We start from the raw sequence: 188,622 nt of genomic DNA on the forward strand, positions 1-188,622 counted from the left end.
CCGGCGCGACCCGGTCGGGCGGCGCGGGGCGTGACGCGGGCGGCGGCTCGAAGGCGAGCGGCGGCGGCGGCGGGACGGACGACGGGGGCCGCATGGGCGGCGGCACCGGCGGCGGCGCGGGCAAGGCGGCCCCCAGGACGGCGAGCGGGGGTTTGACGAAGGGCAACGCCGCCCCCGGATCGAGCCGCTGGGAGTCGGGCGAGATCGTCGTCGTGTCCTCCAGGGAGAGCCCATCCGCCTCCGTGTCCGCCGGATCGCTGGGCGTGAAGGGCAGGGCAGGGGAGACGGCCGCCTGCTGGCTCGAGCGCCAATCGAGCTTTACGGTGCCGGGCGCGCCGCTCCCGGAGAGCTGACGATCACTCGCCTCGGTCGTCACCACGACGCACCCGTCTTCGTGCGGCGACACGAGCGGCAAGCTGCCCCGCCACGTGAGCGAGGCGATGCCCCGGTTCGTGTCGAGGAAAAGCGTGTCGCACCGGAAGCGCAGATCGGCCGGCGCCCCGCTCTTCTGCACGAGCGCGCATGGCTTGACGAGCTGGAGGCGCGTCGAGAGCACGGGGACGTGCGGATGCAGGTTCGTGAGCGAGATCCGCTCGTCGCCCACGAGCTCCGCGACGCGCTGGTCCGGCGGCGCCGTGTTGAAGAACGAGGCGTCGATCCCGGCGGGCAACGGCCACGCCCTGAGCTGGTGATGATCCCAGCCTGCCGCGTGCCGGGGGAGGTGTTCCTGGCGCGCCGGCCACGTCGGCGCGATCGGCCCGAAGCCGACCGGCGGGATCACGTCCGAGGGCCGCATCAAGCGGAAACCGGGCGGCTCGAAGTTCGGCACGCGTCGGAGGTGCCGCGCATCCGGCGGCGCGTTCGGCGGCACGCCCACCGGGTTCGTCGTGCCCGGCCCGCCCGCGGCCCGCTCCCACCGCAGCGCCACGCGGCCCGCGGGGGGCTCTTCGAGCAGGCGCCCGTCGGCGGTCCATGCGCGCTCGCCATGCACCTCGATCGCCTTGTCGAGCACGTCGCCGACCCCGAGCCGCGCGAAAAAGGGCCCGCCCGGAGACGCGTGGGGCGCGTAGGCGTGGCCGACGAGGAGGATGTCGGCGCCGCGCTTGAACGGGGCGAGGTCGCTCGCCGCGCTCAGGCTGCGCCGCGCGTCGTCGTCCCAGTACTCGTCATGCTCGTTCGGATCGTCCTGCTCCTCGGCGAGGCTGGAAACCTCCGGCGCGAGGGTGAAGGTCGCCTTGCAGACGACCGTGAGCACGTACGCGCCCTCCCGCGGCTGCCAGAGGATCGAGCCGACACGAAGGGGGCACGCCGAGACGACTTCCATCGAGGCCATGCGCGTCCACGCCGCCGCGTCAGGGCGCCAGGAGGAGCACGCGCACCTGGCTCGGGACGATGCGCATCCCCGGCGCGTTCGTGCTGTTGTGGATGTTCACGCTCGTCAGGCGTGTGCCCGGCAGGCCCCCGACGAGCACGGAGAACGCGGCCGTGAGGCTACGCGTCGGGCCCATCACGGTCCCGGACGCGATGCCCGTCGCGATGCCCGGATTGTCCCCCATGCTGATCGGGATCATCGTCGCGAGGTTGTGCGCGGGGGTGCCGCCGTAGAGCACGACGGGGACAAACGGGATCCCGAGCGGGCCGATGGACAGGTTCGGGTACGGGATCGGGATCGGCGCGGGCGCGGGCGGCACCGGGGTGAGGCACACGTCCGGAAAGCCCAGGTTCAGCCCGCCCATCTGCGAGTTCGCGAACATGGTCTAGCGCCTCCTAGCCGAGCTGGATCTGTTTGCCGTCGACCTTGATGAGCTCCTCGGCGTGCACGACCGCGTGCGCGGCGCGCATCGCGAGCGTCGTCTCGGCCGCGTAGTCGACCTTGTTCGCCTTGAGCTGGTCGATGTCCTCGACCGTGCGGAACGAGCGTTTTACGCGCTCGGAGACACGCTCGAAGAAGGAGTCCCGTGTCTTGCCGACGGTCTTGATGGCCTCGACCTCGGCCTTGAGGCGGTCGCCGAGGTAGGCGAGCTTCTGCACGAAGAGCGAGCCTTCGAGCGCGCTCACGGAGAGCGCGCGGCCGACGAGGTTGAGCTCGTCGCCCGACGTGACGCTCACGCCCTTGGCCGCGCGCAGGCCGAGCTTGCCCGCGCCGACGGAGATTTCGAGGTCGCCGTCGACGTCGAGCTTCGTCGTCGCCTGTGTTTCCCCCGCGGGGCCTTCGAGCACCGCGAGCACGAAGCTCCGGCCCCCGGGGCCAAACGAGCAGAGCACCACGTCGCCCGGCGCGGGCGCGACGAGGCAGCTCTTCGCGCGCCGGGCCGCGCACTCGAAATCACCGACGCGGACCGTGAAGACGCCGTCCTTCACGTCGAGGACCGTGCCTTCGTCGATCGTCGTGACCTCGCGATTCAACTTCCTTGCGGCAGCTTGCATGCGTCGCTCCTCTACGAAAGGTCAATACGGCGGGTTCCAGTCCTCGGACGTCGCGACCTCGGCCTCGTCGCCGAGGGCGGCGGCGCGGCTGCACCAGATCGTATCCTGGTCTTTGACGCGGTGGAAACGCGTCCGGAAGACCTTCGCGCCGGTGAAGTCGGCCGCCGAGACGTCGGCGTGCGTGAAGTCGGCGTAGGTGAGGTCGCAGCCGGTGAGGCGTGTCCCCTCGCACGCGGCGCGGTGGAAGATGGCCTCGTCCACGCGCGCGCCCGAGAGGTCGGCGAGGGGCATCTTGGCGTCCGCGAAGAGCGCCCGCGTGAGGCAGGCCTTCGTGAGGGTCGCGCGCGCCATCTTCGCCTCGACGAAGATCGCCTGCTGCGCCTCGGCGCCGTCGAAGCGCGCGCCCACGAGGTTCGCCCGCATGAAGTTGCACTGGCGCACGATCGCCCGCTCGAAGGAGGCGCCTTCGAGGTCCGCGTCGAGGAACTGCGAGAGCGTGAGGTCCATCGCGGCGAAGCTCACGTCGCGGAGGTTTGCCGCGATGAAGAGCGTGTTCTCGAAGCGCGCCTCGGCGAAGTTGGTCTTCGTGAGGTCGGCTTTGTAGAGCGTCGTTTGCTTGAGGCACGCGCGGGCGAGGATCATGCCCGTCACCGTCGACTCGACGAAGCCGGCGCGGTCGAGGTTCGTGCCCGCGAGATCGGCGCGCGTGAGGTCGCTTTGCGCGAAGCCCGAGATCACGAGGTCGGAGCCTGCGAGCCGCGCCTCCGTGAGGTCGCATTGGTAGAACTTCACGACGGGCAGGGTGCCGCCCGTGAGGTCGGCGCCGCGCAAGGTGGAGCGGTTGAAGACGGCGTGGCGCAGGTTTGCCTTGTCCATGCGGGCGCCGTCGAGGTCACACTCGCTGAGCACGCTCTCCTTGAACAGGCAGCCGCGGAGGTTCGCCCCGCGGAACGAGACGTGCTCGAAGATGCCGCCCGAGAGATCGGCGCCGGCGAGATCGAGGCCCGCGAGGTCGACGCCGGCGAGGATCTCCCCGCCCTTCACCATCTGCACGAGCTCGGTCTTATCCACGGCTCTCCTTGCTCGTCGGCTTTGGCGTGGCCCGCGGCGCGCTCGGATCCACCGTCGTCGGGGCGCCCGCGCTGCCCTTCGGCGAGACACGGACGTGCGTGACGAGGGCATCGAAAAAGCTTGTTTTGTCGTCGCCGACGGCGCGCAGGAGGTCGGCGCGGAAGAGGTTCGCGCCCTTGAAGTCGGCCCGGCCGAGCTTCGCCTTGAGGAAGATCGCGCCCTCCAGGTTCGCCGCGACGAGGCTCGCGCCCGTGAGGTCCGCCCGCATGAACAGGGCGTTTTTGGCGACGACGCGGTAGAGCTTCGCTTCCCGCAGGACGCACTTCGAGAGGTCGGACGAGGAGAGCGTCGCGCCGCTGAAGTCCGCGTGGCTGAAGTCGGCCTCGCGCAGCGTCGCGGCGGCGATCGTCGCGCCCGTGAAGTCGGCGCCGACGAAGGAGCAGGGCTCGGCGAGCCGCATGCCGCAGAGGTTCGCCTTCAAGAACGACGCGCCGTCGAGCGTGCACCGGACGAGCGAGGCGTGTTCGAGCGTCGCGTTCGCGAAGTTCGCGTTTCGCAGGTCGACCTCGACCAGCATCGCGTGCACGAACGTCGATTCCCGCAGATCACAGCCGCGGAGCAGGTTCCCCTTCAGGATGCACTTATCGAAGCGCGCCCCCGTGAGCGCCGCGCCGTCGAGCAGGACGTCGGAGAGATCGGCGAGCTCGAAGACGACGCCGCCGAGCGACGCGCCCGTGAGGTCGGCCTTGGCGAGGATGGCGCCGCGGAGCGTGACGCCGTCGAGGTTTGCGTTTTTGCCGTTCGAGGCGCCGAGGTTCGCCTCGGCGAGGTCGGCGCCCGTGAGATCGGCTCCCACGAACGCGGCGCCCGCGAGCACGACGCGCGCGAGCTTCGCGTCCGCGAGGTTCGCCCCCGAGAGATCGGCGTTCTCCAGGAACGCGTCCGTGAAGTCCACGCCGGGGAGGTCCATCTCGGAGAGATCGGCCCCCGAGAGGTCGATCCGCGCGAGGCTCCGGCCCTCGGCGTGCGCGGCGGCGACGCGCCTGCGCAGCTCGCTCCGCGCAGGCTCTTCGAGGCGCGCGGGGCGGTGCTCGGCGAGGTGCGCGCCGTCGCGATAGGCGTTTCGGGCTTCTTCCTCGGCCTTGCGGAGCTTCTGCTCGGTGGCCGGATCCGCGAGCGCCGCGTCGAGGTCGGGCGTCGCCACGTTTGCGTTGTGGCAGAGCGTCTGGATGTCGCGCAGGCGTTCGAGCTCTTTGTCCGCGGAGAACGTCGGCGGCCCGGAGGCCTCCTTTTTCATCCGGCGGACCTCGGCGTCGTAGTCGAGGCCCGCCGCGGCGTAACGTTTGCGCGTATCGGCGAGCGCTTTTTCATGCGCCTCGTCCATCTTGCGCTGCGCCTCGGCGAGATCCCGCTCCGAGCGCTCGACGAAGTCCGGCAGGTCCCCGAACGAGGGCCCCTCGACCGGCTTTGGCCCCTCCACGACCGGCACGCGGTCCGGATCACCGCCCGCCGCCAGGATGGCCGCGCGGGTCTTTTCGGCCTCGCGGCGCGCGCGCTCCGCGAGGTTCTTCTGGAGCAGGTTCTCCGAGCGCGTGAGCTCGAACATCGCGTCGATGTCGCCGCCCCCAGAGGCCTTGCCGCCCGCGTCGGGCGGCAGGAGGTCGCCGTCGCGGAACACCTCGGAGGCCTCGCGTTTCGGATCGAGCCGGCGATCGAGCACGGCGCGGTAGTGCTCGATCGGCCGGGGCGCCGTGCGATCGTCGGCGGCGACGAGCAGATGCAGGATGTCGTCGGCGTCGTCCTCGGTGATGGCCCAGAGGCCACGGAAGGAGAGCGCGACGCGCTCGTGGTGCGGGAAGATCTGCACAGTGTCGAGGTGCAGCGGGATCTCGCGGAAGACGTCACCCTCGGCCGTCCGTTGCGTCACGAAGCATCGGCCGACGACGCCCGGCAAGCGCCCCTCGATCCGGGGTTTTTCGGGGTGCATGTTCTCGAGGAGGATCTCCTCGGTGCCCTCGAAGAAGCCGGCCGGGAGCTTCTGATCGTTCGGCGCGGCGTTCCACATGGAGAGGTCCATGTCCTTCGCCAGGCCCGGCAGATCCTCGCGCGCCCACTTCGTGTCGTAGGTGCCGATCTTCGGCCACCGCTGGGCCCAGAGCAGATCGTAGGGGCCAAAGCCCGCAGGCGGAGGGCGATCGGAGGTGCTCTTGAGGAGCTTGTCCGGCAGCTCGATGTTCGGGAGCCGGTGCACCGTGCGCCCGTCTTCCTTCGTGGGCGCGAAGCCCACGCCGATCGGGTTTTGCGGAAAACCCTCGCCGCCGAACGCGCGCGCGTAGTGGATCGGCATCTCCGTGAAGAGCTCGGGATCGCCGGGTGTGCCGTCGCGGCGGAAGACACGATCGCCGATGACGTAGAGCGTCTTGTCGATCGGCCCGAGCTTGGCCCGCACGGAGGCGGCGGGGCGCGGGACGTGGTTCGCCGTGTAGCAGCGGCCGTGGACGAGCAGCTCGCCGCGTTGCTTGGGCATGCACTCGTCGAGCACCGCGTCCTTGCCGAGCTCCGCGGCCGCGAGGCGCCAGAGCTCGACCTCGGAGAGCAGGCTCCGCGCGGGCCCGAGGTCGCAGAAGACGAAGACCGTCGGGACGAAGTAGTGCTTGTGATCGAGCTCGAACGTCCGCGTGAGGACGCCGAGCTTCATGGGCTTGATCGTCTTCACAGGGCCGTCACGTGAACGTATGCACGCCCGAGGGGTGGATGAGGACGCCGATGGCCACGAGCTTCACGCCGTCCTCGTCGAGCTTCGCGCCCGCGGCCGTGGACTTGAGGCCCGTCGTGCGGAGGTTCAGGCCCGTGAACGAGATGGCCGTGCCCTTCGCGGAGGCCGTGAGCGCGCCGTAGCTCGACGATTTGCCCGTCGCCGCTGCTTTGAACACGAACATGGAAAGCTTCACCCCGACGAGGTGCACCTTGAGGAACATGTTGATGTCGAGGCTCGACGCCTGGTGCGTGATGGGGCCCGCCGCGACGTGGATGGTCGCGGCGCCGACGTCCACGGTCTCCGAGCCGCCGATCTCGGTGTCGAAGTTGCCGCCGACGAGCGCGCCGAGCACGGCGCCCGCTTGGATCGTGCGCGCGCCGGCGATGTTCGTCGTCTGGTTGCCGCCGTAGTCCTGGAGGGTGAGCGCACCGACGGTCTGATCACGGGTCGCGCCGTAGCTCTCGGTCCAGTCGGCCGCGAGGCCCGTCGTGCGGGTGGCGCCGTACGTCTCGCCGACGTCGCCCGCGACGTTCTCCTTCAGCGCGCCGCCGACGATGTTCGCGTGGCTCGCGCCGGTTTGCCGCGTTTCGTTGCCGCCGATGACCATGAGCCGGCTGCCGCCGATGATGCGGATCTGGTTCGCCCCGATCGTCTCGGTCTGGTTTGCGCCGACGAAGAGCGTGTCGTTCGCGCCGATCTGGATCGTCTGGTCGCCGCCGATCTCCTCGGTGTTGTTCGCGCCCACGGTCATGAGCGCGTCCGCGCCGACGTTCTCGACGCGCTGGTTGCCCACGTTCGCGAGCATGTCCTTGCCGGCGTTCATGTAGATGCGCTCGCTGCCGGCCGTGTCCTCGAACGAGATCTCGTTGCGCACGCCGCCGCCGGGCGTGGAGAGCGACCACATCGTGCTGTGCGTCGGGGTCGTCTGCGCGGGGCGGTTCTTGCCGTTATAGACGCGGCCCGTGACGAAGGGGCGGTCGGGATCGCCGTCCTCGAACTCGACGATGACCTCGCTGCCGACACGCGGGTGCCAGATGCCGCCCTGGCCGCCGCGCGCGAAGGGCTCGCTCACGCGGACCCACTTGCTCGAAGGCTCCTTGGCGAGCCGGGGTTCGTCGGTGTCCCAATGAAAGCGGAGGCGCACGCACCCGATCGAGCTCGATCCGCCGAGGTTCACCTCGGCGCCGCGCGCGCTCGGCTCGGCCGTCACGAACGCGGTCTGCGCACCGAGGATGCGCGGCTTGCGTGTGCTTCGCGCGGGGCGGTAGCGGCTTTCCGCGACGTCACTCCCGCGGCCGCGGCAGGCGCACTCGATCTCCATGCGGAAGGGCTCGGCGGGGGCGCCGCCCGCGTCGACGGAGAGCACGCCTTGTTGATGGCCGACGGCGTGCAGGCGCGTGACGAGGTACTCGCCCTCGTACCGGGTTTTGGGGTGCTCCAGCGTGAAGATCGATCCGGCCGAGAGAACACGCGTGGCGCCCTCGCCGACGGCGAACGAGGCCTCGGTGTGGAGCTCGTCGAGCCGCGCCTCGGCGAGGGGCTCTCCGAGCTCGGTGCTGTCGAAGGAGCCGCCGTGGAAGGTGTACACGGAGAGATCCCCCGGCTCGCCCGCGGCTTTCGCGTCGACGTCGAGCGCGGGTTTCTCCCAGTTGTAGGCGCCGAGGTGGACCGAGGTCTCGCGCATCCGCGCGCCGAGGCGGAAGGTGCCGATGCCGCGGCCGGGTTTGCCGGGCCCGAAGAAGTCGTCGCCCGGGACGCGGGATCGGCCGAAGTCCTTGTCCGAGAGCACGAGCAGGCTCGCGTCGTCCGTGTGCTCGAAGTGGTAGCTGATGCCTTCCTCTTCGAGCAGCCGCGCCACGAAGTCGAGGTCGCTCTCGTTGTACTGAACGACGTACGGCCGCGCCTTCGGGTCGTCGAGGCGGCTCGTCTTGGTGCGCCACGTGAAGCGCGCGGACGCGGCCGTGAACGAGGGCGGGCCGACCGGGGGATCGAGCGAGGCGCCCGCGGTGAGCGTCATGCCCGCGTCGTTGCGGAGGACGCTCTCGACGATCTGGCGCAACGTCTTGTCGAGGAAGACGCGGCTCCGCGTGCGGTAGCCCGCGCGCGCGAGCGGAGGCTCGACGACGACGCGGTAGACCGAGCCCTCGGGGAGGGTGGTCGCGTCCTCGGCCTCGGTGATGATCCCATGCACGAGCTTCCACGCGGGCGCCGAGAGCGTCGTGATCCAGAGGCTCGCGCGCTTGCCGATCATGGCCTCGGGGTCGAGGTCGGCCTCCTTCGCGAGGAGGAGGATCTCGTAGCGGAAGAGGCGGCTCATGCCCTCCTCGCCCTCGAAACGCGCGACCCGCAGGGGCTCGGGCGTCTGACCTTCTTCCTCCCACGCGAAGACGAAATCGTCGGTGTTCATCGGTGTCCTCGTGCCGCCGCGTGCGCCTTCAAAGCTTGATGATGAGCCCGACCCGCGTCTTGACCCCGTTGTTCTGCATGTGGCCCCCGTCGACCCGCGTGAGCAGGCCGAAGAAGTCCACGTCCGCGCCGACAAACTCCACGTTGAGCCCGGCCGCCGCGGCGCTCACGCCCATCGTCGACGACGAGTACCCCGTGGCGCCGAGCGCGATGCCGCCGATCGTCACGTCGAGGCCCGTGAGCGTGTACTTCGCGACGTCGACGTCGCTCCGGTTCGCGTCCTGCGCGCTGTACTTGGGCGCGATGTAGACCGCGCCGCCGCCCGCCGAGAGCGTGTGATCGCCCGTGATCTTCGTCGTGACCGAGCCACCGACGATGCGGATCGAGGCGGCCGAGACCGTCGTGTCGAGGCTCGCGCACGAGAGCTCCCGGTTGCCCCCGACCATTTTGAGGTGCGCGGCGCCGAAGGACTGCGTGTGCGCGCCGGTGATCGTGGTGGATCGGTTGCCGCCGAGGGTCTGCGTCTCCGACGCGACGACGCTCGTCGTGAGGGTGCCGCCGATCTCCTCGGTGACGCTGCCGGAAGCGATCTCGTTGTGCGCCCCGCCGATCGTGATCGCTTGATCCGCGCCGACGAAATGCCCCTCGTTGGCGCCGATGATCGTGGTCGCGTTCGCGCCAATCGTCGTCGACAGGTTGCCCCCGATGAGGGCCGTGTCGTTGCCGCCGACCGTGACCGTCTCGTCGCCGCCGATCGTCACGGCGCAGTTCGCGCCGATGGTCTCCGTGTCGTTCGCGCCGACCTTCATCGCGCTGTTCGCGCCCACGGTCTCGGTGCGCTCGTTGCCGACGTCGGTCTCCATGTCCTTGCCGGCGTTCGTGTAGATGCGCTCGGCGCCCGACGTGTCGTCGAAGGTGATCTCGTTGTGCACGGCCCCGCCCGGGCTCGCGTTCGACTTCAGCGTGCTGATCGTGGGCGCGCCGCCGTGGTAGGGCCGGTTCTTGCCGTTGTAGACGCGGCCGACGACGAGCGGCCGATCGGGGTCTCCCTCCTCGAAGTCGACGATCACCTCCGTGCCCACGCGCGGGTGCCAGACGCCGCCCATGCCGCTGCCCGCGAAGGGCTCGCTCACGCGGACCCAAGCGCTCGAAGGCTCCTTCGCGAGTCGCGCCTCGTCCGTGTCCCAGTGGAAGCGCAAGCGCACGCAGCCGATCTGCACGCCCGGCGGGCCGCCGAGGTGGATCTCCGCGCTCGGCGCCGAAGGATCCGCGGTGACGATGGCCGTTTGGGTGCCCACGATCCGCGGCCGCGGCGTGACGCGCGGCGGGCGGAACCCGCTGTCTTCGACGGCGGTGCCCTGGCCGCGGCGCGCGCAGACGAACCGCGCGAAGAAGGGCTCGATCACGCCGCCGCCCGCGCCGCTCGGGAGGACGCCGGCTTGCTCGCCCACGACCTCCAGCGAGCTGACGAGGTACTCGCCTTCGAGGCGGGGTTTTTTGTGGTCGAGCTCGAAGATCGTCCCGGCGCCGAGGACCCGGAGGTGACCGTCGCCCCGCGCGAAGCGGGCCTCCGTCCGGTGCCGTTCGAGCCGCGCCTTCGCGAGCGGGCGGCCCTGGTTCGCCTCGTCCGGGTAGCCGCCCGGGTACACCACCTCGAAGAGGTCCGCGTCCTTGCCGCCGACACGCGCGTCCATCGGGAGGCCGGGCTGCTTCCAGTTGTACTCGCCGAGCGAGACCGCCTCGGGCCGCAGCCGGCCACCCGTGAAGAACCCGCGGACCTCGCGCCCGTCGATGCCGATGCCGACGAGGTCGGGCTGAAGGCGCGGGCGGCCGGCGTCGCTGTCCGTGAACACGAGCAGGCTCGTCTCCGCGCCGTTCTCGACGTGGTAGGTGATCCCTTCCTCTTCGAGCAGGCGCGAGACGAACGCGAAGTCGCTCTCGTTGTACTGCACGACGAAGGGCCGGACGCGCCGGTTGTCGAGGCGCGAGGTGTCCTCGACGCGCCACGTGAACGCCTCGTCGGCCGGCGCGAAATCGGCGCCGCCGAGATCGGGCGCAGGAGGCTCGGCGCCGGCCTCGCGGACGAGCGGATCGCCGAGGAGGACCGACCGGACGATCTCGCGCAAGGTCTTGTCGAGGAAGATGCGGCACCGCCTGCGATGCGCGCCGCGCGCGAAGGGCGGGGCGAGGACGACGCGCAGGGTGCGTCCTTCCGGCAGCCGCGCGATCTCCTCGGCCTCGACGACGATGCCGTGCACGGTCTTGAACGCCGGGGCCGAGAGCGTGGTGATCCGGAGCGTCGCGCGTTTGCCCACGAGCGCCGGGGCCGACGTGACGCCGGCCGGATCGAGCAGGAGGATCTCGTAGCGGTAAAGCGACGAGATCGCCTCGGCCCCCGTGAAACGCGCGACGCGCAGGGCCGACCAGGGATCGGCTCCGGCGACCTCTTCACAAGCGAACGTGTAGTCGAAGCTCGGCATACGTCCTCTTGGTCTCAGGCCTCGACGTTTGGCCCGCCGCCCTGGTTGTCGACGCCCGACGCGACGAGGCCGACGGCGGCGATCTTGAGGATCCCGCCGCACATCCTCTTCTCGAAGCCGTACGCGCTCGGGCTCGCGCCGGCCTTCGACTTGGCGATCCCGGTGACGTCGCGGGTCATCCCGATCGCCTCCAGCGTGATCACGTTGTACGAGGAGGAGGAGCCCTGCGCGTCGAGCTTCGCGCTCTTGATGTCGTCCTCGAACGCCGAGAGCGTGAGGTGCAGCGGGCCGGATCGCGTGATCGAGCCGCCGACCTCGAGCGTCTGCGGGCCCCCGCTCGCCTCGATCTCGACCGCGCCGATCTGCGTCGTGACGTCGCCCGTGACGACGGTCGTGTAGTTGCCGCCGATCATCATGAGCCGCGCGGCGCTCACGGAGAGCGTGTGCGAGGCGGCGCTCTCGTCCACGTTCCCGCCCACCGTGACCTTCATCATCGCGCCGAAACTCTCGGTCACCGCGCCGCCCACGGTCGTCGTGCGCGAGGCGCCGTAGGACTCGCTCACGTCCGCGCCGACGTTTTCCGTGAGGCTCCCGCCGACGCCGATCGTCTGCGAGCCGCCGACTATGTTGAGCTCGTTCGCGCCGACCGCGTGGGCATGGTTGCCGCCGACGATCGTGACGGCGTTGCCGCCGATCGTGATCGTCTGGTTGCCGCCGATCGTGAGCGTGTCGTTCGCGCCGACGTTTTCGGTCCGGTTCGCGGCGATGGTCTCGGTGTTGTTGCCGCCGACGGTCATCTTCGCGTTCGAGACCACGCTCTCGCGGCGGAAATTCGCGACGTCCGTCGTCTGGTCCTTGCCCGCGAAAGAGTGGAGCAACTCGCCGCCGGCTGCGTCGCCGAACATGATCTCGTTGTACGTGCCGCCGCCGGGCGTCGAGAGCGACTTCATCGAGCTCTCGTGCCCGCCGCCGCGCGCGGGCAGGTTCGCGCCGTTGTAGACGCGGCCGACGACGACGGGCCTGTCGGGGTCGCCCTCGTCGAAATCGACGATCACCTCGTCGCCGACGCGCGGATGGAACACGGCGCCCTCGCCCGCGCCGGCGAAGATCTGGCTGACGCGCACCCAGAGGCTCGAAGGCTCCTTCGCGAGGCGCGCCGCGTCCGTGTCCCAAGGGAACCGCAGCCGGACGCAGCCCACGCTGAGCCCGTCCGGGCCGCCGACGTTCACCTCGGCCCCGGAGGCGCCGGGATCGGCCGTCACGACGGCGGTCTGCACGCCGCGGATGCGAGGCTTCGGCGTCCTTTGCGCCGGGCGGAACCGCGAGGCCGTGGCGGCGTTGCCCACGCCGCGCCGCGCGAGGTCGAAGCGCGCCTCCCAGGGCAAGGCATCTTCGGCCGCGGGCTGGGCGAGCACGCCCTGCTGCGCCCCGCGCGCGTCGAGCCGCGTGACGAGGTATTCGCCCTCGTGATCCGGCTCCTCGGTTGCGAGCGCGAAGATCGATCCGGCCGAGAGCACCCGGACCCCGCCCGCGCCGGCCGCGTAGCTCGCCTCCACGTGATACCGATCGAGGCGCGCGGCCGCGAGCGGCTTGCCCTTTTCGGCGGCGTCGCCGTACGCGCCGGGATAATGGTACTCGGCGAGATCCCCGCTGCCGGCCTTGGCCGTGATGTCGAGCGTCGGTTTCCGCCAGTCGTGGTCGTCGAGCACGACGCGGGTGGGGCGCAGCCGGCCGCCGAGCGCCAGGTGGCTCACGTTCCGGCCGGGGATCGACGCGCCGAGCTCGGGAGGATCGAGGCGCGGCCGGCCGGCGTCGTCATCGGAAAGGACGAGCAGGCAGGCCTCGCGGCCGTTCTCGAAGTGGTAGCTGATGCCCTCGTCTTCGAGCAGGCGCGAAACGAACGCGAAGTCGCTCTCCTCGTACTGCACGACGAACGGGCGCGCGCGCGGGTCGTCGAGGCGCGAGGTGTCCGTCACGCGCCAGGTGAAGAGCTCGCGGGCGGGCGTGAACGTGGGCGGGTTGTCGTCGTCCTCGACCTCGGCGCTCGCCTGGTGCTCCATGCGCGGGTCGCCCGTGAGGACCGCCTCGACGATACGCCGGAGGCTTTTGTCGAGGAAGATCCGGCACCGCGTGCGGTGCTGCGCCCGGGTCCAGGGCGGCTCCAGGATCACCCGGAGAAGGGTGCCCTCGGGCAGGTCGGAGAGCTCCGAGGCCTCGCGGACGATGCCGTGGACGACCTTGAAGGGGGGATTCGAAAGGGTGGCGATGCGGAGCGTCGCGCGTTTGCCGAGCAGGTCCCGCGGATCGACCTCGGCCGCGCCGGCCTTCGCGAGCAGCGTGATCTCGTAGCGGTACGGCTCGGAGAGGGCCTCGCGGCCGCGGAGACGCGCGACCCGGAGGGCGCCCCAGGCCCCGAAAGCCCCCTCGCCGGGGACGGCCTCGCACGCGAAGGAAAAATCGTCATTGGGCACGCGCGGTTCCCTCTTCCTGGCCGGCGATGTTCACAGGTCACGGCCGGTGGTTCAAGCGGGATGTTTCCCGGTTGCACCGAGATTCCGTGCTCCGCGTCGGCTGGATCGCTTGATCGCAGCGGGAAATTGCGCTTGGGCGAGCATTGTATTGCGGCCACCAAGGCACCCGCATTGAGGGACGACGCGTCGAATGCTCTGCACGTGTATACCCAGGTTCTTCGGGATGCACCTACCGGTCCACGCCCCCGGGTGCGAAAATCATAGAGATCGTCCCTCGGGCCGGCGTATGTTGGTCCGACCTCCGTGCCTACACAGCGCCACGTCGGATCGTTCGGCTCACGCCTCGGGCTGGTCAGCATTGCGGTCGGGGTGTCCTTTGGCCTCGGCGTCGGCTGCACTTGTACGGGCTCGGACCAGGCCACCGTGGACGCGGGGGCCACGCAGCCGTCGGCTTCGGTCTCCGCGGCCTCGCCCGCGACGTCGGCGGCGCCCGCCACGAACGCCGCGTCGATCGGGCCGCGGCAAGGCAGCGTGCTTTCGCGGGGCGTCGGGGAGGAGGCGCTCTACGTCGCCGACGAGGATCACGGCGTGCTCCGGCGCGTGCCCTTGCCCCTTTCGCCAGGCGGGGCCGGCACGGCCGTGGAGATGCCGGGGCCGCCCGCGCAGGTCGTGACGTTGCCCGGGCGCGTGCTCGTGACCATCCGTGATCCAGGTCTGCTCGTGGAGTTCCGCGCCGAGCCGAGCGCCGCGCTCGTCGAGGTATCGCGCGTAAAATTGCCGGCCGACGCCTGGGGGCTCGCGGTGACGGCGGATCAATCGCTGGCGCTCGTGACGAGCGCATGGACGCACAAGGTCAGCGCGGTGGATCTGCGCAGCCACGAGGTCCGCTGGACGGTCGACGTCGCACGCGAGCCGCGGGGCATCGCCCTCCGGAAGGACGGGCAATCCGCCTACATCTCGCATCTCACGGGCGCGGGGCTGACGCGCCTCGACGAGCTTGGCGGCAGCACGCCCATGATCCGGCGCGTCGAGCTGCCTGCGTCGCCGCTGCGCACGCCCGTGGGAAGGGCGCTGAACGCGGCGCTCGGGTATGCGATCACGTTGTCCCCGGACGAGAGCCTGCTCTATGCGCCGCGGCACGCGCTCGGCGCATTGGGGGAGATTGCGTGGTTCGGGGCGGCCACGGTGGACGTGCTCGTCACGGGCGCGGACAAGGGCCTCGCGCCGCTGCATCGGGATCATACGACGCTGGTCCGCGCGGAAGGGGAGGGACCGGCGCCGGAGCTGCAAATCCCGGGCACGAGCCTCGCGGTGTTCACGCAGCCGCGCGCCGTCGTTTATCGTCGCAGCGCGGATACGCTGCTCGTCGCGGGTGAAGGCGACGATCGGCTCGTGGAGGTCGACGCGCTCGCGGTGGATCCGACGCTCTCCGTCGTCGCTACGTATGACGTGGGCAGTGAGCGTGATCCCGCGCTGGGAATCGCGAATCGAGGCGGAGCGCCCGCGGGGGTCGTGCTTTCGGAGGACGAGGCGACGGCGTTCGTGTTTTGCGGCGCGACGTACGATCTCGTGGCCATTCCGCTCGCGCCGCGCGCGCCGCGTGGCGCCTTCAGCAACGAAAAGGCGCCCGCGCCGACGTTCGTCCGTGTCGCGGACGATCCGATCGGCGGCGACGCGGCGATCGGCCGGCGGCTCTTCTACAATGCGACGGATCGCCTGATGAGCGGGGGGCTCGGCTGCGCCGGCTGCCATCCGGAGGGGCGCGACGACGGGCACGTGTGGCACGAGGCGAAATTCAATACCGAGGACGGGACGAACGTGAATTTCGTGGGCACGGCCGAGAACGTGCCCGAGACCGATCGGACCCGCGGCGTGCCGCGCCGAACGCCGATGCTCGCGGGTCGCGTGAGCTCGCCCGGACCCTATGGCTGGGTGGGCGAGAGTCCCGACCTCGTATCGCGGCTGCGCGGGGGTTTTGGCCTGCACCGCTGGGGCGGCGTGCCGAAGCACGAGCCGCAGAACCTCGACGCGCGCGCGTTGCGCATCGCCACCTTCGTGCGGGCCGGCCTGAAGCCGCCGCCGCGCGAAAAACGCACGCTCGACGCGGTCGAGCAGCGCGGCAAGGAGGTCTTCATGAACGACGCCGTGCAATGCGCGCGTTGCCACGTCCCCGGGACGGAGTACACGGATCGTTCGGTCTATCCGCTGCCGAAGCTCGCGCGCCGGCCCGATTTCGACGAATTGAAGACCGGCGAGCTTCGCGTGCCATCGCTCCTTTATCTCGAAGGCCGGGCGCCATTCCTGCACGACGGGAGCGCGGCGAACCTCGACGAGCTGGTCGCGAAGAACAACGATCGCATGGGCAAAACGAACCAACTTTCGAAGGAAGATCGCGACGCGCTTGCGGCGTTCTTGCGGACGTTATGAGAGCCTTCCCGCTTCCCCTCCTCGCGCTCGTCGCGGCGGCGACGGCATCCTCGCCGGCCCCAGCGCAGGCTCCGCCCGCCGGGGCCGCTTCGGCGGCGGCGCCCGGGGATGCCGTGCCGCTCGACGTGGATCCGCCGGGCAATGAAAAGACGAAGGCGCCCACGTTCGACGAATGGTCGAAGGCGACCAAGGTCCGATTGACGCGCACGGGGCCGGCCGCGGCGCCTTGCACCGCGTACCGGGTGCGCGAGTGGCTCAAGGTGCGCTGTCTCGGGACGAAGCCGCATGCGATGGTCGTTCTCGGCGGGGATGCCGCCGAGGTCTCGTTCTGGATCGATCGCGACGAGCGGCAGGGCGGCGAGGTGCAGTTCCCGATGCGGCGCGGCGATCGGCGCGTGGTGCAGATCTGGACCGGCGGGGTCGACGCGGCGGGCGTCTTCAAGCCCAAGCCCTCGCTGATCCTTCAGGAGCATTGGCTGGAAGATCGCGCGTCACCGACCGTGACGGCGATGTAAAAATGGGGTTCGGGGCGAAGGACGCGGAGGCGAGAATGATGTCGGTGAGACGATGGACGAACGTTTTGCACGGGGCGCACGCGGGCGCGGTGGCCATGGCCCCGTTCGCGTGGGCGACCGCGTGTCTCTTGGCCTCCGTGAGCGCATGCGGCGGCGCGAGTGAGCCGCCCCCCGCGGGGCCAGCGAACGTGGCGGGAGGCGAGGCAAACCCCGCAGCGCCCACCGCGACGCCCGCGGCCACAGCCGAGCCCGCGCCGAGCGCGGCCGCGACCGCTGCCGCGCCGGAGACGTCGGCGGCCCCCGTCGCGAGCGCAGCACCGCAGCCAACCGCCGCGGCCACGCCGGCGCCGCCGAGCGTGCCGGACACCGGCGGATGCCCGGCCGGAATGGTCCGCATCAAGGGCGGCTCCTTCAAGCTCGCCGCGATCAAGGCCCAGGTGACCGTGAAGGACTATTGCCTCGACGTGAACCTGGCCACGACGGATCAATATGCGGCGTGCGTGCAATCGAAGAAATGCAACGACGGCGCGGTCAAGGTCTGCGATCCCTCGACGTACGGCGCGGAGGGGAAAGGGAACCTGCCGATGATCTGCATCGATTTCCCGCAGGCGACCGACTACTGCAAAGCGCAAAACAAGCGCCTTCCCAGCGGCGAGGAATGGGAGTGGGCGGCGCGCGGCGGCCCGGAAGCATGGACGTACCCCTGGGGGAACGAGCCGCCCGCGGAGCAGCTCTGCTGGTCCGGAAAGACGAAGCGAAACGAACCCTGCCCCATCGGTAGCTTCCCGGCCGGCGCGAACCCGCAAGGGGTGCTGGATCTCGCAGGCAACATCTTTCAATGGACCACGACGGGCAACGACGTCGTGAGCTCGGCCCGCTTCGGGCGCGGCGGGAGCTGGCGCGACAGCGGCGACGAGGTCAAAGCAGGGAAGACGGCCGTGTTCAAGACGACGTATCGCTGCGGCTACCTCGGGGTCCGCTGCGCGATGAGCGCGCCTTGAGGGCGTAGCGCCGGGGCGTTGCGCCGGGGCGTTGCGCCGGGGCGCTGCCCCGGCCCCCGCGGGGGCTGTCCGCCCCTCGACCCGGACCAGGCACGGCCTGGACCGAAGGTGGAAGAACTGCGCAATGCGCAGTTCTTCCAACGGGCCCGTGGCAAGACCACGGAGGTGGGTTTCAAGCCGGCGACGTGTGCGTTGCCAGTTGAACCCGCAGCGCTGCTGCCTTGGTTGGCAAGGTCGTTGAGGGTCTTGACTTGCGGCTGTTCGATGAACTGCGCGGAGCGCAGTTCATCGACCCCGGGTCCAGCGCCTCGCTGGTCCGGGTCCAGGGGCGGACAGCCCCGGTGGGGTCTGGGGCAAAGCCCCAGCTCCGCGCCTCGCAGGGAACCACCCTCTCAAAGCCCCCCATCGCGCTCCTCGCGCGCGAAACGCCTGAGCTCGCCGAGGACCCATCGCGCGGTCTCCTCGGCGCCCACGCAGTCGAAATGTAGACCATCGGGCCGGATGGGCTGGCCGTCGCTGTCGATGCGGCACGCGGGGGTCGGGCAGACGTGCCCCATCAAATCGAGCACGGGCCATCCGCGCGTCCGGGCGGCCCGCTCGAGCATCTCGTTGAAGCAATCGACGCGGGCCGGGACGTCTCCGTGCCGCCAGTCCTTGATGGGATAAGGGACCCGCGTCAGCACGATGCGGCCCGCGTTCGTGCCCATTCCGTCGGCGAGTTCGAAGATGCGCTTCTCGTAGGAGGCTTGCCAGGCCGGCTCGCAGGCTTTCTCGTTGAAGAAGGCGCCGCCCATGACGACGAGCGTCATGTCGGGGTGCAGCTCGGCGGCGTCCCGGACCCAGTGCTCCGAGCAGCTCGTCCCCCGCACGGTCTTGCCCTTCTCGATGCGCGTCTTGGCCTCGAAGATGGAACAATCGCCGACCCCACGAAGGGCGACGAACGTCCCTGCCTCCTCTTGCCGATAGCGGAGTGCCATGCCGAGGAAGTTCGACACCGAGTCGCCGACGACGAGAAGGCGCAGCGTGCCCGGCCGGAGCGCCTCACGGGGCGGGAGCGCGGCCGTCGGCACGGAGAAGGGGGTGGGGTAGGAAAGGGGCGGCGGCGCCGCGACAGGGGCCGGAGCGGGCGGCGGCGGGGCGGGCGTGAGGGGGGCGGGGGCCGGCGGCTGTCGGAGCAGGAAAAACGCCGCCGCGGCGAGCCCGAGCAAGAGCCCGAGCATGAGCCATGGTGTTTCGCGCCTGCGCACCGAAGAGGCTCCCTGCTTCGCCATTACGGGATGTACGACAGCGGCCCTTCTCGTTCGAGCAGGAAATAACTCGGCGTATTCACCCGGGCGAGGCCGAGATCGAGGTACGTCCAGCCGAGCAGGCGCTCCACGCGCCCCTCGTCGAGCGAAACCAGCGGATCGCGCCCCAGGCGAATCGGATCGAAACGAGGGTTTTCGTGGGCCCGGTTGTAATCGATCACCAGGCCGTGCCGCGCGGCCACGGGCATGTCGTAGGCGCGCCCGTCGCCTACCTCGTAAAACCCGAAACATCGCGGTTTGCCCTTCGCGTCGCGCATGGGCTCGCGTGGGCCGTCGAGCCCCGCCTGCTGCATGCGGACGTTCCAGCCGCGCAGCGCGCCCGTCCTCGGATCGCGGTGGAAGGTCTTGCGGAAGGTCAGCCACGTGAGCGCGACGATCGGCGCGGGCAGCCCGAGCGAAACGCCGCGGTACTCGCTGTCGTCGAGCGCGCTCGGATCGATCGGGTGGCCCCGCTCCAGCAGGGAACGAAGCTCGGCGTGCGAGAGCGTGAGGAAGTCTTTCGTCGTCATGCCATCCCCGCTTCGTATTCGTAGGCGCCGAGATCGATTTCGCCGCGCAGGAGCGCCGGGATCGCCTCGTCCCAGGTGGCGGGCATTCGCGCGCACCAGCGCAGGTAACCGGTGAACGAGGTGTCCGGATCGTCGGCCTCGTGCGGCGCGAGGCGCACGCCGTGCGCGAGCGCGTGCTCCACGGCCGCGAGCAGGTTCTCGTGGTAGCCCTCGAACACCACGAGATCCCGTAGCCATTCGGCGCGCGGATCCTCGCCGTTCACCACGCGCCGCACGCGCTCGCCGAGCTCTTCGAGGGCGCCGGGGTGGATGCCGAGCAGCTCGAGGTCGTAGGCGAACTGATTCGCGTCGTGGTGCGCGCCGAGCAGGTGGCGCAAGATGCGCTCGCGCGAGCTCGCGAGGCCGGAGAAATCGAGCGGGGCGATCGCGCGCTCCCGCAGGAGGAACGGGAAGCGGAGCGGGCGGTAGGCGAGCAGGCGCGCGCGGAGCGTGGGGCGGACGTGATGCTCGGTGCACGTGCCGATGGTCTCGGGCCGCGTCGCGAGGCGCACCCACATGCGAATCACGCCGAGCGAGATTTGCACGAGGTTCGGCGCGCGCGGCACGAGGCCGGATTCTTCCACGCGCGCGAGGTTTTCGGCGATGCGCCGCGGGAACAGGAGCAGCGCGCCGGTCCACAACGGGTCGTTTGTCACGAGGGCCTCCCTGGTTGCGTGCTTACCACCTTGACGACGCAGAGGACACCGGTATCGTCGCGCCGTGCGATCGTCCTGGATGCCATCGAGCGGCTGCGCCCTCGTGATGTGCGTGCTCGGGTGTGGGGCTTCTTCGCAGCACGCCGACCCGGCCCCTTCCGCGCCGACGACGTTGTCGAATCGGCCCGATCGTCTGAGCCGCATCGAGGGCGGCGTCCCTGGCGCCACGCTCGAGGACGCGCCGATATGCGCGCGGTTCGACGTGAAGGCGAGCATCGAATCGGGGGCGCGCCACATCCGTTACGAGCTTCGCGTGCGCCGCGCCGCGGGCGGCGACATCGAGTTCCAGGTGTTCCCCCGGGAGATGGATCCGGCGCCCCACGCGGCGTCCCCGGCGTCGTACCCGTCGGAGCTCGCGAAGATCGTCTCGATGCGGGGCACGGCGCGTGAATCGGAAAGCGCGGGGATCCGGGACGTGGTGCTCGTCGCGGAGCCGATGATCACCGAGCTCATGCTGGAGCAGGTCTTCGAAACCGACGCCCCGGACGCGCTCCTGCACCTCGTCGTCCCGGACCTCCCGCGAGCCGGCGAGGGATGGGCGTGGGAGAAGGACGCGCCGAAACAAACGCGCCCGATCTTCATTCAAGGGGAGCGGACGTCGTTGGTCGCGGACAGGCGGCCTGCGCGGACCCTCCAATGGCGTGGTGTCACCCCGGCGCGAAAGGCCGCGGGAATCGAGGTGAAGATCGACTGGACGTCGAGCGCGCCGCAGCAAACGTGGGCCGGGGCCACGCTCGAAGGGTGGGACGACGTCGGCACCGATGAAGGGCGTTATGGGGCGGACGGGTTCGTTGAGGAGCTCCGCACGACGTGGTCTTCGACGATCACCTACGCCGTGGCCGGTCAGCGCAGGGTCGAAAAGGTCAAAGACGAGCGGTCCATCACCCGCATCGGGTCCTGCCTCTGACCGTGCAGCCGCGTTTCCTCTTCCTCACCGGCGAGCCCGCCGCCACGCTCCCGCTCTTGAAAGAGCGGCCCGCCTGGGCCCCCGTGCTCTCCGCGATCACCTTCGACGTGATCGCCGGGCGCCTCCACCGCCGGAGGAGCGCCACCGACGATTTCCGCGGCGTCATTTATTTTGCCGACGTCCGCGACAAGGACGTCGAGCAGCACAACCTGCGTATCCTCGCTGAAAACAACATTCCCTGCTGGCCTGATCCCGCGGCTTTGCAGGACGCTTCCCAGCGTCACGCGGCGCTCGCCCGCTGCGTCGCTGCGGGGCTCGTCGAGCACCCCGTCGTGCAATCGCGGTTCACCCGCGAGCCGCTCCTGCCCTTCCCCTACGTGCTCAAGATTGGCGAGGAGCATCGAGGGGAGGGCAAGCACCTCATCCGGTCGGCGCGGGACATCCCGCCGTGGGACGGAATTGCGACGGCGGAGCCGTTTTTCGACGGGGAATCGGTGCGCGTGCTCCTGCTCGGGGATCACGCGTTCGGCGTGCGAATCCAGAATGAGAGCACCTGGATCAAGAACGCGCCCGGCGCTTCGTTCGAGGTGTGGGCGCCGGACGAGGCCATCGTCGCGCACGCGCGCCGGGCGGCCCGGCTCTTCGGGCTCACGGTCGCCGGCGTCGATTACGTGCTCGATCGCGGTGGCCCCCATTTCATCGAGCTGAATCCATTCCCACGCGTCGGCCTCTCCAGCGAAAGCGCCGCTCTCGCGCGAGAGATATTCCGCGGCGCGATGGACGCCGTCGAAGCCGCGGCGCGTGCGGCCGGACGGATCGGCTGAGACATACAATCGCGCAACGTCCGCTTGCCCTTACTGCATAACGGGCTATGCTCCTGTTTAGGGAGGATGCCATGCAACACGTGCTTTTCGCGTTGTTCGATAATGAGAAAGACGCCGAGACGTGCATGCAGGTCGTGCGCGCATTGCCCGGGCTCTCCGAGGCGTGCACGGTGCTTTTGCACCACGACAAGGTGAATCGGCACGACGTGCCGCTCGCCGAGACGAGCGCGCGGGAAGGCGTCACCACAGGCGCGCTCGTCGGCTCGGCAGCCGGCGGGCTCCTCACCGGGCTCGTGCTCGGGCCGCTCGGCTTCATCGCGGCGGGGCCGCTCGCCGCGGCGCTGTTCGGCATTCTCGGCGGCGGCGCGGCCGGGGCGCTCGGCGGCGGGCTCGTCGGCGCGGGGGAGCCCGATCCGGTGCTCAAGGACGTCGAGCGGGAGGTCAAGGCGGGCAAGGTGCTGCTCTCGGTCGAGGTCGAGAACGCGACCCAGGCCGACGACATCGAGCGGATCTGCCTCGACCACCACGGGCGCATCGCGCGCAAGCCCGTCTTCGGCTTCTGGAGCGACCGGCTGCATCGGCACGACGCGGCCTGAAAAGCCGCTCGCTCGCCGGCTCGGGGGGTGGTGCGTCTGCCTCGGACGTGCTAGGTCGCGCGGCCCTCTTTACCCCCCGAACTGCGCCATGGCCCTGAAAGTCGCGATCGTCGGTCTGCCGAACGTCGGCAAGTCCACCCTCTTCAACGCCCTGACCCAGACGGCGGCCGCGCAGGCTGCCAACTACCCGTTCTGCACCATCGAGCCGAACGTCGGTGACGTGGCCGTGCCCGAGCCGCGGCTCGACAAGCTGGCGGCGCTCGCCAGCTCGAAGGAGATCATCCCGGCCCGCATCAACTTCGTCGACGTGGCGGGCCTCGTGCGCGGCGCGTCCAAGGGCGAGGGCTTGGGCAACCAGTTCCTGGCCAACATCCGCGACTGCGACGCCGTCGCCTTCGTCGCCCGGTGCTTCCAGAACGACGACGTCACGCACGTCGAGGGGCGCGTCGACCCGCTCGCCGATCTCGACATCATCGAGACCGAGCTGATGCTGGCGGACATCGACAGCCTGGAGAAACGCATCCCCAACCTGGAGAAGCGGATCCGCGGCGGAGACAAGGAGGGCGCGAGCACGCTGCGTCTCCTCAAGCTCGCGCTGGAGCAGCTCCACGCGGGCCGGCCTGCGTTCACGGCGAAGGTCGAGCCCGACGATCAGAAGGCGTGGCGCATGCTGCAGCTCCTGACCGCGAAGCCCGCGCTGTACGTGTGCAACGTCGACGAGGCCGCGGCCGCGGCGGGCAACGCCCTGTCGGCGAAGGTGGCCGAGCGCGCGGCGAAGGACGGCGCGAAGTCCGTGGTGATCTCGGCGCAGATCGAGGCGGAGGTCGCCCAGCTCGGCGCCGCCGAGCGCGCGGAGTTCCTGGAGACCCTGGGGCTCACGGAGCCCGGCCTGAATCGCCTCATCCGCGAGGCGTATGCGCTGCTCGGGCTCCAGACGTATTTCACGGTCGGTCCGAAGGAGGCGCGCGCCTGGACGATCCCGATCGGCGCGACCGCGCCGCAGTCCGCGGGCGAGATCCATACGGATTTCGAGAAGGGCTTCATCTGCGCCGAGACCATCGCCTACGACGATTTCGTCAAGTTCGGCGGCGAGGGCGGCGCGGCGCAGGCCGGCAAGATGCGCAAGGAAGGGAAGGCATACGTCGTCAAGGACGGCGACGTGATGCATTTCCATTTCAACGTCTGACCCGAGCCGCACCCAAAGCCGCCGCGCGGCCCGCGCGCGTGGCTGTTCCCCACCTCGTTCGCGCCATGGTGTGACGGGTTCAAAAAACCGGTTCCCACATGCGCGGCGGTTCGCCAACGTTTGTCCCGGGGTTTGTCTTTCCGCAGCGTCCATGGTAGGAGGCTCAGCACCCTTACGCGTGAGCAGGGAGAACGACAGTGCCCCGAAGAACGGAACCCGATGTCTTTTGCATGAAGGTCGGCGGGCGCATTCGTGCGCTACGAAAGGAGCGCGGCATGTCCTTGCAGGACCTCGCCGAGGCTTCGGCGACATCAAAAGGCCATCTGTCGAGCATCGAGCACGGCCTGGCGGCGATCACCATCCAGACCGTCGGGCGGATCGCGCATGCGCTCGGCGTGCCGTCGCTGTGCGTCGTCACCTTTCCGGAGGACGGCGAGCTGGATCGGATCGCGGACCTCGCTCGCAAGCTGGAACAGAAGGAACGCCGGACGCTTCGCAAGGAACTGGAAGTGCGCATGAGGCAGAAGCGCACGACGTGATCTGCCAGTCACGTTCCGGTGCCGCCTTCCTCGTGGGCCGCCAGAACGTCAGCGCTGCCTGAGATCGAGGACCCACGACCGGCAGAAGAGGGCAATGGAGGCGAGAGGTGCTTGCCCAGATACACGCGCCCTCATCGCCCACTTCTGCCGGTCGTCGAGCCCTCGGTCGTGCAGCACGCGTGCCCGCCGGAGGCCCGCGTCTCGCCCTTCACCTGCACTACATGACCGGGGAGGCGATCCGGATCGATGAACGCGAAAAAAAGCGGGCGTAGGTCCTACGCGGGCGGCAGGTCGAACGGCGCGAGGCAGCAGAACGTCACGACCTCTGCAGGGTCTTCCGAGGCCGCGCCCGTCGGCTCTCCGCCCGTCGCGAGGCAGAGGCCGGGCACGTAGGAGAGGTCGGAGATCGCCTTGCTCCCGAGCGCTCCACCAGGTGGCGAAACGTTCACGCACTGATCCACGAACGACGAAATCGCGTTCTTGTGTGCCTCGACCGTGCACGCCGCGTCGCCGTACAAGTGCAACTTGCCTTTGCACCCGCTCCCCACAGGCTCCCCGCCGCACGTGCATGCCGTGCAGCCGCGCGTGTCGACCGGCAACTCCCCGTAGAGATGGATGGGGTTGTAGCGATCGTAGTTCCCAGGGCACTTCTCGTGCTTCCCCCGGAGCGCGACGCACTGGAGAAACGGGGACGGCAGATCGTACATGCATCGGTGCGTGGACGTCTCGCACGTGCCCTCGCGCTCCTTCGCTTCGCAGGCGAGGCCGATCCACTTCCAGTCGGTCGTGGTCGTGAAGCTGGCCGGCTTCGTGAGGGACGGGCAGGACTCACTCGTCGGGCCGGGGAGCGGCGAGGCCCCCACCGACTGCGCGCAAGGCTCGCCGCCGCAGTCCGCTCCCGCCGGCAGGGCGTTCATGCTCGTGCACGAGCCGTCCCAGCCGGCGGGTCCGCCAAAAGGGAGCGCGGAGGCCCCGTCCTCCGCGCACGTGCCGGCGCGGACTTCGATCGTCTCGGGGAGCTTGGTGCATGACCCTTCCGCGTCCGGGCACGTGCACGCGCACGCCGCGGGCGGCGCGTCGAGGAACGCGTAGCGGCGGTACTTTTCGAAAAACTCCACGTCGTCGCCGTAGCCGCCCAGCTTGCGCGCCTCGTCGCAGTTCGCGGGCGCGAGGTCACGCTCTCCGGCGCATACACTGCTGGCTCGGACGGAGGGGGCGCGGGCAGCGGCTTGAGCGTGATCCGCACCGGCCGGTCCTCGCCCTTCAGCGCCGTGAACGTCTCCACGGCTTCCTCGTATCCATCGAGCTTCGCGCGAACCACGTGCTCGCCCGCGCGGACGAAGAACCACGATGCCGTGTGCCCGCCCGTATCCTTCGGCTCCCCGTCGAGCGTCACCTGCGCGCCCGCGTGCGACACGATGAGCTCGATCCAGGATCCTTGCGCGCGCGCCGCCTCGTGCGCCTTGAAGAACCCTTCACGCTCCTTCGGCGTCGTCGACGCGCGGTGAATCGCGTCCAGCAGAAGCTCGGGGGCGAGCTCGGGGCGACCGAGCTGCACGAACAGCACCCCGAGCCGCCCGCCGACGAGCGGATCGGAGCGCACGTCGAGCGCGGCCATGTAGGCCCTCGCCGCCGCGCGGAGATGGCCCGCCGTGCGTTCACCATCTCCGAGGGATGCGAGCGCACGGAAGCGCATGTCCTCCGCGCTCTCTTCGCCCTCCTCCGTGGTGTCGATCGGGGACTCTGCCCATGCGGGCGACACGAATCCGCAAAGGAGAACCGAGACGAGTCCGAGACGGCGCATCCCCGCGAAATAACGCGACCCCATGGCAGCGTCTACCAGGACCAACCCTTCCCACCGACCGGAGAATGCCGTCGCGACGAGGGCTTCACGACGAACGGATCGGGCGATGGCGCGGTCCTCTGCGCAGGCGTCGTCAGCAGCGGCGTCGTCAGCGGCGGTGACGAAAGCAGCGGCGACGAAAGCGGCGGCGACGAAAGCGGCGGCGACGAAAGCGGCGACGGCGTGGGGGCTGTCGCCGAGCCCAACACCTCCGCCGCCTTTGCCACGCCTGCCGCCGACGCCCCGATGACGTGCGCAGCGCCGGTCGCGACGGCAGGCGCCTCCGGCGGCAGGGGCCGGTACAGGGCAAAGAACAGCGACGCGAGGAGCAAATGCCCGAACGGGTACACGTAGTCGACCAGCCTGCGCACGAGGGCACGGCGGCGGAAGAAGGCGAGCGGCACGGCGCCGAGGTACTGCTCCTTCGGACCGAGGGCGCGCTGCATGTTCGTGCGCGCCGCGAGGAGCCTCGATTTGACGGTACCGAGCGGGATGTCGAGCAGCTCGGCCGCCTCCGAGCACGAGCACTCGGCGAGGTCGACGAGGATGAGCACGGCGAGCTGCTCCGGCGAAAGTGTCATCAACGCCGACAAGAGCGCGCGGCGGGCCTCGAAACGAAAGGTTCCCTCTTCCGGGGACGCGTCAGGCGTCGCCGTGCGCTCGGCATCCCCGAGGTCCGGACAGAAGTGCTCGCGCTCGCGCCGTGCACGGCGCTTCTCCTCACTGCGGAGGTTCTTGGCGATGCCGAACAGAAAGGGACACACCCCGTCGGGGTGGGGCGTGTAGTCGGAGAGGGCCGCGAAGGCCCGCAGCATGAGCTCCTGCATCCTGTCGGTCGCGAGGGCGTCCGACCGACGTTGCAGAAGACCTGCCACCTGGGAACGAAGCGCGACCAGCTCGGTCGTGAGCGGAGAGGGGATCGTCGTGCGCGCCATGTTCCCCCTACATGATCGGGCGACGCGTTTGGATCGAAGGAATCGGCCGGTGCCTGGCGGTCCTTGTGCATGCAGCCCGCGAACAGGCGCAAGAGACATCTCGACCCTGACAGATGCAGCAACGGACCACGCGCGGCATCATGCGCAATCGCTCACGTCCTCGCGGAACGGGCATCGACGCCCCGCGCATCCATCCCTCGCCGCGCCGAACGACCTCTGCGTCCGCAGCCGCCCCCTGTTCTGCCGCGGAACATCCTTCCTTTCCGGCGGCCACCCACCCCGATCGCGCCTCACCTGCCTGGGGGCGACGTGGCCGCCCCCAGTTCCGCCTGTGAACCATGGCTCGACGCTCGGACCGTCTCCCGTTCGGCCTCACGCCCCATCCCGAGCACGCCGCGCCGGCCGGCCTCCCGGGCGAAACAATTCCCGGACGCAAATCCCCACCTCTGCTTGTTTCGCGAAACCACGCCCGACTCCCTCCGCAGCCGCCCCTCCTTCCTCCCTCGAACAGGCCTCGCCCGCCTCCCGCCCCTGTTCCGTGCCGAAACCGCCCCCGGCCTGCCGCGCCCTTCGTCGTTCCGCAGCCAAACAACCCCCGTCCCCCGCAACCCGTCCCCGTTCACGGTCCCCTGGATCCGCGACCGCCAAACGCGTGGCCGGTTCGGCGCGCGCCCATGACGAGAGCACGACGGCCGCAGCTCGTCCCGGCGCAGCCGCCGCGCGTGTCGGTCATGCAAAACCCTGTTGCATCATCCGGAACGGCTGAGTACGGTGGCCGAGATGAGTGTTCGTGTTCTCAGTTATCGTATCGCCCTATTCACCCTTCTGCGAGAGCTTCAATACACCCTGGCGCAAGCCCTCCAAGAGCCGTTGGCGGCACCCCATCTGCCGATCTTCCAGGCGCTCCGCGAGGAGTGGAAGATCATTCTTCTCGAAGAAATCGCAATCCTCGACCTCTTGTCGCTCGCGCAAGCCGCGGTCGACAGGGCAGACGGGGGGCTCGACACGTTCGCCGGTCGCGTCTCGCGCACCGTCGACGATCACACGCATGGCAATACACGCAAGCAACTACGGACGGCCCTCTTCAAGAACAAGCCGCTCGGGAAATTCCGGCGGCCCGTGCTCGGCGGGCAGCTCGCGGCCATGGCCGATTGGAGCGATACCCTCATGAAATGCGGCGTGCCGGCGCTCGTCTCCTTCGCGCCCGAGGCCGACACGCTCATCGCTGCGGGTCGAAACGCCGAGGAGCTGCGCAAGAAGGCGCAGGGCAAGAACCGCGATTTCCGCGACATCGGCATGCGCAAGCAGTTCATCGACAAGGTCAATGCAGCCCGCAAGGAGTCCCACGGCGGGCTCGCAAAGCTGCCCTTTCAGGACACCACGCTGCCGCCGGACTTCGCCGACGGCTTCTTCTATAGCGATCCCCCGCGAGAGGAGGAGGAGACGATCGACGAGGTCAAGACGTCGATCGCCGAGCTCCTGGCCCAGCTCGAAGAGCGTCAGGTCCTCCTGAAGAAGCTGGAAGAAGAGGCCGAGGCCGAGGCCAAGGCTGCCGCGGAGCAAGCGGCGCAAGCACAGGCCGCCGAGGACCTGGAGGCGCAGGCGCGCGCGCTGCTCGCGCAAGCCGCGGCGCTCAAGGCAAAGATCAAGAACTGACCACTCCCGCGGAGGCTTCTGCTTCGACCTCCGCCTGTTTCGCCTCTGCTTCTACCTCCCCAAGCGCACGAGGACGCCCCAGCCAGGGGACACCGTGGACGTGCGCATTATATTTCGGCCGAGCGGGCTCGCCGGCATGGCTCCCGCTCGAAATGGAGGGGTGTGCCATGAAGCGTGGACTCGCGTGTGTGTTGGCAGCGATTTCGCTCTTGTTCGTGCTGCCCGCGTCGGCGGCGGAGGACGTGGAGGAAAACACTGATCTCGTGGAGGAGCCGCTATCCGCGCAACCGGCGCGGCGGATCTGCAATCAACCCATCGTGACCGGCCCGTGCCGCGCGGCTTTCCGCCGGTTTGCCTTCAACCCGGCCGTCGGCCGGTGCGTGCGTTTCATTTACGGCGGCTGCCAGGGGAACCAGAACAACTTCCAGTCCCTGCGCGCCTGCCAGCGGGTCTGCTTCCGCGGCCCCTTCCGGCGGTAATCCAAAGGCGCGGGGGTTCTTCCGGACCCCCGCGCCTTCACGCAGGCCTTACTTCGGCCCGTCCAGCGTGCAGAACCCGTTCAAGCAGATGAGCTCGGGGTCGCAGCAATCGGCCGCCGTCGTGCACTTGTCGCCTTCGTTCGAGCACATGCCGTTCGGAGGCGTGTCGCCGCAGACGAGGGCGCCGCTGCCCATCGGATCGGGCGAGCAATAGCCGTTGCAGCATTGATCCCCGGACTCGCAGCCGGCGCCGTCGGCGCGGCAGGGCTCCTGCACCCAGAAGCCACGCGCATTGCCGGCGAGCAGCTCCTGCGCGGGGAGGTAAAACGCCGGGTGGCTCCCGTCCACGCCCGCCGGCGCGTTGAGATCCACGGCCGCGACCCAGAGCTTCTTCGGCGTGATGTTCGTGAAGAGGTTCACGCCGCGCGGATCGCTGCAGAATGGCGGGATCGTGGCGACGTTGCCGTACATGCGGCGGCTCGTGAAGACGACCCAGGCATACCCACCCGACCCGATCGGGTTCACCGTCGGCTCGTAGTTCAGGTTCACGTCGTCGCCGTGGTCCGCATTCATGCCGCCGACCTGCGCGCCGTCACCCGTGCAGGCCATCGCCACGGGCTGCGCGAGCTTCGGCAGGTATACGTTGCCCGCGTCCTTGCCATTGAGCTGGTCGAGCGGAACGGGCGCGGCGCCGTCTTCGCGGACCATCGCGATGTACGCCTTGGCGCCCTTCCTCGTGCGCAGATCCCCGAGGGTGTTGCCGTCGACGCCCGCCGCGATCTGCTGGTGATACACGACAGCCTTGCCGTCCGGGAAAAACGCCGCCCAGCCGGGCCGCGTCTCCGCGGGTTGTCCGGCGTTGTCCACGACGACCAATGGGTTCGAGAAGGCGTTCGTCGCCGGATCGAAATCCATCAAGACGAGCTTCTGCCGCGGGGTCGGGATGGACGCGCTCGTCATCGGATTGAACACGACGCGCTTGCCGTCCGGCGAGAACGAGGGCGTCCCGACGTCCGTGGCGGTCCCTGTGAGCCCCGTGCTCGGCACGATCGCACCGCTCGCGAGCGAGACGAGCGTCGCCCCGGTCGTGAGCGCAAGCGCGCCGTCCGGCGTGATGCCCGGGAACGAGCTTCCATTCGGGAGCGATTTCTCCGTCACCATGTTCGGCGCGATATCGTAGGCCCACCGCGTACCGCCGCCGTTGGCCGTGGCCACGAGGCGCGACCCGTCCGCCGCGACGGAATGGCAGACGCGGCACTCCGCCTCCGAACCGCTCTTGCCCGCCGTGAGCTTGGGCGCCGTGTCGCCGACCTTGATCGAGAGCACCGCGCCGCCGAACATGCCGTCGCCGCCGACGGCGCCGCTCAGGTTTTTCGCGAGTTTCGTCCCATACGAGATGTAATAAATGGCGCCCGAGAGCCGCCCCGGCGCCACGGTCCACGTCTCCGTGATCGGGCCATACGCGACCTCGCCCTTCGCCACCGTGAGGCGCACGATGAGCTGATCGGGCGTGCCGTCGAGCGTCTTTCCGCCCGCCGTATTCGTGGCCATGGCCCAGACGTCCTGCGGGATCGGGTGGCGAAGGAACGGGCGCCCCGTCTGCGCGAGGATCTGCGGCTTGCCGAACGTGCCTTTCCACGAGAACGAGCCGCTCGTGGTGGCGAGATCGATCTTGATGGCGTCGACGTCACCGAGCGTCGATTCCCACTGGAGCAGCGGCGCCGTCATGCCGCGCGGCCAAACGGTGCGATCATACGGATAGAGGAATTTCAGCCCCTCGGCCTGCCCATTGCCGCTCGGCGTGTCGAGCGCGGCGATCACGACAGGATTGTCGACGCCGACGCCGAGGCCCTCGCCGCCGACCCCCCCGACGCCGCCGCCCTCCGTGAGCTGCGGGATCGTCGTGGCGATCTGCCCTTGCTGCGCGGGGTTGTTCGGGTCCGCCCCATTTTGCTGTGATGTGAGCTTGACCAGGAGATTCCGCTCGACGACCTGCCCGTTGAGGCCGGCGCGGACGCGGACGACGCCGCCGGCCGTGCCCTTCGGCGTGAACGTCGCCGTGCTCGCCGGTCCCGCCGGGACGCTGCCGATCTCGCCGCGATCGACGCTCCAGCCCGCGCTGATGGGGTTTCCGTCGAGGTACGAGGTGTACGTGACCGTCGGGGTATTTTGACCCGCAACGACCGTGATTTCTTGCGGCGCGCTCGGCAGGACGTCGAAGCCCTGCGTCTGGGTGCCGCCGCTGCCGCCTACGCCCGACGAGGAGCCGACGAAGATATCGCCGCCGTCCCCGCCGATGCCGCCGTTCCCCCCGCTGTTCGAGCCGCCCGCGCCGCCTGTGCCGCTCGACGTGGTCCCGGGCAACCCGGTGGAGCCTCCGCCCCCGCACGCAGCCGCGAGGACCGCGGTGCCGAGGGCCGATACGAGTACAAATCCAAGGCGAGATCGTTGCAACATAAAGGCAATGCTACAGGGGAGGGGAGCGCGGTCGCAAGGGTGAAGGTCGAGGGCGCGCGCGGCACAGCCTTTGCCAAAGCGCGGCTGTATGGGCCACCAATCCTTCATTCCTTGCCTTCTCGACCATGATCCTCGTGTCAGGGTGCCAGGTCTCGAGGCGTCGGCGAGGAGTTCGTCGGCCACACGCCCGGCGAGCGCGCGCGTCGCTCCGCGCAATCGAATCGGTGCGTCTCGGCTCGGGCCTCAAGGCATGGCAGGGACGACCGCGCAATGCCCCGCCACGCAATCGGCCTTCCATTCCGACGGATGAATCGGAGCGCATTCCGGGCAGCCCATCTGAGGCGCGCAGACGAGATCGTAAATCGATGGGAGGGCGCTCGACGCGACCGCGACGAGGTCAGGCACGCCCCCGGCGCAAGGCTCGCAGCAGTTCATGCCGAACCGCAACGTGCAATCGGCGGCGGTCGTGCATGCGCTGAATGCATGCGCCGCGACGTCGGCCTCGGCGCAGCTCCCAGCCTCGCAATATGCAAAGAGGCCGGGGTTCGGCGCGCCTGCGCAGGCGGGGCAGGCCGAGGGCTCGGGGCAAACGAAGGTGTTGTATTCGTCGACGCGGTCGACGTGCACCGGCTCGACGTCCGCGAGCGTGGGCTCGCTGCACGTGCCGCAGCAGCTATTCTTGACGAGCGTACACTGGCCGGGCCCGGCGCAGGCGCCGAAATTCGGAGCGCCGCCCGCGCCGCCGCTCCCCCCGCCGCCGCCCGCGCCGCCGTTTCCGCCCTCGACCTCGCTTCCGCACGCCATCGGCAGCGCGGCCACGAGGAAGGCCGAAACCAGAACAATTCCCCAATTCGATCGAGGTTGAAGCATGGGGGCCAGCCTACGAACGCGCGCTTGCCCGAGGCAAGGGAGAAGTGCGCGGGGATGTCCTTCCTGGATCCGTCGGGGGCCCCTGTCGTGGTAGGATGCGGGATCCCGGCGCGCGGGCTCGACCGGCGGCCGAGGAGAGGGTAGTCCTCGTTCTGGCATGAAGCAGGGGCATCAGCAGCAGCGGTACCGCGTCCTCGATCGGCTCGCGTCCGGCGGCATGGCCGAGGTGTTCCTCGCGGAGAGCGCGGGGATCGAGGGATTCAAGAAGCGGGTGGCGATCAAGCGCGTCTTGCCCCACCTCTCCGAGAAGAAGCGCTTCATCGCGATGTTCCTCGACGAGGCGCGCCTCTCGGCGAACCTCACGCATTCGAATGTCGCCCAGGTATTCGACATCGGCGTCGGCGATAACGCGTACTTCATCGTGATGGAGTACGTCGACGGCTCGGACCTGAAGGCCGTCATCGAATACATCCGCAAGATGAAGCGGCCCTTCCCGGTGGAGGTCGCCGTCTACATCGCCGAGAAGATCTGCGACGGCCTCGCCTACGCGCACGAGGCGAAAAACCCCGAGGGCCAGCCGCTCCGCATCGTGCACCGCGACGTCTCGCCCGCGAACGTGCTCCTCACGAAATACGGCGAGATCAAGATCGTCGATTTCGGGCTCGCGAAAGCGACGAGCCAGCTCGAGAAGAGCGAGCCCGGCATCGTGAAAGGAAAGTTCGGCTACCTCTCGCCGGAGGTGACCCAAGGGCTCGAAGTCGACGTGCGCACGGATGTGTTCGCGGTGGGGATCATCCTGTGGGAGATCCTCGCGCAAAAGCGGTTGTTTCAGGGCGAAAACGATCTGAAGACCGTGATGCTGGTCCGCGAGGCCGTCGTGCCGCCGCTCGCGCCGCTCAACAAGGACGTGCCGCCGGAGCTCGAGACGATCATCAACCGCGCGCTCGCCCGTGAGCCGGAGAAGCGCTACCAGAGCGCGCGTGATCTCGGCCGCGCCTTGAACGGCTTTTTGTTCAAGCTCGGCAAGCCCGTCGGTGCGCACGACGTCGCCGAGCTCGTGAGCGGGGTCGTGGCGCTGCGGAAAACCACGGCGCAGGAAAAAGACACGACGCTGCACAAGCTGATCGAGGCCGCGCTGCTCGAGTTCAACTCGCTGCAAGACGAGCCGCGGCCAGGCGCGCCGCGGGAGAAGTCGAAGCCCGAGATTGCCGCGCCCCCGCCGCCCGAGGAGCGGCCGCGCGGGCGGGTGTCGCACTTCGAGGACATCGGCAAATGGGCCGAGGAAATGGATCTCGCGCCGCTGAGCAGCGAGGCGCGCTCGGGGCGGTCCGAGCCCGCGCCCGTGAGGAGCGAGCGCGGCCCGGAGAGCAAGCCAGTCCCGAGCAAGCCAGCCGAGGGCAACGTCGCGGAGAACAACGTCGCCGAGAGCAAGGCGGCCGAGAGCCTTCCCACCGAGAGCCTGCCGGCCGAGACGGTCAAGGCGACGCCGCAGGCAAAGGCCGACGAGAGCGCGCCGATCGAGAGCCTACCGGCCGAGACGATCAAGGCGACGCCACAAGCGAAGGCGGACGAGGGCGCGGTCGTCAGCGAGCCGGCCGAGACGGTCAAGGCGACGCCGCAAGCAAAGGCAGAGGAAGGCGACGTCGAGAGCGCGCCGGTCGCGACGAGGACGCCGTCGCCCGCGAAGGTCAAGGACGCCGCGGGCAAAAGCGGCAAGGCCGTGAAGGCGGTCGCGAAGGGGAAGAAGCGCGCGGACGCGAAGCTCAGCCAGGAGAGCACGGCCGCGGTCGCGAAGAAAAAGAGCCTCGTGAAGCCCGCCGAGGCCGCCGGTGGCAGCAACGTGATGTGGCTCTACGTCGCCGCCGCGATCCTGCTGCTCGCGGCCAGCGCGTACTACGGCGGGTTGTTCGGGCCCTGAGCGCGCTTGGCCGGGCCGCGGGTCTTCGGCCGCGTGCGGCCCGGAGCCTGGGCGCCTTGCCGGCGGATCGGCGGGACCTCGACGGCCACGCTGAGCCGCTGCTCGCCGCGCCAGACCTCACCCGTGATCACCTTCGCGTCGTGCCGGAGCGCGCCCGCGACCACGCCGACGACCACGCCGACCGAGGTCGCCGGCGCGCCGCCGATGCGCGTGAGCACATCGCCGTCACGTAGCCCCGCGCCGAAGCCACCGACGCCCTGAAGCGCGAGCCCCGCGGGCCTTGGTCCACGCGCTGGGACGGGCACGCCCGAGGGGACGACGCCGCTCTGCAGCGCCCGCGCAACGATCTCGGCGCGCACATGAATGCCGCCGCGCAGCGCAGGGGATCGCGCGGACGAACCTCTCCGTGCCGGATCGTGTGTCTCGCGCGGCGGCTCGGCGGGCGTTTGCAGTACGTCGAGCCCGGGTACGTGCGGGAGGTCGAGGCCGAGATCGAGGGAGGCGGGGTCGTGCGCGCGGTCGTCGTGTTCATCGGCGTGTCGCCAGGCGAACGCGCGATCGAGAGCATCGGCGAGCTGCGCGCCGAGGGAAGAGGCGCCGCGATCGATGAGCGCGCGTGTGGCGAAAGGGAGGGTTACGAGCGGAAGGACGATCAGGAGCGCGGCGAGCAAGCGAACGAGGTTCGTTCGCTGCTCGCCGCGGACGTGCGAAGAGGAGAGCTGTTCAGCTCTCTTCCTCGTCGTCATCCTCGTCATCGTCCTCTTCTTCGTCGAGCTGCTCCTCGAGCTTGCGGAGCGCCTCGTCCTGCTCGTTGAAGGCCGGCGCGGTGCGGCCCTCCTGGATGGCCTTCTGCCGCGCCTTCTCGGCGGCGGCGCGGGCCTGCGCGACCTTCTGCATGACGGCGGGCTTGGGCGCGATGAGCAGCGTCATCGTGCGTTGCTCCATCGCGGGTCGCACCTCGACGTTCGCGAGCTCCTCGCACTGCTGCACGATCCAGTCGAGCTGTTCCTGCGCCTTCTCCGGGTGCGTGATCTCGCGGCCGCGGAAGCGCACGGTGAACTTGACCTTGTGACCGGCCTCGATGAAGCGGAGCGCCGCGCGCGACTTGAACGCGAGGTCGTGATCGTCCGTCTTCGGGCGGAGTTTGATCTCCTTGATCTCGACCACGCTCTGCTTGCGCTTCGCCTCGCGTGCCTTCTTCTTCTCGTCGTACTTGTACTTGCCGAAGTCGAGGATCTTGCAGACGGGCGGGTCGGCCTTGGGATTGACCTCCACCAGATCGAGGCCTCGCTCCTGGGCGCGCCGCAGGGCCTCGTGGGTCGGCATGATGCCGAGCATCTCGCCCTCTTCCCCGATGACCCGGATCTCCGGAACCCGGATTCGCTGGTTGATTCGGATCTGCGGTCCTCGCTGGGCCTGCCGAGGGTCGAAGCGTCGCATGCTCATGTGTGGTCTCGCTGTCTCCTTGCTTGTGATCTACTGACAATCCGCGGTCGGCCCCGTTCGCCCGTCGGGATGACGGGAGCAGGGCCTCCACAATCTCGCCCGGATGGTCCGCGTTATCAACGGGCGCAAGCTGCCTCCGCGCCCGAAGTCACGCTTGGTGCTCGTTCTCCGCCGGCGGAGGCCGGTCGGGAGGCCGCTCGCGCGGGCTTCCCGAGGACGATGGCCCGGAGACGTTGGGGCGCAGCGGTCCGATGCCTCACGCCGCGCGTGGTGTTCTCCGGGTGCGTTCCGCGGGCTACGTGTTCTCCACGCGCGGGAACCGCGGGCGTCGCGTGCACGACGGAGACCCCGTGCACAATGCGCGCCGCTCGCCCGGCGTGCATCACGCACACCACGTGTGCAGCCGTTCGGACGATCCGGACGTCATCGACGTCCTTGCTGACCCCAAAGGTCCTCACGAGGACGGGCAGGCGGCATCCGCCAGGAGGCGGGAACCTGCAGAAAGGTCCTCGTAACGAAACTTTGTAGGCGCGGCCGGGTTCGAACCGGCGACCCCTACCGTGTCAAGGTAGTGCTCTACCACTGAGCTACGCGCCTGTACTGCTTCCTTCGCCGCCCGCCGATGTGCGGTGCGTCGAAGGAGGCGCATCGGTACCAAGCCCCTTCGAGTTGGTCAAGAAAAAAAACGAAAGCGGGGGTGCTGAGGAGGGGACCCGGGACGGTCGGGGCCGGGAGGCACGGGAAGGGGGAGACCATTTGTTCCAGGGTCTCCGGCCGTTCCTTGCATGAAACCGCGATCGTGGGTATGGACGGCCGCTTTCCGAATGATCGGGGGCTCGCATTCGGGGAGCCAAGCTTCGTCCCCGTGGAGGTTACCGCCTCGTGACCACGCTGTTTTTGTCTCAGCCGACCACCGTCTCTCCGGGCCAAGGCGCCCCGCCCGCGCCCGCCCCTGCCCAACCTTCCCAGGGCGCTCCCGCGCAGTCCCCCGAGGGCGGCGGCGGCGGAGGGCAGCCCTTCGGCGGGATGACGATCCTCTTCTTCCTGCTGCCGCTGCTCTTCGTGTTTCTGATGACGCGGAGCCAGTCGAAGAAGCAGAAGGATCTCGAGGCCGCCTTGAAGCCCGGGGACAAGGTCGTCACCCAGGCAGGGCTCATCGGGAAGCTCATCGAGGTCGGCGACAGGACGGTCAAGCTGGAGATCGCGCCCGGCGTGAACGTGCAGGTCCTGAAGGGGGCCATCCAGGGCGTCGACGGCGAGCCGAAGCCCGCGGCCGAGGCGAAGGACAAGGCGCAGGAAAAGAAAGCGTAGCGCGCGCGCTTCGGCTAAGAAGGGCTCGCGACCGCCCCCCCGAGTCGACCCTCCCATGATCTACAACATCCTCCAGTACGCATTCGCTGGCCTCGGCGCGCTGTCCCTCGGGCTCGGCGCGTGGCAGAGGTCGAAGCGCGGCGTCTTCATCATGTCGGCGATCGCCTCGTTCTGCACCGCGATCGCCGCGCACTACCACGTGTTCTGGGCGACCGCGACCTTCGGGCTCTGCGTCCCGTGGGCCCTGTTCTGCGCGCTGAACACGATCGATCTCTCGTGGCGCGTCAAGGCAGGGTTCGTCCTGTTCCTCGCGCTCGGATCGTGGCTCGCCATCTACCCGACGTACTCGGACGAGCGGTACGGCCGCATCGATCGGTCGGGGCTCGGGCCCGAGGAGCGCGCGAAGGTCGAAGAGGACGCGCGCGTGGGCAACCGCGGCGTGCGCGAGTGGCTGCTCTCGAACATCGAGTTCCGCCTCGTGCGCGGCCTCGATCTGAAGGGCGGTCTGCGGCTCGTCTACACGGTCGACGTCGACGAGGCGATCAAGGACAAGCGCGATCGGTACTACGACGAGCTGCGCCAGACGCTCGCGCGCTCCTACGGGATCGTCGGGGCGGAGCAGCAGGCGTCGGTCGAGGATCTGAAGAAGCTCACCGGCAAGGCGCGCGTCGAGAAATCGAGGGACAACGTCGGCACGCTCTTCATCCACTTCGAGGACGCGGCGGACGCGGACAAGGTGAACGACGAGTTCATGCGTCCGTTCCAGGAGATGCAGCGGCAGTTCTCGTCGGATCGAAAGCGGGTCACGCTGCGGATCAAGGGCGACGTCGAGAGCCAGATCCGCGACAAGGCCGTGGCCCAGGCGAAGGAGACGGTGCTCCGCCGCGTCGACAGCATGGGCCTCAAGGAGGCCGGCGTCACCACGCGCGACGAGGACATCATCATCGAGATCCCGGGCGACAACGATCAGACGTTCGCCGAGATCCGCGACATCGTCAGCCGCACGGCGCGCCTCGAGTTCAAGCTGCTCGACGACGAGGTGAACTACTTCGAGGCCGAGGTCCGCAACCCGAAGAACAAGGAAGTGAAGGGCCTGCGCTTCCAGCAGGAGCAAGTCTCGGTCGGCCCCGGCAAGCAGAAGGTCAACTACTACGCGGTCCTCGAGCACATGGAGGGCGAGGACATGCGCCAGGCGCTCGAGCGCCTGCGGGAGTGGGCCGCGACGCTCTCGGTGCCGGACGATCACGAGATCGGCTTCGGCAAGTACCAGGCCTACAACGAGGAGAAGGACCTCGTCGAGGACGTCGGCTGGAGGACCTACTACCTCTTCAGCAAGGCCGAGATCACCGGCGACATGGTGAGCGACGCGCAGGCGATGCCCGATCCGAGTGATCGCGGCCTCGGCGGCTGGCTCGTGCAGATGAAGATGACGAGCGTCGGTGGTGATCGCTTCGAGGACATCACCGAGAAGAACGTGAAGCGTCGCTTCGCGATCATCCTCGACCAGAAGGTCGAGAGCGCGCCGGTCATCCAGACGAAGATCCCGGGCGGCGTCGCGACGATCACGATGGGATCGGCGAACGTCGATCAGCAGGTGACCGACGCGCGCAACCTCGAGCTCGTGCTGCGCTCGGGCGCGCTGCCCGCGCCGATCTCCCCCTCGAACGAGCAGCGCATCGGCCCCTCGCTCGGTCAGGACGCGATCGTGCAGGGCGCGAAGGGCGGCCTCGCCGGCGTCGTCCTCGTGCTCCTGTTCATGCAGATTTACTACAGCCGCGCGGGCGCGATCGCGAACCTCGCCGTGCTCTTCAACATGGTGCTCCAGGTGGCGATCCTCGCGATGTTCGGCGCGTCGATGACGCTGCCCGGGATCGCGGGCCTCGTGCTCACCGTCGGCATCGCGGTCGACGCGAACGTGCTCATCAACGAGCGCATCCGCGAGGAGCTGCGGCAGGGCAAGAGCCCGCGGGCGGCGGTGGACGTGGGCTACGACAAGGCCTTCAGCGCCATCCTCGACGGCCACGTGACCACGCTGATCTCGGGCCTCATCCTGGCGCAGTACGGCTCGGGTCCCATCAAGGGCTTCGCTGTGACGCTCATCGTGGGCATCGCGGTCAGCCTGTTTACCGGCGTCGTTTGCACCCGGCTCATGTTCGATTGGGCAGTGCGGGCTCGCAAGGTCAAGAAGCTCTACCTCGGCTGAGGCGCAGCACATGGAATTCATCAAGCCTGGGCGACAGTTCGATTTCATGGGCAAGCGCTGGCTCTTCATCGGCCTCAGCGCGCTGCTCCTGCTCGCCTCGATCGTCACGTTCTTCAAGCCGGGCCCCCACCTCGGCACGGATTTCAAGGGCGGCACGGAGCTCGAGGTCGCCTTCCTCAAGGCGACGGAGGCGGGCGACGTTCGCGCGGCCGTCGAGTCGCTCGGCTTCGAGGCGCCGGACGTCATCCGCGTGAAGGACAGCGGGGCCGAGGACACGCACCGCTACCTGATCCGCGTGCAAGAGGTCAGCGCCCTCGGCGAGGACCAGAAAGAGGCGATCCGGCAGAAGCTCTGCACCCTGCCCGAGGGCACGGCGCCGAGCGCGGATTTCGAGGCGCGCTGCCCTGCAAACGCGCGCGCCAGCGAGATCAAGTTCAGCCCCGGCGGCGACAAGGTCACGATGCGCTACGAGGTCGAGCCCGACCTCGCGGCCATCCGCGCCCAGCTCACGGGCATCCCGGGCGTGGAGCTGCGCACGGGCGAGAACAACCCCGTCGTGGTGAGCGCGCGTGACCACAAGGTCGAGGCGCAGCTCAAGTCGCGCGGCGATCAGCTCCTCGACGGCCTGCGCAACAAGCTCGGCGCCGACCGCGTGCCCGAGCGCGCCCTGCGCGTCGAGTGGATCGGCCCCAAGGCGGGCGCGCAGCTCCGCGACGCGGCCATCAAGAGCATCGCGATCGCGATCGTGTTCATCATGGCCTACATCGCGTTCCGGTTCGATCTCCGGTTCGCGCCCGGCGGCATCCTCGCCCTCGTCCACGACGTCGGCATCGCGCTCGGGGCCATGATCGTCACGCACCGCGAGATCACGCTCTCCACGGTCGCCGCGATGCTGACCATCGTCGGGTACTCGATCACGGACACGGTCGTCGTCTACGACCGTATCCGCGAGAACCTGACGAAGCATCGGAACATGTCGTTCTCGTCGATCATCAACCTGTCGATCTCCGAGATGCTCGGCCGGACGATCATCACCTCCGGCGTGACGGCGCTCTCGATGGTGTGCTTCCTCGTGTGGGGCACCGGCGTCATCAAGGATTTCGCCTTCGCCCTGCTCGTCGGCATTGTCGTCGGCACGTACTCGTCGATCTACGTCGCCGCGCCGTTCACCGAGTGGATCGACCGCAGGTTCTTCGGCGGCCAGGCGACGGCGCAGAAGAAGGTCACCCGCACGAAGGCCGTCAAGCGCGCCGACGCGGTGGTCTAGACCTCGCTCCTCCCCGCCACGCAAGACGCCCCGCGGTGTGCTTCACCGCGGGGCGTTTCGTTTTTCCAGGAACCAGCCGCGCCAAACGCAGAGGTTTTCCGACCGGCATGGACTCTGGACGGGGGCTGCGCTACGCGTGGATCTCACGGATGCTGAGCGACGCCGCGTGGACACAGGCGACGGATTCCGAGGCGCGTGGCCTCCTCCTTCCGGTCGCCGCGGCAAACTTGGCGCGCGAAGGCGCGATCCGTGATCCGGGCGAGGCGTCTGTCGAGGCGCTGGAGCTCTCGCGGGCGCTCGGGCTCTCGATCACGGTCGCCGACGCCTTGTTCCGCGCGGGGCGCCGCGCCGACCCCGAGACGCGTCTTTTCCTCGATCCGCGCCTCGCCCACCTCACGCCGCCCGACGCGATGGCGGATCGCGAGCTCAGCGCCGATCGCCTCGCGCGAGCGATCCGCGCCCGCGAGAAAGTCGCCGTCTTCGGCGACTACGACTGCGATGGGATCACGTCGTGCGCGATCGTGACCGAGGTGCTCCGCGCGCTCGGCGGTGACGTCGTGCCGCTGCTCGCGACGCGCAAGGACGGGAGCTACGGCTTCAACGCGAAGGCGCTCGAGCGCGTGCGGCAGACGGGCGCGACGCTGCTCGTCACGTGCGACTGCGGATCGAGTGATCACGAGCGGCTCGCAACGGCGCGGAGCTACGGCATCGAGACGCTCGTGATCGATCATCACCTCGTGCCCGCGGAGCCCTTGCCTGCGCTCGCGTTCTTGAACCCGCATCGGCCCGAGTGCGGCTTTCCATTCAAGGGGCTCGCGTCGTGCGGGCTCGCGCTCTCGCTCGGCGCGGCGGTGCGGCGGGCGCTCGGCGCGAACCTCGACATGCGGCAGTGGCTCGATCTCGTGGCGATCGGGACCGTGGCCGACGTGGCGCCGCTCGTCGGCGACAACCGCGCGCTCGTGCGGGCCGGGCTCGCGGTGCTCGGCCAAGGCGCGCGGCCGGGCCTGCGGGCCTTGGCCGAGCTCGCGCGGCTGGATCTCGGCCAAGGCGTGAGCGCGGACGACATCGCGTTCCGCGTCGCGCCGCGCCTCAACGCGCCGGGCAGGCTCGACGATCCGGATCTCTCGCTCGCGCTCCTGCTCGAACGCGACAGCACGCGCGCGGCCGGGATCGCGGCGATGATCGAGCAGCTCACGGCGCAGCGGCGCGCGATCCAGGAGGAGATGATCGGGCAGGCCCTGCGCGAGATCGAGGCAAACGGCTGGGCGAAGGAGCCGGCCATTTTGCTCGCGCGCCAGGGGTGGCACCCGGGGATCGTGGGGATCGTGGCGGGGCGTGTGGCGTCGAAGTACGGAAAGCCTACGATCGTCGTGGCGCTCGACGGCGCGGCGGGGCGCGGATCGGTGCGCGGGCCGGCGGGGTTTCCGCTCCACGACGCGCTCGTGCTCTCGCGCGCTGGGCTCGTCGGGTTCGGCGGGCATCAGGCTGCGGCGGGCGTCGAGGTGCGGGCGGATCGGGTCGATGCGCTGCGCGTGCTCTGGTGCGACGCGGCGGTCGCGCTTGGCGCGCTGAACCTGGGCCCGCTCGAAGGGGAAGCGGACGTGCGCCTCGACGACCGCGACGAGCCAGCCGTGGTGGCGCGAGATTTCGAGCGGCTGGAGCCTTGCGGGCAGGGCAACCGGGCGCCGCGGGTGCTCGTGCGTGGGGCGCCCGTGCGCGTGTCGCGCGTGATCAAGGGCCACCTCAAGCTGGAGATCTCGCTCAGGCGGCACGTGATCGGCGCGTTCGGGTACGAGCTCGGGGCCCTTTCGAGTGGCCTGTCGGGCGGGCGCGTGGACATCGTGGGCCGGCTCCGGCGCGATACGTTCCGGGGTGGCAGCGCGGTCGAGATCCGCATCGATCGCGTGGAGCGAACGAGCTAAGAAGGATGACCGTGAGCGAGCCGATCATCCGGTTCCGCGATGTGCGCAAGGCGTTCGGCCCGAAGGTCATCTACCGGGGCTTGAACCTCGAGGTGTTTCCCGGCGAGACGCTCACCGTCATCGGCGGTTCGGGCGTGGGCAAGAGCGTGATGCTGAAGCTCTTGATCCGCCTTCTCGAAGCCGACGGCGGCGCGATCACGTTCCACGGCGAGGACATCACGCAGATGAAGGAGGCGAAGGCGCGCCTCATTCGCCGTCGGATCGCGATGCTCTTCCAGGGCGCTGCGCTCTTCGACTCGATCTCGGTGGGCGAGAACGTCGCGTATGGGCTGCACGAGCACTACCGCGACGAGATGACCGAGACGCAGATCGCCGAGCGCGTCGACTGGGCGCTCTCGCTCGTGGGGCTGCCGGGCATCGAGGCGATGCGCCCCTCGGATCTCTCGGGTGGCATGAAGAAGCGCGTCGGGCTCGCGAGGGCGATCGCGGTGCAGCCCGAGGTTTTGCTCTACGACGAACCGACGACCGGGCTCGATCCGATCAACACCGAGCGCATCAACCACCTGATCCGTGGGCTCAAGAAGGCGCTCGACGTGACGAGCATCGTGGTCACGCACGACATGAAGAGCGCGTTCACGATTTCCGACCGCATGGCCATGGTGCAGGCGGGCGAGATCATCCTCTCGGGGCGGGTCGACGAGTTCCAGCAGTCCAGCGATCCGCGCGTGAAGAACTTCATCAACGGCATCGCCCCGGTCAACGAGGACGTCGAGACGCTCCTCCGTGCGTGACGAGCGGGGCTTCTTCGCGCAATATGCGGGGGTGTGGGTGTGCAGCTTGGCGATGCCAAGCGTAGCCCCCACCGCCGAACAGGGTGCAGATGAACAGGTCGCGCGACGTCAAGGTCGGGCTCTTCGTGCTGGCGGGGCTGCTCTTCTCCGCGCTGGTGATCTTCTTGATCGGCGATGAGCGGCGCTTCTTCAGCTCGTCAGTGAAGTTCACGACGACGTTCTCGGACGTGCAGGGCCTCAAGCCCGGCGCGCCGGTGCGCATGGGCGGCATCGACATCGGCAACGTCAAGAAGGTCGGCTACCGGCCGGGCCAGGCGGAGGCCCTCGTGTACGTCGAGCTCGACGTCGTGAAGGCCGAGGCCGAGCGCATCCGCAAGGACAGCATCGCGCGTGTCGCTGCGAAGGGCCTGCTCGGCGACAAGATGATCGAGATCTCGAAGGGCAAATCGCCGGAGGCTGTCCCGCCGGGCGGCGAGATCCTGAGCGAGGAGCCCACGGATCTGATGGGCATCGCGCAGGGCATGACGTCGAAGGCCGACGCGGCGCTCGGCAACATCTCGAAGATGAGCGAGAGCCTCGCGGACGAACGCTTGCACCAGGATCTGCGCGGCAGCGTGTCGTCGATGAACAAGCTGCTCAAGGACGTGGCCGAGGGCGATGGCTACCCGCGGAAGTTCCTGACGGACAAAGAGGAAGCCGAGCGCATCTCGCGCACGCTGCAGAACATCGATCGGGCGAGCGCGGAGCTCGCGCTCACGCTGGCCGAGGTGCGCGGCGTGGTGACGCGCGTGAAGGCGGGGCCCGGCTTCGCGCACGACATCATCTACGGCGACGGCCCGCAGAAGGAGATCGCGCAGTTCGGCGCGGCGGCGGGCGAGGTCGCGTCCACGCTCAAGGGCATCCGCGAGAGCGACAGCTTCGCGCACGACGTGCTCTACGGCGGCAAGGGCAACGGCGCCGAGGCCCTGGCGAACGTCACGGCGATGACCGCGGATCTGCGGGCGATCGTCGCCGACATGCGCAAGGGCAAGGGGACCGTGGGCGCGCTGCTCGTGGATCCCTCGATTTACGAGGACGTCAAAGCGATCGTCGGCAACGTGAGCCGCAACGACATCCTTCGCGCGCTCGTGCGTTACTCGATCAAGCACGACGAGAAGAAGCCGGGTGTCGACGTGGCGCCGGACAAAGACGAGTCGGCGGCGCAGATCAAGTAACGAAGCACTTCATGAAGCAGCCCGCGTGGCGCCCTTCGTGGGCAGCGCCGCGCGGAGGCGCGTGATGCCCTCGTGGATCTCGCGCTCGTCGAGCGCAGCGAATCCAGCCCGGAAGAAGGGGCGCGAGCGGCCGTCGAAGGCGAAGCGACGCGCAGGGTGGATGACGACGCCACGAGCGAGGGCGCGCTCGGCCCAGGCGTTGACGTCGATCTCCGGCGCGACACGGATCCACATGGCCATGCCGCCAGGCGGTGGGGCGAGCTCGACCGCGTCGCCGAGGCTGCTCCGCAGCGCCTCCGTGAGGACGTCGCGCCGCGCCTGGTAGATGCGGCGCATGCGGCGCGTGTGGCGTTGCACCTCGCCGTCTTCGAGCAGCTCGGCCACGGCGCGTTCGAGCGCGAGATCTCCCTGCCGATCGACGAACGTGCGGATCGCAGCGAGGCGCTCCACGAGCGGCGCGGGCGCGACGACGAAGCCGATGCGCAGGCCCGGCGCGAGAATTTTCGAGAGCGTGCCGATGTAGACGACGACGCCCGCGCGATCGGCGCTCGCGAGCGGCAAGACCGGGCGGCCGTCGTAGTGGAACTCGTGATCGTAGTCGTCTTCGAGGATCGCCATGCGGTGCGCGCGCGCGAGATCGAGCAGGCGGATGCGGCGCGCCGGCGAGAGCAAGGCCGTCGATGGGTACTGGTGATGCGGCGTGACGTAGACGGCGCGCACGGGCTCGCGCGCGACGAGCGCCGCGAGCGCGTCGATCGAGAGCCCCTCCGCGTCGACGGGGAGCGGGACGAGGCGCGCGCCCGTCTGCGCGAGCGCTTCCCACGCGGGGCGATATCCGAGCGCTTCCACCGCGACCACGTCGCCGGGCCCGAGCAGCGCGCGCGCGCAGAGATCGAGCGCCATCTGGCTGCCACGCGTGACGAGCACGTCCCCTGCCGACGCGCCGAGCCCTCGCACGGATGCGAGCATGTCCGCGAGCGCCGCGCGGAGCCGATCGTCCCCGCGCGCGTCGCCGTACTCGAAGAGACGTCGCGCCGAGCCACGCAGCACACGCCGGTACGCGCGCGCGAGGATCTCCGTGGGCAAGAGCCGTAGATCCGGCATGCCCCCGGAGAACACGATCGCGCCGGGCGGTGCCTCGGTCGCCCAGCCACCGGTAGAGACACGCGCCGGGAGATCAAAGCCCGCGCGCGCTGCGATCGTGCCGAGCGTGGTGGGCGAGGCGCGACGCCGTGGGACGTCGGGCATCGTGGTGGAGACGTACGTCATCGTCGCGCTGCGGGTCTCGACCCAGCCTTGCGCGGCGAGCTCGCGGTACGCCGCGACCACGGTGTTGCGATGGACGCCGAGGGAGCGCGCGAGCGCGCGGCTCCCCGGGAGCGCAGCGCCGGGCCGGAGCCTCCCGCGGCGGATGTCCTCGATCAGGGCGCGCGTGATCTGCACGAAGATCGGGACGTCGGGGGAGGGATCCAGGGCGAGTTCGAAGGGATGTTCGCGCACCCAACTGGTCTACCCGATTTCTCGGAACTGGTCCTTCTCGGGGTACCAGCTCCGGATCACCTTTCGGCGATGCGTAGGGAGATCTTCCGGATGGATCGCGCGAGCGCGGCTGCGCTGCTCGCGCGCGCGCCCGTGGTGCACCTCGCCTCGACGACGCCCGAGGGCGAGCCCGTGCTGCGCGTGGTGCATGGCGTCGTCGTGGGCGATCACCTGCTCTTTCACGGCGCGCCCGTGGGCGAGAAGATGGACGTCGTCGGCAGGCGCGCCGTGATTTCGGCCGAGGAGGTCGTCGCCTCGATCCCGAGCTACTTCGTCGATCCAGATCGCGCGTGCCCGGCCACCACGCTCTACCGCAGCGCGCAGGTGCACGGCACGATCGAGCGCATCGAGGCGCCGCACCGGAAGGCCGAGATGCTCGCGGCGCTCATGAAGAAGTACCAGCCCGAGGGTGGGTACGCGCCGATCGACGCCGAGCATCCGCTCTACAAGAAGGCCGTCGCGGGCGTGCTCGTGCTTGGCGTCTCGCTCGAACGACTCGATGGAAAAGCGAAGCTCGGGCAGAACCGCACGCCCGCGGAGGTCGGTCGTCTCCTCGATCTGCTCTGGGCGCGGGGCGCGCCGGGGGACGCCGCGGCGATCGAGCTCGTGCGTGCGTCGAACCCGTCTGCGGCGCTGTTGTCGTTCCTCGAAGGTCCCGCGGACGCGACGCTCGTGTGTGCGATGGGGGAAGCGGACGCCGACGCGGCGACGGCCCTCCTGAACGGTACGTATTGGTGCAAGGGCACGACGGCCGAGCACATTCGCAGAAGCTTGCTGGGTTCGTCGGCCTGGGTCGGCGCGCGGGATCGCTCAGGCGCGGTCGTGGGAACGGCGCGGGCGATCGCGGACGGCGCGCGGCACGCCTGGATGTACGACGTGATCGTCCACGATGCGTGGCGAGGTCGCGGGCTCGGCCGCGCGCTGATGAGGCTGCTCCTGGATCACCCAGCGGTGCGCAGCGCGGAGACGGTGCTCTTGCGCACGCGGGATGCCATGGGGTTCTATGAGCCGTTTGGCTTCCGGACGCGGTCCGTGCAGCGGACGGAGGGGCCGGAGATCCACGAGATGATCCTCGTGCGAACGGGAGCGAGGGGAGAGCCCGTCTGTCCGCTTGCGTCGGCAAGGAAAGGCACGTAGTTCAGGTGAGAAGGGTCCCCAGAGATGCCTCGAAAGCTCGCTGATCGTCTCTCCGCCGTGGCCCCGAGCGCCACACTCGCGATGGCCGCTCAGGCCGCTCGCTTGCGCAGCCAGGGTCACAAGGTCTACCCCTTCAGCGTCGGGGAGCCGGACTTCGAACCGCCGCGCCACGTGCTCGACGCCGCGCAGGCCGCCATCGACAAGGGCGTCTCGCACTACACGGCCGTCACCGGCACGCCCGAGCTCAAGGCCGCCATCTGCGCGGCCACCGAGCGCGACCGCGGCTACCGCCCCGCGCCGAACGAGATCACGGTGTCGTGCGGCGCGAAGCATGCGCTCTTCAACGTGGCCCTCGGCCTCTACGAGCCCGGCGACGAGGTCGTGATCCCCGCGCCGTACTGGGTGAGCTACCCCGAGCAAGTCCGCATCGTCGGCGCCACGCCCGTGATCGTCGAGACGCGCGAGGACCAGGGCTTCCGCATGGATGCCGCGTCGCTCGAGCGCGCGATCACCGAGCGCACGAAGGCCATCATCCTCTGCACGCCCTCGAACCCCACGGGCTCGGCGTACGCGGAGTCGGATCTGCGCGCCCTGCTCGACGTCGTGCGCCGCCACGACCTCTGGCTCGTGGTCGACGAGATCTACGCCGACCTCACCTACGACGGCTTCCGCCACGTGTCGGTGCCTGCGATCGCGGAGGATCTACGGAGTCGTACGATCGTGATTTCTGGCGTGAGCAAGACGTACGCGATGACGGGATGGCGCATCGGCTGGAGCATCACGCCGCCCGAGCTCTCGAAGGTGCTCGACGTCGTGCAGAGCCAGAGCACGACGAACGCGGCCGCTGTCGCGCAGGTCGCGGCCACGGCGGCGCTCTCGGGCCCGCAGGATGCGGTGCGCGACATGCGGGATGCCTTCGCGAAGCGCCGTGATCGGATGGTCGAGGGCTTGCGCAGCATCCCCGGCGTGCGCTGTCGGATGCCCGAAGGGGCCTTTTACGCGTTCGCCGACGTCCGGGGCCTTTACGGCATCCCGTACAAGAGCGGCACGATCCAGACCGACCTCGACGTCGCGATGTGGCTGCTCGAAGAGGCGCATGTCGCGAGCGTGGCGGGTACGCCCTTCGGCGCCCCGGGGTACGTGCGGTTCTCGTACGCCTGCTCGGAGAGCGACATCGACGGGGGGATCGAGGCCATTCGCGCGGCTGTCACGGCTGCGCGGGGCGGGGGTTGAAACTTCCGAACGTCCCGATCATCAAAACACTTGTCGGACGACATGGCTTGCGCTAGTCATGTCGCCGTCGTCGAGCCGCGGCGCAAGGCGTGACCCACGCCCCGCCAAACTCTCGAATGGGCGCATAACTCAGCGGTAGAGTGCATCCTTCACACGGATGAAGTCACAGGTTCAAATCCTGTTGCGCCCACCCCGCACCCGACCTCGTTGACCTTGCTCCTCCCGGAGCCCTCGCGAGGCACGAACCAACGCTCCCTTGCATCGACCGCATCGCGGTCGATGCACCAAAGGTCCAGGGCTGGCCCTGGTCCGGGTCGAGGGGCGGACAGCCCCTCGTGGGGTCCGGGGTAAAACCCCGGCGCTACGCTGCGAAGCGAGTTCCCGCTCAGTTGCCCGAAGCGCTCGCCTGCTCCACGCGCTTCGTGATCGCATCGATCGTCGCGCGAAGCTCCTTGCGATCGCCGAGGCATGCGAAGCAGTCGGTCTGGCGGTGCCAACTGCAGCCCTTCGTCGCCAGGAGCGGCTTCAGGTGCCCGAGTGCACGCTCGTCGCCTTCCTTGGCTGCGCGCGCGAAGAGCTTCTTGCGATCACAACCCGTCGCTGCGCGAAGATCGTTTGCGATGAGCAGCCCGGGCCCTGCGATCTCCTTGACCTTGGGATCCGCGAGCAACCTCGTCGCGCGTTCCTTCGGAAACTTGCCGAGACCCGACGCGCTGAGGAGCTCGTAGAGCAGCTCGGGGCCACGCGCGCCCATCTCCGTCCCCATGATGTCGAGCGCCGTCGCCGCGACGTCCACCGGCCCGTTCGCCACGATCAAGAGTGCCTGCTTGACGTCTGGATCGCGCGCCATGTCCGGCGCGACGGCGAGGAGCTTGCGCACGGTCGTCATCGCTTTGGCGTAGTTCGCCTTCTCGCGCGTGTACGCACTGACCAGCGCCTTGAGCACCGCAGGATCCTCGGCATACCGCTCTGCGAGCGTCGCGAGCGCAGCCGGCCCCTTCTCCCGCGCTGCGCTGAGCTCCTCCGCCGATGCGTGATCGTTTGTCGCCGGCGTTGGCTCCTTCGTCGCGACTGGCGTCGACGCTGCGATCACTGGCGCTGCGTCCTGTGCCGAACCTGCGTCATGCACCTCCGCCACGGACGAACTCTGCTCCAGCGCGTCGATCGGCCCCGTGCCGCGCAACATGACCGCGAGCACGACGATCCCCACGACGCACACGAGCCCCACGCCTGCGAGGATGACCGCTTGTACACCTCGGCTGCGCCTCGGTGGTGCAGGCCGCGCGCGCGGTGCCTGTCCGGGCAATGCCGGCGCATACAACGTGGCTGCCTCGGCGATCACGCCGCGCTCTGCGCCCTGCCTGGAACCCGACGACCCAGCGCCGCTCATTCAGGTCCGCATGATACGGGCGAGATGCGGCGCGCACCAAGCAGCTCGACGCGGCGCTAACGGATGGACACGATGCGTCCGCCCGCGCTGCGAAGCGCGAGCGGGCACGGGGGTGCGAGGAGGAATCGGAAGGGGAGGGGGAGGGAGCGCGTGAACCGCGGGCGGCCGGGTCGCAGCCGCCCCACGGGGATCACTCGTAGTCGTCGCCGCCCGAGGGAGGCTTGGGCGCCGGCGGCGGCGGCTTCGGCTTCTCGGTCTCGGCCGGCGCTGCCGTGGGCTTGGGCTCGGCCTTGGGTTCCGCCTTGGGCTCGGCCTTGGGCTCGGTCTTCGTCTCCGTCTTCGGGGGCTCCGCGGCGGGCGCCGCCGACGCGGGAGGCGCCGCTGCGCTCGCCGTCGTGGAGGGCGCTGCGTTCGCCGAGGACGAAGGCTCCGGCGCTGCCGACGCCGAGGCCGCGGGCACGACCTCCGGGGTCGGCGCGGTCGTCGGCGTGGCCTTGACCTCGGGCTTGACCGTCGGCTGGACCTGCGGGGTGGGCGGGGGCGGCGTCTCGTTCTTGCTCTGGCCGAGCGCGAGGAAGAGGCCACCGCCGATCGCCGCCGCGATGAGCAGGATCGTGAGGATCCGGCCGCCGCCGCCGCTGCTCTCCTCGACGGGCTCGGGGGGCGGAGGTGCCGCCTTCGCCGCGGCCGCCTTGGGCTTGGTGCCGCCGCTCTTGCCTTCCCCGGCCTTCGCCTTCGTGCCGCGGACGTCGACAGTCTTCGCCTCGCGGCGATCGTCGCCTTCGCTCTTCTTCGTGGTCGAGGCGGCCTTCGTCTCGGGCTTCTTCGAGACCGGCTTCTCGGAGTCGGCCTTCTTCTCCTCGGCCTCGGCCTCGGGCTCCTCGGCCTTCGCTTCGGCCTTGGGCTCCTCGGCCTTCTCTTCAGCCTTGGGCTCCTCGGCCTTCTCTTCGGCCTTGGGCTCCTCGGCCTTGGGCTCCTCGGCCTTCGCTTCGGCCTTGGGCTCCTCGGCCTTCGCTTCGGCCTTGGGCTCCTCGGCCTTCTTCTCCTCGGCCTTGGGCTCGGCCTTCTTTTCCTCGGCCTTCGGGGCTTCCTTGGCGAGCTCGATCTTGCCGCCGCTCACGTCGTCGAGCGAACTGCCCGTGCCCGCGAGCGCTTGCTTCAGGAGCTCCGCGGCCTGGCGCATCACGGTGCGCTCCTCCGGCGGCGGCATGTCCTGCTCGGGATTGGTGGACGGGAAGAATCCTCCGCCGCCGCTCGACTCGCTCTTCTTCTCCTCGCCCGTCGTCGGCTTGCCTGCGGCCTTCGCCGCGGCGCCGACGGCGCCGAGCCCGAGCATCGTCGACGCGCGCGGACCGGTCTTCGACGCGGCCGCTGCGGGCGCAGGCGTCGCGGCTCCGTCCCCGTCGTCGCTCGTGCCTTCGGGTTTGCCCGCGTCGTAGGCGTTCGGGCCACCCTTCTGGTTGTCGACGAGGCGCTGGATCATCGCCTTCGAGTCGTCGTCGATCTTGATGAACTTCACGCCCATGCCGGCGGGCGACCCATCGGTCGACTGATCCGAATCGCGCTTCCAGACGACGCGGCCCACGCCGCTCAGCACGGACTTCTCCTCCTGGATGCGGATCTCGAACTTGAGCAGCGTCCCCGGGGGGAAGGGCGACGGCGTCTTGATGAAGATGCCGCCCTTGCTCACGTCATGTGAATGGTTCTCGATGAACTCGTCGACGGTGGCGCTCTTGTAGCGCACGGTCATCGAGAGCACCTTCGCCCGCGGGTCCTTACGAGTGTCCTCAGCCATCAGGGTAGAGCTCCCATCTCGATCAACGAAGGGTCGCTCCGGGTCGCCCCGGCGCGAGCAGCGGCGCGGATGTTACCTTGAGGTCGCACACAAACCCAACTACGTTGTAACGGCCTCCGGCCGGAAAAAGTTTTCCGTGCCTCGATTGCACCGAGGCGTCCGCACGCTTGGGCTCGCTCGCCGATCCAGCGGATCGAGCGGTCCGCGCATGTGTCGCCTCTACGATAGAGATATCATTTCCGCATGTCCGTTCGGGACCACTTCCGCGCGCACGGACGAAAGCGCATGGAGCTCGAGGCCACCCTCCTCGACCAGGAGGGCCGCGCCCGCGGTGTCACCATCCGCGACCTCGGCCTCGGCGGCGCCGGGATCGAGGTCCTCGAACGTGACATCTCTGCAGACGCAGGAAACGAGCTGACCCCCGATACGTCCGTCACGCTGGAGGTGACGACGCCGTCGTTGTGGGATCCGCTCCGCTTGAACGGCACCGTCGCCTGGATCCGCCGCGGCACGCCCGGCGGACGGCGCACCCGCGTTGGCATCCGCTTCGAGCACCACGACGCAGCCACGCTGCTGTCGTTGTTCCAGATCCTCTCGTAGCCACGCGCGCACGCTTCACGTCGAGCGTCGCGAGATCGTTTCGATCTCAGGAGAGCAGCGGCGCGCGGTGCCCTTCCTGGTTGTAACGGACGGCGTAGAGGCCGCCGAAGAGTGCGGACACGCCGATCGCGAACACCCAGAACAGAGGCGCGAAGATCAAGAGCGGGGCGAGCAACTTCCCGAACACGATCACGAGCAGCGACGCGGGCAGCACCACGCGCAGCGGCGCGGCGTAGGCGAGCCCGAGCCCCGGGACGAGGGCGCCGAGCACGACCGCGAGCGTCACGCTCTTCTGCGGGGTCATGCGCAGGCTCGGCCGCGTGTACGTCACAGGCGTGATGCTGTCGATCGGCTTCGGCCTCGCGGCGCGTCGGCGCGCGAGCGGCAACGACGTGGAGAGCCCGCGGACGCGGTAGACGACATAGCCTTCGTTCTCGTCGACCTCGAGCTCGAGCAGCCCCTCACGAGCCATCCTGTCGAGACCCTGCTGCACGCGCGCGGGCGGCGTCCGCAGGTGCGCAACTACGTTGGCCACCGTGAGCGGAACGCCGCGGCTGCCGAGCTCGATCACCTCGATCTGGAAACTCTCGTAGCTCACCTACGATCTTCTAGCGCTCGCCGGCGGAAGGCGCAGCGCACCGAAGTTCGTTGGTGCACGGACGAATTTTTGTGGAGGAGTTCGGTTGCGTGTCGAACGACACGAACATTCGGGGCGTTGGGGGCGAGAGCTACGCGAGCGCAGCGACGCCCCCAAGCACGAACGACTAGAACGCGAAGACGGGGCCGACGGACGGCGCGAGGACCACGGCGAACGTGGTCAGCATGAACATCGCCTTGATCTCGGCGGTCACGCCGAAGTTCGGCGTGAAGGCGTAGGTCGCGCCGGCGCCGAGCGAGACGAAGTTGAGGCCCGAGATCTGGTAGGCGTCGAGGTCGCGGCTGACCGCCGGCGTGCTGCCGGGGCAGGAGTCGTCGGACGGATCGATCGGGTCCTCGCCGCTCTTCAGCAGCTTGTCGCAGACGGTGACGGGCACGGCCGCCGAGACCTTCGCGATGCCCACGCCGAGGAAGCCGAACGGACGGATCTGACCCTGCTCGAACTGGCTGCCCATGAACGAGTACCAGGCGCGCAGCTCGCCGTGGATCGGCGGGAAGTTGACCATCTCGGGGTGCAGCGCGTTCGGCGGCGCCTGATCCGACGAGGGGTGCCCGCCGAACGCGATGCCGAAGCGCAGACCCGCGCCGAACGTGCCCGAGCCGATCTTGGCGAGCTCGCGATCGTACGAGGCGAAGACGCGGCCGCCGGCCGGCGCGAAGCCGCCCTGGATGCCGTTCGTGCCCTGCGCGGAGATGGGATCGCCGAAGAAGCGATCGGTGCCGCCGGGGTAGAAGCAGTAGTACGTGTCGTTGTCGCCGGAGCAGACGTTCTCGGCGCTGTTGATCAGCATCAGGTCGAGCTGGCCGCCGAGCCCGATGATGTTCTTCTTGCCCTTGCCGGCAGGCTCGGGGCCGGTGTCACCGCCCTCGCGCTTGCCCTCTTCGCACTGGCCGTTCTGGCAGATGAGCCCGGCCTGGCACTCTTGATCGGCCTCGCAGGTCGCGCCCCAGCCCTTCTCGCCGCGCTTCTCTTGGTCGTCTTTTTTCTCGCAGCCCGGCAAGCCCGGCGGGCAGTCTTCCTTCGCCGAGCACTTCTTCGGGGGCTTCTTGCCCGGCAGCGAGGGCTCGTCGCCTTCGAGATCACGCTTGATCGGGACGCGGTACGGATCCTTCTGCGAGCCCGCCTTGAGCTGCTCGCCGCTGTCGTCCGTGACCACGATGTAGTACTTGATGTCGCCCGTCGTGGTGACGTCCGCGCACGGGATCTCCGCGCCCCAGCCCTTGCCGACGCGCTGCATCTCGAGCGAGGTCCACTTCGAGGCGCCGAAGGGCTTGTACCGGAGCGTCGCCTTCGCGACCGTGACGTCCTCGCCGATCTCGATGAACACGGGCACCGGCGTGTTGACCGCCTGCTCCGGGATCGGCGTGTGCTCGAGGTCGCCGCCGGGCTTGTCGCTTTCGTCGCCCTCCTCGCTGCTCGGCGGGGGCTTCGACGGGGGAGGCTTGCTCGGCTTCGCCTGCTTCTTGGCCTCCTCGAAGGCCTTCGTGAGCTCGGGCGTGGTGAGCGACTCGATCAGCGAGGCGGAAGGATCGGCCTTGAGGGCTTCGATGAACTCTTCCTTGGCCTTGTCGAGCTTGCTCGAGCCGCCGTAGACGGTGCCGAGCGCGACGTGGAGCTTGCCCAGAACCTTTGGGCTGCAACCATCGTCGCCGCACTTCTTAAGCGCGTCCTTGAGCTTTTTCTCGGCCTTGTCGAACTCGACGGCGAGGTAATCCTCGTCCATCGCCTGGTCGTGGAGCTTGAGGGCCTCTTTGTCCTTCTCGCCTGCCGCGAAGGCCGTATCCGAGTAGCTACAAAGGCCACCCATGATGACGGCGGAAAGCGCAAAGGCAGCGAACGACCCAAACGGACGAAGATACACGGCGGTCTGTCCTCCGGGAGGAGCGATGGGGGAGGGCTGGTCGGTACCGAGGTTTTACTTCTGACCTTCGGTCCGGACAAATTGCACGCGTCGATTGAGCGCGCGATTTTGATCGGTCGTGTTCGGAACGAGGGGGATCTCCATACCGTAGCCGTGCGATGTGAGCCGGCTCGGCTCGACGCCCTTCGCGACGAGGTACTTCAAGACGGCCGCAGCGCGGCGATCCGAGAGCTTCTTGTTATACGCGGCCGCACCCTTGTTGTCCGTGTGGCCCTGGATCTCGATCTTGATCTTCGGGTTGTCCTGAAGAACTTGTGCCACCGCGTCAAGGATCGCGTAGCTGTCGGGCTTGATCTTGTCCTTGTCGAACTCGAAGTGGATCTGCTGGGTGATCTTGATCTCCTTCTCCGTCACGATGACGAGAGAGGGCTTCTTCGGGCACCCAGGTTTGTCGCCGCCCACCACGCCGGGCTCGTTCGGGCACTGATCCTCGAGATCCGGGACCGTGTCCTTGTCGTTGTCCGGCTCAGGGCAGCCGTCAACGTCCTCGTACCCGTCCGGATCCTCGGGCTCGTTCGCGCAGCTCTTGCCCGTCGAGGGATCCTTGTCCGCGTCGTCGAGGATCCCGTCGAGATCGTTGTCGATCTCCGGGCAACCGTCGTCGTCCAGGTAGCCGTCCTTGTCCTCCGGCACGAGGACGCAGCTATCCTTCGAGTTCGGCAAGCCGTCGCCGTCCGTGTCCGGATCGTCGGGGCAGCCGTCCTCGTCTTGGAAGCCGTTCCACGTCTCGGCCTCGCACGGGCACTTCGTGTCCTGCGGATCGAGATACCCGTCGCCGTCGCAGTCGCCGGGAGGCGGGGGAGGCGGCGGGGGAGGCGGCGGCGCCTCTTCCTCGACGAAGCCACGCTCGGCGCACTTCTGCGGCGGCGAGAGATCATAAGCCGCGTGCGCGTTCGCGCGCGCGATGTCGAGGTGCGCCTTCGCCTTGAAGAGGAAGCCCTGATCGAGCTCCGTCTCCGCGAACGTGAGGTGGCTCTTCGCCGTCGCGAGCTCGCGCGGCGCGCAGCGGATCGCGCCGTTGCGCTCGGCCTGCCCCGCGACCTTCGTGAGGCCCTCGATGTCGCCGCGCATGACGGAGACCTGCGAGCACGAGGCCTGACCGATCGCCATGACGACGAGCGCCGGGAGCGCCCAACGCCCGTACGAACGATCCGCCGGACGACGCGCCGGCTTCTGCATCTTGGTAGCGCCGCGCGTGCTCTTCATCGGCCCGATCCCTCGTGCGCCTGCTTCGCGAGAACGATGGCCTTCTCGGCGTACTCTTCGGCCGTGCTCGCGAACTTGATCGCGTCGCCGTAGTCGGCCGTCGAAGCCTCTTCCATGGCCTTGTGAAGGTGCTCCTTCGCCGTCCAGAACTCGTAGGGCGCGTAGCGCTCGGCGCCGAGCGCCTCCGCCGTCTCGAGCTTCGAGGAAGCGCTGCTCGAGGTGATCGCGTAGATCGAACCACCACAGCCGGTCGCGCTGGTGAGAAGGAGGCCTCCCACCGCTGCCAGCACCCAAGCTCCACGCTTGGAGCTCCGGGTCGCCTCCTGGCGCCCTCCGCCCCAAACCCCGATTCGGAACCGCCGCACGTGCGCCTTCACGATCGCGTTCTTTCTGGAGCGACGACGGAACCGATCCGTCGCTCCCATCCGTGCCCCGGACGCTACCAAGCGTGCGCGCCGCGCGTCAATGCCAGTGTGCGAGCGCGCGGGACGCGGTCAAAGTCGGCGGAAGACGGAGACCACGACGCCGAGCAGCATCGTCGGCTTGAAGTCCGAGGCCCGCACGAGGATCGGGGCCATCTTCGCGTTCGCCGGCTGGAACCGGACGTAGTCCTTCTCGGGGAAGTAGTACTTGACCGTCGCCTCGTCCCCGATGAGCGCCACCACGATCTCGCCACGCTGCGCGGTGGGCTGGCGTCGCACGAAGATGTAGTCGCCGTTCAGGATGCCGGCCTCGATCATCGAGTCGCCCGTGACCTTCAAGCCGAAGATCTCGCGGCCGCCACGGACGAGCATCCGATCGATGCGGACCGTGTCGATGACGTGCTCCTCGGCGAGCAGCGGCAGGCCCGCGGCGATCCGGCCGACCACCGGGACCTCGAGCAGGTCGTCCTCGGGCGCCTCGGGCATCGAGAGCTGCTCGTCCGCCCGTACGTTGGCGGCGGACATGTCCTTCGGCCGCAAGGCGCGGCTCTTCATGTCCTCCCGCGTCAAGTACCCCTTCCGCTCGAGCGCGCGCAGATGGTCGTTCACCCCGTTCGTGGAGCGAATTCCCATGTGTGCGCCGATCTCCCGCAACGTGGGCGGGTAGCCCCGCTCGTGGATGGATTGGCGGATGTAATGCAGAACCTGCTGTTGGCGCTCGGTGAGCCCTTGCATCGCAGCGCCTACCCTACTGAACGGGCGGTGGGGTGTCAAAATTCCTGCTTTGTTTCTTACGGGAGAGATTCGGCGGCGCGCGCGTGAGGCTGGATCCGCCGGGCTCGCTAGGTCGCGGGGCCGCGGCGGACGGCGCGCCCTTCGATCATGGCGCGCAGCTCCTCCATGTCACCGGCGTGCGCGAGCGCGTCTTCGAGCGAGATCAGGCGGCGCTGGTAGAGCCCGTGGAGGCACTGGTTCATCGTCTGCATGCCGCTGCCCGCCTGGCCGACCTGCATCTGCGAGTAGATCTGGTGGAGCTTGTCCTCGCGGATGAGGTTCCGGATGGCCGCGTTCGGCACCATGACCTCGAGCGCGAGCGTGCGGCCTCCGCCGATCTTGGGGACGAGCTGCTGCGTCATGACGGCCGCGAGCGTGAAGCTGAGCTGCGCGCGGACCTGCGACTGCTGATGCGCGGGGAAGACGTCGATGATGCGGTTGATCGAGGAGACCGCGCTGTTCGTGTGCAGCGTGGCGAAGACGAGGTGGCCCGTCTCGGCGATCGTCAGCGCCGCCTCGATGGTCTCGAGATCACGCATCTCGCCGACGAGCACGACGTCCGGATCCTGGCGGAGGATGTACTTGAGCGCGTCCTTGAACGACGCCGTGTCGGCGCCGACCTCGCGCTGGTTCACGACCGAGAGCTTGTGGTTGTGGATGTACTCGATCGGGTCTTCGACCGTGATGATGTGCAGGCGCTGCTCGGAGTTCACCTTGTCGATGATGCTCGCGAGCGTGGTGCTCTTGCCGGAGCCGGTCGGTCCGGTGACGAGCACGAGGCCGCGCGGCTTGTTGGCGATCTCGGCGGCCACGGGCGGCAAGCCGAGATCGTCGAAGCTCAGGATCTTGAAGGGGATCTGGCGGAACGCGCCCGCGACGGCGCCGCGCTGCATGAAGATGTTCGCGCGGAAGCGGGAGATGCTCGACAGGCCGAACGAGAGGTCGAGCTCGTTCTTCTTCTCGAAGACGAGCTTCTGATCTTCGCTGAGGACCGAGTAGCAGAGCTCCTTCGTGTCTTCGTCGTTCAGCGGGGGGAGCTTGAGCGGGACGACCGAGCCGTCGATGCGCAGGAGCGGAGGCGAGTTCCGCGTGATGTGCATGTCGCTCGCCCCCTTGTCGACCATGACCTTGAGGAGCTGCTGGATCGTGTAACGGAGGGGCTCGCGCCCCGGCGTCTCCGCGGTCATCGCTAGTCTCCCATCGTGACGCGGCCGATCTCCTCGGTCGTGGTCATGCCCTGCATCACCTTCTCGATGCCCGCCATGCGCAGGGTCATCATCCCGTTCTTGATCGCGGCCGTCTTGAGCTCGGCGGTCGAGGCGCCCTGGAGGACGAGCTCCTTCAGGTTGTCCGTGAAGCGCATGACCTCGTAGAGCGCCACGCGGCCCTTGTAGCCCGAGCCGTTGCACGTCTTGCAGCCCGCGCCCTTCATGAGCTTGGCGTTCTTGAGCTGATCGGGCGTGAAGCCGAAATCGGCGAGCGTGCGCGGGTCCTGCTTGAAGGGCTGTCGGCAGTCGGCGCAGTTCTTTCGCGCGAGGCGCTGCGCGAGGACGAGGTTCACGCTCGCGGTGATGAGGAAGGGCTCGATGCCCATGTTGAGCAGGCGCGAGATCGTCGACGGCGCGTCGTTCGTGTGCAGCGTGGAGAGCACCATGTGGCCCGTGAGCGCAGCCTTGACCGCGATCTCGGCGGTCTCGAAGTCGCGGATCTCGCCGACCATGATGATGTCCGGGTCCTGGCGCAAAAAGGAGCGGAGCGAGGCCGCGAAGTTCAGGCCGATGGAGTCCTGCATCTGCACCTGGTTGATGCCGTGGAGGTTGTACTCGACGGGATCCTCGGCGGTGCTGATGTTCGTCTCGATCTGGTTGAGCTCGCTCAGCGCGGAGTAGAGCGTCGTCGTCTTGCCAGAGCCCGTCGGGCCCGTGACGAGGACCATGCCCCAGGGCTGGTTGATCGCCCACTGGAAGTCCTCGAGCGGCTTCCTGTCGAACCCGAGCTTCGTCATGTCGAGCTGGAGGTTCGACTTGTCGAGGAGGCGCATGACGATCTTCTCGCCCCAGATCGTCGGGCAGACGGAGACGCGGAAGTCCATCTCCTTGCCCTTGCCGAGCTTGAGCTTGATGCGCCCGTCCTGCGGCAGGCGGCGCTCCGCGATGTCGAGCGAGCTCATGATCTTGAGCCGGCTCGCGATCGCGTTCTTGAGCTTCATCGGAGGCTGCATCTCCTCCACGAGCACGCCGTCGATGCGGTAGCGGACCCGGAGCTTCTTCTCGTACGGCTCGATGTGGATGTCGCTCGCGCCCTTCTTGATGGCGTTGAGGAGGATCGCGTTCACGAGCCTGACGACCGGCGCGCCCTCGGCCGCCTTCTCGAGCTCGAGGACGTTCACGTCCTCGGTGTCGACCGTGAAGTCGACCTGCTCGTCGCCGAACTCGGCGAGCATCTCGTCGTAGGAGGGGCCGGCGGAGTAGGCGCGCTCGATGGCCTGGAGGATCGCGCCCTCGGAGGCGACGCGCGGCTCGACGATGGAGCCCGTGAGGAACTTGATGTCGTCGATCGCGTGGAGGTTCGTGGGATCCGCCATTGCCACGACGAGCGAGGTGCCCGACCGGAACAGCGGGATGATCTTCTGCTTCTCGCAGACGTCGCGCGGGACGAGCTTCAAGACGTCGGGATCGAACTCGGTGCCGTCGAGGTTGGCGACGGGGACGCCGTACTGGGTGGCGAGGAAACTCGCGATGTCGTCGTCGGACAGGTAGCCGAGCTTCGTCAGCACCTGGCCCAGGTTGGTTCCGCTCTTGCGTTGCTCTTCCTGCGCTTGGCGGAGCTGCTGCAAGCTGATGAGCTTCTCGCGGACGAGCAGCTCGCCCAGGCGGGTCTGACCGGTCGTAAAGTTGGACATCGAGCCTCCGATGGTCCGCGGAGGGAAGGGGAGAGTCAACAGCCGGGCACGGCGGGCCTCGCGAGAGCCCTCGCGCAAGCCTTCCGAGCCGCGCTACCATGCCGCGCAGTGGGTCTCTTCGATCGCTTCCTGCGCTGGGGCGAGGGCCGACGAGCAAAAGACGCGCGCGCCCGGGAGCTCGCCGGTGATCTTGCTTCCGCGGCTACGCTGTACGTCGAGGCCGAGATGCCGGACGAAGCGGCGCGCGTGCTCTTGCTCCGCGCCGACGCCGAAGGCTCGGCCGAGCAACGGATCGCGTTCTGTGACGTCGCTGCGCGCACCGCGAAGAGCGAGGAGATCCAGAAACGCGCGCTCGGTCGCAAGGCGTTGCTGACGCTCGACGTGATCCGCGCCCGCGGCGGGGCTTCGTTGAAGAGCGAGCTCGGGCGCGTCGCCCGCGAGCTCGAAGGCGCAGGGCAGCTCGAACGCGCGGCCGAACTCTACGCGGAGCTCGGCGACGCCGAGGCGGAGATCCGGGTGCTCACGGAGATGGGCGCGATCGAGAAGCTCGAAGAGCGCCTCAAGGCCTCGCATGCAGAGTCGCGCAAGGTCCGCGAGGTGACGGACGTGCGCAGGCGTGTGGCCGATCTCGACCGGACCGCGGAGCGTCGCGCCGCATTGGACGTCGCGCGGGCCGCGCTCGCGGAGCGAGACGACGACGTCGTGGCCGACGCCGCCCGCGCGATCCGAGCGCGCCTCGCGACGGGGCCGCTCGTTGATCTGGAGATCGGCGGGAAGCGCTTCCATGCGGCGCTCGGCGAGGAGGTGACGATCGGCCGCGGGGAAGCGACGATCCTCGTGGGTGCTCGGGCCGTGAGCCGCACACACCTGCGCATCCGCCGGGAGGGGAATGCGATCTTCGTGGAGGATCTCGACACGCGGAACGGGACGATGCTCGCGGGCGCGCGGATCCAGGGCGTGATCCCGGTGGGTGAGGGGATTCGCCTGGAGCTCGGCGGCGAGGTGCCGTGCGGGATTGAGCGGCCGACGGTGTCGCCCGAGCGGGAGCTCGTGCCGGACGGCGTGGTCGTGACGATCGCGGGGACACGTTTCCTCGCGCCGCTCGGGCCGCTCGTGGTGGGCGCGCTGCACGTCGATCGGGTTGCACACGGCGACAGCGGATTCGTGGTGCTGCGGACGCCGAGCGGGGCGCCGCGGCCGATCCTGGGCGAGTTCGAACTCGCCGCCGAGGTGGAGCTTTGCGTCGGTGACGAGATCCGCGCGCGTCGCGGCGGGCCCGTGGTGTTGCGCGTGGCCACGGCGAGCCGCGAAGGAAGCGGGAGCGGCGCGTGAGTTTGTGGCGGAAGATCAGGGGGCGGCTCTTCGGCGAGAGCGAAGAGGCCACGAGCGAGGAGGCCCTTCGCGGAGCGGACGATCGCGCGACGGCTGCGCGTGCAGAGCCGCGCCGCGATCCTGCGCGCGCCGACGTCGACGAAGCGTCTGCCGAGCTCGCGCAGCTCGCGCGTGTGGGCGCGCCGGATGGTCCGAGCGAGGAGCAAGCGATCCTGCTCCTGCGCAAGGCGCGCGGAACGGTGCGCGAGGCCGAAGCCGCGGCGCGTGTGCTCGAAGCCGCGGAGGACTACGCGGTGCCGGAGGCCGTGCGGCTCGCATGCGCGGACATCCTCGCGGCGCGCGGCGACGAGAAGGGGGCGCTCGATGCGCTGGCGAACGCGTCGAGCACGCCGGCGCTCTTGCTCGCGGCGGATCTCAACGCCTCGCTCGGCCAGCTTCCGCGCGCGCTCGGGACGATCGAGCGGGTGCTCGCGCGGAACATCGACACGCCGGGCGCGCGGGAGCGGCACACGCGATGGCGCGCGGCGCTCGGCGCAGCACCCGGACCCGCGCGGCGGCTCGACGAGGCCACGGTGGTGACGGACGCGGGCGCGCGCGCGCCGTTCCGGCTCTTGCGTGAGGTCGCGCGCGGCGGCGCCGGGACCGTCTACGAGGCCGAGGACGAGCTGCTCGGGCGGCGCCTCGCGTTCAAGGTCTACCATCGGCGTGGTCGCGACCAAGAGCACCTCGAACGGGAGGCGCGGCTCGCCGATCGGATGCGTGGGCCCGGCGTGATCCGCGTGCTCGACGCGGATCCAGACGAAGGATGGCTCGCGCTTGAGTGGATCCCGCGGGGATCGGTGCGCGACGTGCTCGCCCGGGGCGATCTCGCGGCGCTCGTCCCCATCGATCGCTGGGCGCTCCCGCTCGCTCGGGCGCTCGCGCGGCTGCACGCAGGAGGGTTCGTCCACGCGGATGTCAAGCCGGCGAACGTGCTCCTCCGGGACACCGGTGAGCCCTTGCTCGGCGACTTCGGCATCGCGCGGCCGCTCGGCGCCCGCGGGGAAGGGGGCAGCGCCGGATACGTCTCGCCCGAACGCATCGCCGGCCGGTCGAGCGACCCGCGCGACGACGTGTACGGCTACGGCCGCGTGCTCGAAGACGTGCTCCACAGGCTCGGGGAGCGGGGGATCGCCATGGAAGAGGCCGCGCGGTGGCGCGCGATCGCCGACGTGTGCATCGGCCCGGACGATCGGCGCCCGGCGAACGGCGCCGAGCTGGTCGGGCGTCTGCCCACGGCGCGGGCGAAGGTCTCGTGAGCCTCCCGCGCCCTTGCAGCCCAGGACACTGGAACCGGCGGACCACCGAGGCCTGTCGTTCGCTGCGCTCACCACGCCCGAGGCCTGGTAGATTCCCTGCTTCGATGAAGGCCCGCGGCCCGGGAGCAGCCTGATGCGCTTGGCGATCGTCGCGACGCCCTCGCTCCTCTCCGACATGCGCGCTCCGCCGGGCGCGCTCGACGGCGACATCCTGCGCTCGCGTCTCCCCCTGGACGACACGGCGTTCGAGGTCGTGGACATCGATCCCCACGTGGATCTCGCCGAGCAGCTCGACACGCTCTTCGAGCAGCGCAAGCCGGGGCCGGAGGACGAGCTCCTCTTCTACGTGTCGAGCCCCGTCGCGGTCTCGGTCGACGGCGAGTTTTTCCTCTGCCTCGATCCCGAGAACCCGCAGACCGGCGACGCGCTCGCGGACGTGGTCGCCGTCTTTCAGGATCACGTGTCGGGTCCCGTGCTCTTCGTGCTCGAGTGCCGCCACGCGCCTGCGCCCGCCGATCCGTTCCGCAGCGCGACCGTCGTCGCCGCCGCGAAAGACGCCGTGAACCCGCAGCGCAGCGGGATCGAGTTGCTCATCGCGGCGCGGCCCTCGGCGCCCGGCGTCGAGGATCGACCGTCGCCGTTCACGCGCGCGCTCATCAACGCGTTCGACGACGCGGACGCGGAGACGGGCCTGCTCGCGCGGATGCTCTACGAGCGCATCAAGGAAGGGCTCGTCGGCGTGGTGCCGTGTTTCGCGCACGCGCGCGGCTGGACGCCGTTCGCGTTGATCCCGGTGCCCGTCGGCTCGACGATCTGGAAGGACGCGGGCGTGCCTGCGCTGGCAGACGCGCCCTCGACGCTCGACGCGGAGGCGCTGGCGCGCGGTGAGCGGCTCGAAGAGGTGACGCTCGAATCGGAGGCGGCCGAGGCGCTGCTCGGATCCCTCGGCAAGCCGCACGCGCGCTCGGTGCGCGTGGAAGCCGTCGAGCCGCCGCCGCTGCGGGAGGGCTCGCCGGAGAACATGCCGCAGAGCGTGGACGTCGTGCTCGACGACGCCGCGTTCGGCGAGCGCGGTCCCGTGACGACGTTGCGCTCGCGCATCCTGCCGAGCTCGACGGCGCCCGAGCCCGAGCCCGAGATCACGCAGGAGAGCACAACCGAGCCCGAACCCGAGCCCGCGCCTTCGATCGCGCCCGAGCCTGCGCGGATCCTGCAGGCGAGTGAGCCTTCTGCGGCTTACGTGGCGACGACGTTGCCCGAGGATCGATCGTTCACGCGCCCCGAAGCGTCGGTCCCTCGCGTGATCATCCAGGAGCCGGTGCCTCCATCGGTCGCGCCGGCGACGACGCCGAGCCCGCAAGCCGAAGAAGTCTCGCCTGCGCCCGCGCCGCGCATCACCGTCGTGCCGGAGATCCCCGAGCCCGCGGCGACCACGGTCGCGTCGCCGCGTGTGTCCTCGCCGCCGCCCGTGCCGACCACGTCGCCGAACGCGTCGTCTGCGCCCGAGACGCCGCCGGCGGTGGAGACGTCGCCCGCGGTGCACCATCGCGACGTGGGCGACGCGATGCTCGCCGCCAAGGATCACGAGGGCGCGCTCGGCGAGTATCGCAAGGCGCTCGGCCACCTCGCGCCCGGCGACACGGAGGAGCGCGCCGAGCTCTATGTTCGCCTCGCGACCGCGAAGTGGGGGCAGGAGAAACGCAAGGAGGCGATCTCGAACCTCGACAAGGCGCTCACGCTCCGCCCCGAGTACCGCCCTGCGCTCGAAGCCCTCATCGTGCTCAACGTGACGGAGCGTGATTTCCGCGCCGTACACGCCGCCGAGGAGCGGCTGCTCGCGACCCTCACGAGCGAGACGGAGCGCTTCGAGCACCTCATGGAGTTCGGCGATCGCTGGGAGAGCATCGGCTCCGATCCGGGCCGCGCGCGCGCCTCGTTCGAGCGGGCGCGCGACATTCGCCCCGAGGATCTCCTGGTCCTCGGCAAGCTGCGCCGCCTCTACGAGCACGCGAGCGAGATCGACAAGGTGATCGAGATCCGCCGCCGCATCGCGGAGCTCACGCCGGTCCCGCGCGACCGCGCCGCGAGCTACCTGGAGCTCGCGACCTACTGCCAGGAGATCGAACGCGAGGAGCTCGCGATCGAGATGCTGGAGCTCGCGATCGACAGCGACTCCAGCATGATCGAGCCGCTCGACACCCTCGCGCGCATCCTCTCGGAGCGGCAGGAGTGGAGCCAGCTCGAAGCGATCTACCGCCGCGCGCTTGCCCGCCTCGATCGGCTCCCCCAAGGCGAGCCGCGTCGCCGCGCGGCGTGGGAGATCGGGCGGCGCCTCGGTCTCCTCTTCCGGGATCACCTGGAGGATCCGCTCGTGGCGCTCGCTTACTTCGAGCGCTCGGTCGACGAGCGCCCCGAGGATCTCGGCGGCCACCTCGTTGTCGCGGATCTCGCTCGTACGATCGGCCGGCACGAGCGCGCGCTCGTACACCTGCGCGACGCGGCGAAGCTCGATCCGCAGCGCGCCCAGTCGTACCACGACATCTTCGACGTCGCGCAGAAGCTCCGCCAGCCGGACGTGGCGTACACCGCCTCCGTGGTCACCGCGCACCTCGGCGTCGTCGAGTCGCGCGAGAAGTTCCTCTACGACGAGCACAAGCCGAACGGCGTGCCGCGTTTCCTGAGCGCGATGCCCACCGAGGGCTGGGATCTTTTGCGAGACGAGCGGAGAGACACGCTCACCGAAGGCGTGCTCGAAGCGATCGCGGGCGCCGCGATCGCTGCGCGGCTCGAACAACTCGAGAGCGATGGGCGGCTCCCGGCGCTGGATGCGTCGCAGAAGCAGGACCTCCAGCGCAGCACGATCTCGATCGTGCGCTCGTTCGCCTGGGGCAGCCATTTCCTCGGCGTGACGCCGCCCGACGTGTACGTGCGCGAGGACGCCGGCGTGAGCCTCGTGGCCATCCCCGCGACGGACGCCACGGTCCTCGCGGGCCAGCACGCGCTGCGCGGCCGCACGCTCGCGGAGCTCGCGTTCCTCGTGGGCCGGCACCTCACGTACCACGTGGGCCATCACCGGCTCTTGCTCTTCTACCCCTCGCTCGAAGAGCTCAGCGCGTGTTTCGTCAGCGCCATCGCGATCGCCCTGCCGGACGAGCCGATCCCCGCGAAGGTCCGCGACGTGGTGCTCGCATTCAAGCCGCTCTTCGAAGCGCACCTCGACGACGAACAACGCAAGGCGCTGGAGGAAGCCGTCTCCGCGTTCGCCGCGGCAAACGTTCGTCCGGACCTACCCCGCTGGGCAGCGGCCGTGGAGCGATGCGCGACGCGCGCGGGTTACCTCCTCTGCGGCAGCCTCGACGTGGTCGCGACGCTCCTCCGCGCCGAGCCGCGTGGCGCGCTCGACGCGGAGACGAAGATCGCTGATCTGCTCGGATTCACGGTCTCCGAGGCACACAGCACGTTGCGCGAGTCGATGGGGATCTCGGTGCAGCCTTAACGGTGGGGGCTCCGGTCGGACTGCTTTGCAGTCCTTCCTCTGCCCCCACACCCCCGCACTGCAGATCGGAGACGAGTCACTCCTTGCCCTTGAGGTACGTGAAGTACGCGTCGTGGCTGGGAGCGCGGCCGAGGAAGCGCGAGATCATCGTCCGCTCGTCTTCACCGCCGCCCTTCGCCAGCACCTCGGTCCGCCAGGCGTCGGCCGTCGTCGTGTTGAGCAGGCCCTCCTTGCGGAAGCGCGTCAGCACGTCGCGCGACAGGCTCAGCGCCCACTGGTAGCCGTAGTAGCCGGCGTCGTAGCCGATCAGGTGCCCGAAGCTCGACTGGAAGTGCGTCCCCTTCACGTAAGGGAACACGTCCACCTTGCCCTGCACCTCCTCCACCACCTTCGTCGTGTCGAACGGCGCCTTGCGAGCGTGGAGCTCCTGATCCAGCGAGGCGAGGAAGAGCTGCCGCTGCGTCCCGAGCGCGAGCCCGAACGTGCGCGCCTTCGTCATCGACGTGAAGAGCGCGTCCGGGATCTTCTCGCCCGTCTTGTAGTGCCGTGCGAACGTGTCGAGCACGTCGCGCGACCACGCCCACTCCTCGAACATCTGCGACGGCGCCTCCACGAAGTCGCGCACCGCGTTCGAGCCCGAGTACGACGCGAGCTCCGAGCGCGTGAGGAGCTGATGCAGCACGTGGCCGAACTCGTGGAAGAACGTCGTCACCTCTTCGTGCGACATCAGGCCCGGCTGGCTGCCCTCCGACTTCGGGAAGTTGCACACGAGTGCCGCCATCGGCTGCTGCCACGTCCCGTCGGGCAGGCGCTTCGCCGTGCGCACGCCGAACATCGCCGCGTGCTTGTACTTGTCGGCGCGCGCGTAGAGGTCGAGATAGAACTTCCCGATCTTCTCGCCCTTCGACCACACCTCGTACGCCGTCACGTCCGGGTGCCACGCCGCGGCCGGCACCTCGTGGTACTCGAGCCCGTACATCTTCGCGGTGGTGTCCATCAGGCCCTTCTTCACCGCGCCGATCTCGAAGTACTCGGCGAGCGCTTGCGAGTCGAAGTTGTACTTGGCCTTCCGGACCTTGTCCTCGAGGTAGTACCGATCCGCCGGATAGAGCACGTCCGTCTTCTTCCCGCCGAGCCGCACGTGCTCCTTGCGCAGCTCCTCGAGCTCGACCTTCACCGGGTCCTTCAGCGCGGCCGAGAGGTTGTCGAGGAACTCGCGCACGTTCTTCCGGCTCTTCGCCATGCGCGGCTCGATCGCGTAGTCCGCCCATGTCTCGTAGCCGAGCAGCTTCGCCTTCTCGGTGCGGAGCGCGAGCAGTTCCTCCAGGAGCCGCACGTTCTGCTTGCCGCCGCGGTTCGTGAACTTCACGTAGAGCTCGAGCGCGAGCTTGCGGTTCTTCGCGTACGTGATGAACGGGAAGTAGTCCGGGTAGTCCGTCGAGATGCGGACCTTCTTCTTGTCGTTCGGCTTGTGGCTCGCGACGTACTCCTTGGGCAGCCCTTCGAGCTCCTTCTCGTCGACCTCGATCCACTCCGTCGAAGCGCCGATGTTCGACATGAACGCCTGGCCCTTCTTCGTGATCTCCGCGTTGAGCTCGCGCAGCCGCGCCTGCTTGTCCGCAGAGAGTTCGAGCCCGTTGCGCCGGAAGTCGCGCAGCACGTCCGCCAGCAGCCGCGCCCGCTCGCCTTCGAGCTTCTCGCCCTTCTTCGCGTAGGCCTGGATCACCGCGGCCACGTCCGCGTCGAGCCAGAGCGACGTCTGGAAGGCGTCCGTCTTCGGCTCACAGGCCTTCGCTGCCTCGCGCACGGCCGCGTCCGGGTGCGCGACGCCCATCAGGTACGGGAACTCTCCGGCGCTCGCGACCTCGAGGACGACGTCGTCGAAGCGACCCACCGTCGACGCGAACGTGAGCTTGTCCGCGGGCGCGCCCTTCAGCGCCTTGATGTCCTCGGCGAGGCCCTTCGCCTTCGCGAGGTGCTCATCACAGAGCTTGCGCGCGCCGTCCGGCGTCATGCCGAGCGCCACGGGATCAAACGCGGGCTTGGCCGCGGGCGCAGGCGGCGGATCCGCAGGCTTTTCCGTTGTCGTGGCGCCGCTCGTCTTCGGGGTGTCCGCGTCCGCGGTCGGAGGCGTCACGGGCTCGGGGGTGGATCCACCACAGGCGAGGAGGGCGAGGGCGAGCGAGACCAGGGCGAAGCTCGGGGTGCGCATCGGAGCGCCCGTATACCACTCGGCGCGCTCTGCCAAAACCCGCCTGCGTTATCCTCGACGCATGCGCCCTTCGACGCTCTTCGCCCTTCTCCTGACCTTCGTGATCTGCGCCTGCGGCGATCGTTCCCCCGAGGACAGTTGCGCCGTGGTTTGCCAGAAAAACGCGCTCTGCCAGCCCGGCGCGAGTGCGTCGCTCTGCACGTCGACTTGCCTCGAGCTCGCGGCCGACGACGCGGCCTACGCCGCGTCCCTCTCCGACCAGGCCGACTGTTACGAGGAGCAAGCCGAGTACTACGAGGAGGAAAAGGGCGTGTGCGTCGCCCTCGAGGGCGGCGCTTGCCGGGCCACGCCGGAGTGACGCAGAGGCGCCCGCGTCAAGGCTCGGACTGGAACGGGTAGGGCACAGCGCGCGGCGGCTCGAAGCTCTCTTTGATCACGCGCGGCGACGTCCAGCGCAGCAGGTTCAGCACGCTGCCCGCCTTGTCGTTCGTCCCCGAGGCGCGCCCGCCGCCGAACGGCTGCTGCCCGACCACGGCGCCCGTGGGTTTGTCGTTCACGTAGAAGTTCCCCGCCGCGTGGCGCAGCGCGGTGCTGGCCTTCTCGATGAACGCCCGATCACGAGCGAACACTGCGCCCGTCAACGCGTATGGGCTCGTCTCGTCGCAGAGCGCGAGCGCCTCGTCTTCCTTGCCGTTCTCGTAAGGCCACACCGTCAGCACGGGGCCGAAGAGTTCGGTCTCCATCAGCGTGTGCTTCGGATCGTCGGTCTCCATCACCGTCGGCTCGATGAAGAAGCCCTCCGTGTCGCTCCACTCGCCGCCGCAGATGAGCCGCGCGTGCCCGCCGCGACGCGCCTCTTCCACGGCGCTCGTGATCCGCGCGTAGGCGCGACCGTCGATCACCGCGCCCATGAAGTTGCGGAAGTCCGCCACGTCGCCGACGCGGATCATCCGCGTGAGTTCCACGATCCGTTCCTTCAGCGCCGGCCACATCGACTTCGGCACGTACGCGCGGGACGCCGCCGAGCACTTTTGTCCCTGGTACTCGAACGCGCCGCGCACGAGCGCGACCGCGAGCGCCGTCGGATCCGCGCTCGCGTGGGCGAAGACAAAATCCTTCCCGCCCGTCTCGCCCACGAGCCGCGGGTACGTCCGGTACCGATCGATGTTCTCGCCGACCTTGCGCCACATCCAGCGGAACACCGGCGTCGAGCCCGTGAAGTGCACACCTGCGAGGCTCGGGTGCTCCAGGGCCGCCGTCGCCATCTCCGCCGGATCGCCCATCACGAGGTTGATCACGCCGTCGGGCAGCCCCGCCTCGCGCAAGAGCGTCATGATCCAGTGCGCGGAGAGCAGCGCGTTCGCCGACGGCTTCCACACGACCGTGTTGCCCATGATCGCGGGCGCCGCAGGCAGGTTCGCCGCGATGGCCGTGAAGTTGAACGGCGTCGCCGCGAAGACGAACCCTTCGAGCGGACGCGGCTCCATCACGTTCCACGTCCCGGGCGAGCTCTGCGGCTGCTCCGTCGCGATCTGCCGCGCGTAGGCCACGTTGAAGCGCAAGAAATCGATGAGCTCGCAGGCCGCGTCGATCTCGGCCTGATGCGCCGTCTTGCTCTGCCCGAGCATCGTCGCCGCGTTGAGCAGCGGCCGGTACCGCGTCGCGAGCAGCTCCGCCGCGCGCAGAAACACCGCTGCGCGCGCCGTCCACGGCATCTCGCCCCACATCTTCGACGCGGCGAGCGCGGCGTCGATCGCGTCGGCCATGTCCGTGCGATTTCCGTCGTGCGCGCGCGCGAGGAGCAGGCTCCGCTTGTGCGGCGCGCGCACTTCGGTGAGGCGACCCGAGAACACGTTGTTCGCGCCGATCACCATCGGGATCTCGATCGTCTCGCCGGACATGCGCGCGAGTGCTGCCTTGAGCTCCGCGCGTTCGGTCGTCCCGGGCGCGTAGGAACGCACCGGTTCGTTGACGGGATGGGGCGTGTTCACGATCGCGGCCTGCATGGCGCGCGAGTCTACCACCGCGATCCGCGGGGGCGCTCCCGCGCCGTGCACAGGGCCGTGCCGTCTTCCCAGGGCTCGCTATTCTCCCGTGGATGCAGATCCACCGGACTCCGCCCGAAGCGATCCTCGACCCGACCACCCAGCGGCCCCGGTTCGGCACGTACGAAGGGGGTCTGCCGCCCGTCGCCTTCGGGGCCGCGGCGAAGAACCCGCTCACCCGCGTGCGCCGCGAAAAGCGCTGGTTTTATGTGGCGATCGCCTCCGACGAGCTCATCTGCGCCGTCGCGATCATCCGCCTCGGCTACGCCGCCAACGCCTTTGCCTTCGTCGTCGATCGACGCGAGGGCCGCGCCCTGGTCGACGAGACCACGAAGGGCCCGCCTTTCAGCGCCTTCATCGGCGACAGCGGCGGCGAAGGCTGCCTCGCCTCCTACCACCTCGGCGCCAATCACCTCTCCGTTTCGCGACCGGTCGGACAGAGCGATTACGCCATTGACGTACGGATGCAGGGCCTCGAACTCCAGGCGCGGCTCGGCACCTCGAAGGCGCCGCCTGCGCTGGGGGTGGTCGCAGCGCTCCGGGAGGGCCTCTTCTCGACGACGGAGAAACGCGCGCTCCTCTCGGTGGACGGCTCGCTCGTCGCGGCGGGCCGCAGGTTCTCGCTCGACGGCGCGCTCGCCGGGTACGACTTCACGGCGGGCCTGCTCGAACGGCACACCGCGTGGCGATGGGGTTTTGGTCTCGGCCGCACCGCCGAGGGCAAACCCATCGCCTTGAACCTCACCGAGGGGTTCGTCGGGGATCGCGAGTGCGTCGCGTGGATCGACGGCGAGGTCGTGCCCCTCTCGGGTGTTCGTTTTTCGTTTGACCGCGAACGACCTTTGTCGAGCTGGCAGGTCCGCGCGCCCGACGAGCGCGTCGATCTCACCTTCACGCCGAGCGGCCTCCACACCGAGCGCCACGATCTCGGGATCGTCCGCTCGCGTTTCCTTCAGCTCGCGGGTGAGTTCTCGGGGCGGATCCTCGTGCCGGGGCGCGAGCCGATCACCCTCGATCGGCTCGCCGGGGTCACCGAGGATCAGGACACGTACTGGTGAGGGGAGGGGAGCGGGGCGGGGCGTGGGCGTGATCGAGGTCAGGAGACCTTCACGCCCTTGTCTTGGATGAGCTTGAAGAAGCCGGCCTCGTCGAGGAGCACGGTCCCGTACTTCTTCGCCTTCTGCGCCTTGCTCGACGTCGAGTCCGCCTCGGCGCTCACGAGGTAGTTGAGCTCCTTCGTCACGCCCGAGAGCACGCGCCCGCCGTTCGCCTCCACGAGGTTCGTCATCTCGCCGCGCGGACGGCTCAGCGCGCCCGTGAAGCAGAACGACATCCCCGCGAGCGGCCCTTCTTGCTCCTGCGTCACGGGCACGATGCCCTGCGCGATCAGCCTCTCGATTTCGGCTTTGCGGCCCTGCAGCCCGCGCACGATCATGCCGGCCTTGATCGGGCCGAGCCCCGAGATCCCCGCGAGATCCTGCTCCGTCGCCGCGAGCAATTTTTCGATCGTCGTGTAGCCCGACGCGACGAGTAGCCGCGCCGTTTGGATCGCGAACCCCTCGATGCCAAGCGCCGCCAGGAACACGGGCAGCGTCAGCGGAAGCCGGCTCGTGAGTTCGTCGAGCACCTTCTTCGCGATCTTGTCGCCGCGCCGTTCGAGGTCGGCGATCTGCTTCGGCTTCAGCTTGTAGAGATCGCCTGGCTCCTTCACGAGCTTCGCCTCGACGAGCTGCTCGATCAGCTTGTCGCCCCACTCGAGCGCGCCGATCGCGTCGATCCAGTTGTGGATCCGGCCCTCGACGAGCGCCGGGCACGCCTGGTTGCGGCAGAGCAGGTACTCGCCGCTCGTCACGAGCTCGGCCGAGCAGCGCCGGCAGCGCGTCGGCGGCTGCTCCGTCTTGCCGCCCTTCTCGACCACCTCTTCGACGTACGGGATCACGTCGTTCCGTCGCGAGACCAGGACCTCGTCGCCCACGCCGATCCCGAGCGCGCGCACGTTGCCCACGTTGTGCAGGCTCGCGCGCTGCACGGTCGCGCCCGCGAGCTCCACCGGCTCCACGATCGCCACCGGCGTCACGCGTCCGCTCGGGCCCGTGTCCCAGAGGATCTCCACCACCTTCGACACCTTCGCCTGCGACGCGAACTTGAACGCGGTCGCGCCGCGAGGCCGCCGGTTCACCTCGCCGAGCAAGGTCTGCGCGGCCGTCGAGTTCGCGCGCACCACGAGCCCGTCGATCTCGTAGTCGAGCCCCGCGCGGATCTCCGACGCGTACTTCCGGTAGATCCCAAGCACGTCCTTCAGCGTGCCCTTTGCGGTCCAGGGCGTGCCGAAGCCCTGCTTGCGCAGGAACGTGATCTTCTGCTCCTCGGTCGTGACGTCGAGGTGATCGGCGAGGTCGTAGAACAGCACCGTCAGGTGCTCGCAGCCCTGGCCGTCGAAGCGCTTCGACGTCCCGGCGGCGGCGTTGCGCGGGTTCGCCACGCCCGGGAACGACTTCTTCATGTCCGACAGCTTGAGGATGATCTCGCCGCGCACGCTGAGCGTGAGTTTTTCCTTCAGCTTCTGCGGCACGCCGCGCATGCGGGCCACGTTCGGCGAGATACGCTCGCCCATGATCCCGTCGCCGCGCGTGATCGCGTCGGCGTACTTGCCGTCGCGGTAGATCACCTCGATCGAGATCCCGTCGAGCTTCTCCGCGACGAAGAGATCGTCCGAGATCGCCTTGCCGCCTTCCTTCACGACGAGCTCGTCGCAGCGCGCGGCCCAGGCTTCGAGTTCGGCCTCGTTCACGACCTTGTTCAGCGAACCCATGGGGATCTCGTGCCGAGCTTTTTCCCACTCGGTCACGGCCACCGGCGTGCCGACGCGCGCCAGCGCCGGGTGCGTCGGATCGAGATCCCGCAGCTCGTCTTCGAGCGCGTCGTAGGCGGCGTCCGAGATGTCGGGTTTGCCGGCGTAGTAGCTCGCGCGGTAGCGCTCGATGCGCTCGGCGAGCTCGTCGATCCGCGCTCGCACGGCCGGATCCGGCTGTTTGTCCCAGCCGTGGTGCAGGTGCGTCATCCTCGTGTCCTCCCTCAAGTCGCCTCGAACGTCACTCGAACACCACCTCGCCGCGTTGCGCGGCGGCGAGCATGTCGTCCATCCCCATCGCCAGCGGCGCGGGCAGATCCTCGTCGCGGAAGAGCCGCGCCTCGCGGATCTCCAGCCGGTTCTTCGGCGGCCGGCTCGGCTCGGCCACGCGCGCGGTCACCACGATCGTCACCGCGTGAAACCGGATGTCGCGATCCGGCCGCGAGAACACGCCCACGATCGGGCCAATCGTCACGTCGTCGACCCCGGCCTCTTCGTCGAGCTCGCGCACGACCGTCGTCCGCAAGGTCTCGCCCCACTCGACCGTGCCGCCGGGCAGCGCCCAGGTCCCCGTATCGGCGCGGCGGATGAGCAGCCACCTCCCGTCGTCCGTCCGGGCAGCCACGGCCACGCCGACCACGGGCCTTTTGAGGAGGTGCCGCACGATCTCTTGCGCCACGCCGAGAACCGACCGCGGCAGGTACGAGAGGGGCCCCATGCGGCGCGCAGAATAGCGGCCCATCCGAGGTCGGGAAGGGGCATGCGTGGGCCCTGGTCGATTTCAGTGGACGAACCTCATGTTCGACACGCTACGCCCTGCGCGAGGTAGGCTTCCCCGCATGCGTGAGCCTCTTGTTGCCGCGGCCGTGCAGATGAACAGCCAGGCAGACCTCGCCGAGAACCTCGGCCGGGCCGGGCGCCTCGTGGCCGAGGCTGCCTCGCGCGGCGCGAAGGTCGTGGTCTTGCCCGAGAACTTCGCGTTCATGGGCGGGGACGACGACGAGCGGCTGCGCGTCGCCGAGGATCTCGACGCCAAGGACGGCGGCCGGATCCGCGCGTTCCTCGCGGAAAACGCCACGAAACACGGCGTCTGGATGCTCGCAGGCGGCCTTCCCGAGCGCTCGTCCGATCCGAAGCGCGTCCACAACACCTTCGCCGCAGTCGCGCCCTCGGGCGAGATCGTGGCGCGGTACCGCAAGATCCACATGTTCGACGTCGAGGTCGGCGACGGCCAGCGCTACCGCGAGTCGGCCTCGTGCATGCCGGGCGACGAACCCGTCGTCGTCGACGTCGCGGGCACGCGGATCGGCCTCTCGATCTGTTACGACCTGCGGTTCCCCGAGCTGTACCGCGAGCTCGTCGCGCGCGGCGCCGAGGTGCTCGTCGTGCCGGCGGCGTTCACGCTCGCGACAGGCAAGGATCACTGGCACGTGCTCCTGCGCGCGCGGGCGATCGAGGCGCAGTGTTACGTGATCGCGGCGGCGCAATGGGGGAGCCATCCGAAGGGGCGCAAGACGTACGGGAAGTCGTGCATCGTGGACCCTTGGGGGGAGGTCGTGGCGCAGGCTTCGGAGGGGGAGGGGATCGTCGTCGGCACGCTCGATCCGGCGTACCTCGCGCACGTCCGGGCGAGCTTGCCGTCGCTCCAGCACCGGCGGATCGGGGTCGGTTCGCGGCAGGCTTGAGGTGACTCCCAAAGTCGTCGTACCTTCCTGGATCGTGGGACGTTTTCGCCTTGGGTTCATGTTCGTGCCGCTCCTCGTGGGCTGCGCAGGGGGCAGTGGGCAGGCCGTGGAAGGGCCAGCGACGGGCGCGGCGATCGAGGCGGACAAACCCGCCGAGCCCGAACTCGTGGGCGTGAAGAAGAAGCTTCAGGGGACGTGGGAGATCGTGCGGTACACGTCGGATCACCCGATCCCGAACGAAGCGATGCCGCTGATGGCAGACCTGTTCGAGTCGCTGCGCATCGGGTTCGACAAGGATGCGCAGAGCGTGCGGACCTCGAAGACGCCCGACGAAAGCGCGCCGTATCAGGTGGATGGCGAGTCCGGCGACGCCTTCACGCTTCGAGCGAGCGGAGGCATGTTCGACGGCGCGAAATGCCGATTTCTCGGCGCGGACGAGTGGGAAGTCACGGATCGCGGCAAGACCTGGCCCGGCGTCAGCGTCCTCCGTCGCGCAGCCCGCTGAGGCCGCGACACGCGCTCCGCAGAGCGGATCCAGAGCCGCGTCTCGTCGTCCGCGCACGCCCTGCGCGGGGCTCTGCCCCGCACCCCGGAAGGGGGCTGTCCGCCCCCTTCACCCCGGACCAGGTACGGCCTGGACCGAGGGTGGAAGAACTGCGCTCCGCGCAGTTCTTCCAAGGGGCCCGTGGAAAGACCATGAAGGTGCGTCTCGAGCTGGCGACGGGGCCGTTGCCGGTCGAGCCGTCAGCGCTGCCGTCTCGATGGGCAAGGTCGCCTGTGGTCTTGACCCTGGCTGTTCGATGAGCTGCGCGGAGCGCAGTTCATCGACCCTGTGTCCAGCGCTTGCGCTGGTTCGGGTCCAGGGGTGAACAACCCCTGGTCGGGTCCGGGGTGAAACCCCGGCGCTACGTTGTAGGGGGGAGGAGGGGTCCGGGGGAAAACCCCGGGTCGAGCCGACTCGGCTCAGCGCTTCGACAGCAGGGCACGCAGTTCGGCGGGCCTGCGGAAGCCGATGCGGCGGGCGACGTCGCCTTCGCTCATGCCTTCGGTGAGCAGCTCGCGGGCTTTTTGGGCGCGCACCTCATCGTAGAAGACGTGAGGGGAGCGACCGAAGGCGGCGCGGAACTGCCGGGCGAAGTGGAACTCGGACAGGTCGAGGTCGAGGGCGACCTCGTACGAGCGGATTCGTTGACCGGCTTCTGCGGCGGCCCGAATGCGCTCGCGGGCGACGCGCATGCGCTCGGGCGTGCTCTTCGGGATGATTTGTGAAGGCTGCGGAGCGGGGATCTTCGGCAGCGTTTGGGTGATGGGGGCCTGGCGAACCGCAAAAGGCGGCATATGCGAGGCCGAGGGCATACGGGCGGCGGAGGGTGCGTCCAGCATCGTCAAAGAAAGCGCATCGCTCACGGGAACCTCTCCTTGCCACGGGGACTCTCGCCGCTGCATGCGGCGCCGTGACGGCAACTCGACGTTCTGCCTTTGCAACCCTCGGGCCGAAGGTCGTCAGGGGGGGATCTGGTATCTGAATTTACCATATAGGCATACCAATCTCGGATGCGCATAACGACACATGTGGGACTGGACGCGTGTTTTCGTGGTGACCTGAAACGCAAATGTGCCGGGATTTTGCGCAGATCTGGCGGATTTTTGGCGGCGTGACCGGGACCGCCGAGCATCGTTCCGACCCTTGCGGGTCTTGGCGCTCGGGCCTAACCCTGCGTATGAGCGGGGGGATCTCGTGTTGCGCCGAGTCTGCTCAACTCGCGCAGGTTCGGCTCCGGATGACCGTCGCTGCGGTTCGACGGTGGGGCGAGGATTGCGCAAGTGACGCGCGCGCGTGATCCCGGACGCACGGGGGGTGCGTGGGGACGAACCGCGGAGATGTGGGGGGAGGGGGGCGGGCAGGGGCGGGGAAGCCCCGGGATCAGACGTCGATTTCGGCGCTCTGGGCTCGGTCCATGATGAACCGGAAGCGGGCCGAGGCGTCTTTGCCCATGAGCTCGTTCAGGATGCGATCGGTCTCGAGCTCGCCTTCGATGATCACGCGCAGGGCGCGGCGGCGGCGCGGGTCGAGCGTCGTGGATTTGAGGTCCTCGGCGGGCATCTCGCCGAGGCCCTTGAAGCGGGAGATCTCCGCTTTGTGGCCCTTGGGCAGCTTGACGAGGATGCGGTCACGCTCCTTCTCGTCGAGGGCCCAGTGCGTCTCCTTGCCGGCGTCGATCCGGAAGAGCGGAGGTTGCGCGAGGTAGACGTGGCCGCCGCGGATGAGGCCTGGCAGATGGCGGTAGAAGAACGTCAGGAGCAGCGTGGCGATGTGCTGGCCGTCGCTGTCGGCGTCCATCAGCAGGAAGATTCGGCCGTAACGGAGCTTCGAGGCGTCGAAGTCCTTGCCGAAGCCGCAGCCGAGCGCGCTGACGATGTCCTGGAGCTCCTTGTTCGAGAGCACCTTCGACGTCGAGGCTTGCTCGGCGTTCAGCACCTTGCCGCGCAGGGGCAGGATCGCCTGTGTGCGCCGGTCGCGGCCCTGCTTGGCGGAGCCGCCTGCGCTGTCGCCCTCGACGATGAAGAGCTCGCTCTCGTTCGGGTCGGTGGAGCTGCAGTCGGCGAGCTTGCCGGGCAGGTTCAGGCGGTGCGAGACGGCCGTCTTGCGGACGACCTGCTGCGTCGCCTCGCGGCGGGCTTCGCGAGCGCGGGCGGCCAGGATCGAGCGCATCACGATCGCCTCGCCGGCCGTGCCGTTCTCGAGCAGCCATTGCTCGAGCGCGGGGCGCACGATGCCTTCGACGGCGGGGCCGGCCTCGGCGTTGTTCAGCCGATCCTTCGTTTGCCCCTGGAACTGCGGCTCCTGGATGTAGATCGACAGGAGGCCGACGATGCCCTCGCGGATGTCCTCGGCCGTGAGCGTCACGCCCTTCGGCTGGATCTTCTTCGCCTCGATGAAGGCGCGTACGGCCTTCACGATCGCGGTGTTGAAGCCGCTCTCGTGCGAGCCGCCCGAGTGCGTCGGGATGCCGTTCACGTAGGAGCGCACCGACTCTTCGGGCGACTCGGTCCAGAGCAGCGCGGCTTCGAGCCGGATGTCGCCGTCCTTCGCGACGTGAAACATCGACGCGTGCACCGCAGGCTTGCCTCGCTGCGTGACGAGCTTCGGCAGGTAGTCGACGATCCCGTTCGGGTGCACGAGCTCGACGGTCTCGCCCGTCGCCTGGTCCTTGAAGACGATGAGCAAGCCGCCGTGCAGGTAGGCCTTCGCTTCGAGGCGCTCGCGGACGGTGTCCGCGTCGAACGATGCTTTGTCCCCAAAGATTTCGGGGTCGGGGCGGAAGTGCAGGACGGTCCCGTGCTTGCGGGTCGCGGCGCCGCGCTTGAGCTTGCCCGTCGGGATGCCTCGGCTGAAGGCCTGCATGTGCTCGAAGCCGTCGCGGAGGACCTTCACGTTGAGCTCGACGGAGAGCGCGTTCACCACGCTCGAACCCACGCCGTGCAGGCCGCCGGAGACCTTGTAGTTCGAGCTCGCGAACTTGCCGCCGGCGTGCAGCGTGCAGAGAATGAGCTCGAGCGCAGGGCGGTTGTACTTCGGGTGGACGTCGATCGGGAAGCCGCGGCCGTCGTCGCCGATCGTCGCGCCGCGCCGATCGGCGTCGAGCGTCACCTCGATGCGCTTGGCGTGGCCGTTGATCGCCTCGTCGACCGCGTTGTCGACGATCTCCCAGAGCAGGTGGTGGTAGCCGCGCGTGTCGGTCCCGCCGATGTACATCGCGGGGCGCTTGCGCACCGGTTCGAGGCCTTCGAGGACCTCGATGTCCTTCGCGGTGTAGCGCGATCCGGAGGCGGGCTGCGGGGGAGCGGTCGTTGCCATGGATCAGCTCTCCTCCTCGGGTTTGCCGAGGACGGGCGTCGCGACGGGGGGCGGGACGAGCCGGACGATGCGGTCCTTCTTTGCAGGGAAGCACTGGCGGCCGAACTCGCCGCGCGCTCCGCGCATCTTCTCCGCGTTCTCACGGAGGAGCTTGCCTTTCTCGTTCTCGACCTCGATGAGGTCGTCGAGCGACGCGCCCACCACGCGCTCGCCCTCGTCGAGCTTCATCACGGTCGAGCCCTTGCCCGCGCCGGAGAGGACGCCGATCTCCTCGACGGGCACGCCGAGCGCGAAGCCGTTCGCCGCGACGAGCGCGACGAGGCCTTGGGAGGGGGGCAGCAGGACCGCGAGCACCTCGTCGTTCTCGCCGAGCTTCGCGAATTTGCGGCCGGCGCGCGTGCTCGGCTCACGGTGCTGCCGGAGCGAGAAGCGGAAGCCGAGGCCGCCGCGGGTGAGCGCGAGCGCGAAGGGCGGCTCGGGTTCGACGGCCCCTTCCGTCGGGGCGCGGAGCTCCTCGCCGAGGGCGCGCGGATCGAGCGACATCATCGCTACCATTCGCTCGCCGTCCGCCATCTTGAAGAGCTTCTGGACCGGATCGCCGTAGCCCGTCGAGGGCGGGATGTCGTGGATGCGGCAGACGTAGCAGACGCCGAGGGTCGAGAAGAACGCGACGGCCGAGCGCGTCGAGCCTGCGACCGCGGCGAGCACGGAGTCTCCCTCGCGGAGCCGCGTCTGTGCAGGATCCTTGAGCTCGCGCTGCCGTTTGACCCAGCCCTGCGCGGAGAGGATCACGTTCGCATCTTCCGCGACGATGAAGTCCTCGGCCTGGAACTCCGGCTCGTCGACCGCGCCCATGATCTTCGTGCGGCGGCGATCGCCGTACTTCTCCTTCATCTGCGCGAGCTCGTCGCGCACGAGGTCCCAGCGCCGCGTGTCGCTCTTGAGCAGCGCGTCGAGGCGCTTGGCCTCGGCGCGTTTGTCCGCGAGCTCCTTGCGCACGACCTGGATTTCCAGCCGCGCGAGCCGGTAGAGGCGTAGCTCCAGGATCGCGTCCGTCTGCTCCTCCGAGAGGTTGAAGCGCTTGATCAGCTTGCCCGCGGCGTCCGCCTTGCCGTCGCTCTTGCGGATGATCGCGATCACCTCGTCGAGCGCGTCGAAGACGATCTCGAGGCCTTCGAGGACGTGGATGCGCGCCTTGAGCTCGCCGAGGTCGAACTCCAGCCGCCGCGTCACCGTCGAGTACCGGAACGTCAGGAACTGGTTCAGGATCTCGTCGAGCCCGAGGCGCTTCGGTGCGGCGACCTCGGGGTTGTCCGTGGGCACGAGGCAGGTGAGGTTCACCGGCACGTGCACTGCGAGCGGCGTGTTCTTGTAGAGGTACGCCATCACGAGCTGCGGATCCGTCCCGCGCTTCGTCTCCAGCACGATGCGCACGAGGTCTGTCGACTCGTCGCGCACGTCGAGCAGCGGCGGCAGCTTCTTCGAGAGGATCACCTCGGCGATCTTCTCGACGATCGCCTTGCGCTCGACGCCGTACGGGATCGACGTGACCACGAGGAACGAGGGACCCCGCTTCGTGTCGTCCTCTTCGATCTTCCACTCGCCGCGCAGCTTCAGCGAGCCCTGGCCCGTCGTGTAGACCGCCTCGAGCTCCTCCTTCGTCGCGTGGAGCTGTCCGCCCGTCGGGAAGTCCGGACCCTTGATCTTCTTCAAGAGCCGGCTCACCGGCAGATCCCGCTGGTTCGAGAGCTCGATGCAGGCGTCGAGCACCTCCATCAGGTTGTGCGGCGGGATGCTCGTCGCCATGCCGACGGCGATGCCCTGCGAGCCGTTCACGAGCAGGTTCGGGAAGCGCGCCGGCAGGATGATCGGCTCGCTCTTCGTGCCGTCGTAGTTCGGCCGCCACTCCACGGTGCGCTTGCCGAGCTCGCCGAGCAGCTCGATCGCGAGCGGCCGCAGCTTCGCTTCGGTGTAACGCATCGCGGCGGGTGCATCGCCGTCGATCGAGCCGAAGTTGCCGTGGCCCGCGACGAGCGGCGCGCGCATCACGAAGTCCTGCGCGAGCCGGACCATCGCGTCGTAGATCGCGGTGTCGCCGTGCGGGTGGTACTTACCCATCACGTCACCGACCACGGCCGCGCTCTTGCGGAAGCGCCCGTCGGGGGAGAGGTGCAGGTCGTGCAGCATCGCGTAGAGGATGCGGCGCTGCACCGGCTTCAGGCCGTCGCGCACGTCGGGGAGCGCGCGCGACGTGATGACGCTCAGCGCGTAGTTCAGGTACTTGCGCTGCGCCTCTTCCGCGAGTGACGTGTCGGGCACCGGGGGCGGCGGCGGCGGCTCGCTCCCGCCCGGTGTCTTGGGGGCGCGCCGAGGCCTCTTCGGACCACCCTCGCCATCGAGGGGAAACGGGACCTGCTGAGCAGGGGGCACGGGCGTTATCTCCAGGGTAGGGAGGCCACGCGCCGCCGCCTCGGCTAGCGCGTGCCCCCCAGGAATCGACGGTGTACCCGCGTTCAGTGGACCGCAGGCAGGGGGATGCCATTACCCACGGAGCGCCGATCGGTCAAGCCACGGCGGCACGGTCGCGGCGGGCACGCCAGCTCCGAAACGTATTCGTCCGAAGGGATTCTGCCGGCGAATCCGCGCCCGTCCCCATCGATCCGGCCCCCTTCCGACGGACGCCCCGCGTCCCGGGCGCCCTGCCGTCCACACATGGACATGGAAAACCAGCGGCTCCCACCTTGAGACCTCTGGCCCGCTGGGCTACGGGGAGGCGCCCCTTGTTTACGAAGCCCACCCCACCCATCCGCCTGACGAGCCGGCTCCGGCTCCTGTGGACGAGCGCCCTTCTGGTCGTCTTCACGATCGTGGGGATCTCGCCTCGGGTGGCCTTCGCGCAAGGGGGCCCGCCTGCAGGCGCAGCGCCGCCCGCAGGCGCTGCGCCGCCAACAGCGGCGAAAGGTGCAGCAGGACAAGGCGCGGACGAAGGCGCAGACGAAGGCGAAGAGCCGCCCACGGCGCCGAACGGAAACGGCACCGGCGCGCCCGGTGCGCGTCCGGAAGAGGCTGCTCCGCCGGTGCCGACGCTCGCGCCGACCGAGGCCGATCTCGCGCGTGGCCAGCCCGTCGCGCGTGTGGTCATCGCGGGCAACCGTCGCATCTCCGCCGACGACATCCGCGCATATCTCGGCACGGCGCGCGTGGGCAAACCCTTCACGCCGGAAGGACTTTCGCGCGACGTGCGCGAGCTCTGGGACTCGGGCTTCTTCGAGGACGTCGAGGCCGACCTGACCCGCCGCGACGACGGGGTCCATCTGCGGATCCTCGTGCGCGAACGTCCGAACATCAAGACGATCGAGTTCGACGGCAACCAGAACATCAGCGCGGAAGACCTCACGGAGGCGCTCAGCGTCGAGGTCAAGACCGGCACGATCCTCAGCTACAACGCGATCCGCCGCGGCATCCAGAAGCTGCGCGACAAGTACGCGGAGGAGGGCTACTTCCTCGCCGAGGTCTCGTACGAGACCGTCCCGCAGCGCGACAACGAGGTGCTGCTCCGCTTCAAGATCAAGGAGCACGAGCGGGTCACGGTCCGGCGCGTCACGTTCATCGGGAACCACAACATCCCCGACGCCGAACTGCGCGAGGTGATGATCACCGGGCAGGGCAGCTTCTTCGACTTCGGCACGGGCGGCGCGTTCCGACAGGATGCGTTCGAGCGCGACGTGCTCGTGCTCTCGGCGCTCTACTACGACCGCGGTTTCCTCTCGGTGCAGATCGCGACGCCGCGCGTGATGCTCACGCCGGATCGCACGGGCATCGAGGTGACGCTCACCATCAACGAGGGCCCGCGCTACAAGATCCGACAGCTCCGCGTCTACGAGCGTGACGCCGAGGGCAAGGAGATCGAGCCCATCGGCGGACGCAGGCGGCTGCGCGAGATGATCCGCGCGAAGAGCGGCGACTGGTTCAACCGCGCCGAGCTCGCCGCGGATCTCGGTCAGATCCAGACGATGTACCGGGATCAGGGCTACGCGAACGTGGAAGCCCCGCCCGCGACCGACCTCGATCCCGAGCGACAAGAGGTCGACATCATCGTCGCCATCCGGCGCAACCAGCCGATCAAGATCGGGCGCATCGAGATCCGCGGCAACACGAAGACCCGCGACAAGGTCATCCGCCGCGAGATGGAGGTGTTCGAGGAGCAGCTCTTCAGCGAGTCGAAGCTCGAGCGCAGCAAGCGCCGCATCACGATGCTCGGCTACTTCGAGCGCGTCGACATCTCGACCGAGCAAGGCGACGACGCCGAGCACATCAACGTGAACGTCGAGGTCGTCGAGAAGCCGACGGGCACCTTCCAGGTCGGCGCGGGCTTCTCCAGCATCGAGAACTTCATCGCGACGGCGACGGTCCAGCAGCAGAACCTCTTCGGGCGCGGCCAATCGCTCGCCCTGCAGGCGCAGATCTCCGGCCTCCGTCAGCTCATCGACGTCCGGTTCTTCGAGCCGTACCTCTTCGACACGCAGTTCTCGGCGGCGATCAGCGCGTACGATCAGCTCCGCGTCTACAACGACTTCTCGCAGACCTCGCTCGGCGGCTCACTCACGATCGGCTACCCGATCATCCAGCCCGAGCTCCGGGTGAACCTCACGTACACCCTCGAGTCGAACGAGATCTCCACGCAGACGACGTCGACGCTCTTCGGCACCGCCTCCGCGGTGAACTTCTTCCAGAGCGTGCCGCTCGCGAACGTCTACAACGACGGCATCACGTCGAGCATCCGGCCGACGATCACCTACGACACCCGCAACAACCAGCTCTTCCCGTCGGCGGGTATCTTCCTCCAGGGCTCGGTCGAGCTCGCCTCCAAGTACATCGGCAGCGAGCAGCAGTTCGTCCGGTTCCGGAACACCGCGCGCTTCTACTACCCGATCCGCGACTGGCTCGTCTTCAAGGTGAACAGCGAGTTCGGCGCGGTGACGAGCCCCTCGCCCGAGGGCGTGCCGATCTTCGCGCGCTTCTTCCTCGGCGGCATCCTCGACCTGCGCGGCTTCCCCCTCCGCAGCGTCGGCCCGCGCTTGACGCTGAACCAGACGCTCGATCCGAACGCGCGTCCCTTCCCCAACGGGACGAACATCGGCGGCAACCTGATGTACTACCAGAACGCCGAGCTCGAGTTCACGATCCTGGAGCAGGTCGGCATCCGCGGCGTGATCTTCACCGACCTCGGAAACGCCTGGAACCTCGAGCGCAACTACTGCGAGGCGAACCCGGCGTCGCCGTACTCCGTGACGAACCCCTGCTTCACGGCGTCGCAGCTCCTCAACGTCCGCACGTCCTGGGGCTTCGGTCTGCGCTGGTTCTCGCCGCTCGGCCCGCTGCGCTTCGAGTACGGCTTCCCGTTCAAGCCGCTGCCCTACGAGAAGGCGTCCGACTTCCAGTTCACCATCGGCAACTTCTTCTGACGGCGACGGCTCCGCCACGAGCGGAGCCGAACCGCGGAGGACGGTTCACGGTGCCTTTCCTGCGCCCTCCGGTTGCCCGTCCGCGTTCCTGTTGGTAGCTCCATGGACGATGCGCCCTAGCCCCGTCCAGTTCGTCCTGCCTCGCCCCGGCAAGGCCATCAGCGGGATGATGATCGGCATCACCGTCCTGTGGGTCGGCCTCGCGCTGAGCATCAATTGGGTGGAGGTCGGGGCGGGTATCGCCCAGTTCATGGCCGGCACGACCTCGGGCGTGCTCCGCGGCCAGGTCTGGCGGCTCTTCACGGCCCCGCTCTTCCACGACACGTCGAGCCCTGGTCACTTCTTGATGACCATCCTCGGCCTGTACTTCCTCGCCCCCACGCTCGAGTCGCGCTGGGGCGCGCGACGGATGCTCATCTTCCTGTTCGGCGCGGGTGCGTTCGCGTTCGCCACGCAGGTCGCCGTGGGCGCGCTCGTGCCCAAGCTGAACCAGGCCGTGTGGTTCGGCGGGCTCGGCATGATCGAGGCCGTCGCCGTCGCGTGGGCGCTGCAGAACCGCGACGCGCAGGTCCGCATGTTCTTCGTGCTGCCAGTGTCGGCCGGCGCGATGGTCGCGATCATCTTCGTGCTCTCCGTGCTGAACGTGATCGCGCTCAACCGGCACATGCCCGAGGGCCTCGTGACCCCGTTCGGCGGCATGCTGGCCGGCTGGCTCTTCGGCGATCGTTCGCCGCTCCGGCGTCTCTACCTCAAGCTACGCCTGCGCCAGATCCAGTCGCAGACGGCGGCCCTGCGCGCCGAGGCTGCGGCATCGGCGGCGGCTGCCCGCGCGCGCCGCGCCGCAGGGCCCCCGCTGCGCGTGATCGAGGGCGGCTCGAAGGCGCCCCCGAAGGACAAGCGCTACCTCAACTAGGGCGGACGCGGAGCGAACCCGGGGCGTGGGGCCGGCGCCCCACCGGGACTAGTGGGCGGGGATCGTCGCGCACGTTCGCACGTCGGCGAGCGTCTTTGCGTGGCTCAGGCAGGAGAACTCGCCGGACGCACGGGGCTTGCCGACGAGGTCGCGCTTGCAGTCCGTGACGAATGACTCCTCCAGCCGTTGTCCTTCGCTCTTCACGACGGCGACGGCCTTCTCCGCGGACGGGCTCGCCGCCTCGGGGAACTTCGCCTCGGCGGTCCAGAGCGCGTGCAGGTGCTCGCCTACGGCCTTGCAGTCGTCCTCGGTCACGTTGCGTGCGCAGCCCACCTGCGCGAGCACGAGCGCTAAAAAAACGAGGGGCGCTCCCCCCGCGATCCATCGCATCGGAGCACCCCTCGGTTCCATTCGTTCCCCCGTGACGACTAGCTGTCGATGAAGCTCTTGAGCTGCTTCGAGCGGCTCGGGTGCCGGAGCTTGCGCAGCGCCTTGGCCTCGATCTGCCGGATGCGCTCGCGCGTGACCTCGAAGTCCTGGCCGACCTCTTCGAGCGTGTGATCGCTCTTCTCGCCGATGCCGAAGCGCATGCGGAGGACTTTTTCCTCCCGAGGGGTGAGCGTCTTCAGCACCTTCCGGGTCTGCTCGGCGAGGTTCATGTTGATCACCGCCTCGGCCGGCGAGATCACGCTCTTGTCCTCGATGAAGTCGCCGAGATGCGAATCTTCCTCCTCGCCGATTGGGGTCTCGAGCGAGATGGGCTCCTTCGCGATCTTCAGGACCTTGCGGACCTTGTCGAGCGGCAGCTCCATCTTCTCGGCGATCTCCTCGGGGGTCGGCTCGCGGCCGTACTCCTGCACGAGGTAACGCGAGGTGCGGATGAGCTTGTTGATCGTCTCGATCATGTGGACCGGGATGCGGATGGTCCGTGCCTGATCGGCGATCGCGCGTGTGATGGCCTGCCGGATCCACCACGTCGCGTACGTCGAGAACTTGTAGCCGCGCTTGTACTCGAACTTGTCGACGGCCTTCATGAGGCCGATGTTCCCCTCCTGGATCAGGTCGAGGAACTGCAGACCGCGGTTCGTGTACTTCTTCGCGATGGAGACGACGAGCCGGAGGTTCGCCTCGACGAGCTCGGCCTTCGCGCGCTCGGCCATGCGCTCGCCTTCGCGGATGCTCTCGTAGGTCCCGCGGATGGCCTCGACGTCGATGTTGAGCTCTTCCTCGACCTTCTTGAGCCCCTTCTGTGCGTTCTTCAGGGTCGATTCGAGGTCGAGCAGGTCCTCGCGCGAGACGTTCAGCTTCTTCGCGAGCCGCGCCTCGGCGAGCTTGTTGCCCTTCACCTTCGCGAGCTCACGGCGGAGCTCGGCCTTGCTCATGCCCGTGCGCTTCTCGATCTCGGTCGCGCCGGCCTCGGCCTTCTCCACCTTCGAGATGAGGCCCTTCAACTTCTGCACGATCTTGTCGATCGTCTTCTTGTTGAGGCGCATCTCCTCGAGCGTCGTCACGAGCTCGCCCGTGGTCAGCACGACCTCGGCGTCGAGCTGCTTGCGACGGCCGTCGGTCTTGACCTCCTTGCGCTCTTCGAGCAGGTCGGCCTTCTTCTTGTCGAGGCGCTTGACCTTGTCGATGAGCCGGATGATGCGGCGATCGGCCTCTTCCTCGTCGAACTCCTGATCGTCGCTCTCCGCGTCCTTGATGAGCTCTTTGACGCGAATCTTGTGCTTCCGGAGCTTCTCGCCGAGGTCGATGATCTCGCGCACTGCGATCGGCGAGTCGAGGATCGCGGCGTTGACCGTCTGCTCGCCCTGCTCGATGCGCTTGGCGATCTCGACTTCGCCTTCGCGCGTGAGGAGCGAGACGCTCCCCATCTTGCGCAGGTACATCCGGACGGGATCGTTCGACTTCGAATAGTAGTCGACGTCCTCTTCCTCGCGGTCCTGCGTGACGACGAGCTTCTTGTCGCTCGCCTCTTCGTCCGCGATCCGCTTCGGCGCGATCTTCACCTGCGTCGCGCCGTCGACGATCTCGATGTCCTCGTCGCCGAGGGCGCCGACGACGTCGTCGAGCTGATCGGGGGAGACGTCCGCGGGCAGCGCGTCGTTCACCTCGTCATACGTGAGGAAGCCCTTCGTCTTGCCCGCATCGACGAGCTTCTCGAGCGCCTTGCGCGGATCCGACTTCCCCGCCCCATCCGGTGCCTGCGACTTCGTCCCGCGGTCCCCCCGAGCGCCTTGTGCGGCTCCGCCGCCACTTTTCCCCGCGCCCGATCCGCTTGCCCGACCCGCAGACTGCTTGGCCTTGCTCGCCATCCCATTCGCTCCACCGGGCCCACGTCGGGCCACGTGCTTCAAGGAACCACACCGAGAAAAAAACGTTCGTCACGCTCGCGCGGACTCATGCGCGCGCAAAAAAGCACGTCAGCCGAGCCCCAACTTGGCCTTCGCCTGACGCACCGCCTCACGAAGCAGCGCCGCCTCGCGCTCCACATCCCCCAGCGGCGCGACTCGTTGAAGCTCGTCCACTGTCGCGGCTTTCTCGCGTGACAAGCTCAAGCGTCTCAACTTCCCTGCGTTCTTTAAGAGCTCTTCCCTCGCCACATCGGCCGTCTCGAAGACGGGCGACGCGAGCCGTCCAGCCGCGAATGCTTGGATCGACGCCGGGATGTGCGCAAGAAATTCGTCGGGAATAAGTTGCGTTTCCGCCCCAAGAGACTGACGCACCGCGCCAGCGGCCAATGCGAGATCGCCATCCAGCACGTCGAGGGCCTCCATCACTTCAGGGTCGTCGAGCAGAACGGGATGGTCGAGAAGTGCACCCATGATGTGTTCCCCCATCTCTTGGACCTGGGAACGCGAACGCGCTCGGTAACCTGGCACGGTGGTCTCGGCCGCACGTAGCTCCACAGGGTGTTGCCCGTCGTACCTCGTTGCCTGTTCGAGGAGCTGTTCGACTTGACGCAGATCGGCCGGCGCCGTGCCGCCCACGATGAGCTTCGACGAGAGCCGATCGGCGTACGTCTTCAGCATGAGGCGCTTCACGGGGTCCTTTTGTTCTCCTAGGAGGTTTGCCACCGCACGCATGCGCGCGAGTTTGCCGTCGGTCGTGGCGTCGTTGAAGGAGTCGTTCTGGAGCGCGTCCTCGATGAGGTGCTCGTAGAGCTCCTTCGCGCTTTTGAGGATGCTCTTCAGCGCCTCGGGGCCCTTGGTTCGCACGAGTTCGTCGGGATCGAGCTTCGCGGGGAGCGTCGCCGCGCGCCCTTCGAGGCCGCCCTCGTGGACCGGGAGGCGCGCGGCCCACGTGGCCTTGCGTCCGGCGGCGTCGCCGTCGAAGAGGATCGTCACGGTGGGCGCGAAGCGCTTGAGGAGCTTCGCCTGCGTCGTCGTGAACGCGGTGCCGAGCGGGGCGATGACGTTGCAGAGGCCACGCGCGTGCAGGCTGAGAACGTCGAAGTTGCCTTCGACGAGGGTCGCCTGGCCCTCTTGCCGGATCGCGTGCCGCGCCTGGTGCAGCCCAAACAGGTGTTCGCCCTTCGTGTAGATCGGCGACTCGGGGCTGTTCATGTACTTCGCCGGCGGCTCGCCCGCCGTCGATGGTTGGAGCCCCAAGCGTCGCATCTCGTCGGGCGTGGGCTCGGGGAGGCTCCGGCCGCTGAAGGCGATCACGCGTCCCTGCACGTCGGTCACCGCGAACATGAGGCGATGCCGGAACCGATCGTAAAACCCCGTGCCTGAGCTGCGCGCGACGAGCAGGCCCACCTTCTCGGCGACGATCGGCGAGACCCCTTGCCGCTTGAGGAAGCTCGCGAGCCCGTCCCAGCCCGGCGGCGCGTAGCCTACGCGAAACGCTTGCAGCGCGTCGGCCACGGGTCCCGTCGCCTCGTGCGTGTCGAGCCCGCGCCGCGCGAGCTCGGCGAGCGCGTAGTGCGCGAGCGGATGCGCGCTCGGGCCGCGCATGCTCTGCTCGAAAAACGTCGCCGCGAGGTGGCTGACGGCATACAGGTCGTCACGCGCGCGCCGCGCTGCGTTCGCCTCGCGTCGCTCGGCCTCGGTCGCGGTCTCGATGATCTCCACGCCGCTGCGCTCGGCCAGCGCGCGCACCGCCTCGGCGAAGTTCATGCCCTCGACCTTCATGATGAAGTCGATGGCCGTGCCGCTCTCCTTGCAGCCGAAGCAGTGGAAGATGCCGCGCTCCGGATTCACGTGGAAGCTCGGCGACTTCTCCTTGTGGAACGGGCAGAGCCCGACGAACGATCGACCGCGCCGGGTGAGACGAACGGTCTCGCCGATGAGCGACACGAGATCCGTGCGTTCCTTGACCCGCGCGATCGTGTCAGCGTGAATCATCGTCCTGAGGCATCAAGATAACGACAAACACGCCGATCGTCCCGAGCCCATGTCTCGAAACGAATCGGCGTGTCCGTGGGATGTGCCTCCGAATGAGGAGGCGCTTTCAGGCGTCGGGGAACGCGGAGCCCGGCTTCTTGTGATCCGTGAGGCTCTCGTCGGGCGTCTGGCCGTCGACCATCTCGTTGACGGGCGGCGCTTCGGCGTTCGCCGCGAGGAAGCGCGTGTCTTCACGCACGAGCGGCAGCGGCGGATCGCCGATCAGCTCGAGCTGCGTGGCGAGCCACTGCTCCTCTTCGATGAGCGAGCGACGCTTCGGATCCGTGAGGTCGCCCTGCCAGTGGTCGAGCTCTGCGTCGACCTCCTTCAGGCGCAGGCGAACCCGGACGACGTCGACGTCGTCCTTGTGGACGTACTTCTCCGTGAGGAGAAGCGCCTTGTCGCCCACGACCTCGACGAACCCGTGCGCGACGGCGAGGCGCTGCTCCTTGCCGGCCTCGTGGTACGTGACGAGGCCGGTGCGGAGCGCCGCGAGCAGCGGCAGGTGGCCCGGCATCACGCCGAACTCCCCCGCCACGCTCGGCGCGGTCACGTCCGTGACCTCCTTGCGCAGCGCGACGCCCGTGGGCGTCACGATCTCCAGCAGGATCGTGTCGGCCATGATCAGGCCCGCTTGCCCTCGGCCCGCGCCTTCACCTCGTCGATGCCGCCGGCCATGTAGAAGTCCTGCTCGGCCACGTGATCGAGCTTGCCGTTGATGATCTCCTCGAAGCCCGAGATCGTGTCCTTCAGGCTCACGAGCTTGCCCTGACGGCCGGTGAACTGCGCGGCGACGAAGAACGGCTGCGAGAGGAACTGCTGGATCTTGCGGGCGCGCTGCACGACGAGCTTGTCGTCCTCGCTGAGCTCGTCCATGCCGAGAATCGCGATGATGTCCTGCAGGTCCTTGTAGCGCTGCAGCGTCTGCTGCACGCGGCGCGCGACCGAGTAGTGCCTCTGTCCGACGATCTGCGGATCGAGCATCGTCGAGTTCGAGTCGAGCGGATCGACGGCCGGGTAGATGCCGAGCTCGCTGATCGCGCGCGAAAGAACGGTCGTCGCGTCGAGGTGGGCGAAGGCCGTCGCGGGCGCGGGATCCGTGAGGTCGTCGGCGGGGACGTAGATCGCCTGCACGCTGGTGACTGAGCCCTTCGTCGTCGACGTGATGCGCTCCTGGAGCGCGCCCATCTCCGTCGCGAGCGTGGGCTGGTAACCGACGGCGCTCGGGATACGGCCGAGGAGCGCGGACACCTCGGAGCCGGCCTGGGTGAACCGGAAGATGTTGTCGACGAAGAGGAGCACGTCCTGGCCTTCCTCGTCGCGGAAGTACTCGGCGACCGTGAGCGCCGAGAGCGCGACGCGGGCGCGCGCGCCGGGCGGCTCGTTCATCTGGCCGTAGATCAGCGCGGCCTTCGAGATGACGGGCGCGCCGGACTCGAGCTTCGATTCGCTCATCTCGAGCAGGAGGTCGTTGCCCTCACGCGTCCGCTCACCGACGCCCGCGAAGACCGACACGCCGCCGTGCGCCTTCGCGACGTTGTTGATGAGCTCCATGATGAGCACGGTCTTGCCGACGCCGGCGCCGCCGAACAGGCCGATCTTGCCGCCCTTGCGGTAGGGCGCGAGCAGGTCGATGACCTTGATGCCCGTCTCGAAGATCTCGACCTTCGTCGACTGATCGACGAACTTCGGCGGATCCTTGTGGATGGGCGCGAACTTCTCCGCGTTCACGGGGCCGGCCTCGTCCACAGGCGCGCCGACGACGTTCAAGATGCGTCCGAGGCAAGCGTTGCCGACCGGCATCATGATCGGCTTGCCCGTGTCACGGACCTCCATGCCCCGCACGAGGCCGTCCGTCGTGTCCATCGCGACGGCGCGCACGGTCGACTCACCGAGGTGCTGCGCCACCTCGAGCGTCAGGTTGTCGCTCTCCCCGGAGATGCTGGGGTTCGACAACTTGAGCGCATTCAAAATCTTCGGAAGCTGGCCCGCCGGAAAGTCGACGTCGACGACGGGGCCGATGACCTGGGTAATCTTTCCAACCGACATGGGGCGGGGCTCCTCCAGCGAATCGCTATGACGACGAACGCGCGCGGCCACTACCACGGCCATCGTGGACTGTCGAGGGGTCCGGAGCGGATGAACAGGGGTCTCTAGCCCTTCATCGCCGCAATCCGGGCGAAATCCTCGACGGCCAGCGTTTCACCACGCACGTCGAGCGAGATCCCGGCCTCCCGGGCGCGCGCTTCGAGGTCGTCCTTGGACCAACCGTAGAGCCCGCGCCAGGCATTTCGCAGGGTCTTTCGCCGCGCGCCGAACGCGGAGCGAACGGCCTCGCGAAACGCATCGGTCTCCACGGCCCGCGCCGGCCTGTGCGGCGCGAGGACGACCACCGCAGAGTCGACGTCCGGGCGCGGGTAAAACGCGCCGCCGCGCACGGTGAGCAAGCGCTTCACGTCGAACGCAGCCTGCACGAAGACCGTGAGCGCGCCGTAGGTCTTCGATCCAGGTGGCGCGACGAGCCGATCGGCGACCTCGGCCTGCACCATGAACACCGCGCGATCGATACGATCCGCGAGTCCGGTCGCCCGCTCCAGGAGCGCGCCGGTGATCTGATAGGGGAGGTTGCCCGCGAGCACGTGCGGGCGCGGGCCGACGAGCTCGGCCGCCCAGTCGACGGCGAGCGCGTCGGCTTCGAGGATCGAGACGCGCCCTTCGGCGATCGGCGCTTCGAGCTCGCCCGAGAGGAGCGGGACGAGATCACGATCGCGCTCGATCGCCACGATCTTCGCGGCGCGTTCGAGCAAGGGGCGCGTGAGCGCGCCGAGGCCCGGCCCGATCTCGAGCACGGTGCCGCCCGGCGGCGTGGTCGCGGCTTCGGCGATCGCGCGGGATGCGGAGACGTCGACCAGGAAGTTCTGGCCAAACCTCTTCTTGGGCGAGAGGCCGCGCGAGCGGAGGCGTTCTGCGATCGACATGGCAGGCTCGTGATCTCGAAGGACGTTCGTTGGTGTTCCAACTGATGCACGGAGGGCGACGTACCGATCAGGTCGTCTTCGGGTCCGCGGCGTCGGGGCGCTTCGTCGTCGTGGCGCGGATCTTCGTGACGCGCACGCCGAGGCGACGGAGCACGGCCTCGCTGCGGCTGACGGCGACACGCGTGCGGACGAGCACGGCCTCGGCAGCGACACCGGCGGCCTCCTCCCACGTGGCTCGGCGCGCCCCGTCCGCGACCTCCTCCGAGAGCGAGCCGTCCGCGCGCGTCGGCGGGTCCCAGGGCGGGAGCAGGCCTGGATCGAACTGCGGCATCGACCAGGTGATCGACGCCGAGTGACGCGCGAGGCGACGCAGCGCGTCCATAACGGGTTTTTCCTGGGCGACCTCGGAGGGCGCGGGCGCGACGACGTGCACGACGCTCGGCTTGGGCTTGCTCTTGACGATCTGCGCGAGGACCTCGGCAAGCATGAAGCCGGACTCGTGGCGCTCGGCCTCGCCGCGTGGAGGAGACTCGATGCCGTAGGCCGCGAGGTAGCGACGGAGCATGCGCTCGCGCGGGCTCCGGCCCTCGGGCGAAGGCGGCGCGAAGGGCGCGCGGGGGCGAACCGCGTCGGCGCGCGACGCGAGCCTGTCGAGATCGCCGCGGCGCAGATCGGACAAGCCGCGCACGTCGAGCGGCCTCAGGTGTTCGAGGACCCGGACGGCCACGTCGGCCTCGTCGAGATCACTGCGCGAGGCGTCGTGCGTGCCCGTCGCCGTGACGAGCAGGTGCGCGAGCTTCTGCCCGTGCGCGGGTCCCTGATCCGGCGGGACGAACGCGCGCACGGTCGACGCGTAGACCGCGAGGCCCACGCGATCGCCGCGCGAGAGGTACCGCGTGCAGATCGACGCCGCCTCGTCGATCGCGAGATCGAGCGGGGCGCGACCGAGCGGGCCGGCCCAGAGCTCGACCGAGGCGTCGAGCACGACCCACACGACGTCGCGCTCTTCACGCTCGAACTCACGCACGAGCAGGACCCCGCGCCGCGCGCTCGCCTTCCACGCGATGCGCCGGAACGGATCGCCCGGCATATGCTCGCGCAGCTCGCGCAGATCGCTGCCCTCGCCGCGGGCGCGACCAGGCCGGCCGCTCGACGCGAGCAGCTTGCTGCGACCGCCGCGCGGGGAGGGGAGCCAAGCCGCGAAGGGACGCGGCAGGACCTCGACGCCGAAGGGGTTCGCGAAGGTGAGAGGTACCTCGAAGAGGCCGGGCGCGCCGTGCACCTCGAGCGCGAGACCGTGCACGCCGTGTTGTCCCACGCGCGGCGCGTGCACCGAGACCTTCACCTTGAGCCGCCCGGAGGCCATCACCTCTCCTGCGGAGGGCTCGATCGTGATCTGGAGCTGCGACGAGGCGATCGGCCGCAGGCGCACGTACCGCGCGGCGAGCGTGTCGCGGTTGCGCACCTCGGCTTCGATCTCGATCGTGCTGCCGCGTCCCGTGCGCACGACGCGGCGCGGCCCGCTCCACAGCATCTCGAAGCCGGCGGCGCGGATGCGCGAGACCGAGACGAGCGTGACTGCGCGGGCAAGCGCCATCGCGAGCAGCATCGCTCCTCCCCAGCCGACGATGGCCGGCTCGCGCGCGACGAGGCCGACGCCCGCGACCGAGATCGCGGCGATGCTGAGGTGCGCCGCCGTGCGCGTGGGAAAGAGCTGCATCGCTAGACCGGCCGTACCGCGCGCCGGTAGGCCACGCGCTGCACGGCGTCCTCCACGACCGCATCCCGCGCGCGCGCGTCGCCTTCGGCCTCGGGCACGAGCACGAGCCTGTGCGAGAGGACCGACGTCGCGACGCCGCGCACGTCGTCCGGCGTGACGAACGGACGACCTGCGATCACGGCCGCGCTCTTTGCGGCCTGCACGAGGCCGAGCGTCGCGCGCGGCGATGCGCCGAGGAGCACGCGCGCATGCGAGCGGGTGAACGTCGTCAGGCCGACGGCGTACTCGTAGAGATCGTCCTCCACGTGGATCCGCCGCGCGATGCTTTGCAGCGAGAGCAACTCCTCCACGCTGAGCACCGAGCGCGCGCGCGGCGGATCGGCGTTGTGCGCGCGGAGCATCGCCACCTCGTCCTTCGCGTTCGGGTAGCCGATGGCGACTCGCACGAGGAACCGATCGATCTGCGCCTCGGGCAGCGGGTACGTCCCTTCGAGGTCGATCGGGTTCTGCGTCGCGAGCACCATGAACGGCGCGGGTAGCTCGAACCGGTCGCCCTCGATCGTCACCTGCCGCTCCTGCATCGCTTCGAGCAGCGCGGACTGCGTCTTCGCGGGCGCGCGGTTGATCTCGTCGGCGAGCACGACGTTCGCGAAGATCGGACCCGGCCGCAGCGAGAACGTGCCTTCCTTCGGCGAGAGCACGTACGTGCCGGTGATGTCGGCGGGCAGGAGATCCGGCGTGAACTGGATGCGCCGCACCGAGGCGCCGAGCGCCGATGCGTACGCCTTCACGAGCGTCGTCTTGGCGACGCCGGGCACGCCCTCGAGGAGCACGTGGCCCTGCGCGAGCAGCGCGGTGAGCATGAGATCCACGGTACGCGAGGGACCAATGTAGACGCGCGTGATCTCCCGGCGGAGCGCGTCCAGCCGCTCTTTGGCGGCGGCGATCTCCTCGATGGCGACGGCCTGGGTCAAGTGGCGCTCTCCTCTGCGGGTGCGGGCGGGCTCGGGGTTCGTGAGGGGTTGCTCGTCGGGCTCGTTCCCGCCGGGCGATCGGGTGTCTTCTCGTGGTTCGCGTTGCCGTGGCCGAGCGGCTCGGGGGTGATCGCGCCCGCCTTGGCGAGCACGTCTCTCACGACGGCGGCGGCGTTCCGGAGCGACGCGCGGGGCACGCGCACCGGCCGGCCCGCGACGACGGAGGCTTCGGCTTTTTGCATCACGTCGAGGACATCTTTCAAGGCCGAGCGGCCACGCTCGTCAAGGCCTCCCGCGCGCTCGGCCGCAGAAATCACCGCGTCCGTCGAAGGATCGAGGGGCGCGCCGAGCTTGTGCGAGAGCGCCTCGACGAGCGCGCTCTTCAGCTCGAGCAGGAGCAGCCCCGGCGGCGACGATGGCGCCGAGAGCAAGGCGAAACGCCCGGCCACGCCACCCTGCGCCACGAGCGGCACCGGTCGCGCGAAGCGCGGCTGCGGGCTCTTGTACGGCCGCCCCGCGGCCCGCGCGACCCACGCTGCCACGCCGACCACCGCGAGCAGCGCGAGCAACCAATGCGCCCAGCTCGGCAGCCCGTTTTGACGTGCCTCCGCGAGGGCATCGCCGATCGATCGGAGCTGGCTCTCGATGTCCTTGCGCAGCGTCGACTTACCGCCGAACGAGCCCTCCTCGGAGAAGCGGTTGGCGACGATGAAGAGCCGGCCGCCTTGCCGTTCGCCGCCGTCCTCGTCGACGAGGTAGTGCGCGAGGCCCACGGCGAACGAGCGGTTGCCGGGGTAGCGCAGCATCTGGTTGATGAGGCCCGAGGGATCGCCCAGCGCGAAGAGCCGGCCCTTGCCGACCTGGCCCGCGACCGCGACGATCGTCGGAGGCTCGCCGACGGCGCGCACCTCGAGCACGGGCGAGAGGTTCGGGTGGCGGAGCCCCGTCGCGTGGTTCGTGACGAACTGCTGCACGTTCGCGACGACCGGGTGCGGGCCCGTGAGTTGCCCCTTGTCGCCGGTGAGCACGGGCTCGGCGATCGCGAGCTGCGGGTTGTTGCGCAGCGCTGCCACGGGGCGTGAGGGCAGAACGGTCCGCTCGATGTGGAAGCGCCGCAGCGTCTCCTCGCCGCGGCCGTAGTCGTCCACGATCGCCAGGCGCCCGCCGGCCTTCATGAAGGCGGCCGTTTCTTCGGGATCCATGCTCTGGAGCGGGTGCAGGACGAGCACACCGTCGTTCGGCGTGATCTCGTTCCAGTCGAGCACGGCGACGGCCTTGACGCGTCCGTCGCCGAGCTCGTTCACCGCGAGCCCGTAGAGCTCCGAGCAGCCCTCCCACGTCGTGTCCGCGACGTCGAACGCGGTGGCGCGTGCGTCCACAGAGGCGAGCCCGATGCCGAGCGCCACGCAGATCACAAGGGAACGGCGTGCTTGCTTCGCCGCGCCCCGCGTTCGCGCCTGGGGCCTCGGCGACGAGGACGAAGCCCGAGAGGGCTGCGTTGCACGGCGCTCTTGCTCCGGCGATCTCACGCCATCCTGCGTCATATGAGGCGGCGAGCATATCACCGTCGTCCCGGGCGATAAGCTTGACCCCGTTACTCTCATTGCTAGATTCGACTCGTGAACGGGCCCATTCTTGCTAGGCACGTTCATCCGAGCGACGCCACAGACGCGGTGCGGAGGAGTCCGGATGCTACCTCCTTTCATCATCGAACAAATCCGACAACGGGAAGAGAGGGAGCGCCAGCAGCGTGAGGAGAACCGACCGCGCCTGGAGCTTCCGCTCGAGCGGTACCCGGCTCCGCGTCGTCCTGGAAACGGGCCGAAGGAGCCTCACGAGGATGAAGACGACCCGAATCGTGGCGTGATCATCCTCGAGATCGGCTGATTTCCCGTCTGTCCCCTTCGCCGGGCGAGTTCCCGCACGGCGCTTCTTTCTTCATTTCGTCCCATCCCCATGTTTTCCGCGGCCGCGGGGTGCGTCCGGGCCGCAAGCTCGCGAGCGTTCCAGGCGAGGATCGGGCGGGACAAATTTTGCGTCTTGTTCGGCCTTGACCGGTGGGGGGGTTCTGCCTACCCTTCGCCCCCCGTTCCCCTGGCGTCGTGCGTCGGGGGATCGCGAATGCGAGCGGGTCATGCCCGCACCCGGCAAGCGCCGGATCTCCAAGAAGACCGAGGTTCACCGATGGCCGTTCATATCCGCCTCGCCCGGGCGGGCACGAAGAAGACCCCGTTCTACCGTATCGTCGTCGCCGACCAGCGCGCTGCCCGCGGAGGCCGGTTCATCGAACGTTTGGGCACGTACGACCCGCGTCGCAACGAGATCCGCCTGGACACGGCGCGCGTGAAGCACTGGCGCGACGTCGGGGCCCAGCCCTCGCACACGGTCGAGCTTCTGCTGAAGCGCCCGGACGTCGTCGCGGCGACGGTGGCGAAGTAACGAGGCATGGCGCCGTCTCCTGCGTCCTCCACCATGCTGCTGGATCTCGTCGCGCTCATCGCGCGGTCGCTCGTGGATCATCCCGAGAAAGTGACCGTTCGTGAGGTCACGGGAGACAGGTTCCCGCGCATCGAGCTCAGCGTGGCGCGTGAGGACATCGGCAAAGTGATCGGCAAGGATGGCCGCACCGCGCAGTCGATCCGCGCGCTCCTCAACGCGGCCGCCAGCAAGGCGGGCCTCCGGGCCCACCTCGACATCCTGGATTGATCCCGCGTAAGCGCGCCACAACCGAGGCCGATGCCCCGCGACGGTTTGTCGCCGTCGCGGAGATCGCGCGCTCGCACGGGATCCAGGGCGAGGTGCGTCTCAAGGTGTACCACGAGGGCTCGGAGCTCCTCGGGCACCGGCCGACGCTCAAGCTGCGGCTCCCCGACGGCGTGGAGCGCGCGGCCGACATCACGTCGATCAGGAGCGCAAACAAGGCCGTGCTCGCGCGGCTCGCGGGCGTCACCGATCGGGATGCCGCCGACGCGCTACGCGGGGCGATCCTGCTCGTCCCGAGGGACGAGTTCCCGCCGCTCGACGAAGGCGAGTTTTACGCGTGCGACATCGAAGGTGCGCGCGCTGAGCTCGGCTCCGGCGAGGTCGTGGGTCGTGTCCTCGCGCTGGCCTCGTACCCGACTTGCGAGGTGCTCGTCGTCGAACGTGCGGACGGCACGAAGATCGAGGTCCCGCTGCTCGACGACTTCATCGCATCCGTGGAAGCCGACGCCGGGATCGTCCGGCTCGTCACGATCGACGGCCTCACCTGACGAGGCGCGCGCATGCGTGTCGACATCGTCACCCTCTTCCCCGAGATGTTCGAGCCATTCCTGTCGACGGGGATGGTCGGCCGCGCGGTGCGCGCAGGCGCGCTCGACGTGCGTTGCGCGAACCTGCGCGAGCATGGGCTCGGGCGCCATCGCAGCGTCGACGACACGCCGTACGGCGGCGGCTCCGGGATGGTGATCCGCGTCGACGTCGTGGTCGGCTGCATCGAGGCCGTCGAGGCGCGAGCACGCGAGGGGCGCGAGGGTGCGGAAGCGGAACGCTCGCACCGCGTGTTGCTCTCTCCCCAAGGAAGCGTGCTCGACCAGCGCAAGGTCGAGGCGCTCGCTTCGCGGCCGTGGATCTCGCTCGTGTGTGGCCGGTACGAGGGCTTCGACGATCGGGTGCACGCGTTCGTCGACGAGGAGATCTCGCTCGGGGACTTCGTGCTCGCGGGAGGCGAGGTGGCGGCGATGGCGATCGTCGACGCGTGCTCGCGGCTCTTGCCCGGCGTGCTCGGCAGCGCCGACTCGGCGATGCACGAGTCGCACAGCCCGGCGATGGACGGGCTGCTCGAATACCCTCACTACACGCGGCCCGAGGAGTTCCGAGGGATGAAGGTGCCCGAGGTGTTGAAAGGCGGTAACCACGCGGCGATCTCGGCCTTTCGGCGCGAGCAGGCCGAGGCGCGCACGGCCGCGCGCAGGCCCGATCTCCTGGAGCGGGCAAAGCGCCTTCGCGCCGAGCGAGGTGCGTCGTGACGAAGGTCGCGCTCGCGCTGGTTCACCACCCCGTGCTCGATCGCGGCGGGGAGATCGTGACGACCGCGATCACGAACCTGGATCTCCACGACATGGCGCGGAGCGCGCGCACGTTCGGCGTGCTCGAGCTTCACATCGTGCATCCGGTCGCGGCGCAGCGGCTGCTCGCCGAGCGCATCCGTGATCACTGGATCCACGGCTCGGGCAAGAAGCGCATCCCGGATCGCGCGGACGCGCTCGACGTCCTGCGGATCGTGCCGAGCCTGGAGGACGTCTACGCGTCGCTCGCGCCGGGCGTGGGGCGCGCGGGGATCGAGCTCTGGACGACGGCGGCCTCGGCGAAGCGGGGCCCCGTGACGAACTATCCCGACGCGCGCGCGCGTCTCACGCAAACGGACAAACCCGTGCTCATCACGTTCGGGACGGGGTGGGGCCTCGCGGGTGAGCTCGTCGCGTCGGCCGACGTTCGCCTCGCGCCGATCCACGCCGAGGAGAACACGGGCTACAATCACCTGAGCGTGCGCGCGGCGTGCGCGATCGTCCTCGATCGGCTGTTCGGGTAGCTCGATCGCAGCGCGGACAGCGCGCGGGGAGGCAACACGGATGTCCGCGAGCGACGTCGATCAGCGGGTCCGAGAGCGCGCGTTCGAGCTCGGCTTCGACGTGGTCGGCGTGGCGCGCGCCGACGAGCCGCTCGACGTCGAGCACGATCGCTACCGCGCGTTCATCGAGGCCGGGATGCACGGCACGATGCAGTACCTCGAAGAGCACGTCGAGGAGCGGCGGCGGCTCGACACGGAGGCGATCCTCCCGGGCGCGCGGAGCGTCGTGTGCGTGGGTCGCCGGTATGCCCGCTCGGCCGAGGCCGAGGCGCATGATCCCGAGGTCGCGCGCGGGATCGCCCGCTACGCGCGCGGGCAGGACTATCACCTCTTCCTCCGCAAGAAGCTGCGCCGGCTCGCCGAGTTCATCCGCGGCCTCGGGCCCGGCATCGACGCGCGACCGCTCTGCGACATCGAGCCGTTGATGGAGCGCGCGTGGGCGGCGCGCGCCGGTCTCGGGTTCGTGGGAAAAAATGGGCTCGTGATCGTCCCGGGGCAGGGGAGCTTCGTCATGCTCGGCGAGGTCGTCACGACGCTCGTGCTCACGCCGGGCGTGCCGATGCACGAGCGCTGCGGCGCGTGCACGCGTTGCCTCGACGCCTGCCCGACGGGCGCGTTCCCGAAGCCGTTCGTGCTCGATGCGCGGAAGTGCATCTCGTACCTCACGATCGAGCAGTACGAAGCGCCGCCCGAGGAGCTGCGCGCGGCGATCGGCGAGCACCTCTTCGGCTGCGACGTTTGCCAGGAGGTTTGTCCCTACAACCGGACCGCGCCGCCGCCCGAGGCGCGCACGCAGCAGTTCCATCCGCTACCGCGCTGGTCCGAGATGCGGCTCTCGGATCTCGCGTCGATCGAAGAGGAAGCGTTTCCCGAGACGACCCAGGGGACGCCGCTGCGGCGGGCGCGGCGCGGCGGGCTCGCGCGGAACGCGGCGATCGTCGCGGCGAACCGGCTCGCGCGGGATCCCGCTGGGCCGAGCGCCGAGGACGACGTGCGGACGCTGGAACAGGCCGCGGCGCACGACGACGCGGCGGCGCGCGAGGTCGGGGTGTGGGGGCTTTTGCGGATCGGCAAGCCGGTCCTCCGGGAGCCTGGATCCAGCGGCCCTGACGAGGACATCGTCGATCCCGACGCGCCGCCCTTTGCGCCGCGCCGTTGAGCCGCTAGGGGGGCCCCGTGGGGATCGGAGACGACCTCGGCAAGCTGCTCGACGATCTGCGCCGGCACGACTCGGTGCTCTGGCGACGCGCGCTCGACGCAGGCGTGACACACGGCCCGCGTCCCTTCGTGCGGTACGCGCCGCCGCTCATCGGCCTCGCCTTCGGGATCGCGCTTGGTCGGCAGCGGCGCGCGGTCCGGAAGAACCTCCGGCGCGCGCTCGGTCCGCGGAACGTGCTCGTCGAGAACGTCGACGTCGCGCGGGTCTTCGCGAGCTTCGCGAGCTGCTTGACGGAAGCGTTCCTCGTGGGGCGTGATCGGCCCGAGCGCCTCGTCGGGCTTTGCGCGTCGGACGAGAACTACGTGCGCGCGGCGAACGAGGGGCGCGGCGTGATCATCGCGACGGCGCACACGGGCGGCTGGCAAGCCGCAGGCCCGATCTTGCGCAGCGTGCACACGGCCGACGTCGTCGTGGTGATGGCGCACGAGCGCGACGAGCGAGCCGAGGCATTGACCGACGACGCGCGCGACAAAGCCGGTGTGCGGATCGTACACGTGGGGACGAGCCCGCTCGATGCGTTGCCTCTGCTCTCGCATCTCCGGCGCGGCGGCGTCGTGGCGGTCCAGATCGACAGGCTCCCGAAGGGCATGCGTGGACGTGAGGTCACGCTCTTCGATGAGCCCTTCGTCGTCCCCGAGGGCCCGCTCTCGCTCGCCGCCTTGAGCGGGGCGCCGATCGTGCCCGTCTTCACGCGGCGGCTGGGTTACATGCGCTACGAGGTGCGGAGCTGTCCGCCGATCTCGCTGCCGCGCCGGCCCAGCGAGGACGAGCTCTCCCACGCCGCGCGTCGCATCGCGTCCGCGATGGAAAGCTTTTTGCGCGAGAACCCCACGCAGTGGTTCCACTTCGAGTAAAGAGACCCCGCCATGGCAAGACTCCACGTGGGCCTGCACGCCCTTCAGGGCGACATCAAGAAGTACAAGGATCAGCTCGATCTGGTGGAGATCCGCCCGGTCGACATGTCGCTGCCCGGCGCGCCCGGCCTGCGAAAGTGGCGAAAATCGGTGCCGCCCGCCTTCGTGTTCAGCGTGGTCTTGCCGCGCGTCGTGGCCGAGCTCGCCCCCGGCAAGGAGCTCGACGACGCGCTCGCCACCTCGCTCGAGGTCGCGACGACGCTCGAAGCGCGATGCATCGTGCTCTCGACGTCGACCGAGATCCGGCCGACCGCGGCGAACCGCAAGCGCATCGCCGCGCTCTTCGCGCGGATCCCGGGCGAAGGCGCGCTTCGCTTCTGGGAGCCGCGTGGCATGTGGGAGCGTGAAGACGTGATCGACACGGCGCGCGCCGCGGGCGTGCTGCCCGTCTTCGACGCCGCGCGCGACGATCTGCCGCGCGGATCCGTGGTCTACACGCGCCTCCGATCGCTCGGCGCGCAGACGATGCTCTCGGCCGCGGCGCTCGATCGTGTGGCGCGCAGGCTCGGCGAGCGTCGGGACATTTTCTTGGTGGTCGAAGGAACCCGCGGCGCCGCGATCCGCGCGAAGAGCACGCTCGTCGCCGCGCTCGCGCGATCGGCCCGCGCGCCGGAGGCGGGCTCGATCATCGCGCCGGTCGCGCCGATCGTGCGCCCGCTCGTCGCGGAGGACGAGGAGCAGTGATCCGCGGCGCCCTCGCACTCGCGCGCTCTTCGACCACGCAGGGCCCGGCCCAGGCCGCGCTCGACGCCGGAGGCAGCGCGGCCGACGCGGTCATCGCCGGGTTTTTCGCGCTCGCCGGCCAAGATGCCTCCGTCCTGCTCTCGCCCGTCGTGGCGATCGTCGCGGGCGGTGGGGCCGGAGCGCGTGTGATCGATGGACGTTCGCTGCAACCTGGAAAAGGCGCCGCTCGCCCGCGCGGATGGAAGAGCGAAAAAGAGATCCCGCCCGGCGCGTTCGTCGCCGTACCGCGATCCCTTGGGCTCATCGCGATCCTGCACGCGGCGCGTGGACGATCGGGGCTCGGCGGGCTCGCGCGCGCCGGCGTCGCCGCGGCAGAGGCCGCGGGCGCCACGAAACGTGCAGCGCTGATCAAGCGCGTGGGGTCGGCAGGGCCGCTCGCGCTCGCCTCCGAGGAGGCCGTGAGTGCGCTCCTCGCGGCGGGTGGGCCCGTGGCGGGCGGCATCCTCACGGCCGAGGATCTGGAGAGCGCGATGCCCGAGGACGTGCCCGCCCGCACGACGCCGCTCGGGTCCGAGGTGTCGGCGCTCAGCGTGCCCTGGGATCCGCCGCTCGGCCGGCTCCCGGTGGCCGACGCGATCCTCGCGTGTGACGGTCGAGGCCTGCTCGCGGCGCTCGTCGTCGTGCCGACGCGGCGCGAGCAGGGCGTGCTCGTGCCGGAGCTCGAGCTCGTGCTCGGCCGGCATGCGCAGCCGGTGCGGCGCGGGGTCCCGCGGACATCGCCGGGCGCGCCGCTCGACATGCCGGCGCCGCTCGCGATCGTGGGCAAGTCCGGCTTTTACGCGGCGGTGGCGCTGCTCGGGAAGGCGGGCGTCGACGTCACGGCGCTGCGCCCGCTCGCCGAGGGGTGGCCGGCCGAAACGGCCGTCGCGGACCTGCGGGAGAAGTCGGGCGCGCTCACGGCGATGGCCTTGCTGCGGGATGCGCGGGACGCGCGGTCCTTGGTCTCGACCGGGGACGCGACGGCGCGAGCCAGCGACGAGCCCTGAGCGAGAAGACACAGCGTCTCGCCGGGGTTTCACCCCGGACCCGACCAGGGGCTCTTCGCCCCTGGACCCGAACCAGGGCACGGCCCTGGACCGCTGGTGCATCGACCGCGATGCGGTCGATGCAAAGCCTACGAAACACCCTCTGAGCCGACGAGCCGCTCGCTCGCTCACTGCTCGGAGAACACATAGACAAAAAGCAGACGCGCCCCCGAGTGGAGGCGCGCTCTTCCGTGCCAGCGTTGCCTTCGTCTACACGCACACGCTCTGCACGGCGCGGCGACGAGCCCAGGCCGAGCCTAGAGCGCGACGCCGTACCGCTTCGCGTACGCGACGACGCCCACCTTGTCGATGGTGCGGATGTCGCGCGTGGTGAGGCTCAGCGTGACATAGCGCTTGAGCTCCGGAACCCAGAGCCTGCGGGTCTGGATGTTCACGTTCTGCCAGCGCTTGGTCTTGATGTTCGAGTGGGAGACGTTCTGCGCCAGAAGCTTCCGTTTCCCAGTGATGTCGCTCTTCGCCATGACGTCCTCAGCAGGCATTTCGCGCGTCGCGCGCGGGACCCGTCGCTCGGGGCTGCGGAAAGTGGCGGAAGAGGCCGGGCATGTCAAGCACGAGTGGAGTCTTTCCATCTCGAACGTGCGCGCAGCCTCAAGACGGGCGCATTCCTTTGGGGAGAGGCGGCGTCGCATGCCGGGGATCGTCCGGCCAGGCGTGTTTCGGGTAGCGGCGCCGGAGCTCGCGCGCGATGGCCGGGTAGTGCCGCTCCCAGAAGCCGGCGAGGTCCGTCGTCACCTGGACCGGGCGCTGGTTCGGCGCGCAGAGGTGGAGCACGACCGGCACCCGGCCCCGCGCCACACGGGGGCCTTCCGCCAAGCCGAAAAAGTCCTGCAAGCGCGAGGCCGCCGAGACCGTGCCGTCAGGGCCATATTCGAGCCGCAGCCGTCGTCCACCCGGGAGCTGCATCGTCTCGGGCGCCCACTCGGCCACGCGTCGCGCCTGCTCCGGGGTGAGCCGCTCGCCGAGGGCCGCGCCGAGATCGACCTGCCGCAGCTCGGCAAAGCTCTGCCGGCCCACGCAGAGCGCGCGCAACGTCTCCACGATCGCAGCCTCGTCGAGCACGGGCAGGCCCGCCTCGGGGCAGTGCGTCCGGACGAATGCGACCCGCGCGAGCCACGTGTCGAGGCCGTCGCCGCGGACGAACGTGCGATAACCGCGGGCGCACGCCGCCTCCGCGAGGGCCTGCCCGATGCGCTGGATCGAAGCGGGATCGGTGGCCGCGACGCGTGACTCCTCCAGCACGAGGCCCTCGTACGCGAGCCGCCGCGTGACCTCGACGCGCTCCTGCGCCGCGTTCCAGCGGACGTCCGTCGTGTCGGTGATCGCGTCGGTGAACAGGTCGAGCAGCCAGTCGGCTTCGACGGCGCTCGCGGCGCGCACGACGACGCGGCCCTTCGTGCCCTCCGTTCGCTCCTCGACGTCGACGGCGACCACGTACTCCTCGGCGCCGAGCACGCTCGACTCGGCGAGCACGGCCGAGCCGCCGGTGGCGAACACGATCTCGCGGCCGCTCCTGCCCGTCGCCGTCTCGGGCCTGCGCACGCGGCCCACGCGATCGGGGTACCCCGCGAGCGTCGCGAGCAGCAGCGCGCGCTCGTGATCGGGCGCGCTCGCAGGCCGCGGGGCCTTGCGACGATCGACGAGGCGCGCGAGCTGCTTGGCGGCACGATCCACGGCGAAGACACGCGTCGGATCCAGCCCGAGCGCGCGGAGCCGATCCGGCGCATGCCCTTCGAGCTCGGCCATCTCCAGTTGATCGAGCGCGTGCAAAAGATCCGACCGGTGCTCCTCGACGCGCCCGCCGCCACGTCGCGAAGACGCGCCCGAGACGCTCACCTCACGCTCGCCGAGCAGCGCCGCGAGCACGCACCCTTCCTCGGCGACGCCCCGCGCCTCGGCCTCCACGATCAGCCGCGCCTGCCGAGGATGCGCGGGGAACCGCAGCATGCGCCGGCCGAGCGGCGTCACGCGGCGCGCCTCGTCGATCGCGCCGAGGCGCCGCAAGAGCTCTTCGGCCGCGGTGACCGCGGCGCGGGGCGGCGGATCCAGAAAGGGCAGCTCTTCGAGCGGACCCACGCCCGAGGCGCAGAGCTCGAGCACGGTCTCGGCGAGATCCACGCGCAGGATCTCGGGCGCGTCGTGCTCGGGCCGCGCGAGAAGATCTCCACGCGTGAAGAGACGCAACGTTCGGCCCGGTCGTGTCCTCCCCGCGCGGCCGGAGCGTTGCGCCGCCGAAGCCCGCGCGATCTTCGCGACCTTGAGCGTCGGCAGGCCCGACCACGGCGCATACGACGCGACCCGCGCGAGGCCACTGTCGATCACCGCGACGACGCCGTCGATCGTCACGCTCGACTCGGCCACGTTCGTCGAGAGGATCACCTTGCGTCGATCCGCCGGACGCACCGCGCGATCCTGCTCGGCCGGCGTGAGCATCCCGTGCAGCGGCAAGACGAGCAGGCGCTCGGCGTCCGCGATCGGCCGGAGCGCCTCGCCCGCGCGGCGGATCTCCGCGGAGCCCGGCAAGAACACGAGCACGTCGCCGTCGAGCCCCTCACGCACGAGGCGACGCACCGCGGAGGCGACCTGCGCTTCGAGCGGCCGATCGTCCGCGCGCTCGAGGTGCTCGATCGCGACGTCGTACATCCGGCCCATCGAACGCACGATCGGCGCGTCGAGCCACGCCGCGATCGGATCCGCTTCGAGCGTCGCCGACATGACCACGAGCCCGAGATCCTTGCGACGCTCGCGCGTGAGGCGCGCGAGGAGCGCGAGCGAGACGTCCGCGTGCACGTGCCGCTCGTGGAACTCGTCGAGGACGACGACCGAGACGCCTTCGAGCGTCGGATCCCGCACGAGCCTGCGCGTGAGCACGCCCTCGGTGACGAAGCGGATGCGCGTCGCGGGGCTCGACACGTCCTCGAAGCGCATCGTGCAGCCGACGGTCTCGCCGAGCTTCTGGCCCATCTCCTCGGCCACGCGCCGCGCCGCCATTCGCGCGGCGAGGCGCCTCGGTTCGAGCACCAAGATCTCCCCCGCACCCGCGAGCCCGGCCTCGAAGAGCGCGCGCGGCACGCGCGTCGTCTTGCCCGCGCCCGGCGGCGCCTCCAGGACGAGCCGGCGCCGTTCGGCGATGGCTGTGCAGATCTCGGGGAGCGACGGCTCGATCGGTAACGTCATCACGTGGTCCGCGGCTACCTCGTACGCTCACGCAGCAGGGCGAGCACGGCCTCGTGATCGTCCGGCGTGAGCGCGATCTTCACGAAGCTACCCCGGTCGAGCACGAGGCATCGATCCTTGCCAGGCCGTTCCATGTCGAGGTGGAACCAGTACGGCGCCGGGCCCATGCCCCAGAGCCGCAGCTTGCCCGTGAGCCAGCCCATCGGCGTGTCGTCCACGCGACGGATCTCGCTGTACGGGATCCGCTTGCTGCCGACGGGAAAGTAATATCGCTTGATGGTGAGCGCATCGTCGTCACACACGACGTGCGCGTCTTCGTACAGGACGGTCATGGGCGTGACGTTGGGGGCAGGTGACCCTGGAGACAATACCCCCGACCTGCGCTCGGGGGCGATGGAGCGGCGATCGGAGCGGCTCGATCTGGCCCGCACCCGGGTCTCGATGTAGAAGGGACGAACGGGCCCTTCGGGGCCGGAGCGAGTGAAATCATGCGAGTGCTCGTCTGCGAAGATCAGGACGCCATCCGCCGGATGATCGAGACGCTGGTCGGTTCGAGCGGTCACGAGGTGGTGGGCGTCGCCACGGGCGCGCAAGCCGTGGAGCGCGCCTCGACCGAGCGGTTCGACATCCTGCTGCTCGACCTCATGCTCCCGGGCACGCTCGACGGCTTCGAGGTCTGTACGCGCCTGCGCCGTGACCCGTCGACGAAGGATCTGCCGATCTTCGTGATCAGCGCGATGGACGACCCCGAGTCACGCGCGCGCGTGAAGGAAGCCGGCGCGACCGCGTTCTACGCCAAGCCCTTCCGGCCGCTCGAGCTCCTGAAGGACATCCAGGCCATCGCGGCCACCATCAAGTGACACGGTAGAGCCGCTGATCAAGCGGCCTTTTCGTACGTGCCCACGAGGTGCGCCTCTTCGAGCACGTGCCCTTCCATGGCGCGCTCGAGCTCGGCCTTCGTCGGCGTCCCGAGATCCGGCAGGATCATGTCGAGCGCATAGAGCTTGTGGAAATAACGGTGCCGCCCGATCGGCGGACACGGGCCGCCGTACACGTCGCGGCCCCAGTCGTTTTTCCCCGCGAGCGCGCCCGGAGGAAGCTCGGCGCCCGCGGAGAGGGCCGTCGTCGCGGGCGGGAGGTTGTAGACGACCCAGTGCACCCACGTCCGTTTCGGGGCGCGTGGATCCGGCGCGTCCGGATCGTCCACGATGAGCGCCAAGCTCTGCGTGCCCGGCGGGACCGACGCAAAGGCGAGCGGCGGGGATCGATCGTCGCCCTCGCAGGTGTGCTCCCTCGGGATCGGACCGTTCGGCGCGAACGCGGTGGACGTGATCGTCAGCATGCTCCCTCCTCCGGCGCCCGTGGTTCGTTGCAGGCGTGGCGCTCGGGATCTCTGCGGCTCGTGGCGCCCTGTTCCCATACCCCGCGGCACGTCGCGCGTGGTTCGGCCCGGTCGGACCTGACACCCTCGCGAAAACGAGATACATCGTGCGCCATGGCTCTACGCGCGAACGTGGCCCGAGGCGCGAGCATGATCGCGCTCGGGCTCGTGATCTCCACGATCGGATGTCAGGAAGAGAAGAAGCCCGCGGCGCCCATCGCCGACGCGGGCGCGGACGCCCAGACCGGGCCGGTCGTCGGCGGCAAGCTCGGCGAAGCCCTCGCCGCTGCGGCCCAGGCACCGCCGCCTGCACAGTCCGCCGGCCCGAAGGACGCCGCGGGGGGGCCGCCCGAGTCTGGCATCTTCGAGCCCGCCGCGGCCGACGCCGCCTTCTCGCCCACGGCGACGCCGAAGCTCGAGATCTTCGGGGACGGCAGTGATCCGAAGGTGCCGCTCTCGTACGCGTTCGCGGGCGGAGACGAGCGCAAGACGACGCTCCTCCTGCAGGTGCGCGCGGCGCAACAAGGCCTGCCGCCGCTCATCGTCGAGCTCGTCTTCAAGGCCGACAAGGCGAAGGACGACAAGAAAAAGACCGACAAAGCGGCCGAGCCGGCCCCGGCGGGGCAACCCGTGGTCGTGAAGATCGCGGCGGTGAAGGCGATCCGCGGCGACGTGCCGGCCGAGCTGAAGAACCTGAAAGACAGCGTGATCCGGTATCGGCTCGGGCCCTCCGGGATCGCCACGGATCTGGCGATCGAGTACCCGAAGGACTCGACGCCGGGGATCGAGCTCGTGACGGGCTCGCTGGTCGACGCGGTGCTCGCCTCGACGGTGCCTCTGCCCGACAAGCCGGTCGGCGTCGGCGCGTACTGGATGGTGACGGATCGGGCGCGCTCGTCGGGCGTGGATGTGCTGCGGTACCGCGTGGCGAAGGTGGAGAAGCTCGACGGCAAACGGGCGACGCTCTCGCTCGAGGTCCGGCAATACGCCGCGAACGCGACGCTCGGCCTGCCGGGCTTGCCGAAGGACGTGCCCGTGTCGCTCGAGCGCTACGAGTCGCGTGGCAAGGGCGAGATCGAGGTCGGCGACACGCGCTTCATGCCCGAGCGGGGGCAGATCGCGCTCGTGATGCAGTCGCTGTTGAAATCACCGAATCAGCCGGCGGGGCAGCAGCTCGTGATCCAAACGGAGACGAAAGCCGCGCTCGGGGCCGCACCCTGACGCGCAGGACGGGCGCACGAACACCGAGCGATCCCGTCCGCTTTGCGATGATTCCGTGCGGCACGTTCCTTCTTCGCGGAGAGGGGCGTTGGCGACACTCGTGCATAAAACCCCTGTGGGGAGGCGCGGCGAGCCCGTCCGACGGCGGGGTCCTCGCGGTATCAACATGGGGGACGCCAAGAACAAGGAGACCGCGCAATCGGAGATCCCGGCGAGCCTGTCGAATTTCCTCGCCGATGCCTCGCTGACGGACGGCCAGAGGCGCCGGATCGCCCTGTTCCGCAGCGTGGAGAGCGCCGTCTGCTCGCGCATCGAGCAGATCTGCGTGACGAGCGGGCTCGACGTCGTGGACGTGGCCGTGCTCGTCGTGGACGTCTCCGCGCACGAGCTGTTCTTCCAGGACGAAGAGCCCATCGGCACGTGCGTGCTCATCGGGCACCGCGACAAGGTCCACGCCTTCCTGCGCTCGGCGCTCCCGCCCGCGGAGGACGCTCCGTTCGACCCGTACGAAGACCTCCGCACGGCCGCGCCCGCCCGGTGCGTGCGCGTGATGATCGTCGACCAGGAGTCGCTGACCGTGATGAGCTACGGGACGTTCGTCACGGTGCGGCTCGACGCCGCCGACATGCCCGAGGCGTGAGCCTCAAGAGTTGCCCGGCTGAATCCAGGGCGGGGGGAACATGAACGTGCTCCCGCCCGGCGGCCGGATGCCCGCTTTGTGCTCCACGACGATCTGCACGCGTGGCCCCACGCGCATCTCGAGCGGCCCGCGATGCTCGTGGAGATCCCCGTCGAGCACGTACCGCACCACGCCCGAGCGAGCCTCCAGGATCGCGTGCTCGGCGAGGTGGTCGTACGTGTGCTCCTCGCCCATCGGGCGCGCCTGCCAGATGTCCGGGAGCTTTTTGACGAACCCGAGCGCGCTCGTGTGGATGCCGAGGATGTGGAAGCGGCCCGGGACGTGCCCCGAGCGATAGAAAGGCCGGAATCCGAGGCCAATCTGATCGACCGTGCCCGCCGCGATGCAGAGGTAGTCCCGCATGGGCAAACGCACGCCGCCAGAGAGCTCCACGGAGCCTTCCCAGCGCTCGGCCACCGGCGTCCGGTGCCCGAGCATGACGTTCTTGCTGGCCTCGTAAAGCGTCGACGCGGCGTGGACGGGGTTCGGCTCGGGGTGCCGGTAGTACTCGGCCATGTATCCGTGGATCGCGCCCGTGCCGAAAATGAACCCGTAATGGTCGTCGATTCGCATCGTGTTGCGCTCGACCACCCGGAGCGAGGCCTTTCCACGCTCGTTGTAGCGGGCGATCAGCGCCGCGAGCAGGCCGTCGGGCTTGCCGCGGGGCACGCCGACGGCGTTCGCGACCGTGTTCATCGTCCCGCCGCGCAGGAACGCGATCGGCGGCAGCGGCTCGTCGCTGTAGACCCCGAGGAACCCGGTCAGCGTGATGTGATTCGTGCCGTCTCCGCCGGAGATGCCGAGCACGTCGATCTTGAGTTTTCGGAAATCCTCGGCGATTCGCGCGAGGTCCTCCCTCGTCTGCGCGGTGCGGACGACGCCTCGATCGCCGAGGGTCCGCGCCAGCCGCGAGGCCGCGGCCGGGTCGCGGCGGTTCTGTCGGGAGCGCGGATTCAGAACGACGCCAATGCCACCCATGTCTTCATCCGTTACGGGATTGCGTCGAAACGTCAAGAACTTCGCGACAGCGAAATGCTTCAAAACGCCTGCGAAATGGCCTTCGCGGAGGTGGCGATTCGATTACGCGTGTCGTTCGAAGCGTTCGATCACGACTTCCCGCGTGGCGTTTTCCAGCGGGCTTCGAGATGGACACGCACGATATCGGCCATGAGTCCGATGTGCGCGCAGTGATCGGGCTTGTCGTCGCCGGTGTAACCACGGACGTGGAAATCACCCTTGTCGTAACGACGGATGAGGTCGAGCCCGAGCACGTCCGCGCGCTTGGCCTTCTTCGGCTTGCCCTTGAGTTCACCGATGACGTAACTCGCGACCTCGGTCGTCGACGCGTAGCCGGGCGGGATGATCGACGAGTGGCTCAGGAACATGAACGCCTGCTTCTTCGCGGCGCGCTTGGCGTAGTCCACGAAGACGTCGATCTGCCCCGTCTTCAGCGCCTTCGAGCGCTCGTCGATGTACCCCGTGTGCAAGGAGTCGAGCAGGATGACCGCGTCGATACGCTTGCCCGACGGCTGGCGGAGGATCTGCTCGATCGCGCCGTACCCCGCGCTCCACGATGAGAGCGCGAGCTTGCGGACGTGCGCCTTGGGGTTGCCCGTCTTCTTCGCCATCGCCGCCTCGACGCTCGCGAGGAGCTGCGTGAACGTGTTCGGCGCCGCGAACCCTTGCGCGTACGCGCCCGAACCGATGCCGAGGTCGATCCCCACGAGGACCGCGCCCTTGGCGGTCTTGACGAACTCCTTGCGGATCGGCTCGTGGCCGTGGAAGTGGACGACGAGGTCGAAGCCGCCGCTCTTCGTGATGCCGCCCTTCTTCGGGGCGATCATCTGGCCGATCGTGGGCTCGTTCGACCAGCGGTCGTAGATCCCGAAGCCCGGGTCGGGGGTCATGCAGGGGTGGATGCCGCCCCGGCGCTTTTTCGCAGGCGCGCTCGCCTGCTTGCCTTCGCCCTTGGGCGCCGCCGCCGCGGTCGCCTCGGCCTTGGGCGCGACGAGGACCGCGGGCTTGTTGTCCGCCTCTTTTGCAGCTTCCTGGGCCTCGGGCTTGGGCGCGGCGTCCTCGGCCGATGCGGGCAGGGACGCGAGGAGAGAGGTCGCTCCGAGGAGCGAGACGAGCGCGCCGATGCGGGAGAGGCTCTTCGAGGAAAGGGAAAAGAAGCGCATCCGGGTCTTGGCCTCCTCGCATGAATACGACGGAGAGGCGAGTTTATTGCCGCGGACGGCCGAGCTCGTGAAGAAAGTTCGGGGGTCGAGAGCGCCGACCCGTTCGGCGCTCTGCGAGATCGCGAAGCGAGCTCGCCTCGGGGGGTGAATCGACCGGGCCTTGCCCGGGCGAGAGGGGGACGCGAGGCGTCCCCCTCGGGACAAAAGAGCTAGAACATCAAGCGGTTGTCAAACCGATCGATGTTCTAGTGGCCGGGGTAGCCGCCGCCTGGGGGAAAACCGCCGCCCGGGGGATAACCGCCGCCGGGGGGATACCCCTGGGCCATGGCCTGCTGCGGGTAGGGCTGGGCCGCGCCGGCGTCGGCGGCGGCGAGGATCTGCTCCTCGGCCTGGGAGGCGAGCTGCGCGACCGTGGCGGCCTGCTCCTGCGCGGAGAGCTTGCTGAAGAAGGCCCAGAACTCGGGCTCGCGGCCGAGGTGCACCGTGGAGAGGACGAGCACGATCGGGACCGCGGGCTTCTCGATGTCCGCGAGCTCGGTGGCGCGCCTGCGCCAGTTCGAGAGGCCCTCGAACATGCGCACGGTCCACTGGAAGCCGAGGCCGAGCAGGAGGCCGACCATGACGCCCGCGACGAAGATGTCGGCGTCGAGCGGGAACACGAACGCCGCGACGAGGCCCCCCACGCCGGCGCCGATGACGAGCCCCGGCTCGCCGCCGTTGTGCTGCGAAGCGAGCGTGAGCAGCGCCGCGGCTTGCATGCCGGAGTTGCCCGTCTTCGCGGCCTCGCGCAGCGGCAAAAGCGTCTGGAGGCGCCGCGAGGCCGCCGCGCGCACGCTGAGGAAACTCGCGAGGAGGGTGAGCACGCCGATGAGCACGCCGAGGCCGACCGCGAGCTCGCGCGAGAGCAGGCCCTTCGGCAGAGCCTCGCGCACCTGCGCGGTCTTCGCCTTCTCCTGCTCGGCGTCGGCGGCCTTCTTGAGCGTCGCCTCGGTCTCCTTCGTCGTTTCGAGCACCTTGTCGACCGGCGCTTCGCCGAGCGCCGCGAGCAGCTTGCGCGCCGCCTCGACCTGCGACTTGTAGTCCTCGCCGGGGGCCACGGCGGCCGCGCTCGTGACGGCCTCCCAGCCTCGCGCCGCCTCGGGCTTGGCGCCGGTCACGCTCTCCACGAGCGGCCGACACGGCGCGAGCAGCTTGACCTGCTTGTAGGACGGGAGCGCCGAGGGCCAGGCGAGATCGACGTCGGGCTCTTTCTCCTTCGGCGGCGGCTTCTTGCCTTTCACCGGCGGCGGCGTGGCGCTCGGCGTGGCCGTCGCGGCGAGGCGCGCGGCCTTCGCGGAGGCCTTGAACACGGGGATCTCCGTGTTCAGCCGATCGGCGGCGGTCTGGCAGGCCTTCGCCTGCTGCGCCTTCGTCTCCGCGGCCTTCGCGGCGGCGATCGCCGCGGGGTCGGGGATCAGCCGTCCTTCCGCCGTGACGAGCCGCACGACCGCGCCTCCGAACGAGAGCACGAGCGCGGTCAGCGCGATGATCGTCCAGCGCATCTCCTCGCGTCGGGTGTAGACGTTCACCGCGCTTCCCCCATCCCGGAAACCGTGGCCCCAGAGCGGCGCCGGCAGAGCCTCGACATGTCGTCTCCACGTCTAAACGAGATGACCGAAAACCGCTACCGTCTGGACGTGCCCCCCGGCATTTCCGCGGTGCGTCGGCCAGAAGGTGGGCCCGCCGGGGCGTTCTGGTGTAGGGGACTCGGCAACGTGTCCGTCGTCGAACGAGCGCCCGCCCGCGCGGAGGTGGCCTCTCCGGGGCCTTCTCTCGAAGAGGTCTACGCGCCTGCAAAGGAAGCGGCGCCGGCGGAGCCGCGGCGCGAGGCCGAGGACAAGGCCGCGGAGAGCCCGTTGCGGGCGGCGCCCTGGGTCGCCACGACGTACTTCGGCGAGGGGCTGCCGTACTCGATCGTGCATCAGGTCAGCGCGGAGCTCTTCACGGCGTTCGGCGCGAGCCTGCAGGCGATCGGGTACACGGCGCTCTACGGCTTCGCGTGGAACGCGAAGTTCCTCTGGAGCCCGCTCGTCGACATGTACGGCAAGAAGCGGGGCTGGGTCGTCGCGACCCAGATCGCGCTCGGGCTCGCGGTGCTCGGGCTCGCGATGCCGGCCGATCGCGGGGATCTGCCCGTGGTGGCGTGGGGGCTCATCGCCGTGTCGGTGCTCGCCGCGACGCAGGACATCGCGGTGGACGGCTTCTACCTCGACGCGCTGCCGGAGAAGCGGCAAGCGGGGTTCTCGGGGCTGCGCGTGGCCGCGTTCCGGGTCGCGATGCTGGTCGCGAAGGGCGGGCTCGTGGTGCTCGCGGGGATCGCAGGCGGGTGGCGCTACGCGTTCTTCGCGGCGGCCGCGATGATGCTCCTCCTCGGCGTGGGGCATGCGCTCTTCTTGCCGCGTCCCGCGGCGCCGGCGCAGGCCGAGGTCGAGGCGCGCGGGGTCCGGAAGGCCGACGCGTCGTACGTGCAAGCGTTCGTCACGTTCCTGCGTCAACCGAACGTCGGTCTCGTGCTCGCGTTCATCCTGACGTTCCGCGCGGGCGACGCGCTCATGTTCGCGATGCACACGCCCTTCTTGAAGGATCTCGGCCTGAACCTCGCGGAGCGCGGGTTCGTGAGCGGCACGTGGGGCACGGTCTCCTCGATCGCGGGCTCGATCCTCGGAGGGATGGTGGTCTCGCGGCTCGGGCTCGAGCGGACGCTCAAGCCGATCTCGATCCTCCAGAGCGCCGCGATCCCGCTCTACGCGTGGCTCGCCTGGGCGCGACCGGGGATCGCGGCGATCACGGCCGTGGTGCTCGTCGAGCAGTTCGTGGCGTACGCGGGATCGGCCGCGTTCATGGTCTTCATCATGCGGCGCTGCCAGGGCGCCTACCGCGCGTCGCACTTCGCGATCGGCAGCGCGCTCATGTCGCTGGCCACGACGCTCGCAGGCTCGATGAGCGGGCACCTCGCGAAGAGCGTCGGGTTCACGACGTTCTTCCTGCTCGCGTTCGCGGCCTCGATCCCGGGCGTGATCCTGTCGATGTTCGTCCCCACGAACCGCGCGGACGAGGCGCCTGCGGGTTAGACGGCGCGGGCGTCGTCGCTCCGGATCTCGGGCGTCTCGCAGTACAGGACGACCTCGCTGCGCGGCGGCGCTTCGGCCTGCGGATCGCGGACGACGCGGGGCACGATCGCCCCGCGCTTCCAGGCGTAGAGCCCGCCCGTGAGCGCGCCGTGGTCGTCGCTCGTGAGCCAGACGAAGGGGTGTTCACCGATGCACGGGGTGCCGTCGGGGCCCGAGGTGGCCGCGGACCACGAGCCGCTGTTGCCGATGAACACGTCGCCCTCCCACAAGCCCTCGGGGGTGTGCGTGTGGCCGAAGACGACCGCGCGCGCGTCGTGGATCCGCGCGACGTTCCGCATCACGCGGCCGACGCGGAGCCACGTCTCGGCGAGCGGAGACTTGGGGACGAGGCGATCGTAGAGCACGAAGAGCAGGAACGGCACGATCACGCCGAGGAGCCCGAGTGGCATGCCGACGACGCCGATGAACAGGGCGCCGAGCGCCGCGCCGAGGAGGATCACGAAGACGTGATCCACCCAGAGCTCGCGCACCACGCGGAGGAGGCGCGACTCGGCGGGAGGCTCGAAGAGGCGGGCGTGACGCATGACGGCCGCGACACGTTCGCCCGTCTCGCGGGCGCAGGCGATCACGTTGCCGCGGTACCGCGCGCGGCAGAAGGGCCGCCGCGCGCGCCAGAGGCGACCGAGGATCCGCGCGGCGCCGAGCGCCCAGATCAGCGCGAGAAAGCGGCGCGAGAAGAGGTAGTAACGCGTCCAGTGCAGGAAATAGCCGAGCTTCGTCATCATGACGGAGCTGTCGTCGTGCGGGTTGAAGTAGCCGAGGCGCGAGACGAGCAGCCGCGTCCCCATCGAGCCCATCGTCGCCACGATCTCGCGCCCGCCGTCGTCGAACGGGGCCATCGGGTAGCGGTAGCTGCAGTAGGGGTCGTAGAGGTGGCCGTGCTCGACGAGCACACGATCGGGCGTGACGTGCATCCACGCGCGGAAGTGGATCCGCAGAGCGATCGCGGCGCGCGCGCTCGGGCTGCGATCCCGCGCCACGAGGGCGCACGCGGCGTCGCAGAGGCGGGCCGTGAGGTGCGCGCGGACCTCGGGCAGCGTGAGCAGGACGTCGTGGTTGCCCGACACGATCACGATCTCGTGCCCCTCGTCGAGCACGCGCCCGAGCGCTTCGAGGACGATCGGGTGATCATCCAGGATCGCCGCGATCGCCGGCACGCCATGGTCGGCGTCGCGCGGGAGATCGTGGCAAGCGCTGCGCCCGTCGATCACGCGCGGGGCGTCGAAGTCGAAGACGTCGCCGTTCAGCGTGAGCGTCATCCGCTGCCCGCGGACAGCGTCGAGGAGCGCGTCCAGCATGCCCGCGAGCTCGCCGTCCGGCAGGAAGGCGCGCTGCCGATGACGCATCCACGGGCCCGTCCCCGGCTCCACTTCGCAGAGGTGGATGTCGGAAATTACGACCGTGTGATGCATTACGTTAAGGATGGCACGACGGCGAGGCGCACGCCTGCCAGGGGATCTCCTAACGGCTCGAAATTATTGGGAACGGATGGGGCGCGTCGGTGGCGTCCCGACGGGATTTTGGAGCCCGCAAGGTCTTGCCGAGGGGTGGCGCGGACGCCCAGGTTCTACCGAGGCGGAGGGGAGCGATGCGGGCAACCGAGGCGTTGGGGCGGGCGATGGGCGGGCTTTTGTCCCCGATCGCGGGGGAGGGGAGCTTGCTCCGGCGAGCGCGGCTCTTCCATCCGGACGGCGTCTTGTTCCGGGCAGACGTGCGTGCGCTCGCGCGTGAGGGCGCCGTGGGGGAGCTCGCGCAGAGGCTCGCGGGGCCCGCGCTCGTGCGGCTTTCGAGCGCGTGGTGGCGTCACGAGAAGGAGCTGCCGGACGCGCTTGGGATCGCGGTGCGCTTCTGCGGGCGCGCGCCGACGGCGACGTCGGTGGAGGCCTCCGCGCGGGATCAGGACCTGCTCTTTGCGACGTTCCAGCACGTCTGGTCCCTGCCGTTCGCGCCGCTCACCACGAACGTGCACGACTTCCTGGCGAACGAGTACCACGCGATCCTGCCGTTCTACGTGCTCGGTCTCGGGCGCGTAAAATTCAGGCTCGTGCCGGGGCGGCAGCGGGAGACCCGAGGGAGCCGGCGCGAGCGGATCGAGCGAGCCGTGGCCGCGAAGAACGCGGTGCTGCGGCTCGAGGTCACGCAAGCGGGGGCGCTCGGCGCGCGGCTGCGTTCGCCGGAGCAGATCCTGCGCATGTCGCGATGGGAGGCCGTGGTGGTGATCGATCTGGAGGAGCGATCGCTCGTGGATCAGGAGGCGCTGTCGTTCACGCCGTTCCACGCAGGCCGCGGGATCATGCCCGTCGGGCTGTTCCAGATGATGCGCGCCGCCACCTACGCCGCGAGCCGCGCAGGGAGGAAGGTCGCGGCGATCGAGGGCTAGATACGATGCCCCGCGGGGGTCGACACGCGGCGACCCCTTCGGTCGACGATGACCGGCGTGTGTCGACGACGAGGCGCCCCCCTCGGTCGACGAGGACCGGCGTGTGTCGACGACGAGGCGACCCGCACGCGTCACGAGGACCGGCGTGTGTCGACGCGCGACGCCCCCCTCGGTCGACGATGACCGGCGGGTGTCGACGACGAGGCGACCCGCACGCGTCATGATGACCGGCGTGTGTCGACGACGAGGCGACCCACACGCGTCACGATGACCGGCGTGTGTCGACGCGAGGCGACCCCCTCGGGACTCAGTCCACCGGCGGCGGGATCGTCCAGCTCGTGTTTTCGGCGTGGCGCGGCTCGTCGTCCTCGTCCGCGCTGCCGAAGAAGTCGGCGATGTCGTGCCGGCGCGCCTCGGCGTCGGCGCGGCCGAGATCGATGAGCCTGCGCGCGAAGGCGCCGTCGAAGAGCAGGTAACTCGCGAGGTCCGCTTCGGTCGCTTCGCCGACGTCGACGAGCGTGAGCATGCGCCGCGCGAACGCCGGGCCGCCGTGGATGTTGCCGCGGCGCACGTACTCGGCCGCGAGCTTGCCGATGTCCTCGCTCGGGCGCACCACCAGCGAGTTGATGCGGTTGTACGGCATGGCTCCGCGTCGCTCGGCGCTCGTGTTGACCGTCTGCAGGAAGTCGCCGCCGAAGGTCTTCTCCGCGTCCTCGATGATGTGGTTCAAGCGCGTCATCACCTCGAGGTCCGTCTGGATGTGATCGAGGAGGAACGCGTTCAGGATCTTGCCGAGCAGGAAGGCCGCGCCCGGCGGCTTCTCGTCTTCGGGCATGGTGCTCGGGCCCGTGAGCTCGCGCGAGAGGCCGATCGCGAAGACGTGCGTCGCGCCGAGCCGGAGCGCGGGCGCGATCGGCGTGTTCTGCCGGACGCCGCCATCCATGAAGAGCTCACGGCCGATGCGGACGGGCGGGAACAAGATGGGGATCGACGCAGAGGCGAGCGCGTGCAGCGGGCCGATGTGCGCGCCGCGGATGAGCGTGCGCGGCGGCGCCGTCGTGGGCAGCGCGCCGTCGGGGCCGGTCTGCATGAAGATGACCGTGCGGCCCGACGCGACCTCGGTGGCCGAGACGCTGAGCGCGCCGAGGTGGCCGCGGCGGAGCGTGCGCGCGATGGCCCGCCACGGGATCTCGCGCTCGACGAGCTTGGCCATCGGCGTGACGTCGAAGACGCCGGCCGCCGCCTTGCCGCCGCCGAACAGGACACGCGGCAGGCTCACGGCCTGGCGGAGGCTGAAGCCGAGCACGTCCGGCAGATCGAGCTCGGTCCAGAGGTTCGCGAGGCGGCGGATGCCGGTCGTCGCATCGCTGAGGTGCGCGGCGAGGAAACACGCGTTGATGGCGCCGACCGAGGTGCCGCAGAGGATGTCGATGCGCGGGACCGCGCCGCGCACGCGCGCGAAGTTGTCGAGCACGTACGACAGGACGCCGACCTCGTACGCGCCACGCGCGCCGCCGCCCGACAAGATCAACGCGACCTTTCGACGGCCCGCGCCCGCTCGCTTCGTGGTCTTCAAACTCATGCCATTTCGCCGCGCCGCAGCGGATCCGAACGAGGAGAGACGTCCGAACCGTCTGCCTCGGACAGAATGCGCTCGACGACGGGTCTTCGCAAGAAGAGCGCGCGGAGACGACCTTCACGAACGTAGCCGGCGACCTTGCGTACGTGCGTCGCGGCGCGGAGCAGCGCGTCACGAGCGCCGCTGGAGGCGCCTTTGCGCAGCGCTTCGATGCAGAGCGCGCGGACCTCGATGCCGTACTCGGAGAAGCTCGTGGCCTCGATCGCGCCGAGCGCCGTGCGAGCGAGCAGGACGCCGGTGTGATGTTCGCCCGCGTCGACGCGCGCGGCGGCTTCGATGGCCGTCGCGTGAATGTGGTAGCTCAAAAGACCTTGCGGCTCGGCGAGCTTGCGCGCGGCCTGCGCGTGGACGACGGCCTCGTGCGGGCGGCCTTCGGCGCGGGCGAGCAAGGCGCGGACGATGCGCTCGTGCACGGTGTCGTACGCGCTGCCGGTGACGGCGACGAGCGCGCCCGCGTCGCCGCACATGGTGGAGGCCTCGGCGTTCATGCCGAGCTCGAGGAGGATCTCCGCGGAGCAGAGGAGCGTGTCGGCGCGCGAGTCTTGATCGGCGTACCGCTCGTGCGCCTCGCGGGCGCGCTTGAGGTAACTCAGGCCGCGCTCGGTGTCGCCGAGGCGCGCGTAGGCCTGGCCCACGTTGCTGAGCGTCTTGGCGATCTGGAAGCGGCCGCCGATGGCGAGGTCGATGCCGATGGAGGAGAGGCCGAGCGCGATCGCGTCCTCGAAGCGCTCCATGACGAACATGGCGTAGGCGAGCGCGTTCTTCGCGCGCGCCTCGCTGCGGCGCGCGCCGACGGCGCGGAAGACCGCGATGGCCTCGGCGTGCGCCTCGGCGGCCTCCTCGACGCGGCCGATGCGGCGGAGCAGGACGCCCTTCGAGCGGAGGACCTCGGCGCGCAGGCGCGGCTGGAGCTTGGCGGTGTGCGTGACCTCGAGCGCGCGCTCGCAGGCGTCGATGGCGCCTTGCACGTCGCCGAGGTCGCCGAGGATCTCGGCGAGGATCGTGTACGCCTCGACCTCGAGCGCGGGCTGGCGCGCGAGGCGCGCGATCTCGGTCGCGCGCTGGGCGACGGGCAAGCCGCGCGCGAGGTGGCCATCGTCGCTGTCGAGGCGCGCGGTGCGGACGAGGGCGAGCGCGACGCCGCGGGCCTTGCCGCTCTGCCGCGCGAGCTTGCGCAGCGCTTCGAGGTGCTTGCGGCGCTCGCTCCGGCGGCCGAGGTGCCGGTAGATCGCTTCGAGCGCGGCGTGCGCGTTCATGCGGCGCGCGTCCTCGGGCGGGAGGAGCGAGAGCGCGCGGAGGTAGTAGCGGAGCGCGAGCTGCTCCTGGTGGGTCGCGCGCGCGGCGCCCGCGGCTTCGAGGTACATCTCCGCGGCGGGCACGGCCGCCTCGCCGCGCGCGAGGTGGCGGGCGACGATCGCCGCCGAGAGGCCCCGCGCGAGCGGCGTGCGCGACAAGTGCTCGCCGAGCGAGAGGTGCATGCGCGAGCGCTTGGCCGTGTCGAGCGCGAGGTAGGCGACGTCGCGCGCGAGCGGGTGGCGGAAGTCGACCGAGCCCGCGCGCCGATCGCAGAGCCCGCGCGCGCAGAGGCGCGTGATCGCCTCGTCGTCGGGCAAGCGCGCGAGCGCGAGGATGTCGGTCTCCGTCAGCGGTCCTCCGGCGGCGGCGAGCCAGTCGACGACGTCGTGCTCGGCGAGCGGGAGCTCGCGCAGGCGATCCCCGATGAGCTGTTCGAGCGTGGAGGGGAGGGCCTCGTTGCGCTCGCCGGGGCGCTCGTGCCGCACGAGCTCGTGGACGCCTTCGCCGCGCTCGACGATCTCCAGCGTGCCGCGTTCGAGCAGCGCGTCGACCATCTCCAGCAGGAAGAAGGGGTTGCCCGCGACGCGCGGGACGAGCTCGCTGCACACGGCCGCGACGCCTTCGCGGACGCCGAGCCGCGCCTCGACGAGGCGCACCTGCTCTTTCGGTTCGAGCCCACGCAGCTCGATCCGCACGAGGCCCTCGACGTACGGAAGCACGCGCTCGTCGGCGCGGGTCACGAGCACGACGAGGATCGGGAGCGGCTCGGGCCTGCGGAGCAGCTCCTTCAGAAGCTCGAGGCTCGCGCGGTCCGCCCACTGCAAGCCGTCGACGACGACGACGATCGGCTGCCTGCGCCCGAGCCCGGCGAGCAGGTGGCGTATGCCCTGCACGACGAGGTCGTGGCGGTAGTTGCTCGCGTCCTCTTCCTGGTGATCGCCGTGCTTGCCGGTCACGAGCTCGGCGAGGCGCTGGATCTCGCGCGGCGCGCTCGGGGTGCGCGCGAAGGGGCCGAAGACCTCGCGCAGCGCGCCTTGCGCCTCGTCGAGCGAGTTGTCGAGGCCCATGCCCGTCACGTCGCGCACGACGTCGGCGACGGTGGCGAGCGGCAGCTCCATCTTCACGGGCGAGCACTCGACCTGCACCACGAGCACCCCCCCCGGCAGCTCCGAGAGGAACGTCGAGACGAGCGCGGTCTTGCCGATGCCCATCTCGCCGACGACCACACGCGCCACGAGCTCGCCGAACGCCCTGCGCGACATGGGCGCCGCGTCGAAGGCCTGTGTCCTCGGACCACTCGGCGACTCCTGCGCGACGAACGCCTCCGAGGAGGGCGGCGAGCCCGGGACGCCGCCGAGCGGTGGCGAGACGGCGCGGTGATACGCGGCGTAGAGGTCCGCCTTTTCGGCGTCGCGGCCGACGAGGTCACTCTGGCCGAGCGCGAGCTCCGCCGTGCGCTCTTCCCGCGTGAGCAGGCGATCGAGCGCGTAGAGGCGCATCTGCGCGGGGACACGGAGGCCCCCCGTGTCGCCGAGCGTGAGGCTCGGCGCCTCGCCCCAGCGGAACTCACGCCGCACGAGGCGGTAGACGCCGCCCGCGACCCACGTCGTGCCGAACGGCGTCGCCGCACCCACGCGATCCGCGAGCAGATCCGCGGGCTCTTGCAGCGTGTGCCGCACGAGGTGGCCTTGGGGATCACGCTCGCCCGAGGCGATGCCCCGCACGATGCCGATGGACGCGCGCAGCGGCGCGGGGAGGTCTTCGCTCGCGCCGTCGAGCGCTTCGTGCACGTCGATCGCGAGCGTCGCGGCGTCGGCCGCGGCGCGTGAGGGGTTCGCCATGAGGCCCACGACGGCGCGCGCCGACCAGGGCGACTCCCACGACCACACCGCGCCGCGCTTGAACGCGATGTCGTCGAGCGTCTGGCGGATCGAGGCGCCCATCCGCCGCGCCGCCTGTTTGCCGTGCGCGTTCTCGAGATCGACCGTGCCGTCGATGCGCAGCGTGACGACCGCGACGTGCCGGACCTCGCGGGCGACGCGCATGTGCTTCTCGCCGTTCGTGCCTTCGGAGGGCGTCCGCGCGAGCGGCACGGCGGCGAGCGTCGCGGCCTCGGGCGCCTCGCGCGGGCTGGCGAGGGGCAGCTCGAGCTCGCGGCCGAAGAGCTCGAGGAGCATCGCCTCGATCGACGCGGAGTCGACGAGCTCTTGCTTCGCGAGCAGGGTGCGCATGATCGCCGCGCTCATGTCGCGTGCGGTCTGGAAGCGGTGCTCCCGCGGGCCTCGCATCGCCTTGAGGACGATGGCTTCGAGCTCGGGCGGCACCTCGCCGACGTGCGTCGATGGAGGCTGGAACGCGCCCGTCTTCACGGCTTCGAGCAGCGGGTCGTCGTCGAGCTTGCCGTACGGCGATCGCAGCGTGAGCATCTCGTAGAGCACGACGCCGAGCGCGTAGATGTCGCCCCTTCGATCGACGCGTTCGCCGCGCGCCTGCTCGGGCGACATGTACCCGAACTTGCCCTTCAGCACGCCGGCCTCTTCGCGGAAGAGGTTCGCGCTCGCGATGCCGAAGTCGGCGATCTTCACCGCGCCTTCGTACGAGACCAGGATGTTCTGCGGCGAGATGTCGCGATGGACGATGGCCAGCGGTACGCCGCCCTCGTCCTTGCGCTCGTGGGCGTAGTGCAGGCCCTTGGCCGCCTCGGAGACGATGTACGCCGCGACGAACGGCGGGATCCGCGCACCGGTGCGCCGCGCCGTCGACATGATCTTGCCGAGGTCGAAGCCCTCGACGTACTCCATCGAGAGCAAGAGGCCGTCGTCGCCGTGGTCGCTGAACTCGTAGACCTGGACGATGTTCGGGTGGTTCAGGCGCGTCGCGAGGTGTGCTTCCTCGACGAACATCGAGCGGAAACGTCGCGAAGAGCCGTGCGCGGGCAGGACACGTTTGACGACGAGCAGCTTGTACGTGCCCTCGGCGCCGCGTTTCTTGGCGAGGAACACCTCGGCCATGCCGCCCGCGCCGAGGCGGCGCAGGATCTCGAAGTCGGCGAGCTGGTCGGGGTGCATGGCCATCGTCGCGCGCGCGCCGTGTAGGGAGACGGGCGCCTCGGCTGCATGGTAGCGTCGCTGCCCACTCCCGTGACATCGAGCATGCTACGCCCCACGCCTTTCTCCTGCAGCAAGCGGAAGCTCGCCCTTGGCGTCTCCGCTTTCACCCTCGCGCTCGTCGCCGTGCCCGCGCTCGCCTTTGGCCAGGCGCCACCGAAGACCGGGACCGACATGGAGCTCGACCCCGATTCGAAGCCACCGCCGCCGGCCGAGCCCCCGCCGCTCCCGCCCGCGGAGGAGAACGCCTGGGGTGTCGGCGGAGCGGACGAAGAAGGCAAGTTCGCGCCTTCGGGCAAGACGGGATCGAAGAAGCGGGAAGAGGAAGAGAAGGCCGAAGAGGCGAAGGCCGAGGACTACCGCGCGCTCCCGCCGCGCGAGGTCGGCGTGGACCTGGTGATCGGCTTCGGCGAGATCCGTAATGTCCTCAGCGACACGGACCCCACCGACGTCACGGTCGCTTCGTTCGTTCCCTACTTCTTCTGGCGCCTGAACGAGACGTGGGCGATCGGCGCGCGTGTGCCCTTCGCGACGGGCAGCATCGACGGCCCGATCGAGAACCCGGTCGACTCGTTCGCGCTCGGCAACATCGAGGCGAGCGTGCACGCGCGCTTCAAGTTGAAGCGACGCATGACGCTCCCCGTGAGCCTCGCGATCACCGTGCCGACCGCGCAGGGCGACATGTTCCCCGAGCAGGACGCCGCAGGCGCGAGGCCGCAGGCGCTCTTGAACCAGGCCGTCGCCGGCGCGCGTGGCTGGGAGGAGCAAGCGCCCTACACGCCGAACCGCCTCGGCGCGTCGCCGAGCGTCGGCTTCGCATACGACACGCGCCTCCTGCACGTCGCGGCGAGCACGAAGTTCGAGCTCTTGATCAAGACGGGCGGCGGCACGCCCGAGAGCGAGGCCACCGGCACGCTGCACACGCCCGCGTACAACTGGGTGACCGGCGCGTCGTTCTTCTACGACTTCCTCGACGGCATGATCTCGCCAGGCTTGCGCGCGTGGCTCGCCGTCTCGCAGCAGCCCGTCACCAAGGGCACGAGCGATTACTCCGGCGCGCAGTTCGTGATCGAGCCCGACGTGAACAGCACGATCCCCGTCGGCAAGTCGCTCGCCGTGCGCGCGGGGCTCGGTTTCATCGTCCCGCTCGGCGGCCCCATCGGCGGCTCGAACAGCGCGACCATCAATGGATTCCGTCTTCGCGCGGGGCTCGCGTTCTGACTTCCGAGCAAACCCGGAGAGCTCCCGGAGCGGGTCGCTCGCCGAGTCTGTAAATCACGGAAATCAGAAAAGAAAACAGCATCGTCCACGCTGGCGGACAACCTCCTCGCAGCTATCGTGCTTCGCCCTGGCTGCAAACCATCGGCCGCTGCGACCGTTTTGGTCGACTGCGCGCCGGATGTGCCGGGCAGACGAGGTGCGACGCGATGGGATGGCTCTCGAGATTCGAAAAGCGGCTGGGGCGTGTGGTCGGTCCGGTGGTCGTTCTGATCATCGCGGTGACGATCGGTGCCCTCGTCTACTCGCTGCGAGGACCGCGCGAGGGGACGATCTCTTACACCGAGCTCACGCAGATCACGGGATCGCAGGCGATCACCGAGGTGCAGGTGGAAGGTGAACGCTTCTCGATCCGGGGCGCAGACGGCTCGCTTCGCGTGGGCATCGTCGGCGACGAGGAGGCGCGGCACGCGCTCGTCGACAAGTTCGCAGCCGCAGGCATCACCGTCGAGTACGGCTCGCGCGAGGGCTCGACGGGCGCGCGCGCGGCGACGGCACTCGCGCCGATCGCAGTGATGCTCGCGCTCGGCGCCGTCGGCCTCGGGATGCATCGCCGCAAGAGCCGCGCGCACTTCTCGGAGGGCCAAGCGTCCGGCGTCGGCAAGGTCCGCTTCACGGACGTCGCGGGCATGGACGAGGTCAAGGAGGCGCTCGCCGAGACGGTGGAGTTCCTCAAGAACCCCGAGCGCTTCGGGCGTCTCGGCGGACGCGCGCCGCGCGGCGTGCTGCTCACGGGGGAGCCCGGCACGGGCAAGACGCTGCTCGCGCGGGCCGTCGCGACCGAAGCCGGCGTGCCTTTCCTCACCGCGTCGGGATCAAGCTTTCAGGAGATGTTCGTCGGCGTGGGCGCGTCCCGCGTGCGCAACCTCTTCGCCGAGGCGCGCCGCGTCTCGCCGTGCATCGTGTTCATCGACGAGATCGACGCCGTCGGCCGCTCGCGGGGTCGCGGGGGCGACTCGGCCTCCGCCGATCACGATCAGACCTTGAACCAGCTCCTCGTCGAGATGGACGGCTTCGATCACACGACGGGCATCGTCGTGATGGCCTCGACGAACCGCGTCGACGTGCTCGATCCCGCGCTCCTGCGCCCCGGCCGCTTCGACCGTCAGGTCGTGGTGCCGCTGCCGGATCTGCGCGGCCGCCGGGAGATCCTCGAGGTGCACGCGCGGCCGATCGCGCTGAAGGAGGACATCGACCTCGCGCACGTGGCAAAGGTGACGCCGGGCTTCTCCGGCGCGGAGCTCGCGAACCTCTTGAACGAGGCGGCGATCCTCGCGGCGCGCAGCGGCGCGGACAAGGTCGACCTCGAGCACATCGACAAGGCGCGTGATCGCGTGCTCATGGGCGAGGAGCGCAAGAGCCTCGTGATGGACGCAGAGGAGCGGCGCGCGACGGCAGTGCACGAGGCCGGCCACGTGACGGTGGCGCTCGCGGCGAAGAACGCCGATCCGGTGCACAAGGTCTCGATCCTCCCGCGCGGCCGAGCGCTCGGCGTGACGCAGGCGCTGCCCGAGCGAGATCGGCTGCTCTACACGAAGGAGTACCTCGAGGATCAGATCTGCATGCTCATGGGCGGGCGCGCGGCGGAGATGGTCGTGCTCGGGACGATGACCGCGGGGGCGGCGGACGACATCCAGCGCGCAGCGTCGCTCGCGCGGAAGATGGTCGCCGAGCTAGGCATGAGTGAGCTCGGGCCGATCAGCGTGACGGATCATCCAGGCCACGTGACGCACAGCGAGCACCTGCACGCGCGGGTCGACGAGGTGGCGCGCAAGCTCGTCGAGCATCAGCTCGAGCGCGCGTGCCGCATCGTCCGCGAGACGCGTGAAGGCGTTCTTCTCCTCGCCGAGCGTCTGCTCGAAGAGGACACGCTCGTTGGCGCCGCGATCGTCGCGTGCTTCGAGAAGCGCGCCGATCACGAGGAGTCCGCGCCCACGGAGTTCGTGGCTTCCGCCTGAGAGGGTGCACGCCGCCTCGGTCCAGGCCGTGCTTTGAGCATGGGGGGGCTCATCGCAAAGCCGCCACGCCGCCGGGGCGCTGCCCCGGACCCCGCGGGGGGCTGTCCGCCCCCTCGACCCCGGACCAGGCACGGCCTGGACCGGTGATTGAAAAACTGCGCTCCGCGCAGTTTTTCAAACGGGCCGACGAAGAACCCAGGTTGCCAGCCGAACCCGCAGCGCGGCTGTCTTGGTTGGCAACGTTGCGGCTGGTCTTGACCGGGCTGTTCGATGAACTGCGCATCGCGCAGTTCATCGAGCTTGGGTCCAGCGCCTCGCTGGTCCGGGGTGCAGGGGGCGGACAGCCCCCTGCTGGGGTGCGGGGCAACGCCCCGCGCTAGCGACTGGGCTTCACGGAAGCCGGCGCGGCGGCGCTTGGCTCCGCGGGCGGCGGCGTCGAGAGCGGGCTCCGCGTGGAGAGCGCGCGCGTCCATGCCGCGATCGTCTCGCTCGCGGGCGCGGGCCAGCCCATGCGGCTGAACCTGCGCAGGAGTTCGGGCGTGTGATCCCCGGTGCGCCTCGGATCCTGGAACGTCTTCCGCGCGAGATCGAGCTCGTTTGCGGCGTCCTGGAACCGGCCCTCGTGGTACGCGAGCCACGCGCGGGTGAGCGCGAGGTGCTGCTTCGGCTCGGCCTCGGCGAGCCCCGTGGCTTCGCACTCGGCGAGCGCCGCGCGCGCGACCTCCGCCTGCCCACGCTCGAGCGCGATCTGCGCGACGATGATCTTGATCTCGACCCGTCCCCACGGATCGGAGAGCCGGTCGAAGAGCGCCGTCGCGGCGCGCGCGTGCGCGTCCGCCATGTCGAGCTGGCCTGCGTCGAACGCGGTCATCGCGAGCAGACGCTCGCACGCGCCCTCGCCGCGCGGGTTGCCGAGATCGCGGAAGCTCCGGCGCGACAGGAGCGCCACGCGCCGCGCTTCTTCGAGCCGACCTTCGCGGTGATCCGAGTGCGCGAGCGTCACGTCGCACTGGGCCATGCCGAGGCGATAGCCGATCGCGTCGAACTCGGCGCGCGCCGTGCGGAGGAGCGCGCGTGCCTTCTCGGGGGAGCCGCCGGCTTGCTCGACGAAGCTGTGCAGCACGAGGCATTGCGCGTGGCCGAGGCGATCGCCGACGGCCTGGAACTTCGGCCCTGCGCTCTCGAGGATGCGGGCCGCGTCGAGGTGCGCGCCGAGCAGGAAGTCGATCTCTCCGAGGATCACCTCGCAGAGCGCTTGCCCGTGCGTGTCGCCGAGCGACTGGAACATCTCGAGCGCGCTCGCCACGAGCTTGCGACCTTCGGCGGGCGCGGCGAGATCACTCGCGGCGTGACCGAGGAGCCGGAGGCACGCGGCCTCGCTCTCGGGATCGCCCGCCACGTGAAAGAGCCTGCGCGCTTCTTCGGCTTCGCGCCGGCAGTCTTCGAGCCTGCCCGCGTGCCGCAGCGCTTCGGCGCGCCACCTGCGATGCCGCGCGAGCAAGAGCCCTTCGAGGCGACCGTCGAGCAGCGATAGATCGCGCAGCGTCGCCTGCACGTCGCGCGTGCGCCCCCACGAGTCGGCGATCGAGTGGTGCAGGAGCTCCGCGGCCACGTTCACGTCGCCGGCGCGGACGAGGTTCGTCACGCGGTGGCGCACGATGCGGCGGCTGCTCGCGTCGGGGTGATGGCCGAGCGCGTTCGCGGCGGCGCGCAGGACCGCGGCTGCATCCGGCTGCACGAAGAGCTGCCCGAGCAGGTGCTCTTGCAGGAGCGCATGGGGCCACCGCAGGCGCTCTTCACCGGACGCGAGCAGGATCTGCGCGCGCTTCATCGCAGCCACCGCGCGCTCCGCGTCCACGCCGAGCGCCCCGAGCTCGAGCCGCAGCACGTCCTCGCGGATGTCTCCGCCGAGCGCCGCCGCTGCGCGTGCGCCGCGCCGGAGATCCTCGGGGATCGCGCGCAGACGATCCTCCCAGAGCTCGGCCGTCGTGCCCGCGCGCATCGCGAGCTTCGCCTCGGGGACCACGTAGCGCCCGTCGCGCAGCTCGATGTGCCCGCCCGTCGCCCATGCGTGGACGATCTGCAGCGCGAAGAGCGGGTTGCCTTTGCTGCGTTGCGCGGCCTCGACCACGGCGGCCTCGTCGAGCGGCAACGTCTCGCGCAGGAGCGCGTGCGTCTGCGTCGGGTCGAGCGGCTCGAGCGTCAGGCGATCGCCGCCGAGCTCGCGCAGGAGCCACTCGACCCACTCGCGCGCGACGGGATCCGTCATGATCGCCTCGTCGCGCACCGTGCCTACGATGAGCAGCCGCAGGCCCGGCGTCTCGCGGTGCAGCCGCGCCATGCCCTCGAACGTCGTCGGCGAGCCGTGATGCAGGTCGTCGAGCATCAAGAGGAGCGGACGGCTCTTCGCGATCTTCTGCAGCGCGTACTGCATCACGCGCCAGCGCGTCTCCGACGAGAGCGCGAAGCGCTTGCCCGTCGGGCCGATCGCGTCGCCCTGCGCCGAGGGCCGGATCCACTCGGCCGTCGCGGCGACCCACATCTTGCCTTCGTCGTCCTCGGGCGCGACCTCCCACTGGTTCAGGAGGACCTTCTCGACGACGTCGCGCCCTTCACGCTCCAGCCGGTAGTGCTGCACGATCGCGCCGACCACGCCGTCGAGCGGCGCGGCGATCTTCCGGTACCGCGCGCGCAGCGGCACCACGAGGCCTCGCTCGTGCACCTCCTCGCAGAGCCACTCCGCGAGGCGCGACTTGCCCACGCCGGCTTCGCCCGAGAGCAACAAGAAGCGGTGCTCCGGGGTCTCCGACGTGGCGATCTGCGTCGCGATGTCGAGCAGCCGCGAGCGCTCGGCCGCGCGCGCGACGAAAGGGCTCGGCCGGAGCCCGAGCAGGCCCGTCGTCGTCACCTGCGAGTCGAGGTACGTGCTCTCGACGACGAGCGGCGAGTCGCGCAGCGGCATGGACATCGGCGGCGCGGCCGAGGGCCTCGGCGTCGCCGTCGGGTCTCCGCTGCGCGGCCGCATCCGCCAGAGGAGCGCGCGCGCGTCGGCCGCGAATTCGAAGCGCTGCCACGGACGCTTGTTCATCAGGCGCCGCACGAGCGGCACGATGTCCGACGGGAGCCCGGGGCGGAGCGGCACCTCCGGCAGCGGCGCGCTCTTGTGCTTCGCGAGCAGCTCCTCGTCCGTGCCCTCGTAGGGCTCGCGGTTCGCGATCATCGTGAAGAGGACACAGCCGAGCGAGTAGAGGTCCGTCGACGGACCCACGTGCGGCGCGGCGTACCGGATCTGCTCCGGCGCCATCCACCCCGGCGTGCCCGCGCCCCAGCGGATCGTCGGCTTCGAGACGGGCGAGTTGTCGAGCCTGTGATCGACGCGATCCTGCATGAGCCACGCGAGCCCGAGATCGAGCACGTGTACCGTCGGCGGCTCGGTGTCGTCGTGCGGGATGTCGACGAGGATGTTCGAGGGCTTGAGATCTCCGTGGATGACGCCGCGCGCGTGCGCGTGCGCGAGCGCCGCGAGCACGTCGTCGGTGATCTTCCAGATGAGCGGCCACGGCAGGCCGCCTTCCTCTTGTGCGAGGTAGAGCCACTCGTGCAGCGAGCGCCCTGGCACAGCATCCATCACGAGGAAAGGCGTCCCGTCGGCGAGCGCGCCGAAGTCGCGCGCGCGCACGATGCACGGGTGCGAGAGCGCCGCGAGCGCGCGGGCCTCCTCGTGGAACCACCACGCTTCCTCGGCGCGTGGCCGCGCGCCCGGTCGGCTCAGGACCTTCACGGCCACGCGGTCGTCGGCCACGAGATCACGGCAGAGGTAGACGACCCCCATGCCGCCTCGCCCGAGCTCCCTCCTCACCTGGTACCGTCCGGCCAAAATCTTGCCGATCGTGCCGGTTTGCTCGCTCATCGGACGGGCGAATATATCGCGGCCCTGGCCGCCCGGCACGGCGGCGCGTCGGCCTGATTTCGTGCCCGAACTGTCAACGACAATCCAACAATGCTACGTTACGGAACATGTCGAACACGGTGAGGCTGCTCGCGTTCGCAGGCGCGCGGGACGTGCTCGGAGCCTCGGAGCTCGTCTTTCCGCTCGACGCGCCGTGCACCGCGGAGGAGCTTCTTCACCACGTTTGCAGCCGATTTCCCGCGCTCGTGCCGTACCGGCGATCGATCCGCGTCGCGGTCAACGGTGCGTATGCGCGGCCCGACGAGCAGGTCCATTCGGGCGACGAGGTTGCGTTGATCCCGCCCGTCGCGGGAGGGTGAGGTGATGGCGGCGATGAACGATCCGGCAGTCGAGAAGCGGCGATCTTTGCCGATGCTCGGCGCGCGCGCGCTCGTGCCGAAGCGCGCCTCGGCCGGACCGCCGCCGCGCAGCGTGCGTGTCTCGGTGACCGATCGGTGCGACTTCGCCTGCACGTACTGCCGGCCCTCGCGAAACGATGGCTACGCCGACGGGCGCCTGATGACGCCGGCGTGGAAGACGATGTTCGAGGCGCTGCGCCGCGCGGGTGTACGTCGCGTGCGGCTCACGGGCGGCGAGCCGCTCGTGCATCCCGAGATCGTCGCGATCGTCGCGCACCTGTCTTCGCTCGGCTTCGAGGATCTGGCGCTCACGACGAACGCCTCGCAGCTCGCGCGCCTCGCGCGGCCGCTGCGCGACGCGGGCCTGCATCGCGTGAACGTCTCGATCGATACACTCGACCCCGTGCGCTTCCGCGAGGTCACGCGCGGCGGGGACCTCGACGCCGTCCTCGCGGGCATCGACGCCGCGATCGAGGCAGGCTTCTCCCCGATCAAGCTGAACACCGTCGTCCTGCGCGGCGTGAACGACGACGAGCTCGAGCGCATCCTGTTATGGGCGTGGGAAAGGGGCCTCTTGCCACGCTTCCTCGAGGTCATGCCCATCGCCGAGGGGGCCAAGCTCGTCGCGGAGCACCTCGTCACCGCGGCCGAGATGCGCCGCGCGCTCGCCGCGCATCTCCTCGCCGAGGAGGCCGTCACCGATCCGGGCCTCGGCCCGGCGAAGTACGTGCGCGCCCGCCACGATCCGGGGCTCCGCGTCGGGTTCATCACGGGCACGAGCGACACGTTTTGCGAGACCTGTGATCGCCTGCGCGTCTCGTCGACGGGCGTCTTGCGGCCTTGCCTTGCGACGGACGACGGCGTGGACGCAGGGGCGCCTGCGCGCGCGGGGGACGCGGAGACGATCGTCGAGCACATCGGGCTCGCCTGGTCGATGAAGCCCGACGGGACGGTCTGGAAGGGCTGCACCGAGGAGACCGCCGCGGGTGTGTCCATGCGCGCGATCGGCGGGTAGGATCCGGCCGCCGTGAACGAAGTTTTTTCATTCGAAACCGAAGAGATCGGGCCTGCGCTGGATCTCGTCCCTCTGGCCGCGCGACGCGCGCTCGATCACGCGGGGCTCCGGCTGCCGCTCGAAGGATGGCGCTCCCTCGCGTTCGAGGATCGAAGGCGGATCACGCGCGCCGGCGCGGAGGCCGTCGTCGACGTCGCGACGGTCCACGCGATCGTGCAGCGAGCCCACCCGCCCGCGCTCCCGATGCCGCTCGCCGCCGACCCAAGCCCGGATCATCTGCCCGAAGGCTTGCGTGAAGCTTTGCCGAAAGGTCGAGCGATCGACGCGCGCACGTGGGCCTCGCTCTCGGGCCTCGCGCGGTTCTCCCTCGTGCACTGCGTCCGCCGCGCGGCGAAGCGCGGCGACCCGGCGATCCTCGCGGCTGCGCTCGACGTCCTCGTCCCTCGCGCGGCTGCGCAGGACGCCGACGCGACGAGCCTCTCCTCGCACCTCGGCCCGCGCGGCGATGTTCGGATGGTCGACGTCGCCGAGAAGCCGCCCACCCAGCGACGCGGGGTCGCGGTCGCGCGTGTGCGCATGCGGCCCGAGACGGCGTCGCGCCTCGCGCGTGGCGACACGCCGAAGGGCGAGGTGCTCGCGACGGCGCGGATCGCCGGCATCATGGCCGCCAAACGCACGCCGGAGCTCATCCCGATGTGCCACGCGATCGCCCTGACGCACGTGGCGATCGCGCTCGACGTCGACGAGGCCGCTGCGCGCGTGACGATCACCGCGAGCGCCGAGGCCACGGACCGGACCGGCGTGGAGATGGAAGCGATGGTCGCCGCGTCGGTGGCCGCGTTGACGTTGTACGACATGCTCAAGGGCATCGACCGCGAGATGGTCGTCGAGGACGTGATGCTGGTGGAGAAGAGCGGCGGCCGATCGGGCCATTTCCGGAGGTCTCCGTGAGCGCGACGCGTATCCGCCGCGAGGCCCTCTCGCTCGACGAGGTCATCCAGATCGTGGCGCGCCCCGAGGCTGGCGCGATCGCCACGTTCCTCGGCGTCGTCCGCAACATGAACGACGGCCGCAGCGTGAGCCTGCTCGAATACGAGGCCTACGGCACCATGGCCGAGGCCGAGCTCGAGCGGATCCTCGAAGAGATCGAGCGCGAGATCCCCGGCGTTCGTGTCGCGGCCACGCACCGCATCGGCGCGCTCCACATCGGCGACGCCGCCGTCGTTTGCGCCGCGAGCGCCCCGCACCGCGGCGAGGCGTTCCGTGCTTGCCGCGAGCTCATCGATCGCATCAAGGCGAGGCTCCCGATCTGGAAACGCGAGCACGGCCCTGACGGACCTTATTGGGTCGGCTGGGAAGACGCGCGGTGCGCACCCGATCACGGCGAGCATGCGCATCACGGGCATGCGCATCACGGGCACGCGCACGACGAGAAGCGCTGACCTCAGAACGCGTCGATCCGGATCGCGTCGAGCTCGCTCCCCTCCTCGACGCGTCCTTGGCTCGCGGGCACCACCACGAGCACCTCCGCCTCCGCAAAACTCGTCACCGCGCCCGACGCCTGGTTCGGCAGGATCCGCGCGCGCGTCGGGCCCGCGCCCGGTTCGATCCGCGCGCGGACGAACTCTTCTCGTCCGGGCGTGCGCTCGTACGCGCCCACCACCACGACGCGCTCGCGCCGCGGGAGCGGCGCCGGATCCCCTTGCAATGCGCGCACGAGCGGCGCGCCGAAGAGCAACCACGTGAGCGATGCGCTCGCGGGATTGCCGGGCAACCCGAGCACATGCGTGTCCCCCGCGCGACCGACGGCGATCGGTTTGCCGGGCTTGATCGCGACGCGCCAGAAATCGAGCGTCACGCCGGCCGCTTCGAACGCGGGCCGCATCACGTCACGATCCCCGACGCTCACGCCGCCGATCGTCACCACGAGATCACTGCCGCGCAGCGCCTCCACGACCGCCGCGCGTGCGACGTCGAGGTCGTCCGGTACATACGCGCCGACCCGCGCGATCGCGCCGATCTGCCGCGCCGCCGCCGCGACGAACACGCCGTTCGACTCCGCGATCGACCCGGGGTTGCCCGGCTCGCCCGGCGATCGCAGCTCGTCGCCCGAGCACAGGATCGTCACCACGGGCCGCTGCGCGACGAGCACGAAGGGACGATCGAGCGCCGCCGCGAGCGCAGCGTGACCCGGCGTCATTCGCGTGCCCCGCGTGATCGCCGCCGCGCCCTCGGCGAGATCCGAGCCACGCAGGCGGATCCACGCGCCCGCGCGCGGCGCTTCCCGCATCACGATCACGTCGCCGCGCCGCTCGACGTTCTCCTGCATGATCACGGCGTCCGCACCTTCGGGCAGCCGCGCGCCCGTGAAGATCCGGCACGCCGTCTTCGGCGCGAGCGCGGGCCTCTCGCCGCCTGCCGAGCTCTCTCCGACGACGGGCACCTCGAACGGCCCGGCTCCCTCGAAGTCCGCGGCGCGCACCGCGTATCCATCCATCGAGCTGTGATCGAACGCCGGCATCGGCGCGCGCGCAACGAGGTCCTCGGCGAGCACGCGCCCGGCGGACTGGTCGACGCTCACGCGCTCCTTGCCCACGGGCCGCGCCGCGGCGAGCAGGCGCGCGAGAGCGTCGTGATAGGGAAGCATCAGTGCTTCCTCCCGTGCTTGCCGTGGGGACCGTGCGCGGCGTGCTTGCCGCCCCGCCCCGAGGCCAGCGCGATCGCGTGCGACAACGTCGGCGCGAGCAGCGCGTCCACCGCGAGCTCGACGGCGCTCGGACTTCCTGGCAGCGCCGCGATCACCTTGCCTCGCACCACGCCGGCGATCGCGCGCGATAGGATCGCGCGGGGCCCGATCTGATCCCACGAGAGCCTGCGAAACGCCTCGCCGAAGCCGTCGATCGTCTTGTCGAGCAGGGGCTCGATCACCTCGATCGTGCGGTCGCGCGGCGCGATCCCCGTCCCCCCGGTCAGCACGATCGCGTCCGCGGCATCTGCGTCGCACACGTACGTGATCGCCTCGCGGATCTCGTCCGGCTCCTCGCGCAGGATCACGTGCGACACGACGGAGAAGCCCGCCGCGCGCAGGCGATCGACGAGCAGGCGGCCACCCACGTCGTCGTTCGGCGTACGCGTGTCGCTGAGCGTGAACGTGGCGACCCTGAAGGCTTCGGATTTTTCGTTGGTGCTCATATTTTCAATGGCTCCTCGGCTCGATGACGACCGAGCGGTGCGGCATCGTGAGCGCCTCTTCCATGGGTCCCGGATCGAAGTCGAAGTGACGCTGCCTGAGCGGACGCTCGGGGAAGAGCAGGCGCAGGCGCACGTGCGGCGGCGCCGTCGGAGGCGCCTCGGGCGAGAAGAGCGTGCGCGCGATCTTTCCGCCGGGGAACGGCGAGATCACTGTGATGTCGTTCGCACCGCGCGTGGCGAGCGCGTCGATCAGTGTGTTGTCCGCGGCGCCTCCGTCGAGGTGCACCTCTCCGTCGAGCCGCGGCACGCGGGCGTACACGACAGGGATGAAGCAGGAGGCCACGAGCACGTCGTGCATGTCGCGCCGCGCGTGGTTCGAGTGCACCACGAGCGCGTCCTTCTTTCCCGCGAAGAAGCGCCGCGCGTGGGTCGTCGCCACGAGCAGCTCGGTCTCCGTCCCGTGCAGCTTTTCTTCCGGCAAAAACCGTTCGAGCGCGTCGCGCAGCACTGCGCTCATCCCGAACGGGCTCCGCTCGCTTCGCAGGTACCGCCGCGACACGACGGGCGTCTTCGCCATCGATCGCCAGAGGTCCGGCCCCACGGCCGCGAGGCCCGCGACGAGCGCCGCGCCGGAGATGGATCCCGACGAGGCCCCCGCCACGAGATCGAACCGCTCGCCTGCGGCGACGAGGCGCGAGAGCACGCCGAACTGGAACGCCGCCCGGCAGGCGCAGCCGGGCAAGGACAGCGCTCGCACGCCGAGGTCTTATCAGAGCCCGTGTTCGACGTCACCCTTCGCCGGGGCAGGGGCCTTTGGCGCGGAAGCGTCCGGCGCACTGCGCGCGTCCATGGCGTCGGCGCGCGCGCTGCGCTACGCACGTCCACGTGGCAGAGCCGCTGATCCCCTACATCTCGCTCCCCGAGATCCCGCTCGGTTTCCTGCTCGACGTCCCCGTCCTGGGCAAGCTCTTCGACGCGACGAGGCCGCCGTCGATCAAGCCGTTCGGCACGCTCGTCGCGCTCGGCGTCTACATCGGCTCGGTCATCACGATGCACCGCGCGAAAGAGCGCAACCTCGACACGAAGAAGATGAACGAGTTCATCTTCTGGGTCGTCGCCTCGGGGTTCGTCGGCGGGCACGTCCTCGACGCGATCTTCTACCACCCGCAGCGCGTCGCGAAGGATCCGCTCTACCTGCTGATGCTCTGGGACGGCCTGTCGAGCTACGGCGGGTTCATCGGCGCGATCCTCGGCTGCTTCGCCTACAAGTTCATCAAGCGCGAGAAGGTCCTCGCCTACGCGGACGTCGTCGTCGCGACCTTCCCGATCGCCTGGATCTTCGGCCGCGCGGGTTGCTCCGTCGTGCACGATCATCCGGGCCGCCTCTCCGACGCGTGGTTCGCGGTTCGTTACCCGATGGGCAGCGGCTGGGTCGGTCGCTACGACCTCGGCCTCTACGAGTTCGTCCTGACGATCCCGCTCGCACTCTTCGTCACGTTGCTCTGGCGTCGGGGCCCGCGGCCGCCGGGGTACTTCACCGGCATCATCTGCATGGCCTATGCGCCCGTGCGCTTCGTGCTCGATTTCTTCCGCGAGGAAGAGGGCGCAAGCATGCTCGGCGGCGATCCTCGGTACGGCGGTTTGACGCCGGCGCAGTGGGCGTGCTTCGGCCTCTTCGCCATCGGCGCGTACTTCACGTTCGTGCTCGCCAAGAACCAGGGGGCGCCGAGTGACGGCGCGCCGCCCGCGGCTGGCAAGAAGAAGCGCAAGAAGAAGGCTCGCCCCGTGGAGACCACGGCTGCGGAGGAGAGCGGCGAGAGCAGCGAGAGCAGCGGCGCGGCGGGGCAGGAGAGCTAGAGGGCCGCACGGTCGTCACGCGACGCGTTCCACGTTGCTCGTGGCTCGTGGCTCGCGTCGCGTGGACTTGTCGAACGTCACTCCGCGTCGAAGAGCGCGGGCTCGACTTCGATCTTCGACTGGCTCGTGGCGCGGAAGTTCCGCGGGAACCAGGCGTCGGGCGCTTGCCGGATGTCGTGGCGCTCGGCGAACTTCGTGAACATGTCGAACCACTCGAGCCCGGGCAGCTCGCGGATTTTCTGCTCGATGCGCGCGATCGACTTGCTGCCGACGCCGTCGAGCAGGAAGCGGATCGCGTGGACGACCTCATCCTTGGGGCACATCCCATCACCGACGGGCGTCCAGGCGAGCTTGATCGCCGTCGAGACGACCTTGCGGGTCATCGCGTCGCGCTGCAGACGGCGCTTCGCGTGCTCGCGGTAAAACGCATAGTGCCGCAGCTCCTGCTTCATGATCCGCTGGCAGATCTTGTTGAGGATCGGGTGATCGATCCGCTCGATGAGCGCCTGGTAGGCGCTGTACGTCGTGAACTCCTGGATCGTGCCCCAGGTCATGTGCACGGCGGGCCAGTGGTCCGGGAAGATCTTCCCGAGCATGTTCTGGCCGAACTCGTCGAGCCGCTCGCCGGGGCTACGCGACAGGAACATGTCGCGCCGGTACGTCGGGGAGAGGGGCTCGCCCAGCGCTTCCATGAAGCTGCGGAACGCACGTCCGTGGAACTCCTCCTCGTACATCCAGACGCAGAGGAAAGGCGCGATCTCCGGCTCCTCGTACACGGCGTCCGTGGACATGAGGGCCTTGACATAAAAAAACGTCGAGTTCTCCGTCAGCAGGAAATACCGCAGGCAACGGATCGCCTCGGGGGTCATCGGGTGCTTCGGGACCTCGGACCAGTCAATGTCCGAAAGGTCGACCCTGCCGGACATATCCATCAAGCGCTCGATGTTGAAGTGCTCCGCCATCGCGTTTTGAACCTCGGGAAACGGGTCGTAACACGATTTACGTCTGGCGACGCAAGCGGATCCTCCGTCCCGGTCGCCCGGGCGTCGAAGCGCACCTTCGCCTGTTTTTTTCGCTGCGTAGAGCGCTTCGCGACGCGGATTTCAGCGAGCGAACGACGAGGCGGGGAGGGGGTGATGCAGCGGGTCGGGCAGGGGCTCGAGGGGCCCGTCGCGGAGGGATCGACGTGCTCGGCGACGAACGGGTCTTCAGGGGCTCCCTTGACGCGGGAAGTGGGCCATATATCGTGGGCTGTAGCTCGTCCCAGAAGGTTCGGTCCTCGCCACCATGATGCGAGGCGCGCCTCCCGGGGAGAGCGTTCGAGGCGAGCAAGAAGGCGCGAGCCTCGGAGGCGAGGCGCTAGGATCGATGGTGCGCAGGTTTTTCGATGGCTGAAGATTCTCGTAAGTTGTTCGTAGCAGGGCTGCCCGACTCCATTACCGAAGATGTTCTCCGCGGGCTCTTCGAAGCGACAGGCGGCAACGTCGTCGAGGTGAGCCTGCCGAAGGATCGCGCGACGGGTCGGCCGCGCGGTTTCGGGTTCGTGACGCTCGCGACGAGCGAAGAGGCGAGCGCCGCTCGCGAGTCGCTGGACGGATCGTTCCAGGGTGGCAAGTCGATCTCCGTGCGGCCCTTCCAGGCCGAGCCTCCGCGCCGTGAAGGCGGCGTTGGTGGCCCGCGGCCGATGGGCGGCGGCATGGGTGGTGGAGGTGGTGGCATGGGCGGCGGTGGGCCTGCTGCGGCAGCGCCGGACCGCACTCTTTACGTCGGCAACCTCCCGTACGACGCAAGCATCGAGGAGGTCGAGTCGATGATCACCTCGGCTGGCGGAGGCCCCGTCGTTCGTGTGCACTTGCCGATGGACGCAGACGGACGCAAGCGCGGCTTCGGCTTTGTCACGATGGCGAGCGCCGAGGCGGCGAAGGGCGCGATCGAAGCGCTGCGCGGCGTGGACGTGCGTGGCCGTCGTCTCGTCGTCAACCTCGCGCACCCCAAGGGCGAACGTCCGGCTGGCGCGGAGCGTCCCGGCGGCGGCGGTTACGCCGGCGGCGGCGGCGGTTATGGCGGCGGCGGTGGCGGTTATGGCGGCGGCGGTGGCGGCGGCGGTTATGGCGGCGGTGGTGGTGGGTCGAGCGGCTATGCCCCCGCGCCTCCTCCGCCTCCGCAGCGCAAGACGTTCGACGATCGTCGCCGCCGTGGCGGCGGCGGTGGTGGCCACGACGGGGACGGCCCTGGGGGTGGCGGCGGTGGACGTCGCAACAACAAGAACTGGGGCCGCGACGACGACTGGAGGGACGGCGGAAAAGACGACGAGTGATCGGGTTTGGTGAACGCCCGAGCGTCAGCTCGGGCTCGCCCGTCACAACTCGTTATGCGATCTTTGCCCAAGGTCGTGCTCGCCGACGTTGACAGCGGCGGGAAATTCCGTAGGTTACCGCCCTCCTTCGGGCCCCCCCGTCGCGGCGGGGTTGTGGAGGGCGGGTTTTGTGGCGCCTCACGCGAGCGTGCCCGTGACCGTGCCGGCGCGAAACCGGTGAGTTTCAGGAGAGAGCCATGCGCGACATCATCAAGCTGACGTGCGGCAACTGCAGCCGGGCGAACTACCACACGACGAAGAACAAGCGGACGATGTCCGACAAGTTCGTCATCAAGAAGTTCTGTCCGGTGTGCCGCAAGCACTACGAGCACAAGGAAGGCAAGATCTCGAAGGGCTGATCGGCCTTCTCGGATCTGCCTGTACATGTGCGAACGTGATTGACGGGTGGATCCATGGCATGGCCATGGGTTCACCCGTGCTTGTTGCTGAACGGGTGTGCCCGACCTGAGCAGGTGCTCTCGTTGCGACCACCCACCATGGATGATAGGACCGCCGCCTGCCCGTGCGGCATGAATGCACGTCTCGGGCGGACCGGACCCCAAGCTTCAAGGGCGATGCGATGATCTTCGACTGGCTCTACGGCCTGTTCTCGAACGATCTCGCGATCGATCTCGGCACCGCCACGACGCTCATCTACGTGAAGGGCAAGGGCATCGTCTCTTGCGAGCCTTCCGTGGTGGCCGTGCAGCGCGACAACCGCGGCGGCAAGAAGGTGCTCGCGGTCGGCCGTGAGGCGAAGGAGATGCTCGGGCGCACACCCGGGAACATCCAAGCCGTGAGGCCGCTGCGCGACGGCGTCATCGCCGACTTCGAGATCACCGAGGCGATGTTGCGGTACTTCATCGCCCGCGCGCACAACCGCCGCACGCTCGTCAAGCCGCGCATCATCATCTGCGTGCCCTTCGGCATCACCGAGGTCGAGAAACGCGCGGTGAAAGAGAGCGCGGAGGGCGCAGGCGCGCGCGAGGTGTACCTCATCGAGGAGCCCATGGCGGCGGCCATCGGCGCGGGCCTCCCGATCACCGAGCCCTCGGGCAACATGGTGGTCGACATCGGCGGCGGCACGACGGAGGTCGCGGTCATCTCCCTCGCCGGCATCGTCTACTCGCAGAGCGTGCGCGTCGGCGGCGACAAGATGGACGAGTCCATCATGGCGTACATGAAGCGCAAGTACAACATGGCCATCGGCGAGCAGACCGCCGAGCGGATCAAGATCACGATCGGCAACGCGTACCCGCTCGAGCAGCAGCTCACGATGGAGGTCAAGGGGCGCGACATGGTCGCAGGTATCCCGAAGACCGTCGTCGTCAACTCCGACGAGATCCGCGAATCCCTTGCAGAACCAACGAACGCGATCGTCGACGCCGTGCTCGTCGCGCTGGAGCGCACGCCTCCCGAGCTCGCGGCGGACATCGTCGACAAGGGGATCGTCCTCACCGGCGGCGGGTCCCTCCTGAAAAATCTCGACGTGCTGCTCCGCGAAGAGACGGGTCTGCCGGTGATGGTTTGTGACGATCCGATCAGCGCCGTCGTGCTGGGCAGCGGAAAAGCGCTCGATCATCTCGAGCTGCTGAAAGAAGTCACGATCAGCTGACCGGAGCACGTGTGCAGGTAGCGTCCGCGCGTCTCTCGTGGCATCGAGGGAAGAGCGGGGACCTCCCTCGCGTGACCCGAGCCGCTTTCCCGGCGGCCGCGCCGCTCGACGCATGAACTTCAAGCGATACCGCGACCTGGCCATCGTCCTGCTCGCCCTGGCGGTGCCGTTCTGGTTCCTCCGGGCGAGCATGCGTGATCCCGGGAAGGTCACGGGCGCCGACAAGGTGATCGTCCGGATCGCCACGCCCCTCCAGTACGCCGCGGCGACGCTCGCGCGCGGGCTCTCGAACATCTGGGGCGACTACATCTACCTGGTCGACGTCAAGGAGGACAACGCGCGCATCGCCTCGCAGAACGCGCGCCTCCGCGAGCGCGTGCGCAAGCTCGAGTCGCTCGAAGAGGAGAACCGGAAGCTCCGGCGCCTGCTCGATCTGCGCACGAGCGTCCGCACCGACGTCGTGAGCGCGGTGGTCACGGGCAAGAACACGAACGAGTTCTTCCGCGTCGCGCGCGTCACGCTCGACAGCGAGTCGAACGACGTCCGGCCGAGCCAGCCCGTGATCTCGCCCGACGGCGTCGTGGGCACGACGCTCAAGGTCTCGGGCGACACGATCGACGTGCGGCTCATCGTCGACGCGGGCAGCGGCGTCGACGTCGTCGTGCAGCGGACGGGCGCGCGTGGGTTCGTCCGCGGGACGGGCGACGAGGCGAAGTACCTCTGCAGCGTGGAGTACGTGCAGCGCACCGACGAGGTGGAGGTCGGCGATCTGCTCGTCACGAGCGGCGTCGGGAAGCGGTATCCGAAGGGCATTCCCGTCGGCAAGGTGACGCAGGTCGTGAAGCGGGACTTCGGCATCTACCAGCAGGTGTACGCGACGCCGGCCGTGGATTTTTCGCGGCTCGAAGAGGTGCTCATCGTGACCTCCGCGCCTCCGGAGGAGGCCCAGCCCCAGGCGCCCGCGGCGGGCGCGGCTGGCTCTTCCACACCGCGGCGGTAAGGTCGGAGGGGAGGAGAGAGGACGATGCGAAACACCGCATTTCTCGCTGTCGGCATCGCCCTTCTCGTCATCCAGTCGAACCTCTACCGGCTGATCGGGCGGCTGCAGATCGCGGGGATCACGCCGAGCCTGCTCCTGCCGCTCGTGGTGTTCATGGGCGTGCACGAGTACTCGATCGCGCGTGGCGCGGCGCTCGCGTTTTTGCTCGGCTACCTGCTCGATCTGTTCTCGGCCGCGCCCATCGGCCTGTTCACCTTCATCACGGTCGCCACGTTCGTCGTCGCGCGCGCCGCGGGCGTGCGCCTCGCCGCGCAGACGTTGCTGACCAAGGTCGCGCTTGCCTTCGCGTTCGCGCTGCTCGAAGGCGTGCTCATCGTCGTGCTCACGGCGATCTTCGGGACCGACACGGCGAGGCCGCGCGCGCTGGCGACGCTCGTCGCGCCGCACGCGATCGGCACGGCGATCTTCGCGCCGTTCGTCTTCAGCCTCGCCGAGCGCGTGCACCAGGCGACCATCAACGTGCCGAGACCCGGGGAAGGAGGTCAGCGATGAGCCTCGTCGTTCAGCGCTCCGACGTCAGCGAGTTCAGGCGTCGCTTCCGCTGGATCGCGCTCACGATGGTGGTGCTCCAGCTCATCCTCATCGGGCGCCTGTTCCTGCTCCAGATCATCGAGGGGGACGAGAACAAGGCGATCGCCCGCGAGAACATCGTCCGTCGCGCCACGCTCGCGACGACGCGTGGTCTCATCCGCGATCGGAACGGCAAGATCCTCGCGCGGAGCCGACCCTCGTACAACCTCTACGTCGTCCCCGAGCGGATCGACATGCAAGTCGTCTGGCCGAAGCTCGTCGAGTACCTCGGCGTCGGCGTGGACGAGCGCGCGCGGCTCGAGGCGCTGCTCACCACGCTCCGCGCGAGCGACGGGCCCCGGAAGAGCCAGCAGATCCTGCTGAAGGAAGACATCTCGCGCGACGCCGTGGCCACGCTGCGCACGCACGACGCGGAGCTCCCCGCGGTCGACGTCGTGCCCGTACCGGTCCGCTATTACCCGTACGAAGAGGTCGGCGCGCACGCGCTCGGCTACATGGTCGAGGTCGACGCGGAGAAGCTGAACCAGCTCCGCAGCGCGGGCTACGTCGAGGGCGATCGTGTCGGCGCGACGGGTATCGAGCGCGCGTGGGAGAGCTACCTGCGCGGCACGCGTGGCTGGGAGAAGGTGCTCGTCGACGCGAGGGGGCGGCGACGGCCGGGCGGCGAGGGGATCATCGAGGAGCCGCGGCGCGTCGATCCGATCCCGGGCCGCGATCTGCGGCTCACGCTCGACGCCGACATCCAGCGCGCGATCGAGAAGGCGATGCGCCCCGAGCTCGCGGGCGGCGTCGCGCTCATCGACGTGCGCACGGGCCGCATCATCGGCCTCTACTCAAAACCGAGCTACGACCCGAACGCCCTCTCGGGCGGATCGGGCAAGCAGGTCATCCGCGACGCGTTCCGCAGGCTCTACTCGGATCCGCTCAAGCCCGCGCTCGACAAGACGATCTCGGGCGCGTATCCGCCGGGCTCGACCTTCAAGCCGTTCACGGCGCTCGCGGCGCTCGAGAAGGGGCTCATCGATCACCGCCAGGCGTCGAACTGCCGCGGCGAGCTCGCCTTCGGCAAGCGCACGTTCCGGTGCACGCACGTCCACGGGCCGGTGAACCTACACCAGGCGATCGCGGAGTCGTGCAACGTCTACTTCTACCGCCTCGCGGCCGAGCTCGGCGTCGGCATGGACGTCATCGCCGAGATGGGGCAGCGCTTCGGCCTCGGCGCGAGGACGGGCCTCGGCGTGAACGCGGAGGCGGCGGGGCGCATGCCGACGCGCGCCTGGATGACCCTACGCAACAAGGGCCAGTTCCGGCTCGGCTTTGGCCTCAACGCGGCGATCGGGCAGGGCGCGACGACGGTGACCGTCCTCCAGCTCGCGCTCGCCTACGCGGCGCTCGCCAACGGCGGCACGCTCTACCAGCCGCAGATCGTGCGCGCGGTCGAGACGAGCGCGGGCACGGTGGTGCAGGAGTTCGCGCCGCGTGTGCGGCGGCAAATCGACGTGAGCCCTGAGAACCTGTCGCTCGTGCAGAAGGCGCTCTACGCGGGCGTGAACTCCGAGGCGGGCACCGCCTTCAAGGCACGCGTGCTCGGCGTCGACATGGCGGGCAAGACGGGCACCGCGCAGGTCTCGCACAAGCTCGCGCGCGGCGCCGAGGCCGAGCGCGTGTGGTACTTCAACCGCGAGCACGCGTGGTTCGCGGGCTACTCGCCCTCCCGCGCGCCCGAGGTCGCGGTCGTGGTCCTCGTCGAGCACGGCGGCGCCGGCGGCAAGCACGCGGCCCCCGTCGCCTTCGATGTCGTCCGCGCCTACAACGAGCTCTCGCGCGAGCGCGCCCCGCGCGCCGGCGGGAACAACGGCGGTAGTACGCGCACACAACCGAAGCCCGATCGTGGAGGTTCGCCTTGATTCGCGGCGACGTCTCGCCGCGGGCGAGGGATCACTTCGACTGGCCGCTCTTCATCGCTGCAGCGCTCATCGCCGTGCTCGGCGTGGTCAACCTCTACAGCGCGACGAGCGTCTACCAGGGTGTGCGCGCCGAGCTCTACATCAGCCAGATCTACTGGCTCGTGCTCGGCGGGATCCTCGGCGGGATCCTCGTCGCCATCGACTATCGCCACCTCGAGCGCCTCGGCTACGCCATTTACACCTTCGGCGTCTTCTCGCTCATCCTGGTCTTCGTCTTCGCGAAGGACCTGCGCGGCTCCAAGCGCTGGATCGAGTTCGGGTCCTTCCGCTTCCAGCCGAGCGAGTTCATGAAGGTCTTCCTCGTCATCGCGCTGGCGAAGTTCCTTCACGACGATCCACGCAGCGAAGGGCGCACGTTGAAGGACCTCCTCGTCCCCGCGCTGCTCACGGGCGTGCCCGCGTTGCTCATCCTGAAGCAGCCGGATCTCGGCACCGCGTCGATCCACGTCCTCGTCTTCCTCATGATCGCCGCGCTCACGCGGGTCCGTTGGAAGAGCGTGCTCACCTTCATCGTGACGGTCGCAGCCGCGGCGCCCATCATCTGGAACTACGTCCTGCTCGACTACCAGAAGGCGCGCGTGACCGTCTTTCTGCGGCCCGAGGACGACATCCTCAAAACCGGCTGGCACGCGCATCACTCGCGCGTGGCCATCGGCAACGGCGGGCTCTTCGGCAACGGGTACATGAAGGGCACGCAGAACCAGTTCAACTTCCTGCCCGACCAGTTCTCGGACTTCCCGTTCCCGGTGTTCGCGGAAGAGTGGGGCTTCGCCGGCAGCGTGCTGCTCGTCTTGCTCTACGGGTTCCTCTGCTTGTGGTCGATCCGCATCGCCTCGCTCGCGAAGGATCGCTTCGGCGCCGTGCTCGGCGTCGGTTGCGGCGCGATCCTCTTCTGGCACGCGTTCATCAACGCAGGGATGGTCTGCGGCATCCTCCCCGTCGTCGGCGTGACCTTGCCGCTCTTCTCCTACGGCGGCTCCAGCGTGACCACGATGCTCATGTGCGTCGCGCTGCTCATGAACGTGTCCATGCGCCGCTACTCGGTCGTCCCCGCTCCGGACCGCCTGTAAGCAGCTCCCTCCGCGAATCTCAGCGAATCGAGCTTCGAGCGAGCCGCACGTCGACCGCGAACGCGTAGGCCGCGAGCGCGTCGCGCGCGGTCATCTTTCCGCCTCCGCGCGCGGCGCGCACGGTCGCGCGGAAGGACAGGTACCGGCGGCCATCGAGCCCGAGCAAGAGCGGCACTGCGCCGGGATCACGCGGCGCATCCGAGGCGCCGAACAAGCTCGCGGCGCTCGCGAGCTGGCGCGCCACGAGCCCATCACACTGCTCGATCGCCTCGGCGTAACGTCCGTTCGTGATGGCCGCTTCGACGTTGTGCACGAGCGCGTGATCGCCGTCGGGCCAGAGCTCCGCGAACGAAAGCCCAGCGCCCCTCGACGCTTCGACGTGCGCGGCCGCTTCGGCCTTCGCCGCGATGTTCACGGATGCTTGGTTCGTGGCCGGCGCCGAAGGCGGGGGCGGTGGCGCTTGCGGGACGAGCGGCGCAAACGGCTTCGGCGGAGGGAAGACGGAGCTACGTGTCCGGCTGCGAACCGACTCGGGCGCGCGCGGCCTGCCGGCCGTGGGCGGGGCCTGCACGGATGCGGGCGGCGCGGGCCGCACGGACTCTGTCTTCGGCAGGATCGGCGCCTCGGCGGGCGGCGCGATCGCGAGCTGCGCGCTCGACGGCGTGGACTCTTCCTGGGCCTCGGGGAAGCTCGTGACGGGCAGGGGAGGCGGGCGCATCGCGGGGCTCTTCAGCTCGTCGGGCTCCTCGATGCCCGTGTCGGGCGGCACGCTGCCCCAGGCGCGGCTCGGGGCCACGCGGTTGACCATCGCGGCGCTCACGGGCGGACGATCGCTGCGCGAGGCGTCGCGCAGCGCTGCGGCGAGCCCTTCTTCGGCCGGGTCGTAGGCCTCTGCGGCGGCGGCGCGCACCGACTCGGGGATCTGCGACTCGAACGCCGCGAGCACGACCTGCGTGATCCGCTCCAGCGTCTCGTACACGCCCATGCCCGTCTTCGCCGACGCGGGCTGGGACGGCGCGCGGAAGCGGTTCAGCATCCTGTCGAGCTCCTCCATGGGGAGCACGTCGGGCAGGTCGCGCTTGTTGTGCTGGAAGACGATGGGCATGTCCGCGACGTTCCGGCCTTGATCGGCGAGGTTGTCGCGCAGGTTGTCGAAGCTCTCGAGGTTCGCGTCGGCGCGCGCGATCTGCGAGTCGCTCACGAACACGATGCCGTCGGCGCCCGTGAGCACGAGCTTGCGGGTCGCGTTGAAGTAGACCTGCCCGGGGACGGTGAAGAGTTGCAGCCGCACGTTCATGCCGCGGATGGGCGGCAGGCGCATCGGCAGGAAGTCGAAGTAGAGCGTGCGGTCGACGGGCGTCGCGAGCGAGACGAGCTTGCCGCGGTGCTCGGGCTTGGCCGTCGCGTGGATGTACTCGAGCGTGGTCGTCTTCCCGCCGAGCCCCGGGCCGTAATAGACGATCTTGAAGACGAGCTCCCGCGAGAGCGGGTTCACCGACGCCATACGCGAGGCGACGATAGCATCATGGCCACCCGCCGCGTCGAATAAGCCGCAGGATCGAAGGCGCTTGCGAGGGGTCGGGCGAACGAAGGGCGGAGAGAGAGTCGGGATCGTGGCGAGATGCGTGCGCGCGCGAGCTAGCGAACGCCCACGAGGGGACGCGGCGCGGCGCTGCCTTCGCCCACCGAGAGCGAGAGGGCGACCGTACCCTTCTTGCCCTGCATGTAATCGAGGCGGAGCTGGTGGCGGCCGGCCTTGAGGGTCTTCGTGCCCGAGGCCTCCTGGGGCGCGTGCAGGCCGTCGTTGTCGGCGACCTTCTCGCCGTCGACGTAGAGGATGGCGCCGTCGTCGGAGAGGAGCTTGAACGTGTAGGGGGAGTCGCGCGGGACGTCGAAGGCGCCCTCGTAGCGGATCGCGAACCACTCTTCCTGGGCGAGGACGCCGGGGAAGCCGCCGGAGAACTCCTGGCGCTGGACGATGAAGCTGTCGGTGAGGAGCGTCGCGAAGGGGACCATCTTCGAGAGGTCCGGCAGCTTCGTCGTCGTGTCGGGGATCACGTACGCGTACCCCTTGAAGGCGCCGAGCGAGCCGTTGCCGAAGGCGATGCGGCCGTTGATGCGCGGCGGCTCGACGACGGGCTTGGTGGTCCCGGTTTGTGTGCCCGACGGCGTCGTGGTGGTGGGGGGCTTCTGGGCGTTCGTCGGGCGGCGGATGCCGCGGGACGGTTGCCGCGCCGGCTGCGCTTGCTGCTGCTGCTGGTTCGTCGGCGGGCGGTTGTTGACGTAGACGGTGCAGCCGCCAAGGGCGACCGCGGAGGCGAGAAGGGCGAGCCGAAGCGAGCTGTGCGACATGGCGTCTCCTGGGGAAGAAATCGATACGAGGCGGTAGACGGTCGGGGCCGAATTTGCAATCACCGCTTCGTCTGGAAATCGACAACCCCGGTTTGAACCGCGCGCCGCGACGAACGCTCCCTGTACTGCTCGAGCTCGCGCCACGTGGGCGAACGTTGGGCCAGGACGAGGGATGCCACACACGTGAGCAGGCCGATCACCGCGGCGACGTTGAGCCCAAGGTCCGACTTGCCGCTGCGGCTGGAATTGGGCGCTGGTTTGGCAAAATACAAACCGAAGAGAACGCCGACGATGAGGCCACCCAGGTGGGCGATGTTGTTGACCAGGATCCCGACGCGGGCCTGGTTGATGGCGAAGCCAAGCAGCAAGCTGTAGAGCACCGCCTGCACGGCGAATCGCTTCCACTGAGGGTTTCGCTGTCGGTACAGCATCCCCAGCACGAGCCCCATGATCCCGAAGACGGCGCCGCTCGCGCCCGCCGTCTGGCCTCCACCCGAGGCGTCGAAGAGGATCGTGTAGGCGATCGAAGCGACCCACCCGAAGACACCCGCGGTCAGGTACGTGAGGACGAAGCGCGCCGGGCCCACGGCAGGCTCGGCGACGCGGCCGAGCGACGTGAGCGCGAACATGTTCATGACCAGGTGGAGCGCGCCGTAGTGCACGAAGATCGCGGAGACGAGCCGCCACGGCTCCGCGAAGACGAGCGGCCCAGCGACCGATCCGAACCGAAGGGCGTCGATCGGATCCGCAGAGAGCAGCGCTGCGAGCACGTTCTCGGTTCCCCGGACGCGGAGCGCGACCCAGAGCTGCGCTGCAAAGACCAGCACGGTGAGCCCAATCACGAGCTTCGAGGCGAGGAGCGCGTCCGGATCGAGCCGCGCGCCGAGGCGATCGACGGAACGAGCGACGGTGGAGAGCGCCTGCCCGCAGCGGACGCAGCGATCGAAGCCGGCTCCGTTCAGCGCGCCGCAGCGCGCGCAGGGCACCGCCTTCGTCCGCGAGGAGTGAGCTTCTTCGGTCAAGTCGTCGCTCCCTTGGTGGAAACTCCAGCCTTTCCCGCGAGAAAATCCGTTCGTGGCCGGAGGATGGGGCGCGGGACCGCGCGCCGGGGCTCAATGTGGTGGCGATCGCCCGTAAGGTCGAGCGGCAAAGGCCGTTCTCCGGGCGTGCAAGCGTTAGCCCTCGCGTTCCGTCCGCTCGCGCCGCCCGCCCAGGATCCGGTGGCGGCGCTTCTGCTCGCGGTCGGGCTCGGTCGTCGTCCCGTGCCCTCGCCGCGCGCGGAGAAGCCGTCGCCGGTCCAGGCTGTGCGGCCGAGGCCGAGTCCAGGTATGGTGGCGTCCGTGGCCGTTGCGCGTACGGATCTCGAAGCAGAGCGCGAGCTCTGCGAGCGCGCGAGAGCCGGGGATCGCGCGGCGCTCGGGCAGCTCCTGCGTCGCTACGGGCCGATCCTCTACCGCTCGGTGCTGCTGCCGCGTCTCGGGCGCGAAGCGCTCGCGCAGGACGCGCTCGCCGAGACGTACGCGCGCGTCGTGGAGCGGTTCCATCAGTTCCAGTGGCAAGACGCGGGCGTCTACCCGTGGCTGCGCGTCGTGGGTCTGCGCATCGCGTACGACATCCTGCGATCCCGCAAGCGCGAGACGCTCTACGAGCCAGACGATCTGCAGCGCGAGATCGACGCAGCCGAGGCCGATCCACAGACGAACGGCGAGGCAGAGCTCTGCGAGAAGCGCGACCTCGCCGAGGCGCGCGCGCGGGTCGAGGCGGCCTTGCGATCGATCCATCCGCGGTACGCCGAGGCGATCCGGCTGCGCGTGCTCGAGGAGCGATCCCGCGAAGAGGTGGCGAGCGCGCTCGGCGTGACGGTCTCGACGTTCGACGTGGTGCTGCACCGCGCTCTCGCGGCGCTGAAGAAGGCGATCGACGTGCCTCGCGTGGCCGAGGGCAAGCTCGCGTCGAGGGAGGCTCCGCGATGAAAAGGGAGCACAAGCTCAGGCTGGTTCGTCCGGACGAGCGCGTGGCGTTCGAGGACGAGCCGCCGCCGTCGCCGGAGGAGCTCGCGGAGGCCGAGGCGCTCCGCGCGTCGCTGGAGAAGGGAGAGCCCCCGCTCGCTGTGGTGCTGCTGCGATCGGCGAGTGCGCCGGCGTCGCTCGACGACGCGCTGAACGACGCGCTGATCGAGCGCGCACTCGGCAAGAGCGAGGCGCGCGCCGAGGGCGAGGACGAGCCTCCCACGGCCTCCGAGCGCGCGGGGGCCACACGGCTGCGTGATGCGCTCGACGCGCCTCGCGGAGAGGAACGGAGGGCGCCGCTCGCGGAGCTGGCGGAGGCGCTCGTCGCGGCGCACAAGCCACGCGCGATCGAGCCGCTCCGGAACGAGGCGCTCATCGCGCGCGCGCTTGGACGTACGTCGGCGCAGCCGCGCAAGGGGCGTGTGCTTTCGGTCGTGACGGCGGCGGTCGTCATGGCGGCCGCGGCGGCTGCGGGCTTCGTGCTCACGCTCCGTTCTTCGACGGAGAGCACGGTCGCGGAGGCGCACGAGCTTCAGCGATCGCGATCGGCAGGCGAGCTCTTCGACACGCCGTTCCCGCGCGTCGGCGGCGCGTCGGCGCGCGTCGATCGCATCGCGAGCGCACGCGCCACGGAGCTCCGGCAGAACCGCTTTGCCTTGTGGGGTGTGCGATGACGCGCCGCTCGGCGAAGATCACGATCGTGGCGCTCGGCCTCGCCGTGATGAGCGCCGTCGGCGTGAGCTGCGCGCGATCGGAGCGCGCAGCGACGCTGCCTTCGGAGCCAGGCGCCGCGCCGGTCGTCGACTCGGTGCTGCTCGCGTTCCTGTCGAAGGCGCGCGCCGCGCACCACAAGGCCGATCTCGCGGAGGCCTCGGGCGACATGGCTGGCGCGATCGCCTCGCTCGAATCCCTCACGGGCGGCGCGCGCCCCGGCGGCGCAACGCCTCTGCCCGAGGCGAGTGAGGTCCTCTCGGACACGTACGCGCGCCTCGCCGATCTGCGCAGCACGCGCGGCGAGTTCGACACGGCGCTGCGCGACATCGACGCAGGGCTCGCGCTGGCGCAGGAGACGACGTACTTCCGTGGCCATCTCTTCGAGGTGCGTGGGCTCGTCGAGGAGCGGCGCGCGAAGTCGCTCCCCGAGGGAGCCGATCGCGAGCGCGCGCGCAAGGCCGCGATGGATGCGTTCGACGAGGCCGTGCGGATCCAGGATCAGGTGATCTCCTCGGCGCTCGGCGACGGCGGCGCGCGCTGAGCACGCGCGTGGCGAGCGAGGAGCCCGTCGCCGACGTCCGCGAGGGAGGGACGTGGACCCCGCGGCAACGCCTGAAGAACGACGTCGTGTACGTCCTCGTGCGGGCTCTCCTGGCCTTCGCGTTGCTCCTTCCGCGGCGTGCCCTCCGCGCCGTTTGTCGCGCGCTCGGGTTCGTCGCGTACGTCGTCCTCCCGCGCACGCGGCGGATCGTCGCGGCGAGGCTCGAAGCCGGGCTCGGTTCCTCGAATGTTCGTGCTCAAAGTGTCTTCACGACCGTCGCGGCGATGCTCGCCGACACGCTCGATCTCCTGCGACCGGGCGAGCGCGCGGGCGCGATGCTCTCGCTCGATCCGTCGTCGCGTCGGGTGTTCGCGGAGGCGCTCGCGGAGGGGCGCGGCGTGGTGTTCGTCGCGGCGCACCTCGGGCCCTGGGAGCGCATGGCCGCGCTCCTCGTCGAGGAGGGATTTCCGGTCGCCACGGTCGCGCGCGAGAGCTACGACCCGCGCTTCACCGAGCTCTACGAGCGGCTGCGTCGTCCGCGGGGGGTTCGTTCGCTCTACCGAGGCCGGCGCGGCGTCGCGCTGTCCATCGCGCGTGAGCTCGCAAGAGGCCGCGCCGTGGGATTTCTCGTCGACGTCCCCGCGCGTGTACCCTCGGTCACCCGACGCCTCTTCGGCTCCGATGTCCTCGTCCCGATCGGCCCTGCACGGATCGCGCTCGCGCGTCGAGCCGCGGTGGTCGTGGGCACGTGCGCGCCGGCGACGTCGGGGTCGAACGCTGCGGGTTCGTCCCTTCCGATCGTCCAGATCTCCCGCGTTCCCCTGGACGATCTTGGTCCGGATTCTTGCGCCGAGGACGTTCTCATGACGAGAATCACGGCAGAGCTCGAACGACGCATTGCAGCATGGCCGGAGGCGTGGCTCGGGAGCTTCGTGCCTCTCGGGCGTCCGGCTGCGTTGCGGGGCGCGCTCGATCCTCACTAGACTGAACGCTCGGTTTCGCGTCCGCTACGTCCGGTTCCCCCATGGTGCGTGTTCCTAGGCCGGTGCCCGGGTGCGACATCAAGTCGCTGCCGCTCAGGCCCGACGAGGCTTACCTGCTCTCGCGCATCGACGGCGTGGTGAGCGAGCGTGAGCTCTCGCTCATCACCGGCCTCTCGCAAGCCGAGGTGATGACGGCGCTGGATCGGCTCTTCGTGCTCGGCGCCGTCGACTTCAACGAGCCGAGGGCCCCGGTGTCCCGTCGCGCGCACCCGAGCGTGGCGCCGGCCTCGGGCACCGCGTCGAGCCGGGGAACCGAAGGCCCGTCGAGCCGCAGTTTCGAAGGGGGCTTCGGCGCGGGGCCGTCGTCGCGGAGGTTCGAGCCGACGGTCGATGCGCCGCCCGCGAGCCGCCGGAGCTTCGAGCCGCTCGCGGATCTGCCTCCGCCGACCCGGCGCAGCATCGAGCTCTCGGCCGAGCGCCGCAGCGGCACCGACACGGGTGTCGACGCGCCGCCCGCGACGCGACGCGCGATTGACCTCACGGTCGAGCAGCCGCGGATCGTCGATGCGGAGCTCGAAGAGCCCGTCGATCTCGATCACGCGAAGAAGAAGCGGGTCATCGAGCTCTACAACGCGCTCGACGAGCGCAACCACTACGAGCTGCTCGGCGTCGCCATCGACGCGGACAAGAAGCAGATCAAGAGCGCGTACTGGGTGCTCGCGCCGGAGTTCCATCCCGACAAGTACTTTCGGAAGAAGCTCGGCACGTTCAAGCAGCGGATCGAGGCGATTTTCGACAGGCTCACGCTCGCGCACGACGTGCTCACGTCGAAGCAACGCCGCGCGGAGTACGACGCGTACCTCGAGCAGACGCGGCGAAACCGGACGATGGCCGCGCTCCTGGAGCACGATCCGAGCGACATCCCCGCGGTCGTCGCGGCGGCCGAGGATGCGCCGGGGAGCGGGCCTCCGACGGTGCCCGGGCGCATCCTCGGCGAGGATGTGAGCGGGAGCCCGGAGAGCGTGCGGATGCGCCGGTCCTTCAGCGCGAAGCTCGCGAGCCATTCGCTCCGGCGCGCGATGCCCGAGATGGCCGGCGGTTCGGCCGCGACCGCGACGCCTTCCCAGCCGGCGACGGATCCTTTCCGCCGCTACGATGCGACGCGGAACGAGGCTCGGCGGCTGCAACTCGAGCGGTACGTGCTGGCGGCGAAGGTGGCGCTCGAGCGGAGGGATCTCGCGGCTGCGGCGAACGCCTACCGGCTTGCGGTGGCCCTCGCGCCCGAGGACGAGGGCCTCGCGCGCAAGGCGACCGAGGCCCAGCAGCAGGCGGCGGCGGAGCTCGCGGAGGGGTTTTTGAGGCAGGCTGAGTACGAGGCCAGCCAGGGGCGCTGGTCGGAGGCGGCCATGAGCTTCGCGAATGTCTGCAAAGCGAGGGGAGATGACCCCCGGCCTCACGAGCGCGTAGCGTTTTGCACGCTCAAGAGCGGCCAGAACAACCGCCGCGCCATCGATTTCGCCCGGCGCGCGGTGAAGCTCGCGCCTGGTGTCGGCGAGTACAGGCTCACCCTGGCGCGGGCCTACATGGCAGCCGGGCTGGAGACGACCGCGCGCGTCGAGATGGAGCGCGCCGCCGAGCTTTCGCCGAACGATGCTAGGATGCGAGAGGCGATCGCGCAGCTTCGCGCGCAGATGAAGAAAGCAGACGGCGGCGAACCGGAGAAATGATCCCCGGCAGCGGCGGTCTCGCCGTACTTTTGCACGACTCCCCCGGCACCCCCCTCCACGGAGCACCTGAATCGATGGAGCGCGTCATCGGAATCGATCTCGGCACCACGAACTCGTGCGTGGCCATCGTCGAGGACGGCGTACCGACCGTCATCCCCAACCGCGGCGGTTACAAGACGACCCCTTCGATGGTGGCGATCACCGAGGCCGGCAAGCGCCTCGTTGGTCACATCGCGAAGCGGCAGGCGATCACGAACGCGGAGAACACGGTCTACGCCGCCAAGCGCCTCATCGGGCGCAAGTACTCGTCCTCGCAGGTCAAGCACGCGATGCTCTCGGCGTCGTATCGCATCGTCGAGGGGCCGCACGGCGACGTGCGGATCCAGCTCCGCGACAAGACCTACTCGGTCCCCGAGATCAGCGCGATGGTGCTGCAGGAGATGAAGCTCTTCGCGGAGGACTACCTCTCGGAGCCCGTCACGAAGGCCGTCATCACCGTGCCCGCGTACTTCAACGACGGCCAGCGCCAGGCCACGAAGGACGCGGGGCAGATCGCGGGGCTCGACGTCATCCGCATCGTCAACGAGCCGACCGCCGCCGCGCTCGCGTACGGCTTCGAGCGCAACGTCGAGAAGACGATCGCTGTTTTTGATCTCGGCGGCGGCACGTTCGACATCTCCATCCTGGAGATCGGCGCGGGCGGCGTCTTCAAGGTCATCGCGACGGCGGGCGACACGTTCCTCGGCGGCGAGGACTTCGACGCACGGATCATCGACTGGCTCGTGCAGGGCTTCCGCGATCAGACGGGCGTCGATCTCCGGCAGGACCGCATGGCCCTGCAGCGGCTCAAGGACGCCGCCGAGAAGGCCAAGTGCGAGCTCTCGGGCGTGCGCGAGACCGAGATCAACCTGCCGTTCATCATCTCGAGCGGTCGCAACGAGGCCTTGCACCTCCAGCGCACGCTCACGCGTGATTCGATGGAGAAGCTCTGCGGCGATCTCGTCGATCGTTGCATCGAGATCTGCCGCCAGACGCTCGAGGACGCGCGCATCGAGCGCGAGGAGATCGAGGACGTGATCCTCGTCGGCGGCATGACGCGCATGCCGCGCGTGCAGGATGCCGTGCGCCAGTTCTTCGGCCGCGAGCCTTGCAAGGGCGTGCACCCCGACGAGGTCGTCGCGCTCGGCGCGGCCGTGCAGGGGGCTGCGCTCGTCGACGAGTCGAAGCAGATGGTGCTGCTCGACGTCACGCCGCACGCGCTCGGCATCATGACGCACGGGTCGAACTTCGATGAGCTCATCCCGATGAACACGACCGTGCCCACGAGCCGGTCGAAGATCTTCACGACGAGCCGCGACAACCAGACGGCCGTGAAGATCCTGGTCATGCAGGGCGAGAGCGCGCAGGCCGAGGGCAACGAGCTGCTCGGCGAGTTCGTCCTCACGGGGCTCCGGCGCGCGCCGAAGGGCCAGGTCGAGATCGAGGTGACGTTCGCCATCGACAGCGACGGCATCGTCTCCGTCGGCGCGAAGGACCTCGAGACCGGCCAGCAGCAGTCGATCCAGGTCACGGCTTCCAGCGGCCTCACGAAGGAGGAGGTCGGCGCGATGATGGAGGCCGCCAAGGAGTACCTCGTCGAGCGTCGCTCGAACGACGAATTCGAAGGGGTCAAGCAGGAAGCCGAGAAGGTCATCGCGGACATCGAGAAGATGTTCCCGAAGGTACAGGCCATCGTTCAGTCCAGCGATTTCGGGCGTGACGCCATCGAGAAGGCGCGCGCCATCCTCGAGCGTTGCCGCGAAGCGATCGCCCGTAAGGATTTGACCGCGCTTCGTGGTCAGATGGACTCGCTCGCCCGCACGCACCGGATGTTCAAGGGCGTCATCGCCAGGCCGCAAGGGTGAGCACGGCGCGACGCTTGGTCGGGGTGTGATGTCGCAAAAGCCTCCCGAACGATCGAACGAAGAGACCGGAGACCAGGGACAGGGCCCGGAAGGCAAGGGCGCCGCGGATCGCGGAGCGCGCAAGCCTGTCGTGCCGCGGGGCCTCGGCCTCGCCGGCGACACCGTGCGTCCGCCGCAGCCCGTCGTCTCTGTCTCGTTTGGCGACGCCGAGCCGCTGCCGGAGTTCATCCAGGAGCGCGAGACGTTGCCGCCGCCCGTTCCCATGGAGCAGCTCGTCGCGCAGATGATGCGGCCCGAGGCGAGCGACGAACCACGCGCGGGCTCCGCGGCCGCCGAGACGATCCCGCCGCCGGCGAGCGACGTGGACACGGTGCGGCCGCGCGGCGACGACGCGAAGACGATCCCGCCGCGCGGGGACGACACGATCCCGCCGCGTCCGCTCCACGAGGCGAAGACGATCCCGCCGCGCGGCGACGACACCGAGCCGCCGCAGCGGGACGACGCGAAAACGATGCCGCCGCGCGGCGACGACACGCTCGACATGCGGCAGGACGATCTCGCCACGATGCCGCCGCCGATGCTCGATCAGGACACGCTCCCGGGCGTGGCCCCCGGGCTGCTCGAAGAGCACGAGCCGCTCTATCGCGGCATCGCTGCGCGCGAGTCGTCGTCGTCGCTCACGGCGCGCGCGCTCGACACCGCGGACGCCGTGTTCGAAGAGCTCGGCGTGGAGTTCTTTCGCGCGCGCGACACGATCGAGACCGAGCCGCCGCCGCGGACGCGCGAAACCGAGCCGCCGCGCTCGCGCCCGACGGAAGAACCTCCGCGCTCGCACCCGACGGAACCCCCGCGCTCACGCCCGGCGGACGAACCCGTGCGCGCGCGTGTGCCTGCGCCGATGCCGACGCCGACGCCGACGCCGACGCCCGAGGAGACACCTCGCCCTCGCCCGATCGACGAGCGTCCACGCATCGCGTCACGCCTCACGCCGCCGCGGACCGTGAAGCCCACGATGGATGCGCCGCCGCCTGCGCCGCCGAGCAACGCAGGACGTCCGTCGCACCGCAGGCGTGGATCCGAGACGGGATCACGCAGCGCCGAATCGCTCATGTCGGGCGAGCGCTCCTCGCCCGTGCCGAGCGTGCCCGTGAGCGAGCGGCTCAACGAGGTGCGTGCGCGTTACGAGGCTGGGGATCATCGCGCCGCGCTCGCGCTCGCGGAGGCGATCCTCGCGGACGCGCCGGACAACATCGGCGCATTCAGCTACGCCGAGAGCTCTCGGCAGATGCTGAAGCAGAAGTACATGGCGCGCATCGGCGAGACGAGCCTCGTGCCGCGGCTCAAGGCCTCCGTCGAGGAGCTCGCGCGTGGCCTCGACGAGCGGGGGCGCATGATCGTCGCGTCGATCGACGGCGTGGCCTCGATCGAAGACATCATCGGCGCCACGGGCCTGCCGACGATCGAGGTGCTGCGGGTCGTCCACGATCTGCTCGTGGCGCACAGGCTCGACCTCGCGACGTTCCCGAGAGGAAGACGATGAACCAACGACAGGGGGGGCGGGGTGGGTGGGGCCGGACGGCCCTCGCCATCGCCGTGGGCCTCGGCGCGACCTACGGCGCGGCGCTCGCGGCGACCACGAGCGTCTCGGCAGAGCCTCCCGCGGCGGCGGGCGTCGAGCTCGCCGAGGCCGTGATCCCTCCGAGCAACGCTGGCTCCGGCGCGCTCCCTGCGTTCGCCGCCGAGCCCATGGCCGCGCACGCCGATCCCGTCGCGAGTTACACGCTGCGCGCCACGCTCGATCAGACGCTCCACCAGGTGCGTGGCGAAGGCACGATCGTCTGGCGCAACGCCTCGCGCATCCCGCAGCGCGAGATCTGGCTGCACCTCTACCTGAACGCCTTCAAGAACGAGAAGACGAACTACATGCGGCAGCGCGCGCGCGGCTTCCGCGGCGGCGGCGCGCTCGCCGACTACGGCTGGATCCGCGTCTCGAAGCTCTTCGCGCGCGAGCTCGACAGCGAGCTTTGGGACAAGGCCGATCGCCACACGCCCGGCGATCCCGACGACGAGACCGACATCCGCGTGCCCTTGCCGCGCGCGATCGAGCCTGGCGAGACGCTCACGCTCGACGTCGCGTTCGTCTCCGATCTGCCGAGCGTCACGCTGCGGACCGGGTTCGACGACAGCTTCCACATGGTCGCGCAGTGGTTCCCCAAGCTCGCGAAGATCGAGCCCGACGGGCGCTGGGCGCACTTCCCGTTCTATCGCTTCTCGGAGTTTTACGCGGATTACGGCAACTACGACGTCACGATCGACGCGCCCGAGGGCTACGTCATCGGCGCGACCGGCAGGCTCGACAAGGAGACCACGAACGGCGGCCGTATCGAGCGCCGCTTCCTGCAGGAGGACGTGCACGACTTCGCGTTCACCGCGTGGGATCATTTCCGCGAGGTCACGGCGACGACGGCGGACGGCGTCGCGCTTCGTTGCCTCTATCCGCCGGGCTTCGATCGCATCGCGACGCTCGAGCTCGACGCGGTCCGGTTCGGGCTCGAGCACTTCGGCGCGGCGTACGGAAAGTATCCGTACGGCACGGTCACGATCGTGCATCCGCCGCGCGGCGCCGGCGAGGCTGGCGGCATGGAGTACCCCACGCTGATCACCACGGGCGGCGCGTGGTGGACACCCGAGACGGGCGCGCGCGCCATCGAGGGCGTGACCCTCCACGAGCTCGGGCATCAGTGGTTCTACGGGCTCGTCGCGACGAACGAGCATGCCTTCCCGTTCCTCGACGAGGGCCTCAACACGTACGCGGAAGGCGAGTCCATGGAGGCGCGCTGGCCCGGCAACTCGGCGCTGCGCTTGCCGGGGGGCTTCGGCGTCGCGCTCCCCTCGGCCTACCGCGTCGCCGCCGCCGAGGTCGAGCACAACGAGGCCGTCGCGCAGTCCGCCGCGCGCTTCGCGAGCGGCAGCGACTACGGCTCGCTCGTTTACTCGCGCACGGGCACCATCTTGAACACGCTCGCGGGCGTCTACGGCCCCGACCGCGTCCGCGAGGCGATCGGCCGTTACACGCGCCGCTACCGCTTCCGCCACCCTGGGCCCGAAGAGCTCCTCGGCGTCCTCCGCGACACGCTCGGGCCCGACGCCGAGCTCACCGCGCGCCAGGCGATCTTCGAGCGCGGCTGGGTCGACTACTCCGTCGCCGAGATCAGCTCGAACCGGATGGCGCCGCTCGGCGGCCTCTTCGGCGATCCGGACAAGCCCTCCGCCGCGCCCGTGCTCGACACGTACGGCTACCGCGGCCGGGTCCTCGTCCGGCGCCGCGGCACGCTCGTCTTCCCCGTCGACATCGATCTCGTGATGGAGGACGGCTCGACGAAGCGCGTGCGCTGGGACGGCAAGGGCGTCACGCACGAGGTCGACTACGAGGGCGAGCTTCGGCTCGTCGGGGCCGTCATCGATCCCGAGCATCGCGTGCTGCTCGACGACGACCTCTTGAACAATGCGCAGAACGAGCGAGGCGGCGGGGTCGGCTCGCGTGTGCTCGAGCGTGGCATGTTCGGCGCCGAGCTCCTCCTCTGGCTCCTCGCTCCGTGAGCACCATGAACCACGCGCAAGGCACGATCGAAGAGAGACCTCTCGCGCGCAGGCGCCCCGGCGTCGTGTTGCTCGTCTACGCCTTCCGCCTCGTCGCGGCCTTCCTGCTCGCGTGGCCCTTCGCCGTCACGCTCGGCGGCGCCGTCGCCGGCTACCCGCGCGGCGACGCCGTCCTCTTCGATCAAGGCGGCCTGCTCCTCCTCGAAGCGTTGCGCCGTTCGAGCGGAGGCCTCCGCCCTGCGACCGCGAGCACGCTCCTGCTCCTCGTCCTCGTCAGCTTCCTCGGCCTCTTGCCGCTCGCTGCGCTCCTCGGCGCGCTCGGCGCGAAGGGCCGCGTCGTTGCCCGTGATCTCGGCGCGTGGGCGCTCCGCCCCCTCGGCACCTTCTCGCTCCTGCTCGGCGCTGCGGCGCTCGTCGAGGCGCTCCTCGGCGGCGTGCTGATCGCCATCGGCAACGCCGTCGCGCGCCGCGAGACGATCGACCTGCGCGCCGCGGATCAGGTGCGCATCGGCTTCGTCGCCGCCGCGATCGTCCTCGTCCTGCTCGTCTCCGTCTTCCACGACGTCGCGCGTGCCGCGGCCGTCCGTGGTGAGCTCGGCATGCGCGCCTCCATCAAGCGCGCCTTCGAAGCCGTTCGCAGCGCGCCGCTCGCGCTCCTCGCCGGCTGGTCCTGGCGCGCTGCGCTCGGCGCCGTGCTCCTCGGCGCCGCGGTCGTCCTCGGCTCCCGCATCGGCGTCGAGCGCAAGACGCAGGTCTTCGCCGCCTTCTTGGTGCACCAAGCATCCGTGCTGGCGGTCTTGTTCCTCCGCGCCTCCTGGCTCGCGTCGGCCCTCCGCCACGTCGATCGTGTCCTCCCTCGGACGACGAACGAGCCTGTCGTCCCGGCCTCGCTCCCCGCATCTCCTGCCGATGACGACGCCGAGCCCCCGGCGCCGATCGACGCCCTTGTGGAAACCCCCGCGGAAACCCCCGCGAAACACCCCGCGAAACACCCTTCGACGGAGGCCCCGAACCTGCTGCCCGTCCCCGCAGATGAAAAAGTTGTCGCGGAAGAACGATTGGACGCTTGACTTAGGTGACGTTCCGCGTAACGTACGCGGCCTGCGCAGCTCGTCAGAGCGAACGCGGACCTCGCCCAGGTAGCTCAGTTGGTAGAGCAGCGGATTGAAAATCCGCGTGTGGTTGGTTCGATTCCGACCCTGGGCACTACGATTCACTCCCCGGACGCTGCCTCCCCTTCGAGGCGGCGTCCTCCGAAGGTCGCATCTCCTGTCCGTCACGTGACGGCGATGCGGCGCTCTCCCGGCTGATGCAGAATGCGGACGGCCGGGTGAGCTGCGATCGCTGCCTCGCTCGGCCCTCGCTCGGGTTCTTTGCTTGGCGCCGCGGCGCCGGGAGAGAGGCAGCAACATGAGAGGCAAACACGCGGTTTGCGTGGGGATCGGCGCGACCTTGGCGATCCTCGTCGGGCTTTCGGCGGGCGCTTGTGGTGGGGGTGGCAGCTCCACACCCACTGGCTCGGGCGGATCGGCGGGCACGGCCCAGGGCGGCATGGGCGGCATGGGCCAGGGCGGCACCGGCGCCGACGGCGTCGGCGGCATCTTCACGGGCGGCGGGCCCCCCTGCTCGAACCTCGAATGCCAGCAGGTGAACTGCGCGGGCGGCGCCAAGACCACGGTGACCGGCAAGGTCTACGATCCGGCCGGCAAAACCCCGCTCTACAACGTCACCGTCTACATCCCGAACGAGCCGCTCAAGCCGCTCCCCGAAGGCGCGAGCTGCGATCAATGCGGCTCCGTGCTCTCCGGTGACCCGGTGGTCACCGCGCTGACGGACACCCAAGGCAGGTTCGTTCTGGAGGACGTCCCCGTCGGCAAGGACATCCCGCTCGTGATCCAGGTCGGCAAGTGGCGCCGGCAGATCGTCCTGCCCGACGTCGTCGAGTGCGTCGACAACCCGCTCACCGACGCCAACGTCACGCGCCTGCCGCGCAACCAGTCCGAGGGCGATCTCCCGCGGATCGCGCTCACCACGGGCGGCGCCGATCCGCTCGAGTGCCTCCTGCGCAAGATCGGCATCGACGACGCCGAGTTCACGCCTGCGGACGGCAATGGCCGCGTCCAGCTCTTCGCGGGGCCGGGCGGCTCGAACAAGTACGCCGCGTCGCTCAACGGCGGTGCCTCGTTCGCCGCCGCCACCACGCTCTGGGCCAACGTCGACAGCCTCAAGAAGTACGACGTCGTCCTCATGGCCTGCGAGGCCGCCCAGAACGGCTCACAAAAGCCCCAGGCCGCGCGGCAAGCCATGTTCGATTACGCCTCCCAGGGCGGGCGTATCTTCGCCTCGCACTGGCACAACTACTGGCTCGAAGAAGGCCCCGATCCCTTCCCGGACACGGCCGTCTTCAACCACCAGGCCGACCTCGCGAACCCCTTCACCGCGAAGATCGACGACACCTTCCCCAAGGGCGCCGCGCTCCGCGACTGGCTCGTCAACGTCAACGCCTCGACCACCCCCGGCGAGCTCGTCATCAAGGAAGGACAACACACGGTCGACGAGGTCAATCCGGCCGTCTCGCGCCGCTGGATCTACGGAGAAAACCCGGGCTCGGTCCAGTACCTCACGTTCAACACGCCCATCGGCGTGCCCGAGGAAAACCAGTGCGGCCGCGTCGTCTTCAGCGACATTCACGTCTCCTCGGGCGACGAGATCGGCGCTGCGTTCCCGAACGGGTGCAAGACGACGGATCTCTCGCCGCAGGAGGAGGCGCTGCTCTTCATGCTCTTCGACCTCTCGGCTTGCATCCAGCCCGACGACGAGCCGCCCGTCCCGCCGAAATGAGGCTGGCGCCCGATCCCCGCTCGACTATGGGAGGGCGGGTATGCGGATCGTCTCGTCCCTCCCTTCGATCGTCGCGGCCCTCGTCTTCGTCGCCGCGTGTTCCGCCGCTGCTCCCGAGCCCGTGATGGGCGGCTCTCCGCCGCCGCCCCCGCCTCCCGCGCCGCCCCCTGCGGCCGCCATCCCCACCGAAAAGCCCGCCGACGCGGCGCCCCCGGACGCGACGGGCAAGACGGCCGAGCCTGCGCCGGCGACGAGCGCCATGGCCACGCCTGCGCCCACGCCCGTGCCTTCGGCCGAGCCTTCGGCGTGCCCGCCCGACATGCAGCTCGTCGAGGGCGAGTACTGCACCGAGGTCGAGCACAAGTGCAAGAAGAGCTGGTTCGACAAATCGAACAAGAAGACCGTGTGCGAGGAGTTCGAGCCGACGAGCAAATGCGTCGGCAAGAAGGTGAAGAAGCGCTACTGCGTCGACACCTACGAATGGCCGAACCAGAAGGGCGTGCGGCCCGAGGTCATGAACCGCTTCCACCAGGCGCAGATCAAGTGCGCCTCCGTGGGCAAGCGCATGTGCACCGAGTCCGAGTGGAACTTCGCCTGCGAGGGCCCCGAGATGAAGCCGTTCCCGCACGGCTACGTGCGCGACGCGGCCAAGTGCAACGGTGACCACCTCTGGGACGATCCCAACATGAAGAAGGTCGCGGCGCGGGACGGAGACGAGCTCGCGCGCCTCTGGAAGGGCGTCCCGAGCGGCTCGCAGCCGAATTGCATCAGCGCTTTTGGCGTCGCCGACATGCCGGCGAACACCGACGAGGTCGTCGCGAGCGAGCAACCCAAAGGCTCGCGGCACGCGCTCTACGACAGCGTCCACACCGGCGGCCCCTGGTACAAGGGCGTCCGCAACCAGTGCCGCCCCAAGGTCTACACACACGACGAGGATTTTTATTATTATTTCCTGAGCTTCCGTTGCTGCGCCGAGGCCGACGGCAAACCCACCGACGCTCGTACGCCGTGGCAGATCCGGGACAAGTGGACCGTCCAGAAGGTCGAGAAGCGGGCCGGCTTCACCATCGCCGAGATGCAGAAGAAGCTCGACCAGAAGAAGCAGGGCCAGTGCACCTGCGCCGCGCACGACATCCTCTGCAAGACCATGTGCGGCACGTTGCTCGGCCCCGGCGCCGTCGACGCGAAGCACTGACCGCCGGGTCAGCCAGACCAACGAAAGACTGCCGATCTCGCAACGCCGGGTGTTTGTGGCGAGAGCGGCAAAGGTGTACCCTCGGGATCCCATGTCGGAGTCCCAGGACGTCCCCGAGCGCCTCGGTCGCTACGAGATCGTAGAGCGACTCGCGTCCGGCGGCATGGGTGAGGTCTTCATCGCGCGTTTCGTCGCGCCCGGCGGCTTCGTCAAGCCCGTGGCGGTCAAGCGCATCCACCCGTTCCTCGCCGAGGACGAGACCTTCATCCTGATGCTGCACGACGAGGCCAACGTCGCTGCGGCCATCCGGCACCCGAACATCATCTCGACGATCGACGTCGGCTCCGAGACGGGCAACCACTTCGTCGTCCTCGACTACGCGAACGGCGATCCGCTGCAGCGCATGCTGCGGGACATCCGGAAGAACCACGGCACGGCGTTCCCCGACTGGATGGTCGCGTGGATCGGCGCCGAGGTCGCCTCCGCGCTGCACGCCGCGCACGAGGCGAAGAACCTCGAAGGCGAGTCGCTGGAGATCATCCACCGCGACGTCTCGACCTCCAACGTGATCCTCTCGGACGCGGGCCATCCGATGCTCTTCGACTTCGGCGTCGCGAAGGCGAAGCAGCGCATGGTGCAGACCTCGCACGGCGAGCTGAAGGGAAAGCTCCCGTATATGGCCCCCGAGACGTTCCGCGGCGCGGCCGTCGATCGGACCGTCGACGTCTTCAGCCTCGGCGTGATGCTCTACGAGCTCTGCACGGGCAACTCGCCCTTCGCGCGGAACTCGGATCTCGAGACGATCATGGCGCTCCAGAGCGCGGTCGTGGAGCCGCCGAGCCAGGTGCGCGACGCGATCCACGCCTCGCTCGATCCCATCGTGATGCGCACGATGGCGCGGGATCGGGCCGAGCGATATCCGACGGCCCTCGCCGTGGAGAACGATCTCCGCGCCTGGGCGCGCGCCCGCGGCGCCCCGCACGACGCGGCCTCCGCCGCGGCGTGGATCGCCGAGACCTTCCCGGACCGCTGCGCATGGCGGAAGGCCCTGCTCGCGCGCGTGGCGAGCAACACGCCGCGCGCGCAGATGAGCTCGGCGCCGCGCATCCACACGCTGACCCCGGGCTCCTTCACGCCGCCGTCGCACCCCACCGGGCAGCTCGCGACGCCCGCCCCGCCGAGCGCGCGCCTCGGGACGCTCTCGCCGGGGCAGGTCCCGCAGATCCCCGGGCCGCAGGGGCACACCCCGGCGCCGAGCAGCTACGTGCCGTTCGCGATCGGCCCGGAGCAAAGCGGCACGACGAGCGCGTCGATCCCGGGCGTCGCGCAGAGCGACCCGCAGGCGCTTGGTCTGGAGTCCGCGCGTCCGCGGGGCGCGTTGTCGATGCTCCACGTCTTCCTCGCCGTGTTCATCACGCTCCTGCTCGGCGGCGGCGCGTTCGTCCTCCTCAGCACGCGCAGCGGCGGCGGCGACGACACGCAGACCGCGGCCGCAGCGCCCGCGTCGGTCATCGTCTTCGTGCCTGCGCCCTCGTCCTCGGTGATCCCGGCCGCGCTGCCCTCGTCCTCGGCCGCGCAGGACCCGCTCGCCGGGTCGGCCAAGCCTGCCGCAAAGGCGGGCGCGACGGCCCCGAAGGCGGGCTCGACGTCCTCGCCTCCGCCGACGAAGAAGGGCGGACCTCTCGTCCGGAGCTACGACTGATGCCCCGTTCGCCACTGCGATGGCTCGCCGTCGCCCCCGTCGTCGCGTGTCTGCTCGTCGCCCCCATCGCGCTCGGCGCAGGCCCCGCCAAACCCACGCCCGAGCAACGCCAGGCGCGCGCCCTCTTCGACCAGGGCCTCGCCCTCAGCGACGAGGGCAAATGGACCGAGGCCCTCGAGGCCTTCCGCAAGTCCGACGACATCAGCCCCTCGACGAGCGTCCGCTTCAACATCGCCGCCTCGCTCCGCGCCCTCGGCCGTTACGTCGAGGCGCGTGACACCCTCGACGCCGCCGTCACCGACGCCGAGATACGCAAGGTGCCCATCAAGCCCTCGCTCAAGACGGAGATCGACAAGCTGCGCGAAGAGGTCTCCGGCAAGATCGTCCGCATCGAGCTCCAGACGAGCCCCGCGAACGCAGACGTCACCGTCGACGGCATGCCCATCAAGCTCGCCACCGACGGCCGCGCCGAGATCGATCCCGGCAAACACGTCTTCGTGATCGGCGCCAAGGGCCACGACACGACCACGGTCACGAAGACCCTCTCGCAAGACGACAAGACGCTCACGCTCACCGCGCCGCGCGCCGCCGCCGCCGAAGCCCCCAAGCCCAAGGACCCGCCCGTCTACAAGCGCCCCTGGTTCTGGGGCACCGTCGGCGCCGTCGTGGTCGGCGCAGCCGCCGTGACGACGATCGTGCTGGTCACGAGCCCCGAGACGCCCGCCACGGCCGGGCCCCCGCCGAGCACCGTCGACCGCGTCTTCCCCGCCCTCGTGAGGTTCTGATGCCCGACGCCGTTCGCGAAACGCCCCGTCCTCGCCGGCGCGCGGCCCTCGCCCTCGCCACAGGCGCATCGCTCGTCACAGCCACCGGCGCCCTCATCGCAGCCTGCGGCTCCGACATGACGGGAGACCCGAGTTACCTCCTCGTCGAGCTCATCCCCGTAGAGACCCCCGCAAAGCCCGGCGCCGCGCGCATCGTCGTGACGAAAGGCAGCGCCGAGATCGCCGCGCTCTGCGTGAACCTCACAGGCGACGCCCCCGCGAGCTTCGTCCTCAAGCGCGACGCAGGCAACCCCGCCTCCGAGCGCATCAACATCGAGGTCCTCTCGTTCGCAACCCTGAAGGGCCAGGAGAACGCAGGGCCAGGCAAGGAGTTCGCCTGCCCCTCGCCCCTCCCGCCCATCCTCGGCGACGTGCAGACCATCGACACCGACTTCTGCGAAGCCGCCACGCGCAAGCTCGTCTTCCACGTCGGCTCCGTATGCGGATGCGACGACGCCGACGCGGGCCCCGGCGACGATGACGCAGGCGACGACGCGGGCGACGACGCAGGCGACAGCGACGGCGGGGACGTCGACGCGGGCCCCTCCTCATGCGGATGCGCACCCGGCTTCTCCTGCGGCGCGGGCCTCTCCACCACAGGCCAGGTGTGCGGAGCTTCGACGTGCTGCGGCACAAGGCTGTCCTCGGCTTGCGCGCTCGGGAGCTGAGCTGAGGCGTCGCGCCGGGGCGCTGCCCCGGTCCCCGCGGGGGGCTGTCCGCCCCCTCGACCCCGGACCAGGCACGGCCTGGACCGAGGGTGGAAGAACTGCGCTCCGCGCAGTTCTTCCAACGGGCCGGTGGCAAGACCATGGAGGGGGCTCTCAACCTGGCGACGTGTGCGTTGCCCGTTGAACCGGCAGCGCTGCGGCTTTGGTTGGCGGGCCCGTCGCCGGTCTTGCCCCTGGCTGTTCGATGAACTGCGCATCGCGCAGTTCATCGACCCTGGGTCCAGCGCCTCGCTGGTCCGGGTCCAGGGGCGGACAGCCCCTGGTGGGGTCTGGGGCGAAGCCCCAGCGCGCGACGCCTGCCTTCGCGGATTGCGCCTGCCCTGCGAATGGCGCGACGATGGGACATGTCCCGGGTGCCTGCTCCTCTTGCGCTTCGTGGCGCCGTCGTCGCTGCGCTTGCCACTTTCCTTGCCTTGTTCGGCTTGCAGTGCGGCAGTGATGTCGCGCCTTCGGCGACCACCGACGTCACGCTCGTGATGGGGGTCGGCACCGAATGTGCGGCGCGCCTTCGCTCCGTCACCGTGCAGGTCGAGACCGGGGATCGCGTCGACTTTACCGAGACCATCTCTGTTGCGAGTGCGGCTGAGCTTCCGATTGCGCGCCGTGTCTCGCTCTCGGATCCTGAGGGCACGAAGCATCGCGCGTCGGCCACGTTCGACCTTGCGCGGGAGGACGACACCGTTGGCGCGGAGATGATGTTCACCGAGTTTCCTGCGGGCACCACGGGCGTCGTCCCGCTCAGCTTGCCGTGTGTTTGCATCGAACACCCTTGCCCGACGGGGTACGCCTGCGAGGAGAGCCCTCCGGGCAGCGGCACGCCTGCTTGCATCCCGCAGGTCAACTGCGGCGACGGCGCGTGTGTCCCCGGCGAGTCGTGTGGCACCTGCCTCGAGGATTGCCCGTGCAACTGCGGCGACGACGTCTGCGAAGGCACCGAGACGTGCGCGAATTGCCCTGGCGACTGCGGCGTGTGCTGCGGCAACGGCACGTGTGACATGGGCTTCGGCGAGAACTGCGCGAACTGCTCGGCGGACTGCGGCGCTTGCTGCCCGAACGACAAGTGCGACACGACCCTCGGCGAGAACTGCTCGAACTGCGCGGCGGACTGCGGCGCTTGTTGCGGCGACGGTGCCTGCAACTTCGGCGAGAAGTGCTCCACCTGCTACGACGACTGCGATTGCTGCGGCAACGGCGTCTGCGAACCGCAGGAAGTCCTCTGCGGCGCGTGCGTCGAAGACTGCGGCGCTTGCCCCGCGTGCGGCGACGGCGTCTGCCAGAACTTCGAGAACAACGCCAAGTGCCCGATGGATTGCCCTGTCGCTTGCGGCAACGGCACCTGCTCGGCCGGCGAGACGAAGTCGAACTGCCCCAAGGACTGCGGCGAGGTTTGCGGCAACAAGTCCTGCGGCACCGGCGAGACCTGCCAGAGCTGCGCGGCGGACTGCGGCGCTTGTTGCGGCGACGGCGTCTGCAACTTCGGCGAGACCTGCCTGACCTGCGCGCAGGACTGCACCGGCGCTTGTTGCGGCAACGGCACGTGCGAGGCCGGCGAGACGTGCATGAGCTGCGTCGGCGACTGCGGCCCCAAGTGCGGCGACGGCATCTGCCACTGCAGCGAGACCCTCACCTGCGGGGCGGACTGCGTCGGCTTCTGCGGCGACGGCATCTGCCAGCCCTTCGAGACCTGCCAGGACTGCCTCCAGGATTGCGGCGCCTGCACCGGCACGTGCGGCGATGGCACCTGCACCGCGAAGAGCGAGAACCAGTGCACCTGCCCCGCGGATTGTGGCGGCAAGTGCCCGCCCTGAGCCGCCCTTGAAGCTCCTCCACGTCGCGGCCGAGCTTTCGCCCCTCGTCCGCTTCGGCGGCATCGCGGACGGCGTCGCCGGCCTCGCCCGTGCCCTCGCGCGCCTCGGGCATGACGTCACCGTCGTCCTCCCTGCGCCGCCGGGCGTTCGGCTCGAACCCGAGATCTCCCTCGCGCCCGGCGTCTGCGCCCGCGTCGTCGTCCTCCCCGACGTCCCTGCGCACCTCGGCACCTACGGCCGCGAGGGCGACGGCGAGCATGCGACTGCGCGCCGCTTTGCCCACTTCGCGCGCGCGGCCGCCGCGATGGCCTCGGGCTTCGACGTCGTCCACGTGCACGACTGGCCCGGCGCGGCCGTCCCGTACCTCCTCCGCGAGGCCGGAGGCCCGCGCCCGCGCACCGTGCTCACGATCCACAACCTCGCCTTCCAGGGCGTCTTCCCGCCCGAGACCCTCACGTTCCTCGGCCTCGGCCCCTCGCACTTTCACCCCGACGCCCTCGAGTTCCACGGCCGCGTGAACCTCCTCAAGGCCGGCCTCCTCGCCGCCGACGCCGTCACCACGGTCTCGCCCACGTACGCGCGCGAGATCCTCGATCCTGCGCACGGCGAGCTGCTCGACGGCGTGCTCCGCGCGCGCGCCTCCCGCGACGGCCGCGGCCTCCTCGGCATCACGAACGGCATCGACCTCGACGCCTGGGATCCCGCGCGCGACCCGGCCCTCGCTGCGCCTTTTGGCCCCGACGACCTCGCGGGCAAGGCGCTCTGCAAGCGCGCCTTCCTCGCCGAGACCGGGCTCGACATGGACCCGGCGCGCCCGCTCGTCGCCTCGCTCGGCCGCGTCGTCCCGCAGAAAGGCGCGGACCTCGTGGCGGCGGCGATCCCCGACCTCTGCCGCGTCGGCGCGACCGTCGTCGTCGCCGGCGCCGGCGACGCCCCGCTCGAACGATCCCTCGCCGCCGCGGCTGCCGCGCACCCCGCGCATGCGCGTTTCCTCGGCGCCGTCCCCGACCTGCTCGCGCGCCGCCTCCTCGCTGCGGCGGACCTCTTGATCATGCCCTCCCGCTTCGAGCCCTGCGGCGTCGTGCAGTTCGAGGCCCAGCGCTACGGCGTCGTGCCCATCGCGCGCCGCACGGGCGGCCTCGCGGACACGATCCTCGACGAAGACGCGCACCCCGGCCGCGGCACGGGCTTCCTCTTCGACGTGCTGAGCGCCGACGCCCTCGTCCTCGCGGTCCGCCGCGCCCTCCCACACCTCGGCGGCCCCGGGGCCATGTCCCTACGCGGCCGCGTCCTTCGCGCGGCGCCGGGCTGGGATCGCCCGGCGAGCCTCTACGCGCACCTCTACGGCCGGCTCAGTGCGTCGGGAACCGCGCCGTGTACCGCATGAAGCGCCGCAGGTAAGGCGTGTCGAACTGCACCTTCGTGATCCGCTCGCCGGGGATCATCGTCGGCGACTCGTCCCAGCGCCCGAGCGCGTCCACGTAGTGCAAAAGGACGTTCTCCTCCCCGACCTCGAGCAGCCGACCCAGGTAAAAGTCGCCGTCGTCGTCGCCCTCGTCCTCGCACTCGATGATGACGTCCGCGTGGTGCGCCTGGATGGATCGAAGCGCCGCGGAGAACCCACGCAGGTCGACCTCGAACGGCAAGCGCAGCCCGCCGAGCAGCCCTTCGCCGACCAGCATCCGGTCCCAGTGCTCCTCGTGGGCGCCGCGCTCGTGGGCGAGCACGTCTTCCAGGCGGAAGAGCGTGTAGCCGTCTGGCTCGAAGTCATCGAAGCAGTGGATGAGCCCGAGCTCCGGCCCGAGCCCAAGGAGGTACCCGTGCAGCGACGGCTCGCCCGACAAACGGCGATCGAGCCGAATCATCTTCCCCGTCCCAACGTGCTCGATCAGCGACGCGTACATGGCTCTCCGCGCAAAACCCACCCGAACAGCGCCAGCATAGAAGCAGGGGTGGAAGGCCGGCAAGATTCCACGCGCGCGTTTCACGACGCGGCCGCGATCAACCCTCGCTGCGCGAGCTCCTCGCGGAGCTGTTCGGCGCTGTTGAACACGATCGCCTGCATGCCGACGGCGCGCGCGCCCTCGCAGTTTTTCGCGCGATCGTCGATGAAGAGCGCCTCCGCGGGGGGCTCGCCGAGCCTCTGGCAGGGCACGAGGTAGGCCGCGGGATCGGGCTTGCGCGCGCCGGTCTCGTACGAGACGAACGCGCCGTCGAGGAGCTTGTCGAGCTCGCAGCGCTCGGCGATCCAGCGGTACCAGGGCGGATAGTTCGAGAGCGCGTAGAGGCGCACGCCGGGGGTGGTTTGGCGGAGGTCCCGGAGCAGATCGCGGATGCCGGGCAGCAGGTGGTAGCTCTCGCGGACGACGTGGCAGAAGCCCGCGGCGTCGTAGGAGCGGCCGGGCAGGAAGGTGGCGAGGAAGGTGGGCTCGTCGATGTGCCCGAGCTCGAAGTCGACCCAGGCGGTGGGGTGCTTGCAGCGGAGCAGCTCGGGCAGGGTCATCCCGAGGAAGGAGGGCATGACGTCGTGGAAGGGGTCGCGGACGAGCGTGTCCATGACGTCGAAGAAGACGAGTCGCGGCCTCGGAGACACGGCGGGAGGATGGCAGCGGGCCGCGGGGTGGGGAAGGGGAGGCGCCGAAGAGAGGTCCGGGCGTCGGGGGACGGGCTTGGCGCGGGCGCAAAGAGGGGTCCGGGCGTCCGAGGAGCGCTTGGCGCGGGAGCAAGGAGGGGTCCGGGCATCCGGAGGTGGGTTTGGCGCGGGTGCAAGGAGGGGTCCGGGTGTCCGGAGGTAGGCTTGGCGCGGGAGCGAAGCCGGGTCCGGGGGTCCGGAGGAGCGCTTGGCGCGGGTGCAAGGAGGGGTCCGGGGGTCCGGAGGAGCGCTTGGCGCGGGCGCGAAGCCGGGTCCGGGGGTCCGGAGGAGCGCTTGGCGCGGGCGCGAAGCCGGGTCCGGGTGTCCGAGGGGGGCTTGGCGCGGGTGCAAGGGCGACGCGGGGCGCTCGGAACGGTCTTTGGCGCTTCGGGACCCCGCGTTTACGCTCGATCCACGGGGATCTCGTCGTTCGCCACGACCAGCACCGCGGCTCCGGAGAACCGGCCGGCCCGCAGATCTTCGAGCGCGGCGGCGCCCTCCTCCAGCGGATAGACGTTCACCTCGGTTCGGAGGGGCACGCGGGGCGCGAGCGCCAAAAAGGCCTCGCCGTCTTGCCGCGTCAGGTTCGCCACGCTCCGCAGCACGCGCTCGCCCCACAGGATCGAATACGGGAACGAGGGAATGTCGCTCATGTGAATCCCCCCGCAGACCACGGTCCCTCCTTTGCGCACCGCCCGCAGCGCGGCCGGCACGAGCTCCCCGGCGGGCGCGAAGATCAAGGCCGCGTCGAGCTCCACCGGCGGCGGCTCGTTCGACGCGCCCGCCCATTCCGCGCCCATCTCCATCGCGAAGGCCTTGCCCTTCTCATCCCCGGCCCGCACGAAGCCAAAGACCCGCCGCCCCTGGTAGCGCGCCACCTGCACCACGAGGTGCGCCGCCGCGCCGAAACCATAAATGCCAATCCGCTCGGCGTCCCCCGCCATGCGCAGCGTCCGATACCCGATGAGCCCGGCGCACAACAAGGGCGCCGCCTGGAGATCGGGAACCCCCTCCGGAAGGGGGAAACAATACCGCGCGTCGGCGACCACGCGCGAAGCGAACCCGCCGTCGATTTGATACCCCGTGAAGCGCGCCGCGTCGCAGAGGTTCTCGCGCCCCGCGCGGCAATACACGCACGTCCCGCAGGTGAACCCGAGCCAGGGCACGCCCACGCGCGCCCCGCGCGCAAAACGAGGCGCATGCCCCGGCCGCGGCACCTCCGCGCGCACCTCGCCCACGATCTGGTGGCCCGGCACGAGGGGGAGCTTCGGATCGGGCAATTCGCCGTCGACGATGTGGAGGTCGGTCCGGCAGACCGCGCAGGCGCGCACGTCGAGCAGCACCTGGCCCGGCCCAGGCGTGGGATCCGGTCGTTCGAGGAGCACGAGCGGGCGGCAGGGCTCGGTCAGGACGAGGGCGCGCATGCCGTGAACATGCGCGTTTGAAGGCCCACGTAATCCCCCCCGCGCATCGCGACGGTTGCAGGAGGGCTCGTCCGGCTCTACGCTGTTTGGGAAAGCATGGGCTCCCATGGATCGGAACCGGCCTCCGCCGGGAACCCCGAGGTGACTGCGGCGCTTGATGCGCTCCGCCATGTGGTGCGGGCGCTTCGGCTCTCGTCGACGGCTGTGGAAAAGGCGCACGGCGTGAGCGGGGCGCAGCTCTTCGTCCTCGGCGAGCTTGCGGGTGGCAAGCGCTTCTCCATCGCGGAGCTTGCGGCGCGTACCTCCACCGACCCGAGCTCCGTTTCCGTCGTGGTCGCGCGCCTTGTCCAGCGTGGCCTTGTGGAGCGCCATGTCTCTCCGGACGACGCGCGCCGTGCGGAGGTCGTCATCACGCCCGCTGGCGGGGCCTTGCTCCGTGAGGCCCCGCCGCCTGTCCAGCTCAAGCTCATCGCTGCGCTTACCGACATGCCTGCGGACGAGCTTGCGACCCTCACGCGGGGCCTTGCGCGCGTGGCTGCTGCCATGGGCGCGTCCGAGGAGCCTCCGCCTATGTTCTTCGAACCGGAGCTGACCCGCCCACGCCGGCGGAAGGAATGATCTCCGGCGTTGATCCTTCGGCGCTGCCGGACCTCACGCGCGCCTCTGTTCCTTCCACGCTCGCGGAGGCTGTGTTTTGCTTCGGGCGCGAGACGGTGGCGTTTCAGTCCCTCGCGCCGGGGATGCGCGCGTGGAGCGACGGCGCCGGGGCCTGGGTCGCGTTCGCGGACACGGGCCAGGCGTGGATCGCGGTCGGCTCGCCGCTCTGCGCGCCCGAGCAGACGGGGCGCGTCGCGCGCGCGTTCGTGCAGGCCGCGCGCGTGGCGGGGCGGCGCGCCGGGTTTTGCGCGGTCGAGGAGGTCCCGCGCGACCCTTTCTTCGAGCGATTGCCCCTCGGCCGGCAGCCGGTCTGGGATCCGCTGCAATGGGAGCGGGTGCTCGCGGGGCGCAAGAGCCTGCGCGAGCAGATCCGCCGCGCGCGCGCCAAAGGCGTGCGGGCGCGCGTCGCGCGTGTGGAGGAGCTCGGGGGCGCGCTCGGCGCGGCCATGGCGGCGCTCTCGGCGCGCTGGCTCGCGGGGCGGAGGGGCGGCCCCTTGGGGTTTTTGCTCTCGGTGGACCTCTTCTCCAGGCCCTCCGAGCGGCTGTACGTCGTCGCCGAGCGGGACGAGCGCCTGGTCGCCGTGCTCGTGGCGGTGCCGGTGCCCGGCCGGGGCGGCTGGTTTTTCGAGGACATCCTCCGCGCGGACGACGCGCCGAACGGGACGGTCGAGCTCGTCGTGGACGCGGCGATGCGGGCGCTCGCGGGCGCTTCGTGCCGGCGGGTCACGATGGGCCTCGTCCCGTTCGCGGGGCCTTTGCCGCGAGGGTTGCGGATCCTGCGGCGCCTCGGGCATGACATCTACGATTTCGAGGGCCTGCGCGTTTTCCGCGCCCGCTTCGCCCCCGACGCGTGGGAGCCGGTCTGGTTCGTCCGTCCGCGGGGCACGCGTGAAATCGTCGCGTTGTGGGACGTGGCGTCGGCGCTCACGGGCGGCCATCCCCTTCGTTTTGCGCTCCGCGCCTGGGCCGAGGGGAGGCGACGGCGGCTTCGCCGCGGGGGCGGCGGAGCGTCGGCCGGCTGACGCGTCGTTTTACCGGGACGAACCTGCGGGGAGGAGACGCGGGGTGGTTCCATTCTTGACGCGTCGGGCCTGCCGCCGTAGGACGGTTTGTCCGACAGAGGGAGGTTTTGTTGAAAAAGGTCGCCATTCGCGTGGGGCTGGGGCTCGCGGCGTTGATCGTCGTCTTTTTGATCGTGGTCGCGACGCGCCCGTCCGCGTATCAGGTCGAGCGCCACGCCACCTTCGCGGCGCCGGTGGACCTCGTGTACAACCACGTCAAGGACTTTCGGACGTGGGAGGCCTGGTCGCCCTGGGCCAAGCTCGATCCCAAGATGAAGACGACGTTCAGCGGCACGCAGGGCGAGGTGGGCGCCGTCTACGAATGGGAAGGAAACGACGACGTCGGCGCGGGCAAGATGACCATCGCCGCCCTCAAGCCGAACGAGCGCGTGGACATCAACCTCGAGTTCTTGAAGCCTTTCGCGTCCAAGACCGACAATGGATTCAAGGTCGAGGCGGCCGGCAAAGACACGAAGATCACCTGGTTCATGCGCGGCGAGAACGACTTCATCGGGAAGATGTTTTGCCTGTTCATGGACATGGACGCGATGATCGGGAAGGACTTCGAGAATGGCCTCGCCAACCTCAAAAAGGTGACCGAAGAGGCCGCCAAGGCGCAGAAGCCCGCCGACGCCGAAGTCGTGAACGCCGCCGCGCCGAAGTGACCCGCACTCCGAAGGCGGAAAACCGCGGCGCAGGCACGCTTCTGGCGCCCCCGTCACGTTGACGATCCAGGAAATCGGCTGCTAGCGTCGAGGGCTTATGTGCCCACGACGAAATCATCCCGGGGCACGAGGATAGATGTCATGTCGCACCCTGGGTTGGAAGAGGAATGCGCAGCGCTCCGCGCGCAGGTCGCCGAGCTTTCGGCCCGCCTCGCCACGACAGCACCAGCCGGGGACGGCCCGCCGCGGGAGGAGCGCACCCCCGACCCAGGAGGGGAGCTCGCGCTTCTCCGCGCGGCGCTTCGAGATCTCGCCGACGGCGTGGTCATCTCCGACCACGAGGGCACGCTCGTCCACTGCAATGAAGCAGCGATGAAGATGATGGGGCGAGGCCTGGCCCACATCCAGCCCGCAGACTGGGCAGAGACCTATTGCGTCTTTCGCCCCGACGGCGTGACCCCGTTCCCGTCGAGCGAGTTTCCCCTGCAACGAGCCCTCCGAGGCGAGACCACGGAAGGCGTGGGGATGCTCGCGCGGACCCACGCAGTGCCAGAGGGCGTGGCCCTGTCGGTGTCCGGCCGGCCCATCCGCGGCAAGGACGGCGAGCTGCTGGGCGCCGTGGTCGTGTTCGGAGACGTCGGCGAGCGGAAACGATACGAAGCCGAGCGAGAGCGGCGGCGGCAAGCCGACGCGCAGCGCATCGTCGCCGAAAAAGAGAAGCACCGGATGGCACGGATCCTCCAGGAGCTGCTCGACAACCTGGACGTGGTCGTCTGGGCCATCGACGACAAAGGGACCTGCACCTTCCACGACGGCCGCGGCGCAGAATCAGCGGGCCTTCAGCGCGGGCAGCTCGTCGGGCAGAATTTCTTCGAAATCTATTCCCCTCATGACCTGAAGCGCGCGCTCGCGGGCACCCCCGTGCACGTGATCGACGAGGGAGAAGGGGTCATCTGGGAGCACTGGATGATCCCGGTCGAAGAAGACAAGCGCATCACGGGCCTCCTCGGGATGAGCGTGAACGTCAGCGAGCCACACAAGGCAAAGCTGGAGCTGGAGGGGAAGCTCGCCCTGATCCAGCGGCAGCAGGAGGTGATCCTCAATCTGGAGACGCCGATCATCCAGGTATGGGATCACGTCCTGACACTCCCGATGGTAGGCGTCGTCGACAGCCGTCGCGCCGCACGGGTGACAGACGACCTGCTCGCCGCCGTCGCCCGGACGCAATCACGCTTCGCGATCCTCGACCTGACCGGCGTCGAAGTCGTCGATACGGCGACCGCCGCGCACATGCTGAACATCCTCAGCGCCGTGCGGCTGCTCGGGGCGGAGGGAATCATCACCGGAATCCGGCCGACCGTGGCGCAAACGATGATTTCCCTCGGCCTCGATCTGTCGCGCGTGCGGACGCTGGCCACGTTGCGTGATGGCCTCGGCTTCGCAATCCGGCAGCTCGGGTCGAAAGGGCACGCGCAGGCTGAGGCAGCGGCGTCGCGCCGGGGCGCTGCCCCGGACCCCGCGGGGGGCTGTCCGCCCCCTCGACCCCGGACCAGGCACGGCCTGGACCGGTGATTGAAAAACTGCGCGATGCGCAGTTTTTCAAACGGGCCGATGAAGAAGCCGGGGTGCCAGCCGAACCTGCAGCGCGGCTGTCTTGGTGGGCAACGCCGTTGCTGGTCTTCACCGGGCCTGTTCGATGAACTGCGCGGAGCGCAGTTCATCGAGCTTGGGTCCAGCCCCTGGCTGGTCCGGGTGCAGGGGCGGACAGCCCCTGCTGGGGCCTGGGGCAAAGCCCCAGCTCTGCGGCCTTCAGCGTGGCGCTTCGATCAGCGTACCGCTTCGCGAGATGCGAGCCTTGTGCGGACGTTGTGGATCGGAGAAGTGGAGCACGGGATCACCTGATTCCACCGTGATGGCGTGCACGGGACGGGTCACGGGGGCCTTTGCGATGAGCTCCTGGGTGCCCTCGGGCGTGTCGAGCGTGAGGGTGAGCTCGTTGCCAGCGTCATTCGACGTGGCGATGAGGACGGCGCCTTTGGGCAGGACGATGTACGTGACGCCCCCCGGCCTCGTCACGTTCCTCCATGCGCCCTCCGCGCCTGGGGCCACGGGACGCCGCACGGCCGCGGTGACCGTGGCGCTGGCGTCGAAGTGCAGGGCGAGCATCGTCCCATCCTCGGCGGGTTCGTAGAGCCATAGGTCCTTCGTGGGGGCGTGGACCTTTCCCTCGCGGAAAAACACCCCGGATGCATCGGCCACGAAGCGAGCGTTGCGACAATCCAGAAGGACGAGGCCACGCACGCTCGTGAGCGAGAGGGGGTCGCACCCCTCCGGCGTCGGGCGAACGAGGAACGCTCCCGTGTTCCGGTCCGCGAGGCCAATCGTCGGCCCGCGGAGAAGGGTGCCTTGTTCGCATCGTCCGTCGGCGAGGCGTTTGCAAAGCGCGTCGTCGAAAAACCTGCCGACGAGGCTGGAGGGAGGGGCGATCGGGGTGATCCGGCGGAACTCCTTGATGCATTGGAGCCCCTCGCAGGCGCGCTTCGGAGGCCGGCTCAGATTCCCGACATAGGTGATCCCAGACGCTTCGGATGGGTCCTCGGGGGGCACGTCGATCCCTTGGAGCCCTGACGGGCCCAGGACACCAAACTTCGCCGGGCCCGGCTTGTCGGGCGCGGCGGCGAGCACGTCGCCCTCCCAAGGGAGCACCGTATTCATCAGCGCGTCCTGGAACATCGGGTCAAACGAGATGAACTCGGCCCCGTGGATCTGTTCCGGCAGGTGGAGGGACGCGAACGTGCGTCCATTCTTCGTGAGGACAGACGCCGTATCGGGTTGTCCCTGGTCGTTCCGCTTGAGCGCATGCAGGATGAACCCGCCCCAGCGCAATGGAGCCTCGAGCGCACGGCGGACCGGTTGGACGTTGCCCTTTGCGTCGATCGTGGACCACGTCTGCTCGGGCTTTCGTCCAGCAACCGCCGCGAGGATGACCCCGTCCGCGCGGACGAACGCGCGGTCCACCGCCCCCTTCATCGGCACATCGACGAAGGTTTTTCCCCCGTCCTTGGATTGCACGAGCACGCCGCCCCGCGCCGCGACGACAAACACGCCCGCCGCATCAAAGACCCGGTCCATCCCGGCGACAGGCGTCAGCTTTCCCGCAACGAGGTCGTCGACGCTCGCAGCACGGAAGGGCGCAAAGCCCTCTTTCTCGGCGAAGACCTCGCCACTCGAGACCACGCCGACGAAGCGCACCCCTTTCGGGACAAGCCCGCGGACGCCATCCTTCGTCATGACGAGCTGGCCCACGCGCGATTGAAGCACGATGGCGCCAGGCTCGATGGCTTGGACACGCGTATCGCCGAGAATCGGGTTGATCGGATGCGAGACGCCATCCACACGAGGTGAGGCCTCCCAGAGTTCCTGCCGCTTGCTATCGCGCTCCAGCCAAGGCGCCGCCTCCCCCACGCGCTCGATATGAATGGGCGCATCGGGATCCGGCGGCGTCTCCGGGAAAGCCGAAGCCGCGGCAGGCACCACCTGCACACCGGCAGGCGCAGCGATCGGAGGAACGGTCGCCGCCGGAGGCGACGAGCCACAAGCGACAAGCAACCCAGCGAGGAGTGAGGCTACGTGCAAGGGACGGTGACGCACGGCCCGGACCTTCGCACAGGACGCACCGGGTTGACACGGCTTTTCTGGAGGGACGGGGGCCGCCTGCGCCGGGGCGCTGCCCCGGGCCCCGCGGGGGGCTGTCCGCCCCCTCGACCCCGGACCAGCGAGGCGCTGGACCCAGGGTTGAAAAACTGCGCGGTGCGCAGTTTTTCAAACAGGCCGACGAAGAACCCAGGGTGCCAGCCGAACCCGCAGCGCGGCTGTTTTGGCTGGCAGGGTCGCTGCTGGTCTTGACCGGGCCTGTTCGAGGAACTGCGCATCGCGCAGTTCCTCGAGCTTGGGTCCAGCCCCTGGCTGGTCCGGGTGCAGGGGCGGACAGCCCCTGCTGGGGCCTGGGGCAAAGCCCCAGCTCCGCGGCGGCTTCCGCCTCAATCCGACGTATCGTCGGCGAGGTATTTGGCGAGCGTCTTGACGTCGATGCCCAGACGATCGGCGGTGCGTGATTTGTTGCCGCTGAGCTCGGCGAGGGCCCAGCGGGCGTAACGTTGTTGCAATTCGCGCAGGGGTTGCACGGGGCCGGCGAAATGGGGGCCTTGGGCGTCGCCTGCGGGGGCGTGCGGCAGCGCTGCGTCGGCGAATTGGGCCTCGGCCTCGCGGCCGAGCAAGACGAGGCGCTCGACGGCGTGCGCCAGCTCGCGCACGTTGCCGGGCCAGGGATACTCCAGCATCGAAAGTAGACACTCGCGGGAGAGACGCTCGACGCGGGAGGTGGGGTGGCGCGCGCGTGCTTTGGCGAGCAGCTCGGCGGCGAGCTCGGGGAGGTCCTCGCGACGCTCGCGCAGGGGCGGTACGTGGACCGGGACGACATCGAGCCGGTAGAGCAGATCTTCGCGAAAGAGACCTTCGGCGACGCGGCGGCGCAGGTCGCGGTGCGTGGCTGCGACGATTCGCACGTCGATGGGCGTCTCTTTTGTCGCGCCGACGGGGCGGACGACGCGCCGTTCGAGTACGTCGAGCAATTTGGCTTGGAGGGAGGGCGCCATTTCGCCGATCTCGTCGAGGAACATGGTCCCGCCTTCGGCCTCGGCGAAGAGGCCGAGGCGGCGTGTGGTTGCGCCGGTGAATGCGCCTTTGGCGTGGCCGAAGAGCTCGCTTTCGAGGAGCGGATCGGGCAGCGCGGCGCAGTTGACCGTCACGAAGGGGCCCCGTGTGCGGCCGCTCTCGGCGTGCAGGTACCGGGCGAGCAGGCCTTTCCCTGCGCCTGTGGGCCCCATGAGCAGCACGGGGGCGTCGCTCGGCGCCACCCGGGCGAGCACGTCGAGCGCGGCGCGCATGGCTGGGCTCCGCGCGATGATGCCTGCCTTCGTGGCCTCGTCGCGCAGCGATTTTCGGAGCGTCCGGGCCTCGCGCCGCACGCGTGACTCGTCGAGGGCGCGGCCCAGGTACACGACGAGCTCGTCGAGCTTGAAGGGTTTCGTCAGGTAATGGTATGCGCCGCGCCGGATCGATTCGATCGCGGTCTCCAGGGCGCCGTACGCGGTCATCACGAGCACCGGCAGATCTGGTACGGCGCGGCGCGCGGCGGTCAGGAGCTCGATGCCGTCCATCCCGGGCATGCGCAGGTCCGTCACGAGCGCGTCGACCGGCTCTGCCTCGATGCGCGCGAGGGCCTGCTTGCCTGTGGCCACGGCGAATGCGGAGATTCCGTGATCGGCGAGGCCGTCGGCGAGCATCTCGGCCATTTCGAGCTTGTCGTCCACGATGACGACGTGCGGGGCGTGGGATTGATCAGGCATCGGAGCACTCCTCGCCTTGGGCGGGTACGTGAATGCGCGCGCGGGTGCCGCCGCCCTCGTGGGGCTCGAGCACGAGCGAGCCGCGGTGGATGTTCACGATCTCGTGGACGATCGCGAGGCCGAGGCCCGAGCCTGCGGCCTTCGTCGTGAAAAAGGGCTCGGTCGCGCGGGCGATGTCCTCGGGCCGGATGCCGGCGCCGCGGTCCTCGACGACGAAATCGACGCCCGCGTCCGCGCTGCGCACCGAGAGCGCGACCTGCATTCCGGGGCCGCTCGCCTCGCAGGCATTGAGCAGGAGGTTCACGACGGCGTGCTCGAGCAGGCGCAGATCTCCCGCGAGCGTGGGCAAATCGTCTTCCACCGCCGTCACGAGCACGACCCGCGCGGCGACGAACCGGTGTTCGACGAGGCGCAACGCCCCGTGCGCGACGTCGCCTGGGTCGACGGGGCGCAAGGAGGGGGAGCCGCCGCGGGCGAGGTCGAGGAAGCCCCGCACGACCTGGGTGATGCGATCGGCCTGCTCGCCGATGGTGCGCACCGCGCGCGCCGCTTTCGGATCCTCGCCGACGCGGCCCGCGAGTTGCTCGGCGCGGCCGACGATGACCCCGAGCGGCGTGGAGATCTCGTGGGCGATCCCCATGGCCAGCGTGCCCGTCGTGGCGGCGCGGCTCGCCCGCGCGAGCCGCTCGTCGCTCGCGCGGACCAGCGCGGCGAGGGCGAGCTGCTTTTCGAGCTCGAGCTCGCGCCGCTGCCGCCGCAGGGCCGTCGCGCCGAACGCGACGATGAGCGCGCACGGCACGAGCACGCCGAGGAGCAGGCGGCCGCGGGCCCGCTCCCAGCGGTCTCGCTCCTGCGACGCGCTCGCCACGACGGCCGTCGTCCATCGGCCGAGCGTCCCTGTGTCCGTGGCGTCCACCGCGGCCACGGCCCTTCGGTCCGGCAGCCCGAGCGCGACGGCCTCGTCCCGCTCGAGCCGCGTCGTGTCGTGGCCCGCGTCCGCCGCGCGCGTGAGCGGATCACTCTGGATCTGCCGCCCGTCGGCCGCTTGCCACATCGCCTCGTCGGGCGGGCGGACGAGGACCACGAGCTCGTCCGGGCGCTCGATCCGCGCCGAGGGGCCCATGACCCACGCGACGGGCACCGTCAGCTCGACGGTGCGCCCTTCGGTCGAGGGCACGAGCACCGACATCGTCCGCGGCGGGTGGGGGCTCGGCGCGCTCTCCGACGAACGCACCTCGATGCTCGGGTAGGCCTTTCGCATGCCCTCCGAGGGCCCGTGGCCGGCCGAGACGTCGTCCGCCACGAGCAGGGCATCACGCCGCACCGCCGCGAGCCGCGCCGCGAGCTCGTCCGAGAGCAGGAGCGCGAGCATCTGCTGCTGCCGCGTGAGGGCCACGAGCGCGCCTTCGTACTCGCGTTGCTCGTCGAGCAGCGCGAGCGTCGTGATCGCCAGGACCGCGAGCGCCGCCGTCCAGACGAGCCAGCCGCGCCGGATCGACCGCGCGAGCCGCGCGGGGAGCGTCCGAAGGGGGAGGAGAGGCGAGGGGGAGCGCATGGCGAGGGCGTGTTCCCGCGGCGGATCTGCCGATTGCAGCGCGCATGCCACCGCGGAGTGAGGCTCTATCCTGCGCGGGACCAGGAGCGCATGCAGGGAGAATTTCCCACCCCGGCAGGGAAATTTTCCCGTCCCGGGGGCCCGGGTCGAACGCCGGATCTCCAGCGATTCGGCGCGTCAGACCCGTTGGCATCGTTGGTGCTCCTACGGCCGCCATGCTTCACGGGGATCGCGCCGTACGGCGGCGGTGGATGGCTCTGCTTTCGCTCGGCCTGCTGCTCGCGCCGCGGGGGTCGTCTGCGCAGGAGACCGCGGCCGTCGAGGCGCCCGACGTGCGGGCCTTTTCGCTGCACGAGGCGATCACATATGCCGAGAAGCGGAATCCGGATCTCCTCGTGACGCGGGCGCGGGTGCAGGCGGCGCGCGCCGCGGCGCTCGTGCCTCGGGCGCAATGGCTTCCCTCCGTCGGCGCGACCGCGCAGATCATCGGCTCGACGGTCAACAACTCCACGGCGACCGTCCTTTCGAACCCTCGCGTCGATCTTCCGCGGATCGGCGCGACCCGCATCTCGGCCGAGCCGGACTTCACGCCCTACGCCTCGACGCTCGTCGCCGTGGGCGTGCGGCAGGAGATCTTCGATTTCGGCCGGATCGCCGCGCAAACGGCGGCCCTCGACGCGCAGGCCGAGCTCGAACGGCAGCGGGCCGAAGGCGCCAAGCTCGACGTGGCCTTGCGGGTCACCGAGGCCTACTGGGCCGTGCGCGCGGCGAAATCGGTCGCGCGCGCCGCCGATGAGGCCGCGGGCCGGGCCGCGGCGCATCGGGACGCGGCGCGCGCGGGCGTCGGCGCGGGCCTCCGAACGCCGGTGGATCTCGCCCGCGCCGAGGCCGAGGTCGCGCGGTTCGAGGTCGCGAAGGTGCGGGCCCAGGGCTCGCTCGCCGCCGCGCAGGCGGTGTTCGCGGCCGTCGTGGGCGTACCCGACGCGGCGCTCGACGCGGGCGGCGAGGCGAGCGAGGAGGAGGCGCTCGGAGCCCTCGACGAGCTGCTCGAACGCGCGCGGGAAGGCAGCGCCGAGATCCACGAGGCCAAGGCGCGGGTCGACCTCGCGAAGGCCGAGACGCGCGCGGCCGCGGCGCTGATGCGCCCCGACCTCTTCCTGACCGCCGCGATCTCGGGGCGCGCGGGCGGCGCGACGCCCGCGAACGGCTCGACCGTGGGCGGGCACGGCTTCGCGCCGCTCGTGCCGAACTGGGACGTGGGCGTGGTGCTGAGCGTCCCGATCTACGATCCGGCGCTCGCGGCTCGGCGCGACGCGCTGCGCGAGGTCGAGGACGTGCGCGAGGCGGAGCTCCAGGCGACGCGCGTGACGCAGGAGGCGGCCGTGCGGCAGGCCCACCTCGGCCTCGTCGCCGCGCGCCAGGCGCTCGCGGCCCTTTCGCGCGCGGCGGCCGCCGCCCAAGCGAACCACGAGCAGGCCGAGGCGCGGTTCAAGGCCGGCCTCGGCACGATGCTGGAGCTCGTCGACGCCGAGGCCTTGCGGGTCGAGGCCGAGGTCGAGCGGGCGGTCGGCGGGTTTGCCGTGGCGCGGGCGCGGGCCGCGCTCCAGCGAGCCGTGGCGGAGGTGCGCTGATGAAGCGGATGGATCGGCGGGTGATCGGGGCGCTCGGCGCGACGCTGCTCGTGGCGCTCGGCGGAGGCGCGGCCTTGCTCGTCCGGGCGACTTCGTCCGACGTGACGCCCCTCTCGGCGCAGCCGAAGGGCGCGACCGTGGTGCCGGCGCGCGAGGCGACGTACCGGCCGACGCGGCGCTTCGTGGGCACGCTCGCGCCGTGGCAGGAGGCGAACGTCGGCCCGCAGCTCGTCGCGGCCTATGTCGAGACGGTGCTCGTGCGGCCGGGCGATAGCGTCAAGCGCGGGCAGGTGCTCGCGACGCTCGATTGCCGGAGCGCGTCCACAGGGAGCCAAAGCGTCGCGATGCAAGCCCGCGCGCTCGATCAGCGGCAGCGGGCCATCGCGAGCGAGGCGGCGCGGGTGCAGGGCCTCGTCGACGACGGATTCGTCTCGAAGAACGAGGCCGAGCAAAAGGCCGCGCAGAGCGCCGCGGCCGAGGCGCAGCTCCGGGCGCTCCGGGCCGAGCTCGCGGGCAAGGCGCTCGAGGTGAACGATTGCGTATTGAAGGCGCCGTTCGACGGGGAGATCACCCGGCGCAACCTCGATCCCGGCACGTTCGTCCGCCCCGGCACGGCGCTCGTCTCGATGGTCGATCGCGCCATCGTCCGCGTCACGGCCGACGTCCCCGAGGTCGATTTCCAGGCGGTCACGCCGGGCGCCGAGGTCAAGCTCCGCCTGCTCGCGACGGGGAAAGAAATGGCGGCGCGTGTCGCGCGGCGCTCGCCGGCGGCGGATCCGGTGACCCGCACGCTGCACGTCGAAATCGACGTGCCCGACCCGGAGCGCACGCTGCCCGTGGGGACCACGGCCGAGGTCTTCACCGAGGTCGGCGCGCCCGCGCCCGCCATCGAGTTGCCCCTGCGCGCGGCGACGGTGCGCGGCTCGAAGGCGACCGTCGTCATCGTCGAGGGCGAGATCGCGCGAAAGGCCACGGTGCGTGTCCTCGGCGAGACCGGAAAGAGCCTCTTCGTCGAGCCCTCGATCTTGCCCGGCTCGCTCCTCGTGCTCGAAGGCCGCGCGCAGATCCGCGATGGCGACGTGGTGCGCGCGAAGGTCGAAGGCTCGGCCGCGCCCGTGCCCTCCCTCCTGCCCGTCTCCACGCCGGCGCCTTCGGGAGGCGCGGTCCGATGACGCGCCTCGCGCTCCGAAATCCGCTGGCGGTCCTCGTCCTCAGCATTGCATTGATGGTCTTCTCCGCGGTCGTCACGCCGCGGATGGCCGTCGACACCTTCCCCGAGCTCACGCCGCCCGTGCTCATCGTCGGCACGCTCGCCTCGGGGCTCGGGCCCAAGGACGTCGAAAAGACGATCACCTGGCGCCTCGAAAAATTCATCGCGGCCACGCCCGGCGTCGACCACATCAAGAGCGAGTCCCGAAACAGCCTCAGCATCATTTACGTGTGGCTCAAATGGGGGACCGACCTCAACGCCGCGCAATCGCTGGTGCAGCAGCAGGTCGCGTTCGCGATGTCGTCGGTGCCAAAGACGCTCGGCGTCTTGCCGCCGTTCGTCCTGCAATACGATCCCTCGAACGCCCCCCTCATCCAGATCGCCGTCCACGGGGGCGGGCTCACCGGGCCGCAGCTTTATGATTTCGCGGTCAACACCGTCGAGCCCATCATCGAGGGCATCCCGGGCGTGGCCAGCGCCTCGCCGAACGGCGGCCGCGAGCGTCAGATCAACGTCGTCGTCGACCCCGTGCGCGCCGAGGCGCGTGGCGTGACCGCGGGCGAGATCGCCGCCGCGGTGGACAAGGCCAACGCGCTCTTGCCCTCGGGCCGCTTCATGGGCGCGGGCTTCGAGGCGAACGTCTACACGAACGCCGTCGCGCCGCGCGTGTCCGACATCGGCGAGGCCGTCGTGAGGATCGTGGGCGGCCACCCGGTGCTCGTGCGCGACGTGGCCACGGTCGAGGACGGCGGCACGCTCCCCACGCAGTTCGTCTCCGTCGAGGGAAAACCGGCCGTCTACCTCAACGTGCTGCGGATCCCCGGCGGGAACACGGTGCAGATCGTCGAATCGATCCGCGAGGCGCTCGCGCACCTGCCGGAGCTGCCGCCCGGGATGGTCGTGCAGCCGATCTTCGATCAATCGACGTTCGTCGAGGGCGCGATGAAGGGGCTCAAGCGCGAGATCGTGCAGGCGCTTTTCCTCATCGCGGGCGTCATCCTGATCTTCCTCCAGAGCGGGCGCTCGGTGCTCATCGCTGCCATCTCCGTGCCGCTCAGCTTCGCGGTCATCCTGCTCGTCCTCTACGCGACCGGCCAATCCCTCAATGCCTTCACGCTGGGCGGGCTGACGCTCGCCATGGGGCCGCTCGTCGACATCTCGGTCGTCGTGCTCGAATCGATCCACCGCAGGCGGCTCGCCGGCGAGGACGACGCGACGGCCGCGCTCCGAGGCGCAAACCTCGTCGCCGGGCCCGCGCTCGCCGCGTCGCTCTGCACGATCGCGGTGCTCCTGCCGGTCGTCCTCTTGACCGGACTCGCGAAAAAGCTCTTTTCCCCGCTCGCGCTCACCGTCGCCTCGGCAATGGTCGCCGGATACTTCGTGAGCATGCTGGTGACGCCCGTCGCCTGCCGTTATCTGCTCGGCCACGGCGAGCCGGGAAAACTCGCGCGCGCGTTCGAACGGGTCGTCGACAGGCTCGCGGGGGCGTATGCAGCGGCGCTCCGGGCGGCGCTCGAACACCGGGGCGCCGTCGTCCTCGCGACCCTCGTGCTCGTCGTGGCCAGCGCCTACGGCGCCTCCCGCCTCCCGAGCACGTTTTTCCCGGAGATCGACGAATCGATGGAGCGCGTCTACGTGCGCCTCGCGCCCGGGACCTCGCTCGAAGAATCGACGCGCATCTTCCAGGAAATCGGGCAGGCCTTGCGGGACGAATTGCCCAAGGACGAGGTCGAGCTCGTGCTCATGAACGTCGGGGCCCCGAGCAAGGCCCGCGCGAAGATGAACAGCCCGAACGCCGGCCCGCACATGGGGTTTCTCCGCGTCGCGCTCGTGCCACCCGAGAAACGCAAGCACTCGCAGCGCGAGATCGCCGACAAGATGCGCGCCATCCTCACGCGCCGTTTCCCCGGCGTGGAGTTCTTGCAGGCGCCCGGCGGGCTCGTGTCGAGCGTCTTCTCGAATGGATACATGGCCCCGCTCGTCGTCGAGGTGCGCGGCGACAACCTCGAAGAGCTCGACGAGCAGGCCCGCGCCGTCGCCGAGGTCGCGCGGACCGTGCCGGGCGTGCGCGACCCCTTCACCACGCTCGACCTCGCGTACCCAGAGCTACGCCTCGCCACCGACCGGCAGGAAGCCGGCCTCGTCGGCGTGACCGCACGCGCCGCAGCGCAGACGACACTCGAAGCAACGCTCGGCAACATCAATGCGCCCTCGGTCTGGGTCGACGGATCAAATGGCCAGTCCTATTACGTGGTCACCGCGTACGACCGCGGGATCGTGAAGGAGGCCGACCGGCTCCGCGAGATCCCGATCCGCGCGACAGCCTCAGGCGCCGTCACCCTCGGCAGTTATGGCACGATCGAGCGCTCCGCGGGCCCGATCTCCATCGAGCGCAACCACCTCCAGCGCGTCGCGCACGTCCTCATGCAGACCGAGGGGCGGGATCTCGGCAGCACCGGCGCCGACCTCGAAGCGCGCCTGCGGCAGGATCCCCGCACCCGCGACGTGCATTTCGCCATGGCCGGCCAGGTCGAGCTGATGCGCACGACGTTCGGCGGCCTCGGTGTCGCGCTCGGCCTCGCCGTCATGGTCGTCTTCATGATCATGACCATTCAATTCAAATCGCTTCGCCTGCCGCTCGTCATGTTGTTCACCATCCCCGTATGCCTCGTCGGCATCACGCTGGCGCTCCTCGGCGCGCGCGACGGGTTTTCCATTCCCGCGCTCATGGGGATCCTGATGGTCATCGGCATTGCCGTCTCGAACGGCATCCTGCTCGTCGACCACGCAAACCGCGCGTTCCAGGAAGGGAAAGACGTCCTCGAAGCAGCCGTCGAAGCCGGGCGCGCGCGCTTCAGCCCAATCGCGATGACAAGCCTCGCCACCATCATCAGCTTGCTGCCAACGGCGCTCGGCCTCGAACACGGAACGGAGTCAAACCGCCCCCTGGCCCTCGCCGTCACCGGCGGCCTTGCCTCGTCCACCCTCCTGTCGCTCTTCCTCGTGCCCTCAATGTTCGTGTTCCTCGCCAAACGAAGGACCGAGGACGTGCTGCCCGCCGAATGAACGGAGGCTAGCGGTAGCTCAGAACCTCACCCCCCCCCGCCGGGGCGCTGCCCCGGACCCCGCGGGGGGCTGTCCGCCCCCTCGACCCCGGACCAGCGAGGCGCTGGACCCAGGGTTGAAAAACTGCGCGGTGCG

General features: G+C 69.6%; 148 protein-coding genes and 3 tRNA genes. 82 read left to right on the forward strand and 69 right to left on the reverse strand.

The genetic code is table 11. The annotated features are described in order from the left end of the window. From QHF89_RS21730 to QHF89_RS21765, 8 genes are all read right to left on the reverse strand, one after another. A partial coding sequence (locus QHF89_RS21730) for a DUF2169 family type VI secretion system accessory protein (protein WP_284720778.1) occupies positions 1–1,333 on the reverse strand: 1,333 nt, incomplete at its 3' end. A 19-nt stretch (positions 1,334–1,352) separates the two neighbouring features. Further along, entirely contained in the window at positions 1,353–1,754 is a 402-nt protein-coding gene (locus QHF89_RS21735; RefSeq protein WP_136935578.1) for a DUF4150 domain-containing protein, read from the reverse strand. Positions 1,755–1,767: 13 nt separating this feature from the next. Then, positions 1,768–2,427, reverse strand: a complete 660-nt coding sequence (locus tag QHF89_RS21740) for a DUF3540 domain-containing protein (protein ID WP_136967947.1) — start codon at positions 2,425–2,427, stop codon at positions 1,768–1,770. Positions 2,428–2,448: 21 nt separating this feature from the next. Next, entirely contained in the window at positions 2,449–3,498 is a 1,050-nt protein-coding gene (locus tag QHF89_RS21745; RefSeq protein ID WP_284720779.1) for a pentapeptide repeat-containing protein, read from the reverse strand. Next, positions 3,491–6,196 carry a DUF2169 family type VI secretion system accessory protein gene (locus tag QHF89_RS21750; protein WP_136967949.1) on the reverse strand — a complete coding sequence of 902 codons (2,706 nt, stop codon included), beginning with the start codon at positions 6,194–6,196 and terminating at the stop codon, positions 3,491–3,493. Before QHF89_RS21750 ends, QHF89_RS21745 begins: the two co-directional genes overlap by 8 nt. Before the next feature lie 25 nt (positions 6,197–6,221). Continuing rightward, complete coding sequence (locus QHF89_RS21755; protein WP_136967950.1) at positions 6,222–8,663, reverse strand: type VI secretion system Vgr family protein; 2,442 nt, start codon at positions 8,661–8,663, stop codon at positions 6,222–6,224. A gap of 28 nt (positions 8,664–8,691) precedes the next feature. Further along, on the reverse strand, positions 8,692–11,142 hold the full coding sequence (locus QHF89_RS21760; RefSeq protein WP_136967951.1) for a type VI secretion system Vgr family protein: 2,451 nt from the start codon (positions 11,140–11,142) through the stop codon (positions 8,692–8,694). 14 nt (positions 11,143–11,156) lie between these two features. Then, on the reverse strand, positions 11,157–13,613 hold the full coding sequence (locus QHF89_RS21765) for a type VI secretion system Vgr family protein (RefSeq protein WP_136967952.1): 2,457 nt from the start codon (positions 13,611–13,613) through the stop codon (positions 11,157–11,159). A 303-nt stretch (positions 13,614–13,916) separates the two neighbouring features. Between QHF89_RS21765 and QHF89_RS21770 the strand changes: the two genes are divergently transcribed. From QHF89_RS21770 to QHF89_RS21780, 3 genes are read left to right on the forward strand one after another with little or no spacing between them, the layout of a single operon-like run. Next, complete coding sequence (locus QHF89_RS21770; RefSeq protein WP_136967953.1) at positions 13,917–16,040, forward strand: hypothetical protein; 2,124 nt, start codon at positions 13,917–13,919, stop codon at positions 16,038–16,040. Further along, the gene (locus QHF89_RS21775) at positions 16,037–16,555 is read left to right on the forward strand and encodes a hypothetical protein (RefSeq protein WP_136967954.1); all 519 of its coding nucleotides are present in this window, start codon (positions 16,037–16,039) and stop codon (positions 16,553–16,555) included. The genes QHF89_RS21770 and QHF89_RS21775 overlap by 4 nt, the downstream gene beginning before the upstream one ends. A gap of 44 nt (positions 16,556–16,599) precedes the next feature. Further along, positions 16,600–17,556 carry a formylglycine-generating enzyme family protein gene (locus QHF89_RS21780; protein WP_284720780.1) on the forward strand — a complete coding sequence of 319 codons (957 nt, stop codon included), beginning with the start codon at positions 16,600–16,602 and terminating at the stop codon, positions 17,554–17,556. A gap of 392 nt (positions 17,557–17,948) precedes the next feature. Here QHF89_RS21780 and QHF89_RS21785 read toward each other — a convergent pair whose 3' ends face one another. From QHF89_RS21785 to QHF89_RS21795, 3 genes are read right to left on the reverse strand one after another with little or no spacing between them, the layout of a single operon-like run. Continuing rightward, positions 17,949–18,827: an SGNH/GDSL hydrolase family protein gene (locus QHF89_RS21785; RefSeq protein WP_284720781.1), complete on the reverse strand. Its 879-nt coding sequence runs from the start codon at positions 18,825–18,827 to the stop codon at positions 17,949–17,951. Next, positions 18,827–19,372, reverse strand: coding sequence for a hypothetical protein (locus QHF89_RS21790; protein WP_136967958.1), 546 nt, complete (start codon positions 19,370–19,372; stop codon positions 18,827–18,829). The genes QHF89_RS21785 and QHF89_RS21790 overlap by 1 nt, the downstream gene beginning before the upstream one ends. Beyond that, positions 19,369–20,067 (reverse strand): hypothetical protein, encoded by a 699-nt coding sequence (locus tag QHF89_RS21795; protein ID WP_136930647.1) that lies wholly within the window; start codon positions 20,065–20,067, stop codon positions 19,369–19,371. Before QHF89_RS21795 ends, QHF89_RS21790 begins: the two co-directional genes overlap by 4 nt. A 64-nt stretch (positions 20,068–20,131) precedes the next feature. Here QHF89_RS21795 and QHF89_RS21800 point away from each other — a divergent pair, with 64 nt between their 5' ends. The 5 genes from QHF89_RS21800 to QHF89_RS21820 all read left to right on the forward strand — a co-directional run bounded on the left by QHF89_RS21800 (position 20,132) and on the right by QHF89_RS21820 (position 24,179). Continuing rightward, entirely contained in the window at positions 20,132–21,034 is a 903-nt protein-coding gene (locus QHF89_RS21800; RefSeq protein WP_136967959.1) for a hypothetical protein, read from the forward strand. Between the two features lie 2 nt (positions 21,035–21,036). Further along, the gene (locus tag QHF89_RS21805) at positions 21,037–21,858 is read left to right on the forward strand and encodes an ATP-grasp domain-containing protein (protein WP_136967960.1); all 822 of its coding nucleotides are present in this window, start codon (positions 21,037–21,039) and stop codon (positions 21,856–21,858) included. A 71-nt stretch (positions 21,859–21,929) separates the two neighbouring features. Further along, positions 21,930–22,454: a hypothetical protein gene (locus tag QHF89_RS21810; RefSeq protein WP_136930650.1), complete on the forward strand. Its 525-nt coding sequence runs from the start codon at positions 21,930–21,932 to the stop codon at positions 22,452–22,454. Between the two features lie 88 nt (positions 22,455–22,542). Next, entirely contained in the window at positions 22,543–23,640 is a 1,098-nt protein-coding gene (ychF, locus tag QHF89_RS21815; RefSeq protein ID WP_136930651.1) for a redox-regulated ATPase YchF, read from the forward strand. A 230-nt stretch (positions 23,641–23,870) separates the two neighbouring features. Next, positions 23,871–24,179 (forward strand): helix-turn-helix domain-containing protein, encoded by a 309-nt coding sequence (locus QHF89_RS21820; RefSeq protein ID WP_136967961.1) that lies wholly within the window; start codon positions 23,871–23,873, stop codon positions 24,177–24,179. Between the two features lie 275 nt (positions 24,180–24,454). Here the strand turns inward: QHF89_RS21820 and QHF89_RS21825 are convergent, their stop codons facing one another. From QHF89_RS21825 to QHF89_RS21835, 3 genes are read right to left on the reverse strand one after another with little or no spacing between them, the layout of a single operon-like run. Further along, positions 24,455–25,096: a hypothetical protein gene (locus QHF89_RS21825; RefSeq protein ID WP_284720782.1), complete on the reverse strand. Its 642-nt coding sequence runs from the start codon at positions 25,094–25,096 to the stop codon at positions 24,455–24,457. After that, positions 25,093–25,983, reverse strand: a complete 891-nt coding sequence (locus QHF89_RS21830) for a peptidase associated/transthyretin-like domain-containing protein (RefSeq protein ID WP_284720783.1) — start codon at positions 25,981–25,983, stop codon at positions 25,093–25,095. Before QHF89_RS21830 ends, QHF89_RS21825 begins: the two co-directional genes overlap by 4 nt. A 32-nt stretch (positions 25,984–26,015) precedes the next feature. Next, positions 26,016–26,957: an RNA polymerase sigma factor gene (locus tag QHF89_RS21835; RefSeq protein WP_284720784.1), complete on the reverse strand. Its 942-nt coding sequence runs from the start codon at positions 26,955–26,957 to the stop codon at positions 26,016–26,018. A gap of 870 nt (positions 26,958–27,827) precedes the next feature. Here QHF89_RS21835 and QHF89_RS21840 point away from each other — a divergent pair. Both QHF89_RS21840 and QHF89_RS21845 read left to right on the forward strand, forming a co-directional pair. Next, positions 27,828–28,613: a hypothetical protein gene (locus QHF89_RS21840; protein WP_136967965.1), complete on the forward strand. Its 786-nt coding sequence runs from the start codon at positions 27,828–27,830 to the stop codon at positions 28,611–28,613. 167 nt (positions 28,614–28,780) lie between these two features. After that, a complete protein-coding gene (locus QHF89_RS21845; RefSeq protein WP_284720785.1) occupies positions 28,781–29,092 on the forward strand; it encodes a BPTI/Kunitz domain-containing protein in 312 nt (103 codons plus the stop codon). A 48-nt stretch (positions 29,093–29,140) separates the two neighbouring features. On the opposite strand, the gene QHF89_RS21850 is transcribed toward QHF89_RS21845, so the two are convergent. Both QHF89_RS21850 and QHF89_RS21855 read right to left on the reverse strand, forming a co-directional pair. Continuing rightward, on the reverse strand, positions 29,141–31,549 hold the full coding sequence (locus QHF89_RS21850) for a TolB family protein (RefSeq protein WP_284720786.1): 2,409 nt from the start codon (positions 31,547–31,549) through the stop codon (positions 29,141–29,143). 243 nt (positions 31,550–31,792) lie between these two features. Beyond that, positions 31,793–32,419: a hypothetical protein gene (locus QHF89_RS21855; protein WP_136967967.1), complete on the reverse strand. Its 627-nt coding sequence runs from the start codon at positions 32,417–32,419 to the stop codon at positions 31,793–31,795. 157 nt (positions 32,420–32,576) lie between these two features. Between QHF89_RS21855 and QHF89_RS21860 the strand changes: the two genes are divergently transcribed. Then, positions 32,577–34,337 (forward strand): serine/threonine protein kinase, encoded by a 1,761-nt coding sequence (locus QHF89_RS21860; protein ID WP_136967968.1) that lies wholly within the window; start codon positions 32,577–32,579, stop codon positions 34,335–34,337. Here the strand turns inward: QHF89_RS21860 and QHF89_RS21865 are convergent. From QHF89_RS21865 to QHF89_RS21875, 3 genes are all read right to left on the reverse strand, one after another. Beyond that, a complete protein-coding gene (locus QHF89_RS21865; protein ID WP_136967969.1) occupies positions 34,313–35,083 on the reverse strand; it encodes a hypothetical protein in 771 nt (256 codons plus the stop codon). The two genes, QHF89_RS21860 and QHF89_RS21865, sit on opposite strands and share 25 nt — an antisense overlap. Then, positions 35,061–35,783 (reverse strand): translation initiation factor IF-3, encoded by a 723-nt coding sequence (gene infC, locus QHF89_RS21870; RefSeq protein ID WP_136930661.1) that lies wholly within the window; start codon positions 35,781–35,783, stop codon positions 35,061–35,063. The genes QHF89_RS21865 and infC overlap by 23 nt, the downstream gene beginning before the upstream one ends. Before the next feature lie 525 nt (positions 35,784–36,308). Then, a tRNA-Val gene (locus QHF89_RS21875) sits at positions 36,309–36,380 on the reverse strand. Between the two features lie 285 nt (positions 36,381–36,665). Between QHF89_RS21875 and yajC the strand changes: the two genes are divergently transcribed. The 6 genes from yajC to QHF89_RS21905 all read left to right on the forward strand — a co-directional run bounded on the left by yajC (position 36,666) and on the right by QHF89_RS21905 (position 44,491). Beyond that, entirely contained in the window at positions 36,666–37,094 is a 429-nt protein-coding gene (gene yajC / locus QHF89_RS21880; protein WP_232379664.1) for a preprotein translocase subunit YajC, read from the forward strand. Between the two features lie 55 nt (positions 37,095–37,149). Further along, a complete protein-coding gene (secD, locus tag QHF89_RS21885; RefSeq protein ID WP_136967970.1) occupies positions 37,150–39,297 on the forward strand; it encodes a protein translocase subunit SecD in 2,148 nt (715 codons plus the stop codon). 10 nt (positions 39,298–39,307) lie between these two features. Further along, positions 39,308–40,564, forward strand: a complete 1,257-nt coding sequence (gene secF, locus QHF89_RS21890) for a protein translocase subunit SecF (RefSeq protein WP_136967971.1) — start codon at positions 39,308–39,310, stop codon at positions 40,562–40,564. A 107-nt stretch (positions 40,565–40,671) separates the two neighbouring features. Next, positions 40,672–42,486 carry a single-stranded-DNA-specific exonuclease RecJ gene (gene recJ / locus QHF89_RS21895; protein WP_284720787.1) on the forward strand — a complete coding sequence of 605 codons (1,815 nt, stop codon included), beginning with the start codon at positions 40,672–40,674 and terminating at the stop codon, positions 42,484–42,486. 11 nt (positions 42,487–42,497) lie between these two features. Beyond that, positions 42,498–43,277 (forward strand): ABC transporter ATP-binding protein, encoded by a 780-nt coding sequence (locus QHF89_RS21900; RefSeq protein WP_136930664.1) that lies wholly within the window; start codon positions 42,498–42,500, stop codon positions 43,275–43,277. An 89-nt stretch (positions 43,278–43,366) separates the two neighbouring features. After that, the gene (locus QHF89_RS21905) at positions 43,367–44,491 is read left to right on the forward strand and encodes an MlaD family protein (protein WP_136967972.1); all 1,125 of its coding nucleotides are present in this window, start codon (positions 43,367–43,369) and stop codon (positions 44,489–44,491) included. 9 nt (positions 44,492–44,500) lie between these two features. Here the strand turns inward: QHF89_RS21905 and pdxR are convergent, their stop codons facing one another. Beyond that, positions 44,501–45,991: a MocR-like pyridoxine biosynthesis transcription factor PdxR gene (gene pdxR, locus QHF89_RS21910; protein ID WP_136967973.1), complete on the reverse strand. Its 1,491-nt coding sequence runs from the start codon at positions 45,989–45,991 to the stop codon at positions 44,501–44,503. A 69-nt stretch (positions 45,992–46,060) separates the two neighbouring features. Here pdxR and QHF89_RS21915 point away from each other — a divergent pair, with 69 nt between their 5' ends. The 3 genes from QHF89_RS21915 to QHF89_RS21925 all read left to right on the forward strand — a co-directional run bounded on the left by QHF89_RS21915 (position 46,061) and on the right by QHF89_RS21925 (position 48,590). Next, positions 46,061–47,167: a GNAT family N-acetyltransferase gene (locus QHF89_RS21915; protein WP_136967974.1), complete on the forward strand. Its 1,107-nt coding sequence runs from the start codon at positions 46,061–46,063 to the stop codon at positions 47,165–47,167. A gap of 24 nt (positions 47,168–47,191) precedes the next feature. Continuing rightward, the gene (locus QHF89_RS21920) at positions 47,192–48,400 is read left to right on the forward strand and encodes a pyridoxal phosphate-dependent aminotransferase (protein WP_136967975.1); all 1,209 of its coding nucleotides are present in this window, start codon (positions 47,192–47,194) and stop codon (positions 48,398–48,400) included. A 118-nt stretch (positions 48,401–48,518) separates the two neighbouring features. Next, a tRNA-Val gene (locus QHF89_RS21925) sits at positions 48,519–48,590 on the forward strand. 195 nt (positions 48,591–48,785) lie between these two features. Here QHF89_RS21925 and QHF89_RS21930 read toward each other — a convergent pair. Further along, positions 48,786–49,790 carry a hypothetical protein gene (locus QHF89_RS21930; protein WP_136967976.1) on the reverse strand — a complete coding sequence of 335 codons (1,005 nt, stop codon included), beginning with the start codon at positions 49,788–49,790 and terminating at the stop codon, positions 48,786–48,788. Positions 49,791–49,980: 190 nt separating this feature from the next. After that, positions 49,981–51,585, reverse strand: a complete 1,605-nt coding sequence (locus QHF89_RS21935) for a TIGR02266 family protein (RefSeq protein WP_136967977.1) — start codon at positions 51,583–51,585, stop codon at positions 49,981–49,983. Positions 51,586–51,828: 243 nt separating this feature from the next. On the opposite strand from QHF89_RS21935, the gene QHF89_RS21940 reads away from it, so the two are divergent. Continuing rightward, complete coding sequence (locus QHF89_RS21940; protein ID WP_136967978.1) at positions 51,829–52,185, forward strand: PilZ domain-containing protein; 357 nt, start codon at positions 51,829–51,831, stop codon at positions 52,183–52,185. A 46-nt stretch (positions 52,186–52,231) separates the two neighbouring features. Here the strand turns inward: QHF89_RS21940 and QHF89_RS21945 are convergent, their stop codons facing one another. From QHF89_RS21945 to pilB, 7 genes are all read right to left on the reverse strand, one after another. Then, complete coding sequence (locus QHF89_RS21945) at positions 52,232–52,783, reverse strand: hypothetical protein (protein ID WP_136967979.1); 552 nt, start codon at positions 52,781–52,783, stop codon at positions 52,232–52,234. 166 nt (positions 52,784–52,949) lie between these two features. Then, positions 52,950–54,650 carry an early set domain-containing protein gene (locus QHF89_RS21950; protein WP_136930673.1) on the reverse strand — a complete coding sequence of 567 codons (1,701 nt, stop codon included), beginning with the start codon at positions 54,648–54,650 and terminating at the stop codon, positions 52,950–52,952. 108 nt (positions 54,651–54,758) lie between these two features. Beyond that, a complete protein-coding gene (locus QHF89_RS21955) occupies positions 54,759–55,970 on the reverse strand; it encodes an OmpA family protein (RefSeq protein WP_232379667.1) in 1,212 nt (403 codons plus the stop codon). Beyond that, entirely contained in the window at positions 55,967–56,248 is a 282-nt protein-coding gene (locus tag QHF89_RS21960; RefSeq protein ID WP_284720788.1) for a DUF4398 domain-containing protein, read from the reverse strand. The genes QHF89_RS21955 and QHF89_RS21960 overlap by 4 nt, the downstream gene beginning before the upstream one ends. Positions 56,249–56,464: 216 nt before the next feature. Continuing rightward, entirely contained in the window at positions 56,465–57,127 is a 663-nt protein-coding gene (lexA, locus tag QHF89_RS21965) for a transcriptional repressor LexA (protein WP_136967981.1), read from the reverse strand. Between the two features lie 107 nt (positions 57,128–57,234). Beyond that, positions 57,235–58,353 carry a type IV pilus twitching motility protein PilT gene (locus tag QHF89_RS21970; protein WP_136930676.1) on the reverse strand — a complete coding sequence of 373 codons (1,119 nt, stop codon included), beginning with the start codon at positions 58,351–58,353 and terminating at the stop codon, positions 57,235–57,237. Between the two features lie 2 nt (positions 58,354–58,355). Next, complete coding sequence (gene pilB, locus QHF89_RS21975; protein ID WP_136930677.1) at positions 58,356–60,068, reverse strand: type IV-A pilus assembly ATPase PilB; 1,713 nt, start codon at positions 60,066–60,068, stop codon at positions 58,356–58,358. A gap of 108 nt (positions 60,069–60,176) precedes the next feature. On the opposite strand from pilB, the gene QHF89_RS21980 reads away from it, so the two are divergent. The 3 genes from QHF89_RS21980 (at position 60,177) to QHF89_RS21990 (ending at position 66,194) form a co-directional block, all read left to right on the forward strand. Beyond that, entirely contained in the window at positions 60,177–61,400 is a 1,224-nt protein-coding gene (locus QHF89_RS21980) for an FHA domain-containing protein (RefSeq protein WP_284720789.1), read from the forward strand. Continuing rightward, complete coding sequence (locus tag QHF89_RS21985; protein ID WP_136967982.1) at positions 61,397–62,698, forward strand: serine/threonine-protein kinase; 1,302 nt, start codon at positions 61,397–61,399, stop codon at positions 62,696–62,698. The genes QHF89_RS21980 and QHF89_RS21985 overlap by 4 nt, the downstream gene beginning before the upstream one ends. Before the next feature lie 133 nt (positions 62,699–62,831). Further along, positions 62,832–66,194 carry a tetratricopeptide repeat protein gene (locus QHF89_RS21990; RefSeq protein ID WP_136967983.1) on the forward strand — a complete coding sequence of 1,121 codons (3,363 nt, stop codon included), beginning with the start codon at positions 62,832–62,834 and terminating at the stop codon, positions 66,192–66,194. Between the two features lie 76 nt (positions 66,195–66,270). On the opposite strand, the gene QHF89_RS21995 is transcribed toward QHF89_RS21990, so the two are convergent. Beyond that, complete coding sequence (locus tag QHF89_RS21995) at positions 66,271–68,406, reverse strand: M3 family metallopeptidase (protein ID WP_136967984.1); 2,136 nt, start codon at positions 68,404–68,406, stop codon at positions 66,271–66,273. Between the two features lie 61 nt (positions 68,407–68,467). Here QHF89_RS21995 and QHF89_RS22000 point away from each other — a divergent pair, with 61 nt between their 5' ends. Further along, a complete protein-coding gene (locus QHF89_RS22000; RefSeq protein ID WP_136930681.1) occupies positions 68,468–68,764 on the forward strand; it encodes a hypothetical protein in 297 nt (98 codons plus the stop codon). Between the two features lie 16 nt (positions 68,765–68,780). Here QHF89_RS22000 and pruA read toward each other — a convergent pair whose 3' ends face one another. Next, positions 68,781–70,412: an L-glutamate gamma-semialdehyde dehydrogenase gene (gene pruA / locus QHF89_RS22005; RefSeq protein ID WP_136930682.1), complete on the reverse strand. Its 1,632-nt coding sequence runs from the start codon at positions 70,410–70,412 to the stop codon at positions 68,781–68,783. A 92-nt stretch (positions 70,413–70,504) separates the two neighbouring features. Between pruA and QHF89_RS22010 the strand changes: the two genes are divergently transcribed. Next, the gene (locus QHF89_RS22010) at positions 70,505–71,509 is read left to right on the forward strand and encodes a DUF2804 domain-containing protein (protein WP_136967985.1); all 1,005 of its coding nucleotides are present in this window, start codon (positions 70,505–70,507) and stop codon (positions 71,507–71,509) included. 38 nt (positions 71,510–71,547) lie between these two features. On the opposite strand, the gene ligA is transcribed toward QHF89_RS22010, so the two are convergent. Together ligA and QHF89_RS22020 are read right to left on the reverse strand one after the other, a co-directional pair. After that, entirely contained in the window at positions 71,548–73,512 is a 1,965-nt protein-coding gene (ligA, locus tag QHF89_RS22015; RefSeq protein ID WP_136967986.1) for an NAD-dependent DNA ligase LigA, read from the reverse strand. 31 nt (positions 73,513–73,543) lie between these two features. Beyond that, positions 73,544–74,020 carry an NUDIX hydrolase gene (locus QHF89_RS22020; RefSeq protein WP_136967987.1) on the reverse strand — a complete coding sequence of 159 codons (477 nt, stop codon included), beginning with the start codon at positions 74,018–74,020 and terminating at the stop codon, positions 73,544–73,546. Positions 74,021–74,141: 121 nt separating this feature from the next. On the opposite strand from QHF89_RS22020, the gene QHF89_RS22025 reads away from it, so the two are divergent. After that, on the forward strand, positions 74,142–74,987 hold the full coding sequence (locus QHF89_RS22025) for a carbon-nitrogen hydrolase family protein (RefSeq protein ID WP_136967988.1): 846 nt from the start codon (positions 74,142–74,144) through the stop codon (positions 74,985–74,987). A 34-nt stretch (positions 74,988–75,021) separates the two neighbouring features. Further along, on the forward strand, positions 75,022–75,492 hold the full coding sequence (locus QHF89_RS22030) for a hypothetical protein (protein WP_136967989.1): 471 nt from the start codon (positions 75,022–75,024) through the stop codon (positions 75,490–75,492). Positions 75,493–75,950: 458 nt separating this feature from the next. Here QHF89_RS22030 and QHF89_RS22035 read toward each other — a convergent pair whose 3' ends face one another. The 3 genes from QHF89_RS22035 to QHF89_RS22045 form a co-directional block, all read right to left on the reverse strand. Next, positions 75,951–76,394, reverse strand: coding sequence for a helix-turn-helix domain-containing protein (locus tag QHF89_RS22035; RefSeq protein ID WP_170229247.1), 444 nt, complete (start codon positions 76,392–76,394; stop codon positions 75,951–75,953). A 517-nt stretch (positions 76,395–76,911) separates the two neighbouring features. Further along, positions 76,912–78,846, reverse strand: a complete 1,935-nt coding sequence (locus tag QHF89_RS22040) for a DNA gyrase/topoisomerase IV subunit B (RefSeq protein WP_136930689.1) — start codon at positions 78,844–78,846, stop codon at positions 76,912–76,914. Positions 78,847–78,849: 3 nt separating this feature from the next. Continuing rightward, on the reverse strand, positions 78,850–81,276 hold the full coding sequence (locus QHF89_RS22045; protein WP_136967990.1) for a DNA gyrase/topoisomerase IV subunit A: 2,427 nt from the start codon (positions 81,274–81,276) through the stop codon (positions 78,850–78,852). 350 nt (positions 81,277–81,626) lie between these two features. On the opposite strand from QHF89_RS22045, the gene bamA reads away from it, so the two are divergent. Together bamA and QHF89_RS22055 are read left to right on the forward strand one after the other, a co-directional pair. Further along, positions 81,627–84,311, forward strand: coding sequence for an outer membrane protein assembly factor BamA (gene bamA, locus QHF89_RS22050; RefSeq protein ID WP_284720790.1), 2,685 nt, complete (start codon positions 81,627–81,629; stop codon positions 84,309–84,311). 109 nt (positions 84,312–84,420) lie between these two features. Continuing rightward, entirely contained in the window at positions 84,421–85,224 is an 804-nt protein-coding gene (locus QHF89_RS22055; RefSeq protein ID WP_136930691.1) for a rhomboid family intramembrane serine protease, read from the forward strand. Positions 85,225–85,272: 48 nt separating this feature from the next. Here QHF89_RS22055 and QHF89_RS22060 read toward each other — a convergent pair whose 3' ends face one another. The 9 genes from QHF89_RS22060 to QHF89_RS22100 all read right to left on the reverse strand — a co-directional run bounded on the left by QHF89_RS22060 (position 85,273) and on the right by QHF89_RS22100 (position 96,690). Then, positions 85,273–85,614 (reverse strand): hypothetical protein, encoded by a 342-nt coding sequence (locus QHF89_RS22060; RefSeq protein ID WP_136967991.1) that lies wholly within the window; start codon positions 85,612–85,614, stop codon positions 85,273–85,275. A 38-nt stretch (positions 85,615–85,652) separates the two neighbouring features. Beyond that, positions 85,653–87,539, reverse strand: a complete 1,887-nt coding sequence (rpoD, locus tag QHF89_RS22065; protein ID WP_136930693.1) for an RNA polymerase sigma factor RpoD — start codon at positions 87,537–87,539, stop codon at positions 85,653–85,655. A 108-nt stretch (positions 87,540–87,647) separates the two neighbouring features. Beyond that, the gene (gene dnaG / locus QHF89_RS22070) at positions 87,648–89,573 is read right to left on the reverse strand and encodes a DNA primase (protein ID WP_136967992.1); all 1,926 of its coding nucleotides are present in this window, start codon (positions 89,571–89,573) and stop codon (positions 87,648–87,650) included. Positions 89,574–89,679: 106 nt separating this feature from the next. Beyond that, positions 89,680–90,234 (reverse strand): ATP synthase F1 subunit epsilon, encoded by a 555-nt coding sequence (gene atpC, locus QHF89_RS22075; protein ID WP_136930695.1) that lies wholly within the window; start codon positions 90,232–90,234, stop codon positions 89,680–89,682. 2 nt (positions 90,235–90,236) lie between these two features. Beyond that, a complete protein-coding gene (gene atpD, locus QHF89_RS22080; RefSeq protein WP_136930696.1) occupies positions 90,237–91,661 on the reverse strand; it encodes a F0F1 ATP synthase subunit beta in 1,425 nt (474 codons plus the stop codon). 104 nt (positions 91,662–91,765) lie between these two features. Next, on the reverse strand, positions 91,766–92,590 hold the full coding sequence (gene rsmA, locus QHF89_RS22085) for a 16S rRNA (adenine(1518)-N(6)/adenine(1519)-N(6))-dimethyltransferase RsmA (protein ID WP_136967993.1): 825 nt from the start codon (positions 92,588–92,590) through the stop codon (positions 91,766–91,768). A 67-nt stretch (positions 92,591–92,657) separates the two neighbouring features. Further along, positions 92,658–94,310 (reverse strand): DUF58 domain-containing protein, encoded by a 1,653-nt coding sequence (locus tag QHF89_RS22090; RefSeq protein WP_136967994.1) that lies wholly within the window; start codon positions 94,308–94,310, stop codon positions 92,658–92,660. A gap of 2 nt (positions 94,311–94,312) precedes the next feature. After that, on the reverse strand, positions 94,313–95,284 hold the full coding sequence (locus tag QHF89_RS22095) for an AAA family ATPase (RefSeq protein WP_136967995.1): 972 nt from the start codon (positions 95,282–95,284) through the stop codon (positions 94,313–94,315). Further along, on the reverse strand, positions 95,281–96,690 hold the full coding sequence (locus QHF89_RS22100) for a DUF4350 domain-containing protein (RefSeq protein WP_284720791.1): 1,410 nt from the start codon (positions 96,688–96,690) through the stop codon (positions 95,281–95,283). Before QHF89_RS22100 ends, QHF89_RS22095 begins: the two co-directional genes overlap by 4 nt. Positions 96,691–97,468: 778 nt before the next feature. On the opposite strand from QHF89_RS22100, the gene rpsP reads away from it, so the two are divergent. From rpsP to QHF89_RS22145, 9 genes are read left to right on the forward strand one after another with little or no spacing between them, the layout of a single operon-like run. Further along, on the forward strand, positions 97,469–97,723 hold the full coding sequence (gene rpsP, locus QHF89_RS22105) for a 30S ribosomal protein S16 (protein ID WP_136930702.1): 255 nt from the start codon (positions 97,469–97,471) through the stop codon (positions 97,721–97,723). A gap of 33 nt (positions 97,724–97,756) precedes the next feature. Further along, complete coding sequence (locus tag QHF89_RS22110) at positions 97,757–97,990, forward strand: KH domain-containing protein (protein WP_136930783.1); 234 nt, start codon at positions 97,757–97,759, stop codon at positions 97,988–97,990. Continuing rightward, positions 97,987–98,535 (forward strand): ribosome maturation factor RimM, encoded by a 549-nt coding sequence (gene rimM / locus QHF89_RS22115; protein ID WP_284720792.1) that lies wholly within the window; start codon positions 97,987–97,989, stop codon positions 98,533–98,535. Before QHF89_RS22110 ends, rimM begins: the two co-directional genes overlap by 4 nt. Positions 98,536–98,547: 12 nt before the next feature. Then, complete coding sequence (trmD, locus tag QHF89_RS22120) at positions 98,548–99,291, forward strand: tRNA (guanosine(37)-N1)-methyltransferase TrmD (RefSeq protein WP_136967997.1); 744 nt, start codon at positions 98,548–98,550, stop codon at positions 99,289–99,291. After that, complete coding sequence (locus tag QHF89_RS22125; RefSeq protein ID WP_136967998.1) at positions 99,288–99,854, forward strand: RNA methyltransferase; 567 nt, start codon at positions 99,288–99,290, stop codon at positions 99,852–99,854. Before trmD ends, QHF89_RS22125 begins: the two co-directional genes overlap by 4 nt. Before the next feature lie 40 nt (positions 99,855–99,894). Then, entirely contained in the window at positions 99,895–101,052 is a 1,158-nt protein-coding gene (queG, locus tag QHF89_RS22130; protein ID WP_136967999.1) for a tRNA epoxyqueuosine(34) reductase QueG, read from the forward strand. 17 nt (positions 101,053–101,069) lie between these two features. After that, the gene (locus tag QHF89_RS22135; protein ID WP_232379672.1) at positions 101,070–101,966 is read left to right on the forward strand and encodes a lysophospholipid acyltransferase family protein; all 897 of its coding nucleotides are present in this window, start codon (positions 101,070–101,072) and stop codon (positions 101,964–101,966) included. Positions 101,967–101,978: 12 nt separating this feature from the next. Continuing rightward, on the forward strand, positions 101,979–102,710 hold the full coding sequence (locus tag QHF89_RS22140; protein ID WP_136968000.1) for a DUF72 domain-containing protein: 732 nt from the start codon (positions 101,979–101,981) through the stop codon (positions 102,708–102,710). After that, positions 102,707–103,756 carry a hypothetical protein gene (locus QHF89_RS22145; protein ID WP_136968001.1) on the forward strand — a complete coding sequence of 350 codons (1,050 nt, stop codon included), beginning with the start codon at positions 102,707–102,709 and terminating at the stop codon, positions 103,754–103,756. Before QHF89_RS22140 ends, QHF89_RS22145 begins: the two co-directional genes overlap by 4 nt. A gap of 296 nt (positions 103,757–104,052) precedes the next feature. Here the strand turns inward: QHF89_RS22145 and rpmB are convergent, their stop codons facing one another. From rpmB to QHF89_RS22160, 3 genes are all read right to left on the reverse strand, one after another. Continuing rightward, positions 104,053–104,277, reverse strand: coding sequence for a 50S ribosomal protein L28 (gene rpmB / locus QHF89_RS22150; protein ID WP_136968002.1), 225 nt, complete (start codon positions 104,275–104,277; stop codon positions 104,053–104,055). Positions 104,278–104,404: 127 nt separating this feature from the next. After that, positions 104,405–106,990, reverse strand: coding sequence for an ATP-dependent helicase HrpB (gene hrpB / locus QHF89_RS22155; protein WP_136968003.1), 2,586 nt, complete (start codon positions 106,988–106,990; stop codon positions 104,405–104,407). Positions 106,991–107,004: 14 nt separating this feature from the next. Beyond that, positions 107,005–107,322: a PH domain-containing protein gene (locus QHF89_RS22160; RefSeq protein ID WP_136930710.1), complete on the reverse strand. Its 318-nt coding sequence runs from the start codon at positions 107,320–107,322 to the stop codon at positions 107,005–107,007. 156 nt (positions 107,323–107,478) lie between these two features. Here QHF89_RS22160 and QHF89_RS22165 point away from each other — a divergent pair, with 156 nt between their 5' ends. Continuing rightward, positions 107,479–107,850 carry a response regulator gene (locus QHF89_RS22165; protein WP_136930711.1) on the forward strand — a complete coding sequence of 124 codons (372 nt, stop codon included), beginning with the start codon at positions 107,479–107,481 and terminating at the stop codon, positions 107,848–107,850. A gap of 17 nt (positions 107,851–107,867) precedes the next feature. Here the strand turns inward: QHF89_RS22165 and QHF89_RS22170 are convergent, their stop codons facing one another. Continuing rightward, positions 107,868–108,332 (reverse strand): YbhB/YbcL family Raf kinase inhibitor-like protein, encoded by a 465-nt coding sequence (locus tag QHF89_RS22170; protein ID WP_136968004.1) that lies wholly within the window; start codon positions 108,330–108,332, stop codon positions 107,868–107,870. Between the two features lie 153 nt (positions 108,333–108,485). On the opposite strand from QHF89_RS22170, the gene QHF89_RS22175 reads away from it, so the two are divergent. Together QHF89_RS22175 and QHF89_RS22180 are read left to right on the forward strand one after the other, a co-directional pair. Beyond that, the gene (locus tag QHF89_RS22175) at positions 108,486–109,592 is read left to right on the forward strand and encodes a hypothetical protein (protein ID WP_136968005.1); all 1,107 of its coding nucleotides are present in this window, start codon (positions 108,486–108,488) and stop codon (positions 109,590–109,592) included. A gap of 166 nt (positions 109,593–109,758) precedes the next feature. Further along, positions 109,759–110,232: a hypothetical protein gene (locus tag QHF89_RS22180; RefSeq protein WP_136930714.1), complete on the forward strand. Its 474-nt coding sequence runs from the start codon at positions 109,759–109,761 to the stop codon at positions 110,230–110,232. Between the two features lie 3 nt (positions 110,233–110,235). Here the strand turns inward: QHF89_RS22180 and QHF89_RS22185 are convergent, their stop codons facing one another. The 3 genes from QHF89_RS22185 to QHF89_RS22195 form a co-directional block, all read right to left on the reverse strand. After that, positions 110,236–111,249: a diacylglycerol/lipid kinase family protein gene (locus QHF89_RS22185; protein WP_136968006.1), complete on the reverse strand. Its 1,014-nt coding sequence runs from the start codon at positions 111,247–111,249 to the stop codon at positions 110,236–110,238. A 128-nt stretch (positions 111,250–111,377) separates the two neighbouring features. Next, positions 111,378–112,451, reverse strand: a complete 1,074-nt coding sequence (locus QHF89_RS22190) for a hypothetical protein (RefSeq protein WP_136930716.1) — start codon at positions 112,449–112,451, stop codon at positions 111,378–111,380. A gap of 245 nt (positions 112,452–112,696) precedes the next feature. Next, on the reverse strand, positions 112,697–114,019 hold the full coding sequence (locus QHF89_RS22195) for a hypothetical protein (protein ID WP_284720793.1): 1,323 nt from the start codon (positions 114,017–114,019) through the stop codon (positions 112,697–112,699). A 186-nt stretch (positions 114,020–114,205) separates the two neighbouring features. Here QHF89_RS22195 and QHF89_RS22200 point away from each other — a divergent pair, with 186 nt between their 5' ends. After that, positions 114,206–115,561, forward strand: coding sequence for an MFS transporter (locus tag QHF89_RS22200; protein ID WP_284720794.1), 1,356 nt, complete (start codon positions 114,206–114,208; stop codon positions 115,559–115,561). On the opposite strand, the gene QHF89_RS22205 is transcribed toward QHF89_RS22200, so the two are convergent. Next, entirely contained in the window at positions 115,558–117,033 is a 1,476-nt protein-coding gene (locus QHF89_RS22205) for a metallophosphoesterase family protein (RefSeq protein WP_136968008.1), read from the reverse strand. The two genes, QHF89_RS22200 and QHF89_RS22205, sit on opposite strands and share 4 nt — an antisense overlap. Before the next feature lie 176 nt (positions 117,034–117,209). On the opposite strand from QHF89_RS22205, the gene QHF89_RS22210 reads away from it, so the two are divergent. Continuing rightward, positions 117,210–118,001 (forward strand): hypothetical protein, encoded by a 792-nt coding sequence (locus QHF89_RS22210; protein ID WP_136968009.1) that lies wholly within the window; start codon positions 117,210–117,212, stop codon positions 117,999–118,001. 307 nt (positions 118,002–118,308) lie between these two features. Here the strand turns inward: QHF89_RS22210 and QHF89_RS22215 are convergent, their stop codons facing one another. Both QHF89_RS22215 and QHF89_RS22220 read right to left on the reverse strand, forming a co-directional pair. Continuing rightward, positions 118,309–119,583 (reverse strand): patatin-like phospholipase family protein, encoded by a 1,275-nt coding sequence (locus QHF89_RS22215; RefSeq protein WP_136930720.1) that lies wholly within the window; start codon positions 119,581–119,583, stop codon positions 118,309–118,311. After that, a complete protein-coding gene (locus QHF89_RS22220; RefSeq protein WP_284720795.1) occupies positions 119,580–124,004 on the reverse strand; it encodes a serine/threonine-protein kinase in 4,425 nt (1,474 codons plus the stop codon). The genes QHF89_RS22215 and QHF89_RS22220 overlap by 4 nt, the downstream gene beginning before the upstream one ends. Before the next feature lie 84 nt (positions 124,005–124,088). Between QHF89_RS22220 and QHF89_RS22225 the strand changes: the two genes are divergently transcribed. Then, positions 124,089–125,264 (forward strand): hypothetical protein, encoded by a 1,176-nt coding sequence (locus tag QHF89_RS22225; RefSeq protein ID WP_136968011.1) that lies wholly within the window; start codon positions 124,089–124,091, stop codon positions 125,262–125,264. Positions 125,265–125,470: 206 nt separating this feature from the next. Further along, a complete protein-coding gene (ftsH, locus tag QHF89_RS22230; RefSeq protein ID WP_136968012.1) occupies positions 125,471–127,279 on the forward strand; it encodes an ATP-dependent zinc metalloprotease FtsH in 1,809 nt (602 codons plus the stop codon). Positions 127,280–127,655: 376 nt separating this feature from the next. Here the strand turns inward: ftsH and QHF89_RS22235 are convergent, their stop codons facing one another. Continuing rightward, positions 127,656–131,189 carry a serine/threonine-protein kinase gene (locus QHF89_RS22235; RefSeq protein WP_136930724.1) on the reverse strand — a complete coding sequence of 1,178 codons (3,534 nt, stop codon included), beginning with the start codon at positions 131,187–131,189 and terminating at the stop codon, positions 127,656–127,658. Positions 131,190–131,296: 107 nt separating this feature from the next. Between QHF89_RS22235 and QHF89_RS22240 the strand changes: the two genes are divergently transcribed. The 4 genes from QHF89_RS22240 to QHF89_RS22255 are packed head-to-tail and all read left to right on the forward strand — an operon-like array spanning position 131,297 to position 134,044. Beyond that, positions 131,297–131,548 (forward strand): MoaD/ThiS family protein, encoded by a 252-nt coding sequence (locus tag QHF89_RS22240; RefSeq protein ID WP_136968013.1) that lies wholly within the window; start codon positions 131,297–131,299, stop codon positions 131,546–131,548. A gap of 13 nt (positions 131,549–131,561) precedes the next feature. Next, entirely contained in the window at positions 131,562–132,602 is a 1,041-nt protein-coding gene (moaA, locus tag QHF89_RS22245) for a GTP 3',8-cyclase MoaA (RefSeq protein ID WP_284720796.1), read from the forward strand. Between the two features lie 12 nt (positions 132,603–132,614). Then, positions 132,615–133,553 (forward strand): cyclic pyranopterin monophosphate synthase MoaC, encoded by a 939-nt coding sequence (moaC, locus tag QHF89_RS22250; RefSeq protein ID WP_136968015.1) that lies wholly within the window; start codon positions 132,615–132,617, stop codon positions 133,551–133,553. Then, positions 133,550–134,044: a molybdenum cofactor biosynthesis protein MoaE gene (locus QHF89_RS22255; protein WP_136930728.1), complete on the forward strand. Its 495-nt coding sequence runs from the start codon at positions 133,550–133,552 to the stop codon at positions 134,042–134,044. Before moaC ends, QHF89_RS22255 begins: the two co-directional genes overlap by 4 nt. A 2-nt stretch (positions 134,045–134,046) precedes the next feature. Here QHF89_RS22255 and QHF89_RS22260 read toward each other — a convergent pair whose 3' ends face one another. The 3 genes from QHF89_RS22260 to QHF89_RS22270 are packed head-to-tail and all read right to left on the reverse strand — an operon-like array spanning position 134,047 to position 136,551. Then, on the reverse strand, positions 134,047–135,249 hold the full coding sequence (locus tag QHF89_RS22260; protein ID WP_136968016.1) for a molybdopterin molybdotransferase MoeA: 1,203 nt from the start codon (positions 135,247–135,249) through the stop codon (positions 134,047–134,049). Further along, entirely contained in the window at positions 135,249–135,794 is a 546-nt protein-coding gene (locus QHF89_RS22265; protein ID WP_136930730.1) for a MogA/MoaB family molybdenum cofactor biosynthesis protein, read from the reverse strand. Before QHF89_RS22265 ends, QHF89_RS22260 begins: the two co-directional genes overlap by 1 nt. 4 nt (positions 135,795–135,798) lie before the next feature. After that, a complete protein-coding gene (locus QHF89_RS22270; RefSeq protein WP_136968017.1) occupies positions 135,799–136,551 on the reverse strand; it encodes a patatin-like phospholipase family protein in 753 nt (250 codons plus the stop codon). Between the two features lie 128 nt (positions 136,552–136,679). Here QHF89_RS22270 and QHF89_RS22275 point away from each other — a divergent pair, with 128 nt between their 5' ends. Then, positions 136,680–137,651, forward strand: coding sequence for a prolipoprotein diacylglyceryl transferase (locus QHF89_RS22275; protein ID WP_136968018.1), 972 nt, complete (start codon positions 136,680–136,682; stop codon positions 137,649–137,651). Between the two features lie 77 nt (positions 137,652–137,728). Here QHF89_RS22275 and QHF89_RS22280 read toward each other — a convergent pair whose 3' ends face one another. Continuing rightward, on the reverse strand, positions 137,729–138,613 hold the full coding sequence (locus QHF89_RS22280; RefSeq protein WP_136968019.1) for an acyl-ACP desaturase: 885 nt from the start codon (positions 138,611–138,613) through the stop codon (positions 137,729–137,731). Positions 138,614–139,038: 425 nt separating this feature from the next. On the opposite strand from QHF89_RS22280, the gene QHF89_RS22285 reads away from it, so the two are divergent. The 7 genes from QHF89_RS22285 to rodA all read left to right on the forward strand — a co-directional run bounded on the left by QHF89_RS22285 (position 139,039) and on the right by rodA (position 146,250). Further along, complete coding sequence (locus QHF89_RS22285) at positions 139,039–139,968, forward strand: RNA recognition motif domain-containing protein (RefSeq protein WP_136930734.1); 930 nt, start codon at positions 139,039–139,041, stop codon at positions 139,966–139,968. Between the two features lie 236 nt (positions 139,969–140,204). After that, positions 140,205–140,366, forward strand: a complete 162-nt coding sequence (gene rpmG / locus QHF89_RS22290; RefSeq protein ID WP_136930735.1) for a 50S ribosomal protein L33 — start codon at positions 140,205–140,207, stop codon at positions 140,364–140,366. 221 nt (positions 140,367–140,587) lie between these two features. Continuing rightward, positions 140,588–141,622, forward strand: coding sequence for a rod shape-determining protein (locus tag QHF89_RS22295; protein WP_136930736.1), 1,035 nt, complete (start codon positions 140,588–140,590; stop codon positions 141,620–141,622). A 112-nt stretch (positions 141,623–141,734) separates the two neighbouring features. Continuing rightward, a complete protein-coding gene (mreC, locus tag QHF89_RS22300) occupies positions 141,735–142,622 on the forward strand; it encodes a rod shape-determining protein MreC (protein ID WP_136968020.1) in 888 nt (295 codons plus the stop codon). Positions 142,623–142,646: 24 nt separating this feature from the next. Then, a complete protein-coding gene (locus QHF89_RS22305) occupies positions 142,647–143,174 on the forward strand; it encodes a rod shape-determining protein MreD (protein WP_136930738.1) in 528 nt (175 codons plus the stop codon). Next, positions 143,171–145,120 carry a penicillin-binding protein 2 gene (gene mrdA, locus QHF89_RS22310; RefSeq protein WP_136968021.1) on the forward strand — a complete coding sequence of 650 codons (1,950 nt, stop codon included), beginning with the start codon at positions 143,171–143,173 and terminating at the stop codon, positions 145,118–145,120. The genes QHF89_RS22305 and mrdA overlap by 4 nt, the downstream gene beginning before the upstream one ends. Continuing rightward, the gene (rodA, locus tag QHF89_RS22315) at positions 145,117–146,250 is read left to right on the forward strand and encodes a rod shape-determining protein RodA (RefSeq protein WP_136930740.1); all 1,134 of its coding nucleotides are present in this window, start codon (positions 145,117–145,119) and stop codon (positions 146,248–146,250) included. The genes mrdA and rodA overlap by 4 nt, the downstream gene beginning before the upstream one ends. Before the next feature lie 19 nt (positions 146,251–146,269). On the opposite strand, the gene QHF89_RS22320 is transcribed toward rodA, so the two are convergent. From QHF89_RS22320 to QHF89_RS22330, 3 genes are all read right to left on the reverse strand, one after another. Next, the gene (locus QHF89_RS22320) at positions 146,270–147,754 is read right to left on the reverse strand and encodes a GTP-binding protein (protein WP_136968022.1); all 1,485 of its coding nucleotides are present in this window, start codon (positions 147,752–147,754) and stop codon (positions 146,270–146,272) included. Positions 147,755–147,888: 134 nt separating this feature from the next. Beyond that, positions 147,889–148,602 (reverse strand): PA14 domain-containing protein, encoded by a 714-nt coding sequence (locus tag QHF89_RS22325; protein ID WP_136930742.1) that lies wholly within the window; start codon positions 148,600–148,602, stop codon positions 147,889–147,891. 59 nt (positions 148,603–148,661) lie between these two features. Continuing rightward, on the reverse strand, positions 148,662–149,624 hold the full coding sequence (locus QHF89_RS22330) for a rhomboid family intramembrane serine protease (RefSeq protein ID WP_136968023.1): 963 nt from the start codon (positions 149,622–149,624) through the stop codon (positions 148,662–148,664). A 144-nt stretch (positions 149,625–149,768) separates the two neighbouring features. Between QHF89_RS22330 and QHF89_RS22335 the strand changes: the two genes are divergently transcribed. The 17 genes from QHF89_RS22335 (at position 149,769) to QHF89_RS22415 (ending at position 170,565) form a co-directional block, all read left to right on the forward strand. Then, on the forward strand, positions 149,769–150,575 hold the full coding sequence (locus QHF89_RS22335) for an RNA polymerase sigma factor (RefSeq protein WP_232379674.1): 807 nt from the start codon (positions 149,769–149,771) through the stop codon (positions 150,573–150,575). Further along, complete coding sequence (locus tag QHF89_RS22340) at positions 150,572–151,285, forward strand: hypothetical protein (protein ID WP_284720797.1); 714 nt, start codon at positions 150,572–150,574, stop codon at positions 151,283–151,285. Before QHF89_RS22335 ends, QHF89_RS22340 begins: the two co-directional genes overlap by 4 nt. Further along, positions 151,282–151,866, forward strand: a complete 585-nt coding sequence (locus QHF89_RS22345; RefSeq protein WP_284720798.1) for a hypothetical protein — start codon at positions 151,282–151,284, stop codon at positions 151,864–151,866. Before QHF89_RS22340 ends, QHF89_RS22345 begins: the two co-directional genes overlap by 4 nt. Positions 151,867–151,874: 8 nt before the next feature. Continuing rightward, complete coding sequence (locus tag QHF89_RS22350) at positions 151,875–152,849, forward strand: lysophospholipid acyltransferase family protein (protein ID WP_284720799.1); 975 nt, start codon at positions 151,875–151,877, stop codon at positions 152,847–152,849. Positions 152,850–152,890: 41 nt separating this feature from the next. Then, positions 152,891–154,576: a J domain-containing protein gene (locus QHF89_RS22355; RefSeq protein ID WP_136968028.1), complete on the forward strand. Its 1,686-nt coding sequence runs from the start codon at positions 152,891–152,893 to the stop codon at positions 154,574–154,576. 74 nt (positions 154,577–154,650) lie between these two features. After that, the gene (dnaK, locus tag QHF89_RS22360) at positions 154,651–156,480 is read left to right on the forward strand and encodes a molecular chaperone DnaK (protein WP_136968029.1); all 1,830 of its coding nucleotides are present in this window, start codon (positions 154,651–154,653) and stop codon (positions 156,478–156,480) included. 28 nt (positions 156,481–156,508) lie between these two features. Further along, positions 156,509–158,020: a hypothetical protein gene (locus tag QHF89_RS22365; protein ID WP_136968030.1), complete on the forward strand. Its 1,512-nt coding sequence runs from the start codon at positions 156,509–156,511 to the stop codon at positions 158,018–158,020. Continuing rightward, complete coding sequence (locus QHF89_RS22370; RefSeq protein ID WP_284720800.1) at positions 158,017–160,080, forward strand: M1 family metallopeptidase; 2,064 nt, start codon at positions 158,017–158,019, stop codon at positions 160,078–160,080. Before QHF89_RS22365 ends, QHF89_RS22370 begins: the two co-directional genes overlap by 4 nt. A gap of 5 nt (positions 160,081–160,085) precedes the next feature. Further along, positions 160,086–161,150 (forward strand): hypothetical protein, encoded by a 1,065-nt coding sequence (locus QHF89_RS22375; RefSeq protein WP_284720801.1) that lies wholly within the window; start codon positions 160,086–160,088, stop codon positions 161,148–161,150. A gap of 63 nt (positions 161,151–161,213) precedes the next feature. Beyond that, a tRNA-Phe gene (locus tag QHF89_RS22380) sits at positions 161,214–161,286 on the forward strand. Positions 161,287–161,490: 204 nt separating this feature from the next. After that, positions 161,491–162,921, forward strand: a complete 1,431-nt coding sequence (locus QHF89_RS22385; RefSeq protein ID WP_136968033.1) for a carboxypeptidase-like regulatory domain-containing protein — start codon at positions 161,491–161,493, stop codon at positions 162,919–162,921. A gap of 40 nt (positions 162,922–162,961) precedes the next feature. Further along, entirely contained in the window at positions 162,962–164,116 is a 1,155-nt protein-coding gene (locus tag QHF89_RS22390; RefSeq protein ID WP_136968034.1) for an SUMF1/EgtB/PvdO family nonheme iron enzyme, read from the forward strand. A 91-nt stretch (positions 164,117–164,207) separates the two neighbouring features. Next, the gene (locus QHF89_RS22395) at positions 164,208–165,818 is read left to right on the forward strand and encodes a serine/threonine protein kinase (protein WP_136968035.1); all 1,611 of its coding nucleotides are present in this window, start codon (positions 164,208–164,210) and stop codon (positions 165,816–165,818) included. After that, a complete protein-coding gene (locus tag QHF89_RS22400; protein ID WP_136968036.1) occupies positions 165,818–166,603 on the forward strand; it encodes a tetratricopeptide repeat protein in 786 nt (261 codons plus the stop codon). The genes QHF89_RS22395 and QHF89_RS22400 overlap by 1 nt, the downstream gene beginning before the upstream one ends. Then, entirely contained in the window at positions 166,603–167,310 is a 708-nt protein-coding gene (locus QHF89_RS22405) for a hypothetical protein (RefSeq protein ID WP_136968037.1), read from the forward strand. Before QHF89_RS22400 ends, QHF89_RS22405 begins: the two co-directional genes overlap by 1 nt. Before the next feature lie 473 nt (positions 167,311–167,783). Then, complete coding sequence (locus QHF89_RS22410; protein WP_136968038.1) at positions 167,784–169,178, forward strand: solute carrier organic anion transporter; 1,395 nt, start codon at positions 167,784–167,786, stop codon at positions 169,176–169,178. Between the two features lie 7 nt (positions 169,179–169,185). Further along, positions 169,186–170,565, forward strand: coding sequence for a glycogen synthase (locus QHF89_RS22415; RefSeq protein ID WP_136968039.1), 1,380 nt, complete (start codon positions 169,186–169,188; stop codon positions 170,563–170,565). Here QHF89_RS22415 and QHF89_RS22420 read toward each other — a convergent pair. The 3 genes from QHF89_RS22420 to QHF89_RS22430 form a co-directional block, all read right to left on the reverse strand. Continuing rightward, positions 170,531–171,082 carry a hypothetical protein gene (locus QHF89_RS22420; RefSeq protein WP_136968040.1) on the reverse strand — a complete coding sequence of 184 codons (552 nt, stop codon included), beginning with the start codon at positions 171,080–171,082 and terminating at the stop codon, positions 170,531–170,533. The genes QHF89_RS22415 and QHF89_RS22420 overlap by 35 nt on opposite strands. Positions 171,083–171,162: 80 nt before the next feature. After that, a complete protein-coding gene (locus tag QHF89_RS22425) occupies positions 171,163–171,771 on the reverse strand; it encodes an HAD family hydrolase (protein ID WP_136968041.1) in 609 nt (202 codons plus the stop codon). 440 nt (positions 171,772–172,211) lie between these two features. Then, a complete protein-coding gene (locus tag QHF89_RS22430; RefSeq protein WP_136968042.1) occupies positions 172,212–173,234 on the reverse strand; it encodes a zinc-dependent alcohol dehydrogenase family protein in 1,023 nt (340 codons plus the stop codon). A gap of 141 nt (positions 173,235–173,375) precedes the next feature. On the opposite strand from QHF89_RS22430, the gene QHF89_RS22435 reads away from it, so the two are divergent. The 4 genes from QHF89_RS22435 (at position 173,376) to QHF89_RS22450 (ending at position 177,189) form a co-directional block, all read left to right on the forward strand. Beyond that, positions 173,376–173,852, forward strand: coding sequence for a MarR family winged helix-turn-helix transcriptional regulator (locus QHF89_RS22435; protein ID WP_232379677.1), 477 nt, complete (start codon positions 173,376–173,378; stop codon positions 173,850–173,852). Continuing rightward, positions 173,849–174,913 (forward strand): phosphatidylglycerol lysyltransferase domain-containing protein, encoded by a 1,065-nt coding sequence (locus QHF89_RS22440; protein ID WP_136968043.1) that lies wholly within the window; start codon positions 173,849–173,851, stop codon positions 174,911–174,913. The genes QHF89_RS22435 and QHF89_RS22440 overlap by 4 nt, the downstream gene beginning before the upstream one ends. A gap of 110 nt (positions 174,914–175,023) precedes the next feature. Continuing rightward, on the forward strand, positions 175,024–175,617 hold the full coding sequence (locus tag QHF89_RS22445) for an SRPBCC family protein (protein ID WP_136930762.1): 594 nt from the start codon (positions 175,024–175,026) through the stop codon (positions 175,615–175,617). A 141-nt stretch (positions 175,618–175,758) separates the two neighbouring features. Continuing rightward, complete coding sequence (locus QHF89_RS22450) at positions 175,759–177,189, forward strand: PAS domain-containing protein (protein ID WP_136968044.1); 1,431 nt, start codon at positions 175,759–175,761, stop codon at positions 177,187–177,189. Between the two features lie 237 nt (positions 177,190–177,426). On the opposite strand, the gene QHF89_RS22455 is transcribed toward QHF89_RS22450, so the two are convergent. The 3 genes from QHF89_RS22455 to QHF89_RS22465 all read right to left on the reverse strand — a co-directional run bounded on the left by QHF89_RS22455 (position 177,427) and on the right by QHF89_RS22465 (position 182,580). Beyond that, on the reverse strand, positions 177,427–179,151 hold the full coding sequence (locus QHF89_RS22455; protein ID WP_136968045.1) for a hypothetical protein: 1,725 nt from the start codon (positions 179,149–179,151) through the stop codon (positions 177,427–177,429). Positions 179,152–179,657: 506 nt separating this feature from the next. Beyond that, positions 179,658–181,025, reverse strand: coding sequence for a sigma-54-dependent transcriptional regulator (locus QHF89_RS22460; RefSeq protein WP_136968046.1), 1,368 nt, complete (start codon positions 181,023–181,025; stop codon positions 179,658–179,660). After that, the gene (locus tag QHF89_RS22465) at positions 181,018–182,580 is read right to left on the reverse strand and encodes a sensor histidine kinase (RefSeq protein WP_136968047.1); all 1,563 of its coding nucleotides are present in this window, start codon (positions 182,578–182,580) and stop codon (positions 181,018–181,020) included. The genes QHF89_RS22460 and QHF89_RS22465 overlap by 8 nt, the downstream gene beginning before the upstream one ends. Positions 182,581–182,831: 251 nt before the next feature. On the opposite strand from QHF89_RS22465, the gene QHF89_RS22470 reads away from it, so the two are divergent. Genes QHF89_RS22470 through QHF89_RS22480 form a run of 3 tightly spaced genes read left to right on the forward strand, consistent with a single transcriptional unit; the run spans position 182,832 to position 188,487 of the window. Beyond that, positions 182,832–184,211 carry a TolC family protein gene (locus QHF89_RS22470; RefSeq protein WP_284720802.1) on the forward strand — a complete coding sequence of 460 codons (1,380 nt, stop codon included), beginning with the start codon at positions 182,832–182,834 and terminating at the stop codon, positions 184,209–184,211. Next, positions 184,211–185,383 (forward strand): efflux RND transporter periplasmic adaptor subunit, encoded by a 1,173-nt coding sequence (locus QHF89_RS22475; RefSeq protein WP_136968049.1) that lies wholly within the window; start codon positions 184,211–184,213, stop codon positions 185,381–185,383. Before QHF89_RS22470 ends, QHF89_RS22475 begins: the two co-directional genes overlap by 1 nt. After that, positions 185,380–188,487 carry an efflux RND transporter permease subunit gene (locus QHF89_RS22480; protein ID WP_136968050.1) on the forward strand — a complete coding sequence of 1,036 codons (3,108 nt, stop codon included), beginning with the start codon at positions 185,380–185,382 and terminating at the stop codon, positions 188,485–188,487. The genes QHF89_RS22475 and QHF89_RS22480 overlap by 4 nt, the downstream gene beginning before the upstream one ends. Positions 188,488–188,622: the final 135 nt, after the last annotated feature.

Source organism: Polyangium sorediatum, assembly GCF_029946465.1.
In the GTDB taxonomy this organism is placed as follows: Bacteria; Myxococcota_A; Polyangia; order Polyangiales; family Polyangiaceae; genus Polyangium; species Polyangium fumosum.

Excerpts from the sequence above, each read along its gene's own strand:
- rpoD (WP_136930693.1), bottom strand. The coding sequence starts at position 87,539 with ATGGCGAGCAAGGCCAAGCAGTCTGCGGGTCGGGCAAGCGGATCGGGC.
- QHF89_RS22305 (WP_136930738.1), top strand. The coding sequence starts at position 142,647 with ATGCGAAACACCGCATTTCTCGCTGTCGGCATCGCCCTTCTCGTCATC.
- QHF89_RS22265 (WP_136930730.1), bottom strand. The coding sequence starts at position 135,794 with ATGAGCACCAACGAAAAATCCGAAGCCTTCAGGGTCGCCACGTTCACG.
- QHF89_RS22175 (WP_136968005.1), top strand. The coding sequence starts at position 108,486 with ATGGCTCTACGCGCGAACGTGGCCCGAGGCGCGAGCATGATCGCGCTC.
- rpmB (WP_136968002.1), bottom strand. The coding sequence starts at position 104,277 with ATGGCGAAGAGCGACATCACTGGGAAACGGAAGCTTCTGGCGCAGAAC.
- rpsP (WP_136930702.1), top strand. The coding sequence starts at position 97,469 with ATGGCCGTTCATATCCGCCTCGCCCGGGCGGGCACGAAGAAGACCCCG.
- QHF89_RS22180 (WP_136930714.1), top strand. The coding sequence starts at position 109,759 with ATGGGGGACGCCAAGAACAAGGAGACCGCGCAATCGGAGATCCCGGCG.
- QHF89_RS21970 (WP_136930676.1), bottom strand. The coding sequence starts at position 58,353 with ATGACCGCGGAGACGCCGGGGCGCGAGCCCCTCCGTTACACGATCCAG.
- QHF89_RS22220 (WP_284720795.1), bottom strand. The coding sequence starts at position 124,004 with ATGCACCCCGACCAGCTCGCCGACTTCGAGATCCTGCGCCGCCTCGGC.
- QHF89_RS22365 (WP_136968030.1), top strand. The coding sequence starts at position 156,509 with ATGTCGCAAAAGCCTCCCGAACGATCGAACGAAGAGACCGGAGACCAG.
- QHF89_RS22000 (WP_136930681.1), top strand. The coding sequence starts at position 68,468 with ATGCGCCCTTCGACGCTCTTCGCCCTTCTCCTGACCTTCGTGATCTGC.
- QHF89_RS22320 (WP_136968022.1), bottom strand. The coding sequence starts at position 147,754 with ATGGCGTCGGTGAACCCGCTCTCGCGGGAGCTCGTCTTCAAGATCGTC.
- QHF89_RS22160 (WP_136930710.1), bottom strand. The coding sequence starts at position 107,322 with ATGACCGTCCTGTACGAAGACGCGCACGTCGTGTGTGACGACGATGCG.
- QHF89_RS21790 (WP_136967958.1), bottom strand. The coding sequence starts at position 19,372 with ATGACGACGAAAGACTTCCTCACGCTCTCGCACGCCGAGCTTCGTTCC.
- QHF89_RS22325 (WP_136930742.1), bottom strand. The coding sequence starts at position 148,602 with ATGTCGCACAGCTCGCTTCGGCTCGCCCTTCTCGCCTCCGCGGTCGCC.
- QHF89_RS21950 (WP_136930673.1), bottom strand. The coding sequence starts at position 54,650 with ATGGGTGGCCTTTGTAGCTACTCGGATACGGCCTTCGCGGCAGGCGAG.
- QHF89_RS22340 (WP_284720797.1), top strand. The coding sequence starts at position 150,572 with ATGAAAAGGGAGCACAAGCTCAGGCTGGTTCGTCCGGACGAGCGCGTG.
- secD (WP_136967970.1), top strand. The coding sequence starts at position 37,150 with ATGATCTACAACATCCTCCAGTACGCATTCGCTGGCCTCGGCGCGCTG.
- rsmA (WP_136967993.1), bottom strand. The coding sequence starts at position 92,590 with ATGTCGATCGCAGAACGCCTCCGCTCGCGCGGCCTCTCGCCCAAGAAG.
- atpD (WP_136930696.1), bottom strand. The coding sequence starts at position 91,661 with ATGTCGGTTGGAAAGATTACCCAGGTCATCGGCCCCGTCGTCGACGTC.
- QHF89_RS21820 (WP_136967961.1), top strand. The coding sequence starts at position 23,871 with ATGAAGGTCGGCGGGCGCATTCGTGCGCTACGAAAGGAGCGCGGCATG.
- QHF89_RS22185 (WP_136968006.1), bottom strand. The coding sequence starts at position 111,249 with ATGGGTGGCATTGGCGTCGTTCTGAATCCGCGCTCCCGACAGAACCGC.
- QHF89_RS21905 (WP_136967972.1), top strand. The coding sequence starts at position 43,367 with ATGAACAGGTCGCGCGACGTCAAGGTCGGGCTCTTCGTGCTGGCGGGG.
- QHF89_RS21990 (WP_136967983.1), top strand. The coding sequence starts at position 62,832 with ATGCGCTTGGCGATCGTCGCGACGCCCTCGCTCCTCTCCGACATGCGC.
- QHF89_RS21775 (WP_136967954.1), top strand. The coding sequence starts at position 16,037 with ATGAGAGCCTTCCCGCTTCCCCTCCTCGCGCTCGTCGCGGCGGCGACG.
- ychF (WP_136930651.1), top strand. The coding sequence starts at position 22,543 with ATGGCCCTGAAAGTCGCGATCGTCGGTCTGCCGAACGTCGGCAAGTCC.
- QHF89_RS22450 (WP_136968044.1), top strand. The coding sequence starts at position 175,759 with ATGTCGCACCCTGGGTTGGAAGAGGAATGCGCAGCGCTCCGCGCGCAG.
- QHF89_RS21915 (WP_136967974.1), top strand. The coding sequence starts at position 46,061 with ATGCGTAGGGAGATCTTCCGGATGGATCGCGCGAGCGCGGCTGCGCTG.
- ftsH (WP_136968012.1), top strand. The coding sequence starts at position 125,471 with ATGGGATGGCTCTCGAGATTCGAAAAGCGGCTGGGGCGTGTGGTCGGT.
- QHF89_RS22170 (WP_136968004.1), bottom strand. The coding sequence starts at position 108,332 with ATGCTGACGATCACGTCCACCGCGTTCGCGCCGAACGGTCCGATCCCG.
- QHF89_RS22235 (WP_136930724.1), bottom strand. The coding sequence starts at position 131,189 with ATGAGCGAGCAAACCGGCACGATCGGCAAGATTTTGGCCGGACGGTAC.
- QHF89_RS22390 (WP_136968034.1), top strand. The coding sequence starts at position 162,962 with ATGCGGATCGTCTCGTCCCTCCCTTCGATCGTCGCGGCCCTCGTCTTC.
- QHF89_RS22295 (WP_136930736.1), top strand. The coding sequence starts at position 140,588 with ATGATCTTCGACTGGCTCTACGGCCTGTTCTCGAACGATCTCGCGATC.
- QHF89_RS21810 (WP_136930650.1), top strand. The coding sequence starts at position 21,930 with ATGCAACACGTGCTTTTCGCGTTGTTCGATAATGAGAAAGACGCCGAG.
- QHF89_RS21785 (WP_284720781.1), bottom strand. The coding sequence starts at position 18,827 with ATGGCGAAGCAGGGAGCCTCTTCGGTGCGCAGGCGCGAAACACCATGG.
- atpC (WP_136930695.1), bottom strand. The coding sequence starts at position 90,234 with ATGGCCGACACGATCCTGCTGGAGATCGTGACGCCCACGGGCGTCGCG.
- dnaG (WP_136967992.1), bottom strand. The coding sequence starts at position 89,573 with ATGATTCACGCTGACACGATCGCGCGGGTCAAGGAACGCACGGATCTC.
- QHF89_RS22430 (WP_136968042.1), bottom strand. The coding sequence starts at position 173,234 with ATGCGCGCCCTCGTCCTGACCGAGCCCTGCCGCCCGCTCGTGCTCCTC.
- QHF89_RS22475 (WP_136968049.1), top strand. The coding sequence starts at position 184,211 with ATGAAGCGGATGGATCGGCGGGTGATCGGGGCGCTCGGCGCGACGCTG.
- recJ (WP_284720787.1), top strand. The coding sequence starts at position 40,672 with ATGGACTCTGGACGGGGGCTGCGCTACGCGTGGATCTCACGGATGCTG.
- QHF89_RS22010 (WP_136967985.1), top strand. The coding sequence starts at position 70,505 with ATGCAGATCCACCGGACTCCGCCCGAAGCGATCCTCGACCCGACCACC.
- QHF89_RS22370 (WP_284720800.1), top strand. The coding sequence starts at position 158,017 with ATGAACCAACGACAGGGGGGGCGGGGTGGGTGGGGCCGGACGGCCCTC.
- QHF89_RS22345 (WP_284720798.1), top strand. The coding sequence starts at position 151,282 with ATGACGCGCCGCTCGGCGAAGATCACGATCGTGGCGCTCGGCCTCGCC.
- QHF89_RS21920 (WP_136967975.1), top strand. The coding sequence starts at position 47,192 with ATGCCTCGAAAGCTCGCTGATCGTCTCTCCGCCGTGGCCCCGAGCGCC.
- QHF89_RS22375 (WP_284720801.1), top strand. The coding sequence starts at position 160,086 with ATGAACCACGCGCAAGGCACGATCGAAGAGAGACCTCTCGCGCGCAGG.
- QHF89_RS21860 (WP_136967968.1), top strand. The coding sequence starts at position 32,577 with ATGAAGCAGGGGCATCAGCAGCAGCGGTACCGCGTCCTCGATCGGCTC.
- QHF89_RS22385 (WP_136968033.1), top strand. The coding sequence starts at position 161,491 with ATGAGAGGCAAACACGCGGTTTGCGTGGGGATCGGCGCGACCTTGGCG.
- trmD (WP_136967997.1), top strand. The coding sequence starts at position 98,548 with ATGCGTGTCGACATCGTCACCCTCTTCCCCGAGATGTTCGAGCCATTC.
- QHF89_RS22260 (WP_136968016.1), bottom strand. The coding sequence starts at position 135,249 with ATGCTTCCCTATCACGACGCTCTCGCGCGCCTGCTCGCCGCGGCGCGG.
- QHF89_RS22110 (WP_136930783.1), top strand. The coding sequence starts at position 97,757 with ATGCTGCTGGATCTCGTCGCGCTCATCGCGCGGTCGCTCGTGGATCAT.
- QHF89_RS22240 (WP_136968013.1), top strand. The coding sequence starts at position 131,297 with ATGTCGAACACGGTGAGGCTGCTCGCGTTCGCAGGCGCGCGGGACGTG.
- hrpB (WP_136968003.1), bottom strand. The coding sequence starts at position 106,990 with ATGACGTTACCGATCGAGCCGTCGCTCCCCGAGATCTGCACAGCCATC.
- QHF89_RS22420 (WP_136968040.1), bottom strand. The coding sequence starts at position 171,082 with ATGTACGCGTCGCTGATCGAGCACGTTGGGACGGGGAAGATGATTCGG.
- QHF89_RS22165 (WP_136930711.1), top strand. The coding sequence starts at position 107,479 with ATGCGAGTGCTCGTCTGCGAAGATCAGGACGCCATCCGCCGGATGATC.
- QHF89_RS21955 (WP_232379667.1), bottom strand. The coding sequence starts at position 55,970 with ATGAAGAGCACGCGCGGCGCTACCAAGATGCAGAAGCCGGCGCGTCGT.
- QHF89_RS22465 (WP_136968047.1), bottom strand. The coding sequence starts at position 182,580 with ATGCGCTCCCCCTCGCCTCTCCTCCCCCTTCGGACGCTCCCCGCGCGG.
- QHF89_RS22215 (WP_136930720.1), bottom strand. The coding sequence starts at position 119,583 with ATGAGTTTGAAGACCACGAAGCGAGCGGGCGCGGGCCGTCGAAAGGTC.
- QHF89_RS22355 (WP_136968028.1), top strand. The coding sequence starts at position 152,891 with ATGGTGCGTGTTCCTAGGCCGGTGCCCGGGTGCGACATCAAGTCGCTG.
- QHF89_RS21740 (WP_136967947.1), bottom strand. The coding sequence starts at position 2,427 with ATGCAAGCTGCCGCAAGGAAGTTGAATCGCGAGGTCACGACGATCGAC.
- QHF89_RS21995 (WP_136967984.1), bottom strand. The coding sequence starts at position 68,406 with ATGCGCACCCCGAGCTTCGCCCTGGTCTCGCTCGCCCTCGCCCTCCTC.
- QHF89_RS22280 (WP_136968019.1), bottom strand. The coding sequence starts at position 138,613 with ATGGCGGAGCACTTCAACATCGAGCGCTTGATGGATATGTCCGGCAGG.
- QHF89_RS21750 (WP_136967949.1), bottom strand. The coding sequence starts at position 6,196 with ATGAAGCTCGGCGTCCTCACGCGGACGTTCGAGCTCGATCACAAGCAC.
- QHF89_RS22060 (WP_136967991.1), bottom strand. The coding sequence starts at position 85,614 with ATGCGATGGATCGCGGGGGGAGCGCCCCTCGTTTTTTTAGCGCTCGTG.
- QHF89_RS22470 (WP_284720802.1), top strand. The coding sequence starts at position 182,832 with ATGGCTCTGCTTTCGCTCGGCCTGCTGCTCGCGCCGCGGGGGTCGTCT.
- QHF89_RS21755 (WP_136967950.1), bottom strand. The coding sequence starts at position 8,663 with ATGAACACCGACGATTTCGTCTTCGCGTGGGAGGAAGAAGGTCAGACG.
- QHF89_RS21830 (WP_284720783.1), bottom strand. The coding sequence starts at position 25,983 with ATGCGCCGTCTCGGACTCGTCTCGGTTCTCCTTTGCGGATTCGTGTCG.
- QHF89_RS22210 (WP_136968009.1), top strand. The coding sequence starts at position 117,210 with ATGCGGGCAACCGAGGCGTTGGGGCGGGCGATGGGCGGGCTTTTGTCC.
- QHF89_RS21835 (WP_284720784.1), bottom strand. The coding sequence starts at position 26,957 with ATGGCGCGCACGACGATCCCCTCTCCGCTCACGACCGAGCTGGTCGCG.
- QHF89_RS21855 (WP_136967967.1), bottom strand. The coding sequence starts at position 32,419 with ATGCTTCAACCTCGATCGAATTGGGGAATTGTTCTGGTTTCGGCCTTC.
- QHF89_RS22400 (WP_136968036.1), top strand. The coding sequence starts at position 165,818 with ATGCCCCGTTCGCCACTGCGATGGCTCGCCGTCGCCCCCGTCGTCGCG.
- lexA (WP_136967981.1), bottom strand. The coding sequence starts at position 57,127 with ATGCAAGGGCTCACCGAGCGCCAACAGCAGGTTCTGCATTACATCCGC.
- QHF89_RS22190 (WP_136930716.1), bottom strand. The coding sequence starts at position 112,451 with ATGCGCTTCTTTTCCCTTTCCTCGAAGAGCCTCTCCCGCATCGGCGCG.
- rpmG (WP_136930735.1), top strand. The coding sequence starts at position 140,205 with ATGCGCGACATCATCAAGCTGACGTGCGGCAACTGCAGCCGGGCGAAC.
- QHF89_RS21845 (WP_284720785.1), top strand. The coding sequence starts at position 28,781 with ATGAAGCGTGGACTCGCGTGTGTGTTGGCAGCGATTTCGCTCTTGTTC.
- dnaK (WP_136968029.1), top strand. The coding sequence starts at position 154,651 with ATGGAGCGCGTCATCGGAATCGATCTCGGCACCACGAACTCGTGCGTG.
- QHF89_RS22225 (WP_136968011.1), top strand. The coding sequence starts at position 124,089 with ATGCTACGCCCCACGCCTTTCTCCTGCAGCAAGCGGAAGCTCGCCCTT.
- QHF89_RS22040 (WP_136930689.1), bottom strand. The coding sequence starts at position 78,846 with ATGGCAACGACCGCTCCCCCGCAGCCCGCCTCCGGATCGCGCTACACC.
- QHF89_RS22440 (WP_136968043.1), top strand. The coding sequence starts at position 173,849 with ATGATCTCCGGCGTTGATCCTTCGGCGCTGCCGGACCTCACGCGCGCC.
- QHF89_RS21735 (WP_136935578.1), bottom strand. The coding sequence starts at position 1,754 with ATGTTCGCGAACTCGCAGATGGGCGGGCTGAACCTGGGCTTTCCGGAC.
- QHF89_RS22205 (WP_136968008.1), bottom strand. The coding sequence starts at position 117,033 with ATGCATCACACGGTCGTAATTTCCGACATCCACCTCTGCGAAGTGGAG.
- QHF89_RS21930 (WP_136967976.1), bottom strand. The coding sequence starts at position 49,790 with ATGAGCGGCGCTGGGTCGTCGGGTTCCAGGCAGGGCGCAGAGCGCGGC.
- QHF89_RS22480 (WP_136968050.1), top strand. The coding sequence starts at position 185,380 with ATGACGCGCCTCGCGCTCCGAAATCCGCTGGCGGTCCTCGTCCTCAGC.
- QHF89_RS21760 (WP_136967951.1), bottom strand. The coding sequence starts at position 11,142 with ATGCCGAGCTTCGACTACACGTTCGCTTGTGAAGAGGTCGCCGGAGCC.
- QHF89_RS22090 (WP_136967994.1), bottom strand. The coding sequence starts at position 94,310 with ATGCAGCTCTTTCCCACGCGCACGGCGGCGCACCTCAGCATCGCCGCG.
- QHF89_RS22020 (WP_136967987.1), bottom strand. The coding sequence starts at position 74,020 with ATGGGGCCCCTCTCGTACCTGCCGCGGTCGGTTCTCGGCGTGGCGCAA.
- QHF89_RS22025 (WP_136967988.1), top strand. The coding sequence starts at position 74,142 with ATGCGTGAGCCTCTTGTTGCCGCGGCCGTGCAGATGAACAGCCAGGCA.
- mreC (WP_136968020.1), top strand. The coding sequence starts at position 141,735 with ATGAACTTCAAGCGATACCGCGACCTGGCCATCGTCCTGCTCGCCCTG.
- QHF89_RS21825 (WP_284720782.1), bottom strand. The coding sequence starts at position 25,096 with ATGAACGCCCTGCCGGCGGGAGCGGACTGCGGCGGCGAGCCTTGCGCG.
- ligA (WP_136967986.1), bottom strand. The coding sequence starts at position 73,512 with ATGACGCACCTGCACCACGGCTGGGACAAACAGCCGGATCCGGCCGTG.
- infC (WP_136930661.1), bottom strand. The coding sequence starts at position 35,783 with ATGAGCATGCGACGCTTCGACCCTCGGCAGGCCCAGCGAGGACCGCAG.
- secF (WP_136967971.1), top strand. The coding sequence starts at position 39,308 with ATGGAATTCATCAAGCCTGGGCGACAGTTCGATTTCATGGGCAAGCGC.
- QHF89_RS21865 (WP_136967969.1), bottom strand. The coding sequence starts at position 35,083 with ATGACGACGAGGAAGAGAGCTGAACAGCTCTCCTCTTCGCACGTCCGC.
- QHF89_RS22055 (WP_136930691.1), top strand. The coding sequence starts at position 84,421 with ATGCGCCCTAGCCCCGTCCAGTTCGTCCTGCCTCGCCCCGGCAAGGCC.
- pruA (WP_136930682.1), bottom strand. The coding sequence starts at position 70,412 with ATGCAGGCCGCGATCGTGAACACGCCCCATCCCGTCAACGAACCGGTG.
- QHF89_RS21935 (WP_136967977.1), bottom strand. The coding sequence starts at position 51,585 with ATGGCTGAGGACACTCGTAAGGACCCGCGGGCGAAGGTGCTCTCGATG.
- QHF89_RS21850 (WP_284720786.1), bottom strand. The coding sequence starts at position 31,549 with ATGTTGCAACGATCTCGCCTTGGATTTGTACTCGTATCGGCCCTCGGC.
- QHF89_RS22395 (WP_136968035.1), top strand. The coding sequence starts at position 164,208 with ATGTCGGAGTCCCAGGACGTCCCCGAGCGCCTCGGTCGCTACGAGATC.
- mrdA (WP_136968021.1), top strand. The coding sequence starts at position 143,171 with ATGAGCCTCGTCGTTCAGCGCTCCGACGTCAGCGAGTTCAGGCGTCGC.
- QHF89_RS22460 (WP_136968046.1), bottom strand. The coding sequence starts at position 181,025 with ATGCCTGATCAATCCCACGCCCCGCACGTCGTCATCGTGGACGACAAG.
- QHF89_RS22140 (WP_136968000.1), top strand. The coding sequence starts at position 101,979 with ATGGCAAGACTCCACGTGGGCCTGCACGCCCTTCAGGGCGACATCAAG.
- queG (WP_136967999.1), top strand. The coding sequence starts at position 99,895 with ATGTCCGCGAGCGACGTCGATCAGCGGGTCCGAGAGCGCGCGTTCGAG.
- QHF89_RS22405 (WP_136968037.1), top strand. The coding sequence starts at position 166,603 with ATGCCCGACGCCGTTCGCGAAACGCCCCGTCCTCGCCGGCGCGCGGCC.
- QHF89_RS22285 (WP_136930734.1), top strand. The coding sequence starts at position 139,039 with ATGGCTGAAGATTCTCGTAAGTTGTTCGTAGCAGGGCTGCCCGACTCC.
- moaA (WP_284720796.1), top strand. The coding sequence starts at position 131,562 with ATGAACGATCCGGCAGTCGAGAAGCGGCGATCTTTGCCGATGCTCGGC.
- pilB (WP_136930677.1), bottom strand. The coding sequence starts at position 60,068 with ATGTCCAACTTTACGACCGGTCAGACCCGCCTGGGCGAGCTGCTCGTC.
- QHF89_RS21940 (WP_136967978.1), top strand. The coding sequence starts at position 51,829 with ATGTCCGTTCGGGACCACTTCCGCGCGCACGGACGAAAGCGCATGGAG.